Here is a 230,686-nt window from a genome sequence, read left to right on the forward strand (position 1 = left end):
TGCTTCTCCAAAGTATGTTTCACTGCCAATATATTTATCATGAATAGGAACCAATTCGGTAAAAGCTGGTTTTAATGGTTTTATAGTAAAGTTGCGTGGTTCATAATTTTCTGGTTGTAGATATAAACTTGCAGGTGTAGCGGTAACTTGTAAAAAACCACATGGAGTCTCTAATGATTTTCTAAAATCACTAACTTGCTTCGTAATGACGTTTACTTTAGTTCCTTCTCTTTTATTTTTCCTAAAACCAATACTTGCATAATCTGCCTCATCATCAACAATCAAAACTTTTTTGTGTAGCAAATCAGGATAAGTCTCTGAAAATGCTGTATCTAATCTTCTAAGGTTATCATCCTCTTTTTTTACTACAAAAATTAACTTCTTACCTCTTTGGTATCTGGTCAATTTTTCAGGAAGAAACATGATATCATAAACTTCCAATTCATCTTGATTATTAATGAAATAATCAAACTCAGATTTTAATCTACGAAGTGTTTGACGAGCCAAAGCTTTAGTTCCTTTAGTAAATACAATAGCAACATCATATCCATTATCAAAAGCCAAAGAAATGACTCCTATAAAAGTTCTCGTTTTACCACTTTGAATCTTTCCAAGTAACATACCTAGTTTCTCAATAGTAGTTTCATTATCCAAAAGCTTTTGGACAGTGTTTTCAATACATCTTTTCGATTCTTCTGAATGAAAAGTTTTTTCTTGGTTTTTGGTGTAGAATTCACCATTTCTTTTTAATTTTAAATTCATTTTTAAAAAATTTAAATTGTTATTTAATATCGCCTCACTAAATCTGGTACATTTAGCGAGGCTTTTTTATTTTACTTTCCTCAAGGATTTCTCTTCTCTCAGAGAAAAAACTCCTGTTTAGATATTACTGTAGAAGTTGCCAAAGAGATCCTCTCATACTTTCGAAGATGAATATCTTTATCATTTCTCCTCTTTTAAATACAAAAGCAACATACTCTACAGTCATGTTGCTTCCAGTTTCGAATCTTTTAAAATTTATTTTTTCTTTCTATAGATATATTTCTTTAGTTAAATAATATTATTCGAAGCAAATGCATCAAATAATTATGTCTCTGATCTATGTAAAAAGATCATTGTTAATCTTGTCAACAATGATTTTTTATAGATAAAAAACTGTAGACGAATAGTTGACTGTAGTTATTATTTAGATATTTACAATCATAAAAAATAACTGTATGTCAATTAGTTGCAATGCAAATATAAGCCAAATAATAGCAGCTTGCAAATGTTTCTGTAAATAAACAATGAAGTAAAATAAAAATTAATATGGAAATTGCTTGTAGTTATTTAGCTATTGTTAAAATTCGGCTAAAAAATATTTTTTTTGCATGAGAAAAAACATAAATGCAAAAGTGTTTTCAATAAGTAAAGTCATAAGAATAATTTTATACCCATCATTCTTACTATGCTAATCCTATTCCTACAAATAAAAATACCCAATTCCGAAGCATCTCCACTTCAAAATTGGGTATTCATTACATTCTCTTTATCTCACTTCTCACCTCCAACGAATCTACTCCTTCCGATAAACCGACACCTCTCCAATATAAGAAGTCGCCGTTTCCATCGTAATCCTTACATAACGACTCGACTCACCACGTGAGCATTCCAAATACCATTGTAGCGAAGGTCATCCACAAACAACAGAATCCAATTGCCAGGCTCGCCAATCGAAATGGTACAATTATCTGTATTCCCTGAATTGTAGCTTACTTTCCTATAAACTCCGCCTTCCTTTTCTCCAAAAACGCCCCTGTTCCCTCTTTGAAGTCTTCGGTATCAAAACAATGTCCGAAAGCATTGATTTCCACTTCAAAACCATTGCGGCTTTCATCTGCAACAGCATTAACACAATCAATCGTTTGTGCCACAGCAATTGGCCCTTTTGTAGCAATTTTTTGAAGAATGCTGTTGCACTTCTCCAACAGTTCATCTTGTGGTACCACATAATTGACCAAACCCAACTGCAAAGCAATCTCAGCAGCAATCATATCAGCGGTCAATAAATATTCCATTGCCTTGGTCTTGCCAATCAACTGCACCAAACGCTGTGTGCCACCATATCCTGGAGGCAATCCCAAGTTCACCTCTGGTTGTCCAAAACGTGCATTGTCAGACGCTATTCGCATGTGGCAAGCCATCGTCAATTCACATCCGCCTCCCAAAGCAAATCCATTGACGGCTGCAATGACTGGTTTTGGATAGCCTTCAATATAATCCATCACTGAATGGCCATTGGCTGACAATTTTTTAGCTTGTTCTCCATTGAAACTGGAAAACTCGGAAATATCGGCTCCTGCTGCAAAGGCTTTTTTGCCTGATCCTGTCAAAATTACGCCTTTCACCGCATCATCATTGCGATGCGCTATTAGTGCGGCTTTGATTTCCTGCAACAATTGAGCATTGAGCGCATTGAGTTTATCGGGGCGATTGATCGTAATGGTGAGAATATAGTCTTCGATTTGAAGGAGAATGTATTGGTAGTTTTCCATTTTTTTATATTTGAATTGCTTATCTGTTTCTGCCACGCCATCGGCGTAATCTGTTTAGTAACTCTAATAAAATAACCTCATAATTTGGCATAAAGGCTTTTGAAGTTTTTTCTTTACAAAATATTGATTTTCATTATAAAGACAAATTTTTGAACTAAAACTTCAAAAGTCTAAATCGGGAAATTATTTTATTGGTAATCCTTCTAATCTGCACCATCAGCGTAATCTGCGATCAAAAAGCACGATGTTCACTAACCCATTCACTGATATAATCCACAATATCGGTCATTTTAGTACCAGGAGGAAACAGCCCACCTACACCCATTTCTTGTAGCGTTTTCATGTCCTCTTCAGGAATAATTCCACCACCTGTGAGCAAGACATCGTCCATTTCCTGTTCTTTCATTAATGCCAATACTTTGGGAAAAACGGTCATGTGTGCGCCAGAAAGAATACTGATGCCGATGACATCCACATCCTCTTGCAGTGCTGCATTGACCACCATTTGAGGAGTTTGGCGCAAACCTGTGTATATCACCTCCATACCTGCATCTCTAAAGGCAGTTGCAATTACTTTAGCTCCCCTATCGTGACCGTCCAAACCGACCTTTGCCACCAAAACACGGATGGGTCTTTGAAGTTTAGGATTCATCTTGTTCGTCATTGATGTTCGTTTTTATTCCTCCCTTGCGAAGTTCTTCTGTATCTTCTCGATCTTTGAGTTTTTTGTCATCAACGTGCTTGTCCAAAAACTCATTGATGGCATCAATATCTAGATTGGTTTTGATTTCTCCAAATTCATTGACGTTAATTTTGTAGTCTTTCAAGTCCTCTTTACTGAATGATTTTTTAACAATCTTTTTTTTGTTCGACACGTTTATTAAATTTTTAGGTTTTTGATAGAAAAAAATAGTGCCTATTTAACGATATTGACTGTCGTTTCGTTCCTAATATTTTTTCAAATTGACCTAAATTTTCATTTTGATTGATTTCTAACTAATTTTGCCTACATGGAAACCAGTGAATTAATAAAAAAAGTTCGTAAAATCGAAATAAAAACGAAAGGATTATCCAATCATATCTTTTCGGGAGAATATCACAGTGCCTTCAAAGGGAGAGGAATGTCATTCAGTGAAGTGCGTGAATACAGTTTTGGTGATGACATCAAAGCAATAGATTGGAATGTGACCGCTCGCTTTAATACACCTTATGTCAAAATCTTTGAAGAAGAACGAGAATTGACAGTCATGTTGTTGGTGGACATGAGTGCTTCTGCTTTTTTCGGCACAGCTAATCAAATGAAAAATGAGATGATTACCGAAATTTGTGCTGTTTTAGCTTTCTCTGCAATCAATAATAATGATAAAGTTGGCGTTATATTTTTTAGCGACAAGATTGAAAAGTTCATTCCGCCTAAAAAAGGTAAGGCACACGTTCTAAGAATAATCCGAGAACTGATTGAAGTGGGATACAGTGACCTCACATTGCAGGAGAATAAAACGAAAGAATCTGCTTTTCAACAAATAAAGTCGCTTTTTCAAGCCAAAGCAAAAAAAGAAACACCTACTACAAAAACAGATATTGAATTGGCATTGAAGTATTTCGGCAATGTAATCAAAAAAAAATGTATTGCTTTTTTATTATCGGATTTTATAGACGATCATTACGAAAAATCACTCAACATCGTTGGGCGCAAACATGATTTAGTAGGGATTCGCATTTACGATCCCCGTGAACAAGAACTTCCTTCTGTTGGTTTGATACGGGTGAAGGATGCAGAAACGGGACACACAATTTGGTTGGATACTGCAAACCAGGCTGAAATGAAAAGGTATAAGGTGAATTACTTGAAAAATGCTGATAATTGTAAACAGATTTTTTCTAAAAGTGGTGCAGATTTAATCAGTATTCCTACCAACCGTCCTTATGTGAAGTATTTAATGAATTTTTTCAAAAAAAGAGGCAACTAAGAATAGAACATGAACACACATATATATAACATCATAATTTTACTTTTAGTATTATCTAATTGTATGACATCGGCACAAAACAGTACAGAAGAACCTGGTACTATTGGCCCTGCTTCGAGTCTCAACATAGATACAAGTCCGATTGGTGCAAGTACTAAAATAGAAGATAAAAAAGATTTTTTGTCTAAATATGAATTTTATACTGCATTGCTTAATGCGCTACCCTTTGGTTGGCAATTGAGCGAAAGAGAGTCGAATATTATTATTTCACGAAGCGATGTAACTATCCAAAAAAATCCTCTGACTATCACCCCTTCAGACCCTATCTTGGAGGAACAACAGGCAAATTTACAATACGGAAAAAAAACATATGAATTAGTGCTTCGATTCGAATCTTATCCCAAAGCGCAATACCTGAGTTCCAAAGAACGATTTGGAGATGTAAATAGTCAACTAGAAAAGTTGGAAGAAAAATATGCAGTGGCAGAGATGAAATTGGATGATGGCACAGGTTGGTACATTGCCAGAAATAAAGACCAGAAGAATAGATTGGTGTTTTTCCACATCGAGAAAGCAACTTTAGAAGAACAACTCAAACCTGTGCCAGCACTATATGTAGAAAATTATGCGGTTCATATCGAAAAAGAATCCTATTTTAAATTATTCCCTTCGATTGTTGAGTCTCAGTTGAATTCTATCATTCAACAAATACACTCTTTGCTAAAATGATAAATTGTCTAATCCTATGAAAAACCTACTATTCTTATTCTTGCTTACTGCAATCACTTCAATAATGACTGCACAAATTCCCAAAGAATCTATTGAAAATCAAACCCCAGAAAATCAAAACAAGATAGAATCGCAGGAATGGTATCAGATTCACCTCGAAAAACCCATTCAGCGAATTGAAGAAATTTTCTACGACAATGAAGAAAAAACGCCCATTGAAAACGAAATTTCAAAAGATAGACAAAGCATCATCCTAAAAAACTACTCTAAAAAAGGACGCGTGAAAGTCCGTTTGGTATTTGAAGATGGTGGCGAAGTAATCGAAACAATCACCAAAAGCTCTTGTTTTATTGATCCAGTGATTCCTTTGTGAAAATTATTGCAGAAGTCACAGAATAAAAGCCCATTCAAAAAGACAAATATACGCCCAAGCTAAAAGCAAAATACTCAAGCGATTGGCGAAATTTTACGTCATCATTGACGGTACTTCCCAACAATTCTTTTTCTTCAACTGTATAGTCAAAAGTACTTCGCATGTAATTGTATTGCAGTGAACTACTAAAACCAAATAATTTTGATGCCTGCCATTTCGCTTTCGCTTCAATTCCAATACTTGGCATTGCAAAACTCTCTTTTGCAGGAAGATAGTGAATCGTTCGGGTATTGTTGCTATTTTTTTCCTTCAAAAAAAGATAGGGTTCAGTAGCTGTTAACCAAGCAAGTCCCAAGTTCACCGAAGGTTCAAACTGTATTTTGCCATTGCCAATTGTTTTTGCCAATGATACACCCAATCCGCCAACTGTATAATTGTACTCTTTGTTACTATATGGGTCGTTCACTGGATTTATACACAAAATATCCTCTCTGAAAAAATAATCACCATCAGGATTTTCCAAATCAACAAGGTGTCGTTTTTGCCAGAAATCATTATAGCCCTGACAATCCCTTGTAATAGAAGTATTGAGCGATAAAAAGAATCCTAATTTCAAGCGTTCCTTTATCGGAAAGCGAAACGAAACAATCGTACCTGTTCCTTGACCCGAATCCTCTGCATCTAAAAAATAGATGCTCTCTCCTACTTGCGGTTTTTTACTCAAGTAATGCCCAAATTGTGAGCCAATTATCTGTACCTCAACTTCAAAATGAATCGGTTTTCCACTTTCATCTTGTTCATTAGGCATTCCATTTTGTGCTTGCAGTGAACAAACATTGCAGCAAATACAAAAAAACAACCAACAGTACTGCATCTTTTTCATAGCTCATTTCTTCAATTAGTACAATACAATACTTTCAGTCGTATCTCTCAATACAGCCGAACTGGATAATTCTACTTCTACAACAAACTGAAAAACAGAATCTAAGGTCGGTTCTTTTAGAAGTAGCAAATCAAAATCGGTGAATAAATCATACTCCGCCTGTTCGTTTATTTGCTCCAAAAAATCAGCAATCGGAACTGCCTGAGCGAGTTTTTCTTCTAAACTGCTATATGTAGTCACAGAATTTCTCCTCTTTGCTGCAAAATAATCTTCTAAGGATGTTCCTGACAGATGGTTTTCGTCAAAATCGGATAAGGGAAATACAGAAATTCCTACAATGGTATCATTTGTCGAATACGTTTCTAAACAGGAGGTGGCATAAGCACTGTTGATAAAGCCTTTGAAGCAAGGCTGTTGGTAAACAAAATCAAATCCCATATGGACTCTCAAAGCATAAGCAATGGCAGATAAGCGGTTGTCTGATGCTTCAATGGGTTCTGCCCCTCGATTGTCTATGTGGGTCAATGAAAGGTCTGACCATTGATAGGTATAAAGTTCTTCGCAGCAACTGGTTGCCAAAAACAAAGCACCCAACTGTAGAAGAAATAGAATCAAACAAACACGTAAGACTTTCATAGGAATTGGTTTAAATTCTTTTGAAGTAAAACGTATTTTTGGTGGAGGAGGTTGTTTTATAATTGCAGTACTTGGCCTGTACTACCTGAAAGATGGCATTATTTATTGTTGTATCAACACCATCGCAGAAATTCCCTTCAAGTTCACCTTTCCACTCACTTCAATAATGCCCTTTTCGTCTATTTTTTCTTGGGTCAATACCATCGTCCATTTCCCCTCAGGTAGTTTCACCATTTTATCCGATGCGTCACCATTGAAGTACACCAAAATATTTTTCCAAACGTCTCCGTTTGCATTGTCCGAAATTTGATAGCCTACTAAGTTTTTGTCGCCCACATTGAAGTCCAAGAAAGTCAAATGCTTGGCCACCAGCTCAGTAGTTGACATTCGAAAAGCAGGATGTGCTTTGCGGAGGGCTATCAGGTTTTTGGTGTAATCAAAGAGAGCTTTGTATTGAGTCTTTCGTGACCAATCAATTTGGTTGATGCTGTCAGGTGATTCAAACGAATTTTCTACACCTTTTTTGGTGCGGGCAATTTCTGAGCCTGCGTGTAGGAAGGAAACTCCTTGTGAAGTCAATACAATGGTCATTGCCAACTGCTGCATTTTCAAGCGTGTAGCTTCATCATCGTTTTTGTTGGAGAGGAAGATGCGGTCAAAGAGGGTATTGTTGTCGTGACAAGATACATAGTTGATGCACTGAATGGGGTCATTTGCCCAAAACGCATCGGAATAATTGACCTTTTTGTAGTCTATTTGAGGATGTTGTGTTGCTGCCACAATGCCGAACTTAATGGTTTCCTCTTTACCGTCTGCGCCACTGACAAAACCTTTTTTTTCGTGATTGAACACACTGCCCTTCAATCCGTCCCGCATATCATCGCTAAAGGCTGCAATTTTGTTCAACTGTGGTGTGTGGTGCTTCAATGCTCGTTTTTCGACTGGTAAAGGACTATCACCTGAAGTCCAGCCTTCGCCATACACAAAGATAGCAGGGTTGATTTCGTCCAATGCCGCCCGAATTTGGTTCATGGTTTCGATGTCGTGAATCGCCATCAAGTCAAATCGAAAACCGTCAATGTGGTATTCTTCTACCCAATATTTGACCGATTCAATCATGAATTTTCGTACCATTGCCCGCTCGGAAGCGGTTTCATTACCACAACCTGATGCGTTGGAGAATGTGCCATCGGCGTTTTTGCGGTAGTAGTAATCGGGTACAAGCTGCTCTAAATAAGAAGTTTCCGTCAATCCTGTATGGTTGTAAACAACATCCATGATAACCCTGATTCCTACATCGTGAAATGCTTTAATCATTTGTTTCATTTCCTTGATGCGGGTCGTGCCATCGTGCGGATAGGTGCTGAATGAACCTTCGGGAGCGTTGTAGTTCAAAGGGTCGTAGCCCCAATTGTATTGTGCACTGTCCAATTTTGTTTCGTCAATTGAACGATGGTCGAAAGTCGGCAATAGGTGAACATGGGTAATACCAAGTTCTTTGATGTGGTCCAAAGTAGTAGTCAATCCATCGGCATTTTTAGTGCCTTCGTATGTCAGTCCAAGGTATTTGCCACGATGCTCCGTGGGTACACCTGAACTTGGGTGAATGCTCAAATCTCTGATGTGTAATTCATACAAAATGATGTCTGTAAAATTTTGAAGGGATAGTTTTTTGTCATTTTCCCAACCTGCGGGATTGGTAGCTGCTAAGTCTGCAATGACTCCCCTTTTACCGTTTACCCCTACAATTTTGACATAAGGATCGAGAGTTTCTCCCAGCCATTTGTCGCCTACTTTCACTTGAAAGGTGTAGTATTTTCCTTTCCAATCTCCTTCAAGTTTGATTTCCCATACGCCATTTTCTACTCGGCTCATTGGTTTTTCTTCAATGGGTAGCCCTTCAATGCCTGTTTCGTAGAAAATAATTTTGGCTTCGTTTGCAGTAGGTGCCCATATTTTGAAGGTGGAGGCTTGTGGGGTATAAGTTAAACCTAAGTCATTGCCATTGTAAACGGGGTATTCTTCAAAGGAATTGAAGGTTGTTTGAAAATCTTTTTTGGAAGTGGATTGCTCCAATTGTTGACAGGATGAAATAGTTGCCATTGTAGTTAGGATGATTGTCAGTACACAAATATTGAAGTTGAAGGCGAAAATACGTTTCATTGTAGAAATTGTTTGAAGGAAAGCTATTTTTTTGTAGCGAAAGATAGGAAGTATAATGTCAAATTCAAAGAATCTACTATGAAGGGGTATAAAAAAAGGCTATCCACAAAAATGGGTAGCCTTTCACAAATTATAGAGGACTATTGAAGATTCTGTTTTCATTAAAAATGGAAGCGATAGCCACAACCAAAGTTGAGTTGGCTGTAATCAACTTTTAAATCTCTTATCTCTAAGCTATTGAAGTAAGCAGCAGGATTGAAGTTTGGCAATAAATAACTTCCTTTGACATAGATTTCACTGTGTTCACTAAAATTCACTTTAATATCAGTGCCAAAAGCACTCCAATTTCGGTCTTTCAGTTCATAGGGAATATTATCTTGTCGCTTATTGGGGACATAAAAATTGTTGTTGGGATAGTTGAACCATGAGTAATTTATAAACGGTGCAAGTGCTACTCTTTTCCCCAATCGCACATTGTAAGCAAGCGAAAATCCATAGGATAGTCTGTTTTTGGGATGCAAATCGCCGCTAGTGACCGTTGAAATAAAAGATTCAAGTATTCCGTCGGTATATTTAGGTTCTTTAAATTGAGTATTCCTATAAGATGTCCAATAATATGTTGATTCTGAAGATGCGGATATGTCAAATTGAATTTTCTTAAAAGTATATCCTATGTTTATGGACGCTCCCCCTGAATTGAAAGATACCTCATAATTTGTCGGATAATTGGTGGATAGGTTGATATATTGATACTCTAAATTTCCCGAACCTGTAAATATTTCAAAACCAAGATACAATCCATCTTTTGCAACGATGCTTTTTTTCTGAGGTGTTTTGTCTAAGGTAAGTTGTTCTTCATTCACTAAATCACGGTCTTTTCGTGCTTCTTTCACCAATTCATTGTACTCTATTTCTTTGTGATTGTTTGTGTTATAGAGCCAAAAAGCATATTTATTTCCTTCCTTGCTCTCTAATTTTATTTTTTGTGTTTTTTTATTGTTGGCAAAAGAAAATGGAATACCATCATTTTGGTAATTCCCATCCATATTGTAGTCTATAAAATACACGGGTTTTGAGCTAAGATAATCTCCAATCAATAAAATAACTACTGCTCCTTCTCCACAGTTGATGCAATTTTCAAGATACGCTATAGCATATACTTTATTGCTGAAAGCATCAAATACCGTAGGGCAAATCAACTCTAATTGGTTGGGTAATTTGTTTTTTAATTGAGGATGAAAAACCTTGAAGTGTTGTAAGTCTATCTGTTGTCTTTGGTATTCATAAAAATAAAATATGACTTCACTTTCATTATTTTCACGCTGATAAAAATAGGTGTACTTATTGGTTTCAACCGTATTATTAATTATTTGTTGAGCGAAAGTGTTCATCGCAAAAAGAAAAAAAGCAAGAAAGACGAGTATTATTTTTTTCATAGTAACAGATTTATGAAATTATTGAAAGCAAACAAATTAGATGTTTTCATGAATTTTCCCAATTATGATTGCTTCTATATTTGCCTGTAATAAGACATTAATAGAAAAGGGTTGCTAGAATATAGCAACCCTTCTATTCATTTCATAAAAAATAAATATATGTTACTTATCCCACCACAAAGGAGGGGAAAAGATTGTTATTCCTGATGGTAAGTTTTCATTATTATACAACCTTTGATCTTGTGGATAAGGCCATCTAATAGGAATATTTTGACCTGAAGAAGGTTGAAGTGCAGGGATTCCTGTTCTTCTCCAGTCTGTCCAAGTTTCAGACTGTGTATAAAGTGCAATGTACTTGTGTGTCATGATTTTTTGTAGATTGAGGCTCGCTGATGTTTCAGAAGCTTGAGCATCTACATAAGCTTGGTCAAACACACCAAATTTATTAATAGAAGCAATAATGGCATCATTGTGAGCAGTAGCTGCTCTCTGCAAATTTCCTGTCATAAACGCTGCTTCTGCTTCAATGAACTTTTGTTCTACATAACTCATCATCGGCACAGGGGAACTAGGGGAACCATAATAAGCACCTAGTTGCGAAGATTTTTCATTGGGAACTCCAGCAGGGGAGCCAAAATAATCGTCATCGCTGTCATCATCAGGAGTACCTGCTCTATCTACTTTGTCTGCAGCAAAGACAGGTAAGCGAGGGTCGTTGATGCTTTTCATCAAGTCCACAAAAAATGCTCCCATTGCTATGTCACCTTGTCTTTGATTCAGGAATTGGTACCAAGGATTTTGTTCGGTAGCTGGTGAGCCAAATGAAAACTCCATATCATCTGCATTACTAGCAAAAGCTCCTGCATCTATGGCAGCCAAAGCAGCTGTATAAGCACTTGCACCGTTGACTTTGCTTAGATGTATAGCATATCTCGCCTTTAAAGCATTGGCAGCTTTCTGCCATGCACTTTTGCTGCCTCCATAAATCAAATCTCCTGATAAAGCACGCACATTGCTAGTCGAACCTAAGTCACTCACTGCCTCCGTCAATAAAGTATTGATGGTGCCATATATTTGCTCCTGTGTATCATAAGCAGGGGTCAAATTGGCTGCTCCCTGAAAAGCTTGACTATAAGGAATATCCCCCCAAAGGTCAGTAGTAATACCCAACCCCAAAGCCATCAATACTTTGGCCGCACCTACAAAATGAGGAGAACCTTCTTCACCTGCTTTAATAATAATGGTGTTTAAATCGAAAAGTGGTCCGCTGTATAAGTTGAATCTCCAAGCATTGTTTACATCCGCTTCAGTTAAACGATACTGATCAATACCAGCATGTTGTCGGCTTAAACCACCCACGTGTTGGGTAAGAAGGGAATTGTATCTTCCTATATCTCCTCCCATTAAATAAGCCAAGCCACCTTGAGTAGTAGGAAGCAATAAATTGACTGTAACATCTGAAGGATTATTAGGGTCAATATTGATATCAGAATTAATCCATTTATCATCACCTTCTTGACAAGAGGTAAAGATAAAAATGGATAGAATGAAAGTTAATAAAGTAATTATTTTAATATTTTTCATATCTATATAGATTTAACTTTTTTATTGAAAAAATTTAGAACACCAACAATATTTACTTCAAAGTTCAAGAAATAAATACTGCTGGTATTGTTTAGGAAAAAGAAATATGAGTACGGATTATAGTCCAATTCTTAAGCCCACTCCCCAACTTTTTGTATTCGGCATGTTAAAATACTCCAAACCTTGAGCATTTCCAGAACCTACTAAACTTGTTTCAGGGTCAATACCTGTATAGTCTGTTTGCAACCATACATTTCTACCTGTGATAGTTAAATCAATATTGGAGAAAGGTGTTTTCTTTACAAATGCACTTGGCAAAGAATAACTCAAAGACAATTCTCTCAATCGTACCCAACTTGCATCTTCAATAAAGTCTTCTGAGTTCGACCCAAAGAAACCATTACCGTCACCCAAAGCCAACCAATTCTCGTCCAAAACAACTTCTTGTGAATTGGCACCACTTGTTTGGGGAATATCAGCGGTACTTGGATCGTTGTCATGATCTACCAATGATAAATTACCATCAGCATCATATACTGCCACATTACCTTCAAAAACAGTAGTTGAGCCTCTAACAGAAGTTTCTCCTGCTGTTCCCCAGAAATACAATGCTCCTTTTGTACCATTCCAAAGAATACCTCCTTGTTTGATATCCAGCAAAGCACTTACAGACAATCCTTTGTAAGAAAAAGTATTGCGAATACCCATTGTCCAATCAGGCAATGCACTACCAAAAGCACGCTCATCTGGGTCAATAATTGGAAAACCATTGGAATCAATGACTCTCGCACCACTTGCATCTCTGTAGAAACCATTTCCAAACATACTTCCATAAGGCTGCCCTTCTACTGCACGAATAGAAGACCCTTGAAAACCTCCTAAGAATACATTGTCCACTCCATCTGCCAATTTTACTACTTCGTTTCTATTTCGCGTATAGTTCATATCTATATCCCATGCAAAACTACCTACTTCAACAGGTGTTGCATTCAATATCACCTCAATTCCATTGTTGGTCATCTCTCCAGAATTTAATATCGCTGTTCTATATCCAGTAACTGCTGTAACAGGTACAGGGAAAATCAAATCGGTAGTTGTTCCATTGTAGTAACTAACGTCTAATCCCAATCTTCCTTGAAGGAATTTCAATTCCATTCCTATTTCCCATTGTGTGTTTTCTTCAGGTCCTAAGTCTGGATTACCCAATACAGACAATTTTTGGAAACCAGCAGATCCTTGATAAGGATAAGCAATACCGTTTGTCCAACCATCAGCATAAGTAGCTTGTGTGAAGTAGTTAGCCGTAGCATATAGATAAGGAGAACCTAAACCTACTTTTGCCCAAGATGCACGCAACTTACCAAAAGGAATTATTGGATTATCCGTCAAACCCAATGCTTCTGTAAAAACAAAGGCCAAACTAGCAGAAGGATAATCAAACCTATCATTACCTTCTGGCAAAGTAGTCGATCTTTCACTTCTGTAGGTTAGTGTTAAATACAACATACGTTTGTAATCGAATTCCAACATACCATAAAATGCCTGTTCTCGTTTACGTCCTATGTTTTCTCTTACAAAGCTATTACTTGCATTAGAGATATGCTCGAAACCTGGAATAACCAATCCATCGCCTTGTACGAATAATTGTTCCAAATATTCAGTCCGCATATTGTGTCCAAAATTACCTCCAACCCTCAAATCATCGCTCAATTGTTTGTTGATGGAAAGAATCAAGTCCGCATTAAATTTGTTTTGGAAATATTGATCTTCTCTTACAAGACCTGAGGTAAAGGCTCTAGAGCCAATCGCAAAACTTTGTTTTCTTCTATCACTGTAGAAGTCTGTACCAATTTTATACGTAAGTTTAATCCAATCAGCAAAATCATACGCAAAGTTAAGGCTTCCAATAACTCGATTTACATCATCCGTCAAAGGAGTATTGTTAACTGCCCAAAAAGGATTGTCATATCCACCACCACCACGGTAGTTTCTTTGGCCGCCATTAGGTAAGGTATAAGAGGAAACTTCATCTACAGCGTCTTCACCAAATCCATTGGAATTGTCAAAAGTCGGAGTAGTACGAGTCAAGCCCAGCATTACCCCAGATGTATTCGACCCCTGTTCGATACGAACGCCACCAGAATTGATGTATTTGATGTTAGTTCCCACTTTGAATTTAGGTGTAAGTGCTACTTCTCCATTGAAAGTTACATTTATTTTTTCAAACGTATTGTTTGGAATAATTCCTTGTTCTTTTTGGTATCCTAAACCCAAATAGAAACTAGATACATCGTTTGCAGAAGATAGGCTTAGAGAATTGTTGAAGTTAACTCCTGTTTGGAAAAAGTCATTTATGTTATCGTAAGCCTGCACACGCTGACCACCAGGGTTTTCGCTTTGTCCTACAATTCGTCCATTTTTATCCCAAGGATAATTAGGATCTGGTAAATAAACCAATGTATCTATAGCAGGTCCCCATGAGTATCCAGAACCTGTTTCTGGTCCGCTATAGCTACCAAAAAGACCTTGCGCCCATTGATTTTGGAACTCGTGCATTTTATTGTACTGAGAGAAATCCACTCCAACGTTGTAGTTGATGTTCAATCCTCCACCAGCTCTTTTCTTTCCTTTTTTAGTCGTAATGATGATAGCACCATTACCTGCTTGACTACCATACAGTGCCGTAGCTGCTGCACCTTTCAAAACTGAGATGGATTCAATATCCTCTTGTGGTATGTCAATCGCTCTGTTAGATTGCGCTACACTACTCAAGTTTCTGTTGGCTCCATCATCAGGATTTCCTGAACTCAACTGTGAGTTGTCTATTGGAATACCATCTACAACAAATAAAGGATCATTGTCTCCTTGAATGGTATTTGCACCTCTAATTCTGATATTAGACGCTCCACCTGCAGCTCCAGAAGAACTTGTTATTTGAACACCTGCCACTTTACCTGCTAAGGCATTCACTACGTTGGTTTCACGAGCCTGCGTAATCTCACTGCCTCCGACTTCTTCTACAGAATATCCAAGAGCTTTTCTTTCTCTTGTGATACCTATCGCAGTAACAACTACTTCACTCAAACCGAGAACATCCTCACCAAGAGCAGCATCTATTACATTTGAAGCACCTAACTCAAAAGTTTGCGGTTTGTAGCCAATAAAACTAATTTGAATCGAACTGTAACTGGCAGGTACTTTTAATTCGTACTGACCATCCAAGTCGGTAACAGTACCGATTGTCGAACCAGGAACAATAACAGTAGCACCAACAATTGGTTCCTCCGTATTAGAGTCTGTCACTGTACCATTGATGGTTCTGTCTTGTGCAACAGCTACTTGCACCAATAGAACCAACATAAAAGCTGTTAGTAGGTTAATAAATTTCATACTTCCTTTTTTTGATTATAAAAAAATAGTAATTAATCAACTCATAGTTATATAATTTGTATTAATTTATAAAACACAATAAAAAACATAGTTATTGGCTAAAAAACTATGTTATATACTATTGTATTATTGAAAAAATCAACATTTCATATTGGCTATGGTATTAACTAAGAGGGGGAAGTATAGTATAATGGTTGCAATCGACTTTAAGATTTTTTAACTTTTTTTTAACAAAGTTAACAATTATGTCAATTACAATGGCTTATCAACATTTAGGAAACGGTTAATTCTCTAAATACATCTTCAAGACTATTAGAAATCTTTTGCATTTCTAAAAGAGTGAGCTTATTTTGAACGGCAAAATGAAAAATTTCGGCACGAATATCTTGGTCATTTTGGGTAATGAGCTTCCATTTATTTGTGCCTATGGCTTCAATGTGTTGGATATGAGGAATTTGCTCTAAAAGGGAAATTGAAGGAGATTCTGCAAATTCTATGGTAATGATGGATTGATGTTTGGATTGTTGCTGAAGGTTTTCGGTCTTGTCATTGGCTACAATTTCGCCTTTATTGATAATGACAACACGGTTGCAAATTGCCTGTACTTCTTGCATGATGTGGCTAGACAAAATCACCGTTTTTTCTTTTCCCAACATTTTGATAACATTTCTGATTTCGACCAATTGATTGGGGTCTAAACCAGAAGTGGGTTCGTCCAATATCAGTACCTTAGGGTTGTGCAACATTGCCTGTGCCAAGCCTACTCGCTGACGATAGCCTTTTGAGAGTTGTCCAATCTTCTTTTTTTGCTCTCGTTCTAAACCCGTTAAGGCAATCATTTCTTCAATACGGGTTTTGGTATTTTTGCCCAGATGATGCAGGCGAGCTACAAATTGAAGGTACTCTCGTACATACATGTCGAGGTACAGGGGGTTGTTTTCAGGTAAATAGCCTATTTGTTGGCGAACTTCCATAGGGTGGGTTTGCACATCATATCCACATACAGTCACTGTACCTTCTGTTTGAGGGATAAAACAGCTGATAATTTTCATGGTCGTAGATTTTCCTGCTCCATTAGGACCTAAAAAACCTAAGACCTCTCCTTCGTTTGCTTCAAAACTTACGTTGTTCACTGCTTTTTGCTGACCATAGATTTTGGTGAGCTGCTGTACTTTTACCGACATCTGTTTCGTAGATATTTGAAAATATGAATTTACAAAAATAACGATTATTCACTCAACAAACCTCTACTTCTAAGTTTATCTATCAATCGACTGGCATCGGCTGTATCTACTGATTTGTTGATTTTGTTGTCTTCGTAGGTTTTATTGCGAATTTCTGCAATTTTGAGTGCCTTCAATGCAAGTTGTTCAGACAATTTAAAATCTTCTGTTTTGTAGTATAAAAGTGCTAATGTCAGGTGATTGTAGTATTCGTAATCTATTCGAATAGATTCTTTTGCCCATTTGATGGCATTTTTCATGGCTGATTTATTTTTTGCTTCTACAAAATGAGCAAACTTAAATGCTGCATAATTCAGCATGTGGGGATCGGTTACATTGTAATCATTGAAGTATTTGGTAGTTACTTTTACGTAATTGTCCCAATCTCTTATTCCTTCATAAAATTGGGTTTCAATATAAAAAATGAACTCTCTGCTATTTGGTAGATTGCAGTTTTCGAGTACTGTTTTTGCTTTTTCAAAGAGAGTTATATCTCTTTCTTTTACGGCTGTTTGAATGCTATTGTATATCGCACTTTTGAGTTTGTCATTGATTTTTTTTCCTCCCATGACTGTTTTGAAGTATCCCGCATCTCTTATGAAATAGTCTATGGCTGAATTTTCGAGATTGTCTGTAAAGTCGTATAAAAACTTGCGGTTTTTATCTTGTTGCATATCAGAGGTTCGCTGTGTGCGAATGTATTCATTGACAATTGCATTGTAGGGTTCGTCAAATGTTTTGAGCATGTAAGCATAATTGTACAAAAAATCGGGGTCTCTAAACTGTAAATTATATTTTGCCCGCATGTTTTCTAAGTTTGCTCTATTGGAGGAAGTGCGTATAGGCAAATGCAGTGCATTGTTTCCTGCAGCAATGAGTTGATTGGCATCTGCTATTTCATCTTCTTTTCTAACGATTTCGCCTTTTGCATTGAAGTAAACCAGCATAGGACGTGAACCTAAATCATGCATTCTTGCAAAATTGACATTCTGCACCTCATCTACATCCATGATGTAGTTGACAAAATTCTCATTGTAAAATGCAGCTACTTTAGTATCTGTGTAAAGGCTAGTGGCAAGGTAATCACAAGCATTGCAGTTTTTTGAAGTAGTATGCACGAATAAGGCTTTATCACTCGATATAGCCAGATCTAACACATCTTCTAAGGATCCTTTCTTGAAGTCTAAACGATATTCAAGATATGGATTTTCATCGCCCGAATTGCTATAGGGTGTTTCTTTAGATGCCTTTTTTTTATCATCATCTCTTGCTATCAATGGTGCGCCAAAAAATAGATATAGAACCATTGTTCCTACAAAACCAATGCGTAAAAAAGTAGTTGTCATGCTCATGGCGGTCTGTTTTTTAGAGTTTATAATCAAAAAACGAATGGTTATTGGACAGTTGAACTTACTGTACAGAGTTAAATTAGTGTTGAAATAATAATTTGTGTTGTGTGTAAAGTAAGTATATGAAATTTACATCAATATTTTGTCACTATTTTGTATTTTTTTTAATCAAATTTATCATTTCAGTATCGTCTATTCCTCTCGCTCTTGCCATATAGATGGCTCTCTCTGCTATTTTATAAGCTTTTTTAGTTTCGTCTATTTTATATAAGAGTGCTGCATAAGTACGGTTATTGTAGTACTCACTTTCTATTTTTATGGATTGTTCTGCCCATTTGATGGCTTTTTTTAGTAATTGCGGATCTTCTATATTGAGGTAATACATCCATGCAATTTCATTTAACTGCTTAGGATTGCTATTTTCTTTTATGTTTAGATAATTAGATGTAATAGTCGAATAATTTTGCCAATCTTCCACTATTTCATAAAACAGGGCTTGCATATTGAATTTAAAGCGGTCAATGTCTGGTAAATTGGCTTTTGAAGCATTAGACAGGACAGATTGAAATAACTTTATATCTTTGCTAATTGCTGATTGAAGGACTTGTGTATAGACTTGTTTTTTCACCATCCAATTGACCGTTCTACCTCCATGCTGCATTTTGTAGTCTTCCAAATTAGTTAAAAGTTTGTCTAAGGAGATATGTGATTCATCTTGTTCTACGCTCCATTGGTTTTTCAATGTTTTTTCACCCAATTGTAAAAGTGGGATAGCGTCTTGTTTACCGATGATTTTTTGAAGTAATATCCCTTCGGGAGTGAGAAACAATAAGGCAGGTAGTTCTTTGATTTGATATACTTGAACCAAATAATCGTTTTTATCTGCTTCAATGTCCATTTTATAGCTGATAAAATGCTGGTTGAAATAATGGAATACTTTATTTTGACTAAAAGTTTCCTTTTCCATTGCCTTGCAAGGCAGGCAGTAATCTGCATAGGCATCAATGAAGATGTATTTTTTCTCTTGTTGGGCTGTTTTCAAAACATCTGCCCAGCTTCTATCTTGAAAGTCAATGCTTTCAGCCTGCAATAATAGAGGGATTGTAAAAATTCCCAAAACAATATGCAATAAGTGCCTCATTCTAAACGGTGATTTTCTTAATTCAAATCTTTGGGTAAGGATTGCTCACTTCGAATAGCCTGTGACAATTTGATGGTAGTGGTGTAATCACCACCATTTTTTCGGGCAATAACCATGGCTGTATCTGCTTCCTTCAATGCTTTTGATTTTTTGCCTAATGCATAAAGCAGTGCTGAGTATGTTTCTCGATATTTGAATTTATCTGGTTGGAGAGACATGGCTTTTTCTGACCAATTAAGCGCTTCCTGAAGTTTTGATTTATCATCAATATGAACAGCATATCGCCATGCCAAATCATTGAGTATTTCTGCATCAATAATAAGGTGCTGGCGTGTAAACTTTTCGACAAGTAGTGTAAAATCTGTCCAGTTGTTGGTGTTTTCATAATAAACACTCAACATCAAGAATTCAAATTCTTTTTTATCGGATAATTGTGCTTGCTCAATCGTCTGCTTAACCATTTCAAATGCCTCCCAATTTTGGTAGCGTGCAGAAACAATCACTGCCGAACGGATGGCTCTTTTGATGCGGTCATCTACTTTTTCTTTTCCAAAAAAATCAATGTACCGTTGTTTATTGGCTAATAAGATTTCAAAAGGTTGGCTGTATATATCGTCTGCAAAATCGAAAATAAAATTGAGATGTTTACTTTTGGTTAAGTTTGAAACACCTTCTTTTTCAATATATTCATGCACAATAGGTTGAAAAGAGTCATTGAATTTTTTGAGGTCGTACGCTAAATTGTATAAAAAATCAGAATGACGAACACCGTTGTCATACTGCATCTTTTTTTCGATAAAATTAGTGTAGATTGGAGAAATTACCCCTGCAATAGGTAGGTGTGCATTTGATTTGATTGCATAATTTCCGATTCTAATGAACTCATTAATACTCTTTAGGCCACTGTCTTGTGTAATGAGATTTTTTTTCTGATCAAAATATAGCAACGCAGGGTAATCACGAAGTTGGTACTTTTGTCTGAAATAAGTTCCTTTTTGACTGTGAAGACTAATTTTGTAGTTCACAAAATTTGCATCATAGAAGTTTTTGACCTGTTCATCCACAAAAACTTCATCATTCATTTGGTTTGATTCTCTTTCGTAACTCACATATATATAGACGAAAAGAGGTTTTTGTCTGGCTTCAGCCATTTCGCAGGCTTGATCCCAGCTTCCTACAAAAAAATCTAGGGGTTGTGAGAACATTTCATTGGACGTAAATGCGTTTGTTTGTATGGGATGCATACAACAACTCATTACAAATAGGGTGATAGTAGCTAGTGTAATAGAAAATTTGGGCTTGTGCATGGGGTGTATAGTTTAAGTACTTCTACAATACAATGATTTTTAAAAACACGATTTTGAGAGGGTGTAGGGTAGTATCTTAAGACTTAAAAAAAAAAGAATGTCACATTAGTTTACACATAAAAATTATAAAAAACAATGATTAATAGAATATTTATATAAATAATTTTATTTTTATAGTAAATGGATTTTAAACACTTTTATTAAAGTTACTTATTTTTTTGAAATTTCCAAAAAGAGTATCCATTTGTTCCAAACAAATACAGAATGGTTTTTGTTCACATTATTTTTATTCTATTTCATTTTTCACAAACTAACAATCTATTGAACATAAGTTATTTGTAACAATATTTTATTTCATCTAAAATAGTTTGCATGGTATATTTTCCGTGAGCTAGACTATATGCGTTTCTTTAATTAAGTCCAGTAGCTCTTAATAATTATTCCATACAATAGTTATAATATATCTGTTTTACATTCACTTACCCATTCCATAAATCTTTTTTGTATGAGTTGAGTAACCGGTCTTTTTAAATAATTGCGAATCTCCCTTCCATCTATCTTCATCACAGGACTCAATTCGCCCATCGTTCCTGTCGTGAACACCTCGTCTGCTGTATAAAATTCGGTCATGCTCAGGTTCTTTTCCACAATAGGTATTCCCAATTCTCCACATATTTCTATAACCACGCCTCTCGTAATGCCTGGCAAACAAGCATCAGCATGAGGTGTTAACACTTTGTCGTTTTTGACCATAAAAATATTGGTTGCATTCGTTTCGGATACAAAGCCATACAAATCCAACATCACAGCATCATGCACCCCTGCCAAGTTTGCTTCAATTTTTGCCAATATATTGTTGATGAGATTGTTGTGATGAATTTTGGAGTCAATACAAGAAGGAGGATTTCGGCGAATAGAAGAGGTAATCAACTCCACGCCATCCGAAGGATACACAGGCAGTTTCCATTCCGCCAATACAATCAAGCACGAGCCAAATTGATTCATTTGGGGATTCATGCTCGATGTGATTTTTTCTCCTCTCGTCAGTGTCAAGCGAATGTGTACTCCATCGTGCATCTTATTGGCTTGCAGTGTCATTTTCAAAGCATTGGTGATATACTCTTTTGAAGGAATATCCTCAAATGCCATCGCATGTGCTGAATTTTGCAATCGATTCAAATGTCTATCCAAACAAAAAATCCGTCCATTGTACAGCCGAAGTCCTTCCCAAACCGCATCACCTCCCTGCACTGAACTATCAAAAACCGAAACCTTTGCATCCCTACGATGCACAATTTTGTTTTTTACAAATACCTGAATATCTTGGTTGCGAGCATCTACTTCAAATTGTCCGTGTAAACCCATTATATAAATGTAACCCAGACTTTCCAGTCTGGTCGTTAAAAAATTAGTTACGACTTCAAAGCACAATAATACAGAAAATCATAATAAGACTGGCACTGCTCCAACAAACTTTCATATTCAGAAGGTATCGTTTCTGAAGAAGCCTGATAAGGTTTGAACCCTGTAGAATGATGCACGTTTTTGTACCAATATTTTGCCCAAACACCATCTTCAGGAATCGCCCCTTCTTTCCATTGCAGCATGTCTTCTTCAAAAGGAATCTCCAATCGCTCACACAATTGCTGCAAAACCCCTTGAGGATTGAGCAATATTTCTTTGCTATCCAACACAATGGGCTGTTTGCCTTGCCCCACCAAAAATTGGTGTAAATCATATTGTTGCTTAATACCCACTTCTTCAAACGTAGGATTTGTCACCTTCGCAAAAGAAACAATCACCGATTTTGGGTCACGAATCAGAAAAATGTTTTCTCCCTTCAATAACCACGTTTCCGACAATCCTACCAAATGTTTCGCCATCTGCTTCAAAAACACCACCGATTTTGAGTATTCCGTTTCAAAAATTTGCTGCATCACCTGTTCTCCATCCGTTTCCATTGAAGCCAAAATCTCAGCATTGCCAGGATGCACAATGCCGGTATATTGTAGGTAATGAGCATACAAAGGTTCGTCCACCACTTGCGTATCAGCTCTTTGTGCAAAGGAATACATCAAGGCAGTGGAGATGTTTCGAGGACCTGACCAGAGAGAAATGATTTTTGTGGGCATAAATTGCAAATTCTTTATCTTTTGAGTTTGTATTTTTACCTTGAAATTTTATCACCTCACCAAAGTCACATTCCCCTGCTTCCAAAACCGTTCACGCTCCCCATTCACCACCTTCCAAGCCTCAGCATAAAAAGCATACACCCCAATCGGCTCCAATTGATTCTTGAAAACACCATCCCAAGTACCATTAATATCCGTCGTTTCAAACACCTTTTGGCCCCAACGGTTGAAAATCGCACAGTAAAATTCGTCAGGTTGTTCTGTTGCCCATACTCTAAATTCATCATTGACTCCATCCCCATTCGGCGAAAAAGCATTGACGACCGTAATACCAAACGTTTCAAAATCACACACCTCATACTCCACCAAAACCGCATCCGAAGCCATACACCTATCCAAATCACCCCGCACCTCCAAACTATATTCCCCCGCTTCAATCACCGCCAATTCAACGCCATTGCTGCCATCTTGCCACTCAAAAAACACCCCATTCGTTACCTGAGGCTGCAAAACAACTCCTTCCCCTTCACACAACAAAACATCATCACCCAAATCCACCGTAGGCACTGCCGCAAAATCCACTCGAATTTCTCCCGTCAAAACACAAGTTCCAGCCCTCGCTTCTACACTATACAAGCCGCTTTCAGTCACCTCCAAACTTGCATTGACCGAACCATCTTGCCACAAATAAGTATCCGCCGCAGGAGCTTCCAAAACCAAACTTTCACCCACACACAAAGTCGTATCTTGCCCCAAATCAATGATAGGCGCAGCATCAAAAATCACCTCAGCTTCTGTCATTGAAGTACAGCCATTGTCCATCACCGTCACCGCATACACGCCACTTTCACCCACTTCAATACTTGCATCTGTCAAACCATTGCTCCACTGATAAACCGCTGTACCCGAATCCCCTGCAAAAGGAGTCAATGTCCGTGTTTCCCCTTCACAAAGTGTCACATCCTCCAATGTCAAACTTGGTACTTCATTGAAGGTTACAGTCAATTCTTCGCTCACCATACAATCGCCAATACTCACCGAAACCGAATAAGTTCCCGCTTCAGAAATCAGATATTCTTGCCCCAGAGTACCATCTTGCCATTCAAAAATCGCATCTGGATAATTCCCACTAATGTTCAAACCCAAAATCAAACCTTCACACAAAGTCTGGTCTTCACCCAAATCTATGGAAGGCAATTCAATACGTTCAACTTCAATAAAATCCGTTGCCGTACAGCCATTGACATCAATCGTAACCGAATAAATACCCGCATCACTCGTTTCAAAAGTTGGGTCAGTCGAGCCATCTTGCCATTCGTAAGTCGCATTTGCAGTAGTCGCATCCAAAACAACCGATTCGCCCTCACAAATCCTTTGGTTTTCACCCAAATCCACAGTCGGCAAAGGATTGTAAACCACTTCAATACTGCCCTGCAAAGTACAAGCTCCCACACTCACTATCACTGAATAAGTACCTGCCTCTATTACTTCAAAAGTTGGATTCGTACTATCATCTTGCCACACATAAGTTGCATTTGGAGTCGTTGCATCCAAAACCAAACTTTCCCCTTCGCACAAAGTCGCATCGGCTCCCAAATCAATGATGCCCAATTCGTCAAAATTCACATTGATTTCGTCCGAACTGCTACAACCATTCACCGTCACCGTTACAGAATATGTTCCAGCTTCCGTCACTTCAAAAGTTGGATTTGCAGATCCATCTTGCCATTCATACACCGCTCCTGCATCCGCCACCGTAGCATCCAATTGCAGCACTTCCCCATCACAAAGCGTCAGGTCATTGCCCAAATCCACATCAGGTAAAGCATTGAAGGTAAGCGTAATTTCATCCATTATTCCACAGCCATTTGCTGTAACCGTCACCGAATAGATACCCGATACAACTGCTTCAAAAGTTGCCGCATTGCTGCCATCTTGCCATTCGTAGGTTGCGCCTGTAACATTTGAAGGAGTAGCATCCAAAGTAAAACTCTCGCCTTCGCAAAAGGTCAAATCTTCCCCCAAATCCATTTGTGGCAATTCGTTTACTATCACTTCAATGGCATCCGAACTACTGCAATCATTGACCGTCACTGTCACCGAATACGTACCACTCGCTTGTACGTCAATCATTGGAGTTGTCGCATTGGTATTCCAAAGATAGGTTGCAGATGCATCGACATGAGTTGCATCAAGGATAGTCGTTTCTCCTTCACAAATACTTAGGCCTGCACCCAAATCCACGATAGGGATTTCATTGAAAGAAACCGTTATTTCATCCGTCACCATGCACTGATTGATACTTGCGGTCAGCGTGTAAGTTCCCGACTCAGTCACTTCATAATACTGCCCACTCGTGTTATCTTGCCAACCAAAAATCACAATTGCAGGAAAAACTCCATCCACTCCAATCTGCAAAGTTTCGCCCTCACAGGCACTCACATCTTCGCCCAAATCAATAGGCGGCAAAATGATTTGCGTCACGCCAATTTCGTCCATTGCCGTACAACCATTGACGGTAATTTCGACCAAATAAATCCCTTCTTCGGTCGCTTCAAAAGTTGGATTCGTTGAGCCATCTTGCCATTCGTAGGTCGCATTTGGAGTAGTCGCATTCAGTGTTACCGTTTCGTTTTCGCAGATAGTTTGGTCTTCGCCCAAGTCAATTGCAGGCAAAGGATTGAAGTCAATCGTGATGCTTCCCTCCAATATACAACCTTCTAAATCAACCGTTACTGAATAAGTACCTGCTTCTGTCACTTCAAAAGTTGGGTTAGTAGAGCCGTCTTGCCATTCGTAAGTTGCCCCTCCAACCGTAGCATCCAACACCAGCGTTTCCCCTTCACAAAGTGTTTGGTCATTGCCCAAATTGATGGTCGGATTCGCATTGAAGCTAACCGTCACCTCATCCGAACTGCTGCAATTGCCGCTTGTGACCGTCACCGAATACGTCCCTTCGGCACTCACTTCAATGTTTGAACCTGTACTGTTGTCACTCCAAAGGAAAGTAGCATCTGCCACATTTTCGGGTGTTGCATCCAACGTAATGCTTTGCCCTTCACAAAGCGAAATATCTTCGCCCAAATCCACAATCGGCAACTCATTGAAGGAAATCTCTATATCATCCGAACCTGTGCAGCCATTTTGCGTAATCGTAACACTGTAAGTGCCTGCTTCTGTTACTTCAAAAATTGGATTGGTTGAGCCATCCTGCCATTCGTAAGCGTCTGATTCAGGTGCAGTAATCGTGTAACTCTCACCGTCACACAAAGTTGGAGGTTCACCCAAATCAAACACCAATGGAGGATTGAAGGAAATGGTCACATCGTCAGAACTTGTGCAACCACTTTGTGTAATTGTCACGCTATACGTTCCCGCTTCTGTCACTTCAAAACTTGGGTTGGTCGAGCCGTCTTGCCATTCGTAAGCATCTGATTCAGGTGCGGTAAGCGTAAATGTTTCACCTTCGCAAAGTGGTGCTACTTCTTCTAAACTAAAAGTTGGAAGTGGATTGAAGAAAACAATCACATCGTCTGCGCCTTTGCAGCCATCTTGTGTAATCGTCACGCTATACGTTCCCGCTTCTGTCACTTCAAAACTTGGGTTGGTCGAGCCGTCTTGCCATTCGTAAACATCTGATTCTGGAGCAGTAATGGTGTAGGTTTCGCCTTCACAAAGTGGCGGTGCTTCTGCCAAATCAAAGGTAAGCATAGGGCTCAGTTCCACATTTATTTCATCTGAACCTTTGCAGCCGTCAATGGTGACGGTAACAGCATACGTCCCTTCTTCGCTTACCTGCAAAACAGGCAAACTCGAACCGTCTTGCCATTGGTAGCTATCCGCATTGGGCGCAATCAAGGTAACAGTACCCCCTTCACAAAAGGTTTGGTCTGGCCCCAAATCGGGCGTAGGAAGTGGGTTGAAGACCACAGTGACCAAATCGGTAGCCGAACAGCCTGTGTCAAAACTAACGACCACAGTGTATGTGTCTGTACTTGTGACAGTAATCGTGGAGGTAGTTAATCCATTTGTCCACTGATACAAACCTCCTTCAATGCTTGCATCCAAAACCGCTGTTTCTCCTTCACACAAAGTCACATCTTCGCCTAAATCAAATTGCGGCAATGGATTGACGGTTACAGATACCTCATCTGTTGCGCTGCAATTGGTGTCGGCATCTGTCACCGTCACGGTATAAGTTCCTGATTGCGAAACTTCCAAGATTGCCGATGTAGAACCGTCTTGCCATTCATAGAGTCCATTGGCTATTGTAGCATCAAAAGTGGCGGATTCTCCTTCACACAAAGTTTGGTCTGCGCCCAAGTCAAAAATTGGAGGAGGCAGAAAACTCACTGCAATCGCATCGGTTGCCGTACAGCCACTTACAGTAGAGGTAATGGTCACGGTATAAATCCCTTCATTACTGACGTTAATCATTGGAGTAGTCGCTCCATTTTGCCATTGATAGGTCATGTTGTTGGTCGTTGCGTTCAAGACCACTTCTTCGCTTCCGCAAACGTTTATATCTGGTCCCAAATTGACAAATGGGAGCGGGAAAAAATCCACAAACACTCCTTCTAAATCCGAACATCCTCCAACGGTCACTTCAACGGTATAAAATCCTGTTTGAGTGACATTTAATGTGGGAGTGCTTGCATTGTTGTTCCAGTGATAGGCTTCGGCATCGGGCGTAGTAGCATCTAAAACAATGACTTCTCCGACACAGGCTTGAAGGTTGTCTTCCCAAAATTCGACATCGGGAGCAGGTTTTACGACCACTTCCACAGTATCATAGAAGCTAAACAAACACTCATCGGTTATTTCGAGGATGTAGGAAGTGGTTTCGGTTGGCGTTGCCAAAGGGTTGGAAATGTTGGGATTATTAAGCGTATTGGTAGGAGTCCATGAATAGGTATAATCAGGATTGGGCAACCCACCAATCAAAGTAGATTCACCATCACAAATTTCTTGGTTGGGCAAATCATCCAAAAAGGAGATATAATCTATACACACTTGATGAACATTGTTTGCAGCACCTGTTGCAGAAGTGAAGCCCCAATAAACCATCGGGTTGCCGCTAAAAGTATTGTTCACAATATCCCCATTGTAAGTAAGAATGGATGTACACTGCCAAAATACTTTGAGTTGGTGAATTTCGGCATTCCAAGTCACCCGAACATCGTGCCATTGTCCATCTTCAATGTTGCCGAGTGAAGTGGCGGGAGTCAATGCACCTGTAACATGGTGTAGGTTTCCGTGCTGCATGAGGCATACGTGATCGTTTGGTGGATCGAGTCGGTCTCCATTTTGCCAAGTGTCAAATTCTACCCCAACGGAAGGTACAATTCCTTCAAAACCCAATCCACCTCCCAAACTTCCCACAGTATTGCTCACCGGTTGGAATACAAACACAATACCATCTGCTCCATTTGCATCTTTATCTCCTAAATACAATCGAAACTGTGCTTCAAAAGACTCATTTAGGTTAATTAGGTCATTGCTCCAAATCGCTCCAAACTGTGTATTGAAGGCTCCTGTGAGCTGATAACAGTTATCTCCTAAGCTACTTGCATTTCCAATAGCTTGAAATTGAGCGCGTAAGGTTGAAGAAAAAGTAATCCCCAAAGTTATCAACAGGGTGTAGATAAGTCTTGTGTATAACATTGTTGTAAACCTATTCATGAGTGATAATTATCCAGTTATGGTTAGAAAAAAGATTATTGGGCTATTTTATTACGCACCAAATAGCACTTAGCTATGCTTGTAAGCATTCTTAGGTTGGAAGGTTAGGACAATTTTGGGGCTGCTTAAATAGTTGGGTTGCTAATATACGCTTTTACTGAAAAAAGCAGGTTGATTTATTCCCGTTGGTAGTTCTCTGGCTATAAAATCTTACTTTTTTGAAAAAAACAGCCGATTTGCTTGGTTTATCCACATTTTTATACACCATCGTTGATAACTTATTTTAGGCATATGACCTTACTCATTTCTAATTTACTGATTATCAAATTTTTACTGTATTGACAGATACTTTGATAGATAAAGAAATGCACATTGGTTATCCACACATTGTGGATAATGCGATAATAAATGGCGAAATACTAATTTTTTTTGAGTAATTCTGGCAGAATAAGTAGATAAATTAAAATGAAAAAAAACACGGATAAGCAGTTGCTTGAAAAATTTTAATTGTTAACTACTTAAACTTCCTTTTTTGAAGTATTCGCAGGAGTCTAAATAAAATCACTTCGCAATCGGTAATTTCAAATGCACAACTTATTTTTTGATTATTACTTAAGTATCTCTATTCGAGTTATTTTTTTGAATTCTACTTTGCAGAAAAAAGGAAGGAGTGTTTTCTGCAATAGCCTCTTTTTTCCGTTCCGTTTATCCACAACTTGTTAACACTAGTTTTTCTTTTTTTTAAAATTTTTAAATTCTATAGTCATTATTATTAGCACTGTGGATTTGTGTGTAAATACCCATCCTATTATTTGGAATCTAAGATGTTCATATTATCTACACCTTTATCCACATGTTTTTCACAGCTTAAAGTAATCACTTTGAGCGAATTGCGTAGTTATGCACAATTGGACATAAAGTTATGCACTGGATAAAAAGTTGGGTGTGGGTACTTGATAAGGTGTGTATAAGTGTGGATAAAGGATATGGAGATTGTGAGGGAAGAGGTGGATATACACACTAAATGAGGGATGTGGGTATTTTCACTGCTTATACACTTTTTTGCACAGCAGATGTTAACAACTTTGTGTAAAAGGTGTGGATAAGTAAAGATTGTTATTTGCTGTAATTGAGATTGATACAATTAGTGATAGAAATACATGTTAATAAGTGTGGACAGACCTAAATACTTTGTTTTGTCGAAATGCTAAATTAATTATTTTTGAACTAAAATCCAAATCTTTTTGCTCTCGAATTTTAATATCTCAACAAAGGAATCGCCATCTTGCTCGCATTTTTTTGATAAATATTGAAGTCTGAAACAGTTACAGCTCTGTCTTGATTCAAATCACTGTCGAGATATTGGTTGAAAAGAGATTTTTCATCGTCAAAAAAATTGAAGTCATCCACGCTGATTACCCCATCGCTGTTGATATCTCCTGCAATCAAGGCAAAAGAACCATCGGAGGTGCTGACCATTTGATTGTTGCCAAATACTTGAGCATTGGACGAAGAAAAATTATAACTAAGTGTATTCGGCAAGTTGATGGCGGTTGCGCTCATGACCGCAAGGTGATTTCTTGCCCTTACTGCAACGAAATAAGACTCATTCGATGCCGCACCTTCAATTTCTAAACCAGCAGTACCGTTGGCTTTAACCACATTTCCATTGGCCAACAATAAACCCGCAGCTTGTGCCACCAAACTCATATCCGTTGCATCTCGCAATTCGACCAATACCCAATCGGTCATATTTGCAGGCATATTGGTAATCGTTTCGTTGCCATTGTAGTTCCACGGCGCACGGTTGAAGGGCTGTTTGAAGGGAAGCAATGAAAAATCTTTGAGACCTGTGCTCATTTGCCCACCTCCTGCATACGTTCCTTCCAAGAACAATTGAATATTTGCCGTTACCTTACAAATACTTACAATAATTGAAGCGGAATGACTATCCAAACACGTTCCCGAACCAACGGTATAAGTAACTGTATAACTGCCATCTGTGAGGTTATTTGGATTAAAAATACCGTTGCTACTGACATAGTTACCACCTGACCAATTTCCGCCTATATTTCCTGTTACCAAATTATTGAGGTCGAAAATACCTTTACACTCCAAAAGACTGTTGCCCGTCCAGTTCGCATCAGGAAATGTAGTTTCAAAGAAATGACTTACCGAAAAATCGCTGTCACCTGTACCACATTGACTTGCTACTTGGTATTCGTAGTTGGTACATCCCATCAAATTGGTGAGAGAAATGGTGTTCATTGGACTGATTTCCATTAGCCAATCGCTGTTGCCTTGAGGTCGGTAGCGCAAAGCGTAGGTCGTTGCATCGTTGGCTGTATTCCAAGACAAAACTGCAGTGTTGTAATCTGTACTGACCACATTGAAGTTGTCGGGTTCGGCACATGGATGTGAAAGTTGAATATTCAAAGGAAGAACCACTCCACTTGTGGTGAAATTGACTTCAATGTATTGGGTCACATAGCCTACTGCAATGACTTCAACTGTGTAAGTTCCTGTGTTGGGAACACCTGTTTTGTAATTTCCCGAAAAATCGGTCGCATCAAAGGCATTGCTTACCCCCAATATTTGCAGTTGAGCATTGATAACTGGATTGCCTGTTTCGATATCCGTCACCATTCCCTCCAAATAACAAGCCTGTGTGTAAGAAGGACTTAACACATACAAACCCGTTTCGATGTCGGTGGCAATAATGTTGCCTGATGGCAAATACGGATAAACGCCCCAACAACCATTGAATCCATTGCCGCTAAAACCAGCCGAAGTATCGTAGTGTCCTACTTCAATGAGATTGTCGGGATGGGTTGCATCCAAAACGACTACACCAGAAGTGTAGTAAGAATTGATGACAAAATTGCCTTCTACAAAGGTATTGTGCGGAATCACATTGGTAGTAGGAAAAGATTGGTAACGGTCTAATTCTGAGATGTCCGATACATCCGATACATCATAGGCTACTACCCATCCGCCGCTTTTTTCGTCGGTCACAAAAGCCGTTTGGTTGTTGTCGCTGACCCATACAGCGTGGGTAAAAAGTTTGGGAGTGAGTTTCGTACCCAAAACCGTTGGGTTCGACTTGTTGGCAACATTCACCACTGCCAATTGACCCACATAAATCTCTGCCGCCCAAAGTGTATCGCCTCTCACAAAGCCATCATGCACATAGTTGGTGTTGTAAATCCCTAAATAAGTGGGGTTTGTTGGATTGGCTGCTACATCAATCATCAAAGTTCCTTGCCCCACATTGTCAGGGCCACTTGTAGCTGCGCCAAACAAATACGCAATGCCGTTTTCGTCAATGAAAATGTTGTGTGAATCGGTATAGCCCACGCCCAAATCGGTGGTGTAAGTTATGATGCTTGTCGGCAAATTGCTCAAATCAATGATGAGCAAACCACCTCCATCAGAGGCTTCGTTGACGACATAGGCATAGCTTCCCCAGGTTTTGATGTCTCGCCAAAAGGTGAATGTGCCGTCAATATAGTGCAATTCGGTGGGAGTCGTTGGAGGGCTGATGTCCACAATCGAAACACCATCGGTTGTGCCAACTAAAGCATATTCATTGCCTTGTGCATCCACATATCCCCATATATCGCTCATTTCTTCGGTGTAGTCGAGCTGACCTTGAAGGGTGAAGTTGAGTTGGGAATAGATTGAAGGAGAAGAACTTAGAATAGATAAAATTAAAACAAAAATATTTTTCATTGTGCATTGCTTTATGGGCTGCAATGTTAGTGTTTTTTTTGAGAATTGGAGGTCGGGTGTCTGTCTTAATTAAAGGCTCACTAAAGTTTCCGTTTATGTTAAAACCACCCAAGTCTCCACATCCTCCCCTTCGGCAAATTCCTTCAATAAATTCACCGTTTCCTGCATCCAATACTTCAAATCCCCCGACCCTGCATAGTCAATCAACACCATCAAAAAATGCTGGGTATCAGTACGAACCATCGTGCGAACCGAATCACTTGTAGGTGTACCAAAGGCACCCTGTTCATCTCGAAAAGTGGGCAGTTTGTGGATGTTGAATTGACCTTTTCCGATGGCTTCATAAGGTTCATTTAGTTCTCCAACTCCAAAAATTGCAGCCCCTTCAATCTTGTCCGCATCGTAGCCGCCAATCGAATAACCCGATTGCATGGACACGAGATTGAGGAGGTCGACTACGTTGTTGATGTGGTAAATGCCTTTGCCAGACACCACTCTTCGCAGCAATGCCTCAGCCGAAAGGCGGTAGCGGCTTGGGTCTTGACCCAATTTTTTGTAGGCGGTTCTTGAATTGGCAATATTGGGAAGGTCTTTGATGTCAGCCGTTTGTAGTTTGGAGGCGATGTCGGTAGTAGTAGCTTCAATGAGTTGATTGAGCCTTGGGTATTCCTCCAAAATGGTGACTTTGCTTTGGATGCAGCCCAGATGTATGTTGGGGCAGCATTGAAGGAGGTCGGGGGAGAGGGTTATTGTGGTCATGGTTGAATGGTTGAATGGTTGAATGGTTGAATGGTTGAATGGTTGAATGGTTGAATGGTTGAATGGTTGAATGGTTGAATGGTTGAATGGTTTTTGAAGGTAAAGATAGGGTGTATGGATTTTTTTTTGGGGGTAAAATCAATGGATATTACTCTTCCCTCTGGTATTTTTCGTCAATAATCTTGCGGTATTTTCGCATTTTGCGGTTGCGGATGGCGGTTTTGCTGAAAGTGGAAGCCAATAGAGAAATGGGGTTCATCAAAGTGGGAGGAGGCACTTTGACGGGCCCTACTTGCTGGCGTATGCCACTCATTTGAACGGGGCGAGTGACTTCCTCAGCGGTTTGGGGGCTGAGAAATTCGATTTTGAAGTCTTCACGACTGGGGTATGGATAGACTTCTACGACATCGAGGGTCACATCGTTGTTGTAAAGCGGAATCACCATTTCGTATGTTTTATCCGCCAAATCAGTGGGTACGCTTACCCTTGCATTGACATAACTCAAATGCGTGATGACCAAATCACTACCTACTTTTACCTCCAACGAAAAACCACCATTTTCGTCAGTCGTTGTGCCACTTCCGTCTTTGCGGAGGATATGGACATTGGTAATGGGTTCATTGTTGCTGCCATTGACGACTGTACCAGAAAGGGTAATTTTTGGGGCATAAGCTGTTTGGGCAAAAGTAGGTAGGGTGTAGCAACAACATAAGAGTGTGGTAAGTAAGTAGTAATAGGTGATTCGTTTGGTCATACCTGTAAGAAAGTTTGTTTTTTACTTTCATAACGCCTAAATTACGGAAAACGTTGCTAAAAACATGAATACGCTCTATCTTCAAACCCACATCAAAGCTCCCATACAAGCCTGTTTTGACCTTTCCAGAAGCATAGATTTGCACTTAGAATCAACAGTTCACACCCACGAAAAAGCGATTGCAGGAAAAACAAGCGGATTGATTGGTTTGAACGAAACGGTGACATGGCAAGCCAAACATTTTGGTATTTACTGGAAAATGACTGTCCAAATCACTGCTTTTGAAGTGCCGAATTATTTTCGGGATGAAATGGTGAAAGGCCCTTTCAAAACCATGCGACACGAGCATTTTTTTGAAGGTCAATCGGATGGAAGCATTTTGATGAAAGATGTTTTTACTTTTGCTTCTCCAATGGGAATTCTTGGGGGAATGGTGGATAAGTTGTATTTGGAAGGATATATGCGGAAATTTTTGGAAAAACGAAACGAGGTAATCAAAGCCAAAGCGGAGGAAAACTACTCCTGAAAATACACCCGTTTCACCCGCCCACTCACACTCGTCAACACCTCATACGAAATCGTTTCCAGCCATTCTGCCACTTGCTGAACAGGTAAATTCTCACCAAAAACTTCCACCTCATCACCCGCTTTGACCCCTTCAATGTGCGTCACATCGAGCATCGTCATATCCATACACACGTTACCCACAATTGGCGCAAGTTTTCCACATACCCACATTTTTCCCATGCCATTGCTCAATCGTCTGTGTAAACCATCTCCATATCCAATATTGATTGTCGCAATCTTACTGATTTTAGAAAGTTTCCCTTTTCTACCATAACCCACTGTCTCAGAAGTCGGTACTTCCTTGATTTGTGCAATGTAAGTTTTCAAAGCACTCACACATTGAAGCTGAGCCTGCAAAATGTTCGCTCCGTCAATACCGTATAATCCCAGGCCCAATCGAACCATATCCATCTGATAATCAGTGAAACGGGTAATGCCCGAAGAGTTGAGAATGTGGCGAATGGGGAGTTTCGTAAAATAGAGATTTTTTTGGAGGTAATTGTGCATAACTTCAAAACGGCGCATCTGTTCCCGACTAAATTCATCATGTTGAGCTTCATCACTTGCCGATAAATGTGACAAAATGGATGCGACTTCAAACTGTGGATTGTTTTGAAGGTGTGCGACCAAAGTAGGTAAATCTTGTTCTTCAAAACCCAAACGGTGCATTCCCGTGTCCAATTTGAGGTGAACGGCAATCGGAAATTCTACGCTGACCGATGTATGCAGCAAGTGTTCCTCCAATTGCTGCAATTGCCAAAGACTGTAAATTTCGGGTTCAATATCGTATTGAAGCAATGCATCAAAACTACTTGGTGAAGGATTCAACACCATGATAGGCAATGTAATGCCTGCTTTCCGCAAAGCTACTCCTTCGTCTGTATAAGCTACTCCCAAATAATCAACTTGATGGTATTGCAGCAAATTCGCCACTTCAAAACTGCCACTTCCATAGGACAAAGCCTTGACCATCACCATCATTTTGGTGTCCTTTTGCAGCAGTTGCCGATACACCTTCAAATTGTGTGCAATCGCATTGAGGTTGATTTCCAAAACAGTGCTGTGAGCCTTCTGTGACAGCGCATTGGCGATTTTTTCAAAAGCAAAAGTACGTGCGCCTTTTACCAGAATACTTTCATCTCGAAATGATGGACTTTGCTGCAAAAACGCCTTTGTAGTGGGGAAAAATTCAACTTCTATTCCTTCAAAAAAGGTTCGAAAAGTGGTCATTTTTTCACCAATGCCAATCAGTCTTTGAATGTTTTTTTGCTGCAATAGTTGGGCAACCTGTCTGTACAAATGTTCGTGGTTTTGTCCGCTTTGCAGGATATCCGAAAGAATGACGGTGTGTTTGGGGTGTTGCCGCTGTTGCTTCAAAAAATCCAGTGCTATGCTCAAAGAATGGACATCGTTGTTGTAGCTGTCATTAATAATCGAACAGTTGTTGTTGCCCTGCTTCAATTCGAGGCGCATGGCTATGGGCGAAAGTTGCCACATTTTGGCTGCAATGTCTGCATCTGAATAATTGAAGTGTAGCATTAAAAGCCAACAGTGAATGGCATTTTCGATGGATGCCTCATCGGTGAAAGGGATTTTGATTTGGTGGGTTTTGTCTTGGTAGTTGGCTTCAATGTGGGTAAAGGTGGGTTGTTTGTGGATAACTTTAACCTGCAAATGTGGATTCAATTTTGTTAAATTTGGGAACGTGGATTTTGACCAAGTGAGTGTTATAACATTCGTAGCCTGTGAATTAATTCGTGGGCTACGGATGGGAAGAATGGGAGTATTGGTTTTTAAGTTCTGCACACATTCTGTTATCAACTCATAATCCACACAATAGACCAAGATATCCACATTCCGAAACAACTTCAATTTCTCCATTACCTTCTGCCTATCACTTTCAAAACCCTTGCTATGGGCTGCGCCAATGTTGGTGAAAATGCCAATCGTAGGTTGAATGATTGCAGCCAATTTGTCCATTTCTCCAACCTCCGAAATTCCCGCTTCAAAAATTCCCAAATTGTGTTGTTCGTTCATTTGCCAAACCGAAAGCGGCACACCGATTTGTGAATTGTAGCTTTTGGGGCTGCGGACAATGTGGAAATCCTGCCACAAAAGTTGATACAACCATTCTTTGACCACCGTTTTGCCATTGCTGCCTGTGATGCCGATGACGGGGTAATGGAAGCGACTGCGGTGTTCGGCTGCCAGGCGTTGCAGGGCTTCAATACTGTCTGAGACGAGGATGAAATTGGCTTCGGGATATTCTTTTACTTGCCAGTCGGATTGACTGATGATAAAACTGCGAATGCCTTTTTGGTAAGCGTCTGCAATGAAGACGTGTCCATCTCTGCTTTTGCTTTGGATGGCAAAAAAGAGGGCATTTTGTGGGGAGGTGATTTTGCGGCTGTCGAATAGAAGGTGTTGGATGTCGGTGTCTTGGGAGTATTGAAGGAGAGTGCCGTTGGTGGTTTTGGCGATGTGGGAAATTTTCATGGTTTGTGAAGTGGCTATTTGTATTATTAAAAAAAGTGGTCAAATTTGACCACTTTGATAATTTTTTTGAATGATGTAATGCCTATTATTTAGACGCATCCGCTTCCTTCTTTTTCTTCTTCTTGTCTTTGTCCAACAAGGTTTCGACCTCTATACACTCTGTTTGTTCCAAAGCCTTAGAGCGAGGATAGTGATGATAGCCCAAAGCTGTCACGCCATTGCTTTCGAGGTGTTGCAAGAGGTATTCCATATCCGCATATTGTGCGACATCGTAACCCTCTTTGAAGTCATAGCCAAAAGATTTTCCGATTGCCTGCCAGAAAAAGGCACTCACAGGATTTTTAAATTCTTTCAAGAGGTCGTAAAAACGTTCGCCAGAACCTCGCTCAATCAGTTTAATCAACACTTTACCTTGCGAAACGGTCAGTTTCTTCAATTCGGTTTTGAAGTCCTCTTTCATTTCTTTCTCCAACTCTTTCAGGTATTTGCGTTTCTCTTTTTTGCGCTTGGATTCTTCGGTTACTCTTTCGATTTCGGCAATCAAAGTCAGCGCACGTTGGGCATAGGGATATACTTTGATGATGTTGTATTTCAGCTTTTTGTATGCTCTCAACTCTTCGTCACTCATCAATTTAGTCGAAGCCACCTGAACAGTATCAAGGCGGTAAGTGGGAATAGTATCCACACCCACAACACCCAGTTTCAAGAAACTAAGGTCGTCAATATGTTTGTGATAAAGCGAATCTTGTGCGTAGCTATTGAAGGAAATAGCTGTTAATAGAAAGAAAAATATATACTTCAATCGTTTCATTTTTTACTGAATTTATCAAAAAAACAACCAGTGAATGTTTGTATTGGTCGTACCCTTATGATAGAAGATTGGGGCGGAGGTTTACTATTTCCCTTCAATTAAACGGTTTTTTTATCACTAAATTGTCATTGAAACAAATTGGTATAAACCTCCTGCACATTGCTTACAAGCACTAATTTGATGTTGTATTTGTCTGTATCCAAGCCCTTATTGCTCGAAGATAAGAACATTTTTTTGAAACCCAGTTTATCTGCCTCCAATATTCGCTGTTCAATGCGGTTCACACTCCGAACCTCTCCCGACAATCCTACTTCTCCTGCAAAACACACATTGCTCGGTACAGTCACATCTTCAAACGAAGACAACAAAGCGCAGATAATTGCCAAGTCAATAGCAGGATCTTCCACCTTGATACCGCCAGTGATATTGGTAAAAACATCTTTGTCACCAAAGCGAAAGCCACATTTTTTTTCTAAAACGGCCAGTAGCATATTTAAACGTCTGCTGTCAAAACCTGTTGCAGAACGTTGCGGTGTACCATAAGCAGAACGACTCACCAAAGCCTGTGTTTCAATCAATAAGGGTCTCATTCCTTCAATCGTAGCTGCAATGCAAATTCCACTCAGTTGGTCGCTGTTTTCAGAAATCAGCAGTTCCGAAGGATTTGTTACCTGCCGCAATCCATCGTGAAGCATTTCGTAAATGCCGAGTTCGGCGGTTGAGCCAAAACGATTTTTTTTGGTGCGAAGTAGTCGGTAGGCATAGTGATGTTGTCCTTCAAATTGAAGCACCGTATCTACCATGTGTTCCAAAACTTTCGGTCCTGCAATGTTGCCTTCTTTGGTGATGTGACCAATCAGAAAAACGGGCGTATTAGTTTCTTTGGCGAACCGCTGCAATTCGCTGGCACATTCCCGAATTTGCGACACACTACCTGCGGTAGATTCCATTGCAGGTGAATAAAGGGTTTGAATGGAATCTATGACACACAAATCGGGACGGTTCGCTTTGAGTTGTTTGAATATATTGTAGAGATTGGTTTCGGTAAGAATCAAACAATCCTTGTTTTTTACGCCAATCCTATCCGCCCGCATTTTGATTTGTTGTGAACTTTCTTCACCACTGACATACAAGATTTTGATGCCTCTGAGGTGAATCGCTATTTGCAGCATCAGCGTTGACTTACCAATTCCTGGCTCTCCTCCAATCAAGATGATAGCCCCTGGAACAATGCCGCCTCCCAATACCCGATTAAGTTCGTGGTCGTCGGTCACAATGCGTTGTTCTTGAAGGCTCTTAATGGCTTCAATGCTTACGGCAGTTGCCAGTTGCCGCTTGTCAATATCCGATAGACGGGTATTTGCTTCGCTTTTTTGAGGTTCTACAATTTCTTCGACATAGGTATTCCACTCTTCACATGCAGAACATTTGCCCATCCATTTGGGAGAGGTTGTTCCACAACTTTGGCAGACATATCGAGTTTTTACTTTAGCCATGTTTTAAATTTTATTTCTTTAAACACCAAAGAGTACCAATTGATTTGTAGGTTGTGACTATTCTACTAAAAGGTCGTCTAATCAGTGTCTTTGAAGACATTTATTTTTTTATAAACGTCAAACCAATCCATAAAACGATGTTAGATCAGATAATTCAATTAGCGAAAGAACAAGGTACGGCTTATTTTAAAAATCAAACCAATGTGCCAAATGAACAAGCAGAACAAGCTGCTGCAACTGCGGGCGAATCTATTTTTGAAGGCTTGAAGAATCAAGTACTTAGTGGCAATTTGAGTGGGGTGAAAGATTTACTTTCTGGTAATGCAAAAATGGATAGCAGTAATCCGATTGTAGGGCAAATCATTGGTATGTTTACTTCTAAATTGAGTGGACAATCTGGTATTTCTACTGATGTTGCAGAAGATGCTGCTCAAGGCGGTATTCCCAATTTATTGCAATCTTTGATTGGCAAATTCATGTCGAAAGATCAAGCTGATAGTGGATTTGATGTAGCTGAGTTGGCAAAGTCTATTATGGGCGACAAAATTGAAGATACAATTGACGATTTAAAAGATAGTCTTGGCGGTATGCTGGGAGGATTTTTTGGAAAGAAATAGTATATTTGTCACCAGAAAATTCAAACTTATTTCTTAACCTAAAAGGAGGTTTAACCAACTTCCTGGAGTCAAAAAAATAATCATATTATGGCGTACAAAATCAGTGATATTGAAGGAATTGGCCCTGTGATAAGCGAAAAATTTGCAGAGGTAGGTATCAAAACTGTTGAAGGTTTGCTTGAAAAAGGAGCTTCTAAAAAAGGCAGAGATGAATTGGCTGCTGCTACTGGAATGGATGCATCGAAAATATTGGTGTTTGTGAACAATGCCGACTTATTTCGTGTGAAAGGTGTATCGAGTCAATATGCAGAATTGCTCAAAGCATCGGGTGTTGATACAGTGAAGGAACTTCGCAACCGCAAGCCTGAAAACTTACACGCTAAAATGAAAGAAGTGAATGAGGAAAAGAATTTGGTGCGTCAAGTAGCTTCTCTTTCTCAAGTGGAAGGTTTTGTGAATCATGCTAAGGAATTGGAACCTAAGGTGACTCACTAATATTAGACGTAAGATTTTAGACAAAAGACGTAAGACGTAAGACTTGGAGGGTGCATCCCAAATTGTCGTAAGGTGGTGTCGGTACGCTGTACCTTTTATTGACTCCTTCAATAATGTCCTACAAATAGGGTCAGAGCTACGCTCCTAAAAATTTGTGTATCAGGAGCGTAGCTCCGACCCTATTTGTAGAGTGTGGAAGATAAAATGTTTTGAGGTGCGTAGCATCGTCACCAGTTGTCAAATAATTTTTCAAAATATGACAATTTGGGATGCACCCGACTTGGAGGAAGCAATCCTTTATTCTTACGTCTTTTGTCTTAAAACTAATATTCCCACAAGCTCACCAAAGCCTCTCTAAACCTATCTTCTGGCAAGTATTGTTTCTCCAAATTGGCGGCAAAAGGCACAGGCGTATCCAAAGACGCACACCGAATCACAGGCGCATCCAAATACTCAAAACAGTGCTGCGAAATCAAGGCTGCAATCTCGCCCCCTACTCCACCTGTCAAGCTCGCCTCCTGCAATACGATAACCTTCCCTGTTCGCTTCACCGATTCAAAAATGGCGGCAGTATCTAAAGGCAAAATTGTTCGCAAATCCAACACATCCATGTTGATATGAGGAAAATCTTGTACTGCTTTTTTTGCCCAAAGAACCCCCAAACCGTAAGTAATGATGCTGATGTCTTCGCCTTTATGTACCCAATTTGCCTTGCCGATTTCGATGGTGTAAGGTTCATTGGGAATATCTTGTTCCAGTTCTGGACGGCGATACAAAGCCTTGTGTTCGTAGTACATCACAGGGTTAGGGTCTTCAAAAGCAGCTAATAATAAGCCCTTTGCGTCATAAGCATTGGAGGGATAGACGATTTTGAGGCCAGGAGAATGAAAAAACCATGCTTCGTTGGTTTGGGAGTGAAAAGGGCCTGCGCTTACACTTCCTCCTGCGGGCATTCTGACGACTACATCTGCATTTTGGCCCCAACGGTAATGCGATTTACTGAGGTTGTTGATAATTTGGTTGAATCCACAACTCACAAAATCGGCAAACTGCATTTCTACCATAGATTTGCAGCCCTTGATAGACAATCCCAAACAAATTCCTACAATGGCAGATTCACATAAAGGGGTATTTCTAACCCTATCTTTTCCAAATAATTCGATAAATCCTTTGGTGATTTTGAAAACACCACCATAGTCTGCAATGTCTTGCCCCATCAATACCAAGTCGGGGTGATGCTCCATCGCTTGCCGCAAACCGTCTGAAATGGCTTCAATGTATTTTTTTGGTGAAGTAGCAGCGTTTTTCGAACCTTGTAGATTTGAAGGAGGAGTTTCTCGAAAAATTTCCCTGGTTTCTTTCTCTAAGTTTGCCGTCACTTTCGGTGTATCATAGGCAATGTCTAAGCCTTTGTCAATGCGGCTTTTGATTTCATTTTGCAGGTTTTCGATGATGGTTTCATCCAAGATTTCTTCTTCCAAAAGGAAATTTTCGAAATTCTTCACAGGATCTTTTTGCGCCCATTCATCCATCAATTCTTGAGGAACGTATTTCGTGCCAGAAGCTTCTTCGTGTCCTCTCATTCTGAAAGTCATACATTCCAATAAAACAGGTCTTGGGTTTTCTCGCAGGTCGGCTGCTAATTGGTGAATTGTGTCATAGACTTCTAAAATGTTGTTGCCATCAATTTTTCGAGTTTCCATACCGTAGCCAATGCCTTTGTCTGCCAAGTCTTTGCAGAAATATTGTTCACTGACCGGTGTGGACAATCCATAGCCATTGTTTTCAATCACAAAAATGATGGGTAATTGCCAAACGGCTGCTACATTGAGGGCTTCGTGAAATTCACCTTCGCTTGTGCCGCCTTCTCCTGTGAAAGCCACTGTCACCTTTTTTTCGCCCTTCAACAATCCTCCCAAAGCAATGCCACTGCCGACTGAAAGTTGTGGTCCCAAATGCGAAATCATGCCGACAATGTGGTGTTCATTGGTGCCAAAATGGAAAGAACGGTCACGCCCTTGTGTAAAACCTCCTTCCTTGCCTTGCCACTGCAAAAACAATCTTTCTAATGGAATGTGTCGAGAGGTAAACACACCCAAATTGCGGTGCATGGGCAGAATGTATTCTTCTTTTTGTAGTGCTTTGGTCACACCGACTGCAATGGCTTCTTGACCAATGCCCGAAAACCACTTGCTTATTTTGTTCATCCGCAGTAGTATCAGCATTTTTTCTTCAATCATGCGAGGTAACAAGAGCGAAATGTATAGGTCTAAAAGCAAGTCATCAGAATGATGGTTTTGTCGCTTGTAGGGAATATTGATGTGTTGTGTTGTTTCCATATTTACAGTTTGTAAGAACAACAAACTTACCACAATTTCGGTGAAAAATGGATGGTTTCAATGGAGTTTTGAAGTGAACAGTAGAGGTAATTTGGAACTTATGTATAGGAGGTGTCGTTCTACATTTATTTGAAGTGATTGTGTACCTTTGTTAAATTATAAATTTACCATTTGAAGTAATTTAAGATATTCTTTCACTTCGATTTATGTTTAACTTTAAAAACCATAGTTAATGAAGCATTTATTTTTATTGGTTACAATTGTATGTTCGTTTGCTCTGACTAGTTGCTTCAATATTATTGAAGAAGTAGCAATTAATAGAAATGGCTCTGGCACGTATAAAAACACGCTTGATATGAGTCAGATGATGGGAATGGTCGCTGCTTTTATGCCCGACTCGGTTAAGCAAATGGCAGGAGAGATGGAGAAAGGGATGACTTCGTCTTTGGATGGACTAAAAAATATCAAGGGTATTTCGAATATTAGTTCGACTAGCGAAGGTGATTTTATTTATTCTTTGTCTTATACTTTTGACAATGTGGATGCTTTGAATAAAGCTATTACTGCTTCAAAAGATGGGGATAAATTTTTGGGAGCAATGGGAAGTTCGTACGAGATCAAAGGGAAAAAACTGTATCGAAAAACATATATGAATCCAGATGAAAGCTCAGAATTATTTGGAGATGAGGATTTTAATATGGAGGAATTGCAAGGAGTCATGAGCATGTTGAACACACCTACTTACAAAATCATCTATCACTTGCCCAAAAAGGTGAAAAAATTGAAAGTTGAGGGTACGGAAGCCAAGTATGAAAAAGATGCGAATAGAGTAGAGATTGAATACGATTTGTTAAAAATGATTTCAGATAAAAATGTGAACATTGATCATTACCTGAAGTATTAAGTGTAATGGTAACTTTCAAGGATTTAATAAGAACAAGGGCTATATTCAGGTGTTTACCTGCAATATAGCCCTTGTTCTTATTTATTTTTCTTACTACTCTGTTATTTGATTTTTTACGATAGTACAGCATAAACTAAATAAGCGGCAACTTATTTTTCGCACAAAGAACTGACGATTAATAGTTTTGAAAACTAATCACCAGTCACTAATCACTGTACTAGTGTTGTTCTTCGTTTTTGCAATGATTAATACCCATCATGTAGTAAAGTGGACACCATCCAGTTATTGCTACCAAAAAGAATACAAAGCCCAATCCCATAAATACGAAAGATTGAAGTACTCCTCCTAAAATTACAAAAAGCATCATCAATGCATAGCGAATACTAATGTCGATAAAATTCATATTGTATTCCATGATATTTATTTTTTATTGGTTTAATAATTTGTTGAATTTTAATTTTGTAATAGTACAAAGATAGCCTGTTGATAAGGAGCCCTCAATGACAAACATCAATGATTTTACTGAGTTTGATCAGTTTTACCTTGATACTTCTTTAATTGCAGCCCTCTCATTGGTTTTATGCAAAAAAGGAGGAGTTCTTTTCTCAGAAATATCTATGACCGCTTTTAGGTTGATTGTCCAAACTGGAATTTCCAAATGATTAACTACCGTTTCGGTCATACTTCCCATGATAGCTCTTGCCAAATTTTTTCTTCCATGTGTAGCCATCGCCACCATTTTGATGTTGTGTTCTTCGGCAAAATGTTTGATTCCCATAACAGCATTCAAGTCCTCAAAGTGGTCAATAGAACACTTTACCTTTCCTTTACACATTTGTTTAAACTCTTCCATGCTCTCATTAATAGCATATTGTGGTTCTTCGTAAAAACTGGGCGTATTGACATTGAGCAGATGGATATGTGCGCCAAAAAGATGTGCAAATTCAATTAATTGACGAAAAGCAGGTTTTAGATTGCTATCATAATTGGCTGCAAAAGCAATGTGGCTAAAATCAATTTTTTCAATCGTTTTTTTAATAGTCAAAACAGGGCAATGCGCTAATCGAACAATTTTTTGTGTGTTTGAACCAATCAACCATTCATTAATACCACTTGCTCCATGCGATCCTACGACCATCAAATCTATGTCAAAAGCATCCACATATTGAGTAACCGTGTTAATCAAATGGCCATGAGAAAAAGTAGTGACAATACGAACGCTTGGGTATTTCCTCTTAGCCTGTTTTTCGAGTTCCTCCAAAGTATCGTGCACTTGTTTGATATTGGATTTGGTTTCCGAAAATAATGCTTTTTCGTCTGCTGTCAATTGATTCCAATTGTGAGGAATGTCTATTCTATGGTAGAAATGAACCTCTCCATTCTGTAATTGAGCAATTTGAAGTGCAACATCAGTAGCTGCTTCTGCACAATTAGAAAAATCAGTAGGCACTAGTATTTTAAGCATAATTTTAGGAATTTAAGATGTTGAATAATATTTGGTTGGGGTTTATTTATACCTGCAAGTTCTCTTATTTTCAGTATGGCTGCAATGATTTGAACGGCAAAAAAAAGTGACAATACTCATATTTAAAAGTGATGCGAATCATGGTGTGAAATTCTAAACATGCGTAACTTTGAAAACGTTTAGAGGTAAGAAGTTATTTACTATTTGTGTTATTTAATAAAAACCATACTTCGATGAAAAAAATATTATTTCCTACTGACTTTTCTGCAAATGCACAAAACGCTTATACATATGCCTTGCACTTAGCAGATAAATTAGGCGCAAGTATTACTACACTTCATGCCTATTTACCCATCAATGTACCCGCAAATGTAATGGTAAGTACAGTTGGTGAACTTACTGTAATGCAGCAGATGGAAGAATGGGCAGATTACGAAGAAGCTGCCAAAACCATGCACGAAAAAGCGGTGACAGAAAAATTGGAAAGCGTGGAAGTTAACCACGAAATGGAAGAAGGTGCGGCCGTTGATGTGATTATGGAAACAGTAGAGGAGGAGGAGATAGACCTGATTGTGATGGGAACGAAAGGGGCAAGCGGATTTATTGGCGCACTGATTGGTAGCAATACTGCTGAGGTAATCGAACAAGCTACGGTTCCTGTATTGGCCATTCCTAAAAATGCACAATACCGCCCGATTCGGCGAATGGCGATTGCCACGGACTTTGACAAATTGCAGGAAGATGCAATTGCCAAAGCGGTTGAATTTGCCCAATTATTTGATGCCGAACTACATTGCATCTATGTAAATACAGCGCACAACCCTTTGATTGGTGAGCGGATGTCTAAACTTAGCAGCCATTTTGCAGATACGCCTAAGCTGACCTTTGAAGTATTGGAAGGAACGGATAATCTGTACAATGTAGAGGATGTTTTGGAAACTGTGAATAAATATGTTCACGAAAAAGACATCGATATGTTGGTGATGCAAACACACAAACGCACTTTTTTTCAAAAACTATTTACAGTCAGTTATACCAAAAAAATGGCCTTTCACACAGATATCCCTTTATTGGCCTTCAAGTAGTGAAAGAAATAAAATAATAGCAAAAATTCAAATAATCTGATAATCAAGATATTTGAGTATTGAAATAAACACACACCATTGAAGAATATTATAGTTAGTGGAATCGAAAGAAGCGGTCTAAGTAAATTTTACTTAAACCGCTCTTTTATTTGTAAATCAATGTGTTAATCAGTTATTCTATAACCGTAATTGTCATTTTAACATCTTCAACAGGACGATCGCCAGGCGCAGTTTGAACTACTGCAATTTTGTCTATAACATCCAAACCTTCTACTACTTCTCCAAAAACAGTATAGCTGCCATCTAAAAATGGAGTGCCTCCAATAGAGCGATATGTTTCCACCTGCTCAGGAGTATATTTTGTTTTCATGCGTTGCTCCAATTGCTGCAATTCTTGTGGCATAACTTTTTTACCCTGCACTACATAAAATTGTGAACCAGAAGAAGCTTTTTGAGGGTTCATTTGGTCGCCTTGACGAGCTGCCGACAATGCTCCTTTTTTGTGGTACAAATCAGGGAAGTCAAACTCAGCAGGAACTGTATAGCCAGGGCCACCTGCTCCTAATTGTTTAGTAGCCTCGGCACCTCTTGATTCGGGATCACCTCCTTGTATCATAAATTGATTGATAACTCTGTGAAACAACAAGTCATTGAAGAAACCCTCTTTTGCTAATTTAAGGAAGTTGTCACGGTGCTGAGGGGTTCGGTTGTACAAGGCCACAGTCATATCACCAAAATCGGTGCTAATTTTCACTTTTTTCATCGCTTCAACGGTGAAACTGATTTTTGCAGAAGCACAAGCAGGTTTTGATTTATTTTTGTCGCAAACCTCATAAGTTGCTTCATCCGAACCTGTAAAACCCGCTTTGGGTGTATAGCGAACTTTTCCATCCCAAAACTTGATTGTACCATTTGCAGGTTCTTTTGAGATTTTCAAACTGCTGATGTCCAATCCATCCTCTGTATCGCTGTCGTTTGCCAATACATCTACGGTGACTATCAAACCTTCATCAGTAGTCGCACTATCGTTGGTAACAGTAGGTGCTTGATTGCTTTTGCAGCCTACAAAAACCAAGCACACTAAAAAAGCGAAAAATAGTTGTTTCATTGTTATATTGTTTTATTGTTAAATAGTTGATTTTATGAGCTAAAATCAACCGAAAGTCATTGCTAATTAATTGTTAAATTAATCGTTGATTTCAAAATACCTCAATACCAGTCGCTTCAATAAAAGTTCTTGTTGTTCGACTCCTTGCTCCAATTCAGGTGCAGGGCGAATAGCTTGATAATGAGGCCAGCCTTCTTCGTCTCGGTGGGTAAATTCAAAATATCCCTTCAAACTCATTAAGTGACACACTGCAATGTGCATCAAATCTTGTTTTTGTTCTTTAGAAAATTTGCGGTGCAACTGCCCTAGTTCTTGAACGCCAATGAGGAACAAAAGAGATTGTAAGTCTGGTTTTTGGCCTAAATTTATTGCCAAGTTTTCTTGCAGATTACTCCAATCTTGCTCCAAAGTTTGTAACTCTTCGTTTGTCATTCTGCAAAAATACACAGTAATAAATGAAAATGAAAATGCAATTGAAAATCAAATATCCAATAGCTAAATTTCCGCTACCTTTACCTCTTCAATAAAAATAGTATTTTGATTGGAGGAATTCTTGGCTGTTTCAATCAATAGTTTAGGTTACATTTTAATTTTCAGTATTAGCTTTGGAGTATCAAATAAAACTGCCTCAATTTGAAGGCCCATTCGATTTGCTTTTGTTTTTTATCGAAAGAGACGAACTCGATATTTACGACATACCAATTGCAGAATTGACAATGGATTTCTTGGATTACATGCACCAAATGGAACAACTCAACATCGAACTGGCAAGTGAATTTATTTTGGTTGCAGCTACTTTGATGCGGATAAAAGCCAAGATGCTGATTCCGAGGAAAGAACTGAACGAGGAAGGAGAGGAAATTGACCCCCGGGAAGAATTGGTACAGCGGCTACTGGAATACAAAAAATACAAAACAGTAGTTGAAGAATTGCGAATCTTGGAGCAAGCAAGAGCCGAGCGATTCGAGAGAGGCAATACTGAATTTGAAGCCCAACAAATCTATCAGGAATATAGTAATGAAAATGACTTAGAGGCAATCAACCTTTACAAGCTTATGAGTGTCTTTCATATAGTTTTGCAGCGTTTTGAAGAACGCAAAAAAGAGGTGAAACACGAGGTCGTTCGTTATCCTTATACCATTAAGAATCAAAAGGAAGACTTAACACAATTAATTAACTCACAAAAAGAGTTGAACTTTCAACAACTTTTTATAGCTTGCGAAAATCGTGTTCACGCTATTTTTCGTTTGTTAGCAATATTAGAAATGGCGCAAGAAAAGTTGTTGTATCTGAGAATTGGCTTGGGTATGAACAACTTTTGGGTGCGTAAAAATGTTGTTGAAAATTTAGAAGCTTAAAAGATTTATTTTGTATTCATGTCCTTATCAAATCAGCAAGTATCTTCCGAAGCATTAGAAACACTCAATCCGAACAAAGTGATTCTGCCCATCCTTCTCAGTGTGGCAATCGTGGTATTTTTGTTTGTCAAAGATTTTGAGTTTGGTGCTTTCAACAATATTCAGTGGAGTTTGGGTACGGCCTTTTGGTTTAGCATGGCGGTACTGTGTGTGGTCGTCCGACATTTTGCTTTGATGTATCGCATCAAGTTGCTGACAGGCAATAAGTTGAGTTGGAAACAAAGTTTTGATATTATTAGCCTATGGGAATTTGGTTCCGCTGTCACCCCTTCTGTAGTGGGTGGCACAGCGATTTCTTTGTTTCTCATCACCAAAGAAAAAATCAGCGGCGGCGAAACCCTTTCGGTCATCTTGTCCACTCTATTTTTAGATGGTTTGTTTTTCTTGGTAGGGATTCCATTTTTGTGGATGATATTGGGAAGTACTTTGTTGACTCCAACGCATGACGGACAGATTGCAGTGAGTTCTGCATGGATGTATTCCTTTATTCTGGCCTATGGAGTGATGGTTGTTTACACTGCTTCAATTGGTTATGGCTTATTTATCAGCCCCAAAAGTTTCAAATGGCTGCTAATCAAAGTTACCAAATTGCCTTTCTTCAATCGGTGGAGTGAAAAAGCAGTACAAATAGGCAATGACATGATTATAGCCTCCAATGGATTGAGAGGGAAAAAAATCTCATTTTGGGCAGGTAGTATGGGTGCTACTTTTGCAAGTTGGGGATTGCGTTTTTTGATTCTCAACTGTGTATTATTGGGTTTGACCACGGTAGGAAGTCAATTATTACTTTTTGGCCGTCAATTGATTATTTTCATTTTGATGATTCTTGCTCCAACTCCTGGTGGCAGTGGCGTGGCAGAAGGTTCTGTTCACAGTCTTCTCTCTGATTTTTTCCTCAATGGTACAGGGCAAGTGGATGATGGGCTTCGCCTGATTGTGATAACCGTTTGGAGATTTATTAGTTATATGTTGTATTTGTTTTTGGGGATGATAGTGCTGCGGTATTGGTTGAAGCGAGTGATGGGGAACAAAGAAAGTTGAAAATCCCTATTTTTGTCCACCACAAAAACAAGGAACAATCCCATGACCAACATCCAATTCCAACCATCTTCCAAATCCCAACAAGACTTCTACAAAACCCTTCAAAAACGGGTCAATGCCCATTTTCAAGCCGAACAAACACACAAACACGCCAATAAGTCAATGCTCTTCAAATGCGGTTTGTTCTTCACCACAACCCTCGCCCTATACCTCCTATTCATCTCCAATTGGTTCACTTTCTGGCAATTGTTGCCAATAGCCATTCTATTAGGTTGGTTCAAAGCATTGACAGGTATCAACATCGGACACGATGCTATTCACGGAGCGTTCAGTTCCTCCAAAAAATGGAACGAAGTATTGGGGCGAATTTTTGACCTCTTGGGAGTCAATCCCTACACTTGGCGCATCACCCACAACATCGTTCACCACACCTACACCAACATTCCCGAACACGACTACGACATTGAAGTATCGCCCAAACTCTTGCGAATGTCGCCCAAAGGCATATTGCTGCCACACATGCGCTTCCAACAATATTATGCCTTCGTTTTGTACGGTTTTTCGTCCATCTTTCGAGCATTTAGCCAGGAATATGTGAAGTTTTTCAGCAAAAAATTAGGCGGCTACGACTGTCCAACACCTCCCCGAAAAGAATATGTACATCTATTTTTCTGGCGTTTTTTGTTTTATACACTCTTTTTAGCCGTACCCTTGATGCGTTTATCGCTGGTTTGGTGGCAGGTGATTTTACTATTCATCGTGATGATGTTTATCCAAGGATTATTTTTGGGAGTTGTTTTTCAGTTGGCACACATTGTCGAAAAAGTAGATTTTCCAGCACCGAATCAGGAAGGAGAATTGCAGCACACTTGGGCAGTCCACCAATTGAAGACTACCGCCAATTTTGCAGCCCAAAATCCTGTGGTCAATTTTTTGTGTGGAGGACTCAATACCCAAATCGAACACCATCTTTTCCCCCATATCTGCCACATTCATTATCCGAACATTGCGCCCATTGTAGCCAAAACCGCAGAGGAATTTGGCTTGCCTTACAATGAATACCCCACATTCAGTAGCGCATTGAAGTCACATTTTCGTCAATTGAAGAAATTTGGGCAAGGTGAAACAAAAGCAAAAAATGAATTCGCAGTCAGTTAGGTTTTGAAAACAAAACGGTGATTGTTGTGTTTTTAGGTATCTTTGTATCAACAATTAAAAATTGTAGTAAGGGGTGCTTCAATAACTCATTGAGGCTGAGATGATACCCGTTGAACCTGATGCGGATAATACCGACGAAGGGAACTACTTTAGAGATTGGTTGAATAGTGACTGGTGATGAGTAATTGGTTTACAAAGTAATCCAATAGTTATTGGTCATTTAGTACTTCCCCTACCTCTATTCCATTTTGTTTATCTCTCCTTTTACTTCAATTTCATTTTTTTCAACATTCAATAAGAATAAAAATGAAATACCTAATCAAACCCTTTATTGCAGCACTTTTTGCGCTATCATTTTCCATTTCTATTCATGCCCAACACACCATTTTCGGTACTGTCACCACTGAAAAAAATGACCCTATTGTAGGCGCAAACATCGTATTGACCAATACTTTTGGCGGAACCGTTACCGACGAAAATGGACAATTTCGCTTAGAAAAGTTGAAGCCTGGAAATTACCAACTCCAAATCAGTTTTGTTGGCTTCAAAACTTATACAAAGGAAATCGAACTCATGGAAGATATCCAATTGAAGGTTGCTTTGCCCGAAGCAGATATTCTTTCGGACGAGGTAATTGTTGCAGCGACAAGAGCCTCCAAAAATTCTGCAACGACTTATTCGACCTTAAAAAAGGAAGAAATCGAGCGCATGAATTTGGGGCAAGATGTTCCGTTTTTATTGCAGCAAACACCTTCAACAGTTGTTAATTCCGATGCAGGCGCAGGTATAGGTTATACAGGCATTCGCATCAGAGGCACTGATGCTACCCGTATCAATGTAACCATCAATGGAATACCTCTCAATGATTCTGAATCACATGCCCTTTATTGGGTTAATTCTCCAGATTTGGGTTCTTCGATTGACAATATCCAAATCCAACGAGGAGTCGGTACTTCGACCAATGGCGCAGGGGCATTTGGAGGAAGCATCAACATCATGACGGGTAAACTGAACAAAGATGCTTATGTTGAAACCAACCATACTTTTGGTTCTTTCAACACCCGCAAACACAATGTCGCTTTTGGTTCGGGCTTGCTCAACGATAAGTTTGTGGTCGAAGGGCGTTTGTCTAAAATCAGTTCGGATGGATATGTCGATCGAGCAAGTTCTGATTTGGATTCGTGGTTCATGTCCGCAGCGTATTATGGTAAAAATACCTTGATTCGCTTCAATGCCTTTGCAGGACACGAAGTTACTTATCAGTCTTGGGAAGGTATCGACGCATTTCAATTGGAGAACGACCGGACTGCAAATATTTACACTTATGAAAATCAAGTAGATGATTATGCACAAGACCACTATCAACTACATTTTGCACAGGCTTTGAACACCCATTGGAACTTCAATTTGGCAGGGCATTATACGTATGGACGGGGCTTTTATGAGCAGTTCAAAGACGGTGAAAATTTGGCGGATTATGGTTTAGAGAACACGACTGTTTTTGAAGAAATTGAAGGAGAAATGGTCTTGATTGAAGAAACGGATTTGATTCGCCGAAAATGGTTGGACAATGATTTTTATGGTTTTACTTCAAGCCTCAATTACCGTAAAGATCGCCTCAATGCCACACTTGGAGGAGCGTGGAATCGCTACGATGGCAACCATTTTGGCGAAGTGATTTGGGCGCAATTCATGGGGACAAATGGTGATATTCGACAACGCTACTACGACAATGTGGGTGACAAAAAAGACTTCAATGTGTACCTCAAAAGTGAATTTGAACATTCCAATAAATTGAGTTCTTTCATTGACCTTCAATACAGAAGCATTGACTACCGCATTGAAGGAGTGGATGAAGATCAAGGGATGGTCAATATCCAAAAAGATTACGGTTTTTTCAATCCCAAAGTAGGTGTAAATTACCAATTGAATAAAAAGAGCAATCTGTATGCGTCTTATGCCATCGCACACCGAGAGCCGACTCGCACAAATATTGTGGACAATGCGGTAGAACCTTTGGCGGAAGAATTGCAAGACATTGAAGTGGGTTATCAGTTTCAAGGGAATCGTACTGCCTTCAATGTCAATGTCTATTACATGAACTACAAAGACCAATTGGTGCCGACAGGAAACCTAAATGATGTGGGTGCACCGATTCAAGAAAATGTGGCAGAAAGTTACCGAGCAGGAATCGAACTTTCAGGGGGCATTCAGTTGAGCAGCAAATTGAAGTGGGAAGCCAATGCGACTTTTGGAACGAGCAATATTTCGCAGTTTCACTTGTTTACAAGTATTTTCACCGACCCTGTTTCCTTTGGTTATGTGGGTGATACAACAATTACCTACGCCAACACCGAAATCGCTTTTTCACCCAACATTATTGCCGCTTCTACATTGACTTATTCACCTGTCAAAAACTTGGATTTGCGTTTGTTGAGCAAATATGTGGGCGAACAGTTTTTGGACAATACTGCTGATGATAGCCGCAAATTGGATGCTTTTTTGTTGAACAATCTGCAATTGGAGTACAAATTGAAGAATGTATTTTTTGAAGAAATTACCTTCAATCTATTGTTCAACAATGTGTTTGATGTGTTGTATGAACCGAATGGATATACTTATTTTCTTTTGTTTGATGCAGAAGCTCCTGGTTTTGTTGCAGACCCTATTCCGAATTTCAACCCTACTCCTACGAATTATAATTATTACTATCCACAGGCGGGGATGAATTTTTTGATGGGGGTGAAGGTGAGGTTTTGATTTAGCGAAACTTTAGGAAGCATACTTTTGTTTAGTGTAATGTTATGATTAAAAAATCAAAAAATATTAAAATCATTGACGAAACTTCCAATTCAAAAGAAGATGAAGTCATCACTATTTCTAAAGCAAAATATTTGTATGATTATACATTGGAGATTGAGTTTGATAATGGCGTTATTCAAAAGGTTGATTTTGCGCCTTTTTTAACTTCTTCTCCTCACCTAGAAGTTAAGAAATATTTGAATGTTTTTTTGTTTAGAAAATTTACTTTGGAGAATGGTCAATTGTATTGGAATGATTATGACTTGATATTTCCGATTGGTGATTTATACACGAATGATATAAAACCTTACCTGCAACCCATTTCTCCCTTTGAAAAGAGCCTGCAAACTTTAATAAAAGATCTTGCTGAAATGTTAAAAGAAGATTCCTCTGTGTCTTTTGGAGATTTATTACCTAAAGAAAGTAATATTTCAAGTGACGATTTTTTTAAAAATCCTGTTAGAAGTTTTCTTGAGGAATTGGTTTCAGTAAATCGTAAATCTAAAACCACTGCCCATAATTAATTCATTTTTTAATATAGTGAAATAATTCAATGTAATGATTTGATTTTTACAGTTTATTGTTTATTTTTGAATGGAAAACATATAAATGTATGTTTAGTGTGTTTTTTCTTCAAATTAGGCTGTTGCAATGAATATTACAAGTAAAAATAAGAATTACTACAATTGGTTGATATATTTAATAGTAGTATTATTTCTATCAACTGCCTGTACCAAAATCGAAACTCCTCCAGCAATCACTCCACCTCCCATTCCCAAAACTCCAAAACTAAGCCTGCCAATTGGAGGGAGTCAGTATGCCAATTGTCTATTGATGTCTTGGCAAAAAGTGGAATTTGCAGAAAATTATACTGTTCAAATAGCAACAGATTCTATTTTTTCCTTCAATGGCTCACGAATATTAGAAGAAAAATTAGACAGCTCGGAGCAGACGTATGTGATGGATTTTAGGAATATTGAATCTGGTAGTTATTATTGCAGAGTCAAGTCAGGCAATATTGCAGGAGAAAGTGAATGGTCTACGCCAGTGTCTTTTCAAATCAACCTACAAAACATTAGCGATTGTATAGAATATGAATCACCCACTCCACCGTTTTTACAAATGCCATTGGACAGTATGAGCATTGATGGAAATGCAGTAACGTTTTCGTGGACTAGTTCTACAAAAGCAACGCATTACCGTTTAGAAGTTAAAGCATTGACCAGCTTTCCGCAAGTTATTTATGATAATTCGGATATTTACGAGTCTACACGGACTATTCAATCTTTTAAAAACGGCCCTTATTATGCTTGGAGGGTGAAAGCCTACAACCATACTGCTGAAAGTGCTTGGTCGGATGCTCGGGTTTTTCGGATTGAACCCTAAATTATTGAAAATCAATTCAAAAAAGACTTGCGAAAAGGTGTGTGATTGTTAGTCTTTTATAATCATAAGTTCAATGATAACTTTGAGCATTCTTTTAAAATTTGAAGCTTTTTTTGCTATCTTCGCAAAATTTGAAGCATTAACCTAATTTTTCTTACAAATATGCTTAACATTATCTTATTCGGACCTCCAGGTAGTGGTAAAGGAACACAAGCGGCACTATTGGTCGAAAAATACAACTTGGAGCATACTTCAACAGGTGATTTATTGCGAGCAGAAAAAGCTGCTAAAACACCACTGGGTTTAGAAGCCAAAAAGTACATGGATGCTGGTAATCTTGTGCCTGACGAAGTAGTCATTGGTATGATTCGCAACAAACTGGCTGCAAAAGTAGATGAAGTAGATGGTTTTATTTTTGATGGGTTTCCTCGTACTGTTGCCCAGGCAGAAGCACTAGATAATTTATTTGCAGAAAGAACATTGAAAATTGACATCATGCTTTCTTTAAGAGTTCCCGAAGAAGAATTGGTCAAACGTGTTTTGGCAAGAGGAGAAACTTCTGGACGGGCTGATGATAAGGATGAATCTATCATTCGTAATCGAGTTTTGGTCTATGAAACAGAAACTGCTCCAGTTGCAAATTATTATGCTCATCAAGGTAAATTGGTGACCATCAATGGCGTTGGTTCTATTGACGAAATCAGCCAAGCACTTTGTGAAGAGGTAGATGCAATCAAACCTTCTTCTTCTAATAGATAATAAAAATTGTTTCTTATTTTAAGAAATTAAGTAACGGTCAAAAAATAAGTCGTGCATTTGAAATTTCCAGCAATCTGATTTAGAAGTGGTTTTTTCATTTTAATTCGTTACTAAGTTCAAACAAGTTCAACACGAATACCAATTTGATTGATATTCGTGTTTTTGTTTTTGTAGGTATGGAAGACGGTATCAGAGTAAATACCAGTCTGTTAAATTTTTGTATAATGGCTACTGATAATCAAAATTTTGTAGATTACGTAAAAATCATGTTTCGCTCAGGAAATGGCGGAGCTGGTTCGGTACACTTTCGCCGCGAAAAATTTGAGCCGAAAGGTGGACCTGATGGCGGAAATGGTGGAGTTGGTGGAAGCATTATTTTGGAAGGAGACAAACAAATGTGGACATTACTGCCATTGAGGTTTCGCCGGCATGTTTTTGCGGAAGATGGAGGAAATGGTGCTAAGTCTTTAAGAACGGGGGCGGATGGAGAGAATATCATTATCAAAGTGCCTTTAGGAACTATCGCAAAAGATGCAGAAACGGGAGAAATAGATATTGAAATCACCGAACACGAAGAACAACAGGTTTTGTTGTCAGGTGGTCGGGGAGGAATGGGAAATGCTTTTTTCAAATCGGCAACGCACCAAACACCGAGGTATGCACAACCAGGAGAGCCAGGTATTGAGGCTTGGAAAATATTGGAATTGAAAGTATTGGCAGATGTGGGTTTGGTGGGGTTTCCCAATGCTGGAAAATCCACTTTGCTGTCAGTCGTTTCAGCTGCAAAACCCAAAATTGCGAACTACCCTTTTACCACTCTTCGCCCCAATTTAGGGATAGTGGCTTATCGAGAGAATTTGTCTTTTGTAATGGCAGATATTCCTGGTATCATTGAAGGCGCACATGAAGGGAAAGGATTGGGGCACCGCTTTTTGCGACACATAGAGCGCAATTCAATTCTATTGTTTATGGTCGCTGGAGATGCGGATGATATTAAAAAACAGTATGAAATTTTATTAGCAGAATGTGCGGCCTACAATCCGCTTTTGCTGCAAAAAGAACGCATTTTGGCAATATCGAAAGCTGATTTATTGGATGAAGAACTGCGTGAATGGATTCGCCCAAACTTACCTAAAGATGTACCCTATATTTTTATGTCTGCAGTAACAGGTGAAAATGTACTCCAATTGAAGGACATGATATGGGAAAGTTTGAACAAATATGAATAACTCAATAAGCCAAAAACCAGCTATCGGCGACTGGATAATTTTGTTGGTGATTTCGCTGATCTGGGGTAGTTCATTCATTTTGATGAAAAAAGGCTTGGTTGCATTTCCTCCTACCCAAGTGGCTTCAATGCGTATTTTCTTGACTATGTTGACCATGAGCCCTTTTGTAGTGATGTCTTTAAAGCGGGTATCCCGAAAAGATTTGCTGCCAATTGCAGTGGTTGCCATCATGGGCAATGGTTTCCCTCCTTTTTTGTTTACCGCTGCTCAAATGCGCCTAAATAGTTCAGCAGCAGGCGTTCTCAATTCGCTCACTCCTGTTTTTGTTTTCCTTTTGGGGGTTTTATTCTTCAAAATGGCTTTTAAATGGAAACGTTTGATAGGTGTTTTTGTAGGGTTTATGGGAGCGGTGATTTTGATTCTATTTGCCACCCCTCATAGTCAAACAGGCGAAAGTGAATACATTTATGGTTTGTATGTTATTTTAGCTTCGCTGTGTTATTCGGTTAGTGTCAATGTGATGAAAACGTATTGTCAGAACATTCATCCAATTGCGCTAAATATGACTATTTTTATGATACTTGGCCCTTTTGCAGGGATTTATTTATTCAGCACCAATTTTGTAAGTATTTTTCACGACAATCCAATGGCATGGCAATCATTTGGATATATAGTCATTTTAGCAGTATTTGGAACAGCCCTTGCGACTATTTTGTTCTTCAAATTGACACAAAGAACAGACGCACTTTTTTCTTCAACAGTGACTTACCTTATCCCGATTTTTGCTGTTTTATGGGGTTTTTGGGATGGGGAAATGATAGGATGGAGTTATTTAGTAGGTTTGACTTGTATCTTAACAGGAGTATATTTGGCGGGGAAATAAACATATAATGAGAAATAAAAAGAGGGAAGAAACACCACTTTCTTCCCTCTGCAATCATAAAAAAATTGCACCCAGTATAATATATCCAAAATTAGAAGTAAAACAGTGCAGTCTTTGTGACTATTATCACAGTTCATTATTTTTGTTATTTCAATTTTTGAATAAAATCATTTTAAAATGTTACAACGATTATTTTTCTTATTCATAATTATCAATCTGTTCTTTACAGCTTGTCAAACAGGGGAGAATGCAGATACTTCAGCAGAAACTACCGAAACTTCAACAGAAAATGAAGTGGCTGGATCTGCTAATCCAAATATCAAGTCGCTCAAAGAAGCTGCTAAAGATCAGCAACAAATCACCCGTGCCAAGACAAAAGAATTGCAGGCAGAGGAAAAAGGAGGGGCAAAAAATATTGCATTGCAGAAAAAACAGGCACTAACAGTAGAAGGTAAGAGTGATTCTAAACTTTCAGAAGGGAATCAAATTAAGATAGACAATCAATCTACAAAAGAAAGACTGATGCAAAATCTAAGACAAAGAAAGCAGGAGCTAAGGGATACCAATATTCCACGTCCGTCTGAGGACTTTATAAAAGGTACGAGAAGTTTATACGATATTGATTTAGAAATTGTTAAATTGAGTAAAAAAGCAGTGGCAGGCTATGATAGAATTGGTGAAGCGAATATTGTAGATAACTATTATGCCTATGTTTCACCCGATAATATTTGGGGCGGTCCCTATCCAATCAAAAAAGGAGAAGAAACAAAAGAAACGGTTTTGGAGGATGTAGTTGTGTTTGAAGCCATCTACAAGGCAAAAGAAATGCGTGATGGAGCAAAGCCTGATATAAAGATTACCGAAATACAGTTTGCCAGCAAAGCTGCTGCAGAAGATGCAATCCCTAAACTAAAAGCCTTGTCTAATGCCATCTTTGAAAATCCAAAACACATCAATACTTTTTGGCAAGATGACAACCGTTTTTACATCGTGGAGACACGTGCTGCAAGTTTTGAAGATGTGTATGACAGAGCAAATAAGGTGTTTTACTATACTGTCACGAGTTCTAAGTAAATATAAATGATAAAACTGCATGATTGTGGAATTGTGAAAGGGTAGAATTTTATCTAAAAAATTCACATAGTTCCATAATCACACAGTTCTGCAATTACTCAATTACCCAGTTTCGGCTATGCTCACATTCCTCCAAAGCCAACAAGATATATTGTTTTATCTACTAATACCGATTATAAGCGCATTGGTGGGTTGGGGAACAAATGTATTGGCACTCAAAATGACTTTTTACCCTACCGAATTTTGGGGAATTCCACCTTCATTGGGTTGGCAGGGCATCATTCCTTCAAAGGCGGGAGTGATGGCAGAAAAAGCAGTGGATTTGATGACGAGTAAACTGATTGACATCCAAGAAATGTTTGCACGTATGAATCCAGACCAAGTAATAGAAGAAATAGGTCCAGAACTTCAAAGAATCAACGAAACCATCATTGAAGAAGTGATGCGGTCACAGTTGAACATGGCGTGGAAACTGGTGCCGTCACTTGTCAAAAAACAGATTTACCAACAAGCAGCAGCAGAAATGCCCTTCTATGTCAAAGAATTTATGGAAGAAATGAAGGTGCATATAAAAGAGTTATTTGATGTCAAGCAGATGGTTGTAGCCTCTTTGACCCGTGACAAAGATTTATTGAACAATATATTTTTGAAAGTTGGTGACAAAGAATTTCAATTCATAGAGCGTTCGGGTTTGTTTTTTGGGTTCTTATTTGGCTTACTTCAAATGGGAATTTGCCTCTACTACAATCCACCCTGGATGCTTCCATTGGCAGGTGTATTGGTTGGTTTTGCAACCAACTGGCTGGCATTGAAGCTAATATTTGAGCCTTTGGAACCCAAAAAAGTAGGTCGATGGACATTGCAGGGCTTGTTTATGAAACGACAACAACAGGTTGCTACCGAATATGCCGCTATCATTACCGCCAATATCCTCACTGTCCCCAATATTTTTGAAGCCATTCAAAGAGGGCCTGCTGCGAATCAACTCACCCAATTGATTCAAAAATATGTGGACAAAGCAGTAGATGCTGTTGCAGGAGACATCAAAGAAACCATTCAATTGAGCATTGGAGGCAAGCGTTATCAAGTCGTTAAAAACATTGCGTGTTGGAGTATGGTGCAAGAACTGCCAATGATTATCGGACATGTATATGAATATGCCGAAGAAGCATTAGACATTGAGAATACCCTGAGTTCACGCATGATGGCATTGCCGCCCGTTGAATTCCAAGGGTTTCTAAGACCTGTTTTTCAGGAAGACGAGGCAAAATTGATTGCAGTAGGAGCTTTTTTAGGAGGTTTGGCAGGATTGATGCAAGCCTATTTTTTCTTTTAGTTTAACAAGATAGGCGCAACTGCTGTCCCTTCTGGATGCGGTTTTGGATGCACATAGACCTTCGTTCCCACCAATTTTACATTGTATGTGCTGACCTTTTCTGTAAACGGAGGAGGTGAACAGCCATTTTCGGGCAGGTATTGATAGCCATGCCACGGGCAGGTAATGCAGCCATCCACGATTTTACCCTCGCCCAATGGACCATTTTGATGTTTACATATATTGTTGATAGCCGAAAGCTTGCCATTGTATTTAAAAACTGCAATATTCTCCCCTTCAATAAGTATCACTTTTGCCCGATTTTCTTCAATGTCTTTTACGTCACAAACCGCTACAAAACCATCCATGATTTGAGGTTTGATTTTGTTTCTTTTTACTTCTACAAATGCTGTGGTGAGGTGCAAAAACAAGATTGTAAACATTCCAACTGCCAGCATTAGCACTCCAACTTGTGAATTTTCAACTTGAAAAGTACCCAACATCACGTGCATCACAATCAGAAAATAAGCTACATACACCATCATATGTAGGCTTTTCCACAAACGTGGCGAAAGGTTGTGTAGCCAAAAATCGTGACTACTCACTGCCATGAAAAACAATATCAAAAGCCCCAAAAAACCGAGTGTTTGGAAAGGGAATTGACTCAAGGAATCGTAATGCGTATTGGATGTAAATACAGACAAAAGCGGCGACACATTCCCCAATGCGTGAAATTGAATGATGTTGAAAATCCCATGTATCAAGGCAATCAAAAACATACTCACCCCTAAATGTCGGCGGTTGTAGAGCAAGGGCAAAAAACGAGGATTCAAGCGGCAAAGTGGGCCAATGACTAATATGATATGCAGCAGCAAAAAAGCCAGACTTCCCGTAGCTCTAATGACAATGGTTTCGGCAGTAATGTCAGGATACCATTGCAGCTGCATCACACCAAAAACGACTAAGTACAGGAGTATAAAACCCCAAAGCACTATATCATAGATTTTTTTTTGTCTTGTCCAAATAACGGTTTGGTAAGTAACACCCATGTTGTAATAATAGAATTGGTTTATAATCAAAGAAATAAAAACGCTTCTGCGAAAAATTTTACTTCAATTGTACCTCCAAATATACTTCTCCTGCAATTTTATCATAAAACAATAGGATGAATGTTTTTTGATAGGTCATAGAAGGGTTCAAATTGAAGCGGTATGTACCTTTGCTTTCCAATATTCCCAAAAACAGTACATCGTTTACTTTTTTTGAAGATTTGTCTGAAACGTATAAATGTGTGGAAGGTCGAGTTAGTGCATTTTTTACAACAACTTCTATTTGTTTCAAACCCAAAACATTGTCTTCCCGAAGCTGAATATCAAATTGGGGAGTGTTGCGAATACTTACTATCTTTGCGAGTGGAATGGGTAAGGTGGCAGGAAAATTTTGGTTGACCATTACCTGCGATGTAGGAATAAGACTATAAGCAGTAATAAACCCCAAGGGCAGTAAAACAGTCAATACCAACCACATCCATTTGTGTCGTTTTCGCAACTCAGGAATCATTTTTGACCTTGTTTTTTTAGTGAATGACAAAATAAACAAAAAATCCTATATTGCCTTTATCTTTTTCCGTTAGTCAAACTAGAAAATGATTATCCCATTTGATTTAAAAAAATGCAAATCATGAAAAATATATTTCTTTTTGTTCTATTTCTGGGCATATACCATCAAACCACATTTGCACAAAACGACTTCAACAATTCGGGGAACAGTCCTATGTTTGGTGCTGGACTTGGGCAAGTACATATAGAAGCAGCTCCTGAGATTGACCAATTATTAGAAATGCACAAACAGTACAATCTGCGACATTCTACGGTGCGGGGATTGCGTGTTCAGATTATTCAAAATACAGATAGAGAATTGGTTACAAAAGAAAAGTCGAAATTTCTACGCCTTTATCCCGACATCCATATTTATGAATCCTATGACCAGCCTTTCTTCCAATTAAGGGTAGGAGATTTTGAAAATCGATTTGATGCCTATCGAGTTTACCAAATGCTCAAACCAACCTTCAATGTGGCATTTATTGTGCCTGACATGGTAAAAGTATCGGAACTCTAAATGATGGTAAAATGGAATGATTGAGTAATGGTGTGATGGCGAAATGGAATCTCACAATTCTGCAATCTCACAATTCCGCAACCCCACAATTCTCCTCTGATGAAAAACAAGATTCAACAACTCATTTCTGATAGCTTCCAAGAAATCATCGACATTCGCCGACATATTCATGCGAATCCCGAACTTTCTTTTCACGAATACAAAACTTCGGCATTCATTCAGCAGAAACTCACCGAATTTGGAATTCCGTTTGACAACAACATTGCTGAAAATGGAGTCGTTGGTTATATTCGAGGCAAAAAACCCAATAAAAAAGTGGTTGCGCTTCGAGCCGATTTTGACGCTTTGCCGATTGAAGAAGCAAACGATGTGCCTTATAAATCCCAAAATCATGGAGTAATGCATGCTTGTGGACACGATGCACATACAGCGAGTTTATTGGGAGCAAGTAAAGCATTGAAACACATTGAAGGAGAACTAGAAGGAACGGTGAAGTTGATATTTCAACCTGCCGAAGAACGCCTTCCTGGGGGTGCTTCTTTGATGATTAAAGCAGGAGTGTTGGAAAATCCTACTCCTTCAGGTATTTTGGGACAGCATGTTCACCCAATTTTAGAGGCTGGAAAAGTGGGTTTTTGTCCAGGAATGTCAATGGCTTCTGCCGATGAAATAGACATGACTATTTATGGTAGTGGAGGACATGGTGCAATGCCACATACTACTGTTGATCCTATTGTGATTACATCACACATCATCACCGCTTTGCAGCAAATTGTTAGTCGAAATTGCAGCCCAATCATTCCCTCGGTGCTGACTTTTGGCTACATCCAATCGAAAGGTGGAACTTACAATATTATTCCCGATGCGGTGTCCTTGAAGGGAACTTTCCGAACGATGAATGAAGAATGGCGTTTTGAAGCGCACAAACTCATGACCAGAATGGCAACAATGATGGCGACAAGTATGGGTGGCAAGTGTGATTTTGATATTGCAGTGGGCTATCCGTTTTTAATAAATGATACTAACCTCACCAATCGCTGCAAAGAAGCGGCTATCGAATATCTGGGTAAAGAAAATGTGGTTGATATTCCTCAGCGCATGACCTCCGAAGATTTTGCTTATTATACCCAAGAAATCAAAGGTTGTTTTTACCGTTTGGGCGTTCGCAACGAAGCCCGTGGTATTACTTCGGGTGTACATACGCCGACCTTCAATATTGACGAGGAAGCCTTAAAGGTAGGGGCGGGTGTGATGGCTTGGTTGACGGTCAAAGAGTTAGCAAGTGCAAAAATTTAGTAAAAAAGAAAAAATAACTTCCCTGCCGAAATTCCCCTTTTAGAAGAGGTGAAGGGAAGGAGGGCAGAGAAATCGGGGAGTTATTTTTTTACCATTACTTAACTCGATATTTTTATCAAACTTTGCTCATATTTCTATTCTTTCCTCTTACTTAAATGGGGTAAGAAACGCATTTTTTTTTCGTAAAAAGAGGGTATTGCTCCATATAAAACGATATAAACTCACCTTGCCTTCAATATTATTCAAATATACTTTTTGATTTATATCACCTCTATTGTGTTACTAAATTTATTCCTAACGTCTATATAGAAATAGACTCATCATTGAATTACTCACCCAACAATGACGGAATAAGCCATTAACAGGTTAAAAACCCATTACTATGCAAGAAGAACTCCACAACCTCACAGACGTTTTCATGTCCTCCCTCCAAACCTTTACGCAGGTGTTCATGAGTGCCTTACCCAAAGTAATAGGAGCAATTTTTCTCTTATTATTTGGATGGATATTTGCCAAACTGCTTTCGTTTACCATAGGTAAATTATTGAAAATCATTAAATTTGACGAACTTGCTCAAAAGGTGAATACCCAAGCGATGCTCAACAAAGCCAATATACAATCTACACCCTCCAATTTGGTGAGCAAGTTTATTTATTGGATTATTATGCTGTTGGTCTTGGTGATGGCTACCGATACGCTTGGATTGCAGGTAGTATCACAAGAAATCACCAAGTTGATTAGCCTGTTACCAACCTTGTTAAGTGCCGTTATTTTGTTCATTATTGGCGTTTACATTGCCACTTTTATCAGAGATGTGACAAGGGCAGCTACTTCCACGCTTTCGATTGGAGCAGGAAAAGCTATTAGTAATGTGGTGTTTTATTTTTTGGTGACAATTGTGACATTGACCGCATTGAAGCAAGCCAACATAGATACAAGCGTGATTACCTCCAATGTCACCTTGATTTTGGGTGCATTTTTAGGTGGTGCAGCTTTGGCCTATGGTTTGGCGGCGAGAAATGTCTTGACGAATATGTTGGGCGCATTTTTCAATCGCCGAAAATTCACGAGAGGACAGTATATTGAAGTAGCAGGTGTTTCGGGTAGGGTTGTGGACATAGACAATATTTCAATTACCATTGCAACGGAGAATGAGGATTTGGTTATTCTTCCCGCAAAAATATTGCTGGATGAACAAGTGCGGGTCAAAAAAATATCCCCTAAAAATTCGTGACCGAAAATCGAGGAACAGTCTATACGAGGCATTTCAAATTTTATTAAATTAATTAACTAATCATATATTTTTAGCATATGAAAAAGACTTTATTGTTATTAACCCTTTTAACAGGCATTCATTGGGCTGCAAATGCTCAACATGCTACGGTAATTTACAACTACGAACGCAACACCTTCAATGAAAACCAACCATTACCAGCTGAGAAAAATTTTATGTTGAATGGCGGTATTACAACCGAAATCAACATGGTAGAACTGACGATTTATCGAGCTGGCGACGAAAAACAAAAAAATCCACTCTTCGATACCTATTGGAAACGCCCCTTCAATAACCAACAAGATGTATTCAGCATGCCTGTCAATTACAAATTGAAAGGAAATGACGAATACGATTTTGCGATGACCTACTTCCGCAATTTGAGTGATACAGAACGTGAATATGTACGTCTGAAACTGTTTCAAACAATAGATGCTTATGTACAATCCAATCTGATGGTCAACCGCAAAAGTATCACCATGTTGAAGCCCAAACAACACCTACTTAAAGACCTCAATTCTATAGTATCGCAAGGATTGAAAAATTATCGCAGTAGAACGAATATAGAAATTGAAGGTTTTTCGGACATCGTAAAAGACAAATTGGAGCAAATAGAACGGGCTGATTTAAACAAGGGAAAGTTCATCTTTTTTGGCAAAGAAAAAATCCAGTCAAGAGCAGAATATGCTGGTCAATTGGTGGCTGACTTAATGAAATTGCTTCACAACGAAGTAGAACAATACCTCAATGCGTCTTTGATGACCATTTATGATACCCGATTGGTAGATGATTATCCAGTCGAAAAAACGAACAATTCTATTTCACTTAATGTAGGGTATGGTGGAGTTTATTTTGATGGTGACCTCAATGAGTTGGACTACGGACAAGGCATTTTTATAGGTGCATCCATTCCTTTTGCACGCAAAGCCTTCTCTCCTTTTTGGGCAAATACTTCTATCTCTTTTGGTGTTTTTATTGATGACTTAGAGAATGCAGAAGGATTGAAAGTAACGGGCCCTATTGTGAAACGCCCTGTATATGTTGGTTTGGGACACAAAATCTTTAAATTCATTCGCATCAATGCGGGAGTTGCTTTTACTGAAGAAGAAACCAGCACAGGAATAGGTGATATTCAATTGAAAGACATCAACTTGAAACCTTTTGTAGGTGTCAGTGCCGAAATCAATCTTTCACTTGGACTAGGAGATAAGTAAACCTTCTCAACACAAAAAACATTGAACAATGGACAAACAAACAATAAAATATATTATCCTTATACTCATAGGCATTCTTATGAGCCTAAGCACTTTTGCCCAACAAAATTTTTACAAATATAGGTTGGGTATTACAGGCGGTACCATGCTGTATTATGGCGACCTTACCGATGGTTTGCCCCGTGTGAAACAGTACACAGAATGGGCAAAAGGCTTGACACTTGACAAAAGTCTCAGTAGAGCCAGCAGCATACGCTTATCTTATAGCGAAGGTCAAATTCGCTACAACGACCGCACCCGCAATTGGAGTGGCGACTTTGTAGAAAATAATTCTAATTTCAACCGAGCTTTGAACTTTGAAACCGATATTAAAGACGTTTCCTTTTCATTCGTATTTCATGCCGATAATAACAACATGATAGACGATAGAGCTTTCTTTTCGCCCTATTTTACCGTTGGAATCGGTGCAACCCATTACCAAGTACATGGCGATTTGTTGGATGCCAATGGCGAAATATACAATTTTGAAGCTAATCCATTTTTGATGCAAGACAATAATTTTGAGACCAATCTGCAAGATTTGGACATTGAAGGAACAGATTATGGGGATATAGCTTTGCACATTCCCATTGGTTTTGGCTTAAAATTCCGTCTGTCAGACCGCATCAACCTCAATTTAGAAACCAACATCAAATACACCTTAACCGACTATTTAGATGATGTCGATAAACGTGGAAAAGATGATAGTTGGAACGATGTGTATGCCTATACACATGCCTCGTTGAACTACAATTTTGGCTATAAAGAGAAAGGCTATCGCCCACCTGTAATTGTTGTAGCACCACAAGTTTACACGATGGATGCTACCGATATCAATTACCTGATGGCAATGGAAGTATTGACTGATAGTATTCCACAAAACATTGAAGTTCCACTTTCCAAACGAGAGCAAAAATTGGCGGATAAGCAAGCAAAGAAAGAGCAAAAATTGGCTGCAAAAGAGGCAAAAAAACGCTGCCAACAAGCCTGCCAAGAATTGCCTAAAGCCGAGCAAGCCGCCTGCAAAGAAAACTGTGCAACCGAAGAAGGTTATACGGCATATTTGAAGGAATTAGAAATGGAAACCGTTCAGTCAGAAACGTATATAGATAGCCTGCAAAATTCTTTTACGACCACCAATCAGTACCAAGAAAACATAGATTCTCTTCAACAAATCATTGAAATAGAGGAAAAAGAACGAATAGATTCGGGCACTTTGACCATCGAAACACCTGATGCCATGATGGAAATGCCAATTACTCCTTCAACGGAAGATACGATAAGTGTTGAAGAAAAAGTAGAGGTTATTGGAGGAAGTATGACTGCAATGGAAAATGCCGCTTTGTTGCAAAGTATTCTGCAAATGCAGCAGCAAATCATTGCATTACAACAACAATTAGGACAAATCTCGCAACAACCTCGCTCTAATACGGGCTACGATCCTGTGGTAGAAATGTATAAAATGGAAACCGACAGGCTGCGACAAGAAAGCTCAGATGCCAAGATTATTGGTGAAATACAACTACTTAGAAAAGAAATCGAAAACCTAAAAGCAGGATCTCTATCACCTACTACAAATGATAATGGCAACACTATGAATGGAAATGGTACTGCAATGCCTGATAACACGAGTAGAAGCAACAGAAACATGGTAGTTCCAAACTCTGCTCCTAAATCGGTTGAAATTCAAAAAGCAGAAAAAATAGTGGTAGAAACAGTGAAAGAAAATTCGACTGAACAACAGGCATCTAATAATCAGCAAGTAGCTGACCTTCAAAAACAACTGGAGGAATTGCAGCAAAAGAATGGTGATTTACTCAAAAAAGTAATGAAGCAAAATGAGGAGTTGATTAAGGAACAACGTAAAGCTACAAAGGCTTCTAAAAAACGTGAAAAGGCTACCGAAGATCTCAACGAAACTATCAAAGATATTCGACAAGAGGAAATAGAGGAAAATTTGAAGAAAGAGGAGGACGAAGAAAACTTGAAGAAAGATAATTGAGACTAAAAATAGCAAATTAACTGGTATCGAAATGCCCATTTCCACTGCAAATTGTATTCTTTGATACCCGTTTTTTGTATCAATTGTTCAAACTCACTTTTGGTAAATGCTTTGCGAATGGACAGTAAACCATCTTCCCTAGTCATTTTGGAAGCTCCAAATACACCACAGACCAGTTTGAAAAGATAATATGGCATCCAATGGCGTTGAAGATCATTGACTAACAAGGCTTTGACTTTTGCGTTTTTGCATTTTGTAAGAAATACCAATAATTCTTCTTCGGTAAAATGATGCAGGAAAAGGCTGCAAATCACGATGTCAAAATTTTCAAAGTTACAATCATCAGAAAAAATATTTTTTTGGGCATAGCTGATAGCAGGGTAGGAGGGTGAGCGTTTTTTGGCATATTCTATGGTGAAAGTATTGGCATCTATACCATGTAATTGAAGTGGAAGTTGTTGGTTTTTGACATTCCAATCGGCAATTGCCCGTAAAGTATCTCCTCCCCCACAACCCAAATCGGCTATTCGGATGGGATTACCAAAAAACGGCTCAGTGCTTGAAGCACTAAGCCGTTTTTTCATTTTTTGATTGAATATCTTTTGTAAACCATTGATAACGATTTTATATCCGCCCAAAAAACGGTTAACTACCGTAAGTTGGTCGAGAGCTTTGGAGAGTTCTTCTCCTTCCATAGAAAGGTCATCCATTGTTTCGATTTCGGATGCACGGGTTTTGAAGTGGTCTAGCACAAGTTGAATATTGAAGTCCGTTAAATAATATCAAAGAAAGAAATTTTTTCAACTACTTGATTGAGAAGTTGTTTTTACTCCTTATTTATTGCCCTCGAATCAAGTGAATGTAACCGTCCAATTTTAGACTGACCAATTCGATGCCATCACTTGTTTGTTCAAAAACTTCACAAACATAGTAATAAACCCCCTCTTTCAGCAATTCGCCCGATTTTATATCTGTCCCATCCCAATTGATATTAGGGTCGTTGGTTTCGTAAACAAGTTGTCCCCAACGATTGAAAATACTCATATTGACGCTGCTGACAAATTGATTGTGGCGAGGCACAAACAAGTCATTGTGTTGATCATTGTTGGGTGTGAAAACATTGGGCAATTCATACTCAATACACGTTTCGACACAAACTTGGGCAGCAGCACTTTCATTATAGAAAGAATCAATAGCAGTTACTTGATAACAGCCTGCAAGCGAAGTTTCTACAAAATGTTCGTAGGAAAGGATATTGGGATTGTTGATAGAATCCAACAATACTTTTTCTTGTGTAAAAGGAGAAGTATAGTAAATGTAGTATCCAATCACGTCATCGGTGTCAGTACAAGATTCATTCGGATTGGTCCAAGATAAGCTGTTTTTCAATTCGTCAGAAATGGGTTCTTCATCGTTTTCACAAACATTGGAAACCGTCAGAATAGGAGGACATGGAGGAATCATATCTCGTGGTATTTCACAGGTGATTTGTGAACGATTGAGTAATGGATCTACAATGCCATCACTTCCATAAGTGCCAATAGCTTGGATGTAGTAGCAGTATTCTTTGCCGTTTATCAAATCTTCGTCTGTAAAAGCTTCCTCTTCACTGATTCCAATTTGTATAAATGAACCGTCAGGTTGTTCTCTAAAGATGTTGTATTCATAGTTGATCCACGGCACATTGAAACTCCAAGTCAAATTTACAGCATTGTCATCGGGGCTTGTACCTAGGTAAACGGTGGAGGCAATGGCTGTTTCGGCCAACAGTTCACCAGCAGTATAAAATTTGACGGTGTAACTATAGGCATTTTGAATCGTGTTTAAGCCCTCATCTAAAAAGGTGGTATCATTGGCTTCGCTAAAAGTTTGGGCTGTCCAAGTACCAATGAGTGCTGGATTGTTGCCTTCAAAACCTACTGAGCGGTAAAGTTCATAAACATAAGGCCCTGTATTGACAACTGTATCAAGGGCGGCAGCTTTGGGTTTAGACCATGCAACATTTATCTGACCATTATCGGGGTCGGTGGTTTCTACATCAGCATTGGTCATGACAGGTGCATTTTGTGGCAACTCTATGCAGGTATTGTCAGATGCCATGCTCGAAATGATATTGAAGGGAGTGGGCGGATTGGAGTTGGTGAAAGCATCTGCAAATTCTGCTACAATGCGGTAGGAGTAGTTTACACCTCTGATGGCAGAATCATCTACAAAAAATAGATTTTTGATGGGGTCGGGGGTGAGTAAAGTATATCCCAAGCCTCCCAAACCTAATTTACATCGGTCAATGTCCATGCTGTCACAACCTGCCTTTCGCCAAACGGTATAACCTCTAAATTTTTCGCTATCAGCACAATTGTGTGATTCCCAATTTATTTGTATATCACGCCCTACTATTTCGGAGGTGACGTTGGGTGTTGGAGGTGGGGCGAGGGTGATTTGCCATGTTTCCAAATCTACCAAAGGCGGTGAGAAACTATCTTCAGCTCGGAATACAACGGTATATTTTTGACTGAAAATATGGCTACAATCTGTTTGCCAATTGAAGTTGCCGAGTGCAAATCCAGGACCATCATCATAGACAATGAATTCTGCTAAGGGGACTTCTACTTCAAAAGGTCCTCCGAAAGCCTGAAATTTTACGCTTTGTGAAGGAATATCGGTATCTGTTGCCCTAACGTTGATGATGAGATGTTCGCCAATAATGACACAGGTATCGTTAACTTCTGCAATTTGCGGAGGACTATTATTGGAGTCTACAACAACGACTTGCATATCTCGAATCATGTTGCCTATGAATATTCCATTTCTAAATTCGCATATTAGAAAGGCAATATTGTAAACTCCAGGTACTTGAGGAGTTGTCCATATAAACTCACCTGTATTGGGGTTGAGAGATATAGAGTTGGTTCCTGTCGGTGGATTGTTGTTGATTTCATCGGGATATTGATAACCAGGCACATCTGTATTGATGTTGGCAAGTGGTGGAATTAGTTTGAAGACCAAACTATCACCATCTGGATCATATGCATTGGGGTTGTGGACGAAGGTATACCCTACGTTTGCGGTATCTATTGGGGGCTGAAATAGGAGTGGGGAATCATTGAAGCCAAAAATAGAGGGGTCACGTATGATGAGAGTGTCTTGGAGGAAAAAGGGTATTTCTACGGATTCTCCAAAATTGATGTTGATGATGTCTGCAATTCTGTTTGGGTCTTGCATGGTGACAATATACGTGAATGGTCCACCATAGGTGTGACAAATTTCGTATCTATTGAATTTAACAGAGGTGCCGGGTATGGGGACTCCAGAACCATTGGTTCGGGGCGCACCACCTGAGGTTCCATCTCCAAAATTTACGAGTAAGGTGTCACGATCGGCGGAGGTGGCTTCGTTTCGACTGTAAGTAATAATGGTGAAACAATAGCGAAAGGATTGGCCTGGAAGTGGAGCGTGTACGTATTCTATTTGACCTGCTTGATTATGGGTTGCATAAGCGTTTTCATATAAACATGTTAGTGCTAATACTGTTGTTAAAAACGTAAATACAATTGATTTCTTCATGTATGCTTGGTTTGAAACCTGCTGAATAAAACGTCCAGTTCGAGTTCCCTGTTTTTTCACATAATAAAAAACGATTTGGGGTTGAATTGGAGTTGGTTTATTTGAAGCTTTTAGGCTATGTAATGAGTAATATACGAAAATAACGACAAATACGATGGTTTGGGTTTAGGTGATTATAATATTTTTGCATCTAACTGACATGGTTGTTGCATTTTAGGGGTGAAACATAATGCTGTTGAACCGACAAAAAAATGTTTTTCCCTTTTTGATACCACCTTTTTTGTCTATTTTGAGTTGTAGCTTAATGTAGAATATTGAAGTATTAGATTTTTTATTTTTGAAAGATGATAGCTTTATGAAGAAGTGGAATTTTCTGTTGATGCTGTTTTTTTTGTTTGCGGATTTGTATGGACAACAGGTTGTTTTTTCACGCCCTCAGCGACTCCCTACCAAAGTAACCGAATATGAAATTATAGGGAAAACGAACCAAGGGTTGGTAGTGCATAAGTCTGGAAGTAAGTACAATGAAATGGAGATGTACGATTTGGCTACTATGAAATTGAAGTGGTCAAAGGAGATGTCTTTGGGGGATAAAAAAGCTAAGGTGGAGAAGATTGTGGCTTATAAAGATGAGTTGGTGATTGTTTTTACCATCAAGGAAAAAAATGAAACGGTGGTCTATGTGAGGAGAACGACTCCTGAGTTACAACCTTTGGCGGAGGATGTGGAATTGGATAGGATTGTGCGGAAATTTGGAACGTATGGTTTTGATTTTTTTGTGGATGTGTCGAAGAATAAGAAATACATCAATATCTTGCGACACAATTTCGATTTTTCGGGTCTGGATAATATTGATTGTATTTTGGTAAATTCGAGATTGAAGGTGCTTGTGAAGAAAAATATTCCTATTGAAGATCGCCCAAATGTGCTGGATGAAACTTTTTTGAGTAATGAGGGGATTATCTTTTTTGGACAAGGGGCGAATAAAAGGACATTACTGAATAATCAGCCTCAATATGAGTCTTTGAAACTTCTGAAGTATGATTATCGAAAGGAGGAATTGAAGTTAATCTTAATTGATCAAGGAGAGCATCTGATGAATGAGGTGGATTTTGAAGTGGATGATAAAAATGGTAAGGTAATCATTGCTGGTTTTTATTCTGTGAAACAGGCTTCGGTTTCGGATGGGTATTTGTATATTGATATTGACTTGAAAACAGATAAAATTGGGCAACGTACTTTTGCTCCTTTTTCGGCTGAGTTTACTCAAAAGATTGAAAGTCTCAAGGGGTATCGTACAAGTAAAAAAGTGAATAATCTGAATATCAATGAGTTGATTGTTCGTAACGATGGCGGGGCTTTGATTGTAGCAGAGTCTGCGTATAGTACAAGCCGCAATGTGACTCGAAGTGCTTTTGATACGTATTACAATTCTCGGCGAACGATGGAGGTGACAAATTATTACAATGATGACATTATTGTGTTGTCTATTAATCCTGATGGTTCGCTATTTTGGGACAATGTGTTGCGTAAAAAACAATATTCGGAAGATGACGAGGGCTATTTTTCTTCTTTTGGTATTGTGAATGTACGTTCTGTCATTAATCTAATCTTCAATGAAGAAATAACAAAAAATACGACTGTTAATGGCTATGTATTGGATGCTAAGGGGGATTACAAAATTCAAAGTTTAGTAAGTGTGCGAGAGTACGATTTGATGATGGCACCTCAATATAGCAAGCAACTTTCGTTTAGTGAAGTCGTTTTACCTGCTTTCAATAATCGAAATGAGTTTATGTTGGCAAAAATTTCTTTTTAAACAATTCCCTGTGATTAATATCTTTAAATTGTCTAAGCCGTATTTAATTCCATTATTGGTTATTTATACGGTACTGTTGAATTTGAATCTTTTCTTTGAGCCAGTTTCGGTGATATATGATGCGAATGCACCTCTAAGTGAGCTTAGCCTAAAATTAATTGATTGGCTAGCTGGCAATAACTATACTGTGGTTTGGGGGCTTTATTTGGTTTTGTTGTTTAGTCAAGCACTCTTGTTAAATCGGATTGTGAATAAGTATCAATTGCTTTCTCAACTTAGTTTTTTGCCTTCATTTGGTTATGTATTGTTGGTCAGTTTGTTCAATAGTTATTTGTTTATGAGTCCTGCTTTTCTAGCCAATTTTGCGATACTTTTTATGTTGGATAAGACCTATCAATCCTACAATGACGAAGGCTTTGGACATTTATTTGATATGGGATTTGCGATTAGTATTGCATCCCTCTTTTACTTCCCAACACTTATATTGGTGGTATTTATGATAGTAGCATTGGCCATCACTCGAATTTTTAATTGGAGAGAATGGATTGTTGCTCTGTTTGGGGTACTCATACCTTATTTTTTGGTAGGAACTTATTTTCTTTGGTTTGATCAATTTAACGAATTTGTCTTCCAGCACTTTTTCGCTATTACGAACAGTAGAATAGTTTCTATCAATGGGTTAGAATTGGTAGTTAAATTATCAATATTGCTGATTATCATCATGATAACAATGTTCTTTTTCCAAGTTCAGTTCCTTAAAACTATTGTTCAAACACGCAAATATTTGACGCTTTCTGTTTACTTGTTGGCGATTAGTGTTATGGCTTTTTTATTGATTCGTCATTTTTCCTTTGAACCTGTATCTTTAGCACTCATTCCCATTAGTATTTTTTTCAGTTACACCATTTTTAAGTTAAACAATGTTCTCACTGCAGAGTCTTTACACTTGGCTTTATTAAGCACTCTGATTGTTTTCCAATACTGGAATTAAGCTACCCTAATCATTAGTCGAGCTCTTATTATAGTAGTACTAAATATTTGGTCTTTTTTATCAAAGATAGTAACTTAGTCATTATTTGGTAAAAAAATAATTTATTTTCCTGAATCCCAATTCACATGTATAATAATTAATTAAAATAAAAATTGTTATTATTCAAATTATTAAGACGATAGAATTAAAAAAAAGACTGCTTTTTTGTTGTTTTACATATAAAAGCAGTAACTTCGCTGCAATGAAAGTAGCAAATGTAGATAACGGAAAATTTATTTTTTTTCACTACATTCGCCTCGAAGAATGTTTTTAAGAAATAATTATAGCGTGTAATCATCATCATTTTATTATTTAATTTTTCAAAAAAAAACTACTTCGACTTTTATCAAGTAGTATATTTTGAAGCTTTACTGTTTTTGACATTACATCCTACACAAAACTCATCTTTCTTTTGAATGAGAATAGAAAGAAAGGTAAGTTATTCTGGTTATTATTATTCTATCAAAGACTAAATGTCATTGGTAAATAAAAGTAAGCCATTTAGGGAAGCCTATATTTAGTTTGTAATGTTGTAAATCAAGACATTATTGCATATGAGGAATTTAACTACACGTTTATTCATAATATTATTAGCCATCATTTATCTAACCAGCCCAACTTTTGCTCAAAATGAGGAAAGTCCTGTACGTTGGACATTTGAATATAAAGCCGTAAACAATAGTTCAAGTGAATATGAACTACGATTTATTGCCAATACACTTCCCGGCTGGTATATATACTCCCAAGAATTAGAATCAAGACCACCTATCCCGACCAGTTTTGTGTTCGAGAAGAACATGAACGATTATATGATGATTGGCAATATTGAAGAAGAAGGTGATTTGATTGTAAAATTTGACGAACTTTTTGAACAAGATATAAAAAAATATACTGACAAAGTAATATTTAAATCCAGAATAGTCGTGTCTGGTACGAGTAGTGTTCAAGTAAAAGGTCATTTAGAGTATATGGCTTGTGATGCATCTACCTGTAAACCTCCTACACAAGTAGAATTTCTTTTTGAAATTGAACCAGATGACAACACCCCTCTCATTACTACCAATGAAATCGAAGATTACAAGGTCATGAATAGCCCAAGCTATTCTATCATGGATAGAATAAACAATAATGGAATGATTATCAATGTTCCCGAAGGGCCAATAGAAATTCGACAAAGTAATAGTAAAAAATACACAGAAACAAAGGTTGATATTGCATTAACTGGTTCGGAAAATATTGTCAATGAAGATAAGGAGCAAATAATAGATGAAGAAGGAGGCAATCTTTTGGTAGCTGCCAACATCTCCAACTATTTAAAAAAGAAGAAGAAAAAAATGGCAAAACCTACCATCGCAAGTAGAACTATTCAGAAAAAAGAAAAGAAAAATATATCTACCAGTATTGCCAAATCCAACCCTGTGAAATGGACTTTTGACCTAGAAAAAGGAGAAAAAAGCAATTACAGTTTGGTATTCAAGGCGGATGTAGAGAATGAATGGAATTTATCTCAAAATGCACCTATATTATCTTTTGATAATAAACAAAGCATTGTTTCAGTTGAAGGAGATATGCGTATGGAAAAAACAAATGACGGAAAATTAATATTTAGAAAAACTGTTAAATTTAAAGATAATGTAATGCTCACAGGGAAAATGAGCTATAAACTTACCGATACTGACGGAAAAGTAATAGAGAGAGAAGCAAGTTTTGCCTTCAATCAAGGTGGAGATGTCATTACATATCAAAACAAAGCAGGATGGTGGATAGGTTCAATCGTATCCTTATCAATACTCCTCCTGTTAATCATAGGATGGAAAGGAAAAGAAACACTACTTCATTCTAAAGACAATTAATTAAAAAAATCTGGTATAAATTGTGCGAACGGATGCAACACTTAGGTATTGCATCCGTTTTTATTTAAGTAAATAATAGTCTAATTATTATCCAATATTGATTTTTAGATTGACCTCAAATTGACAAATTATTTATAGCATTATTTTTGTAATTTTCATATTTTTCCTTATCATACCTACCTATCCCGTAAATTTGATAAACAGTTTTATTTAATGTATGAATTATTAAAATTTATTTTACTGTGAAAAATAATCTCTTATTACTGTTGTTGTTTTTTTTAAGTACAAGTACCCTATGCGCCCAAGTACTTGAGCCTGTAAAATGGACAAGTAAAGCAGAGCAAGTAGGGGAGAATGAATTTGTACTAACTTTCACTGCAAAAATTCAGGACGGGTGGTACTTATACTCTCAAACCTTAGACGAAGGAGGTCCTATTCCCACAAGTTTTGATTTTGAGGGAGTAAAAGATGTAAAGCTAATAGGAAAAATTCAAGAAATTGGCGATTTGAAGGAAGCATTTGAGCCCATGTTTGAGATGACGGTACGAAAATATGGGAAAAGTGCGGCTTTTAAGGCAAAAATCAAAACTGCAAATCCCAATGTACATATTGAAGTGCCTGTGATGTATATGTCTTGTAATGATGAAAGTTGTGTCAAATTAGATGAATACTTCGAATTTGATTTAAAAACAGTAATTGCTCCAACAGAGGAAAAGAAAACAACTGATCCAGAAAAAGAAACGACTTCAACCAAAGAGGATAAAACCCAAAAAGTATTCACTCCAAAATCTTCTACTGATGATAAAAAGTCAACTACTTCAAATGTAGATACCAAAACTTCCAGTACACCTGTTGTTGAGGAGAAAAAAGAAACTAAGCCTACTAAAAAGGAAGATATAGTAAAAAACACTACTGCTACACAAAATTCAAAAGAGGTAGCTAAAACAACAGATGCCAAAAAAGAAACAACAGAGGGTGAAGAGGAAGAACAAGATACAGAAGAGGCTACAACTGAAACTTCAAATCTTGCAGACAATCCCATAATAGGAGGAGAAATGTTTGAACCTGTTCATTGGAGGTTCGATAAAAAAGACTTGGGAAATGGCGAATACCTTTTGAGTTTCTATGCAACAATGGATGAGGGATGGTATATCTACTCACAAGAACTAGCAGACGGAGGACCCTTACCTACCGAATTTTACTTTCAGCCAAATGGCAATGTGTCATTTATGCACCCTAAACCCAAAGAGATTAGTGATCATAAAAAGGAAGGATTTGACAACTATTTTGAGATGGAAGTCATCAAGTATTCCAAAGAAGTTACTTTTCAACAACAAATAAAAAGCACTGATCCGACAACCGAAATTGCAGGATATGTACGATTTATGACCTGTGATGCTGAAAGATGTTTACCCCCTCAGAATGTTGAATTTCTATTCAATCAAGGAGGTGCTGTTTCACCAGTTGTCTCAGATATGGATGGAAATGATATAGACGAAAGTTCATTGCAGGTATATAACCCCAATGAAGGGAAATCGCAAAGTTACTGGAGTATTTTTGTATGGGGTTTTTTAGGAGGATTGCTTGCACTGCTTACTCCCTGCGTTTTTCCAATGATTCCACTGACAGTGAGTTTTTTCACTAAAAGCAGCAAGAACAAGAAAAAAGGTTTGATTAACGCCGCCATATACGCCCTATCTATTGTAGTGATTTATGTTAGTTTAGGTATTTTGGTCACATTGTTATTTGGCGCAACAGCATTGAATGAGTTAGCCACCAATCCGTGGATGAATATTGGATTCTTTTTAATATTCATGTTTTTTGCATTTTCTTTCTTTGGCTATTACGAATTGACCCTTCCAAGTTGGTTGGTCAATCGCTCGGATGAAGCAAGTGATAAAGGTGGTTTGATAGGCATCTTCTTCATGGCATTTACCCTCGCGTTGGTATCTTTTTCATGCACTGGTCCCATCATTGGTTCTTTGTTAGTCGTTGCAGCAGAAGGAGGTATTGCAGGTCCTGCAATAGGTATGACAGGCTTCGCTGTTGCATTAGCCTTTCCTTTTGCACTTTTTGCAGCTTTCCCCGGTTGGCTCAATTCACTCCCCCGTTCAGGTGGTTGGCTGAACAGTGTAAAAGTAGTGTTGGGTTTTATTGAAGTAGGTCTGGCCCTCAAATTTTTATCCAATGCGGACTTAGTAGAGCAATGGGGTTTGATTAAACGAGAAACATTCTTGGTGATATGGATCATACTCTTAATCGGACTAGGATTGTACCTATTAGGTAAAATTAAATTTCCCCATGATTCGCCCATCAAAAAACTTTCTAAATCACGCATCGGAATGGCAGTATTGAGTTTTGCATTTGCCATATATTTGGTGCCAGGTATCTTTGGACAGCCGCTTAGTTTGGTGAGTGGGTTTCCGCCTCCTGATTTCTATAGTTATGGTTATAAAGGACACTGCCCTTTAGATTTGGCTTGTGTACACGATTATGAGGAAGGGCTAGCGATAGCCAAACAAACGGGCAAACCTTTGATGTTGGACTTCACAGGTTGGGCTTGTGTAAATTGCAGAAAGATGGAAGAACAAGTTTGGAGTCAACCCGAAGTACTGGAAAAACTACAAAAAGACTACATTGTTGTATCGCTCTATGTCGATGAAAAGGCAGATTTACCAGAAGCCGATCAATATGAATACACCAGCAATGGCAGAAAAAAGAAAGTAAAAACCGTTGGAGACAAATGGGCACACTTCCAAATCAGCTGCTTTGGGAGCAATGCACAACCCAAATACATACTTTTGAACCATCAAGAAGAAATGCTCAAAAAAGAAACAGTGGGATATGATCCTGATGTGTCAAAATTTGTAAATTTCTTAGATGCAGGTTTGGAAAACTTCAAAAATAACAAATCAGAGGCACATACGATCTGCAAACAGGGTGTGGCATTGAAAGGGCAACCCTAAACCAAATAATTAATTAAGAATGAAAAAGTTATTATTCGTTATTTCAATTTTGTTTTTCGTGGTAGGTTGTAGTTCGGGCAAAAAGACAACTACTTCCAGAAAAAGTTTGCAGTTTGAACATACCTCGTTTGACGAAGCATTGGCAAAAGCAAAAAGAGAAAATAAGCCGATATTCATTGATTTCTACACAACTTGGTGCGGCCCCTGCAAAATGATGGAACAGTCCGTATTTACCGATTCAGGGATTATTTCACTGTACAACCAAAACTTCGTGAACCTAAAAATTGATGCAGAAAAAGGAGAAGGTATCGAACTTGCTCAAAAATTTCGTGTGGCAGGATTTCCATATTTAGTGTATCTTGACAGTGATGGCAATATGGTACAAAAACATTTGGGTTATATGAGTGTCCAAATGATGATGCAAATGGGTAAGAAAAGCATGAAAAAAAGTTGATAGATAAGATATTGAAGTGAATTTCGATAGAAATTCTCTGCACAAAAAAAGACGGCATGATTGTGAATATTTTCTTCACAATCATGCCGTTTCAATTATATTTATGCAATATCAAAACACACTTTTTTACAAAATCTAATAGTAGAATTTTGCCTTCAATCCTCCAAACTTGGTAGTCCATTCTCTGAAGCTACTGCAACAGGTGTTTTAGCCTCTTCAATATCTTTCAAACGAATTTGTAGAGAAGTTTGACCATTATAATGTATTTCTTCAATCGTAAAACACATATCAAAAGGCTGTTGATTTTTCATAAAACCAAATTTGTGGCCTAAGTTATAGCCAATTCCTTTGACTCTGAAAACACCATCATGCGTTGCATAAATCCTCAAATGATTTTTTTGATTGCCTACCAACCTTGTCCAGCCAGTATCCATCACATTTTGAGCAATAAAAACAGGCTTCGTATTCCCAGGGCCAAAAGGAGCAAATTGACGTAAAATATTGAAGAAACGAGGGTTGACATTCTTCAATTCTAACTCTGTATCAATCTCAATTTCAGGGGTGAGCATATCCTCTTCAATTGTATCTGACACTACTTTTTCAAATTTTTTGATAAAAGCAGGCACATTTTCTTCTTTCATCGTCAGACCAGCCGCATACTTGTGTCCCCCAAACTGATCCAAAAGTTCGCTACATTCTTTGATAGCATTGTAAATATCGAAGTTTTTGACCGATCGAGCAGAACCTGCAACCTCACCGTCCGCCTCTCCCCTTGTTAGGATGATGGTCGGGCGATAGAATTTTTCTAGCAAGCGGGAAGCCACAATACCGATGACTCCTTTGTGCCAATCTGTCTTAAAAAGTACTGTAGATTTTTTCTTAGAATCAGAAGGCGTATTTTCAATCAATTCCAATGCCTCTTTGGTATTTTCTGCATCCACTTTCCTACGCTTGAAGTTCTTCTTCTGCAATAAATCTGCCCCTTTTTTCGCCAACATACCTTCTGACGAAACCAGTAAACTCACCGCATCCGTACCTTTGTCCATCCTACCCGCCGCATTGATGCGAGGAGCAATGTTGAACACAATATCGGAAATGCTGATTTGCGATTTGCGACTCAATTCACTCAACTCAATGAGCGAACGAAATCCAGGACGAGGGCTGCGGTTGAGGCGTTGAAGCCCAAAATAAGCCAACACTCGATTTTCATCCGTGATAGGAACAATATCGGCAGCAATACTTACAACTACTAAGTCCAACAATTTGGTTACTTTGTGAAACTCAATACCTTTTTTTTGAGCAAAAGCCTGAACGAGTTTGAAGCCAACACCACATCCACTGAGTTCATCATACGGATAATTGCAGTCTATTCGCTTAGGATCCAAAACTGCAAAAGCAGGTGGGAGTTCATCACTCGGACGGTGGTGATCGCAGATAATAAAATCTATGCCCAACTTGTTGGCATATTCAATTTTATCATGCGCTTTAATACCACAGTCTAAGGCTATCACCAAGGTATAACCATTCTGGTGCGCCCAGTCTATTCCTTGATAGGAAATACCATACCCTTCCGCATAACGGTCAGGAACATAGTAAGCTAAGTGAAAATACAAATCCCTAAAAAAACTATACACCAGCGCAACGGCTGTTGTTCCATCTACATCATAATCGCCGTAAACCAATATTTTTTCCTTCTTGTGCATCGCACGATCTATGCGCTCGACCGCCTTATCCATGTCTGCCATAAGGAAAGGATCATGAAGGTGATCGTAGGAAGGTCGGAAAAACTTAATTGCCTCATCGTATGTAGTAATGTTTCTCTGTGCGAGTAATTTACATAAGGTTCGGTTGATTTTTAACGAATGGTAGAGGGCATCAACGATTGACTCATCGACGTCTTTTATTACCCATTTTTTCTTCATCTATTTCGAGAGAGACCCTGTTTGCTTCCATTATCAAACTAACTGCAATTCTGTAACAGCGTCCCTATTATGCCTAACTTTGACTCTAACAAAGTTAGGTTGCTATCGGTTTTATTCCATACAATAAAACTTCGCTTATCAGCAATTTGTCAATATCCAACTTTTTATAGAAAAAACCTAATTTCTTGAACGTCTTTAGCCAATAGCAGCCAAAAAACCGATTTACCTTTTCCCAATAATCTGTTACAACTGTAAGCATCTGCGTTTAATCTGCGCTATCCGCATTCCAATTTCGTCAGGCCTTCCTCCAAAAACCGCAATAATGTCAGCTTATATAGTAGCGGTACAATCTTTGAGCCTCATGTAAACCGATTTAATGAACAAATAATCGTAATTTTACCGATTGTTTGGCTGTCATTGTGGCAAATGCACAAGCGACGAATTGTAAACCTGAAATATATCAATCATGTTTGGTTTTGTAAATAAAATGCTATCGGTTATTCTTGGCGACAAATCTGCTAAAGATATCAAGTTGATAAATCCTGTCCTTCAACAAATCAAGGCAGAATATGCCACGTTGCATGACATCAACAATGATGAACTGAGAGGGAAAACGACGGTTTTTCAAGATCGCATAGCGAAACACCTTGCTTCTATTGATGCAGAAATAGGAGAAATAGAAAAAACAACTATCAACAATCCTGATGTCACCCCAGAAGACAAAGAAGAGCGGTATAAAGAAATAGACAAACTTCGAAAGAAGAGAGATGAGGAATTGGAAGTGGTATTGAATGAAATATTGCCAGAAGCCTTTGCAGTAGTAAGAGAAACTGCTCGACGCTTTACGGAAGCGACTGATGAAATAAGGGCTACAGCAACGGATTTAGATAGAGATTTATCTGTTACCCACTCCAACATTACTATTGAAGGAAATGAAGTCGTTTATCAGATGAAGTGGCTGGCTGCAGGTGGAGAAGTCAGTTGGAACATGGTACATTATGATGTGCAGTTGGTTGGAGGGATTGTATTGCATCAAGGAAAAATTTCGGAGATGGCTACAGGTGAAGGTAAAACATTGGTAGCTACTTTACCCGCTTACCTCAATGGTTTGACACATCAAGGGGTGCATATTATTACGGTCAATGATTATTTGGCAAAAAGGGACTCCGAATGGATGGCACCTATTTTTCAGTTTTTGGGCTTGACAGTGGACTGTATCGACAAATACCGTTCACACTCCGATGAACGAAAAAAAGCGTATCGAGCAGATATTACCTACGGAACCAACAATGAGTTTGGCTTTGACTATTTGCGGGATAACATGGTTCGAAACCCAAATGAACTCGTGCAAGGTAAACACCATTATGCGATGGTGGATGAGGTGGACTCGGTTTTGATTGATGATGCGAGAACACCTTTGATTATTTCGGGACCTGTTGAAAAAGGAGATGAACATCAATACGATGATTTGAAGCCACGTATCCAAAGACTATACGATGCACAGAAAAAGCTGGTATCTAAATATCTGATAGATGCCAAAAAGAAAATCAAGGAAGGGAACACAGGTGTTGAAGAAGGTGGAGGAGGATTGGATTTGTTGCGGGCCTTTAGAGGATTACCCAAATATAAGCCTTTGATTAAGTTTTTGAGTGAGCCGTCAAGTAAGGTTGCCTTGCAGAATACCGAGAATTTTTATCTGCAAGAGCAATCAAAGAGAATGCCCGAAGTGGATTCCGAACTATATTTTGTGATTGAAGAAAAGAACAACAATGTAGTACTTACCGAAAAAGGTACGGAAGTGATGACAGAGGCAGGAGAGGAGTCTGACTTTTTTGTGATGCCTGATATTGGTGGTCAAATGGCAGATATTGAAAATGCTGAAATGTCGAAATCTGAAAGAGCTAGTGCAAAAGATAGCTTAATGCAGAATTTTGCCGTAAAATCAGAACGCCTTCACTCGGTGAATCAATTACTAAAAGCCTACACTCTTTTTGAAAAGGATGTGGAGTATGTGATTATGGACAACAAGGTGAAAATCATTGACGAACAGACGGGACGTATGATGGACGGTCGTCGTTATTCGGATGGATTGCACCAAGCCATTGAAGCAAAAGAAAATGTGAAAGTAGAGGCTGCAACCCAGACTTTTGCCACGATTACACTGCAAAACTATTTCAGGATGTACCACAAGTTGGCGGGCATGACAGGTACGGCTGAAACAGAGGCGGGTGAGTTTTGGGATATCTATAAGTTGGATGTAGTGGTAATTCCTACGAATAGACCTATTGCTAGGAATGATGATGAAGACTTGGTGTTTCGTACTCAGCGAGAAAAGTTCAATGCGGTTATTGAAGAAATCGTGAGTTTATCAAAACAAGGTCGCCCAATATTGGTCGGTACAGCGTCTGTAGAAACCTCGGAATTGCTGAGTCGTATGTTGCGTTTGAGGAGCATCGAACACAATGTATTGAATGCGAAAAATCATGTTAGAGAGGCAGAGATTGTTGCACAAGCAGGACGGGCAGGGCAGGTGACGATTGCGACCAATATGGCGGGGCGTGGTACGGACATCAAACTTGGAGAAGGGGTGAAAGAAGCTGGTGGTTTGGCGATTGTAGGAACAGAGCGTCACGATGCACGCCGTATTGACAGACAGCTTCGAGGTCGTGCTGGACGACAAGGAGATCCAGGTAGCTCGCAGTTCTATGTATCGTTGGAGGACAATTTGATGCGTCTATTCATGCCAGAACGGATTGCGAAAATAATGGATAAAATGGGCTATAGTGAGGGGGAGGTGATTCAACACTCTATGATTACCAAATCCATTGCTAGAGCGCAGAAAAAAGTGGAAGAAAACAACTTTGGGATTCGCAAGCGTCTATTGGATTATGATGAGGTGATGAATGCCCAAAGAGAAGGAATTTACAAAAAACGCCGACATGCGTTGTTTGGTGAAAGATTGTCGGTTGATTTATACAATGCATTCCAAGACTTATCAGACGAAGTGTTGTTTGAAAGCAAAGGACGTGATGGTGATTTTCAGACCTTCAAACAAGATGTGATTCGATATTTTGCAATAGATGTTGATATTGACAAAGAGGAGTTTGAGCGTGGTGGAGAGGAAATGTTGGCAGACAAGTTGTACAATCAGGTTGCACAGGCATATAAACGCAAAGCTGAGTCTATCATGAAACAAGCCAAACCCTTTATTGATCGTTTGTACCACGACAAGGGTAAAACGTATGAACGTGTTTCTTTTCCTTTTACAGATGGTAGTAGAGGCATGACTGTGGTGGTGAATTTGGAGGAAGCTTACAATACAGATTGCAGAAGTTTGGTCAGAGAACTGGAGAAGACAGCATCATTGGCTTTTATTGATGAATCTTGGAAAACGCACTTACGCCAGATGGATGAATTAAAGCAGTCAGTACAAACAGCTGTTTATGAGCAAAAAGACCCATTGTTGATTTACAAGCAGGAAGCCTATACACTCTTCAAAGACATGGTAGTTGAAATGAATAAAGATTTGACTTCTTTCTTGTTCAAAGCCATGATTCCTATTCAGGATTCAAATCAAGTTCAACAAGCGCAGCAACCTCGAAAAACAGATATGAGTCGCATGAAGACCGGGCGAGATACTTCTTTAGATAAAGGTGCCAATGCTCAAAGACAAGCTGCTGAAAGTGCTGGAGAAAGTACCAAACCTCAAACGTTTCGCCGTGAACAACCAAAAGTAGGACGAAATGAACCTTGTCCTTGTGGAAGCGGCAAAAAATACAAACAATGTCACGGTAGAAGTGGCATAGAATGATAATTTAATCTTTCGGTCACAGTTTAAAAAGGCTTCAATTATTCGGCAAAGTAACGAGTAATGAAGCCTTTTTTTGTTGAAGGATTTTCATATAGGAACTAATTACTTCAAAAAAGTGTTCGTAGAGTAGAAAAAAATATTTGCATCGAACCTGTTATTCTTTGTATATTTGTAAGTTATAAAACAATAGGTAAAGTATTCCTTTAAGAGATTTTAACAATAATTAGATATAAGATGAGTTTAGAGCAGTTGATAAACAATGATATAAAAACGGCAATGCGTGCGAAGGATCAAGGACGCTTACGAGCTTTGAGAGCAATAAAATCGGAAATCTTATTGGCAAAAACAGCCGAAGGAGCAAGTGATGTATTGGGAGAAGCAGCAGAAATAAAAATATTGTCAAAAATGGTTAAACAGCGAAGAGATTCGTTAGAGATATACAAGACACAAGGCAGAGAAGAATTGGCCTTAAAAGAACACGAAGAAATAAACACAATTGAAGACTATCTTCCAAAACAATTAAGTCAAGAAGAAATAAAAACTGCCATACAAAAAATCATAGAAGATACAGGAGCTTCATCTATGCGTGATATGGGTAAAGTGATGGGCATTGCTAACAAAAATTTAGCTGGCAAAGCCGATGGCAAAACCATTTCGAGTATTGTAAAGCAACTGTTGAATTAAATAGTCATTAAACATGGCAATAAATCCCATAGATATTTCATTTTTAGTCGTTATCGCTTATGGTGTTTTTCAAGGACTGAAAAAAGGTTTTATTGGAACTGTTCTTTCTATCGCCAAAGTAGCCATCACATTATTTGTGGCCCTTCGATTCAGTTTTATTTTATCGAGGGTATTGGATAGGATGTTCGTTGGTGCTTCGTCTTTCACTCCCATTTTAGCATTTATTTTGTTGATGGTGATGGTAGGATCATTCTTTTACCTCATTGGCAATACCTTAGAACAGTTTGTAAAAGCCGCTCGACTATCGACTATCAACCGGTGGATGGGCATTGGTATATGGGTCATTGCCCTTATTATGGGGTATAGCACCATTATTTCGATGTCTGACAATAGCGGATTACTGGCACAATGGGTCAAAGACACCTCTTATGTCTATCCCTACATCGAACCTTTTTCTGCTGTTGCTTCCTGCAAAATAGGAGAGATTTTTCCTGCAATACAAAAAATAATGCAATCACTATTAACTGTTATAGAAAGCTTAGTAGGTGCATTGGTAGGCGCTTGTGGACTTCGATAGTCTGCAAAGAAAAATGTGCCTCACAAAAACGTTTCATAGAAAAGTCAAGTTTCCAGAAGCAGTTGCATTTTCCCCATATATCCATTAACTTTGTTAGTATAAGCACCTCTTCAAATTTATCCAATCCCCCATTATTTATTAGCACATTTTGGTTCGTAGAATCCTAAACAAAATGATGCACTTCAAATATTGAAGCTTTAACCACAAAATTACCAGTGCTTTATGCTAAAACTGCGAGAATTTAACCTTCTTGCAAAAGGTCAAAAACTGACCTTTCTGTGGGAAAAATGCAACTACATTATGGTGAGGGTAGAAGATAACTATCGCATCAATTTATATGGTTGCATGGATTTTTATGCCGAAGTTTGGTACAAATATGGCCAAAACAAAGTGCACAAAATTGGTTGTTTCAAATCTACTCGGTATCTAACGCCTTATTTAGATATGATAGATATTAGTGATTGCTTGAAAGAATAAGCATCTGCCAAATCAAACTTACCATACCTCATGTTTTTACATACTGTTTCAGCTTTTGGCCCTCACCAAAAACATACTATTCACCATCCTGTGTCGAAAACAACCTTCTCGATAGTTCCCGCTTGTGGAGGCTTTTTGTCTGAATTGCTTGTATTTTACAAAGACAAGATGGTGAATGTGATAGAAGGCTGCAATACCTATGAGGAATGGCAAGAAGATGTGTACTTCAAAAGTACTTGGTTACTACCTTTTCCCAATCGCCTAAAAGATGGAAACTACTCTTTTGAAGGTAAAAACTATCAGTTTCCCATCACTGATACCAACTGCCACAATGCCCTTCATGGTTTTGTTTTTGACAAAACCATGAAGCTGCAAAAGGTAGAGTTAACGCCATCTTATGCACAAGTAAGCTTAGAATATGTGTATAATGGAGAATTGGCATATTACCCATTTCCTTTCCACTTGCAGATAGGCTATACACTGATGGACAAGCAACTGATTGTTGATACAAAAATCACCAACAGCGGCAATACAAAAATACCTATTGGTATTGGTTTTCACCCCTATTTTCAGTTCCCTTCAAAAGTAGATGCACTACAACTTCAATTGCCCAAATGTCAGAAGATTGAAGTAGAGGGCAAAATGATCCCAACAGGTAAAAAGATGAACTATACCCATTTTGAAGAAAAAACAACAATTGGCAACCTATCATTAGATACTGCCTTCAAAGCGAACCCCACTGACTCCAATAGCTATAAGATTCATTTGACCGACCCTCAAAATGGACTTCAATTAACATACTTTCAAGACACAATTTTCCCCTATTTCCAAGTTTTTACCCCTTCACATCGCAACAGCATTGCCATAGAACCGATGAGTTGCAATGTGGATGCCTTCAACAATGGAGAAGGTTTGACCATATTAGAGCGTGGTGAAACATGGGCAGGAAGTTTTGGAGTAGAGGTTTCATAAAAATGGATTTTCCACTTTTTTCGCAGTTGATGAATTGCGGTAAAATTGGTATCTTAGTGCCAATTAGGTTGACGCTTCCCGATTTTTTTTTTCAGCCAAACAATACAACTATGGACGCTTACGCTAAGGTTCTCTTAATTGCCATTCCTGGCTTCATACTATTGATGATTGTAGAATGGTTGTACTCTTTGTGGAAAGGAAAATCCACCTTCAGAAGCATGGATACCATTGCCAGTTTGAGTTCAGGTTCGACGAATACATTGAAGAGCATCCTCAAACTAAGCATCGTCATCATCAGCTATGACTGGCTCGTTGGTAAAGTAGCTCTGTTCCACATCGAAATAACATGGGTAGTTTGGGTATTGAGTTTCATTGCCATAGACTTTGCCAGTTATTGGAGTCACCGACTTTCGCACAGCATCAATATATTTTGGAACCGCCATGTCGTTCACCATAGCAGTGAAGAATTTAACCTCGCTTGTGCCTTGCGTCAAACGATTTCCGATTTTGTTAGTTTGGGCTTCATTTTCCTATTTCCTGCAGCCTTGTTGGGTTTACCTGCCGAAGTCATTGCAGTCATTGCACCCATTCATTTGTTCATGCAGTTTTGGTACCATACCACTTTGATACCCAAGTTAGGATGGTTGGAATACATCATCGTCACACCTTCGCAACATCGGGTACACCATGCCATCAACGACATTTACCTCGACAAAAATCTATCTGCCATTTTCTGTATTTGGGACAGAATGTTTGGTACCTTCCAAGAAGAATTGGACGAAGTACCCTGTGTGTATGGTGTAAAAAGAGCTGCCCAAACATGGAACCCAATTCGAATCAATTTTCAACACCTTTGGATACTGACTCAAGATGCTTGGCGAACCGAAAAATGGTGGGACAAAATTCGACTTTGGTTCATGCCCACAGGCTGGCGACCTGCTGATATGCTTGAAAAATATCCTTTGGACTACACCAAAGATGCTTATTCACAAGTCAAATACGACACCGATGCATCCAAAGCTTTTCATGTCTGGTCATGGTATCAATACATCATGCTTACCTTTTTGATGGTTCACATGCTGCTTTTTATTGGTGATTTTGAGCCTGTTGCCTTATTAGCGTATGGCGGTTTTCTATTTTTGATGATTTACAGCTACACCACCTTGATGGACCGAGATTCGACTGCACTTTGGTTGGAAATCGCAAAAGCACTTACAGGTTTCGGCATTATTTATTATTGGGGTGATTGGTTTTTGTTGGACAAAATGATGGCAGGTGGAACCACCTTTATGATGGTATATTTGATTGCTTCCGTTGTAGGAGTTGCTTACTTTGTCCAATACGAAATCAAAAAACCGTCCATTGGAAATTTGCAACCTTCCAAACTATCCGACTAAAAACAAAATGATAGAACGGGACAACATTTTTGACCAATCCCAACAACTCACAGAAGCTGCTCAATACCAAGAAGCTATTGCTTTACTGCAACATTCAATTTCTACCTTTGAAACAAAACAAGACTGGGAAAACTACATCCATGCCTGCAATGAAATAGGTAAAAACTACAACCACCTTTCCAAAACCGAAAAAGCCCTACACTACCTTCAATTTTCGCTGCAATGTGCTGACGAAAACCTACCACGGCAACACCTTCAATTGGCACACGCCCACAACAACATTGCTTATACATATAGTTTGCTGGGAGATTTTGAAAAAGTTTTGCACCACTATCAACAAGCTTTGCACATCTTCCAACAATGTTATGTGGATAACTTACATCCTGATTTAGCAATGATAAACAGTAACTTAGGATGGTTTTTTGGCGAAAAAGGGGATGTTCCACAAGCAATTATCCACCACCAACAAGCTATTCACATTTACTTACAAACATTGGGGGCAAACCATGCCCAAACAGCCATTGCCTACAACAATACTGGCTATGTCTATGGACTCAAAAACGACTACACCAATGCTCTAATCTACTACCAACAAGCCTTCCATATTTGGAAGCAAACCTTGGGAGCAGCACATCCGCAATTGATTCATGCCTACAACAATATTGGGTGGTGTCATCGGATGAATGAAAAATTCTCGGAATCCATTGACCATTATACCAAAGCACTCGAACTATGCCATAATAATTTGGGTGAACAACACGCTACAACAGCACAGGTTCACCACAACATGGGCAGTTGTTACAGTCTGCAAAATGAATTTGACAAAAGTCTTGAACAGTATCAACAAGCCCTTCAAATTCAAACAACACTCTACGGCAATCAACACCCCTCTATTGCCCAAAGCCTGATGAACATAGGCATGGACAAAGGCAAACAAAAAGAATTTGATGCAGCCTTTATCTATTTGCAGCAATCATTGGAACAGTACCGCCAGTTTGTGGGTGAAAACCATCCTCGAATTGCAGCGGTCTGTAATGAAATAGGAAATATATATCGAAGAAGTGGACAATTTGACAAAGCTATTTCTACTTTTCACCAAGTGCTGCAAACCGTACTGTCCGATTACCAAAATGCTGAAATAGAGGCTATTCCAAAACTTCAATCATATCAGGATGAAAATGCGCTTCTGTATGCACTCAATGGAAAAGCGGCTTCTTTTTGGGAGAAATACCAAGAAATTCAAATGCAAAGTTCAAATGAAAATAGCCGATACAATAATCCCAATTTCAACCCTTCAATCCTTCAAAACCCCAACTCTGCAACCCCTCAACCCTTCAATATCCCAACACATCAACACCTGATAGCAGCCTTTAGACATTTTGAAGTAGCAGTAAATTTGATTCAACAAATTCGGCAGAGTTATCGGGCAGATGGGGCAAAACTGAGCTTGTCAAAGAGTATTTTACCTGTTTATGAAGGAGCAATTAGAACAGCTTTTGAACTTTTTGAAGCGACAAAATCAATGAATTATCTGCAAAAAGCGTTTGCCTTTTCGGAGCAGGGCAAAAGTATGGTCTTGTTGGGAAATTTGAAAAACAATGAGGCGATTGCAGTATCTAAAATTCCGAGCGAATTGCAGCTTCAAATTCAGCAATTGGAGGTAGAATTGAGGTATTTGGATAAAAAAATCACCCAAGAACAAACGAAAAATGCGGCAGAACAAGATGCCGAATACTTCCGAGAATTGCAGCAAAAACACTTCAATTTCAACGAAAAATACCAATCACTAATTGAAGTTCTGGAAACGGATTATGTTGATTATTTTCAACTAAAATATGCGGCTCAAAACATTCACTTGCAAGATGTTCAGTCGCAAATGACGGAAACAAGGGTGTTTATCGAATATTTTGTAGGAGAAGAAACCATTTCTATTTTCACCATCACGCAGCAAGCCTGTTGGGGAACAGTCTTGACAAAACCTACGCATTTCGCCTCAATGATGGACGTTTTTTTGCAAGCCATCGAATGGATGGATGAGGAAATGTTCATAGACTCAGCCAATCAACTTTATGATTTGTTGTTAGAGCCCATTGAAGTACATTGGAGGGATAAAAAGGAGTGGGTGATTGTCCGGGACGATGTCTTGCATTTGCTTCCTTTCGATGCCCTGTTGCTGCCCTCAAGCACTGCAATTGTAGATACCTCTTTTGCCGATTTGTCTTATTTAGTGAAACATTGTGCGATTGCCTATCACTATTCTGCAAACTTATGGAACTATTCAAGAAAGCGAGATTTGAAGAAAGCAGCGTCCAGTAACAATTTTTTAGGTATTGCACCAGTAGTTTTTCAGGGTACTTCAAGCCCTGACAAAACGGCAGCATTGGCTTGGACAACGCATCGTGGAAAAACCAAAGTGCTGAGAAATATAGAAGGCAATGAGGAAACATTGCAGAATTTACCGAGTACAGCATTGGAGGTGAAGCAGGTATATGAGCTTTTTCAGGAGCAAGAAATGGATGCAAAATTGTTTTTATATGCGGCGGCATCTAAGCAGGTGTTTTTTGAAGAAGTACCAAAACACAAGTATGTATTGATTGCAACCCATGGTTTTGTGCATGACCAACACCAAGATTTATCGGGGATTTACCTATCAGATTCTGCCTCCAATGATTCATTGCAGCCTACCAATTACCTCCTAACGATTCCCGAGATTTACCACCTTCATCTTCAAGCAGATTTAATCGTATTGAGTAGTTGCAGCAGCGGTGTAGGAAAATTGTACAAAGGAGAAGGCATGATGGCATTGAATAGAGGGTTTTTGTATGCTGGGGCAAGCAACATTATTTTCACCCAATTTGACATTCCCGATGAATCAAGCAGTCAATTGGTGCGGAATTTATTTGCATACATACTTGATGAGGATTCCTACGCAGTAGCCCTGCAAAAAGCCAAATGTAAACAACTCGCTTTGCCCGATACAAGTCCACAAGATTGGGCAGGATTTGCCTACATAGGGTTGTTTACACAGATGCAATAAAGCCGACTAAAAATTAGGATTCCATCATAAAAAATTAATTTTTAACTTTGCAATACTAAAATCGAAGCTATAAAATGGTTTTGTAGTTCCAAATTTCTTATCAATAAGTTTTAAACAGAAAAAAAAATCAACAATGATGACCACCGATGAAGTAATTGAACATGTGACATTCTACATGGAAGAGGCTATTAGTCACTTAGAAAAAGAATTGGTAACTGTACGTGCAGGAAAAGCTTCTGCAACTATGTTCAACAATGTGTTTGTAGATTATTATGGTACAAGCACACAAATTGGTCAAGTGGCGAATATCAGCAATCAAGATGCTCGTACTCTGATTATTCAGCCGTGGGAAAAAAATATGCTTCAGCCTATAGAAAAGGCAATTTTTGCAGCAAACTTGGGTGTAACACCTCAAAACAATGGGGAACTTATTCGAATCAATATTCCACCATTGACCGAAGAGCGTCGTAAAGACCTTGCCAAACAAGTGAAAGCGATGGGCGAACATGCCAAAGTGAGTATCCGAAACGTGCGTAAAGATGCCAACAATTCTTTGAAAAAAATGAAGGATGATTTCTCAGAAGATGTTATCAAAAGGGTACAAGGTGAGGTACAAGATTTGACCAATGTGCATATAGAGAAAGTTGATAAGGAAGTTGCTGCTAAGGAAAAAGAGATTTTGACTATTTAGATCAAATCATTTGTAGGGTCTCCAAACTGATCCAGCCTTCTCGACCATCACTTAACGATACTTTTACCCATTCATCTAACTGATCTGTCACCACTACTTTTACACCCTCTGTAAGGGTTGTGCCGATTTCACTATCATTAGAAGGTGCTGTTTGTAGTGGCGTTTCTTGTGCGACAACAATGGCAGAGTGATGCTGAAAGCGGTATTGGTAGCGACTGTACGCAAACAACAACAACAATATAGTCAAGATACTAAGGGTGATGCCACTATAAAAACTGCGTTTTTTGATAGTGGCTTCTTTTCGGTATGTGAATAGACCAAAAGCGCAAAATGTTCCCCAAAGAGTCAATAGACACAGCAAACCCCAAGTGGTAGGAGAGAAGGTATGCACAATGTTTTGCCACCAACGTACATAAAACAAAGTAGGAATATTGTTAATTGGAAATTTAACTTGCTGATTCGCGATATCTAAGTTATGTAGAATGTCAGCATCTTTTGGGGAGATTTTCTTGGCACGTTCATACTGCAAAATGGCAAGTCCCAAATTGCCTTGTTGGTAATAGAGATTTCCCAAGTTGTAATACAATACACACGATTCTTGACCTTCTGCAATCAGAGTTTGGTATAAATCAATCGCTTCCTGCGGTTTCCCACTTGCGGCCAATTCATTTGCCTTTGCCATCTGATCTTGTGGCGTTGCTGCAAAAAGTAAATTGCTAAAAATCAGCAACAAACAATAGGTAAGTATTTTATGAAAATTTGTTTTCATCCAGTGCAAATCGTTTTCAGTTGAAAGGCTGCAACAAATTTACTACATTTTTAGCTGATATAGGAATATCGTTGAAGGAGTCAAAACTTTTGAAGTTCCTTTTTGATAAACGGCTAATTTCTTAATATCCAATTTTGTAGAGGATAAACTTCAAAAGTTTCCAATGATGAAATCTTTCGCCCAAAGTTTACACTAACCTTGTCACTTCTACCTCACTATTCAAACTCCAATCTGCATCCAAATTAGACAACAAATTCAGCCCAGGAGTTTTCCCTACTTCAATGCTTCCCAAGTCTGCTTCAAAACCCAAAGCCTTTGCTCCATTCAATGTAGCCCATTGCAGCAAAGTCTCGAAAGACAAATAAGATTGAAAGTGGGTAATGGTCTTCATTTCGTCCAAAACCGATAGCTGCCAATTGGAGGTCAAACTGTCTGTACCGATGGTCATTTGGGCATCATTGTCTATAAACGGTTGATAGTAAGGTATTCTGTTTTCGATGTAAAGATTGGCATTGGCGCAAGTTGCCCAAAATACATTCTTACCTCCCCATTCATGTGCAGCCTGAATATCTTCGGGACGACTCATGGTATTGTGTACAAAAAGGGTGCGGTGCTGAGGATTCATATTTTGAAGTGCATAGTGAATAGCCGTTTGTCCGCTGGGCTGAAAGTGGTCAATGCCAATTTGAAAGGCTTCATAAAACTTCAAAAAATCACCTGTTTTGTTCAGAAAAAACTGGTCTTCATGGGGTGTTTCTTGGTTGTGAATACTGACCGTGCATCCCTCTTCATTGATGTCCTTCAATAAACCGAACAATTTTACAGAAACAGTATAAGGCGCATGAGGAACACAACTTTTGCGGTTGCCATTGTTACTGCTCTGCCCTTCAAACACTTGATGGTAGTCTTCAAATGTTTTTTGCGCCCAATCGTTTTGCAGAAAATCAAACATTTCTACAAAGGTATAATAGCGAATCGAGCTTTTTTCTTTGGTCGCTGCCGTATCCGTTTTGTTAGAAATATCGCCTACTGCCACAATCCCTTGCTCATACATGTATCGGTCGCCTGCTATGATAGCCGCTAGAATTTCTTCTTGTGGCACGTCTCGGTGATTGACCACCGTTTTCAGAAAAGGCAGCAAACCTGTCCCCGTAGGTGCAACTCCTTTCATGTGAGAGAGTTCGAGGTGGCAGTGTGTGTTTACAAACCCTGGAACGATTGCGCCACGATGTATTTCCAATGTTGTAGGATCGTGGTTCACTCGTTCCTCTATTTGTAAGATTTTACCATTATCATCCGTAACGATGACTCCTTTTTCGATGGGAGCAACATTGACAGGAAAGATGTAGTCTGCGGTAATTTTACGCATGTTTCGCTCGATTTATGTTTGAAGGTTGGTGTAAAATTGAAGGCTTGAAGATAGCAAAAAGCGAATGATTGAAGGAAATATTTATAGATAATATAGTTATATCCTTCGAATCTAACAATCGTTTGGTAAAGGAACAAAATTGCTTTTTATTGTACCTTTGTATGACTCTCATTAGAAAAAATAAACCTTTATGCCAGTACAAAAAGTAAGTTTGGAGTTCATTATCAAGCAGTCACTTAAAGTCTTTCGCAAAAAAGGCTATCACCATACGTCAATGGAAGACTTGGCGAAGGCTTGTGGTTTGAAAAAAGGGAGTTTGTATCATTACTTCAAAGGCGAGGAAGGAAACGAGAGTAACAAAGGTAAATTGGGCATGATGAAGGCGGTCATCAAATATCTACATGACTACTACAAACGTGAGGCTTTTGTTCATGCGTACGACAAAAAACTGGGGGCAGAGCAGCGTTTGCGGATTTTGGGAAGCATTGCAGAGGAACACTATTTTGCTTCAGATAGTGGTTGTTTGTTTGGCAATTTGGCATTGGAGGCTGCGGGGAGTCACGGTGAATTGGAGGAGTTGGTCAATGCGTTTTTTGTGGATTTTATCAATGCCTTGAGAACTATTTTTGAAGAAAAATTTGAGCCTAAAATAGCTTTGGAGTATGCCGAACAGAGTTTGGCAGAGATTGAAGGGGCGGTGATGATGATGCGTGTGTTTGACAAACGGGACTACCTCATAAGGGCCAATCAGCAGATTTTGAAGCGTTTTCGGAAAGGTTAGTGCGCTGGTTTATTCTTTAATCCTGACCAATCCATTCAATAAATCCTCTGCATCTGTTCGGTATTCGTCCATCATGTTTTGGGCGGTGTAGGTGATGAACTGAATTGTTCCTCCTTCGTCAGAATAGTAGTAGCCATAGTAAGAAAACTTAATACTTTGAAGTGTTCCATTCATTTGCAGCAAAAGAACTTTGATGCCATTGACCATGCGGTATTCCTCTTTGACTATTTTCAAATCTGGAGAAACTGCTCGCCCATTTTCCAACGCTATTTTCTTCAATACATCCAAAGGAATTTCGATTTTTTCGGTGATAATCATTCCATACAAATCTCCTTCCTTCAATTGTAGTTCGTATTCTGCTTCGTCATTGTTTGTTGCTTTTTTGAAGTTCCATTTTTTTGGATTCAACCCAAAACCCAAATCTATTTTGGAGCTTTTCAACAAAAAAGTCGATTTTTTGGGTGTTTCAAACTCGGTGGGATTCATCGGGATTTCTACTACTTCTACCGAGTCTTCCTCCAAATATGCCCATGTTCCGTCTTCGTACAATAGGACTTCTTGACCTGTTTGGGTGATTGCTTTTTGCTGGGCGTAAGTGAATACGGTTGTGCTTAGTAAGAGTAGAGTAAGGGTTAGGTTTTTCATTTATAGTTGTTTAGATGGTTTTTTACATGTCTAAAGGTAAAGTATAATTTTGAAATTGGCAAAAAATATTTTTTGAACTTCCTTCACCCCATCGCCACCGACTCACATACATAATCAGGAATCACCCCAGTCGTTTTAATCAACATTTTCGCTTCCTTTGGCAGCGTCTTACCCGTCAAGACCAAAGCCGTATCAAAGCCAAATTTATTGCCTCCTAAAATATCGGTACGGAGCGAATCTCCAACCATCAAAATTTCATTTTTGCTGAAATAACTCTTTTGAAGGAGGTGTTCATAAGCGAAAATAAACATTTGAGAATCAGGTTTTCCAAATCGGATAAAACGTTTTTTGACCACATTTTCCAGCAAGTTTCCAATGCCGCCAATCGCCAAAGCTACTTGCCCACCCGATATAGGATAGGTATGATCGGTATTGGCAATGACCACAGGAATATTCCTAAGTCGTAGAAGGTTGATTGCCTTGTTGAAGTCGGTATTCCAATCAAAACCTTCGTCGTCCAACAATACCAATGCGCTGATTTCGTCCACTCGATTGAAGTCCAAAGCACTCAAAGGAATCGTATGTAAATCAGCCGTTTCGATGTAGTGAGCCGAGTCTTCTGTACCCAGATAAGCAACAGTACCTTCTTTCACCTTGAGCCGCAAATATTCTCGTGCCATCATGCCCGATGAAATAATGTCATCTGCACCGATTTCGGTCAGCCCCAATTTGTGGAATTTTTCCGCCAATTGTTGCGGACTCCTCGAAGCATCGTTGGTCAAAACGTGGATGATAATGCCTTGATTCCGCAATTCTTCAATGGTATTTTCGACTCCTTCAATCAAGCCATTGTAGTTTTTCAGAACCCCATAGGAATCAAAAAAAATGGCCTTGTATTGAGATGCAACAGATTGAAAAGACTTGATTTTCATTGGTTAAATATTTAAAGCTCGTAAGATACGATCTGCATCAAAATTGTCTATAGATGGTAAGTGTTGTTCGAGTGCTTCCTTTTGCAGCTTGTTGGCATACATTTCGTGAAAAAAATAGCGACCATATTTAATCACATAATGCAGAATAAAAAAGCGATAGGCTTCTTTCATAAATAGCACCTCATTTTTCTGCAATGGGTACTCTTGATGGTAAGATTTTAGGAACTGCAAAAAACGACTTTCCATGAGTGTACCAATATTGTAGGTGAAAATGGTGCGGTCGCCAATATCGGACACAATGCGACTCAAAAAATAAAAGTCCAAGATACGAGAACTCATTCTAAACCAATCATAATCCCACCGAGAAAAAAGCTTGTAGGTGCGTGTTACCGAAAAATTGCCGATGTTCCAATCCACAAAAACGGGTATTTTGGGGAATTTGTCTGCCCCCAATTTGTCTGTATTTTCGAGAAATAGCTCACAATTTCTTTTGAGCAAATCAAAATACCTACGGTGTTCATGATCTTCAGATTGTATGGAATACAACAGATCGTGAATGTCTGTTTGCAGTGTTTTGGAGGAGTTAGGGAGTGTATTTCGGATGTCGGTACAAACTTGGTGAAACGTAGCAAATTGCTTTCCCATAGCATTGATTTGTTCATCATCAAAACGTTTGGGTAATCGTTTGCTGATTTTGATGGGCTTATAAAAAACGACCCACGCATCCACAAATTTGTTTTGAAAGCGATGCACAAACAAATCCGTTCCGCTAATTAAGGAGCGGGCTAAAAAATTCTCGAATGGGGCTGGCAGGTTGTTTGCCAACACATTGATGATGGTGTGGTCTTCTACAAAATGCTCAAAACGACCAAAATAGGTGATTTTTGCAATGACAAAACTGCCATTGGTCAGCAGCACTTTGTAAACGTGATTGGTCGACACCATTGCGCTGATGTCGGTGATGGACTTGATGGCTCTCGAAGTATCGTAAGCCATCCATGCGTATTTGACAACGGTGGTGAAATCTATAAACATGAGATAGAATGATAATTAAAATCAGAATGTAAATGAAAAAAATCCAGCGTAATCTACAACGAATTGTCGTAGCAGTGTAATGATAATACAACTACTATTCCAACCGTCTCCTTGCAGCCCGTTCTTTTGCCTCCAAAACAGCTTTATGTAATCTTTCCTCCAATACATTTTTAGGCGGTAATTCAGTCCAATATTCTGCGACCATAATGCCATCTTTGTGCATTTCGAGTAGCTCGATTTGTTCTCTACTTGCTTCAGTACAAAGAATTAAACCGATTGGAGCGTTTTCGTTTTCTTGTCGTTCATATTTGTTCAACCATTTGAGATACAATTCCATTTGCCCTTTATATTGGGCGTTGAACTTACCGACTTTTAGTTCGATTGCTACCAAACGGTTCAGTTTTCGGTGGAAAAACAAGAGGTCTAAATAGTAGTCGTCCGCATCAATAATCATCCGTTTTTGCCGCTCGACAAAAGCAAATCCTTTTCCAAGTTCCAGTATGAATTGCTCCAAATCATGTAAAATAGCATCTTCCAAGTCCTTTTCGAGAAAATCGGCATTTAGTCCCAGTAAATTTAGAAAATAAGGGTCTTTGAAATAATTGTAGGTGTCGGGGAAAGCAGTGGGTAACTGTGTATTGCCAATGACTACACGCTCATACGCTTTCAATTCCATCTGTCTGCGAAGTTCTCTAACGCTCCAAGATTGAAGGGCGATTTGTTGAGCATAATAAGTTCTTGCTTCGCCTTGTTTGAGTGGAAAAATAGCAATAAAATGCGACCAACTCAATTGTCGTGACAGTGTAACGACTTTTTCAAAATCTGGAAATTGCTCTACAAATTGCAACATTCGGCGTAGGTTTTTTTCTTCAAAACTCCGTCCGTAATCTTTTGTCAATTGTCGTAACAGTGTAACGACAATTTGTTTTCCGTAGCCAATTCGTTGATTTTGAAAGATATACTCTTTCACACGTTTCCCTACTTGCCAATACAAAAGCGTGAGTGCACTGTTGATTTGAACAGTTACTTGTTTTTTGCTGTCTTCAATCAACTGCATCAATTCTTCTACTAAGCCTTTTTCGTGTAATAAGTCGGGGAACTTGTTTTCTTCATCCATTGAAGCTATCTTTTTGTTTGCCAAGTTAACAAAGATTAGCTAAAAAATAGTTCTGCCCCAAATAAAATCCTTGAAATCGCTTGCAGGAGGATGTTTGCCAATCTTTTTTCTAAGCCAATAGAAAAAGCATAAAGTTGAACTATTTGCATTTTTTGAACGAAAAGTTCAACTGTTGGCAATCAAAAAATGTATTTAGTATTTCACCACCTTCTCTGTCCACCGATTTTTTCCGTTTGATGCTTGCACAAAATATACACCTTTCGAAAAATCGTTTGTATTCACTTCAATCTGCCCTACAAATTGTGTTTGCAAAACACTCTTTCCTTGTAAGTCGAAGATTTGCAGGTAGATGGGGGTATTTGAAGAAATATTTGTCTGGATGGTCAAATAATATTGGGTTGGATTTGGCGATAGACTCAATTTTAAGTCGGGAACGGCATTTTCTTCAATCGGAGTGAAATAATCATCGCCTATAAAAGCCTCTTGAAGCCGAATACTATAATTACCTCCTATAAAACCTCCATATTCTAGTTCTTCTTTAACACCGACTTTTGTGCTAAAGGTATTTTTAGTTGTAACGAAATCAATCAATATAGAAACATAACAATTGTTGAAAAAAGTAGCATCTTGAAGATTCGTTAATGTATATTCTACCTTGCCATTTACTCCCTCCAATCGGTTCAAATTTAAGGTTTGATAGGTTCCCCAATCCGTCATTCCCAAATTCCAATAGTGCAAATCAATGAAATGTTGTGGAAAAAAGTTGAGCGTTAGTTCTTCATTCTGCTTTGTTTCATAAACAGTATTGTCTGAAAACTCTATAGTGCTGTTTCGATTGTAGGTATAACTAATATCTGTATCTGTTTTTACAACTGATACGATGGTGTCTGTATGGTAAATATTTGGATATTGTCCATCAACATAAGTGACTTCCTTCCACTTCAAAACATTCCCTGCTGAATAAGGATAGAAATCCCCTACTATAGGCATTGCCTCCCCTATCATTTCTCCATTTTCATCTTCAAATCCTGCCAAAGTTATTTTGGTGGTCGGATCGAAAAACGCCCAAGCCCTAAAGTCAAACCACTCGACCAAGCCATATTTTTTACTGATTTTGAAGGAAAAACTTTCTATCACCGCTTCAATAGGGTTTTCTCCATCAAAAGCTTCAATTTCAAAGGTTCTAACACTGTCCATCACAGAAAAAATAGGGCTGAATTCTTTAGACGTACAGGTGATCTTGAGGCGAGAGTAAGGACGTTCGGAAAAGACCGTACCTTCAATTTCCCAACTTTCTCCAACATTGGTTTGAGGATAAAAAGGAACTACTCTTGTTGACGAATTTTTCTGAAAAACATATCGAAAATAAGCATCTTGTTTTAGGATGTGAGGATTGTAGGCAACTTCTCTATCTTCAAAATCGTACACATTGTCAAAGTTAATATCCTCATAACAACCTCCTGTCGCTGCTTCAATCATGTTTCGCAGAGGATACTGACGAACATAAGTGCCTGATTCTTCTTCAAAATCAACATAATAAGGCGAGATGGTTTTTTCCATGTCCGTCTCAAAGTAGAAGTAGGTTTTTTGATTGAGGGGGAACAATTCCCAATTGTCGGCTTGAAGGGAAAGAAAATTGGATAGAAAGGCAAATAATAGGAGTATTAAGTATTTCATAGTGTAATTGGCTTTATGTTTAGCGAAAATACTAAATATTTACTATAAAACACTATTTTTGTCCTGAGTAAGATTGATTTTTCTGATGTTTTATTTTGAAGTTGAAAATTGAAGTAAAAGAAACGACCCAAATTTTACGTAAAAATTTGGGGTTCATCGAAGATTTTAGTGGAATGAGACTTTTGTAGTTTATTCTTATAAGATATGGAATGTTTGAAAATTAGTATGCTCTCAAAAGGAAACTACAAAAGTCTTTAACTCCTCCACCAAAAATATCCATGAGTCAAATTTGGACTGTTTTTTTTGCAAGAAATTGAAAATCGATAAAATTTATTTGATTTTTGTTTTTACTTTGGTATCTATCGTTTTCTCCAATTGCATACTTTTTACATTGCTCTTAATTGTCACGATTTCAATCGGTTGTCCAATCATCCGAACATTAGGAGGAATGGGGAGTTTATTTGCAGTAAAAGCAACAGCAGCACCTTCTTTTTGGAAATCTGCTGCCAATTTTTTGGGTACATAAATCGTTTCAGTCGTTTCGATTACAAAGACATCGCCTTTTAGTTTCACTGTACCTTCATCAGAGATGGTGTTTTCGACAGCAAGTTTGTTGTCTATTTGGACTCCCCCATCTATTTCAATGGAAGTGATTTTAAATGGATTACCCGCCATGCGAACATTAGGAGGAATGGGAAGTTTTTCTCCGCTCACGATTACCCGCATCTTGTCTTGGCGAAAAGTAGGTTCTATATTGGTATCTAAATAACGAGAGTTTGGTTCATTGTCGAAAATAAGAAAATAGTAATCTCCTTTGTGGTCAATAGTAGCAGCTTGTTTTTTGACAGTGCTTGAATTTTCATCATTGGATTTGTGTGTATTTTGGGCTTGTGAGCAGGAAGTGATACCTACCAATAAAAGAATCGATAAAGTAGAAAATAGCTTGGTTATCATAATATTGAAATATAATTTTATTGTTTTTGCGTGATATTGTGGTTATTGAATATGATTTTGTTGATTGGATGGAATATTATTGAAGTCGTTTAATGGTTCAATAAACCCAATCAACTTCTATTTAGACGCTGAAATGAATGTAGGTATCGGTGTTGGAGCAAATATATTTTTGGGGAATTCAACCTATTTTAGGCAGAAATATTGAAAACATGTTTTATTGAAGACTTTTCAACAAGCAGTTTTTGCAAAAAATGGACTTACCACTTACTTGTTGTTGTATTAATAACTCTTCATAAACAGCAATTTTATCCATTTCTTCGTCAATACTTGGAATGGCGAAATAAGCAGTAAGTGATAAAATGCTGATAAGAGCACCTATGAATAAAGTAGTGAGGTATTTGAAGGGCGTTTTGACAGAAGGTTGGTTCAATAAATGTACAACCCTGATTTTGAGAGGATGTTCGTGTTTGGGTTTGAAGTGATGCACCATTGCTAGATTTTGGTAGCGTTTCATTTTGACCAAAAGCGAGGCATAAAATTGGGTATTTCCCACTTTTTGTACGGCAAATTCGTCAGCCAAAAACTCATTGAGTTTGTCGAGTTCTTTGCTAAAAAGGTAGAAAACTGGATTCAACCACCATATCACTTGCAGCATTTCAAAGGCTATTTTAACCCAAGTATCCCTTTGTTGAAGGTGGGCTATTTCATGCCATATTACCCCCATTCGTTCGGTTTCGGTTAAGTAGTCGAGTTCTTTTTGCCAAATGATGTAGTCTTTCCACAATTTGAATGAGCCAACAGATAGGGGTTTTTGCGGGATCAAAAGGGTGTAGGTTTTTCCTTCAATATGCAGTTCTTTCTTTTCGCTTTTGGCAATTGTTCGCCATAGGTAAGCGATTTTTAGAAATAACCACACCAACAGCAAAAAGGCAATACTTTTTAGGATATTCGTTACCAAATTTCCATACAATACCCACAAATCGTAGAGTGGCTCGGCTTTGTAGACCAATAAATTGTTGGGTAGAATGGCAGAACATTCACAAAAATGCTCCTCTTTCATCGCTATGTCCAAACACATATTCATCTCTTCGCCAGGAGCAGGACAAAAATTGTAATAGACTGTTTCTGAAATATATTCGTTTTGATGTAGGCAAATTTCTTGCTCTTCCACCAACATACTATCGATGATGGGTGGCAATGTGAAACTCAATACTACAATGCTCAGTAACAGGACTTTTTGTAGCTGAGGCCGAGCGTTTTTACGAATAAAAAAGTAGTAAAATAAACCTCCAGCCACTGAAAGGGCATAAGTCAATAATAAGTAGTTGACCATTGTTTAGCCATTTTAAAATTAATCGTCGAGTGATTTATTGATTAGATCTTGAATGTCATTTAGTTCTTCATTGTCAATTCCTTCGTTGTCCATCAATGCAGATACCAATGAACTTGCAGAGCCTCCAAAAGCATTGTCCAACACATTGCTGATAAGTCTCTTTTGATAGGTATCCTTTGAGATAATGGGAAGGTAATAATGATTTCTCCCAACTGCTTCATGACCGACATAAGGCCCTTTCTCGGTTTTCTGCAATATACGTACAATCGTAGAAACTGTATTGTAGGCAGGGCGTGGTTTTTCCTGCCAATGCTGTAAAATATCTTTTACACAGGCTTTCTTCAACTTCCAAAGTATATTCATTACCTTCAATTCTAAAGGCGTGAGCAAATCCGTCTTATCTTGAAATTTATCAGGCATAAGTATTTGTATAAAGATTAAAGTATTGGGTGAATAACTTTTAGTCTTCTACAAAAATACAACTAATTATTTAGTTCGGCAAATATTGTTGTATTTTTGATTTTTATTTCTACTTTGACTTTCATTTACTTCAATGAGCTTATTACCTTATTTATTTCCCAATTTGATAGAAGCTGGCTGCGATGAAGCAGGGCGAGGCTGTTTAGCAGGCCCTGTTTTTGCAGCAGCTGTTATTTTACCAAAAGATTTCGTGTATCCTCAGCTCAATGATTCCAAAAAACTTAACGAAAAAACACGTATTATCTTGCGTGAGGTGATAGAAAGAGAAGCATTGGCTTTTGGGGTAGGGATTTGTTCGGCACAAGAAATTGATGAACTCAATATTCTCAATGCCTCTTTTGAAGCTATGCACCGTGCATTGGCAAAACTTAGCATCCGACCCGAAATGATTTTGGTAGATGGAAATCGCTTCAAGCCCTTTCAAAATATTGACCATCAATGTATCATCAAAGGGGATGGAAAGTATCTATCTATTGCGGCTGCGTCTATTTTGGCAAAAACATACCGAGATGATTTTATGGAGAAAATACATTTGCAGTATCCACAATATAGGTGGGATAGTAACAAAGGTTATCCGACAATAGCCCATCGAAAAGCTATTGAAGAATATGGTAGCTGTGCCTATCACCGCCAATCTTTTCGTTTGTTGGCTACTGACTAATAAAAAAATACATTAAGTATTTTGAAAATAAGATTACCACAATCAATGCTTTTGAAGTTTAGGCAAGCAAAAAATTGTTTGCTCGATATACTTTTATCATTGTGAATTTGTTTGTATTTTTTGACCTTTGTACCAAAGTATTCATTTTTTCATTACAATATCTAAGAAACTATGAGAGCCATAAAAGATTTGATACTGTCACCTTTTTTGCTTTTTTTAATATTATATGCTACTACTATTACTGCACAAAACAGTTCTTTTGATAAGCCTATTAACAAAGAACCTATTAGGTTAATTATTCCCCCAAAAGATACGGTTAAAACAAATATAGAACCTTCAAATGATGAGCAATTAATAAATGATTATAATTTTGATTATGGAGGTACAATATTGATTGATTTACCAGGGGGAAATGAAGATGCTTTTCCTAATGATAAAAATGTGGATACAGATATAAATACAACAAATACTTCTAATACTACAAAACCTCCTTCAACAAATACTACGCAACCAGGTGTTGCAGTCAGAACTTATACAAGCGAGGAGATAGACAGACTCATTCATCCCGAAAAAGAACTCAATAGAGAACAAAACTTTCACAATTTTATTCAGAGTAGAAAATTAATTGAGCCAGAGATGGTATCACTTAAAAGCTTTTCGCTTAATCAAATACCAAGCTACAATGATGAAAGTTATCGAATAAAATTGGAGATTTTACACTCCGAAATTCCTTTGACCTACAATGAGTATGTGAAGATATTCATCGACATGTATCTTATAGAAAAGAGGGATCAAGTGAAGCAAATGTTGGCACGTAAAGAACTGTATCTACCTGCTTGTGAGGCAGCTTTGGATAGACATGATTTGCCAATGTATTTGAAGTATCTTCCAGTCATTTTATCAGCCTTAACACCACATGCCAAATCATCATCGGGTGCATCAGGTTTGTGGCAATTGCCTTACGAAACTGCTCGATTGTATGGTTTGGAGTCCAACGATTATATTGATGAAAGACGAGATCCCAGACTATCATCAGAAGTAGCTGCAAAACACTTGATAAACTTGTGGAATAAATACCACGATTGGCATTTGACCATAGCAGCATTTTGTGGAGGAGAAGGTGCTGTCAACAAGGCGATTAGGCGTTCTGGTGGACAAAAAGATTATTGGGTAATTGCAGAATACCTGCCAGAAGAAATCCAAGCTTATGTACCGCTTTTTATTGCAGCCGTTTATACCATGACCTACTATCCTGACCACAATATTCACCAATTCAATGCACCATATAATTTTTATTTAACCGATACGGTGAGCATCAAAAGAGGATTTGATTTGTCAAGCGTGGCTAAATTTGTAGATATGAAATTAGAAGAGGTACAATTTTTAAACCCTGCTATTAAAAGAGATACCATTCCTCCTTCAAAACGGGGATACCCACTGGTGCTACCTATCTCAAAAGTTGGTTGGGCGCAATCTTATGAACGGAATCTAAATGCTATCAATGAAGAAACCATTTTGGACAGCAACAAAAAATTGACTTTACCACCAGACAATATTTGGACAAAACCAACAGATGAGTACGGGGTGATTTCTTCAACTAATAGAACCAATGTATATAACAAAACTACTCAAAATAGCAGTATTAGTACATATGTAGTACTAAAATACCCACTAAAACCAGGAGATATTTTGGGAACAATAGCACAAAAATTTGATTGTACCATTGCAGACTTGCGCCAATGGAACGATATTGAAGACGAAAGCCGTATGAAAATCGGACAAGAATTGCTCATCATGGTTCCTAAAGAGCATGAAATGCTTTATAAAAACATAATAGTAAAAGAAAACTAAAACATACAGTTACTACATAACATTGAACACTTACTACTCCAACCAGCACGGCTGCTTCTTTAACCTTGTTGATTTTGTGGTATTTTGTTAAATTTCAGCAATAATAAAAAATCAAATGCGAAATATTCTTTTTTTAGTATGTACCACCTTTTGTCTATGTCTTTCTTGTACCAATGATCAAGTGAAAGAGGCAGTCAACTACCTGCCCAATTCATCAGGACGAGTAGATGAGATTCTATTGATAATGGATGAAGACGATTGGAGAGCCAATGAAGGAGAGGTAGTCAGAGAGGTATTTATGAAAAACTATCAAGTATTACCACAGCCCGAGCCCATTTTTAGTTTGAGTCAAGTACCTATGGAAGGGGTAACAGAGCTGTTGCAGCGAAGTGCCAGCATACTTGTCATTTCGGATTTATCCAAAGACAATGCTACTGCAAGAATGGTGAGAGAGGAACTGAATAAGTTTGAAAATCAAGGAAAAGAACGACCTCCCTTTTTTATGCGCCGAGATGTATGGGCAGCTCCGCAACAGGTGCTGTATGTATATGCTGATGATGCTATAAAACTGGGGAATAAATTGTTGGAGTTAGAAGAAACCTTCATCAATTTACTCTACAAAATGGAGGACATCAAAGCAAAGAACAATACCTATGTATCAGGAGTCAGTAAAGGACTTACCAAAACTCTCAAGGAGGACTATGGACTTGATTTTGAAGTGCCGAATACCTATTTAGAAGTACTGAAAACAGACACTCTCATGTGGATGCGCCACGATAACCAACTCAATGAAGAGGTGAGCAATATCATGGTATTGGTTGAGCCATACACGGGTGAACCCAGCCCCATTACCTCAGACTATCCTATCAAAAAAATAGAAGAAATGGGTAAATTAGTAGGAACTGATAACGAAGGCTCCTACCTCTATCCATCTGATAAGTACATTCCTTATGAGCAAGTCATGGCACAAACAGAAGCAGGAAAAGTAGTGAAAAGCATAGGGCTTTGGAGTATGCAAAATGACTTTATGGGAGGAGCATTTACGAGTTATTCCTTCAATGATATTGCCAAAAAACAACGTGTGACCCTTTTGGGATTTGTGTATGCACCAAGAGGCAAAAAACGAATACTCATGAGGCGATTAGACATCATGTTTCGTGCGGTTAAACCTGTGGAGTGAACAAAAAGGCTGCTCATGGTTTATACTCGTACTTGAATTATAAACCAAATAAATTCCAATCATTATGTGCAAAAACCTCTACTCCCACATACTCTTTTGTATCATCTTATTCACCACTTCTTGTGGATATTTTTCTTCCTCCAAAAGTGCCACCTGTCATGATACCACAATGGTAGCCAAGGATATGAAAGATTTTGCTAAGGACGAAGAATTTAAAAATGCCCACGAACTCAAAGCAGACATTCCTTTTGAACCCAAAGGTACGATGATGGAATTTGCTTCAACGGACGGCAAAAAAGGCAGTGCTTATCTATTGAAAGCCAGTGAATCAAGCCCAGAATACCTGTTTGTGATACACGAATGGTGGGGACTAAACAACCACATCAAACAAGAAGCCGAGCGGCTGCAAGCAGACTTGGGCGGCAATATCAATGTCATGGCATTGGATCTTTATGACGGAAAAGTAGCTACCAATCGAGAAGATGCGGGTAAATACATGGGAGCTACAACTGAAGAAAGAGGAAATGCCATCATTCAAGGTGCAATCAACTATGCTGGCAAAGAAGCAAAAATAGCGACTATTGGGTGGTGTTTTGGAGGAGGATGGTCTTTGAAGTCCTCTATTTTGGCAGGGGAACAAGGAGCAGGCTGTGTGATTTACTATGGAATGCCCTTGCAGGAAGCCGACAAGTTGAAGCCACTAAAAGCAGATGTTTTGGGAATTTTTGCAGAAAAAGATGGTTGGATTACCCCTAAAGTAGTCAACGACTTCAAAGAAACCGCCACAGGAATTGGCAAAAAAGTAGAAGTACACCAATTTGATGCAGACCACGCCTTCGCCAATCCAAGTAGTGAACGCTACAATGCCGAAGCAGCTACAAAAGCGAATGCACTTGCCTTGACTTTTTTGAAGGAACGTTTGTAAGTCAAAAGATTGAAGCGTTTGTGTTTGAAGTAAGCGAAGCGTTGTTGGGGTATTTGCCACATAAGTTTTATTTCTATAACTTGCAGAAGCCTTTTATTTTGAAAAAACAATGACTCAAATATGAGAACATTAGTACTACTATTCACAACGATTTTATTCGCCCTAACGCTGCCCAGCTGCGACAATTCCAACCCTCACCAAGGACACGATGCCAACAAACACATGAACGAAAGTAGTTTTGAGGATTTGGTCAGCCGCTTTGAAGATTCGGATCGAATGAAGTGGCAAAAGCCTTACGAAGTGATTGATAAAATGGGCATTGCAGGAAAAACAGTGGCAGATATTGGAGCAGGAACAGGTTATTTTGCTTTTCGGATGTTGAACACTGCTAAAAAGGTGATTGCAATAGATGTCGACAAGCGTTTTATAGACTACATGGAACAGAAAAAACTACAAATTCCCGACAGCCTGCAAACTCGCCTTGAAACCCGATTGGCAGAGTTAAACGACCCAAGACTTCGGCGCAATGAGGTGAATATCATCCTTGTAGTCAATACCTACCACCACATTGATGACCGCATACCCTATTTTAGAGGTTTGCAGAAAACCCTTGATATTGACGGAAAACTGGTAATTGTGGACTTCAAAAAGAAACGCACACCCGAAGGACCGCCCAAAAATATGCGAATGGCAGCAAAAGATGTGGTATCGGAGTTAGAAGAAGCAGGGTTTACCCACATTGAAGTAGATGAAGATACCTTGCCCTATCAATACATCATTACAGCGATTTGATATTGGAGAATGGATATTGGAGAGTAATATCCATTCTCCAATATCCAAAATATCGGTTAGAAAAAAGCCGTTTTATAAGGATAACGAACGGCATATTCATCTCTCACGATTTGAATCAACATATCTCGAAGTTCTTCAATGCCTGTGCGTTCAATAGCCGAAACAAATACACATTTTCCATCGGTTTGTTTGCGCCACCTGCCTTTCACCTCTTCCAAAATTTCCTGTTTCACCTCATCCTCCAAATATTCATCAAATTGGGTTTGTTCATACAAATCCAACTTATTGAATACCATAATGGTGTTTTTTTCCGAAGCACCAATTTCGTTGAGGGTTTGCTGCACAACTTTGATGTGTTCTTCGTGTTGCGGATGTGCCATGTCAACCACGTGAAGCAAAATGTCAGCCTCTCGAACCTCGTCCAGTGTGGATTTGAAACTTTCAATCAATCTGTGTGGTAATTTTCGTATAAATCCAACAGTATCAGATAATAAAAAAGGTGTTCGCTCTAAAACAACTTTTCGTACCGTTGTATCCAAAGTAGCAAAAAGTTTGTCTTCTGCAAAAACCTCCGATTTACTCAGTAGGTTCATCAAAGTAGATTTACCGACATTGGTATAGCCCACCAAAGCAACACGAATCAGTTCACCCCGTTGTTTTCGCATGGTAAAACTTTGCTTGTCAATTTTTTCGAGCCTTTCTTTGAGCAAGCTAATTTTGGTTTTCACAATACGGCGGTCTGTTTCAATCTCTTGCTCACCAGGTCCACGCATCCCAATACCTCCTTTCTGACGTTCTAAGTGCGTCCAAAGACCACGTAGGCGGGGTAAAAGGTATTGCATTTGAGCGAGTTCGACCTGTGTTTTTGATTGAGCAGTTTGCGCCCGACCTGCAAAGATGTCGAGAATCAAAAAACTTCTGTCGACTACCTTACACTTCAATTCTCGTTCAAGCGTACCTTGTTGAGAAGGGCTAAGGTCATCGTCAAAAATCACCAAATCAATTTCCTTTTCTGTTACATACGCCACCATTTCCTCCAATTTTCCCTTGCCTACAAAGGTTTTGGAGTGAGGATGCGACAGTTTTTGTTTGAAAACCTTGAGAACTTCCGCCCCCGCTGTTTGCGCCAAAAAGTCCAATTCAGCAAGGTATTCATCCAATAGTTTTTCTGGTTGGTCGGGGAGTATCAAGCCTACCAAAATAGCTTTTTCAAGACCAACACTTTGTTGGTCACTACTGAGTTCAATATATCCTTTCAAAATAGATTGTTTTATAAGGTTAGTGAAGGTTAAATTGAAGTGTAAAATGGAAGCCAACTTATGTAAATAAATCGCTTTTAGAATTGACAAATTGCAGCAATTTGCCAAATGGCATTTTACACCATTCTTCAAAGATAAATAAAATGAAAAATTTGTTGGAGTTGTTTAGATTCTGCTCCAAAAGAGAAGATTAAGTCATCCTTCAAATTTAAAGCACTGGCTCAATAAAATGTTGGTTAAGCTTCAATTTGTGATAGGTTTTTTTTGAAGGATTCGTTATGTTAAATATAGAGAGAAGAATCTTAGAAATTGGGAATCAACATGTTTGTTGGTTTTCAACTTATCAAAAAAGGAAGGGATAAGTTGTTGCGTTAAAAATATTTTGTAGCTTAAATCGAATATAGCAACAGCATCATTTAAGGAAAAGTTCCCGTACTGCAAAAAAAATAATAAATTCAAGCCTTTTTCTTACCTTTGCACCGCTTTTTTAGGCATATAAATCCATTATCAAATAATAAAACATACTAAATCAAAATAAAGCAATCACAATGAGTGGACAAAAAGTACAAATCGAAAACGGTAAGTTAATAGTTCCTAATAATCCTGTTATTCCATTTATTGAAGGAGATGGTATTGGAGTAGATATTTGGCCTGCATCTCAACTGGTTTTTGATGCCGCAGTAGAAAAAGCTTATGGCGGTAAGCGAAAAATCGAATGGAAGGAAGTATATGCAGGTGAAAAAGCCTTCAATTTGACAGGTGAATGGTTGCCAAAAGCTACTTTGGATGCTATTGATGAATATTTGATTGCTATCAAAGGCCCATTGACTACTCCTGTTGGGGGTGGTATCCGTTCATTGAATGTAGCACTTCGTCAGATATTGGATTTGTATGCATGTGTGCGTCCTGTGCGTTGGTTTGAAGGAGTTCCTTCACCTGTAAAAGAACCAGGTTTGGTGGATATGATTATCTTCCGTGAAAATACAGAAGACATCTATGCAGGTATTGAATACCTAAATGGCACACCTGAGAATGAGAAAGTAAAGAAATTTTTGATTGAAGAAATGGGTGTGACAGAGATTCGTTTCCCTGATACGGTTTCATTAGGTGTAAAACCTGTTTCGGTTGAAGGTACGGAACGTTTGGTAAAAGCTGCTCTGGATTATGCAATTACCAACAAAAGTAAATCTGTGACATTGGTTCACAAAGGCAACATCATGAAATTTACAGAAGGTAAATTCAAAGAATGGGGTTATGCTTTGGCTAAACGGGAATACCATGCAAAAGATTTGGACGGTGGACCTTGGCAGGTGATTGACAACAATGGCAATGAACTTATTGTAAAAGATGTAATTGCAGATGCTTTCTTACAGCAAATTTTGCTGCGTCCTGCGGAATATGATGTAATCGCAACATTGAATCTGAATGGGGACTATATTTCTGATGCTTTGGCTGCAATTGTTGGCGGTATTGGTATCGCTCCTGGTGCTAACATCAACTACACAACTGGTAAAGCAATTTTTGAAGCAACTCACGGTACTGCACCCAAATATGCTGGTCAAGATAAAGTGAACCCTTCTTCTGTGATTCTTTCTGGTGAAATGATGTTGCGTTATATGGGATGGAACGAAGCAGCAGACTTAATTATCAAAGGTATTGAAGGTGCGATTGATAGCAAACGTGTTACTTATGATTTCCATCGTCAAATGGAAGGAGCAACTAAGGTTTCTTGCTCTGGATTTGGAGAGGAGATTGTAAAAAACATGTAGAAGATACATAAACTGAACCAATAAATTCAAATTCAACACCATTTTGGATTACAAAAATTGGTGTTTGAATTTGAATTTGTGTTTTGGGCTTGAAATTTTGCTAAGAGTTTTTGTACCTTTGCATCCCGAAATAAAAATGGTAGCCATGAATTCGGAAATACAGTTATTTGGAGGTCGTAGTTCGAGGGTTTTAGCAGAAAGAATAGCAGAAGCGTATGATAAACCTTTGAGCGATGTAGAAGTGTTGGAATTCAATGATGGAGAATTCCAGCCGCAGTTAAAAGAATCAGTAAGAGGTCATCATGTATTTTTGATTCAATCTACAATTGCTCCTGCTGATAATATATGGGAATTACTAATGTTAATTGATGCTGCAAAAAGAGCATCAGCAAAATACATTACCGTAATTATTCCTTACTATGGATATGCGAGACAGGATAGAAAAGATAGATCCAGAGTACCAATTGCTGCAAAATTAATGGCAAATATGTTGGTGACGGCGGGTGCTAATCGATTGATGACAATGGATTTACATGCGCCACAGATACAAGGTTTTTTTGATATTCCCGTAGATCACTTAGACAGTTCTTTTATTTTTGTACCCTATCTCCAAGAGTTAGGTTTATCCGATCTTACTTTTGCATCACCAGATGCGGGTAGTGCCAATCGAACCAGATTATTTGCTCAAAAATGTGGAAATGCAGGTTTGGTTATATGTGAAAAGTACCGTAAAAAAGCGGGAGAAGTAGCAGGTATGACAGTAATCGGCGATGTGAAAGATAAAAATGTAGTGATTGTAGATGATATTGTTGATAGTGCAGGAACATTGACCAGTGCAGCAAAAGCTTTGATGGAGAAAGGAGCGCAAAGTGTAAGGGCTATCTGTACACATCCTGTACTAAGCGGCGAAGCTTACGAGCGTGTACAAAGTTCATTACTGACTGAATTGGTCGTATGTGACACGATTCCTTTAAAACAAAAGTGTGATAAAATAAAGGTACTGTCCGTAGCACCTTTGTTTGGAAAATCAATAAAAAGGTTATTAGAAAATCGTTCTATAAGTTCACTGTTTATTCAAAAACACAGATAATAATATATAATAATGAAAGCAATAGCAATTGAAGGAACTATCCGCAACTCAAGTGGAAAGAAAGCTGCAAAAGAAGTTAGAAGAGAAGATATGGTTCCATGTGTAGTGTATGGGGGAGAGGAAAATGTTCACTTCTCAGCTCCAATGTCTGCTATACGTCCTTTGATTTACACGCCTGATTTCAATACTATATCCGTTACAGTCGAAGGAAAAACCTATAGCACTATTATAAAGGATTTTCAAAGCCATCCTGTAACAGATTCAATTATGCATGTCGATTTTCAAGAATTGGTGCCTAATCGTCCTATCTTCACAGAAATACCTGTTCGATTGACAGGTTTGGCTAAAGGAGTGAAAGCTGGAGGTAAATTGATGTTGAAGATGCGTACTTTGAAGGTAAAAGCATTGCCTGAAAACCTTGTTTCAGAGATAAAGGTAGATGTTACTCCCCTTGAAGTAGGTAAATCAGTAAGAGTTAGATCTGTAAACATAGAAGGAATTGAGGTAATGAATTCACCTGCAACACCTATTGCATCTGTTGATATTACCAGAGCATTGAGAAGTGCTGCTGCCGCTGCTGCTACTGCCGCCGCCGCTGCTGCAAAAGGTGCGAAAAAGAAAAAATAAGCAAACTAAACCGTAGGCAATACAATGGAGAGTTTATGCTCCAAAAAATGGTCATAGAAACGAACTTATAAGTGGATTTCCATTTCCATCCTGAGATTGCTATATGTTGAACTTTAGAAATGAACCGATGGTAAGTAGCCATCGGTTCATTTTGTTATACCAAATCGTTGTTTTTCTGACTTTTCATGAATGTCTTATGAGTAAATTTTTAATCGTTGGTCTGGGCAATATTGGAGTGGATTATGCAAATACCCGCCACAATATTGGTTTCGACATTGTAGACAAATTGGCTGAAGAATATGATTGTTCCTTCAAATTAGAGCGATTGGCACATAAAGCAGAGGTCAAATACAAAGGGCGATCATTGTACCTCATCAAGCCAACGACCTATATGAACCTAAGCGGAAAGGCTGTTCGGTATTGGATGCAAAATCTAAAAATTCCTATCAATAATATATTGGTAGTAGTGGATGACAAAGACCTTGATTTTGGTAAATTGAGAATGAAACCCAAAGGCAATGATGGTGGACACAATGGATTGAAAGACATTACACTGCAATTAAATACCAATGCTTATCCCCGTTTGCGTTTTGGTATTGGCAATGATTTTGCACCAGGGCAACAAATTCACTACGTATTGGGAAAATGGACAGAAGAAGAAAATGCCGAGCTGGACAAACATATCAAAAAAAGCATTGAAGGAATAAAAAGTTTTGCTACATTGGGCATTGAACGAACTATGAATACCTTCAATTAATTCAATAATTCAAACTCCTTCCAATGAAAATCTTCTGTATTGGTAGAAACTATGCCGAACACGCAAAAGAACTGAACAATCCTGTTCCCAAAAAACCTCTGATTTTTTCCAAACCTCAAACAGCTTTGGTGCGTGAAAACCGCCCCTTTTTCTATCCTGAGTTTTCTAATGATATTCATCACGAAATCGAATTGGTGATAAAAATCAGCAAACTTGGTAAACACATTGCTCCCAAATTTGCCCATAAATATTATAATGAAATCACACTGGGGATAGACTTTACTGCCCGTGATCTTCAAAACGAATTGAAAGCCAAAGGACAACCATGGCTACTCGCCAAAGGATTTGACGGTTCTGCACCTGTTGGAAAATGGCTACCCATTGAAGAAGTGAGAGATGTAAACAATATTGATTTCTCGATGACCAAAAATGGAGAAACTGTTCAAGCAGGCAATACCAAAGATTTACTGTTTACCTTTGACTATTTGATTACTTATCTTTCCCAGTTTTTCACCCTTCAAAAAGGTGATTTGATTTTCACAGGAACACCCGAAGGTGTTGGCCCTGTTGCAATTGGCGATAGATTGGAAGGATTCCTTGGTGAACAGAAATTGTTGGAGTGCGATATTAAGTAATTTGGTTGTATTACCTTTGGACTTTGGGCGAAAGACATAAGTAGAAAGACAAATTCAAATTAAAAACTCCCTGATGAAAAATCGGAATTTCGCTGTCACTCAACAACTACAAATTCAGCCAACTCCTTATTAGTGGACAAATTGAAATTCAAGAATGACTAATTAAATATTTTAGTTTGCCTAAATATTTGGTTATTAGTAAATTGTATTTTCAATGCGATTTCACTTAATTTCTTTGCTGTCAATGATTTAAAACTTTTTGTCTTATGTCTTTAATCTTTCGTCCAAAGTCTAAATTATCTACAGTATTGTTTTGATATTCTGGCTATAAAATTAAGTAAAAAACACTAAACTAACATTTGTTAGTTCATTTTGTTAAAATAAGTGGAATTTATGTAATTTTGTTACAAGATACCTAAAACAAGAAAAGTTCATGCCCCAAACCGAACCAGCGTTTAAGATAGAAGAAAAGATACTTTTGAAGGCATACAAGTTGATGCAGATGGTAAAATATATGGCAGAAACGTATGAAAAACATCGTTATACCTGCAAGTACGTTCATGCTACTGCAAGAGGTCATGAGGCAATTCAATTGGCTTTAGCCCTTCAACTAAAAAACTATGATTATGTAAGTCCTTATTATCGAGATGATGCTATCTTATTGGGCGCAGGTTTTGAACCTTACGATTTGATGCTGCAACTGTTGGCGAAAGCCGATGATCCTTTCACCGCAGGACGTTCCTATTATTGTCACCCTTCTTCAAAAAGTAAAAATCATCCACAAATTATTCAACAATCCAGTGCTACGGGTATGCAGGTCATTCCTACAACGGGCATAGCGCAAGGGGTTCAATACAAAGAACAGCGAGGTTTATTGCAAAATGGTGCAAGACCTGTTGTTGTTTGTTCATTGGGAGATGGTTCGGTTACGGAAGGAGAAGTAGCTGAGGCTTGGCAATTTGCAGCGTTGAAGCAGTTGCCGATTTTGTACTTGGTACAAGACAACGACTGGGGAATTTCAGCAACAGGTGAGGAAACACGAAGCATGAACGCCTATGAATATGCGGCAGGTTTTAAGGGATTGAAGCGAATTACTGTGGATGGAAGTGATTTTTTTGCAGCTTATGAAGCAGTGCAAAAATGTATGAACCATATTCGGGAACACCGCAGCCCCGTTGTTTTACACGCCAAAGTACCTCTTTTGGGACACCATACTTCGGGAGTACGCAAAGAATGGTATCGTGACGATTTGGAGGAACACGCCCAACATGATCCATTGATCAAACTTCACCAACAATTATTAGACCTTCATTTTGAGGTTGATGTATTGAAGAAGATGGAAGATGAAGGAGCACAGGAAATAGAATCTGCTTTTGAAAAAGCGGTAGCTGCTCCAAATCCTGATCCTGAAACACTTTTGCAGCATGTATATGCTCCTACTTCAATTGTAGAAGAAAAAGGGGAACGTGCGCCAGAAGGAGGTCGAAAAGTTTTGATGGTAGATGCGGCATTGTATGCAATGGACGAAATCTTGCGAACTTATCCTGAAGCCCTTTTTTATGGCCAGGATGTGGGAGGAAGATTGGGAGGTGTTTTTAGAGAAGCGGCAACTTTGGCGCAGAAATATGGTGATGACCGTGTATTCAATACAGCTATTCAGGAAGCCTATATCGTTGGTTCTACGGCAGGTATGTCGGCAGTAGGTTTGAAGCCGATTGTCGAAATACAGTTTGCGGATTACTTTTGGCCCAGCATGAATCAATTGGTGACAGAGATTGCTAAGTCCTGTTATTTATCGGCGGGTAAATTTCCTGTTCAAACCTTGATTCGTGTACCTGCGGGGGCGTATGGTGGTGGTGGACCGTATCATTCGGCGTGCATTGAATCCAGTATTTTGAATATTCCTGGTATCAAAGTCGTATTTCCCTCCAATGCTGCAGATATGAAAGGCTTACTTAAAGCCGCTTTTCTGGATCCAAACCCAGTAGTTTTGTTTGAGCATAAAGGCTTGTATTGGAGTAAGGTAATGGGAACAGCAGAGGCAAAAACCATTGAACCAAGTGAAGATTATGTGATTCCTTTGGGTAAAGCTCGAATTGCACAAGCGGCTTCTGATGAACAATTGAAGAAGGGAAACACATTGGCGGTGATTACTTACGGAATGGGCGTTTATTGGGCAAAAACGGCCTCTAAAAAATTTGAAGGGTCGGTAGAAATCATTGATTTGAGAACATTGAAGCCTTTGGACGAAGAAATGATTTTTGCAGCTGTCAAAAAACACAATAAAGTGCTGGTTTTGACTGAAGAAGCCCTTGAAAACTCTTTTGCCGAAAGCTTGGCAGGCCGAATTTCACAGTATTGTTTTACTTATTTAGATGCTCCTGTTGCCACACTTGGAGCTGTAAATGTTCCTGCTGTGCCGATGAATACGGTTTTGGAGCAAGCCATGTTGCCGAATGCAAAGAAAGTGGCGAAAGCGATAAAGAAGTTATTAGAATGGTAAATTATTTGAAATGCTTAGTCGAAAATGTGTATATTCATTTACTATAAGCATTCAATTGCATTTTTTTTAAAAAACTATGACAAATCCAAACTTTGCAGTCTTTAGAGTATTTCCGAATGTAGAACAAGCGGAAGAGATGGCAGAGGTTTTGAAAAACAATGGATTGGCTTACAAAATTATAGACAATTCCCCTTCCTTTAATCCAAGTTTTTCCCTTAGCACTTTAGAAAACGAAGTACAACTATTGCTCCTCGCATCAGACTTTGATCAAGCCAATGAGTTTTTGGAGAAGGATGCAGAGATGTTGGTGGAAGATTTGGACAAAGACTATTACCTCTTTGTTTTTAGCAATGAAGAGCTGTATGAAATATTAGCCAAACCAGATGAATGGAATACTTTTGACTATAAATTGGCGCAAAAAATACTGATTCAGAGAGGAGAAAATGTGGGTTCCAACTTCATTGAAGAGCTTAAAGAAAGGCGATTGCAGGAACTTGCACAGCCAGAAGATGGGGAAAAACACTTGATTGTAGGAGGATATATTTTGGCTTTTGGTGGTGGGGTAATCGGTTTATGTATAGGCTGGTATTTATGGAAAGACAAAAAAATCTTACCAAATGGACAGAAAGTGTATCACTTCTCAGAAAATCATAGAAAACACGGATACAAGATTTTTATACTTGGAATCATTTTTTTTATTGTTTCTTTGGTCTCAATAATCATCAGAGAAATGTGATTTAAACCGTCTACTGCAATAAGTTTTTGACCACTTTACTTTTTCAAAAGCTCTTGGGCTTCCTGATGTTTCCAACTTTGATTGTTCACAATCGTTTGTAAATATTGTTTTGCTACCTCCTTTTGATTGTCCTTCAAATAAGCCAAGGCAATATACCAATTGCAGGTTTCTTCATATAGTGTTGGATTTTCTTGTTTTGCAGCCTCTAAATATTGTACTACTTGTTGGGGTTCATTCATGTTTTGGTATAAATAAGCCAAGCCTAAATAAAATTTTTGTTCTGTATTGAGGCTGCCTACTTGTTCTTTTTGAGTCAGGGCTGCTACTACCTGCTCGTATTCTCCTGTTTGATAAGCTAGTATCGCTTGTTGCCAAAGTTGATTGTCTATTTTTGTTGCTCCCATCGTTACGACTGGAGCAGCATAAGGTACGGCTAAATCTTCGGCAACAATACTTGATTGGTTATTGGAATAAAACAATAGGGCAACGGAAAAAGTGAGGAATACTATTGCCGCAGCAGCCCAATAATGGCGGTTGGAAATGCGGAATTTTTTGACGGAAGAGACAGTGTGGTTTTCTTTTGAGGATTGGACTTTTTCGTTTTTAATAAGCTGTTTAACATGTTGTTGCAGCTTTTCTTTTTCCTCCAAAAGGATAGCGTCTGTAAAAGTTTCATGCCATTTTACCTGTTCTGCCAATGCTGTGTTGACAGCAAGTTCCTCCTCAAATTTGGTCAATGAGTTTTTATCAAGATTTCCTTCTAAGTAATCTTGTATGATGTCAATATCTTTATAATCAATGGGCATACCTGTACTATTTAAAATGAATAATCAAAGAGTTTGTTTTGTCTGTAACTGTTCTTCTTCAAAATAGGTTTTTATCCTTTGAACGCATCTATGTGTTTGTGTTTTGGTGACCTGGGCATTTTTATGTCCAAAATCTTCTGCAATATTTTCATAACTATGTTTGTAGATATATTTAGCAGTGATTAATTGTTTACAAGCGTCACCCAGACGTTTAAAAGCTTTTCTGAGTAATAGTGTTTTGTAAGTTGACGATTTTCCAAACGATTTGTCTAATAAATCATCAACCGCCTCTTCGTCCTTCAATGCCGTATCCTCGACTATTTGAACCTGTTTTTTGTTTATTTTATGCAGTAACCGTATGGCTGTTGTGCATATAAAAGCGGGAATATTGCTTTGATTTTTTACATCACCTCGCTTCCAATGAACCCAAAAAATAGTGATGGCTTCTGTAAAAGCATCTTCCGCATCTTGTTCGGTCGTAGCATATTTTTTTAATACAGGCATACAATACCTGTAACACTGTTTGAACAGTTGATTGAATTCTGTGTAAGATGCCATATATAGTAAAGGGTCTTTTACTTAAAAAGTAAACATAAAATCAATAAAAATTAGGGGTTTATCCCTAAAAAAATATTGCAACCATCTTTTTTAAGAAGATTTATTGGATAGCAATAAAAGGAATAATGACTTTGAGGTGGTTTTAGGTGCATCGTTTTGTTTGTAATAATATCATTTTTTTTTGAAAAAAAAGTGTTTTGCTGTTTACTTTTTGAAACCATTGATTCTTTACTAAGTGAAACATCATAGATAAGCATGTTTTCAATCTTGAAGAAGATAAGCCAAATTAAGGATGAATGTTTTATTTTATCTTGATTCTTAAACTTAGATAAAGGCTATTTTTCTTCCTGCAATAACAAGTCTGTTAAAGCACAATGTAACCGTACTGCTATATACACAAGCAGTAATTCTTGACAAAAAAAAATAGATTTTAATACAATTGACACATACTTGCTCAGGTAAGCGGGGTGAGAAATGCATTGTATTTCAGCACCGTAAGCAAAGTTTGACTTGCAGTGAAGAGGGTTTGCCATGCTTTTATGATACATAAAGGTCATTTTAAATAGAAATTAATACAACTAATTTATATATTCCTTAATACTTAAATTTTAAAAGTAATGAAGAAATTTTACGCAGTGGCTATTATAGCCCTAATGACTATGTGCTGCAATCTTTTTGCACAAACTTCCTCCGAAGGTAACCACAAGATTCCAGAAGAGTCGATAAAATACGTATCCAATCAAGTGTATTGGCAAGTCAAAACAGGCACAGAAGTTCCTGTATTTGATGTTCGTGGTGACGTCCGTGATAACCAATTGAACCGAATAAATGGTTTGGCTGCAATTGTAGAAAATTACCAAATTACCCGCATCGAAAAATCGTTCAGGCAATGGCGAAAAGACGATGCAATCGGTAGAACTTTCACGGTTCATTTTGCAGACAATAGAGCATCCGAAAATTTAGTCGATGATTTAAGCAGACTGTCGGCTACTTCTTTGAGTGAAAAAATCCCTTATAACGAGGTTTTTCAAGCTCCGAACGATCCTCTCTATCCCCAACAATGGTACTTACCCCATGTCAATGCCGAAGCAGCTTGGGCTATCAATGATTGTGGAGGAAGTAATGTTGTCATTGCGATAGTAGATGATGCGGTATTGACCTCACATCAAGATTTGGCGAGTAAAGTAGTGCCTGGTTTTGATGTAGCCGACAACGATGCTGACCCAAATCCTCCTACTTCTGTTGGAAATCCTTACTTTTCACATGGTACACATGTTGCAGGTATTGCAGGAGCAGCTACCAATAATAGTGTTGGTATGGCTTCAATGGGACACCATTGTATGATTATGCCTGTCAAAACCAAAAGTGATGGAAATACAACTCCCGGTGGATTAGACAATCCCTATGATGGAGTTTTGTATGCCATTAACAATGGTGCGGATGTAATCAATATGTCCTGGGGTGGCTATGGTTATTCGAGCGTAAATGCAGCTATCATGAGCCAGGCCTACAATGCAGGTATTGTATGTGTAGCAGCAGCTGGTAATGACAATGCGCCTACTGCTGCTTATCCTGCGGCTTATCCCAATGTGATTGGAGTGGGAGCAACAGATGCAAATGATCAAAAAGCGAGTTTCTCTAACTATGGTTTAAATGTAGATGTAATGGCTCCTGGTGTGGGTATTTTGAGTAGTATTGCTACTTCAACAAGTGCCTACGATTCATGGAGTGGTACTTCTATGGCAAGTCCAATTGTTGCAGGTTTAGCAGGATTGTATTTGTGTGAACATGGTGGAAATGTGAATACCAATCCAAATACATTTGCACAATGCCTTTATGACCATGCTGCGGATATAACTGCTCAAAATCCAAATTTCCCCAACCAACTGGGTGCAGGGTTGATACAAGCAGATGACGCAGTTGATTGTGAGCCTTCTGCAGAAAATGATTGCCCCCCTGGCTCTTGTGAATTGGTTCCTAACTGGGACTTTGAAACACCTAGTTTAGCGAGCCTACAAACATATAGTAATCTTCACGCATTTGAAAATGCTGAAGTATGTGGTTGGAGAGCGATGACCAGTTCTCCACAAATGAAACCTACAGCAGAAAGTGCAGATAACTATGCCTTTTTATGGGGGCAAGTCAATGGTGGAGAGAGTATTCAAACTATTGACCCTCTACCTTTGATAGCGAATACTACTTATATTTTGGAGTACGATTATAGAGTGATAGCAGCTAATAATGGTGCGCAAACGGTAGTAGATAACATATTTATTACCTTTGAAGGAGATAATGTCAACCCCACAACAGCTACAGGAACAGTTGTTGATCACCAAATCAGTGTCCAGCCAACTGCCACATTCCAACATAGAGTTGTTACTTTCACCACACCAGCCAATGGGGCTCACAGGCATTTATCTGTTTATCCAAGACAAACCTCTGGTTCAGGTTCTCCTAATCAAGGAAACATGGGAATTGACAATATCACTATCCGTCCATTCCTAACCGTAACAGCCTGGGCAGACCAAGATACCATTTGCAACAACACCTGTACACCTTTACATGCCACAGCAGTAGGAGGAGACTATGTGATATGGGAACCAGCGTATGGATTAAGCGATCCAAATAGTTATGACCCAATAGCTTGTCCCGACGAAACGACTACCTATACAGTGACAGTATATGATGAGGAAACAGGTTGTACAACCTCAGCAGATGTAACCGTAGTAGTTATTCCATGTGAACCTCCTGTTTGCGATGACATCATCACTGTTGAAGGAATCTGTACAGAAGATGGCATCTTACTGACTGCCTATATCAACGGTGTGGTAATTGATCCAACTTCAACAAGTCCGACTTACATGATTACTTGGGACGGTACAACGGTGGATTATGTAAATGACAATCCTGTTTTGTATCCTATTGGAGAAGCTTATACACTGAATGTAGGAGTCATTTATGACCTTAGCAATCCTCAATTGTGTTGTCACTATGAATTGGATTTGGTAGCACAAGGAGAATTGGATATTAGCATTGAAGCTACACAAGATACTATCTGTCAATTTACTTGTACACAATTATCTGTCAATGCTCCAGCAGGTTCTATCATTACTTGGACACCAACTACTGATTTGGATGACCCAACAAGTGCAAACCCAATAGCTTGCCCACTCGAAACGACAACCTATGATGTTGAAGTATATGACCCTATCACAGGATGTTCAGGAAAGAGCAGCATCACAATAGTAGTAGATAAAGAATGTGATTGTGACGATGTAAAAGTTGAAGTTGTACAAGAATGTTTGGGCTACGATGTGGTGACAAAAGTGCTTATCAACGGAATTGCCATAGACCCATCTAACCTAAGTTGGATTAGTATCAATTGGGATGTAGTAGGAGGTCCAGATATTGTAGATGAAAACTGCGTGATTTTGCCAGTAGGAACACAATTCCAAGTGCATGTTACTTATGGGATCAACTTAAATGTACCGAGTCAATGTTGTCATTATTACTTCAATGGTGAAGTCAAAGATTTAGAGTGTGTCAATTGTGAATTTTCCATCATCGAAACCTGCAAGGATGGAATTGTATGTCTTACTATGGTCAATTCAGCGGGAATACCTGTTGTACCTGGCAATATGAATGGATACTATTTCCAAATATGGTGGGACTACAATCAGACAATTTATGTCAATCAAAATCCTTTCTGTGTACCAGCAGGTAGCGTGTATGGAGCTACTATACGAATCTTCAAAGGCGAGCAGTTACTTTGTACCAATAGTGTAAAAGGTCATATTGCTGATTGCTGCCACGGACAAAAAGATTGTTGTTCGCCATTCAATTCCAAGGGAATAGCACAAACATACACTCCAGGAGAAGACATCGTTGTGACTTGGGATCCAAATGGAGCAGTGACTTATGAGATAGATGTGGTACATAACTACAGTGGATGCTCTCCAAATTATTGCCACTTTGAAATTAACGCAGGAACTACTTATGTGTCCTTAGCATCAGAAGGTTGCTTCAATGTATGTGAAGAATACCAAATCACAGTAACCGCAATCTGTGCAGATGGAACGACTTATCAAGTAACCTTACCAAAGATATTGGCTTATCCTGCAGATGGCACATTCTGTTTGGCATGTGAAGAGCCAAATGACGGTGAAGTGGAAGTAGTAGGTGACGGTGATGGCAAAGGAAAGAGAAGTGTGGAAGAAAATATAGATACCAATGTATCAATTTATCCAAATCCAGCTACGAATCTCTTAAACATCAAATATGGATTGACCGCTGCATCAGCTCAAATTGAAATATTTGACTTTAGTGGCAAGCAAGTGCTTTACAAAGAAACCACAGATACTTCTGCTACTTCAATAGACATCAGTAACTTAGATGCTGCAGTTTATATTGTCAAAGTAACCATTGACGGTCAAGAAAGCAGCTTCAATAAGTTAGCGGTGATTAAATAACTATTGGAAGGTTATTGTCTACAATAACACACCATAGTTTTTGGACTTCAAATTCAAAGCCTGTTTCCTTCTTGGAAGCAGGCTTTTTTAGTTAGGCGTTTTTGAAAAAAAATTAAAAGAAAAACGCTTCAACCTGTTTACTTTTTAATGTCCTAACTACTTTATATAAGTACAAAGCAAATTTGCTGAGTGTACACTGATTATTTCAAAATTATTGAAAACAAGAAAAACGCATGACAGGGTAAGCCGAAAACCTATAATAGAGTAGGCAGTCACTAAAATTTTCAAATAATCATGAAAAAAAATCAAGATGAATTATTGAAGCAATTTGAAGCTTTCGAAGTTGAATCAACCAACGTGAAAGGTGGCCAAAAATACATTAGTGGACTTTGGGAGGATGCTCCTTATCGTCACCACGAATCTTGGACTACCTATATTGACGGTATGAACATGGGCGAAGATTGATATTTTGCTAACTAACTAATAGAAGGGAGAGTAGCATCCTACATTCTTGGATGTGAGATGTTGCCCTCCCTTTTTTGTAGTAAACCAAACAAAGCATTAGGAATATGGGGGCAATATTAATATTTAGCAAGATGGGAGAGGTCACTACTTGTGATGTGATAGATTGGTTGGATGCTTTCAAAGTAGATTTTTTCAGAATCAATGAAGGGGAATTGGATAAAATGCCATCTTCTTTTCAATTGACAAACGAAGGACAATCAGCAACAGTTGAATCAACAAAAGGTAAGTTTAAATTAGAAGACATTGATACCGTATGGTTCAGGAAAACAAAACCTTCAAAAACTCCCGATACCAGCACTATCTCAGACCCAGACATTGCAGCACTTATTGAAGCGCATACCTTCAATGAATTAGAAGCCTACAACCTTACTTTTCATCAACTCCTAGAAAAAAAATGGTTGAACCATCCTACCCGAAAGGAAATCAACAAACCCTTTCAACTTCGCATGGCCCAAAAAGTGGGTTTTAAGATTCCTGCAACACTTGTAACCAACGAAAAAACAATACTCTGCAACTTCAAAAAAAACTATTCCGAATTGATAGTCAAAGCCATTTTTCGGTCAAGAGGTTTTATGATTGATGAAGTATTCCATGCAGGGTTCACCACCATATTAACAGAAGAAACAATCCATCAATTACCCGACACCTTTTTTCCGATATTGGTGCAACAACAAATAGATAAGGAGTACGAAATAAGGACTTTTTATTTAGATGGCGAATGTCACAGCATGGCTATTTTTTCACAAATGGACGAACAAACGGTTGTGGATTTTAGAAGATACAATCGAACAAAACCCAACCGCACCGTTCCCTTTTCTTTGCCTGAGTCAATTACAAATCAGGTAAAGACATTCATGGACAATATGGAACTCAACAGTGGCTCACTGGATTTCATTCGAGGCAAAGATGGACACTATTATTTTTTAGAAGTCAATCCAACAGGTCAATTCGGAATGGTTTCCAAACCTTGCAATTATTGCTTAGAAAAAAAAGTAGCAGAATGGCTGATACAATAAAAACCGAATCAACAACACGTACTCTTTCAGACCTCATTCCAAAAGATACCTTGCTGCAATTACCCGTTTTCTATCAATTACTTCAAGAAGACGGTAAAAAAATACTGCCAGAAATGGTAAAAAGCTCCTTTCATCAGGAAGACCAATACCTTTGTTATCCCTTCTACAAACCCATCTCTCGCATGTGGACCTTCCAAAAAAAGAATGAAACAAATGACTAATGCCAAACCCTATTTTCGCTTATTTGCCAACTGCATACCCGTCAAAGGAGCGACCCGCAGTACAATATGTGATTTGCAGCGAAATACCTATCGCTTCATTCCCACACTATTCTACGAAATATTAGCAGAACTTCAAGAGCAAACAATTGAAGCCGTAAAAGCTTCCTACAATCATCAATACGACCAAGGCATTGATCATTATCTCGAATTGTTAGTAAAAAGCGAATGGGGATTTTGGACAGATGAACCTACTCGTTTTCCTGCAATAAATCTGCAATGGAGTCATTCTGCAACGATTACCAACGCCATCATTGATATCAATCAACAATCCAACCATAAATTTGAAAAAATACACAAAGAGTTGGATGAATTAGGGTGTAAAGCCCTCGAACTAAGAATTTATCACCAGATATTTCCACCTCAATTGCATCAAATCTTAGATGCTTTTCAGTTTAGCCGCCTTCAATTTATCGCTCTAAACCTCCCATATACTTCGGAATGGACGGAAATAGCCATGAAATCCTTAGTTGAGAAATATCCCAGAGTCCAACAAATGATTTTTCACACAGCCCCAAAAGATGCAGTCCATCAACTTTCTGCAAAAGTGCCTCTAAATGTGGTTTTTACATCAGCCATTATAGACAGTAAATACCACTGCGGAATCGTTAACCCCATGTATTTTTCGCCCAACCTCAGCCATTTCACAGAAGCACAAAAACACAATACCTGCCTAAACAGAAAAATCTCGATTGACCAAGATGGAAATATCAAAAACTGTCCTTCAATGGAAAAATCCTATGGAAATCATCGTGAAAGTTCGCTAAAGGATGCAGTTCAAAAAAAGCACTTCAGAGAAGTATGGAGTATTCACAAAGATCAAATAACTACCTGCAAAGATTGTGAGTTTAGATACATCTGCACAGATTGCAGAGCCTATGTGGAAGATATTTACAGCAAGCCCAAAAAATGCGGATACAATCCATATACTGCAAAATGGGAGGGAGAACACGCAGTATAATTTTTTTTTTAAAAAAAAATAAAAAATCTGTTTACCTTTTAGCAACTACCTTCCTTTACTAATTGAAGTCACCAATCAAAGGCAGTTATCTTGATAGAAAATTGTCTTGCTTTTCTACAAAAAATAAATTTAATACAGACAGGGTGACTATAGCTGTGTTAAAACAAAGCCTCCTATCGCCACAATAGGAGGCTTATACAAAACTACAATAGAATCCAAAATAGCTTTGTGAGTTTGTGACTCAACTGTAAAATTAACAAATAGTTTAAAATTTCAAAGCTATGTCAAAATATTATTTACTCAACCGTTCTACCCTATTATTTTTGTGTTGTTTTGTAGCAATGTCTTTTTTTATTAATATCAATGTGTTAGCTTGTATAAACTACCAAGGACCTGATGGTGTATGTGTAGAACAAATACAAAACAATAATTACCGATTTACGATTGACTATCCCGGATATAGTGAGAAAGATCTTGTGTTTTGGATTACGCCAGATGGACACTGGCAATATGGACATCAAATAGAACGCTATTTGGAAACCAATAGTTATGACTTTGGTACAGCACATGTGGTCAGAAAAAATGATACAGATTTTGGAATAGCCACTTATCCCATTCCTCCCTTCGATGTAACTGATACTTCAAATGGCATAAACCCAATAGTTGAAGGCGGAGCATTGGTGCTCAATAGTAGTTGGTCCGCTTCTTATGACCAATGGGTTTATACTATCATTACCTACACCAACACAACCGAGTCTGTCATTACTAACGGAACACTCAAATTATCCTATGAAAACAATGTTGGTTATTCCTTCAATCAAACCAATACAGTCATTCCTTACAACTGGGCCAACTACTTAGGAAGCAATAACTCTGGAAACCTCGATATATTAAATTGGTCTTTCAGTGATTTGCATCCAGGAGAACAAAGACACATATATGTTGCCTTTGAAGTAGCCCCAAATGCCCAAAGTAGTTGTACTATGACAGCAGAAATGAACTATGGCCATGGTATAAAAATACCTGCCGAGTTGAAACTCGAAACCAAAAATTATCCACACGATCCCAATTTTGTAAGGATAGACAAACCCTATGGCTCAGAATACAATTTCTACCGCTATTGCAGTGTATATTCCGAAATACTTGATTATACAGTTGGTTTTCAGAATGAAGGAGCGGGTATTGCCAAAGACGTGGTTTTAAAGATAGATATAAACCAAACAGGTTATCAATTGGGAACGCTTACTTTGACAGAAAGTAGCCACCTTGGAAATATTACAAACTTCACCTATAATCCGAATACAGGAACAATCATTGTTGTTTTTCAAAATATCAAACTCCCAGGTTTAGATGACCCATTCCAAGTCCGTTCTTTTCAAGAGACAACAGGATATGTGAGTTTTAGCCTAAAAACCAAATGTCAGATAGACAAACAATTACCTACCAATGCAAATATTTTCTTTTATGCAATAGATGGTACTCAAATGTCCCCTGTACAAACAAACACCGTAGTGGCTAGTCCAGGAGGAGAAGGGAACTACTGTATTACCTGTACGCCAACCGATGCTCCCATACTTGTAGCCTTAGAAGCAAATGAGGAAAAAACAGGAAAACGCAATTTGGAGAAAGAAATTACACACACACATATTTCCATGAGTCCTAACCCCTGTTCCGACTTTTTTGTGCTAAATTACCAACTCACGGAATCTTATCAATCCGTTCGAATAAGCATTGTGGATATAACAGGAAAGCAACGCAAAGAGTTGTTTTCCAATGACCATATGCCGAAAGGTGAACACAGAATGATGGCAGATATAGTAGATTTAGAAAGTGGGATGTATATTGTGAATATTCAAATCGGAGGTCAAAACGAGTCCCACAAATTATTGAAGTGGTAAATTTTAGCATTTATGGATACTTATAGGCATATTTTCTTCAAAATAACAATCACCGTTTTTGCCGTGTTAATGCCAATATTTGGTAGTTCAAATGTTGTCTGTGCACAAAACAAAAACGAGGCGGTTCAAGTTGATAGCACTTATGCCTATCAGTATCTTCAATCTGCATATCTGGAAAAAGAGGAATTAGCACTTGAAGAATCCAATGTATGTGCGGTCGAAGCTGCAAACTATTTTAAACAACTGCAAAACTGGTCGGAATTTTACAACTGTTATCGCCTAGTTACGGCCAATACGTTTAGGCTTCAACACTACACAGAAGCTACGGAGGTGTTTCAAGAAGCTATTGAAGGGATTAAGACTATACCTGAGGCAAAACAAGCAGTAGGATTGTTGTATCACTTACAAAGTGCTGTTTATCACCACCAAGGGCATTTTCAAAATGCAATAAAATTTGGGGAAAAAGCCATCGCAATTTTAGAGCAATTCGACAATGCTCCACACCTTGAACGAGTTTACTACAATTTAGCCAGCGCATATCAAGCAGAAAGCGTTGATTTTCATAAATCTATTAGATATGCTCAGCGAGCCTTACAGATTCATCTTGATGAGCCAAAAATGGATAGTACACGAATTGGGAAATTGTATAGCCTACTTGGAAAATGTCATAGAGGATTGCAGCAATACGAAGATGCCATTGAAGCTTTTCAAAAAAGTAACGATTATGAAGGAAGGAAGGATAACCAACTTGCGTACTTATTGTCAATGGTTTATTTGGATAAAAAAGACTGCAATGAGGCGTTGTCTTATGCACAAAAAGCATTGGACATTGCGGCTAAAGAAAAACTGACGGTTTCGGATGCGTACCTTCGATTAGCATTGGCGCACAATTGTCAAGGAAATACCCGTCAAGCAGACCTTGATTACCAAAAAGCCTTGACCATTTCCAAAGAAGTATACGGCGAACATCATCCCGATCACGCAAAAGTATATGTCTATTTAGGAGATTTTTACCGCCAAGAAGGAAGGTTAGACAGCGCACTTCAAGTATATCAAACGGCACTACAACAGTTAAATCCCAACTTCACGTCTTCTGATGTCCGCAAAAATCCCAATAAGATGGAAGGATACACTTCAATCTGGTGCATGGAAGCTATTAGAAACAAAGCGATTGTGTTTGAAGAAAAATTTGAAGCAGATAGTTCAAGGGAATACCTTCAATCAGCTTTGGAAGGATATGAATGGGTACTCAACAACATTGAATTTCGGCGACAGCGATACACTAATGACGAATCAAAACACTATATTCTCAACTACATATATGATGCCTATGAATCAGCCATTGAGGTAACGTATCAATTGTATCAACTTACCAATGATATGGACTACCTAAACAAGACATTTGCATTTATAGAAAGCAGCAAAGCAAGTGTTTTGAAGGAAGCAGTACATGAAGGAGCTTTGCAGCACGTAAAAAACATACCCCAAGATTTGCTCAACACTTTAGAGGAAGTAAAAATAGAATTGGCATACTATGAAAAACGAGCATACGATTTACAAAATATACAGCCACAAGATAGCCTCGAAATTGCCGATATTCAACTTCAATTGTTTAAATTGAATAGAAGTAAGGAGCAGGTGATTCTCCAACTATCTCAATATCCCGACTACTTCAAACTGAAATCTACTGAAAAAAAGCTGCCTCCACAACAACTACAAAAGGTTCTCTCCCCAGATCAAGCAATTGTCGAATACTTCGTTGGAACGCATCAGTTCTACACCTATTTGCTCACACAAGATACCATTGCAGTTTATCGTCATGAAAAACCAGCGAATTTTGACAAGCAGATTCAAGTATTAAAAGAAACATTGAGCAATTGGACTTTTGTAGTAGATTCTACCAAAGAAGCTGCGAATATGTATGTAAAAACTGCACAGCAACTATATGATTGGCTGCTAAAAGAACCGCTAAACCAATTGAAAGATAAGGAACATTTGATTATTATACCTGACGGGACGCTGGGTTACATTCCGTTTGAAGTCTTGCTAAATGATACACCAAAAGATCCCTTTAACTTTCAAAATTACCCTTACCTCCTCAAACAATACAACATCAGTTATGCCTATGCTAGTACCTTATGGTTAGAAAATGAGGAGATGAAAACTATATCAGCCAGCAATTATACTTTTGGAGGCTTTGCACCTGTTTACCAAACACCTATGTATAGTAGTATTGAACTGGATTCTTTATATAGTGACAATGATCAAGTTCCTTTAATGGCCATAAATGTGAGAAGCGGTCTGGGGGATTTGATCTATGCACGGCAGATAGTGACGCATTTGGCCAGTTTCTTGAATGGTCAAAAATGGATAGCAGAAGATGCCACAAAAGAAAATTTTCAAAAAACAGCTTCTAATTATGGTGTTTTGCACTTGGCCATGCACGGTATTATTGACGATTCCAATCCGCTTTATTCCCACCTTATATTCACGAAAACCAAAGATAAAAAAGACAATCGATTGACTGCTGCCGAACTTTACAATATGCAGCTCAATGCAGGTCTTGCTGTGTTGAGTGCTTGCAATACGGGAGTGGGGGAATTGAAGCGAGGAGAGGGAATCATGAGTCTTTCGAGAGCATTTGCTTTTGCAGGTTGTCCAAGTATGGTGATGAGCTTATGGAGTGTTCCCGATGAGCAAACAGGTATCCTGATGGAAAATTTTTATGCAGCACTAAAAATGGGACAGACTAAAGATGCTGCTTTGAGAACTGCCAAATTGCAGTACCTTCAAACGCAGGACAATCGAGGCGCATATCCTTATTTATGGGCAGGCTTTGTAGTAATTGGTGACACGGATGCCATTCAATTTGAAAACAAATGGTCTACTTCAATTTGGATAGCCTTATTGACCAGCTTGACCAGTATTTTATTCATTATGATGGCAGTCTATTACTTTAAAAAAAGAAAACCTACTGAATCCGTGTACTAATCATTCGAGCCAACACATCAATCGCCACCTCATTTTGCCCTCCTCTGGGTACGATAATATCTGCAAATTGTTTTGCAGGTTCAATAAATTGCTGGTGCATCGGCTTGACCGATTTTTCATAGCGTTCCAATACTTCCCGCACATTTCTGCCACGCTCCAAAATATCCCGATGAATTACCCGAATCAAGCGTTCATCTGGTGCAGCATCTACAAATACTTTGATATCCAGTAGATCCCGAAGACGAGGATGCGTCAGAATCAAAATCCCTTCCACTATCACCACATTCTTGGGTTTCATAGGAATGGTCTCATCAGAACGGGTACAGGTGAGGTAAGAATAAATAGGAATCTGAACACCATCGCCTTGTTTCAAACTGCGGACATGTTTGACCAACAAGCTAAATTCAATAGCTGCTGGGTGGTCAAAATTTAATTTTTGTCTTTCGGCTAAAGGCATGTGGCTATTATCCTTGTAATAATTATCTTGGGGAATAACCGATAAATTCGCCTCAGGAAGTCGAGCCATAATTTTTCTAACCACCGTTGTTTTACCTGCACCAGTTCCTCCTGCAATACCAACCACTAACATTTTAAATAAATTTTTATGTTTAAAAAACTGCTAAGTACTGAATATTACTTCAAAAGTAGTGATTCAAAATCACATATTTTTGTAGAATTTTGAAGAAATGCCACAGTTACGTAAGAAAATAGAAAAGGTTTCGAGAATTGGCATTTTTTTTGACTTAATAATTGCACATGCAGATTATTTAATTTAACTTTATACGAAAGTAGGGCATCTTGCACTACTTATTTTATTATAGAAAAGCTATTTTTTTTCAAAAACTGTTATAATATAATTCATTATATAGTTTTTTTTTCTGCAAACATTTTTTTAGAATAATTATTGTAGAAAAACCTTTTTAAGATTTTTTCCCATTACAGATCAATTTTTTGAACGTCCGCCCTTATAAAAGTATCAGTCATTAAGCGACAACATATTTGGTTGTGTATGTGTGTGTTACCAACTAATTATTATTGTTTAATGCTAAAACTAAGGTGTTCATGAAACTTATTAAAACACAGCTATGGTGCTTGTTATTCATACTAATCTACACTAGTATGGTAGCTCAAGTACAGCCTAATGTATTAGAAGCAGTATTACAAGATGACTATTTCAGTATAGAGGTGTCTATTCGAGAAGGATACAATGCTTTTGTCATTGAACCCTCTGGAATGAGTATAGTAGAACATGCTATCGCTTCTGGTAATCGAAATCTATTGACTACAATAGTCGAAAATATGCATACCGTATCCAATAAAGATGCATATACCCTTTTATCAAAAGCTATTGATTACAAGCAGATAGATATGGTAAAATATTTGTTGGGGAAAAATTTTCATGCCGAAATGAATAGCGTCGAAATGTATAATCTGGTTTGCCTTACCTTACAGCATGATTATGCAGACATTTATCGACTATTCACTGAATATTCCCCCGCTATTGATAACCACCAAATGGATTTTTTGTCCATAGCAGCTAATAGTGATAAATTTGATATTTTTTCTTTCATTTTCAAGTATAAAAACCTAAAAACGTCTGAAAAACTTGGCAGTGAATCATTAATACATCAAGCAGCCAATAGTCTCCCAATAATAACCTTTCTGATTAATAAAGGTGCTGACGTAAACGCTCTTACCACGAATGGGCATACACCACTACACCTTACCAAAGACCTAAAGATAGCTCAGTTATTGATTAAAAACGGTGCCATTGTAAACGTTGAAGACAACGAAGGACATACGCCGCTTTATTATGCACAAAAAGCAGGTGATACCGCAATGGTTCGTTTGTTTGAAAGAGCATTGGAAAAATAATTGAACTACCTCAACAGTTCGGCCTCCTATTAAATGTGATATCTAAAGCATACTATATACCAAATTTATATGCTTTCACGCTTATTAGGAGGCTTTTTACATTCTAATCGGAACTAAATTTCTTCAATTCTTGTTAGCCTCCAATATTTTTCTTCATATTTGCATTGTTACTTTTACTAGGGTAAGACTCAAAGAATCATCTTTTGACTTTGCTAACCAATGAGAATCAACCATTTTTTAATCTTGATTTTCATCCTAATTATTATTCTATGAACTTTATAGAAGAACTTCGATGGCGTGGAATGTTGCACAACAGCACTCCAGGAGTAGAAAAATTATTGGAAAACGAAAAGCCCGTTGCAGCTTATTTGGGTTGTGACCCAACAGCCCCTTCTCTCACAATCGGCAATTTGGCCTCCTTGATGATGTTAATTCACTTCCAAAAAGCAGGACACAAACCGATTGCACTTGTAGGCGGTGCAACAGGAATGATTGGAGACCCTTCTGGAAAGTCTGCCGAACGTGAATTGAAGTCAGTAGAAGTTTTGCATTACAACGTTGCTCAACAAAAGAAAATTCTTCAAAAACTGCTTGATTTTGACCATCCTGTAAATGGAGCAGAATTAGTGAACAACCACGATTGGTTTAAAGATATGCCTGTATTGGATTTCTTGCGAGACATCGGGAAAAACTTGACCGTCAATTACATGATGGCAAAAGATTCGGTAAAAAATCGCTTGGAATCGGGAATTTCCTTCACCGAATTTTCTTACCAACTCATTCAAGGCTACGATTTTGTGTACTTGAATAAGCATAAAAACTGCAAAATCCAATTTGGAGGAAGCGACCAATGGGGTAACATGACCGCAGGAACGGAGCTGATTCGCAAAATGTCGGCTGAAGGTGAAGAGACCGAAGCCTATGCTGTCACCTGTCCATTGATTACCAAAGCAGACGGTACTAAGTTTGGTAAAACCGAAAGCGGCGCAGTGTGGCTCAGTCCAGAACTAACCTCTCCCTACAAATTCTACCAGTTTTGGCTCAATTCTTCTGATGAAGATGTTAAAAGATACATCCGCATTTTTACGCTTTTGGATAAAGAAACGATTGAAGCTCTTGAAGCCGAACACAACGAAGCTCCACACCAACGAATACTTCAAAAGCGATTGGCACAAGAAATAACGACCATGCTACACGGCGAAGATGCTTATGACACCGCCATACAAGCCTCCGAAATATTGTTTGGAAAAGGTACAAAACAAACGCTCCGCAACTTATCGGAAGATGATTTTTTGGATATTTTTAGAGGTGTACCTCAAATTGAAATAAGCCAATCCGCCATTAAAGAAGGCATCAATGTGGTTGATTTTTTAGCAGAAGCAACCCAACTTTTTTCTTCAAAAGGAGAAATTCGCCGAGGCATCAAAGGCAATGGTATCAGTATCAACAAAGAAAAAGTTTCGGATGCGGATTCAATCATTACCACAGATGATTTGATAGCAGGGAAATATATTTTGATGCAAAAAGGGAAGAAAAGTTATGCGATTGGGGTGGTGAGCTAAACGATGTTACTATATGAATTACTACCTCTCGGTTTTTCCTTCTTTTACATAATATTTTTTGGCGTATTTATCAGGTCGAATCTTTGGGTCGTAAATACGATTGCCTTTTATGCGCCATTTTCGATTGGTAAAATATTCATAACGATTAAGTTCATGGTTAAGAAATAGTTCTATTGTGTAGTCGTTCCCAGTTAATTCTATGGAAGAAATTTCTATGTTTCCATAATCTAAAGATTGAATATGCAATTTTTCAGCCTGTCGAAATTTTGATAACATACATACTCCAAATTCATCGGTAGTAGTTTCTTCGATTAACTTAGATTCGTTCATCAACAAGCATTTTGCATAAAGTAAAGACACTTTACTCTCCTCATCTATTAACTTGATTTCGAGTCCTTCTTTGTTTGTTAAAGGGTTCATTATCAGATTAAAGGTTTCTTTATCTTTCTTTTTAGGTTGTTTTTCACTATTGAGAACTAAAGTATTCTTACTTAGCTCCCAAGTGCCCAAAGTTGTACCACAAATCATACCTTGTCTCCAGCAGTACTTAAAAGTCCTATCTGGATTTAATTGGATATTTGCCCAAACATCATGAGGGTAAGTAATCTGCCAGTAATATTTCCCAGAGATTTCGCTGATTGGTATTTGTTTTGAAGTTGAACAAGCTGCAATTATTATTGCAAAGCAAGAGAGAATAAATAGACGTTTCATTTGGCGTTAGTTTAGGTTTATCATTTTGTTTACTCTCTAATCTCCACCTTCCCTTCAATCCACGGACCTCCATTCAAATAAAAATCCATCCCCGTTTTCTTTTCAATATCCACCAGTTGATTCCTCACTTCAATTGGTCTCATATAAATAGCCGCTCTCAATTCGTTGGATTTTGACAATTCCGACTGAGAAGGCGGTTCAAGAATTCCATACATTGACGTTTCTCTATCGTTTTTGACGCAGTGATACCATTCATCTATCAATGCAAGTTCAAAAGGCGAAATTTGACCGTTTTTCAAGGCGTTTACCAGTTTCGGTTTTAAATATAAATAAAGAGTATCTTGTTGTACATATTCTTGTGAGATAGAATTGTGGTGACTGAGAATAGTAGACATCCAATAATAATTTCCAACAAGTTTTTCGCCAGGATAACCATAACTTTCAATGATGTTGATAGATTCCGCCATTTGCTTTTCGCTATGAGGCGCAAATTTTTTCTCAGCATACCTATCTTGTGCGTCCGAACTGAAAGTAAACAAAGCTCCAATGGCTTTCCATTGGTCTTTTGAAAACATTTTTTTTACCTGTTTTTGTAATTCTTCATTTAGATTCGATTCGTATTGATGCCTGAGCACTCGGTATTCTGTTTTGATTGAATTCCAATCTTCTTCCTTTTTTAATTGAGATATATATTTATTTCTCTTTATGGATTTTAGCTTCCATCCAGCCAATATTCCTTGCCTTAAATACTTCTTGGCTTTCGTTTTATCTTCTAAAAACAATGCAAGTTGAGTCGCTATTTGGTATTCTCTTAAAAATACAAAATCATAGTTGTCAAACAAGGATTCGTAAACTTGCAGCGCATCGCTGTATTTTTCCGAACCAATGAGCTTTTCAGCTTCTATAACTTGCTGATGGTAAATCGCATAATCTTGTTTTTCTCCTGCAATGGCGTTCACCATTGAAAAAATGAATATAAAATGAAATATAGAGGTGAATTTCATTACTTAAAAAAGATTTAGGTGTATCACGGTGAGATACTGAGGTGATTAATGAATGACCATTTCAGCTTCAATCAGGGATAAAGTGCTTTCATCACATCATTACTGCAATAGGACTCTATTCAAAACCCGTTCATCACAATTCTTTTGAAGGACAATTATCTTGCTTTAATTTTGGAGCATGATGACAAAAACAAACAAAAAGACGTGGCGGATTATTCAGATTATTGCAGTCGTATCGGCGCTGATTCCGATAGTGATAACCGCCTTTGAATTGATTACGACCAACAAAGAATCCGTCGTATTTTTAGAGAATTTTCACCCAACCCTCAGCCTGATAGTTCTTTTCTACTATGGCTTGTTGATGGTTTTGGGTGTGTCTTGGCTGATAAAACAACTTATCAACCAAATCAAGTTTCTCCTCCAATTGAAGAACGAAAAAACCAGAGCAGAGTTGCTTCATTTAAAAAGTCAGGTCAATCCGCACTTCTTCTTCAACATGCTGAACAACCTCTATGGTTTGGTAGGTAAAGATGATAAAAAGGCGCAAGATTTGATTCTCAAACTTTCTGATTTGATGCGTTACAGCATTTACGAAGGACAAAAAGATTTTGTGCCGATTTCGGAGGAAGTCGAATACCTCAAAAACTACATCGAACTGAATAAGATGCGCTACCACAAAAAGATAGACATACAGTTTGAGGAGCAGATTGAAGAAGATTATCAAGTGATGCCCTTGCTGTTCATCCTACTTTTGGAAAATGCGTTCAAGCATGGTGTGGAGAAATTGACAGAGAATGCCTATGTTCACATCAACATTTTTGCAGACAAAGAGCAAATACAACTGACGGTAGAAAACAATTTTGACTCTTCTGAGAAGGAAGAACAAGCTGGAATTGGATTGAAAAACCTCAAACGAAGGCTGCAATTGGCGTATCCTGACCAACATGCTTTGTCTTTTTCCATCACAGGAAATGTATATAAAGCCAAACTAAAATTGGCACATTTATGATTCGATATCTAATTATTGACGATGAATACATCGCCCACGAGATCATTGAAGGGTATTGCAAACTTTTGCCCAATATGGTATTGAAGAAAAACTGTTATGACGCACTCGAAGCCTTTGAATACTTGAACGAAAACCCAATCGACCTCATTTTTCTCGACCTCAATATGCCCAAGTTGAAGGGGTTTGACTTCTTGAAAACCCTCAATTCTCCTCCCAAAGTGATTGTGACAACTGCCTATAAAGAATATGCACTCGAAGGATACGAGTTGAATATTGAAGACTATTTGCTCAAGCCCTTCGGTTTTGACCGTTTTTTGAAGGCAATCAACAAAGCCTTTGTTTCTTCAAGACCTCAACAAACTCTTTCAAGTCAAAGCCTGCCTCCCAAAAAGCGGATTTTTTTGCGAAGTAACAAAAAGTACATACAGGTAGAAGTTGATGAAATTCAGTACTTAGAGGCTTCTGGAAATTATACCAAAGTGGTAAACGCAAAGGAAACGATTGTCATTCGAGAGAAAATTTCGGATGTGTTGGCATTGTTGCCCAAACAAGGTTTTTTGCAAGTGCACAAATCCTTTGCTGTTGCTGTTAGGCACATCAAAAACATTGAAGGGAATCAGATAGTTATTGGAAAGGATTTTATTCCGATTGGGAAAATGTATAAGAGTGGAGTTAATCAGCTTTTGAAGTCGTAGATTTACTTTCAACTAAATAAGCATCTCCCTCCCATTTAAACTCTCGTCCATAGACAAAAGCCAACTGACGCAAATGTAAAAACAAGTCATTCCAAAACATTTTCTCATAAAAACCTCCTTTTGGCGTTTGGTTGTAAATCATGATTGCTTCTTTGATTTCCCAATAGGATATAAGGTCTTTTTGAAGAATATCGTTTATTCTAACGAGAGCCTCGAACTGCAAAAATAGCCTTTCGCTTTTATTGGATTTTTTCTTATAAATCTCCTCCATTCTCTTCAATCTAATGAAGAAATATTCATCTAATGATTCTCCTTCATTTTCCATATCAAAGGGAGATACTTTTTCCGTTTCGTGAATCATAGTATCGTAATTTAACTGACCAATTCCATCCTCACCACCACCGACTTTGAAGCAGGCGTATCACTGTATTTTTCCTTCAAATTCACAGGGACCAATACATTCGCTTCAGGGAAATAAGTTGCCACACATTGACGGGGAATATCGTATTCCACAACCATAAAAGTTTCTGCAATGCGTTCCTCACCATCATAAGAGCTATGTAAATTCACAAAATCACCTTGCTTCAATCCCGCAGCCTTCAAGTCCTCTCCATTCACCATCACCACACGCCGACCATTAGAAATGCCCCTATATCGGTCGTCCAAACCGTAAATCGTGGTGTTGAATTGGTCGTGACTTCGAACCGTAGCCATCAAGTATTCGTCTGCCTTCAATTCGTGTTTGGGTAGTACATTGACCGTAAATTTCGCTTTGCCGACATCCGTATGGAATTTCCCATCCCTTGCACCATTCGGCAAATAAAATCCACCATTTTTACGTACCCGCTCATTGTAATTGTCAAAACCTTTAATCGTTTTTTCAACAGCATCTCGAATCAAATCGTAATTTTCCATCATGCCCTGCCAATCCGCATTGCCGACCTTTCCCTTCAATGTCGCCATTGCCAAACGGCACACAATTGCAGGTTCGCTGATTAAATGTTCGGAAGCAGGACGTAGATTTCCTTGTGAACGTTGGACAACGCCCATCGAATTTTCGGTACTGACAAACTGCTTACCACTTTTCTGCAAATCTTCCTCCGTTCTGCCCAAACACGGGAGAATCAAGGCATTTTTGCCGTGAATCAAATGGCTTCGATTGGGTTTGGTCGAAACGTGAACGGTCAATCTGCAATTCTGCAAACCTTTGAAGTTAAGTTCGGTGTCGGGTGTTGCAGTTGCAAAATTACCCCCCATCCCAAAAAACACCATTCCCTTTTTCTCAGCCATTGCTTTGACTGCATTAACCGTATTGAAGCCTTCCTTTTGAGGTGGATCAAAGTCAAAAACCGCTTTCAATTTTTCGCCCAATTCAGGACGCAATTTTTCCCAAACGCCCATAGTTCGGTCACCTTGTACATTGCTGTGTCCACGAACAGGGCAAGTTCCACCACCCTTTATGCCGATGCTTCCTTTGGCGAGCAAAAGATTGACCCATTCCGTAATGTTTGCTACACCATTTTTGTGCTGCGTCAAACCCATCGCCCAACAAACGATGATGCGCTCGGATGTATGAATCATTTCTGCGGCTTCTTGTATCTCGTTCAATGGAATACCGCACTGTTTCGACAAATCTTTGAGTTTGTAATTGTCCAAATCGTTTACAAAAGCTTCGTATCCAGTTGTATGTCGATTGATAAAGGTATGGTTGAATACCCTCCCTGGAGATTGTCTTTCTTTTTCGGCAAGAATCTTCAAGATGGCTTTGGTCAAAGCGACATCTTCGTTGATTTTGACCTGCAAAAACAGATTGGACAAGGGTATGCCGCCATTGAAGTAGTCCACTACTTTTTGTGGGTCTTTGAATTTTATCAAGCCTGTTTCCTTCAATGGGTTGATACTGATAATTTTCGCCCCTTTTTTCTTGGCTTTTCGGAGGGCAGACATCATGCGGGGGTGATTCGTGCCAGGGTTTTGACCTGCAATGATGATGAGGTCGGTTTCGTAAAAATCCTCCAATTTGACCGAACCTTTGCCAATCCCCAAAGTTTCGGAAAGCGCATAGCCACTTGATTCGTGGCACATATTGGAGCAGTCGGGCAGATTGTTCGTGCCAAATTGACGGGCAAACAATTGATACAAAAAGGCGGCTTCGTTGCTCGTTCGACCAGAAGTGTAAAAAATGGCATCGTCTGGACTGTCCAAATCATTGAGTTCTGCCGCAATAAACTGAAAGGCTTCTTCCCACGAAATGGGTTGGTAATGCGTTTGTCCTTCCTTCAAAATCATCGGATGTGTAATACGTCCTTGTTTACCGAGCCAATATTCGGAGTAAGTTTTTAATTCCTCTACGCTGTATTTTTGGAAAAATTCAGGGGTTACTCTCGCTTTTGTAGCTTCTTCTGCAACGGCTTTTGCGCCATTTTCGCAGTATTCCCCCAAACTCGAACGATGGTCATCAGGGTCAGGCCATGCACAGCCCGGACAGTCAAAGCCTTCCATCTGATTGACGCTGAACAAAGTTTTGAGAGTCGTGCTGACATCCATTTCTTCAAAACTTCGCTTGAGAGTCGTCAATACGGCAGGAATCCCCGCAGCTACTTTTTTGCTTTTGCCGACTTTGATGTTTTCTGCTTCAATGGGAGGCTGTACATTGATTTTTTGAAGGTCTTTCTTGTTTGGATTCATGGTGTTGTTAGGATTGCCGATAGAATTCGTATTTTTCAAAGATAAGGAGAATATGTTTGATAGTTACTTCAATGGATTCTATCTCCCCTCAATGCAATCCCCTCCATGATTTTCTTTTCATATTCGAGCCATTCTGCCCATCGGGCTTTTACTTGTTCCTCGCTAAAATAGGTGCGTGCCAATCCGAGAAATAGCGTGTAATGCCCTGCTTCTGAAACCATGAGTTTGTAGTAAAATTCACTCAACTCTTCGTCGCCAATGTTTTTCCAAAGCAATTTGAAGCGTTCACAACTTCGGGCTTCAATAAGTCCCGCCATCAATAGGAGGTCTAAGAGTCGGTAGTCTTTGCTATTGCCTATGGTCAAAAATTTTCGGAGTTCGCCCACATATTCATCTTTGCGTTGTCTGCCGAGTGGAATGTTGCGTTTTTTCATTTGCTGCAAAACCATTCGAAAATGCCCCCATTCTTCGGTGACAATTGGGGCAAGTTGTTCGACCAATTCTGCTTTATCTGGATAGAGCTGAATTAGGGAAATGCAAGTAGAGGCTGCTTTTTGCTCGCAATAAGCATGGTCGGTGAGGATAAATTCGAGGCTCTTTTCTGCAAGGTTTACCCAGCGAGGATCGGTTGGTAATTGGAGTCGGAGAATGGACATGGTGTTAAGGATGAAATTTTAAATTAGTGAATTTGCGTATTTTCAAAACACAAAAATAAGGGAATGAATGAAAATAGAAGTAATATGCTCTCAGAATAGATAGACAATAAAAATTAAGAACGAGTGATTCTTCAATTTTTTTTACGGATGTAGTTAATCCTCTCGACATTCAAAGCCATTTTTGGGTCAATTGTTTGCTAAATTTGTATATTTACCAGACCTAACCTATACAAACAATTTTGCGAATTGAAACTACTACCCCATAAGCATCTTAACGATGAGGTTTTATGGCTACAGCTGAAGCAAGGCAGTCAAACTGCTTTTGCTCAGTTATTTAGAAAGTATCATACCAGTTTGTATGAATATGGACTTCATTTGGTGAATGATAGAGAAGAGTTGTTGAAGGACACCATTCAGGAATTGTTTACAGAATTATGGGCTAAAAGAAAAAAGCTGGCAGATGTCCACTATGTAAAAACCTACCTTTTTAAATCTTTTCGCCGAAACTTGCTGAAAGAACTAAAAAAACAACGAAAGTTTGTGTTTTTGTTTGACTATACGAATATTCAACCCAATGCGTTTAGTCTTTCTATAGAAGATTTGATGATTGCAGAAGAAATGAGCAAAGAAACCCAATTAAAGGTAGCCAATGCCTTGGAAAATTTAACTGCTTCGCAAAGAGAGGTTATTTATTTGAAATTTAAGGACAATCTTGACTATGAAGAAATAGAAGCTGTTACGAATTTGAAATACCAATCTATTCGCAATTCGGTTTATCGGGCATTGAAAACATTGAGGGAAGTAATCAGGGTAAATTAAGCATCAAAATATTGAGTACAAAACTACAATTCGTATCTCTTAAAATGTAGAATACATTAATTTTTACGGCTGAAAATAGCAAATATCGCTACTGTGGATGAAAAAATACGTTAATTATTCCGTTGAAGATTTCGCAACTGACAATCACTTCAGAAAATGGATATTGAGGGGAGGATCATCAGAAGATTTTTGGCAGCATTTTCTCTCTGATCATCCTGAAAAAAAAAATGAAGTACATGAAGCAGCTCAATTGGTTCGACTTCTACAATTTTGCAACACCTCCACCTCAGCCGATAAAGAACTTCAGCAAACACTGAAAAAAATTAATACCCAACCTCCTATTTTCAATAGGTTTTCCTTCCTTCAATATGCAGCTGCTGTATTCCTCTTCATTTGTATCAGTAGCGTAGTATATTTTACACTTAATAGGAATCAAATTACCCATGCCACCAATTTTGGTGAGAAAAAAAACGTTGTTTTACCCGATGGCTCCGAAATAATGCTCAATGCCAATTCAAGCATTCGTTATACCAAAGACTGGAAAGATGCGCTTATAAAGGAAGTTACTTTGCAGGGAGAAGCCTTTTTTGAAGTAGTGCATCAAAGAAACAATGCAAAATTTGTCGTACATACAAGCACTTTTGATGTGGAAGTGCTGGGTACGAGTTTTAACCTTATCAATCGCCCAAGTAAGCATCAGGTGATGCTAAAAGAAGGCAAAGTAGAGGTGCATTTCATAGATAAAACAGACGATTTTGTTTCTTTTTTGGACACTACCGAACAGCAGCAAATACACCAAAACAAAACCTTGCAGTTGTCGCCCAATCAGCTATTTGAAGTTTCGTTGAAAGAAAGAACAATTGTTCGCAAAGAAGTCAACCCTACTGATTATACTGCTTGGCTTTCCAACAAATTTGTGTGCAATCAACTTCCTTTGGCAGATTTAGCTCTATTCATTGAAGACAATTATGGTTGGGAGGTGAAAACGATGGATACAGAGTTACTTAGCCAAAAAATCAATGGCACTATTCCTACCAATAATATAGATGTTTTATTAGATGCGTTACCCTTCATTTTGGAAACAAAAATGGTGGTGGACAAACAAAAAAAAGAAATTATTTTTACAGACAATCCATCCTAAAACACTTTTTTTGCGTCTTAGTAGAAAAAAATGCGGCAAAATCCTGCAATTGATAAAAATGCTCAGCCGTTTTTCAGAATTTTTAAAATTATTGCCTGTCTTTTCGGTTGCTTTTTTTATTTATACCCACTTGTTTTAGCACAAGAAACGAGGCATGCATCGGTCAGTAATAATCAAACGGTTAAGCTTAAAGATGCACTCTTTGAAGTGGAATCTCACTTTGATGTTTCTATTTTATATCGAAGCGAGATTGTAGAGGGCTTGTTGCTTCACTCCAATTTCGTATTTGAAGAAACTATACACCAAACCTTAGAAAAACTACTCCAACCTTTTGGCCTACAATACCAAGAAATCAACGAAAATACCTTTGTGGTTTTGTCCCCTAAACCTTCAATAACAAAGGATAAGGGAACGGTAAAAGGTAGAATCACCGATATCAATGGCGCACCAATGGAAGGAGTCAATGTGGTATTGAAAGGTACAAAAATAGGTGCCCCTACGGATAGCGATGGCAAATTTGAGATAAGAAATGTAGCGTTAGGTAGTCATGTGTTATGTTCGTCCTATGTAGGTTTTTTGAGCCGCAAAGAAACTGTTGTAGTTCAGCCAAATGTAACTACTGAAGTCAATGTTTTTCTGAATGAAGATTTCTTGGAGCTAAAGAATGTAGTGGTGACAGGGAGTCGTAACAATATCAGTAAAATAGAATCGAGTATTGCACTGACCACCATTAATGCTTCTTTTTTAGAAAAAATCGCTCCGAGAAGCACTGCCGATGTGCTGCAATATATTCCTGGGTTTTATTCAGAAAGTTCGGGAGGAGAGACAACTAATAATCTGTTTTCGAGGGGAATGTCTGCCGAAGGAAGCTTTCAGTATGTTGTTCTTCAAGAGGACGGATTGCCCGTTTATGAAGCGGGAAATATAGATTGGGCATCGTCTGATAATTTTACCCGTGTGGACTTGAGTCTGAAAAAAGTGGAGGCATTGAGAGGAGGTTCGGGCAATATTTTTGCGAGCAATGCACCAGGAGGCATCATCAATTTCATCAGTTATACAGGCGAAGAGCATTTGACTGCAAATAAACCAAAAGGAAAAATTCGATTGCAAACCAGTGATTTTGGTCAATTTAGGACGGATGCGAATTTGGGGGGTAAACTGACTGACAATATTTTTTTCAATATAGGTGGGTTTTATCGGCGAGATGACGGCATCAGACAACCTGGCTATACTGCCAACAATGGTGGGCAAATCAAGGCCAATATGACAAAAAAAATCAACAATGGATATATTCGGCTCTATGCAAAATACCTAAACGAAAAGAATATTTTCTACTTACCGATTCCGCTTATAAATGCTTCGAAACCCAAACCTGTGAATCACTTCAATGCGAATTATGGTACAATGAACGCACTCAAACAAACAGTCGTGAGTTTCCCAACACCAGAAGGGGCTAAAACTTACGACTTGACAGATGGGGCTCGCAATCACTTAGGGTATATTGGAACAGAAATGTCCTTCAAAATATTGAAAGACTGGACAGTTACCAATAAAAATCGAATCAGTTATATCTATAAAGGGACAGATGCCATCATTTCTGTATTTGAGCCTATTAGTGCTCAAAAATATGCCAAAGAAAAAATGGCAAATATTTCGGATGCAACATCTTACAATTACAGTTATTCAAATGGTAGTGACGTTTTTGATGAAAAATTTGCGAATGGAAATGGATTGGTTGGTGAACAAGGCTGGTGGCACAATGACCTGCAATTGAAGAGTGTAATTAATAGCCTTGAGATTAGTAAAAAGTCTGATGATCATATTTTTACAACAGGGGTTTATTTAAGCGAATTTTCAGATAAGACACAAAGGCATTGGGCGAATTTATTATTGGAGGTGAGAGATGACAATGCACAACGACTCAACCTTGATTTTTATAATCGAGATGGAGAACTCATCAGTACAGTTACACACAATGGCTTTACTACCTATCAAGCCTTTAATATTTGGGAAAACAATACGGGCAAAGCTAGGGTACTGGCAGTTTTTGCAGACGAACAATGGACGATAAATCCGCATCTAAGCCTCAATGCTGGACTTCGATATGAAACGCTCTCGGCAAGTGGCAGCCTTGAAAACACAGATATTTTTGACCTCAATCCTTCTAATAGTACTTACCGTAACCCAGTGTTATCCGAAATTCTTTTTGGCAATAACACCTTCGATTATTATGGTTGGAGCTTCAATGATTTTGCAGCTTCGCTTGGACTTAACTACAATATTACCAAAGATATGTCTGCTTATGCGAGGACTACGAAAGGTTATCGAATGCCCGATTTTGACAATTGGCAGGCGAGGCAATCGGATGGTGGGCAGACAGAAGATGTTTTGTTATTGGAGTCAGGGTACAAATATTCAGCTCCAAAAATCGCTTTTTTTGGAGCACTGTTTTTCACCTCTATTAGCAATCAGCTTACTACAGACAATTCGATAGATACCTTGGGAAATGTATTGCCCTTTCGGACAAGAGGTTCACAAACAATTGGAACAGAGCTGGAAGTGACAAGCAGACCTATCAAAAATCTGAGAGTGGATGTGAAAGCCACTTTGCAGCAAGCGACCTATAAGGTAGCAGACAGCCAAGAATTACCGAATCTTCCTCCTATTGACGGAAATCAAGTAAAACGCATCCCCAATGTTTTTTTTACTTTAATGCCTTCTTATGAATACCGAACATTGAAGTTTTTTGGTACAATTCAGTACTTTGGAAACCGATTTAGTGATGAAACGAATACAGCCAATTTACCTGCCTTTACCAACTTAAACATAGGAGTAAGTGTATCTACGCCATTGAAGTCACAGCGGGTTATTTCGTTTTTGGTACATGCCCAAAATTTGACCAATACCATCGGACTTACGGAAGGAAATCCAAGAATCATTGGGACAAGAGCAACTTCTACCCGTTTGGCCCGCCCAATTTTAGGGCGATCCGTTATTGTCTCATCGACTCTTAGTTTTTGATTCGTAGTAGTGATACCAAATGGCTAAAAAGCACAACAACAGGCCCAAACATTCCCTACTTTTTTCGATATAGGGTTTTTCCGTTTTCATAGACTCAACAAGTTCGCTCAAACCATGTTGACTGATCCATTCAAATACATTGGGAAGTAAATACGAAAAACCTCCAAAATATAATATCATCATGGCGAGTAACATGGCTCTATTGTACTCTTTGAAAACACCCAAAAGAGAGATAACCCCTACAATGCCATACACAAAAAACCATAGCACCGCATCAGGGTCGTTGTGCTGAACGGCTGCAAAAGCAAAGAAGATAATCGCTAAAACAATGTTGATAAGACGTGCTTTCATATTGGAATTTCTTTCTACGCTGCAAAAGTACAAATCCTATTCCAAAAGTAAAGGCTCCGTTATTCTTTCCTTCAAAGAGTTATTTTCAGTTCTTAGAAACTAAAATGAGTAGCGTAAGGAAAAAGCTCCTCCAGTTGAAGTCCTAATATCCGACCGCCATAGAAACACGGTTGGTTTGATGTCAATAGCCATCACAATAGGCGAACTTGTACTCAGTTCTAAGCCAAAAATACCATCTACTCCCACATTCAAATCGCTTCTCCAAGTTCCGATATGTCCTCCTAAGCCATAAAAAACATTCAAACTCTGATCCAGAACTTCTGAGTGAAACTCAATCAAAGCGGTCACCGAACCGCCTTTGTCACCGCCTCCTACAATCACTTCAAAGGCAGTATTTCCTCCCATGAACTGTTTGTAGGTGATACCAGTCGGAAATCCAAATCGAATTCCGACAGCGGCATCATAATTTTGAGCTTGTGTCAAGCCATTTGCTGCTAATAAACAAATGATTAAAAAAAGTAGTTTTTTCATATTTATCTTTTGTCAAAAAATTAATAATCAAAGGTGTAGGTTTTATTGTAATTTTAGTCGCAAACTAAAGACATTTTTTAGTAATTAAGTTGCTTATGACTCACAAACATCAACTTCCCGCATATCGCTATTACTTTTTAATGAAAAACGTAACTCCCAATCAATTAGCTTATTTTATAGCTGTTATTTTAGGGTTAGCCTGTTTTATCGTTAATTTATTGCTTATTTTTTTCTTCCAACTGACCATTGAATGGTATTGGGCTTTTGTAATGGCATTTGCAACAAGCGTTGTCGCTTATATCCTCTTTTACATTGCTTTAGAACGGTTTATCTACCGAAAAATCAAGTTGATTTACAAACACATTCACCGACTGAAGCAACCCAAGAAAAATGTTGGTGAGAGTGTAGATTTAAACGAAAATATCCTCGACCAAGTAGAAACCCAGGTCTTGGAATGGACAGCAGAGAAAAAAGAAGAAGTAGATGCCTTGAAAAAATTGGAGAACTACCGTCGAGAATTTCTCGGCAATGTATCACACGAACTGAAAACTCCGATTTTTAATATGCAGGGGTACCTACATACCCTCATTGACGGAGGCATTGACGACCACAAAATTAACATGAAATATTTGCATCGAGCTGCCCAAAATGCCGAAAGACTGAGTGCTATTGTCAATGATTTGGAGATTGTGAGCCGACACGAAGCGGGAGAACTTCAACTCAATCAAGCTCCATTTAACATTGCGGAATTGGTAGAAGAAATTTTTGAAGCTATGGAAATGATGGCAGATGCCAATGATGTAGAATTGAGCTTCAAAAAAGGTTCTCAAACTTCCATGATGGTATTTGCAGATCGGGAACGCATTCACCAAGTGCTTACCAACCTCATCTCCAACTCTATACATTATGGCAGCGAAAATGGCAAAACCAAGATTGGCATTTACGACATGGATAAATATGCGCTGATTGAAGTGACCGACAACGGACTGGGAATTGCCGAAAAACACCTTCCTCGATTGTTTGAGCGTTTTTATCGGGTAGATCCTGCTCGTTCCAGAGAAAAAGGTGGTTCAGGTTTGGGCCTGTCCATTGTCAAACACCTCATTGAAGCCCACCACCAAACCATTCACGTCCGCAGCAAAGAAGGTCTCGGCACCACTTTTGGCTTTACCTTAGCCAAAGCAAAGGCATAGGTTTTACAGGCCAATCACGGTTATATCCTCATGATACGTGACTGAATACTTCAAAGGGATGGTTTTTTCTTCCCCTCTTTCAATCGTATATTCCCACTCTAAATGTCCCAAGTCATTCTTTTTGAGCGTATCTGTATCGGATTCATAAACAGGTTCGATAAGCGTGACTTCAATATCGTTGTCGTTAGAAATAGGAATTTGATTGTGTACAGTTAGTTGAATCTCTCGTTTTTTGGAGTTGGTAATCACCGTTTCATAGGCATAGAGCATTTTCTCTTTGTTTTTGATAAAACCGACCGTCTTGCGAAGATTTTGAAGCGTTTTGTAGGTTACTTTCACTGCCTCGTCAATGCCGAGACCTATTTCAAAATCTGCTCCCGAGGCGGTAAAAGGAATATTGGATTTTGCTACAAAATGATTGTCCATGAAGATGTTAGATTCACCTTTTAGCAAGGGATATTCACTATCATTGGTGATATTGGCTTTCAAATAGGCATGAGCAGACTTAGAAGGAACTGCAATGTGCACAAATTCAGTTTTGTACGACTTCTGTAAAATATTCACCTGTTGTGCTTGGTTGTCACTCAAAATAGTGGTCTTGCTGCCCACACCAAACACCACCGAAGCTGCTTTTGTATCAACCGACGTTTCTTCATATTCCATTGGTGTAGCGTCTATCTCTTTGGCCATTTCTTCTCGTTTCATTGCTCCTCCTGCACTCATTTCGTCTGCCATTACAGAAGGGGATGCGGATATTCTTTTGTAACTTTTACTTTCAGGCCTTGGAGGAACATATTTACTCAAAAACCAACTGCCCAACATAGGCGGTTCTCCGCTAATATGAGGTTGGGCAGTCGACAATTCCAGCCCTATACCTTCCCAATCCTCTCCTGTTCTTTGACTTACCATTGCTTTGTAAGCCAAAATGACTTCGTTGGTATCGCTGTTCACCCGTACATCATAGACAGGATACCAAGCCGCACCATAGACCACATACGACAATTTCAATACGACTTCCTCTGCACCTTTTGCTTCCAAGACGACTTGCACTTGCTTTTGTGTTTTGGTCGTTGTCTGTCCAAATGAGTTCATTTCTCGCCTCACCTTATCCAATTGTTGTTGAATGTCTTGATTTTCTTTTTGAACAACCAAAATATCCGCATCAATTTTTGTCAATTGTGTTTGGTGTAAGTCAATCATTTGCAGCCATTTTTCGGGCTGTAAACTAGCAGAATCTGTTGCTTTTTCAGAAGTAGCGGTGATTTTTGCAGCAATATTTTCTACCAACAAACGTGCGCTTTCCAGACGTTGGGTTTTCATCTGCAATGCTTTTGCGTCATTTTGTAGTTCATTTTGATGCTTTTGCAGTTCCTCCAAACGTTCATTCTGATTGACCACAAAATGCTTGGTTTCCAACTTTACATCCTTCAATACGGCATTGCCAGCACCTGTTACTTGAAGGCTATTTGCTTCAATGTTTTGGGGCAATTTATCAAACACAAGGGTTTGATTGCCTGTTTCAATTGTAGCTGTTGCCATGCGTGTCACTTGTGCTCTGTCGGTAAAAACGGCAACTTGTATGATTTTAGAGTCGAGGGTTTTCATGTTTTTGGAGTTTGATTTTTTTTTTTGTTTACAATAGGTAGAATATTAAACGTTTTTTGGAGCTAAACTATATAAAAGGCAGAAATTATTTACAGAAAATAGCTTGAATATAGGTTTGAGGAAATGTTGATACCAATGATTGCCGAAAAGGGAATACCAATGACGAATGAGGAGGAATCGGGTAGGAATACAGACTTTTTTAGGGGTAGAAACGTTAATTTTGCGAATATGAGCCTTGAGCAAATCAGCAAAATCATTTTAGGGTGCATTATTTGCATCACCGTCCTATTAGGCTACCAATTGCAGCAACTACGGTTCAGCTACGATATGGAAGATTTTTTTCCAATCAATAGCGAGGACACGCAGTTTTTTGAGCAATTTCGTCAAAATTTTGGCAATGACGATGACTTTGTATTGGTCGGAATCCAACACCATCAAGGAATTTTCCAACACGATTTTTTGCAGCAAATAGACAGTCTCACCAAACGCATTGCCGCCTTGCCCAATATCGAAAGCGTACAATCGCTGACCAATATCAAAGAATTGCGTAGAAGTGGAATGTATTATAAATTGTTGGAAGTACCGTATTTACATTTTGATCGACCAGAGAAGTATGCCGAAGACAGTATCCGAATCTATGAAAGTCCCTTGTTGGTTGATTTTTTGGTTTCGAGTGATGCCAAGTCTGTATTGTTGTATGTCAAAAACGCCGACTTGTTGGGAGATACAGAGTGTAGAATACTGACCAAAGATTTAGAGCGAACCTTTGAAGATTTTTCTTTTGAGGAGTATCACATTGCAGGCAGATGCACAGGGCAGACGGTGTATGTGGACATGATTCAGCGAGAAGTGCGTGTTTTTATCGGTTTTGCCATTTTAGCGATTGTGCTATTTTTGTGGCTTACCTACCGCAGTTTTTGGGGCGTATTGCTGCCTTTGTTGGTGGTTGGGCTGACGGTTTTGTGGACAATGGGGATTATGGTATTGAATGGAAAATCAGTTGATTTGATTTCCAATGTGATACCTACCATTTTGATGATTATTGGCATTGCTGATGTCATTCACTTATTGACAGATTACGAACATAGACAAGCCGAAAATCGGGCAAAGGGTTTTCCTAAAAGTGCTACGGATATTCTCCAAACAACGGTCAAGGAAGTGGGCATGGCCACTCTATTGACGACCTTCACGACTGCCATTGGTTTTCTCACACTCACCACTTCGAGGTTCAAACCTTTGGTGGATTTGGGTTGGTACGCAACGATTGGATTGTTGATTGCCTTGTTGCTGACCTATACCTTAGTGCCGTCGGTTCTTGTACTGATTGAAGGAAAATTTCAAATTAAAGCCCAAAAACTCAATCCCATCAGTGCCTTGAATGCCCAAAAACTACATTTGGGAAAAGGCAAAATGAATTTGCAAAACCTGTTTGATTGGACAATGGGACATTCCAAACAAATCGTATTGGTTTCTGCAATGGTTTGTGTGGCTGCAATATGGGGAGCAAGTCAAATTAAGGTGAACATCTATATATTGGAGGATTTGAAGGAAGAACATCCACAGCAAAAAGGCTTTGCTTTTTTTGAAGAACACTTTGGAGGTGTGCGTTCCTTTGAGTTGGCAATGAATACGAAAGATACTTCAAAGCATATTTTTGATTTTGAAGTTTTGCAGGAAATTGCATTGGTGGACAGTTTTTTGACCGAACAGTATGGTGTGAAAAACTTAATATCTCCTGTGGTCGTCATGAAAACTGCTAATCAAATTTACCATCAAGGACGCAAGGATTACTACCGAATGCCTGAAAACCCGAAGGAAACGGGGCAAATAAGCAAACGACTACAACAATATGCCGATGATATTCAATTGAATAAATTGGTGGATGCTTCAAAAAACAAAGCGCATATCAGTGGCAAAATTCCCGATTGGGGCAGTCATCTGGTAGGTCAAAAAAATGAAGCCTTAGATTTGTTTATAACCAGAGAACTGGGTGAAAGTCAACTGGAATATAGAGTCACTGGCACAGCATATTTGATGGATTTGAACAATAGTTTTTTGGCAGAAAATGTATTGAAGGGATTGGTCATTGCTATTGTCATCATTGGTATATTGTTTGGCTGGTTGCTCCAATCATTTAGAATGATTTTTTTGGCTTTGATTCCCAATCTTTTACCTTTGTTATTCGTGGCAGGTATTATGGGTTTTGCGGGGATTGACCTCAAAATTTCTACAGCGATTATTTTCATTGTCGCATTTGGCATTGCAGTAGATGACTCGATTCATTTTTTGAGCCGTTTTCGCAGAGAAATATGCAGTCACAAGGTAGAGGCGGCAGTTAGAGAAACCTATTTACATACAGGTAAGGCAATTATCGTTACATCGCTGATTTTGGCAGTTGGATTTTTGACGCTTTGCAGTTCCGATTTTTTAGGCACTTTTTACATTGGTTTGTTGATTGCCGTTACATTGTTGGTCGCATTGCTGGCAGATTTGTTGTTATTACCCGTACTTTTGGTGTGGTTTTACCGTCATTATAGAAAAGGAGAATCGTGAAAAATTCGCCTAAATAAAAGAAAATAGGTACATTCAAGTTGATTTATCAGAAAGAAAGTATGAGAAAAAAAATAAGCTGCCTTCAATGGGCTGCAATGTTCTTCTTCTTTTGTTCTACATTCACTTATGCCCAACTCCCAACGCTTGGAGGAGGCAGTGGGGGTGGTTTTGGAGGAGTAAGTAGGGGAGGAGGAAGTGGAGGTACTTCAAAGCCGATATTGCAGAAAGATACACTCAATATTGACGGACGCTACGATACTATTTTGTTCAGCACAAACCCTTATACGCTGCAATTGCAGAAAATAGATACCAACATTACTAACTTGCACCGCTATCATCCTGCCCTGCAAAAGAGTGAATTTCCCTACACGCATTTGGGTAATGTCGGACAAGCTCATCAACCATTGGTATTTGAATATCAAAGAAATATTGGCTTTCAACTGGGTATGCGGCAATTTGATGCCTATTTATTGCAGCCCGAAGACGTACCTTATTACCATTCCCATTTTCCCTATTCTCAAATACAATACACGATTGGTCCAGAGGAGGAACAAAACTTTGGGGTAGATTTTGCAGTACATCCCAGCAAAACACTCAATATCTTTTTACGCTATCGGAGTGCCAATGCACCAGGAATATACCAGCGTCAAAAAGCCATTTTCCGAAATTTTGTGGGAAGCGTGTGGTACCAGCATCCTAAAAATCGCTATCAGTTAATCGCTCATTACCTCAACAATAATGGAACGATTCAGCAAAACGGTGGGGTGGCGGAAGATACAACGGTCACAAAATTGAATGAAGATAAAATGTTGTTGCCTATTCGCTTATCGGCTGCAGAGAACAAATTGCGAGAGCGCAATATTTTTGTGCAGCAAACGCTGGATTTTGGAAGGCGGGTCAAACGAAAAATATCCATTGATACCAATACCATACAGCAATTGCCGATACCCATTTCTAAGGATACTACCGCCGTCCCAATTCCTAGACTTCCTAATGATACACTTCGAGATAGCACCATTGTTTCACTATCCAAAGATACGCTTCAAGACCGCATACCCATTCGTCCGATTAGGAAAAAAGCGAAGGTAATAGAGCAGTTTATACCCAGAGGGAGAGTTGGGTATGCACTAACCTACAAAAACAATTGGTACTTGTATGACGACCAACAAACTACTGCAAATGCGGCTGATTACTACAATGCGTTTTATTTGGGAGATGCAACAGGTATCGAAAACCGCCCTGCCCTGCTCTACACTCCAATAAGTCAAGAAACGATTCAAAATGAGGTTTTTTTGATGTGGATTGGCGACAAACAGAAAGGCAGCACGAACATTGTTCGCAATGCAAGAATTGGATTGTTGCACCAAAATACACAAGTGACTCAGGCCAATTCCATTGATAGTTTGACCTATTATACTTCCGAAACAGCAAAAAATACTTTTGCGGCAAGAATAGACACGACTCAACGCTTCAATACAGGACTACTCAATTTTCAAGTGGAAAACGATGTGCAGAAAAGCAATCGGCGGTTCACCTATCTCCTGAAAGCTCAATATGCTCTTTTTGGCTTCAATGCGGGTGATTTCAATGCGGAAGCCAGTATAGATTATCCCATTGCTCCCAAATTGGGCAGTCTGCAATTGAAAGGAAGTATTAAAAATTTAAGCCCCGACTTTGTTCAAAATCATTGGTTTGGCAACTACTTCAATTGGGACAACGACTTCAAAAAAACACAGAGTTTACAAATAGAAGCGACCTATCACCATCCCAAACTGCGGCTGGAAGTGAGCGCACGCACGCAGATTTTTGACCAACTCACTATCTGGAACACCTATTCGCAACCGACTCAGCTGTCGTCTGAATTGAGTGTGAGTCAGTTTGTTTTGAAGAAAGGATTTAAGTTACTTCGCAAGTTTCAATTTGACCATACTTCCGTTGTACAGGTTTCGAGCAGCGACTTTATTCACCTGCCCACTTATTGGACTATCAATAGTTTGTACTATCAAGGATATTTGTTCAAAGGTGCAGCATTGGCAAAAGTGGGTTTCGATGTACATTACAATACCAACTATTTTGGAAATGGCTACAATCCTGCAACGGGTCAGTTTTTCCTTCAAAACGACACGGAATTGAAGTTTTATCCTGTTGTAGATGCTTATATCAATGTGAAAATCCAGCGGGTGCGATTGTTTTTGAAGATGGAGCACCTCAATCAAGCTCTGGTACCGAGTTTTGACAACGGATATTTTGATGTGCCACATTACCCAATGGCTGACAGGGCTTTGAAGTTTGGAGTGCGGTGGATGTTTTTTGATTGATTTTCGATGAAAATTTGATTCCTCTCAATTTTTAGAAACCGTTCTTGCTTCAATTGTTTCAATACATTTCGTACCGTTTGCACAGAAGTTCCGACAATTGCGCCAATTTCGGCAGGCGAAAAACGAGGAATCGCAACAATAGATGAATTCACTTCCTCCCCTTTTTGCTCTGCAATGGACTGAAGCCATTGACGGATGCGAATATACGCATCATCTCCTTGAATCTGTGAATGAACCAACTGCTCAGTTTGTTGCAGGCGTTTGGCAAACAACTCCATCAGTTGTAACTGCATCAACCAATTGTCTTTCATCAATTCTTGCATGGCTTCAATCGGAATCTGACAAATCGCTGTATCTTCCAAAGCCTGAGCATATTCACCCATATTGAAGGGCATAATCAAAGACAATTCACCAAATAAATCACCCGTCCAAGCCACGTTTTGAATGAATTCTCGTCCATCTTCTGACCGTTTGCTCACCTTGACCCGACCTGACTTGACCAAATAAATTTTGTTGCCATTTTTGTAGGGATGGTAAATGTATTCACCTTTTCGAAATTGTTTGGTTTTGAGTGCTTTTTGCTGTTGTTTGAGAGGTAAAAATCGCAATAAACGCTCAAAGGTGATGCCTGTGATACCCAATGTGTGATTTGTTCTACTTGCTGTATTTGTATTCATAAGTGCGGATATTTGTGTCTTGTTGTCTGGCAATTTTTCCTGTCTATCTATTTGGTAGTTTGTAACCTGATGCCTTTCTCTTGATGAAAGAAATGATTGCTTTAGGACATTCTTTGATTGGTTTTCAAATTGTATTTTTGTCAGATGAAATCTTCAAACAGTCTTTTTGAGTTGGTCAAATCTTTGACTCCTGCCGAAAAACGCTACTTCAAAGTCTTTGCCCAACGCCATGTCAAAGGCGAAGAAAACAACTATGTGTTGCTCTTTAATGCGATTGACAAGCAAGATGTCTATGATGAAGCCCAACTTTTGAAAAAAATGAGAGTGCAACTGCTTGTACGTCATTTTTCGTCCGAAAAAAATTATCTCTACAAGCTGATATTGAAGGCAATGAATGCCTATGATTTGGATAAATCAGTGGATGCAAAAATTCAAGAACTCATCGGTTTTACCACTTTTTTTCGCAAAAAACGATTGTATCAACAAGCATTGAAGCAACTGGACAAAGCCAAAAAACTGGCAGTGAAATACGAACGTTATTTTTATTTGGTCAATATCCTCCATATCGAAACCACCATTATCAACTATTCTCACGAACTGCGAAACCAAAAGAGGTTAAAAATCAATCAAATAGAAATGGAAGCGGCTTTTGAAAAAGCACAATTGTACGATGAATACAAGCACCTATTTGACGAGGTTTTTTGGAAAAACAACAAAGGGATGTATGCAACCAATCAAGAACAAAAAACTTATTTTGAGCAAAAACTTCAATCGCCCTTACTACAAAATCCGTGTCCTCTAAGCGATTTTAGAACCCAAAAACTCTACTACCAAATCCTTCAAATTTGTTATGTCCAAACCCATCAGGCGCAAAATGGCTACGACTGCGCTCAAAAAATTGTGGATTTGTACGAATCCCAAACACACTTTATGACCAATGAAATGGACAATTACATTTCGATGCTCGGCAATACAATAGTGAGTTGTTACCAATTGGGAAATTTAGAAGCAATGTATCAAGTCATCCAAAAATTGAGAGCCGTTCCAGCGCAAACCTTCAATCAAGAAGTGGCAGTATTTGAAACCTCCTACAATGCCGAAATCGCTTACTACAATCAGAAAAAGGATTACAAAAAAATTGAAGAACTCCTCATTGGCATTGAGCAGAAACTCAATCGCTATGGTAGCCGCATCAAACAACCTTCGCTGATGGTTTGGTACTACAACATGGCAAGTCTTTATTTTGCCTTGACGTACTACGACAAATCTTTAGATTGGCTCAACCGTTTTTTTGATCTATATATTTCAGGTGTGCGAGAGGATACCTACAACAAAGCCATTTTTCTAAATCTCTTTTTGCATTGGGAACTCGGCAATCACCGCCTGCTTGAATCTCTCCTTCGCTCGGCTTCAAATTATCTGCTGCAAAAAAAGAATGTCTATTCTTTTGAAAAACAATTTTTAAGTTTTTTCAAAAAACTGCTGAACTTACCCATTGAAGCAAAAACAGAACGAATGGCATTGCTTCAATCTTTGAATAGTGATTTGCAGCAAATTGAGGGTAAAGTTGAAAAGCGTTTTTTGAACAGCACGGTTATTTTGACTTGGTTGGAGAAACAACTCACTTAGTCAGCATCATCTGCTTCGTATCCAATACCTTACCATCCAAAATCAGTGTGTAAAAATACGCTCCTGCCGATAATTGACTCGCTTCAATGCGTGTTTGTCCCTGTCCTCTGCCTTCAATTTTATGGCTGTACAAAAGCTGCCCATTGACGGTAGTGATTTGCAGTACTGCATTTTTCACCGATTCAGGGATAAAGTAGTCAATTGTAGTATTTTGGTGGAAGGGATTGGGTTGATTTTGAAGTAATTGGGCATCGCTCAACTGTATAACATCCGTTGGTTTTGCAGTAGATTCATCAAAAGTATTGTTTTCAAGAATAGGTTTTTGATTCTCTGCCAATTGTTGAACCAATGCTTCCAATTTATTCAAGCGATTTTCCAGCGTTTTATTTTCTGACTTCAAAACCTCCATCTGTTTGTTTTGGGCTTCAATAATAGACTGCTGTTCTTTGACCGCATTGATGGTGACATACCAAAGTGCATTCGGGTCGAAGCTGAGGTAATCTGTTGATTTTTGGTTGGTTGTGTCCACATATTCCATACTACTGACCATATAGGGAGCGATGCGTTTCATATCTTGGGCAATGATTCCCACAAACTCATTGTCCATATCAATTCCTCCTTCGCCATTGTAGCGAAAAGTGACAGGATTGATTTGCTGCAAAACCTTCAATCCATCTGTAAATGGTTTCACATCCTTCTTCAATCGTTTGTCGGAAGCTACTGACCAACTTCCACCACCAGGTTTGCCTGCGCTACCATTGACATGAAGCTTAAAATCAGGCTCACTTGTACCAATTCCCACGTTTCCTCCTTGATACTCAATGTGAAAAGTGCCATCTTCCTGATATGATTTACCAATAAAAAAATCACTTTCATTTTCGGTAGGTTCATTTTGAACTCCTGCCAACCACCAAGCACTCTGCCCATAAATCTGTATAAATTCGCAAAGAGCATCATAATCTTCTGCCCCTCCACCAATTTCTATATCGCTCCTCACCTCCAGTTTGTTGCTCAAGTCTGGCACATTTCCAATCCCCACATTCCCACGGGTATCCATGAAAAACATATTTTGATTGTCCTCTTCAGTACTGATATAAAAACGAGGATGAACAAAGGCATCATTAGGGTCTGGGTCTTCATTTTGAGCGCCTACAAACCAATCTTGTACACCGCTTTTGATTTGTAAAAACTCCGTATCTCCATCTTTGTCATCTTCTCCGCCTCCAATAACAACATCGCCCAAAGCGTGTAATCGCTCAGTTGGAGTAGAAACACCAAACCCAGAATTGCCATTTTTGAGGACGGTAAAAGCATTGGAGCGAGCATCTTCGTCGTAGCCATTTCCAACTACAAAGGCACGGTCTGTTCCAATAAAAAAGAAAGTAGAATCACCAGGTTCATATTCTTCACAATAAGCTCCTACAACCACCTCATGTATAGAACGGGCTATATTTCCCCGCCCAAAAGTGGTGCTGTAATCACCCCGAGAACGGTTCGCTGTTCCTATGGCGGTAGAGCCAGCGCCACTAGCCTTTGCGCCCCATCCCATCGCAACAGTAGAAAAATTACTTGCATGAGATTGGTAGCCCATCGCCAAAGAATAAAAACCTTCCGCTTTTGAATCGTAGCCCAATGCTACACTGCCTATCTGAGAGGCGAGATTGTTGTAGCCCAAAGCTGTTGAGTAGCGACCAATGTTGGCATAGTCCCAATATTGAGCCTCCCCTTCTCCTTTTTCTTTTAGTTCTCCTGCCCGTACAGCAGACTTTCCACTTACCCAACGCATTTTGCTGCCCTCGCCAAGAGTGTCTGCGCCAAACAAAACCTCTTTGCCTTCTCCAACGTGTAAGGCAGCGGGGCTATGAACATTGTTGTCCACATCAATTTTCAATACGCCGCCCACTTCCATGTCTTGTGCCATTGAAGTTTGATAGAAGTTAAAAAGGCATAAAAGAAAAAGTAGTGGTAAAAAATTGCAGTTGTAAGGTTTCATTTTTTGAAGTTTTGATTTGGGTGAAACAATCCATTTCCACTGCAATTTATGGGAAGAACACATTCTGGACAAACAATAAAAGGTCGGTTTTTAGGGTTTCTGAAAGGTAGTTTTTGAAGTTTTTTTGAAAATTATTTATTTGACAATCAGCAGGTTGATTAAAATACAAACGCCCTTCAGAAATGGGTTTCTGAGGGGCGTTTTAAAGTAGAATGGAATGCATACCGTTTATCGTACTCACTCAAGTTAAAACCCAAGTTACTTTGCAGCCACCAACAAAGGTTTTACAATCTTTGTCCAAGCTGCATATCCTTTTTCGTTCATGTGCAGCATGTCTTCTACAAAAATGTCTTTTTTCGGCTCTCCACTTTCATCCAACATCGGTGCGCTAATGTCCACATACTCCATATTTGGCTGTTCTGCAAGGTAATCTGCAAATAGTTTGTTGGCATCTTCCATTTTCGGCCACATTTCCCAGCGGGCTATTGAGGGCTTCATACAGAGGTAAAAGAGCTTTGTGTTAGGGAGTTTGGCTGTGATTTGGGCAGTCAATTCTTTGAAGGAATCAAAGGCTTCTTGAGGCGTTCTACCTTCCGAAATATCATTTTCACCAGAATACAAAACGATTATTTCTGGTTCATACGGAAAAATGATTTGGTCGGCATAATGTACGGCTTCGGGCAAGGTCGAACCTCCAAATCCCCGATTCAACACTGCCAATCCTTCCATGTCTTCCTTCAATGTGACCCAAAATCGAATGCTCGAACTGCCTGTAAACAAGATTTCTCCTTTTCGAATACCCTGCTCGTGGTCTTCTTTTTGGAAGGCTGCAATGGCTTCGTCAAAACGATGGATGTCAAAAGGGAGTTTGGCAGTGGATGATGGGGGAGTTGATTCTTTTGGGGGTGTTTCTTCAGTGGATTCTGTTGAAGTTGAAGAGTTTGTATTGCAACTGATTGCAGTGAAAGCGATTAGGAGGAAAAGCAGGAATTTTTGTTTCATGTTTAAATACATTTTGGAAGTATATAATCGGTTGGATAACCGTCAATAGCGAGAATTTTTCCGTAGTAAGAGAAAGGACGAAGTCTTTTTAAAAAGTTCAAGACATATCTTTTAGAAACGGTATCGGTTGTTTTTCCAGCAACTAATCGAAGCTTGAAAATGACCTTAATATTTTCATTCAAAAAATAATTTCTAAGTCTATCGCGGATAAAGTCAAATAAACAAGTTTCAAATTTCTCTCTCAAATTTGAATTATCTATTGACTTTGTATTTCTAACATTTTTTAATTCAATTAAATAGACATGAAAATGATTTTCTTTGCAGCGTTGGATAATGAGGCAATCCACAGAAGCAGGTCTTTTTTCAATCTTCAAACTGTTGTAGTAGTCATCGGGTTTGATTACCAATAAATCAGCTTTGTCAATCCCCTCTTCAATGGCAATACAAATTCCTTCATCTTCACAAGCCTCTTTGATAAAATCCTTCAACAATTCTTCGTTCTTCAAATTCTCAATTAGCATCTTGTTGTTGGTTTAGGCGGTCAATGGTGTTCATTCGTTCTTCATACAGTTCTTCCGAAACAGGCAAAAAATTGGTATCTTCTACTCCCATTTCATTGGCTTCCATGTCTTTTTTGACCACACTCCCTTTATCGGTCATTTCTATATGGTAAACTGCTACCTTATCTGCATCTAACTCTTTTGCCAACAACATGTTGCTCACCTTGTCCAACATATAATCGCTATGAGAAGTCATAATGATTTTGACATTGTGTTTGGTCAATTCTGCAAAAATCTTCATCAATTTGACTTGCGTTTTGGGATGTAAATGGGCTTCGGGTTCTTCGATGATGAGAATGTTTTTTTTATCCGTTTCTTCCTTGATGATGTGCTTCAGGAATAAAACCAATGGAGCTAGTTCAGAAATCATTGAAGCCGCTTGTGTGATTTCAATGGTCAAATCTGTATTGTTTGGAGAGAAAAATATTTTCTTGGTTGTATTGTCAAAAGATATTTTTCCTTCAAATATTTCTTCTTCTATTTTTTCGCCAATTTTTCGCAATTTCTCATTGAAGTGAGTTGTATTCATTTGCGAAAGCGTCAAATAATAATCCGATACGGGTTCAGAAAAAGAAGGAATTTTGAAGTCTGCTTTGATTTGATGGCGGTATTGTGAGAGTTCTGCAAAGATTTGTCCGAAATTGTTGATGGACTGGTATAAGCCAGAACGAGAGGAAGGGAGGATATATAATTCATAATCGAATAAGTATGATTTCAATAATAGCTTATTTATAATGTTTTCCCATATAAGAATATCTCTTATTTTACCATCAAAAACAGAAGTATCTGAAATAGCCCCCTTAACTTCTATAGTTCCTACCATATTGTCAAAAGGGTTTTGATATGATAGATAAACTTTCTCAAATGTATGATTATCAATATAAGTGGAATTTGCAAACTGAATATCTAACGAGCCTATGTATGTCCTAATAATACAAAAAAAAGGTTTATTTTTTTGATAGCGATTAGTTACCTTCTCTAAGTTAGAATAAGTATTTTGAAATGATGCCTCGATTTTTGGAAGTAATTCTTCCTTCAGTAATACTTTTACCCCTTCTTCTAATTCCTTTGTAATATCAACCCATTCATTTTCTATTAAATTCTCGAAAAAGCTTTTTTTATTCTTTTCGAGTTTTTTAAGAGTAGATAGGTAATAAAGTCTAATGTGATCTGAATTCTTTTTTGCTATTTCATAATGATAAACCAAATTCTTCATCAACAAATACAAACTATTCACCGCATAACTCTTCCCCACGTTGTTCTCTCCATAAATCAAATGCAAATCCTTCTCTAAGTCAAACTCAAAGTGGTGGATAGGTCCAAAATTGTTGATTTCGATTTTCATAAAATACACAAATTCATTTAGGCTTACAATATCGGATATTTTTCAAACATTCCCTACATCAACTTATTTTTGATTTTCATTCCCTACTTCGCTATCTTCGCACACATTAATTCTTAACTCACAATAAAAAAACGACCCATGCGAGGAGCATACAGCATTTTAGCAGTAGTAATCATCATTGTATTGTTGGGCGTATTCGCCATACAAAGCGGCAAAACAAAGGCTTATACCTCGAATGAAGGTTCACACAAGATGGAGCTTACCCAACCAAGTGAAGTATATGCCAAATATGACTTCAAACCAAAGGGACAGGCTGTTCCCGTAGATACAATGTCTTTGGAGGCAGTGATGGATTCAATTGAAGACTGATTGGTAATCAGTGTATGGGTATTGGTTTTTTGATTTATTCTTGAATTGTACTGTAAATGAAACCTTCAAAATAATACAGACCAATTAAGACCTTAATCAACTCTAAATCAAAGAGTTTTTGTATTTTAATTTGTGCTTTGAACTTGAGTTTTCAGTAAGTGTGTAACCTTTTACCAAATTCTACCACTTTATCATATACATTCTCAATTAATCAAAAAAACATGAGCAATAAAATCGAAAAATTTGAATCCGAATTTGGAAGCCTATTCATTGAAGTAGGAGATCGTGTCGGTACACAAACAACTTCAATTGGATTTAGCAACAAAGGAGATGCCCCAGAGACTTTCAGTGGTAATTTGGAAGATGTGCTTGAACCCGTAAAAGTAGCCGCAGATACGGTTATCAAAAAAGTGTTGTCTGCTCAAAATACACCCTCGGAGGTAGATGTAGAGTTTGGTTTGGCATTTGATAGAGAGATAGGTCCTTATATTTCAAAAGGCTATCGGGATATAAGCTTTCGGGTTAAGGTGAAGTGGAAAGCTAAAGAGGATTAATCAAATCTTACCTTTTCTCAACGCTTCAATCAATGGGAAATATACCTCAAAAGACATATAACCGAAGCGATGGTGTTCACGGTCGTATAATACATACATATAATAATCAGCAGGGATGCATCCCTGCTGTTCTCGATTAAAGTCCATAAACTGTTTGCCTTCAATTCCAGTTGGTCCTCCATAATCATATCCAGTTGTTGCCTGAGCATGAAGTGCCTCCGTCATATATTGTGTTCCAACATATTCCAACTGTGCCACATGCACCAACTCATGTATCAGCCAAGCCATGTCATTGTTTCCTTCTTTGGCATAAATCGAGCGGGTAAAGTGTATGGTGTAACAAATACATATCCCCAAATCCAATGCACCTATTCGTCTGGCACCCATATAAGCAAGGGGTGAATTTTCGTGAATCTGGATTAGATCATAGGGAAGACTGTCCTTAAAAACACGTTTTGCTTCGATCAACTCCAATTCATTCAAAGGACGACAATTGGGCTGAAATACTGTCCACCAAAATGTCCAAAATTCACCTAATCCGAGTAGATCAAATATTTTGGTAAACAAACGTCCTGCCCAAGCAATTATTCCCAACAAAACGTACCGCATTTTTAATCCGAAATTACTTCGCACAGGAAATTCACACTGCCATTTTTTGAGGGCAGAAGGCTTGAAAAAATGTACTGCCAATCGCCACAGGCGACGGGGTATTTTTATAAAAAAGTTTTGCCAACAAAGGACAAAGACTTGAATGATATGTCTAAAGTGTCTGTTCTTCAAAATTTATCTCTTGACAATAAAGGCATCTCTATAGCCTCTCGATTTTACTTTTTCGAGAATTTCATTGGCTTTTGATTCGCTAAAAGAACCCAACATGACTCTTTGTAGGGTAGTAGTAGCCTTTTCGGTGTCCAATGTTCCTAAGTCTTTCAAGTTAGAAAATTTACTTAAATCAGGCTTACCGAAAACTCCTAATTGAATTTTGTAATTGCCACTTGGAGAGGGAGTATTTGTACTGCCACTACTATTTCCTGCAGATGCTTTTTCGGTTCGTGTCACCAAGAAAGCTCTTGGATGACCCTTTGCAGCTACTTTTTGTAAAGCGGCATCTTTTTCAGAGGCATTAAAAGTACCCAATAATACACGCTTCAATCCGCTTGGTGTTGTTTCCATCTCCAACTCACCTATACTCTTCAAATCTGAAAATTTACTTAGATCAGGAGAACCAAAAACCCCCAGTTGGATTTTGTAAACCATCACCGAGCCAGTTGGAGATGTATCAGGTGGTGTTATAGGTTTATCAGTTGTCGAACCAGAGCCACTTCCTGTAGAAGAACCGCCACTACTGCCACTCAAGGTACGAGTCACCAAAAATGCTCCTGCATACCCACGAGATTGAATGATAGGTAACACTTTGTCTGCCGATGTTTTGTCATAATTTCCTATCAAGACACGGCTCAAGGAACTGGTTGAACTGACTTTTTCTATTTCCAAAGTTCCCAAATCCTCCAAGTTTTTGAACTTACTCGGGTCAGGTTCACGAAAAACCCCCAACTGTGCTTTATATACTTTACCCGAAGTAGGTGTTGTGATTGGAGGAATTTCAACATCTGTCGGTTTATCTACAGGTTTGTCAATTGGCTTATCAGTTGGTTTATCTACGGGTTCGTCAGTATCATCTTTTGATTTTGGAGGAGGAATAGGGCTTACTAATAGTCCATTGAGCTTTGTATATAAATCATCATAGCTCATATTTTCACCTATTACCTTACCCGTAGGATCTAACAAAAAAGAATAGGGCAATGTGTTGAAACTATAAGTATTCCAGTATTGTGAATCGTAAGTAGCCCTTTCAATTACCAAATCAATCCATGTGATGCCATCCTTGCTTATTTGGTTCAACCATTTGCTTTTATCTTCATCAAATGCAACACTGTATATGGTGAATCCATCTGCCCCCTTAAAACTACGTGGCTTGAAAGTATCATAGAGTTGTTTGTACTCCGCATGACCAGTTGCTGCGGTTTGATTGTCCCAAGTTGCCCAAAAATGCAGCAAAACATATTTCCCACTTAGGTTCGATAACTTACGGAGATTATCCTGTCTATCTGGCAAGACAATATCAGGAGCCTTTTTACCGATTAATGGATGTTGTGTCTGTGCTTCAATGGGTAAGAGTGCCACTATTTGAAGGACAAAAATAACAAGTAGGATGGATAGGATGTTTTTGGTGAGGAACTTCAAAGACATGGTATAGGGTCGTTTTTAAGTTTGTGCAATAGTAGAGCAAGTTAATGATTTTTTGAATAAAATCAGTTGTTTCGCATTAAAAAAAAGCCTACTCATAAATTCAGAGTAGGCTTTTTTTGACCGAAAGAAAAGTAATTTATTATTTAGAAAATCGAGGCTTAGAGTTACGCATATAAATTCCCCAAGGAACTTTTTTGTAAAAGCCCTGTCCATAATACTGCAATATTTGGTCAAATTCGGGGGCATCAAGGTATCCTCCTACCGAATTTATGGGCTTAAAATTTTCGTCAATGAATACAGTTGAAGGGAACTGCATATTGCCTCTCAACAAATAAGAAGCCAATTCATGTGTTCGATATTGACTTTTTTTATCCACTTTGTATTCTTTTTCTCCAAGTGTAATTTTTTGGCTGGTAAAGGCATTTAGCTTTACAGCATAAAAATTTTCGGCAATATATTCTTTCACTTTAGGATGTTCCAAGGTGGTTTTGTCCATTTTGGTGCAATAAGGACAGTTGTTCATATATACATCAACAAGTATTAATTTGGGATTTTTTTGTTGCAGTTCAAAGGCATCTTCAATACTCAACCAATTTATTTTTTGGCTATCATTTGTTTCAGAGTTTGTCTCATTATTGTTGACAAATGTGAAAGAACTGCAGATTGCTGCAATGGATAAAAAAAGAGAAAAAACAAAATAATTTTTTAACATGGCTTGGTAATAAATAATGAATTATAAAAATGATTTTCACCTACCTGTTAGCGAAAAATAGGTATTTATATTGCCTTCAGTAGTTGAATTCTTACTCTTGTTCAGATACAAAAATATCTGTAATGTCGATAGATTGTGAAAAATTTTGCAGTCCAATTTCCTCTTTGATAGGTGATTGGTATTCTTTTGTGAAATTTCCCCAAGGCATTTTACGATGGTAATTCCCTTCAAAATAATGTAGTACCATATCAAATGATTTGGCATCTAAATAGCCTGGAAGTGTTTGGATGATATCAAAATTTTCATCTAAAAAAACAAAAGACGGATAGGCTATTTTATTGGTGAGTAATTTGCGGGCAAATTCGTGGTACTCGGTGTAGTCTTCCTCCACATAAATATAGGTTTGTCCTTTGAAATCAATGGGGTCTTTTGTTTCTCCATTGAATTTTATAGCATAAAAATGCTTATTGATATACTTGATAATTTCAGGATTCCGAAAAGTCGTCTGATCCATTTTTTTGCAGGGTGCACACCAATCTGTATAAAAATCAATCATCACCTTTTTGGGTTTTTTCTTGGACAGTTTAACCGCTTCCTCCAAACTAAGCCATTCAATTTCATTTTGATTGATTTTGCTAGAAGTGGTGAGATTTCTTTGAAAATTTTTTGAAACAAAACAGCCATTGCAGAAAAGTACGGCAATGAATAAAAAACTTATGGGTATGAGTCGAATCATTTTTATGGTTATTTGTTGTTTCAATAGAATTAATATTGAATTTCAACGTTAATTTTAGTAATAGTAAATTTTGGGTTAATAGTTTTGCAGCGTTTTTTATATTCCTTTATTTGAACCATATGCAAAACTAAACCGTTGCATATATATCCTTCAAAAGAATTTTAGGACCATAGGGTTTTGCTAAGAACTCCAAATAAAAATTAGTTTTTTGTGGGGTTTTTATTAAATTTACACTTACTTAGCTTTTAGGCACTTCCTATCTTTTAGTGTTTCGATAAGAAATAAAAATTGTTTCATTAATTTTTCATTTTTTTGTCAAATTTTAAGCAAAGATATTTATTCATTTAATAATATTAACGCCTTTATAGGTATTTATTTTTTTCATAAATCAAGAAGCTATGAAAATCTTATCCAAACTTGCCCCCTCCCTTCTTATTATTTGTTGTTTGATGATGGGTTTTACCTTTCAGATACAAGCACAAATGGTTGGTGGAACTGTTGGCAGTATTGCTCCCAATATAGAACTACCTGACCAGTATGGTAATAAAATCTCTCTCTCTGGCTTACGTGGAAACCTAGTTTTGGTTCGCTTTTGGAAGTCTGGAGACCCCAATTCAAGAGCTACCAATTCAAATATTTTTGCACTACATCAGAAGTACAAAAGTGCTTCATTTCAAACAGCCAAAGGTTTTCAAGTCTTTATGGTTTCATTGGACAGCCGTTTAGACAAATGGAAAATGGCTCTTCAAGAAGACCAACTTCCTGAAAACTACCATGTCAATGATATTTATTCAAAATATGTTGCACCTTATGGTGTTCGGAATTTACCTGCCAATTTCTTGTTGGACGAAAATGGCATCATCATCGCCAATACCAAATCTATGGCAGAATTAGACCAAGAATTGAGTAAACGTGCGAAAGTATATGCAGGAACTACTACAACCGTTAGTCCTACTACACTGACAACTGTAAACTCTACTCCTACTATTTATTCTGATTTGGTGAATACATCTGACAGGCCTACACCAAGCACTTTCAATCAGCCTGAGACAACTATAGCCAATGTATCGTCTGCCGAATCTACTTACATGATTCAATTGGGAGCATTTAAAAATTTGGATATAAATAAATTTTTGGATGCTTCAGAATATGGTTTTGTCACTGCTGAAGATGCAGGAAATGGTGTCCAAAGAGCTTTGTTGGGTAAATTTAACTCTCCTGAGGATGTTGTCAGTACACTCAGTAAACTCCGAGATAAGGGATATCCAGATGCTTTCCCAGTAGAATATAAGAACAATGATAGAAGAATCATTGGTAAAAAAGAAACTACTGCTATTGCCTCTAAAATGGGGATTACTATTGCAGATGCCCCTGTCAGCACTGCTACCCCTGAAACTATGAGTGTAAATACTACACAAATACCTTCTACTACTAACATAGTTTCTACTACCAATACAAATACTACTACAAATAGCGGAAGTACTCAATATGAATACCCATTTTCTACCATCAACACGAATAGCAATCCTATCACAAGTATTCCTGATGATGCCATAAGCACTACTTACCATAGTGGCGGCAGTACCGTTATAACAACTTCAACGACAAGTACAAATGGAAACATTGCTACCCACAACAGCAGCGGTAATACAACTACAGGTAATACAACACTCGTACCTTCAGAGATTCCTGTTTTTACAGGTGGTGTAAACCCTGCTACTACCTACAACAATAATCAAGGAACCTACTATGATAGTGATGCTTATGAGTTGAGTTGGTATCCATCTGAACCCAGTCATGCACAGCCAAATATCATTGAATCGCCTTACTACAATGAAAACCCAATAAGTAAAGATCCTAATGGGGTACAAGTACCTAACTATGACAACAACAACAATGGGTGGCAACAACAAGGATGGAGTAATAGCACTCAATCTACTACAAACGGACAGTGGAATACCAGTACTCAACCGAATACAAATGGACAGTGGAATACCAGCACTCAACCGAATACAAATGGACAGTGGGATATGAACAATCAAGCACCTGCTACTTCCAACTATACTGAGCCAAATAACCAACAGTTAGACCAGTCTTTAGACAGTTATTTGAATAGCTATGATTTTTCTTCTGTGGATGACAATTCAGATCGATCTACAAGCACCAATAAGAAGAAAAAGAAGAAAGCAAAAAAAAGTAAAAAGAAGAAATAAGAATGGACTAAGACTCATTGCTACCAACATATTGAAGGTAAGTACCGAGTCATTCTATCTTTTTTGCAGATAAAAGGGAATAGACATTTATACAATGTCTATTCCCTTTTTTTATTTTTCTTAATTTTACCCACCAAAACAAAAAATAACCAGACATGTCAGTAAATTTAGGAATAGGCTCTCGTATCAAAGAAGAACGTTTCGGAATTGGTGTAATCGTAAAGATTCTAGCAGAATCTTATGGAATTACCTTTATGCAGCATGGCTATATTGAACTATCACAAAATACTACATTAGATGTGATTGAAGCATTGCCTACTGCAACAGATGTAGTATCTATGAAAGATGTGGAACGAACCTTCAAGCGTTTACTCAGCAAATACATGGGCGAACACGAAGAGATAAGACTTGGCGATAAATGGGAAGGTGGCACAATGCTTTTGCAACCTGCTGATGAAGATTTGAAGCCAAAGGAAATTCCTATCGAAACTTTTTTTCATAAAATAGTAATGGTGCGGGATAGAATGAGGGTTTTGGAACAACGAATCAATAGCAATAGCAGCCTGACTGATGAAGAAAAAGTAAATTTGCAGCAATACGTTACCCGTATTTATGGCTCGCTTACGACCTTCAATGTACTGTTTAAAGACAAAAAAGACCACTTTAGCAGTAAGTAAAATAGAATGACAAATTTACCCACCTATACTTCTCTTCAATTGGCACTGAGAAATGGTCAAGACAGAGAGGAAATTTGGATTGCCTATAAAGGAGTTATTTATGATGTGACCATTAGCCGTCTTTGGCGCAATGGAAAACACTATGAGCACTGGGCAGGTCAAGATTTGACTGAAGAATTGCAGGATGCGCCACACACAGAAATTGTTTTCCAAAAACTACCCATAATCGGATACCTCAAAACGATAACATTCGACTAATTTTTACTTTGTCATGGAATTTTTCAAAAAATATAAAAAGACATTCATGCTTATAGCGGCAGCCATTGTAGTGGTTGTCAATTGGAATTATATTTCAGAAAACTGGGAGTTTTTGCTAAAAGAATGGGAGCAGCAAACGGAGCAACAATCAAAAACAAAGGATCATGATACACAAATAGACATCCCTCCAATTCTCCCTTCTGAAGAACCTGATTCGCCAACAGAAACTACCCCTCCTACTTCCACAAAAGAGCTGGAAAGCGTAAAAATCGTGAGTTGGAACTTGTACAATATTGGCATTAGTAAAGATGATGAAGAAGTGGAGTTTATCGCCAATCTGTTGAAAAACTACCATATCATTGCTATCCAAGAAATTTCTACACAGCTGAGCGGGCCGAGAGCAGTAGTGAAGCTGAATGATGAACTGAGCCGTAAAAGTGGTAAGTGGGACTACATTATCAGTGACCCGACCGTTGGGCCTGGTAGCGAACGATATGCCTATCTTTGGCGAACCGATTTGGTGGAGCTTTCTGCAAGACCTTGGTTGGTGAAACCTCTTGAGGATAAAGTTGATAGAGAGCCTTTCATGGCACGCTTTAAGTCTGGCGACAAAACTATGCTGCTTGCTAACTTCCATGCAGTCCCTACTTCAAAAAAACCTGAAAACGAAATCCAACACCTTGTTGATTTACACAGACTGTATGGCAAAGACAACCTCCTAATGATGGGGGACTTCAATTTGTCTCAAAAACACGAGGCGTTTAATATATTGAAGCAACGAGGATATGACCCCATTTTGGTCAATCAAAAAACAAGCCTACGCCGAACAGCCATCAACGGGGATTATTTGGCACAAGAATACGACAACCTTTTTTACAATAACTCCGTTTTCAACCTCAAAAGAAGTGGTATCCTTGATTTTGTTCCTAAATTTGAGTCGCTAAAAGATGCAAGAGAAATATCCGATCACTTACCAATATGGTGTGAGTTGAGTTGGAAGTGACTGGTTAAAATAACAAAATATGAAATTTGATACATTATCTATCCTTGTTCCTGTGTACAATGAAGAACACACCATCCAGAAAATCCTCAAAAGATTGTTGGAAATCAATCTTATTCATAACATACAAAAAGAAATAATTTTGGTAAATGACTGCTCGACAGACAATACCGAAGTCAAAATTCAAGAATTTATCGCACAGCATCCCGAAGCTCCTATACAATACTACAAACACGATAAAAACAAAGGAAAAGGCGGTGCATTGCATACAGGTATAGCCAAAGCAACAGGAGACTACCTCATTGTCCAAGATGCAGACTTAGAATATGACCCCGAAGAATTCAATCTCTTGATAAGACCTGTGGTGGGCGGAGAAGCCGACATTGTGTATGGCTCTAGGTTTATGGGAGGCAAGCCTCACCGCATTTTGTTCTTTTGGCACTCTATTGGCAATAAATGGTTGACCTTCTTATCCAATATGTTCAACAACTTGAACTTGACAGATATGGAAACCTGCTACAAATTATTCAACACCAATATGCTGCAAAGTCTTCAATTGAAGGAAAAACGCTTTGGTTTTGAGCCAGAAGTAACCGCTAAGATTTCACGTATTCCCAAGGTTCGCATTTATGAAGTCGGTATTTCTTACTATGGTAGAACGTATGCAGAAGGCAAAAAAATAAATTGGAAAGATGGTTTTCGAGCCATTTATTGCATCATCAAATACGGACTTTTTTCAAAATAATCCAAAATGACCCAGCAAAAAATCATTGTCACAGGAGGAGCAGGATACATTGGTTCTCATACAGTTGTCGCACTCATTGAAGCAGGATACGAACCCATTATTGTAGACAACTATTCCAATGCAGATAGAAACATAATTGCTCAAATCGAAAAAATTGTAGATACTTCTGTTCGACATTATGAAGTGGACTGCAATGATTTTTCGGCTTTTCACAGGGTATTTGAAAAAGAAAAAAATGTATTGGGTAGCATACACTTTGCCGCATCAAAAGCGGTGGGAGAATCGGTGGCAAATCCCTTGAAGTACTACCACAATAATATTGCTTCCTTGGTCAATTTGCTTCAATTGCAGCTAGAATTTGGCATCGAACATTTGGTATTTTCTTCCTCTTGTACGGTGTACGGTGAGCCTGAACAACTGCCTGTGACCGAAAACTCACCTATTCAAGTTGCCAATTCACCTTATGGCAATACCAAACAAATCTGTGAGGAAATTATCACCGATGTAGTCACTTCAAAAGCAAATTTGAAGGCAAGTTCGCTTCGCTATTTCAATCCGATAGGTGCACATTCCTCTGCTTTAATTGGTGAATTACCTTTTGGCGTTCCCAATAATTTGGTGCCTTTCATCACCCAAACTGCTGCGGGCTTGCGTGAATCGCTCACCATTTTCGGTGATGACTACGATACGCCCGATGGCACTTGCGTTCGAGATTACATACACGTTGTGGATTTGGCAAAAGCTCATGTTCAGGCCCTAAATTGGCTGCAATCACAAGAAAAACCTAATCTTCACGAAGCCTTCAATCTGGGAATGGGCAAAGGATACAGCGTGTTGGAAATCGTTCAAACATTTGAGAAAGTGAACAATCTGCAATTGAATTACCGAATTGGTGAAAAACGCCCGGGAGATGTGGTCAGAATTTATGGTAGTGTCGACAAAGCAAATCAGATTCTGAATTGGCAAAACGAATTGAGTATAGAAGATGCTTTGAGAGATGCTTGGCGGTGGCAGTTGCAATTGAAGGAAATCACAAACAAATAAAGGTGTTTGATTTTCTCAACATCGAAATTTCCGAAGTCTAATAGGAAATCAAAAGTCTCCCCTCAAAACCTTTTCGTCTGTCAAACTTTCCAAAAACGCCTTTAAGTCTCCTCTTTCTTGCTTGGTCAATTCAAAAGGTCGAATGTGCGGACTTTTATTGACGTTCGATTTTCCGCCATTTTCATAGTGTTGGATTACTTCCTCCAGCGTGTTCACACTACCATCGTGCATATATGGGGCAGTCAAAGCAACGTTTCGCAGGGAAGATACTTTGAATTTGCCAATGTCGGAAGAATCTCTGGTAATCAAAAAACGCCCTTCGTCTTTGTAGTCAGCATACAATCCATTGTTTTCGTAAGCATTGGAGGTAAAATTGAACCCTTCATGGCATTTTGTACAATTCGTTTTTGGGGACTGAAACAGTGCCAATCCTCGGATTTGGGCAGGTGAAAGTGCCTCCTTTTTCCCTTCAAAATGGTATCGGTCGTAAGCACTATTACCACTTATTAGGGTTTGTTGAAAAGCAGCCAAAGCACGGGTTACTGTGAAGCTGTTGATATCTCGATTGTAGGCTTTTTGGGTAAGTTCCACATATTCAGGTTGTTTTTTCAGGCGTTTGACCGCTTCATTCATGGTGAGTGCCATTTCTGCATGATCGGTCAAGGGGACAAATACTTGCAGCGGCAAAGTTCTCGCCCCTCCATCTCTCAAAAATGCGTTTTGATACACTAAGTTCATCAAACTCGGTGCATTGCGCTTTCCCAAACGACCTTCTACTCCTCTGCTAAATGCCACCGTATCGCTGAATGCTCGATTAGGATGGTGACAAGATCGACAAGAGATGCTGCTGTCTATAGATAAAATGGGATCAAAAAATAACTTTTTGCCCAGTTCTACACTTGCTTCTGTCAATGGATTGTCCTCTGCAATAATTGGATCAGGAAATCCTATCGGAATTTGCAGCGCAAAAGGAACACCTTCTTTTTGTGGTTGTTCTTGCGATTGATTGCAGGAGGGCAAAAACAAGCCATAAAAAAGCACAATTTGAAGCCAGCAAAAAAATAATACTAGTTTTTTCAAAAAAACAACTGATTTTATGTCACGTTTTCGCTTCTCAAACCCACTCTATATATGGAGGGTATTTTGAAGAAAGGAACGGAATATACACTTTTTTCATGTTAAAAAATAAGTCAGGGGGCTAAATTTACCCATTTTTTTGTTCAATCGCCCAAATCTTTATCCAAAAGTCATAGAAACCCACGGTACCTCTACCTAAAACTATGAAACTGAGTGGAGAGAGTACGGTATTCTATAGATTTTGCCGATCATTATTTTTTAGCTATTGGCTTTTTTGTAAGCGAAATTTCAAAATTAGGCGTATAAAAAGTTGATTTTGAAGTATAGTGTTTATTTGTTTCTACCTCATGGCCTGCAAAATTCGTTCGGCATCTTTGGGTTGACACACATAGAATCTCCGTGTCTGAAGATCTCCGCCATTGTCCAACATCCAGTAATACAAGCCGCTGGGGTAGTTTTTTTCGGTGAGCAATAAATTGAAGTCCATACTTTCTACATCCAACTCATATTCTATTATTTCTTCATTCTTTTGATTGAAAATGGTGAGGTAAGCATCTTCTCCTATGGGTACATTGAAGGAAAAATGAATTTTATCAATGCAAACTTCATTTTCCTTGGGAGTCAAGATCTTCAATGAAGTATTTCCTGCTTTTACAGTCTGCAACATCCTCCGTTCTAAGCGAGCATTGGGCGTACTTTCTTCAGCAAGGGCTTTTTGGAGAATACCTGCAAGGAAAACATCCAAATCTTCATTGGTAGTAGGTACAACGTAGGTAGAGGTTTTTATTTGGTCAAAAGGAAAGTAAGTACTATCGATTTTTTCATCGGCAATTAACTCATAGATTTCCAACACTTCTTGAGCTGCTGTTGGTACTTTGAGTAGGTACTCCTGAAAACTATCAGGCAATTTTTCGACTTTACCCAACTTGACAGCTTCGGCATATATCGCCACTCCTTCTAGGGTGAGATGCCCTTTTGTATCGAAATATTTATGTGTGTTTTTCATGTAAATTCTCTTTAATAAAATCGTGTCAATCTGGGTTTTGGTTTGTTCGTCCTTCATAGACGTACCAAAATACACAATCTGGACATTTTTTGTGGAATAGTTTTAGGGTTTTTCGTGCAACTTTTTGGTTAATTTTCCTCTTTTAAAGGAAGTGTCTTCCATTATTTAATCCTTAAAATTATAGACAATGAATCACATCCTTAAATCTACTTCAATCATTGCTTTGATGCTGACATTCAATGTTTGTCTTCAAGCACAAGCTGAGAAAGTGCTTTCCTTTGATGCTGTTCATGTTTCGGGCAATGTAGAGGTTTTATTGCAGCAAGGCAGTACAGAAAGTATAGACATTGAAGCACAAGGTGTAGAGGACGACAAAGTTGTGGCAGAAGTACAAGGGGGTATTTTGAAAATTCACATCAAAAATATTATTTACAACAAAAATAAGAGTGCGAGAGTGGTGGTGAATTACCGTGACTTACGTGAAATCAAGGGTCAAGCGGGAGCCAGAATTTACAGCCGAACAGCTATCAGTGGCGACAATTTGGAGATAAAAGCAGGCAGTGGTGCAAATATTGCTTTAGAAATTTGGGTGGATGTAGTGGAAGGTCGTGCTGCTGAAGGGGGTGAAATTGAACTAACTGGAGAAGCACATACTTTGACCGCAATTGCTTCAACAGGAGGATTGTTTTATGGCTATGGCTTGAAGGCAGAGAATGTATATGCCAAAACCAATACGGGCGGCCAGGTAGAAGTGACTGCTAACAAGCGAATTGAAGCAAAAGCAGGTACTGGCGGTAATATTAGCTTCAAAGGGGATCCTGTTCAAAAAGAAACTTCAACGAATTTTGGCGGAACGATTGATGGGCATTGATTGGAAATTGTAATACTATGTGAATTGTAAGATTGCTAAAGTTAAGACCGACTATTTCACAGTTCTGCAATAATTTATTCTTCAAATACTAATTTCTCAAAAAAAACGCTTATTTTTTCAACTTCAAGCTAACCGCTAAGTCAAAATTAGAAACCAATAAGCGAAATGAAATTAATACACCTTGTACTGACAATAAACTTTTTTTTAGTTTTCTCTCTTTCAAACACGTCTGCCAATACTGATTTAAAATCTAAATACCCACAAAACTACTTTCGTTCACCATTAGGAATTCCATTGGTATTGGCAGGTACTTTTGGTGAACTTCGCAACAATCACTTTCACGGAGGAATTGACTGCAAAACCAACAAACAAGAAAATCTGAATGTATATAGTGTGGCAGAGGGGTATGTATCAAGGGTCAAAATACAGGCAGGGGGGTATGGGTATGCGCTGTATATTGCCCACCCAAATGGTTATACAAGTGTCTATGCTCATCTGAATGGATATACCGGCAATATTGGCAGGTTTGTAAAAGAACGACAATATGAGCAGCAAAGTTTTGAAGTCGACATCACCGTTCCGCCAGGAATGTTGCAGGTCGAAAAAGGGCAAGTTGTAGCCAAATCGGGTAATACAGGGAGTTCTACTGCTCCACATCTACATTTTGAAATCCGAGACTCTGCTTCTGAAATTCCTATCAATCCTTTGGCTTTTGGTTTCAACCTTCCTGATACGAGTTATCCATTTTTTTCAGGGGCAGCTATTTATCCTTTTGATGAAAACTTTCGATATGGTGAGCCTAAAATTTATAAGGTTGTCAGAAAACAGAATGGCGTTTATTCGCTTGAAGCCAATACGATAAAAGTAAATACGCCAAAAATTGGCTTGGGCGCAAAGGCGTATGATAAGCTGAATGGAGCGGACAATATGAATGGTATTTACAGCATTGAAGTATGGAAAGACGGTCAGCAGCATTTTTATTTCGATGTAGAACGCATTTCCTTTGATGAAACCCGCTATATCAATTGTTACTTAGACTATGAAGGCAAAAAATCGGGGAGAGGCAATATGCAAAAATTGTTTATAGACCCAGGAAACTATCTCAATGCGTATGAAAATGTGGTGAATCGTGGAGTTATTGACCTTTCGGATGGAGAATCGCACCAAATCGCCATTACCATAAAAGACATTGCAGGAAATACTTCAACGCTTTCTTATCGGGTGCAATGGGATAAAAACCAGCCAATTGCATCAATTCCTTTTGACAACAATGCTATTACTACTTTTAGCTATGCGACTGATAATCGGTATGAGAATGATTTGATTAGACTCTATTTTCCAACCAATTCTTTTTACACAGATTTGGGCTTTAACTACGAAATCATTGAAGCCAATACCAACGGAGTTTATTCACAATACCATCAAATTCATGATGGTAAAACGCCTGTTCACAAATATTTTGACATTTCTATCAAACCTCAAAACCTGCCATATCACTTGTATGACAAAGCGTACATTGCCTACTACAATGTGTCGAACCGCAAATACTCGGTAGATGGAGAGTGGGAGGGCAATTTTTTGAAGGGTAAATCGAAGGAGTTTGGCAAGTATTTCATTGCAGCAGACACGATTCCTCCGACTATCAAACCCTATAACATCTCTCCCAATAAGGTGATGACCAAAAATACCTATATCGGTTTCACCATTTCGGATCGTGAAACGGGCATCAAAGCCTATGATATGTACTTGGACGGACAATGGGTCTTGACCACTTTTGATGGGAAATCAGGGAAGGCTAGTTATTATTTCGATGAACACATTGCTTCGGGAGTGCATGAAGTGACGTTTATTGTGAAAGATAGGGTGGGGAATTCGGAGAGTTATACGACTAGGTTTAGTCGGTAAGCGCATACTTTTCTGGCTCTCGCTCAAACGCTACCTTACACCCATCACAACAAAAATAGTAGTCCTTCTCATTGAAGTTGATTACGTGTTTCGCACTGCTTTTCTGAACAGGCACATTACAGACAGGATTGATAAAAAGGTCAGAAGATACATCGTTTTTAGAGGTTGATATCTCCACTCTTTCCTCTCGAATAAACTGCACAATTTCCGCCAAAATGCTGATAGCCACTTCTTCGGGGAGTTTCGCATTGATGTTCAAGCCCGCGGGAGATTTGACCCTTTCCAACTGCTCCAACGGGATGCCTCGTTGCCGCAAAGTGTGAAAAATGGCACTCGCTTTTCGTCTGCTTGCCACAAATGAAACATATTCAGCATTGGACTGCAATGCCTGTTCCAAAGCATCTTCGTCGTTTTCACCTTGCGTACAAACGACGATACAGGTATTAGCATTCACATCCGACACTTTCAATTCTCCTTCAATGATGCGATTCACCCCTTCAAAGCCTTCACTATCGACTGATTTTGCTGCCACTACAACGGGGTAATCCATGCCTTTTCCCAATCGAGCCAAAGCCATTGCCACATTCGATTTGCCCATGATAAGCAGTTGAGGCTTAGGTAAAACGGGTTCGATATACAACTCAACCGCTCCTCCGCTATGACAAACCATTGGATAACACATTACTCCAGCTTTCGACTCTACCTGACCATCTGGACTGATTTTGACCAAACGAGGTTTGCCGTCTTTGATAGCATCTAAGGCTTCTTTCAAAACAATTCCTTTAGTGCATCCTCCTCCAATCCAACCAGTTATTGTTCCGTCTTTGGTGATTACGGCCTTGTCCCCAGGCTTACCCGAAGAAGGTATTTCTCGACTCACGACAAACGCAATCGCAAAGGGTTCTTTGTTTTGATACAGTTTTTGGGTGGTATCTATAAATTGGTGGAACATGATGTTAGATTTTAATAATCGGTAATAAGCATCGTTTTTACAAGGCTCATATTGTCAAGATTAGCACTAATCTGCTAACCAAACTTGGTTTACTTTGTGTTCAATAGTATCGAAATCAACGGATAGCCAATAAAGCCATGTGTCATACATATATTTGATGCCAATATCAACAGTATAATGAAATCTATCCTCTGTTTGCTGAACTGGCTCTCCAAGCATTTCTACTATTTCTGTTTTTGTCTTCCCTATCAACAAATCGTTTTCTACTATATCATCGGTCATTCGTCCTTTTTCTCTCCAATCACTGACCTTCCATTTTTCGCTGCTAAATTTCACATTGTTCAGTTCTGATTCTGAATTGATTCCACAAGAATATATCCCCAAGAGGATAAAGAATGTCAGTATAGTTTTAGAATGTGTCATTTTGTTACATAAAATTATGATTATGAGTTTTAGTGCTTCCGTTTCAACAATTTCTACTGACTATTTCAAACAAAAAATCTCTCTGTCTCTGCGTTTAATTTTAAATCAAGTGCAAAAAAACTCTGTGCCTCTGTGTCCCTATGTTCAATCAAACCGACAACAACAACTCCTCCAATTCCAAAATGCTGTCCAAATTGTGTGCCGACCGAAACACATCCACATTCGGCAAAGCCGCACGCATACCTTTTTGAATCGGCTCATAACCCTTCATTCCCTTCAATGGATTCAACCAAATCAGCCGCCGAGTTCGCAATTTTATCTTTTTCAGTTCCGCTTCCAACACTTCAGGTTCACCCGTATCCAATCCATCACTCAATACAATCGTAGTCGACTGTCCGTTCAAAATCCGCTTGGCATACAATTCATTGAAATCCTTAAAGCACTCTCCAATTTTGGTGCCGCTCGACCAATTGTCCGCCTTTGCAGATAAAACAGCCAAGGTAAGAGCAAGGTTTTTGGCGTGAAGATAATCGGTGATGCGAATGAGGTGCGTGCTAAAGATAAATGCTTCAATGCTTTCAAAATGAGTGCGTAAAGCACAAATAAACCGCAATAGAAAAAAACTATATTTGTCCATCGAACCACTCACATCCAACAACACAATCAAGCGTTGTTTGCGAGGTGTACGTTTTTTTCGCTTCAATTCGAAGGGTTCACCACCATGAGAAATGCTGCTCCGAATCGTCCGTCGCAAATCCAAGCGACCTTTATTACTGGAAAATTTCATTTTCCGCTTCAATCTCAGGCTCATCTGCTGCCACAACTTGATAGCCAATTCTTCCAAAAACTCGCTGTCTATTTCTTCAATTTTGGAGAAATCTGTTTTACGAAGACGGGCAATGCGGTTTGCACCCGACACATTTTTACTTTCTTCCCCTTCCTCCTTGCTTTCTCCTTTGCCCATCATCACCACCGAAGCCACCGATTTTTTTTGCAGATTGGAACGGTTTTTAAACGTTGTCTTGCTTTTCATCGCTCCCTTTTTGTATCCCCAAAACCAATCATAGATTTTCTCAAATACTTCAATGTCTTCTTTTGAAGCACAAAAAATAGACTTCAAAGCATACTGAAAAGTCATTTTATCTTCAATCATTCCCAATTTTGCAGTTTCCAGCGCATCAATGGATTCTTGCACTCCCACATTCAAATCATTGAAGCGAGCGAGTTGTCCAAAAGCAAGAATGGCTTCAGAAATGTTGGAGTAATCGGTATGGTGGGGATTTTGGGTCATTTTTTAGGAGATGATTTATGAAGTTTGAAGGAGTGGAATTCAAAATTTTTCATTGAAAACCGCCATTTTTACCGCTTCAATATCATCCGCTGACTTCAATAGACAGCCCAAACTTTTGGCAATCGCTTCCGCCGACAACTCATTGTAACCCAAAGCCAACAAACCTTTCGCCCAATCCAAAGTTTCGGCAATACCTGGTGTTTTGTCCAATTTTTGAAGCCTCAATTTTTGGACGGTATTCACCAATTGAGTTGCCAATTGAGGTTCGATGTTGGGGAGGTGTTTTTCTACGATTTTGATTTCTTTCTCCAAATCGGGGTAGTTCACCCAATGGTACAAACACCTCCTTTTCAGGGCATCGCTGAGTTCACGGGTGCGGTTGGAAGTGAGAATAACATAGGGGCGGTGAACGGCTTTGATAGTACCCATTTCGGGAATGCTGATTTGGAATGCAGACAACAATTCTAGCAAAAAGGCTTCAAATTCTTCGTCGGCTCGATCTATTTCGTCAATCAACAAAACGGGAGCTTTTGAGGCGGTAATCGCTTTAAGTAGCGGACGCTTCAATAAAAAATCTTCTCCGAATATGTGTTCCTCTTTTTCCAAATCTGATTTACCTCCAACTTCTTGAATTTTGATGGACATCAGCTGTTTTTGGTAGTTCCATTCATATACTGCTGTACTGACATCCAAGCCTTCATAACATTGCAGCCGAATCAACTCCGTATCCAACAAAGCCGCCAATATATTCGCTATTTCCGTTTTTCCAACGCCTGGATTTCCTTCTAACAACAAAGGTTTTTCGAGCTTCAATAGTAGGAATAGAATCGTTGCCAACTCTTCGTCTAAGACATAGTTGAGTTGGTCGAAACCTTGTATGATTTGTTGGGTGTTGTTTGGTAGCACAGTGTTTTTGGAGTTTATTTTTAGTTTTATACCATGTCTAAAGTTCCTTTCTCTATGTCGGCGAGAAATTTCAAAGGGTTTTTCAAAAACTTATACGGATTTGATATAATGATTAACTTTTTGATCTCTTGCATTTCTGGGCGTATCAAATTTCCTTTTCTGTCCATCAAAAGCCAATCGTAAGTCTTTGATAAATTCACCATTCCCTTCAAAAATTCCAATCCTTTGACTGTTCTCAAATCAGCTCTAAAAGCTAATATTTCAATTCTTCCAGTTTGTTCGTTGATAATCATCTCCGCATCATTGTCCAGTTCATGGGTATAAGTTTTCCAATAAATTGCCAAATCGTCTCCATATCTTGTTCTTTTAACTTTTTTATCGATTTGATGAATGATCTCAATAGGTAACAAATCCGTTGTACTCCACCAGTCATGCGTATAGGCATCCTTAAATTCATCTTCGTCTTCCAGTAAATCGTCTTTCTTCAATTCATAATGTACTCGCCTTTCGTGATGATCTATATCAAGTTTTACAGGAATTTTCCCAAACTTTTCGATAACGCCTTTTTTGGGTAGGATGGTTAAGTGAAATTGATAAACTGCCATTGTATTACTTCTTGCCTCCACCAAACAACCTCGCAAAAAAACCTTTGATAATCGCCCACAACAAGGCAAATACATTCAATGAGTTATCTGCTTGGGCTTGAGGCTTTTCTACTTTTGGTGCAACAGGCCGTTGAACATTTTCGGGTGTGCTAACAGTTGCTTGCTCTGCAACATTCGTAGCTTGATTTGCAGGTTCACTCATCTCCTCTGACTCCTCCACAACTGGCATAGCAGCTACTTCAGTCGCCGTATCTTCTGCCAATTTTGCTTTGAAGTTAGCCACAAATTGATCAAACAACTGGTCGGTTACATCATTGATAAGGCGAGAGCCAAACTGCGCCAATTTGCCTACTATGCCAATTTGCATACTCGATTCTACACTTGTTCCACCTCCTTCTCTTTCATTCAAGTCAATTTTCATCAGCAAGTCAGCACTACCTTTTCCTTTGGAGTCCAAACCCTTGCCGTTCAAAGTCATTTTATAATTCTCAAAGTCCATATCTTCAAAGGCAATTTCTCCTGCATAGCTAGCTTTGACGGGACCAAACTTTAAGGAAACACCCCCTTTAAAATTACGGTCGTCTATTTGCTCCGTCAAGGAGGCACCCGGCACGCAACTTACAATTTTCGTAGGGTCAGTTAGGTACTTCCAAACCTTATCTATAGGCTCATCGACTTCAAATTTTTTAATGATTGCTGTGTTCATGTTTTTTTATTGATTGATTGTTAAATGGCCGAATTGCTATATTGTTGGACATAAAATCCTCCAACAATATAGCAATAAAACCATATAGCCATATAATTATTTCTTCAATTCTTGTAGTACTTTCCAAACCTTGTAAGGCGTAATTGGAATGTCCAAATGTCGCACACCGAGATGTGAAAGTGCATCTACAATAGCGTTTGCGATGGCAGGAGGCGCACCAACAGTGGGTGATTCCCCCACACCTTTTGCACCAATTGGGTGATGAGGCGAAGGTGTAACCGTATGACCTGTTTCCCAACTGGGTGACTCAACAGCAGTTGGCACCAAATAATCCATCAGTGTACCATTCAAGATGTTGCCCGCATCGTCGTAAATCAATTCTTCATACATTGCAGGGGCAATACCTTGTGTCAAACCGCCATGTACTTGACCTTGCACAATCATTGGGTTGATGATGTTTCCGCAATCGTCAATCGCCACAAAACGACGGACTTTGATTTCGGCAGTTTCGGGGTCAATGTCGACCACACAAATATACGCTCCACTTGGGAAAGTCAGGTTTGGAGGGTCGTAATAGTGTGTTGCTTCAAAACCAGCTTCCATTCCTTGCGGGTGATTGGTATAGGACGCAAATACAATTTCTTGAATGGTTTTCACCTTTTCGGGTGCGCCTTTCACAAAGAATTTGCCAGGTTCCCACTCCAAATCGTCTTCGCTGACCTCCAATAGGTAAGCTGCAATTTTCTTGGCTTTGGCTCTCAATTTTCGGGCAGCCATTGCAGCAGCAGCACCAGCGGTTGGCGTACTTCTACTTGCATACGTTCCCAAACCATAAGGAGCCGTATCGGTGTCACCTTCTTCAATTTGAATGTTTTCGGCAGGAATTCCCAACTCTTCTGCAATGATTTGAGCGTAAGTCGTTTCGTGACCTTGTCCTTGCGATTTTGTACCAAATCGAGCAATGGCTTTGCCTGTTGGATGCACTCGGATTTCGGCACTGTCAAACATTTTGATACCCAAGATGTCAAAGTCTTTTGAAGGGCCTGCGCCTACAATTTCGGTGAAGGTCGAAATACCTATTCCCATCAATTTTCCTTCTGCTTTTTTCTCTTTTTGTTCTTCTCGAAGTTTCCAATAATCTACTGTTTTCATTGCCAACTCCAATCCTGCATGGTAATCTCCGCTGTCGTATTCCCAACCTGTGGGCGACTTCCACGGAAAATCCTCTTTTTTGATAAAGTTTTTCATTCGTAAATCAGCAGGGTCAATACCTACTTCAAGGGCAAAACGGTCGGTGATGCGTTCAATGGCGTGAACAGCTTCGGTGACTCGAAACGAGCAGCGATACGCAACGCCCCCAGGAGGTTTGTTGGTGTAAACCGCATCGGCTTCCATGTAGGCGGTATCGTAATCGTAAGAACCTGTACCGATTGAGAACAAGCCCGTGGGGAATTTTGAAGGATTGGCAGAAGCGTCTGTATAACCGTGGTCAGCTAAGACTTTGAAGCGAGTTGCCAAAATTTTGCCTTCTTTTGTACCCGCCATTTCAACATTGATGTGGTAATCTCTGGCAAAAGAATCTGCTTGAAGGTTTTCGGTACGGTCTTCAATCCATTTGATAGGCGCACCTGTCAAAAACGAAACTGCAATCGCTATCACATACCCAGGATAGACTGGGACTTTGCCCCCAAAACCGCCTCCAATGTCTGGAGAAATGACCCGTATTTTTTCTTCGGTTAAGCCCACATGACCTGCTACCAAGGCAATCACTGTGCGAATAGCGTGTGGTGCTTGTGTGGTCATGTACATGGTTAGGTGGTTATTCACCTTGCTGTAATTGGCCACACAGCCGCAAGTTTCGATAGAGGCTACATGGATTCGGGGAATATACATATCCTGTTTGACAACAACTTCCGCCTCATTGAAGACTTTTTCGGTAGCTTCTTTGTCACCTGCTTCCCAATGCCAAATATGGTTGTTGGTTTTACCTTCTTTATCTGTCCGCAAAACAGGCGCATCTGCATCCAGTGCTTTTTTGGCATCCATGAGGGGTTTCATGGGTTCGTATTCTACCACAACCGCTTCTTTTCCGTCTCTTGCCGTATAGCGATCGGTCGCAATGACTGCCGCAACTTCTTGTGCTTGGTACATGACCGTATCAGTGGGCAAAACCATTTGGGTATCAGACATCAGGGTAGGCATCCAATGCAAACCGTACTTCTCTAAATCTTTGCCTGTCACTACTGCAATGACTCCAGGAATTGCGAGCGCAGCCGTAGCGTCAATGCTTTTGATTTTGGCATAAGCATACGGACTTCTCACGATGTCCATGTGCAACATACCTGGTAGTTTTATATCATCTACATAGTTTCCTTTGCCTTGCAGAAATCGAGCATCTTCTTTTCGCTTCATCGAATGGCCCATTCCGCTAATGGCTTTGGATGTTTTACATTTTATCATTGTTTTGTTTGTTTTAGATTGATTTAGGAAACAAATTCAGGCTCTGTTGAAGGCAGTTCTTCTCCTCGCATTTTTGCACTGGCATATTGGATAGATTTCACGATATTGTTGTAGCCTGTGCATCGACACAGATTGCCAGAAATGCCCCAGCGGATTTCTTCCTCTGTGGGATTGGGATTGTGTTGAAGGAGTTCTACTGAACGCATCAACATACCTGGAGTGCAAAAACCACAATGCAAACCGTGGTTTTCTTTGAAGCCCTCTTGAAGTGGATGCATTTCGCCAGGAGCAGCCAATCCTTCAACGGTCATGATTTCTTTGCCATCTGCCTGAACCGCTAAAATGGTGCAGGATTTAACGGATTTGCCGTTCAATAATATGGTGCAAGCTCCACAACTGCTTGTATCGCAACCTATGTGTGTACCTGTTAAGTTTATTTTTTCTCGTATGAGATGCACCAGCAATAAGCGATTTTCTACTTCAAGGGTATGTTGTGTACCATTGATGGTAACTGTTATTTCTCTTGCCATTGTTTGTTTGTTTTTGGAGTTTTTAGATTGTGTGATTGATGGATTGTGTGGCCACAATCATTTTAGGCCAAAGCCCTCTCTGCTGCTTTGCGAATCATGCGTGTTACCAAAATACCGACCATTGCTCGTTTGTAGTCCACATCACCTCGCAGGTCAGTAGAAGGATTGCAGTCTTCTGAGGCATACTGGGCAGCTTCTGCAATGGTGTTGTCACTCAACTTTTTACCCATCAAGGCTTGTTCTGAACGGCTTGCTCTAAGAGGGATTGGATTCACATTGGTCAAGCCAATTCCTGCATAGGTAACGATTCCATTACTATCCAAAGTAAGTTGAACCGCAGCACCAGCCGTTGCATAGTCACCTACTTTTCGTTCGAGTTTGTGGTAGGCATTGCCCGTTCCATTTGAAGGAATGGGAACGTGTATGGCTGTTAATATTTCATTTTCTTCAATTGCGGTTGAATAAAATCCAAAGAAAAAATCATCAATGGGAACGATTCGCTTTCCCGCTTTACCTGTAATCTCTACTTGGGCATTTAGGGAAATTAAAACGGCGGGATGGTCATTGGCAGCGTCGCCATGTGCGATGTTACCACCAACTGTACCCATGTTTCTTACTTGAGGATCAGCGATTAATTTCGAGGCATCCGTAAAAATGGGATATTTAGAGCGAATCAAATCAGAATGTTCCAATTCGGCTTCTCGGGTCAATGCACCAATTTTTAGGTAGCCATTTTCTTCCTTGATGTAGGCGAGACCTGGGATATTGTTGATGTCTATCAAAAATTCTGGTTCGGCAAACCTAAGTTTCATCATCGGAATCAAACTGTGACCACCTGCAAGAATTTTGGCATCATCTCCGTGTTGTTCTAACAAATCCAGAGCTTCTTCCAATGTGGTAGGAGCTTCATACTCAAAAGAGGCAGGAATCATAAGGCATTGTTTGTTTTAGTTAATGAGTTGTAATTTTGGCTATGGATATAATTTCATTGCCAAAGTTTCTTTTCTTTATGCGTATTTCATTGTAGTTGAGCATAGACTATTTTTTATGCAAAAAGAGTAGTATGCTTAGCTGCTAAAAATAATTGATTATTCAATGTATAATGAGGAAGTGCTAATATTGACGTATAGTCTTTATTAATAAGTATTGAATATGAGGCTTTTGCTTATTATTAAGATGGGGCTTCTTCGGATAAAATATCTGCTTCAAATATAACGAATAAAATATGATTTTCCAAGTTACTGTTATTTTTTATTGAAGATAGAAATTTGTGAGATTAACATAATGATAATCAATTTATTATAAGAGATTGGTGTCGATGCACAAGCTATTTATTCCCTTTCATGGATTGAACCTTTTCGATTCCGCAAATAACCACCTTCTCTTTCCCTAAAAACGGCAATGATTTCTGCTGCAATAGACAAAGCGATTTCTTCTGGGCTTTCTGCTCCAATATCCAAACCCACTGGAGCATACAAGTTGGGCATGTTATCTAAATTTATATCTTGTTTATTGTCTGCCAATTCATCTTGCATTTTTATCATCCGTTTTTTGGGTCCTAATAGACCGATATAAGGCACATCTAAGGTGAGGTATTTTTGGAGCAAGGTTAAATCGGTTTTGTAGTCATGTGACATCAAGATGACAGCTGTATAATCATCTATTTCTATGTCTTTTGCTTCTTCAATAGAATATACCCTTTTAGCGTATTGGTAAACGATTTTGCTGAGTTTGCGGGCTTTGCCTGCTACGTGGATTTCCCAGCCCAATTCAGCCGCAATGCCCATAAAAGCATTGATATCGTAATTATCGCCAATGCAAACAAGTTTGATTTTGGGACGAATCAACTCAAATAGGATTTCACACTCATTGCCCAATTTATTGGTAAAAGCAAATACTTGGGATTTCCTCTTTTGGTAAACGAGGGCTATTTTTTCTTCAATGCTTTCTAATGGAGTGTGTACATCGTTTGTCAATTGAAGCAAGTTGTTGGAAGTATAAAAATGACCTCGTTTGTTGCTTTCCTTACCTTCAATGCTTAGGATTTGGAGCAAAATGGTGGCGTTTCTTTGGTCGGTAATTCCTTTTAGAAATTCAATTTGATTGTTTGGGCTGTTTTCTTCAATTGGAGTAAGCAATACTTCGATGCGGCCATTGCAGCCCAAACCTACTCCGATTTGATGGGGATCGTCTTCGGTTGTGTCATAAACCACAATCGAACTTTGGTTTTTCATGATTGCCATTTGTGCCCTTTTCAGCGCATCCCCTTCTAAACAGCCACCACTGATGCCCCCGACCCATTGTCCATTGTTGCTGACAAACATTCGTGCGCCAATTCTGCGGTAAGCCGAGCCTTCGACTTTTACGACCGTACCCAAAGCTACTTTTTCTCTTTGCCAGTCAATGTGTTGGTAGGCTTGGATGATTTTTTCGATTTCTTTCATTTTGTGAATTGTTGTTTGACTTGGTGTGAAATTTCGTTTTTTTTAGGGGGATTTCCAAATTTTTCTACTTTCTTCAAATTTTTCCCAACAACCAAACCACTGGCAAATAATTACCCGTATAGCCATTTTCATCAACAAAAGTAGCTATGTCTTTTTTCAACTTCTCCAAATCCATTGTTTGCTTCAATGAGACCTCTGTTTTAGCTTTTGCATACCGCAATAAAAACCTGACCACCGTTTCGTAATCTACATCCACTTCATGTTCTGCGTGGTATCGATACATCTTCAAAAAGTTGTGACATTCTCGCATGGCAGTCTCCTCATCTTCCAATTGACAAAAAGCGATAATTTGTACCAATCGAAAATAATAGTATTGAGCATCAGGGCGTTGTTGAATTTTTGAAGGGATGCAATCCATTACCTTTTCGGTTTCTTCCAAAAAAATATGACACATGGCTTTGAGGCACAAAAAGCGGTAATGTACCTTTTCATTGGCTTCAATGGCTGCTTGATGGGTATTGAATAATTCGATTGCCTCGCTGTATTTCTTCAATTTGATACAGTTGCTAAAATAATTGAAAATGACTGTCAGTTGAAGTCCTTGATTGTTTGCTTCTGCATATTGAAGGGTTTGAAGGTAATACTCGTCAGCAGCTTGGTGATAACCCATTAGGTAATATTCCAATGCGATGGTCGCCAATATAAACAACTTTCGGTTTTCGGCTTCCATTTCAGGCTGATGACATTGTGCTATAAAACCCAATGCTTTTTGTAGTGTTTCGATTTTTTCTAAGCCTATTTGTTGAAAAGAAAGAGCGTATAAATACAAGTAGTTGGAATAGCTATCATTCACTACATCCGCTTGCAAATTCATGGTTTGCATTAAATTGGAGTAGGAGAAATCGGGTCGAGTTACCTTGATGGTACGTTCTGCAAAGGCTTTCATCACCTCCGAGGCTCGCATTTTTCGCACGGCATCTTTTTGAATCCAGTTGATTTTTTCAATATATCCTTCACGGATAGTTTTTTCATAGAGTTCTTCTGTAATTTCTTGACTCGTAATGAGGTGACGCAAATAGAGTGTGGTCATTTTGTCCATGATTTCGTACTGTAAATCTTCTTTTGCTTTGGCAATCGTTTTTTTGAAGGCAGCTTCAAATTCTTGGTGCAAACCCCTCTCCTTCAATCCCCTCAACAGCCATAGGTTGTACAGATGAATGTTCTCTTTGAAGGTTTTTTCCAACTGTTTTTGCACCAAAAAATGCTCCAATTCATTGTTTAGCAATCGCAGTTCGTTGCGAATCAAATAGTCCATTGAAGGTTCGTATTTTTTGGCAAAAACCGACTTGTAAAGCGTGGCTTTGTCTGGTTCGGTGTTTTTGATGATTTGCTTTTTCAGAAAAAAATATAAGTTTTTCAAGCTGCTTCTTTTGTGCATTTTTATCACAGTTTCAAACTCTTTTTTTTCCCTTCCTTGCAGGCTATTGAGTAGGTCAGTAGTTTTCATAGTGAGTGATTGAAGGTTAAAAAGCAAGGAATTGAAGGTAAGTTTTTTTGGAATGAAGTCAAAATAGTATGCCTGCTTTTTCCTTCAATTGTCTTTTTTTTACGGCTTTATTCTATCACAAGTCTTTTGGATTGTATTTTTTTCACCACAAGAATTGCGTTAATTTTGAAGCGAATTCAATGTGCAAACCTCCTTCCTTTTCTTTTTCAAATCCTTAAACATAACCTCATGAATTACTTCAAAAATTTTCTTTTTTGTCTAAGTATTTTTCTGTTTTCCAATCTCTTCATACAAGCACAAACTACGCCAGAAGGTATGTTGATAGCTCTCAACAAACAGATGGAAGAATGTAAAGCCAATATCGAGTACTTTCAAAACATCATCAATAAGGCAGAAGGTTTGACAGGAGATGAAATAACGGCTGCAGTCGAAAATTGGAGAAAAATCCTTGATGAAAACAAGAAATGCGTTGAATTAGCACAAAAGCAGTTGGATTACCTAAAACTCTTATATCCCACTCTTTTCACGTCTCCCAATTCACAGTTATCTGAAAACAAAGTGGATAGAAATAACAACCAAAAAGTAGGTTTGGGTGCAAAAGTTGAAGGTTTGATGGTAGATTTATTGGGTATTTTAATATTAGTAAATCAACAGTTTAATGCTATCATTGAAAAATACAGCAAGTAATTTATAACATAGATTTTAAATCATTTATCAAACCTCAAATTCTTTTAATCAAATGAAACCATTTTTGTATTTTTTTTTAATTATCCTGTTCGCCTTTTTAGGGCTTTCTACTTCCTTTGTACTTGCTCAAACAGGTTTAAAAAGTAGTGGTGACATTCAGCATCTTAAAGACAAAATCAACAAATACGATGCTACTCAATTGGCTGCTATCCAACAACTTTACCCAAATGCAACGCTCAAGGCACTTAATGATGCAATGCAAGAAGTAGCTTTTTTGAAGGATGGTGAAAAGTATGTTCCTCCTATCAATGAGCCTGATAACGGTTGTGTGGGAGGTGGTATTGGTCGGGGTGTGGGTTATTTGGGAAATATGAGTCGAGGAGAGGATGTTGTGGTTGTAGATGATTCGGTTACACCTGAACTTGGTCAAAATATTGCCGATGAGATACTGAAAAAACTCAAGGAAAAAGGGCTTTTTGATGACGATGGGGCAGGGGGAAAACCCACTCAATGGGCAGAAGCGAAAAGAGAGGTAACGCATGAAAAAGAGAGGCAAATAGGTAGAGATATCGAAACGTATGTGTTCGATTTTCCAACTGTTTCGGGTACTTCTTCCACTAGTGTTTCTACCAACTATACGCAACCGACCAATATACAATCAGCATTGGATATGATTGGCAAAGCACTGAAAAACAGGCATGTTGTAGAGTTTCGCATCAACAATGGAACGGGGTGTGGAACTACTTCTTTTCACTTTGCATTGGCATATAGAATTGTGGAATTCAAAGGTTTCGATGGTTTGTATGGATTGAGTTTTGTGGACGATGGCAAACAAGATGGTACTACTGGTCAAGGAGATGACAAGCCCGAAAACTACGAACGGGGTTTGTATCTTTTTGACAAAAACGGCAATTGCTTGAATGCTCCAAAAGTGAAAATTAGTCACTTTTTTGTTGAGAAATTCAAAAAATAAGTCCACATCAATTTTTAGACTTTAGACGAAGGAGCAAAGAGGCGAGAAGTGAGATTTTAATTAATTGATAATCAGTTATTTGTGTTTGATTGCATCAATATATTAAAATTTTGATTATCAATCCCTTATATTTAGTATCTTGCTTCCTACTTCTTTCGTCCAAGGTCGAAATCAATTTTATATTTCATAACAGTCAGACGGTTTAGGCAAGTTTTAGCCAAATCTTCTGACTGTTTTTCATTTGATGGAGAAAATTCTTATTTTTAGAAGTTAGCCACTCCATTTATTATTCGTTTAATCACAAAAATCAATGTCATGAAATCAACCGTTTTCTACTTATTTATAGTCCTCAATTGCTCACTCTTATTTAACTCCTGCAAGCAAAAAACTAAAAACGTCAACGATAGTACCAGTGAACTCACTTCAAATGATGATAAGGAAAATAAGACAGATTCCGATGATAACAAAGGCGATGGTTATAAACGCTACGAAGTCAAATCGGGCATTGTAGAATACGAAACCACAGGAACGATGAATTCGGGGAAAGAAACTCTTTACTTCGATGATTATGGTCGAAAGGAAGCCAAATATACCCAAACAACCGTCACTGTTCCTGGCATGAACATGAAACAAACTTCTAACCAACTAACGATTATGGATGGTGATTGGATATACAGCATTGACCTCGACAAAAAAACGGGCTTCAAAATGAAACCCGAAATGCTTGAAAAAATGGCTAAAAACAAAGGAAATGATTTGGGGAAAGTCGGCAAAGAAATGCTCGAACAGATGGGCGGCAAAAAAGTGGGTGAAGAAACAGTATTGGGTAAAAATTGTGAAATATGGGAAATGTCGAGTTTTGGCACCAAAATCTGGATTTGGAACAACCTTAGCCTTAAAAATGAGACCAATATGATGGGAATGGAAATCAAACAATTGGCGACTAAAGTAGAAACCAATGTGTCTATTCCTACCGAAAAATTTGAAGTGCCAAACGATATAACCATTTCGGACGAAAATCCAATGGAGAAATTGGAGGATTTGAATATGGATTTGGACAAACTGAAAGATTTAAACTTGGATAAGTTGAAGGACATAGATATGAACAAACTCAAAGAAGCTCAGGAGGCATTGAAAAAAATACAAGGAAAATAACATTGGGGCTTTTTTTAGACCTAAAGTTTGAATAGCCCTTTGCTAAAATAACATTCATTTTTTCTTCTATTTTGTTTGACAAAACAGCTTACCACAATAAGGTTTTTTGCCTAATAAAAACGCCTCAAATACTTTCTCTGCAATATTTGAGGCGTTTTCAATTGCGTTTAGACCACGCAATTAAATTCACAACAAAAACTAACTTATCCACACTCTATTTGTACGCATGTGGACAACTGATAGGTTAATACTAAAAAAACAAGCATTTTTTTTAATGCCGCAAAGTACATTTACATCTAAAATATAATGAGTTAAGTTCTCAATCCAATACTGTGCCAAAGGTTACGGCAAAAGGCTAAAAGTTATCCACAGCAAGTGGATAAATTAAATTGACAATAATCCACAAGAAATTTTACCTTCGCAAAGTCGAATTTACAAAGGAAAGCCTATCTATTGTAAAACAATTACTTTGCCCAAAGCGTCAATTTATCTCCTACAATTTTATTTTTGAAGAGGTAAACCAGCCGTTAACTATTTATAAAAAACGATCAAAACACATTTTCAGCCGATGAAATAGAGTACTATTTCAAAGGAAATTTTTATGCACCTTACTACACAACTCAATTAAATAAAAAGAAACAACAATAAATTACCCTTTAACATTATGAGCGTAGAACCAATATTGCAAGAAAATAAAGACCGTTTTGTATTATTTCCCATCAAACATGACAAGGTTTGGCAAATGTACAAACAACACGAAGCGAGCTTTTGGACAGCAGAAGAAATAGATCTTAGTCAAGACCTCACCGATTGGTCGAATCTAAACAATGACGAAAAACACTTTATCAAACATATCTTGGCATTTTTTGCCGCAAGTGATGGAATTGTGAACGAAAATTTGGTCATCAATTTTATGCGAGAAGTGCAGATTCCCGAGGCTAGATGCTTCTACGGATTCCAAATAGCCATCGAAAACATTCATGCTGAGACCTATAGCCTCCTAATAGACACCTACATCAAAGACCCCGCCGAACAAAAATACCTCTTCAATGCCTTGGAAACGGTGCCTTGCGTCAAGAAGAAAGCGGATTGGGCATTGCGATGGATTGATGAAGCCCCTTCTTTTGCCCACCGATTGATTGCCTTTGCAGCCGTTGAAGGGATTTTCTTTAGTGGAAGTTTCTGCTCTATTTTTTGGCTCAAAAAGCGTGGACTTATGCCTGGGCTTTCGTTTTCCAATGAGTTGATTTCGAGAGATGAAGGTCTGCATTGCGATTTTGCCTGTTTGTTGTACTCGATGTTGGTCAATAAACTACCCGAAAGTGAGTTGCAATCTATTATCAAAGAAGCCGTAGATGGTGAGAAAGAATTTGTAGGAGAGGCATTGCCTGTTTCCTTGATTGGCATGAATGCCGATATGATGAAACAATACATCGAATTTGTGGCAGACCGTTTGTTGGTCGCTTTGGGTTGTGCCAAACTGTACAATGCTACGAATCCGTTTCCTTTTATGGAGATGATTAGTTTGCAGGGGAAGACCAACTTTTTTGAAAAAAGGAACGCAGATTATGCTAAGGCTGGTGTGAATGAGAAAAAAGAAGATATGAAATTTGCTATGGATGATGATTTTTAATGAAATAACTTGAATTATATAATGAAAAACTCACAAATACAAAAATTATCTGGCAAAGCACAAGATTTTATTGTAGAACTAACTCATCACAATGTCATAGAAAAAAAATTACATCAAGAAAAAGACATTGAAAAAGAGAACAGAGATAACAATAAAGCCATGCTTGACTTATTACTTCAAAGAGGTATCAAGGAAAAAGATTTGCCTCTACAAATTATCACTGACTCAGGAAAATATTCAATCTAATCACCTCAATTTTTCATCACTCCATCGCACCCACCAAGCCATAAAAAGCAAAATTTAGCAGTTGGAAATGCGATACAAAAACAGACACAAACACTTATGATGCACGTAATCAAACGAGACGGTAGAACTGAACCAGTAAAATTTGACAAAGTAACCGCTCGTATCGAAAGACTCTCCTACGGTTTAGATCGCCGATACATCGAACCCGTAGAAGTCGCCATGAAAGTCGTTCAAGGTATTTATAGTGGTGTGACGACCACAGAATTAGACAATTTAGCAGCCGAAACCGCTGCAAGTATGGCCACCAAACATCCTGACTACGCCATACTTGCAGCTCGCATTGCAGTGTCTAATCTGCACAAAAGCACCAAAAAATCCTTTTCCGAAACCATGACCGACCTCTACAATTACATTGACCCAAAAACGGGAGAGGAGGCAGGTCTGATTTCAGAAACTACCTACCAAATCATCCAAAAACACCAAGAGCGTATTGATGCCAATGTCCTTTACAATCGGGATTATACTTTCGATTATTTTGGCTTCAAAACTTTGGAACGTTCTTATTTGCTTAAAATGGATGGACAAATTGTAGAACGTCCCCAACATTTGTTCATGCGGGTAGCTTTGGGAATTCACGGAGAAGACATTGATGCCGCTTTAGAAACCTATGATTTGATGTCGCAAAAATGGTTCATTCATGCGACTCCTACACTCTTCAATGCAGGAACAAACAAACCACAATTGTCGAGTTGCTTCTTGGTGCAAATGCAAGACGATTCGATTGAAGGAATTTACAATACCCTTTCGCAATGCGCCAAAATTTCGCAAGCAGCAGGAGGCATCGGTTTGAACATCCACAATGTTCGGGCGAAAGGTAGTTATATCAAAGGTACAGGTGGTGTGTCTAATGGATTGGTGCCGATGCTGCAAGTCTATAATATGACGGCAAGGTATGTCGACCAAGGTGGGGGAAAAAGAAAAGGGGCATTCGCTATGTACCTCGAACCGTGGCACTCCGACATATTTGATTTCTTGGATTTGAAGAAAAACCACGGTAAGGAAGAAATGCGGGCAAGAGATTTGTTTTATGCCATGTGGACTCCCGATTTGTTTATGAAGCGGGTGATGGAAGATGGCGAATGGTCACTTTTCTGTCCGAGCGAAGCTCCAGGATTGTACGAAGTGTATGGCGATGAATTTGAAGAGCTTTACACACGTTATGAGCGAGAAGGCAAAGCACGTTCGACAGTAAAAGCACAAGAACTGTGGTTCAAAATTTTGGATTCACAAATCGAAACAGGTACACCTTATATGCTCTACAAAGACCACGCAAACCGCAAATCCAACCAAAAGAACTTGGGAACGATTCGGTCGAGCAATTTGTGTTGTGAAATCATGGAATACACTTCAAAAGACGAAACGGCAGTCTGCAATTTGGCTTCTATCAACCTTTCCAAATTTGTAGAAGATGGTACTTTCAACCACGACCGCCTTTTTGAAATCACCCAAATAGTCACTCGAAACCTCAACAAGGTCATTGACATCAATTATTATCCTGTTGAAGAAGCCCGCCGCTCCAACATGCGTCACCGCCCGGTAGGTATTGGCGTACAAGGTTTGGCAGATGCTTTTATGATGCTACGATTACCGTTTGACAGTGAGGAAGCAAGTGAGTTGAACAAAGAAATTTTTGAAACAATCTATTTTGGTGCGCTGACAGCTTCCAACAAATTGGCTCAAAAAGATGGCGCATACCAATCCTTCAAAGGTTCACCAGCGAGTCAAGGCATTTTGCAGTACGATATGTGGGGCGTTGAACCTTCGATGCGTTGGGATTGGTACACTTTGAAGGCAAATATTATGAAACATGGTATCCGAAACAGCCTTTTGGTTGCTCCAATGCCTACGGCTTCGACTTCACAAATATTGGGCAACAATGAATGTTTTGAGCCTTATACCTCCAATATTTACACCCGTCGAGTATTGTCAGGCGAGTTCATTATTGTGAACAAACACTTGTTGAAGGATTTGATTGACAGAGGTTTTTGGAACGATACCATGAAAAATGCCTTGATTGCCAGCAATGGTTCGATTCAGGGTTTTGAAGGTTTGCCGCAAGACATCAAAGACCTATACAAAACATCTTGGGAAATCAAACAGAAAGTGGTTTTGGACATGGCTGCGGATAGGGGTGCGTTTATATGTCAAAGTCAGAGCATGAATGTGTTTATGGAAAGTGCGAACTACAAAAAGTTGTCTTCCATGCACTTTTATGCTTGGAAAAAAGGCTTGAAAACAGGTATGTACTACCTTCGCACCCGTCCCGCTGTCGACCCGATTAAGTTCACCGTCGACATGCTTCAACTACAGGAATCAGACGCTGCCAATGCGGAGCTTCAAAAAAGTAATTTAAAACAGCAACAACTGCAAACGGTATCGGCTCATACCCATGCTTTAAACGGCAATGACATTGAGTCTGTTACCGTCACTGCAGATGATATTGCGAAGGTGAATGCTGCAAATGCTTGTAGTATTGACAACCCTGATTGTGAGGCTTGTGGATCATAAGAATGACTGACGAATGGACGGTGGATGGCTGACGATTTTGGAAGCTTGACATTCGATGAATAAAAAATAGAAATCGACCGCAAATGCTTTTTTTTGAAAGTGTTTGCGGTTTTTTTATTCCCCTTGTTTACATTTCCACACTAACTGCCATTAACCAATAGTAGTATAGCAAGTTCATAGTTCAAAAGCCTTTGAGTCACCTACACTCTATTTCCACTAACACTTTATTTTTTTTGACTCACAAACTATAATCGCTACACACAACGTCTGAACATGGCAAATAACGACGTGGCAGTGCCTCTTTTTCAATTATTAGATTGAAGGGAGGCATTTTTTTTTGGGAGGTTTTGGGCTTCGAGAACTATTCCTTCCCCTATTTTGTTTTCATCTGCGTAGGTAATTGCTTATATTTGAGTCCATAAAATTTAATTAGATAGTCACGATGAGCCTATTCAGTTCCAAGTTTGTCCATATACCCAAAAACCGCACCTTTGATTATTCACCTCGCTACTACGATGCAGAAGAAGAAGAACGCAAGGAAAAATTTGAACAAAACATAAAACTCGAAAGGGGAGCTTTCTTCAAAGGCAAAAACCGCAGCCGATTGGTTGGTGCATTTAGCGAAAAAGAATTGGTATTTCGTAAGAAAAACGACCGTTCCCAACAAACAAAGCGCACTGTGCTGTTGATTTCTATATTGAGCATTTTCTGTTTGGGTATGGGAGGAATGATTCCTGCAGGTTGGGCAGGTCTTATTGGCGCATTTTTGTTGCTTTCCTTTATCGTACAGGTGAAGAAAATGTAGATCACACGTTCAAGAACCCAATCAAATTCAAAATTTTCATTTTTATTAATATTTTCATTTTAATTCCTTAGTGAATGTTGGATGTGATAAAACTGCTGCCTGATGCGATTGCGAATCAGATTGCAGCAGGAGAAGTGATACAAAGACCGGCTTCGGCGGTCAAAGAAATGTTGGAAAATGCGATTGACGCTGGAAGTACCCACATTCAATTGATTATCAAAGATGCAGGCAAAACACTTATTCAAGTAATTGACAATGGAAGTGGTATGTCTGAAACGGACGCCCGCATGAGTTTTGAGCGTCATGCTACCTCCAAAATTACCAGCGCACAAGACCTATTCAGTATCCGCACGCTGGGATTTAGGGGTGAAGCGATGGCTTCAATTGCAGCCGTAGCACATGTAGAAATGAAAACTCGACAAGAAGGTAAAGAACTCGGCACACACATCATCATTGAAGGCTCAACGGTGACGCTGCAAGAACCTTGTCAATGCCCTGTCGGAACCTCCCTTGCTATCAAAAACTTGTTCTTCAACATTCCCGCACGTCGCAATTTCCTCAAATCCAATCCTGTAGAAATGCGTCACATTGTCGAAGAATTTCAACGAGTAGCACTTGCCAACCCCAAAATATTCTTTTCTTTACACAACAACGACATCGAAATTTTTCGGCTACCTTCTGCCAATATGCGAAAACGCATTGTAGGTATTTTTGGAGCTTCCTTCAATGAGCGATTGGTTCCCATTGAAGAACAAACCGATTTTTTGCGGATATTTGGTTTTGTCGGCAAACCCGAATTTGCCCGCAAAACCCGTGGCGAACAGTACTTTTTTGTAAATGACCGCTTTATTAAAAGCTCTTATTTGCACCATGCTGTGTTGACTGCCTACAACGATATTTTGCCCAGCAAAAGCCATCCTTTGTATGTGGTATTTATTGACATTGACCCCGCTCGCATTGATGTGAATGTGCATCCGACCAAACAGGAAATCAAATTTGATGATGAAAAAGTGGTTTATACCTTTGTGAATACGGCGGTCAAACGTGCTTTGGGAACTTACAACATTACGCCAACGTTGGATTTTGACCACGATACCCAATTGATTTTCTCTTCAAGCCCAAAAAAGAAAAATCCCAAATCCGACTCCAATAATAGTTCTGATAAATCCTTCAATACCAGTTCAAAACCAACAGGTTCAAAGTTTGAAACCTCGAACCTAAATTTTCAAACAAGAACCTCCAAAGCTTCTGCCACTTCAAAACCGAGAGGTGATTGGCAGGAACTTTACAAAACAGAAGACATTGAAGTACCTGACGACATGACGACCATCACGTTTCAGAGTGCTGCCAACAAACAAGCGAGTTTGCCCATTGAAGGAAAGGCAACGTTGGAGAAAAACCCCTACCAAATTCACCGCAGGTATATTTTAACACAAATTAAGTCGGGCTTCATTTTGATTGACCAAAAAGCGGCACATGAACGCATTTTGTATGAGCAGTGTCTGACGTTTATGGACAACAAAAAAGCGGAAACCCAAAAACAATTGTTTCCCGAAACCATTGACCTACCTGCTGCTGATGCTACTTTGCTGAAAGAAATATTGCCAGATATTAATATTTTAGGTTATGACATACAGGAGTTTGGACAGACTACATTTGTCATTCACGGGATTCCTGCTGATTTGAAAATAGGGAATGAGCAAGCTGCAATTGAACAATTATTGGAGCAATACAAACACAATTCGGACAAGTTGAAGCTCAACAAGCGAGAGAATTTGGCCCGAAGCATTGCCAAAAACACGGCAATCAAGGTTGGACAGAAAATGACCACTGAAGAAATGCAAAACCTTGTGGACAAACTATTTGCGTGCCAGACTCCCTTTATTGCTCCCAACGGCAAACCTACCTTTGTGAAATACCGCATTGATGAGATAGAGAAACAATTTGACAAAAAAAATAGTTAGTTTATATACATTTGTTGAAACTTCAAAAAGCCCTATAAAATGTTTTCTTCTGTAAATACCTACATTTGATTTTTGAAGTTCACTTAAAGTACAGTATTGAATATGAGACAAGGATTTGGCGGTTTTCAACTGACTCCTGCGGTAAAAAACCTCTTGATTATAAATGGATTGATGTATTTAGCGACGGTTTCACTGGTAAATGTGGACTTCAATCGCTTATTTGCTTTGCATCCATGGTTTGCATCTGATTTTTATCCACATCAATTCATCACCCACATTTTTATGCACGGAAGCACAATGCACCTGTTCATGAATATGTTTACGCTGTGGATGTTCGGAACGATGTTGGAGCAAGTTTGGGGCACAAAGCGATTTTTGATTTATTATATGTTGACAGGTATTGGAGCAGCATTGATGTACTATGGTGTGGACTATTGGGAAATAAAAAATACATACATTCCATTTGACAATGCGATTGCCAACCCTACGGTAGAGAATATTCGTGCCTTTGTGAACTATGCTCATGGATTGGATGGGATGCAACAGTACCTTGATTTTGACATGATGGATGCGTATCGAAGTTTTAGAGAAAGCTACACTAATATCATGCAAAATCCAGATGGGGCTAATACGATTTCATTGCAGGCGGCAGGAGTGTTTGCTGCAAAGGTAAAGGCTTCATTTGCCAACTTCCATACAATGTTGGGCGCTTCAGGTGCTGTTTTTGGTATTTTGTTGGCTTTCGGTATGACCTTTCCCGATATGAAAATCATGCTGTTGATTCCACCTATTCCGATGAAAGCAAAATACTTGGTGGCTTTATTTGCTGTTTTTGAATTGTATAGAGGTATGGCAAATGCACCTGACGACAATATTGCACACTTTGCACACTTGGGGGGCATGGTGGTTGGATTTTTCATACTGCGTTATTGGCGGTCAATGGGTGTGGGAGGAAAATAGTATAGTGATTAGTAAATTAGTGACTAGTGATTGGCTTTTCAAAATATTTAGATTGAAGTGGTTATAAGAAAAATGAGTTGCTTTCTATTTACTTCTTGTTGTAGAAACAAGCTCAGATAGAGTCTCAAAAATCTAATTAGAATTAAATTTCAAAAAAAACAATTAAATATTTTTATATATGTCAGTTTATGGCAACAATTCGATTATTGACGATATCCGACATGAGTTTCGGTACGGCAATGTCGTCAATAAACTAATTCTTATCAATGTTGCGGTATTTCTTGCCGTGCGATTGCTGCATTTGGTGATGTATTTGGCTACAAATACATCCTTGGGAGAATTTGAAAACGACTATGTGACTTGGCTGATGGTTCCCTCTAATCTCAAAGATTTTTTGTGGCAGCCGTGGTCTATTATCACCTATATGTTCCTGCAAACGAGCTTCATGCATATTTTGATGAATATGATCGTCTTGTATGTTTTTGGGAAGTTGCTGCTGGGATTTTTGGGTGATCGACAAGTATTTCCAATTTATGTACTAGGTGGTATTGCAGGAGCGTTATTGTATATGTTAGTTTTCAATCTTTCACCTGCTTTTCAGAGTATTTCAGGAACGCACATGCTGGGTGCTTCGGCGGGCGTAATGGCAGTTATGCTGGCGATGTGTGCCATGCAGCCCAATTACCAAGTCATGCTCTTTTTTATTGGTGCAGTTCAGGTCAAATACATTGCAGCAGTATTCATTCTGATGGACTTACTCAATATTTCGCAAGAGAATCCTGGTGGACACATTGCTCACTTAGGCGGTGCATTGTTTGGTTTTTTCTACATCAAGCAGCTCCAAAAAGGCAAAGATTGGGGAGATGGATTGAACCGACTCATGGACTTTTTGGCTACGGTTTTCAAACCTGGGCCTAAGAAACCCAAGGTGGTCTATAGAAACGAAAAAAAGCAGGAGCAAACCAGAGCGGCAAACAATGGAAAGGTAAGCAAACAAAAAACAATGGATCCTTTGGTGCAAGCTAAAATTGACACAATTTTGGATAAAATCAGTGAATCAGGCTACAATAGTTTGACAAAGGAAGAAAGGGAATTTTTATTTAAAGCCAAAGATGGTGAGTAAAACATAGTTTCTGATTTTAAGCACCCATATTAACCGTTCCTGAAGGATGAAGGACACCAAAAAACTATCTATCTTTAATAGCATCATCTTCAAACTCAATTTGGTGGTAGCCTTTGCGTTGCTGCTAACTTACCCTGTGCCTTTCATCAACCCTTCCAGTTTTTGGCTTTCTGCAATATGGGGACTTACCTATCCTTTTTTGCTGCTTGTCAACTGTGGTTTTTTAGTTTATTGGCTGCTCAAAAGGCGTTGGCAAATACTCTTATCCCTTATTACCATTCTATTGGGATGGAATTTATTGACCAAAACGATTGCTTTTCATATCGTTGAAAACAAAAGCGAAATCGTCGAAACTGCAAAAGAAGGCACGGAAGAAACACCCGAAAAAGACGCAACGGATGTAAAAATCATGACCTACAATGTCCAAAATTTTGACCTCTACAATTGGACAGAGAACGTAGAATCTCGCAATAAAATGATTGAGCTGATTCAAAGCGAGCAGCCCGATATCATCAATTTTCAGGAGTTTTATACAGATGATAATGATGATAGCCAGTTTCACAATGTCAAATTATTGGTCAATGAGTTGGGTTACAAGCATTACTCATTTGAAAAAACACTCACACTTAGAACAACGAATCACTGGGGTTTGGCGACTTTCTCCAAATTTCCAATTGTAAACAAAGACAGAATCACTTTCCCCGAAACGCAAAATAACATTGTAGCCTACTCCGACATCAACATCAAGGGTGACACCATTCGCCTCTTCAACCTACACCTGCAATCCATACACTTGGGGCGACAAGATTTGAAGTATTTGAAACAGTTGGGTTTGGGAGAAAAGGATGGGAAACAGGAAGAAAAGACCGATCACTGGAAATCGTTTACTTCAATTGTATCTAAACTTAAAGCCGCCTATGTCAAACGGGGCAATCAGGCACGCACTTTGGCAGACCATATCCAAGAATCTCCACATCGGGTCATTGTCTGTGGTGACTTCAACGATACGCCAACTTCTTATACCTACCAAACGATTTCGAAGAATCTGCAAGACGCTTTCCTCAAAACGGGCTTGGGTTTGGGAGGCACTTATGCGGGACCGCTGCCTTCTTTTCGGATTGACTATATGCTGCTCGATCCTTCTTTTGAAGCACGTTCCACCGAGGTCATTCGCAAAAAATATTCAGACCATTATCCAATGACTTGTGAGTTTAGGATTTGGAAATGAGTGAGTTGTAAAGGAGGAATTATATCTTTTCTATTCCTCCACCACCAATTTCCCACTACTCACTTCTCTCCCTTCAATCCTCACCCGATACAAATACAATCCACTTTCCCAACCTTCAACATTCAAGTCCATTTCCAAATCACCAATCTCCAATCTCCAATTCCCCATTTCTCTCCCCTGCAAATCATACACATCCAAAACCGCTTCCTTTCCTTTCGGCAGCCGATGCTGAAAAGTCACTCGATTTTGGGCAGGGTTGGGATAAAAATGGGTGGGATAATGAGTCGTCACTTCGTACTGAATTGAAGTAGTCAAAATACTGTCGCAATTGGCGGGCTGACAGGTGTTGCCGAGGCTGTCTACTTTGAGAACCCAACCGTCTTGGGTTTCGCTTTCTACGCCTTTACTCCACCCACACATGACAAATCCATTGTCCTCTGTGACTTCAAAATCCCATAAATAGTGATTAGAACGTAAAATATTAGAATAGGCTTTCGTCCACAAGCTGTCTCCTTCCGATGTTAGTTTCATCAATATACCAGACAACCGCCCCGAATCTTTGTGATTGCGAGAATGCCCAATGACGACTAAACTTCCGTCTTCTAATTCTCGTACCTCTCGAAAAATATCATCTAATTGCAATCCATTGAGAGCTAAAGTACCTGAATATTTTTTCTCCCATAGCATATTTCCTTCTTTGTCAATTTTGAAAATATATCCATTGGGGTCACTTTCAAGAATAGAATTAGGGTATTGATAACCAACGATTACATATCCATCTTCCACCTCCAATATGTCCGAACATTCCTCTAAATGACCATTTCCATAAGTTTCTTCCCACAGCATATTTCCCTCGCTATCAATTTGAAAAACCCATATATTTCGATTCACTGCCTCTTGATAGGACATCCAGCCCATGACCAGATACCCCCCCTCTTCCAATTCGATAATTTCATTTACTTGGGCATCTTCCTCCAAACTACCATAGTCTTTCTGCCACTCCATATTGCCCAAACTATCGGTTTTGACAATATAGGCCTGTCCCAATTCATCGGGGAAATTTAGAGAAAATCCTGCCATCATAAAGCCCTTATCGCTTGTAGGAGTCAATTTTCGAGCTCCTTCAACCAGTATTCCCAAATCATAGGTCTGTTCCCATAAGAGTTCTCCTTCCAAAGAAATAGATGCCAAATAATATTTACTATCTGATAGAGAATCCTTTCGGCTAAAAAAAACAAAGATTTTATCCTCTACAATTTGTAAGTGTCCCTCTAAATAATCGTGATTGTCTCCTTCCCCATAATTATACAAACTTTTTACTTCTCCTTGTTTGTCAATTTTCCAAATAGTATATATATCTTCACCATTAGTAAGAGTAGAAGGTCCCAAAACAAAATATTCCTCTCCAACAATTTCCAATGATTTCATGGTCTGCCTACCTTCGAGAATATCGTAGTTCTTATTGAAATAGGTTTCTTGAGCCATGATAGTTAGAGATAAAAGTAAGAGTATAAGTGTAAATCTCATATTATTTGTATTTTATGTAAATCCCCAAAACTACTATTGGGTTTTGGGGATTTTTTTTTTCAAAAAATTACTGACTAATAATGACCTTATGACTTACTGATTGTTCTTCAGATTCAATTTTGAAGAAATAAGTGCCATTTGGTGCGTTTATTTTCAACTGATTTTTGCCAAGCTCCAAAATTTCTTGTTGTATCAGTTGTCCTGTAATATTGTACACCAATAACCTTGCTTCTTCTACCAAAGATTCCACTGTAACTTGTCCCTCGTTTGGATTGGGATAAATCTGAATGAAGGAAGCTAAATCATTGGAATTAGCTTTTTTGTTACTTTGAGAATCTTCCTTATGGGGTATTCTATCAATTGCAGTTTGATTCAGCATTGCCAATAGACTTTCTGCATATACACTGCCATAGTTATTTGCTTGTGCAATGTTCTCTACAGTCTGCAATTCTGAACTTGTCATTTCTGTATATTTTCTACCACTTACTTTCACATCAATCAACAATTGGTAAAATTGAAGATAGGAAGCATCGTAAACACATTTCAAACTGTTGCCAAAATTGGAAATTGTACCGATTACTTCGACATCCTTGATTGGCAAAGTCTTGAAACTTTGGCAACGGTTGAAAACCTTGGTGTGTCCTGAATGCTCATAGAGCAATGCTATCATTGAGATGGAGGAAACGACCCTCCGAAGGCTACTTACAGGAGTCGCCTTCAAACCACCTTCGGGTGCTTTAACTGTGAAGTTAAGGTACTGAGCGCAGAAGGAAAAGGCTATTGGCTAAATAGTCAGGTAAGTATGAAAGAGCTGAACGCAAGTGAACCACTGATGAAGCATCGAAACAACCAACCGACCTCGTCAAAAGCGAAAATCAGGGTCATTTCGTGATAACTTTAGCGGCAACCTGTTTACTGGCTAAAGGGTGAGCGGTGTATAAGTGGCAGGACTTTCATATAGGCTCAATGATGGAACAGGAGAGACGAACATCTATGACAATACTCTGAGAAAGAGTAAGATGTTCGAGTCGGACTATGTCATAGTAGTGTTGAAGATTCTGTAATGGGATTGGAGCGAAGGGCATAGCTCATTTACGTTTTAATATTTTAACAACCTCAAAAAAAAAAAAAAAAAAAAAGGAAGGATTAGGATGGTTAAAACAAAGTCACAGCCTATTACCAAACAGATGGTATGGGCAGCGTATAAACGAGTGAAGACGAATCAAGGCGGTTCAGGAGTGGATGGAATGAGTTTATCTGATTTAGAGACAGACTTATCCAACCAACTGTATAAACTATGGAATCGACTGAGCTCAGGTAGTTACTTTCCACCTCCTGTCAAAGAGGTGGAAATACCGAAAGGAAATGGCAAAACACGTAAGTTGGGTATACCCACGGTTTTAGACCGCATCGCCCAACAGGTAGTTAAAGACCATTTAGAACCAAAGATAGAACCTTGTTTTCACAACAGTTCTTATGGCTATCGCCCGAATCGCTCTGCACATGCAGCGATTGGAGTAGCTAAAGAGCATTGTTGGAGATTAGATTGGGTGATTGACTTGGATATAAAGGGTTTCTTTGATGAACTGAATCATGAGCTGTTGTTTAAGGCACTGTATCGTCATACGGACGAGAAATGGGTGTTGATGTATATAGATAGATGGCTAAAGGCGAGTGTAATCACAAAAGATGGCACGAAGCGAGAGCGAACGAAAGGTACACCTCAAGGAGGTGTTATTAGTCCCTTATTAGCCAATCTATATTTGCATTATGGATTTGATAAATGGATGGAAAAGCAATTCCCAAGTTTATCATTTGAAAGATATGCAGATGACATCATTGTTCACTGTCAAAGTGAGCGACAAGCTGAATATGTGTTGAGTCAAATTCGGGAACGACTACAAGCCTGTAAACTTGAATTACATCCCGACAAAACCAAGATAGTGTATTGTCGAGACAGTAATCGCAAGCAATCAACAGACAAACCCATGCAGTTTACTTTTCTGGGCTATGATTTCAAAGCGAGGAAAAGTAAGAATAGTCGAGATAATCGGGTATTTTACAGTTTTACACCTGCTATCAGCAACAAAGCAAAACAGCGGATAATCAAAGAACTCAGGCAACTTGGAATACAAAGGCGCACGGGTACAACTATCTACGGTCTTGCTAAAATGCTCAATAGAAAGTTGGAAGGCTGGATAAACTACTATGGTCGATACCGAAAATCGGTCATGTGGAAAATATTCTCAGTACTCAATATTCGGCTAATACGATGGGCAAGGAACACTTACAAACGGTTTAAGGGCAGTTGGCGCAAAGCTCACAAAGCTTTAAAGCAATTGCAGAAACGACAACCGAATCTATTTGTTCACTGGCGGCATGGCTATACGATTTAGACTGAATGAGAAGAGCCGTATGAGTCGAGAGGTTCACGTACGGTTCTGTGAGAGGCTGGGGGTGAAATTCCCCGACCTACTCGACCCAACAGTTGAACAACTCACTCCACCACCAATTTCCCACTACTCACTTCTCTCCCTTCAATCCTCACCCGATACAAATACAATCCACTTTCCCAACCTTCAACATTCAAGTCCATTTCCAAATCACCAATCTCCAATCTCCAATTCCCCATTTCTCTCCCCTGCAAATCATACACATCCAAAACCGCTTCCTTTCCTTTCGGCAGCCGATGCTGAAAAGTCACTCGATTTTGGGCAGGGTTGGGATAAAAATGGGTGGGATAATGAGTCGTCACTTCGTACTGAATTGAAGTAGTCAAAATACTGTCGCAATTGGCGGGCTGACAGGTGTTGCCGAGGCTGTCTACTTTGAGAACCCAACCGTCTTGGGTTTCGCTTTCTACGCCTTTACTCCACCCACACATGACAAATCCATTGTCCTCTGTGACTTCAAAATCCCATAAATAGTGATTAGAACGTAAAATATTAGAATAGGCTTTCGTCCACAAGCTGTCTCCTTCCGATGTTAGTTTCATCAATATACCAGACAACCGCCCCGAATCTTTGTGATTGCGAGAATGCCCAATGACGACTAAACTTCCGTCTTCTAATTCTCGTACCTCTCGAAAAATATCATCTAATTGCAATCCATTGAGAGCTAAAGTACCTGAATATTTTTTCTCCCATAGCATATTTCCTTCTTTGTCAATTTTGAAAATATATCCATTGGGGTCACTTTCAAGAATAGAATTAGGGTATTGATAACCTACGATTACATATCCATCTTCCACCTCCAATATATCCGAACACTCCTCAAAATAACCATTGCCATAGGTTTCTTCCCATAGCACATTTCCTTCACTATCAATTTGAAAAACCCATATATTCCGATTAGCTACCTCTTGTGAAGTCCAACCCATCACTACATAACCTCCCTCCTCCAGTTCGATAATTTCATTTCCTTGGTCATGTCCATCCAATCTACCGTAATTTTTTTGCCACTGCATATTGCCCAAGCTATCGGTTTTGACAATAAAAGCTTGTCCCAATTCATTGGGAAAATTTACTGAAAAGCCTGTCATAATGAATCCTTTATCTCTTGTAGGAGTCAATTTTCGAGCTCCTTCAGCCAATATTCCCAAATCATAGGTCTGTTCCCATAAAAGTTCTCCTTCCAGAGAAATAGATGCCAAATAATATCTACTATCTGAGAGGGAATCTACTTTTCCTAAAAAAATAAATAGCTTATCATCTATAATAGATAAACTTCCATTCAAATAATCGTAATTGTCTCCTTCCCCATAATTATTCAACATTTGGACTTCTCCCAGTTTATCAATTTTCCAAATAGTATATATATTTTCACCATTACTAAATGAAGAAGGCCCCAAAATAAAATACTTGTCTCCAACACTTACCAGTGACTGCATGGTTTGATAGCCTCCAAGAATATCATAATTTTTATTGAAGTAAGTTTCTTGAGCTGAAATAGTTTGCGATAATAATATAAAAAATAGAATATGTTTCATATACAAATAATTATAAAAAATCCTCAAAACCAAAAAATGATTTTGAGGATTCTTGAATGAATAAAATTATTTGGCAATAACTACCTTGTGGGTAATCATTTGCTGTTCAGATTGGATTTGGAAAAAATAAGTGCCATTTGGAAAATCCATTTCCAAATCATTTTTTCCTTCTACCAAATCTCTTTGTTCCATAAATTGACCAGTGATGTTGTAAATACTTAGTTTTGCTGATTTTACAGTCAATTCTATGGTAACGGCATTGTCCGTCGGATTGGGGTAAATCAGTTTCAAAACTGTTTCGAAAGTCTTGAAACTTTGGCAACGGTTGAAAACCTTGCCAACAATTGAACAACTCACTCCACCACCAATTTCCCACTACTCACTTCTCTCCCTTCAATACGCACCCGATACAAATACAATCCACTTTCCCAATCCTTCAAATCCAACTCCAATTCCTCCTCTCTACTATCCAATCTCCAATTCCCCATTTCTCTCCCCTCCAAATCATACACCTCCAAAACCGCCTCTTTTCCTTTGGGTAGTCGGTGCTGAAAAGTAACTCGATTCTGGGCGGGATTGGGGAAAAATTGGGTGGGGTAATTTGTAGTGACTTCGTAATGGATAGAAGTAGTGATAATACTGTCGCAATTGGCGGGCTGACAGGTGTTGCCGAGGCTGTCGGTTTTGAGTACCCAACCGTCTTGAGTGCCGCTTTCTACGCCTAATGTAAATCCACAGATTACAAATCCATTGTCTTCTGTCACTTCAAAATCCCAAAATTGATGGGTACTGATGCTATTGCTATACACCTTTGTCCACAAACTGTCTCCTTCTGCAGTTAGCTTCACCAAAATACCCGAAAAACGCTCCAACTCATTGTAGTTTCGAGAATTTCCAATCACTGCCAAACTCTTATCCTCTAATTCTCGCACTTCCCAAAAAGCGTCGTCCAATCGAGTTCCATAGTATTCAGAAACCCCTGTATAGGTTTTCTCCCACAACAGATTTCCTTCCTTGTCTATCTTCAAAATATAGCCTCGTGAACCTTCATCTTGATTAGGTGCTTGATATTGATAGCCCACCAACACATAACCATCCTCCACCTCCAATATATCCTTACATTCTTCAAAAAACCAACTGCCATATTTTTTATCCCACAGCATATTGCCCAAACTGTCTATTTTAAACAGCCATACATCTCGATTGCTGTTTTGTATAGAAGTCCATCCCATCACTAAATAACCTCCATCGGCTGTTTGAATAATTTCTATTCCTTCATCACTGCTATTTAAACCACCATAATCATCTTGCCATTCCATATTGCCCAAGCTATCGGTTTTGATAATGTAAGCTTGTCCTAACTCATTGGGAAAATTAGTAGAAAAGCCTGTCATAATAAATCCTCCATCCTTAGTGGGAGTTAGTTTTCTCGCTCCTTCATTCTCTGGTCCAGTATCGTATCTTTTTGTATATAGTGTGTCCCCTGTATTGTTGAACCTTATCATCAAATATTTTTCTATGTTAGTTTGTACATCCATCTCTGTTAAAAAAGCACAATATTCCTTTTCCATTTTTGCCAAGTAACCATCCTGATAGTGATGTTGATTTTTTCCATATTCTTTTTGCCACAGGACATCTCCATCCTTTCCTAACTGTACAAAAATATATTTTCGTCCTGAAAAATTGGAAGCAGTAGATACTCTAAATATGACAAAGCCTTCCTTATTTGGATAAATCGACAAATCAAATTCTAGCCTATTCATCCAATCGTGGTTTTTATTGAAAAAATAATTTTGTGCGTAAACTGAAAAATAAAGTAAGAAGAAAAAAGAAAAGTATATTTTTTTCACTGCAATTATATTTAATGGAAAAATCCTTCAGAATCAAAGCTGTGATTTTGAAGGATTTTTCTGAATTAATTAAAAAAACTCAATCCATCACTACAATTTTCTTACTGAGTATTCCAGTAGCACTGTGTAATTGTAAAATATAAGTTCCAACAGATAAATTAAGAGGGACTTGCTGCTTATTCTGTTGTATATCATGCACTTCAATCAAAAGTCCAGTAATATCGTAAATCAACAACTTAGCTGTTGCAGTATTTGATTCAATAACAACAAAATCTTTAGAAGGATTTGGGTAAACAGAGAAATCTTGTTCTGTATTTTCTAAGGCTCTCTTATTGCCTTGCATGCTTTCCTTGTGCGGTATTCTATCAACTGTAGTTTGATTCAACATCGCCAATAGACTTTCTGCATACACACTTCCATAAGTATTTGCTTGTGCAATATTCTCTGCTGTCTGTAGTTCTAAGGCAGTTAACTCTGTGTATTTTCGACCACTTACTTGTACATCAATCAACAACTGATAAAATTGAATATAAGAGGCATCATATACACCCCCTCCATGCAAAGCATTGAGTTTGTTTTGAGCCTCCAACAACAAGCCTTTGTTTAGGTATTTTTTCATCAATATGGAATTGCTATGATGGGTATTCATCGCTTCTAAGAAAACAATGGCATCGGATTCCTGTTCTGCTTCTTCGTAAATTTTATATACTGCCGTAGTCAACAAGGTCTTTTCAGTTTCATCGTAATTGCCATTGTTCAATTCAGCAGCGATTCCCGTAGGAGAATTGGAATTGACCATGGCTTTCCCTATTCCTCCACTACCACTATTTCCAGCAGGACACATGACTTCATGAGCTAATTGGTTATCTGGTTGGCATTCAAAAATACCAATACCATTAGTAGAAGAACAATCGGGATAAGATTCAGAACCAGGCAGTCCATTCGCCCAATATTCAAAACCTGCGTCTAAAAAACCTACTCTTATATTTGCCTCTGAATTTCCACAGTTGTTTTGGAATAAGTTTCCTGCGGGTAGCGGGTCGCCTGTTTGTGGGTCGCTTCCACAACCCGAACCTTGGTCGTCTAAGCGATTCTCAAAATTAGGATTGTCATTAGGAGATATGGGATTAATCAGCCATTCTTGCTCGCTTTCAAAATTGTGATAAATATTGCAGCCCATTTCTACCGACTTATTGTTTTCTTCTGTTTGAGTGCCAGTTAGATTTTCTACAAATTCAGAATTAAAGTTGGAAGCTACATTAAACTCATTTTCATTGACCATACCTCCTCCAGCAGTATTGTTTACAATGATTCCGTAATAATTGGGCTTAAAAAAGGGAGGTTCTACCCCTCCTCCTCCATCTCCAATACCCCCACCACCGCTTTGAGCAGGCACACTAAATCCTATGAAATCTATTGTATTTTCATTTATCTCGTAATCATTGGAACCAATAGAATAAACTGCCCAAGCATCATAAATTGAAGGGGGAGGAGTATCCTCAGGTCTTAATCCTTCTTCAAAAAAAGGAGGTATATTGAATGTAAAATCATTTTTTTGGATAATATCTCCCATATTGCCATTTGTCGTAATACACTGTAGGGTATTTTCAAAATGTGTTTCTCTGACATTTATATTTCTTTTGCTGAAAGAATAAGTCTCGATTCCTTTATACAGACCTTCAAATGCAGATTGCAGATTCATCGGAACAGGAATATCAAAGGGAGGATGTTTTTTTGATACTTCAAATTCTGAGTCATAAGCCAAGATTCCTGTTCCTCTGTCTTCAATGAAGGGAAGTTTCAACAAATTTTCTCTATTTAAGTTTCGCATCGCTACTTAAAAAAATAAGCACTTGTTAGTTAATTGTTTTTATGTTTTAATATAAGATATTTATAGGTGCAGATATGTTATAAATAATTGTAAATAAGTCACTTAGTTGCTTTTTTCCATTTAGGTTCTAAACAAATGCTTATCTCCTATTCATCTTGTACTTTAAGCTGCACCATACCCGAAAATAATTGCCTGAAATCGTTGTCATGAATAATTAACTGCAAGACCAGTTCCATATCACATTCTATCTTTTGAACCAATCGTGTGAGAATAGAAATCATGATTTGCCACAGCCTTTGAGCAATCGTTGCTTGAATATATTGGTCTCTGATAGCTCTGAATAAGCCGCCAATCGTTTCATAATCTGAAAAGCGTTTATGCAAACTCAACATAACATATTGAATCAAAGTTAAAGTGGTATGAGCAATATGAGCATCAAAATCTCTGGAAGCACATTTTTGAATACCTAAAAGTTGCTTTACTTCTTTGAAAAAGACCTCAATAGACCATCGAATAGCATAGATTTCCATAGCCTGAGTAAAACGAAGGCTTGTTTGGGTAGTCAGTAAAAGTCTCCATTTGCTTCGTTTAGTATACCTAACAAAAAACAACTTGACTTCCATACCTTTATAATCCACCACCACGGTATAATAATAACACCCAAGTAGGCGGCATCTTTTGGGCTTACGTTTATGAACTTTTCGCAATGTTTTTAAAATCTGCCCAGCTGACATTTCTTTGGATAAATAGTTGTATTTGGCATTGCCCATTTTACAAGCAGCCACTATGTGAATGACTCCTTGTCGAAGTAAACGGATAGCCTTCAATGTTTTTTCGCAGCAGAACCAAGCATCAAACAACACATAATCAGGTACATATCCATGTTTCAATGCTCTTTTTATCATGCTGATTAGTTGGCTATTCTTATCCCTATCCAATTCCTTAAACCGTTCATAACCTGCCGATAATTTAGCTCTAATTTTACGATATTGTTTTTTGAGCGCCCTAACAGGTAAACCAAAACGATAGCGTTGGCGATTTTGCCCTTCTCGGTGCAAGGAAAAATCTAAAGGTCGAAAGTTGATTCCATCAAAATAGCCTAAGACCAAGAGTTTGAAGCCCAAAACAGTACATTTGAGAGAATGGTCATGAACTTTACTGATACCTTCGATGGTTTTGCCTGTATGGTTCACTGGGCTATCATCAGCAGTCAAACACTTGTACTTCGGTTTCATCCCTTTTCTTTCCTCCTCACTCAATTTCACCATATGTTTGTCAGCCAGCTCATTATAGCGTTTATTAAATCGGTATAGAAGCTTACGCCAATTTATCCATTCATTGTTTTTTAAACGATACAAACAATCTTTTGCTCCTTCAAAAACATGACTGTAAGCACCATTCGAGAATCCATGAATACTATCGACTCCCAAAAAAGGAAGCAGCAGCAGTGTGAGCATTAGCACAGAAATAGGATAACCTTGGGTTTTGAGTAAGTCTAAGGGATAGCACAAGCTTTTCAATTGAAAGGGTTCATAAGCTCGGGCTAAAGCATCTACAATATTATTTTTTTTCAGTAGGCTTTTAATTTCGTGTACTTTTTGTATCTTGCAATCAGGCAGCATAATTTTTGTATTTTGTTTATAGTGAATCAAATATACACATTTTATGCTGTTTTTCCTCTTTAACAAACAAGTTAATTTTTTGCAAAATACTTTGTATATAAATAAGTTATAAATATTTATTTCCAGTAATTATAGTGCCGAAAAAGTGCTTTCCTTAAATGGAATTCGAGATTTAGGAGAATAATTTACAAAGCTTTAGCTCATTTAAGCCGATTGTATATAATTGTTTTAAGCCTCTTTTTCAGTAAAAAAGTAGGTGCGAAACTTAAATTCTCTATTAATCTCGGCATTAGGGTCTAAGAATGATAAATTATTCCTAAATACACAATTCCTAAATTTTAAATCACGTTGATTAAACAAAAATACATGACTTAGAGATTCGTCAGATAGATTGTTCTCTCTATTGATGTGAGCAGCCTCTCTTTCAAAAGTACAACCCATAAAACCGTTGATAGGATTGGTGTTAAAAGCATAATAGCTAACGTGATTGTTGGTAAAAGTAACATTTCTTGCACTTACCTTTCCACCACAAATCCAATTGCTTTCTCCAAAATCATCGTAAACAAAACCTTCTGCATGAATAGCATTTTTTGCATAAGATATAGAACCTCCTGTAACATCCAAAACAGCGTGTTCTCCTACAGCTTTGGGATTGATTCCTTTTAAGTGAATGCCATTCCACGATTGATGACGTGCTGCACAATTGTTGGGTTGGTCTCCATTCAATATCGTAAGGTCGGCATAATGCAATTTTAACTTTCCACCTGCTTCAACTTTGATACCTGTGAATACAACATCATCAGCCATATTGGCATCTGCATCCGTAAATTCTACCTGACAATTCAATATCTGCAATTCTCCACCATTTTCTATAGTTATCTGTCCTCTTACCGTTTGGTCATATACCCAAACCACTGTTTCTCCATCTTCAATTACCAAATCTTCATCAATTGTATATTCCTGTACACATCGGCAATCGTTACAAATTCTACCGGGAAGGTTTACTTCTATCACTTTTTCGGGGTCAGTTGTCACATCTGCTGCTTCTTCTACGATTTGAAAGTTCCCATAAGTCTGATTGGGATGGAAAACCAATTCGGCTCCCGAACGCACATAGAATGTCACATCAAATAGAGATACACAAGGTTCGATGGTCAATTTACTATCTGGTTCTAAAACATAGAAAGCAGGGGCAGTTAGTGTAAATCCTTCTGGAGTTGTAAAACTAACGGTATTTTGCAAATCTGTTTCTACATGGACCAGTCTTTGGTCTTCTAAATCATCTGCCGCATCACAAACAGTTGTATTAGCTACTTCATCCACCGTAGGGTATAAACCTCTCACTGTTTTGAAAGTATATCCAGATGGAAAGACCAAATTATCTGCTGTGATATGCACTTCTGAGGGATTGTAAATTATTCTCTCCTCTGGGTTGATATTTGTCAAATCGATATTTTTATCAATAAAATATTGATGTTTTATTCCATCTACGGGTTCCAGTAAATCATTATCTCCTCTTTCATAACCTGCAGGATATGCTCCTGAAGCATTATTAAGGTGAAATCCTACTAAGGAAAAAGGAGCAGGATGAATATATTGGTTAGGAGCAGTATTGTTATTATTTACAGCATCTCCTATATTAGGATAGAAGTAAAAACTGGCTGCTTCACATTCTGTAGGAGTTACTTCGTTTTGGGGAAAATAATTAATGGTATTCAAATTATTTGTAGTGGCATCAAAACCAGGAGAAAAATCAATAAAAGGAAGAATTGATATATCATGTTCAGAAGCAGCTGTAGGTTTATCATTTGATGTTGTAAAAGGATATTCTCGCATTTTTGCTATAGTTACATCAATTGGAAAACTCACTAAATCTATTACCTTTTCAGGACGAACAGTTTGATCTCCGGTACCTACACCACATTCAAGGTAAACCGTATGATTAAATACAGAATGTGGAAGAAAGCCTCCCTGACCACTGATTGGATCCATTTGGTCGAATAAATCACTTACTAATGTATGTTCCCCCGCAGTAGATACTTTATGAACTTGATTTGGTAAAATAGGATTCCAGTTTGGATCTGACCAGGATTCATTAGCTGGATTGTATATAGCATCATCCAATACCCTAAAAATTCTCTGAGAGTTGCCTGATGCTTCAAAATCAGGATAGAAAGGGAAAGAAACCAATTCTATTTTTCGGGTAATAGTATAGTTATCACTAAAATCACCAGGATACCAAGTTCCTTGTAAATTGTCCCAGTGTAGAAATTCCCTAGGAAAAATTTGATATTCTCCATCATATTCAAATATGGCTAAATTAGTTATTTCGATAGCAGGCTGCCCTGTAAAATCCTGATAAATATTAATCACATTCTGCCCCTTCACCTCTCCCATACCAGAAAAGACAAAAAAGAGCAGCAAAAAACGAAGAACAGAAAATCTATCTACCAAACACATAGGGGGGGGCATAATGTATAAAATGCCTTCAAAAAAGAAAAGTGGACTTGTTTCATTGTAAAAATAATTTTGAATTAGAAAAAATAAATATTTAAAGTAATTGCCGTATTAGTTTTGTTTACAGGCCATTATCTTATTTTTTTCAAATCTCGACCATTGCAGCCACAATTCAAAGGACAGAAAATCAAGAAATTGACACAATTGATAGCAATTTAAGCTATTATTTTCTCTCTAAACAGGATTAACGATATTTGATTATCAATTATTTATGATTCCATGTTTTCATTGTTTCATTGACACACACACATGCCCACCCTTCTCTATCCTGTTTTACCAAAAAATCATTACTTTAGCGGTTGAGATAAAAAGACATCTGCAATGGCAAAGCATAAAAAATCCAGCTCTCAGCATCCTTCAAAAACCAACTCTTTTTGGCAACAACATTTTTGGGCAATCCTATGTATAGGTTTGTTCAGTATGGTATTGTATGCACCAACGGTTTCCTATGACTATGCTTTGGACGATCAGATAGTGATTTTGTCGAATCAATACACAAAGCAGGGATTTTCGGGGATTGGCAAACTGCTGAGTACCGAGAGTATGGAGGGTTTTTGGGGAGAGCAGAAAAACCTGTTGGCAGGAGGGCGGTACCGTCCGCTTTCGATTGTGACCTTTGCAGTGGAGTGGGAATTGTTTGGTCAAAATCCGATGATAGGACACCTCATCAACATTCTTTTGTATGTGCTGACCAACTTGTTGTTGTATCGGATTTTGGTGGCTTTGTTTGCAGCAAAAACCAAGCGAAAATCAAAAACTCGTTATTGGTTTTTGACCATACCGTTTATAACTACGCTGTTGTTTGTTGCCCACCCTTTGCATACCGAAGTAGTGGCAAACATCAAAGGCAGGGACGAAATCATGACCTTTTTGGGAGCTTTGGCTGCGCTGTATTTCAGTTTGCAGTATGTGAAACGAGAGCGGATCACGGATTTGATTTGGAGTGGTTTGTGTTTATTTCTCGCACTACTATCCAAAGAAAATGCCATTACCTTTGTAGGCATTATTCCCCTGACACTCTACTTTTTCACCAAAAGCCCTTTGCGGCAAATCGGCAAAACGACCTTGCCACTCATTGCAGCAACAGTGGTGTTTTTGGTGATTCGTTGGCGGGTCATAGGGTATTTCTTCAATAGTGGAACAGAGGTTACCGAATTGCTGAACGACCCGTTTTTGAATGCTTCTTTTGCTCAGAAATATGCCACGATTTTTTCGACGATGGGGTATTATTTGAAGCTCTTGGTTTTTCCACATCCTTTGACCCATGATTATTACCCAAAAGAATTTCCGATTATTGGCTGGGCAGATTGGCGGGCGATTGCGCCATTGGTGATTTACACTTTATTGGGTTTGTTTGCGCTGTGGGGATTGAAGCGAAAAAGCATATCGGCTTTTGGTGTGTGGTTTTATCTGCTGAGTTTTTCGATTGTCTCCAACTTGTTTTTTGCAGTCGGAACGTTTATTAACGAGCGTTTTATGTATATTTCATTGCTCGGTTTCTGTTTGATTGTGGCGTATGGTTTGGTGCGTTATTTGCCGCAATTGTTGCCGAATGTTGCAGCCAAAAAGTATGTGATTGGAGGGATTGTCGGAGCTTTATTGCTGGCATATTCCTTTCAGACTTTGAGGCGTTTGCCTGCTTGGGAAAACAATACGACATTGTTTTTGACCGATGTGAAAATTTCTACCAATAGTACGAAGGTGAATACCTCGGCAGGCGGTACGATTTACGAGCGAGCGATTACGCTGCAAGATGTCGGAGAGAAGCAAAAACTATTGTATCAGGCGATTAAATATCTAACGAAAGCTGTAGAGATTCACCCCCAAAATACGAGTGCGCTGCTGCTACTGGGAAATGCTTTTTATGCTTTGGATCAAAATATTGACAATGTGTTTGGTGTGTATGCGGCTATTTTTGTGAACAACCCCGATCATGCTGATGCAACGAAGAATTTGATGTTGTTTTCGAGGAACATTAAATCGCCTAAAGAAGCGGACAAGTTTATTCGCTTTTATGAAAAATACGTGATTCCTTATGGAGTGAACAATGCAACGACTTTTGCAGTGTTGGGAAAACTCTATGGTCAGTATCGGCAGGATGCAGAGAAGGCAATGAAATATTTGGAACAATCTATTGCCATCAATCCGAATGATGCAAGTGTTTTACAGGATTTGGGGATTGTGTATGGTATGGCAGATTTACACGAGAAAGCATTGAAGGTGAGCCTAAAAGCATTGGAATTGCAGCCCAACAATACGCAGTTATTGCAGAATATCGGGATAGCTTACCGAAACTTAGGAGATGCCGCAAAGGCAGAGGAATATTTTCAGAGAGCAGAACAAAGGGGTGGAAAATAATAAAACCTTTGAATTTTCTCAATACAAAATACATTAAATCAACGCTTTTTGCATTCGTTTGTGAGGAATTCCCGCATCCATAAATTCACCACTTGTCACTTCAAATCCCAAACTTTCGTAGAAAGCAATCACATAGGTTTGTGCCTCCAAAACCATAAGTTTGAAGCCTTTTTCTGTACCGATTTGAAGGGCTGCTTCCATCATCCATTTTCCCAAGCCTCTGCCTCTGTGAGATTTGCGGATTACGAAACGCCCCAATTTCACGTTTTCGCCAACAGAAACCAATCGAAGTGTGCCTACTACTCTTTGTTGGGAATCTAAAACCACCAAATGTTCACATTTGCGGTCATATTCATCTACTTCGAGTTCGATGGGAACCCGCTGTTCCCACACAAAAACTTCAAATCGCAATTTGATTGCCTCGACCAACAATGGATTTTTTGGGGAAATAAGTTGGATAGAATAATTGTTACTGATGCTTGTTTTACTCATGGACTTAGGTTTTTGAAGGTAAAGGTACATTATCAGAAAGGGTTTGGGCTATAAAGATAATGGAAAATAACCATCTTATTGCTTTCTAATTGTGTCATCTAACTTAACAAATCAATTTTTATTCCATAATTATTTGCTCTGCCATGTTTCCCGTATTCTTTTGTCTATTTGGATAATAAATGTTCATAGCAAAATATTTGTTATCAATCATTTCTATAGAATTTTCGTATAATTATTTATCCTAAAAAACATTCTTATTTGTGTTATATAACCAAACGGTGACATTTCTTTATGGGCAAGCTGGCAATAATACGAAACTTTTTAGGAACGAGTAATTGGATAAAACAAGAATCCTTACTTTTTTCTTTAATTGCTGATTACCAATAATTTGAGTCTAATGCATCAATGCGTTAAGATTTTGGTTATCAATTTTTTATATCTCGCATCTCGCTTGCTACTTCTTTCGCCCAAAGTTCATAGAGTATTGAAAGAAGAAGTAGCAAGAATAGGCAGTTGTATTTCATGGTTGGATATTAAGTACCCAATCAAATTTAATGGTTTAGAGAATATTTGAAAACGAGCAAGTTATCGTTTCAAAATGCACTAATAATTAAGAACGGGTACTTATAAGGGTGATTTCCAAAAGTGAGGGAAGTATTCATTATCGTTCTCACCTGTTCAACCATTCCTTAAATTCCTTTGTACGTTTGCGGCTCACAATAAATTCTTGTTCTTTTCCCTGGCTCATGTCCAATTTGAAGCGGTGATTGAACCAAGAATGTATCTTATGAATCGCTTCAATGTGAATGATTTGCTGACGGTTGATGCGAAAAAATAGGCTTGGGTCGAGTTGATTTTGCAGTTGCTCCAATGACTCATCGAGCGTATGTCGCTTGCCTTTGATATCCACCAAAAAAGTCAATCCGTCTTCAGAATAGAGGTAGGTCACCACATCACTCGATAAATACTCCCAAGTTTGCCCATGCTTCAATAAAAAACGACTTTTGTAGGGTCTGGATTCCGAGATTTGTTGGAGTAAACTTTGAAGACTATTGTTGTTGAAGGAAACTTTTGTAGCTTGTTGGTGGTAACGGTGAAATTTTCCCAAAGCAGTCGCCAATTCCTCTTTTTCAATGGGTTTGAGCAAATAATCCACACTGTTCACCTTAAAAGCCTGCAAACTATACCTGTCAAAAGCGGTGGTGAAAATAACTGGACAATTAACCTCTACCTGCCGAAAAATATCAAAACTCAATCCATCTGCCAACTGAATGTCCATAAACACCAAATCGGGCATTTCCTTGTTTTGAAACCATTCAACCGCATCTTCTACACTGTCCAAAGTTTCCAAAATAGTGGACTGTGGTTCGAGTGTGGTTAACAATTCTGTAAGCATTTTTGCTGCATGGTATTCGTCTTCGATGATTAAAAATTTCATGGTTGAATTGTAAAATTGCTATATAGTTAAATTGTTTTTCTCGCTGATTATTAATGTTTTTTGCAAAGAATATAAGCCCGTTTACTTGGGTACTCTTTACCGTGGTAAGGATAACGCACAAAAGCATCCACAATCGTCCACCCACAATCTTTCAACATTTCGAGTACTTTATCGGCATCAAAAAAGTGAAAATTCACCTCCACTTTTTCCTCCAACAAATCTGCTACTGCCATGACCTGTTCTTCGGTATGAAAACTAAATAGAAACTGTCCATCTGTTTGAGTGACTCGATGGATTTCGGTCAAAGCTTGCGCCAATTCTGCCTCATTGAAGTGAACGATGGCATAGAAAGCCAATATTGCAGCAAAATGATAGTCAGGATATTGTAGCTCCAAAATGTTGCCTACTTCAAAATCAATCGTTGGGCATAAACTTTGCGCCATAACAATCATTTCTGGAGACAAATCAATCCCTACAATGTTTTTTGCTCCAAAATTTTGCAGAAAAGCAGTCGTGTGTCCACAGCCACAGCCCAAATCTGCAATCTTGCCTTTATCGTCATTGTCTGCCGCAAAACGACTCAATACCATGCGGTCAAGCGGTTTATAAGCCAATTCTCCGAAAAATTGGTCAGCGTATTTTGCAGCTACTTTGTTATAGCAGTTGATGATATTTTGTTTTTGGTACATAGTTGAAGGAGTCATTTTTTGTCAATGTATTTGTCGGGTTTGTTAACAGAGGGTAAGCTAATTTTGTCATTGTCAAAAGTAAAATAAGTCTCTAAGGTTTAACAAATAAATCATCACATTTTTTTAACCCAATATAAATACTACTATGATAGACACTTGCAAAACTTTGAGCGAAGATGCCTTGAACATGGTTCAAAACACCATTAAAAATTCCTCGTTGGATATCTATTCTACTACTCAGCCAGGTGGAAGCATTCATGATTCTCTTTGGGATTTGTATTTGAAGAACCAAAAGAAATACCAAGAACAGAAATGAAACACAGGCAAAAATTCAACTATCAATCAATATTTTGAAGCTTGAATTTTTAGTGCTTGAAGTCAGTATAAATATTTGATTAACAATGTTTAATTAACTTGTGCAACTCCAATCAAAGGCAAACTCACTTCAAAAAAATCTTCCGTTTCTAAAATATCCACGCTTTGTTCGGTAAACAAACGGTAGCGGGTTTTGATATTTTCCAAGCCCACTTTAGTAGAGTGCATCACCTGTTGTTTGCGTTGAAGGTTGTTGCGAACCTGCAATTTTTGTTGGTCATTCACAAACACTTCAATGGTTAGGGGTTTGTTTTTAGAAATAATATTGTGTTTGATGGTATTTTCAAACAAAATTTGCATACTCAAAGGCACGATTTTATGGTGCATATATTGGGGCGGAATGTTCATCTGAACGTGTAAGTTTCCTCTAAAACGTTCTTCTTGGAGAAAAACATAGGATTGGACAAAATCCAATTCTTCCTGCAATTCTATCAAAGGCTCTTCTCGACTCTCTAAAATATAGCGATAGACTTTCGACAACTTCTTCAAAAACTGCTTTGCCAATTCGGGATTATCCCCTACAATACTCATCAAAGTATTGAGACTATTGAACAAAAAATGGGGATTCACCTGATTCCTAAGCCCTTGCCATTGTGAACGTAAATGAGCCTGTTTGACCTCCTCTTTTTCTATGATTGATTGTCGGAGTTGGGTGTAAAAATAGATACTCTCATAAATGGACATAATTAAGAACGAAATCATCAGGGTAATGCCCACTCCTTGCTTATATGAATACGATTTAATGAGTTCTTTATCAGTACACCACACAAAAAAAATGATACTTGCCTTCAACAATGCGCCCCAAGCGAAGGCAAGAAAAATGGAGGTGATAATCTCCCAAACAATGCGTTTTTGGACATCTTCAAAATCAGGGAATTTTTGTCGTAAACGAACCAAAGCCCAGCGATGAACTATCCAATGACCTCCTACAAAATACATAGAATGAATCCACCATTCATGGAAATTCGCAAAGTTTTTGGATAAATCCACATTGAAGAACAAAAGTGGAATGATTAATCCAAAAAAAGGAACTCCTACAATGAATAGCCAAGTATCGTCAAATCCTAAGTATTTTTTGCGTATGGTCTTGGAGAATATCAATGTATAAATAATTGTATGGCTATAAAAACATATAATTGACGAATTGTGTGACGGCGAAATTATAAAAACCATTTTACAATCACACAATTCCTCAATTTGTCAATTTAAAACTGTACTCGGTACATAAAATCAGGGAAGAAGCCAATTTGATTGACTTCATTCACCTGATTGGTCTGCCGATTGTAGCGGCGGACAAAAATATTCTCTTTATCCAATACATTCTGGATATCGAGGTAAAAATGATGCGAAATCTTGCGTTTGGGGCTGTTAAAGCGATAGCCAAATTTTACATCCCATCGAAAATAAGGATCATTGCGTTCGCTGTATGCCAAATCTTCCATTTTGATTTCATAGCCCAATTGCTGAGAAACTTCCAAATCAACGGGTGTGTAACGACGACCGCCTGCGGTAGTCATCTTCGTATCAAAAGTCAAAGCATTTCGTTTGTCCTTACCAACTTTCCACTCTCGCCCCGCCAAAACATTCAAAACATAGGTATTGTTGAAAGCGGTATTTCGTTCGATTCCATCGCTGCCTTTGTAGTTGGAGTCATATAGAGAAGCTGTCAGCAATCCGTAGTAGCCTCTGCTGAAAAATTTCTCCAAAGTCAGCTCCAACCCATAGTTGTTTCCCGATCCTTCGTTCACCAAGTAGTCCTTTTCACGAGGAAAGATAAAATCATCTCCTGTATTCAATATCGAAAAAGAGGACGGAAAAGGGTCGACAGGTACACCGTCAATACTTTGGTAATACGCTTCTGCCTTCAATCTCCAATCCGGTGCAAATTTATAGTCATAGCCCAATACAAAATGCTGGCTGCGTGTAAAATCCAAGTTTTCATTGCTACGAACTACATTCCCATTTTCGTCTTCGGTCACTCCCAACAATATCGGAATTGGCTGCATTTGGTGGTGAACACCATAACCGAAACTCAATCTTTGCTGCGCTGCAAAATCCCAATTCAATGCCAATCTGGGTTCGATTGCAGACGTTTCATTGAAGGTCAAATATTGGGCATGTAATCCTGCGTTGAGTGTCCATTTATTGTTCAAGCGGTATTGTCCTTGGACAAAAGGTTGAAGCAAAGTTACATTGTCATTGAAGTCTATCAGCGTCACTAACTCATTTACCCCATCATTGTCGGTATCCATACCAATTTCAGCATCTGTTGAAAACAATTGATAGTCATACAGTTCTGCCAATATACCTACACGACCTGTAAATTTGTTATTGAATTTTTTGTTTATATAACTCGATGCAGACCACCGTGATTCGGTATTGTCAGCCTCACCATAAGAAGCTGTAAATTCTTCATTTGTTCCTTCATTGAAGTAGCGCAATTGCTCAAAGGTATTGACGGAAGTTGTTCTGGCAACAACTGTTCGCCAATAAGTTTTTTCGTTTAATAAAATATTGTGTTTCAAACCAATCACACCAAATTTAGAATCTGCAAAAGCATCTTCATCAGCCGCTGCAAAAAGGTCGGTTTCGTCCACTTCATCGTGTAGAAAATCAATATTACTCAACCCTCCAATACCAAAAAGGGTAAATTGTCCCAATTTGGTGGTGGCAGAATTGATTTTGAAAGCAAGATCGTAGTAATTCGGTACAGCACTTGTACCAGACCCACCCAAACCACCTACCAAACTGATAAAGGCATATCGTCCTGCAAAGATGTAGCTACCTCCTTTTTTAGAAAGAGGTCCCTCTGCCATGGCTTCCACACCACTGAATGCTCCTACCTGCAACATAAATTCGTGTTTATCACGATTTCCAGAACGCAAGCCGATGTCGAATACGCCAGCAGTAGCATTGCCATATTCTGCGGGAAATGCGCTGGTCAAAAAATCGGAATTTTTTATTAGGTTGGGATTCAATGCACTGACTGGCCCTCCTGTTGTGCCTAAAGTAGAAAAGTGGTTGGGGTTGGGGATAGGGATTCCTTCCATGCGCCACAAAACGCCTGTTGGAGAATTGCCTCGGATTACAATATCATTGCGAGAATCGTTGGCGGTAGAAACACCTGCAAAATTACTCGCCAATCGAGCTACATCGCTGCGACCTCCTGAATAGCGGTTTACTTCTTCCACACTGAATTGGCGTGCCGAAATGGTCGCCAACTCGTTTTGTGGCTTGTCTTTTTCAACGCTTCCTGTGACTACAACGGCATCCAACAATTCAACGGATTCTCGCAAAGCCACATCCATAATCACCTCTTTTCCTGCGCTGACTACGATGTTGGGAATGGTCAAAGGTTCATAACCAATGTAACTGATGCGAAATTCATGCCGCCCAAGAGGAATGTTTTCCAATCGAAAATAACCGTCTATATCCGTAACTGTTCCCACTGTTTCTGTAGGGTTTACCCATTCGATGGTTGCCCCAATTAGTGGAGTTTCTGATTGTTGGTCAATGATTTTGCCTTTAATGGTTTGCGTATTTTGGGCATTGAGGATAGAAAGTTGAAGTAATAGAAATACAAAACTTAAAGTGAGGAGTACATTTTTCATGGAATATGATTTTTATTGTTTGATACGCTGCAAAAGTCATTCAATCCATATAGATGTGAAAGGGAAGTTTGGTGAAGTATCGTTATTTGAGTTTGAAGTGAAAAGAACGAAGTCTTCAAACAAAAACAGGCAGCAAGTGCCTCACTTGCTGCCTGAACTGAAAAGAAAAGTATGAAAAAATGTTGTTGTTTATTCTCTACTTTCCGCTTTAGCTACTTGAGCTTTAATGGTCAAACGAGTGGGATTAGGATCAGTGTTCGCATTGATGGTGACGGTTTTCGTTTGGTTGCCCGCTTTGCCTTTAGAGTTAAATTCTATGGTAATATTGCTTTCCATACCTGGTGCAATAGGCTCTTTGGGCCAATCGGGAATAGTGCATCCACAAGAACCTTCAGCACTATTGATAATCAAAGGTTCATCACCACTATTGGTGAAAGTGAACACATGCAAAACCTTCTCTCCTTCTTCAATATTGCCAAAATCGTGGATCATTGAAGCAAAGGTCATAGTTGTTTTAGGTATGTTCTCAACTTCCGCAGTCTCACCTTCATCGGAATTAACCACCGTTTCTGTTACCGTTTCAGGTACAGACTTGTTTTGCACTTCATTGGCAGAGGACTGACTGCAAGCAGTGAAAATAAATAGGGTTGCAGCGATAACGAGTAATTCAAAAAATGTTTTCATTTGAAAAAAAATTAAAAGGGTTAATAAATAATTTATGAACTAAATTTTTAGTTGAATGAAGGAAAAAAAATTGAAATGAAAAGAGGAGGGAGGTAATCCATATCTTTGAACTAAATTATTAGTTCAAAGATTGCTTAAAAAAGCAGTAAGCATTTTCGCTTACTGCCTTTTTTACAGAAAATCTGTTGTGATTATTTACCTTCCTCAGCTTCACCTTCCGCTTTAGCTACTTGAGCTTTGATGGTCAAACGAGTTGGGTTAGGATCTGTGTTAGCATTGATGGTAACAGTTTTGGTTTGGTTACCAGCTTTACCTTTAGAGTTGAATTCCACTTTGATTTGGCTTTCACCACCTGGAGGAATTGGCTCTTTTGGCCAGTCAGGAACAGTACATCCACAAGAACCTTTTGCGCTATTGATGATCAAAGGCTCATCACCACTGTTGGTGAAAGAGAATACGTGTGTCACTTTGTCGCCTTCTTGAATGTCACCAAAATCGTGTGTCATTTCACCAAACGTCATTGTTGTTTTAGGAATGTTTGGATCAACAGCATTTGCATCTGCCTCAGGAGCTGCTTTTACTTCAGTAGCAGGATTATCTGTTGCAGGAGCAGTAGTAGCATCTGCTTTTTCAGCTTCGGCACCACCACATGCTGCCAAAAAGCCAACAGTAAGAATCATAACGAAAAACTTAACAAAAATGCTTTTCATTGGATTATAAATTTTAAATGATAAAAAATGAATCTAAGTTATAGGAATAATGATTTCTCATTACCCACGCTGCAAAGTTATGGTATTTCTCTGAAATTATCAACTAAATTTTTAGTTTATTTTTTCTTTGCACCAAAAATAACCCAATAACTAATTGAATATCTGCAAGATGCGCGATAAAAATATTTTGAAGTTTGTTGTTTTTTTACATCCTTCAATGGGCTATTTACCTTAAATCTAAAAAACACCAATGCATTGCAAACGTTTAGAACAAACTAAAATTTCGCCATTTTCACTGCTAAGTCTGCCAAACGGTTTGCATAACCTGCTTCGTTATCGTACCACCCAACGATTTTTACCAAATCACCAATCACGATAGTCAAAGGAGCATCGTAGATACAAGAGTGAGGATTTCCCACAATGTCACTTGAAACCAAATATCCTTCTGCATATTCCAAATAACCTTTCAATTCACCATTCGCTGCTTTTTCAAATGCAGCATTCACATCTTCAACCGAAACACTTTTCTCTACCACACAAGTAAGGTCAGTCAATGAACCTGTAATGACAGGCACACGAGCGGCAATACCCGTTAATTTACCTTCAACAGAAGGATAGGCTTCTGCAACTGCAACCGCCGCACCAGTTGAAGTAGGAACAATATTCTGTGCTGCAGCTCTTGCACGGCGAAGGTCTCTATGTGGACCATCTTGAATATTTTGGTCACCAGTGTATGCGTGAACGGTTGTGAAAGTACCTCTTACGATACCAAAATTTTCGTCCAATACTTTCACCATCTGAGAAAGACAGTTAGTAGTACAAGAAGCATTGGAAACAATTGTATCTTCAGCAGAAAGTTGTTCGTCATTGATACCCAATACAATTGTTTTAACACCGCCTTTACCTGGAGCAGAAATCAATACTTTTTTAGCACCAGCTTCAATGTGTTTGGCTGCATCTGTTTTTTTCACGAAAAAACCAGTACACTCCAACACAATGTCTATGCCCAACTCTCCCCAAGGAAGTTTTGAAGGATCACGCTCTGCATAAGCATTTATGCTGTTTCCGTTGATACTGATGCTATCATCATCAGAACTTACTGGCCCTGCAAATTTCCCATGAGCCGTATCGTATTTGAATAAATGAGCCAAAGTAGCATTGTCCGTTAAGTCATTGATTGCCACAATTTCTACATTTGCATCTGCTTTTTGTAGCAATGCTCTAAGGGTTAAACGTCCGATTCGACCAAAACCATTGATTGCAATTTTACAAGTTGCCATAATTTTGTGATTCTATATTTGATTAAAATTGAAATTTAAACCCACAAAATTAGATAGGAAAGCCATCAATAACAAGAAAAAAGCAAAGTTTAATGATTAATTAATGCCGAATGACACTATGAGGCATTTTTTTTCTAAAAAAAATATTTTTCTAAAAATGATTTGGAAATTTGAAAATAGCTGTATATTTGCCCCGCCTTAGTAAATACGGCTTCTCTTACAAAGAGAAAGTGGCCCGTTCGTCTAGGGGTTAGGACGCCAGATTTTCATTCTGGTAACACGGGTTCGATTCCCGTACGGGCTACCAAAACTAATCAGCAAGTCCCTGTAAGTTACTAACTTATGGGGATTTTGTTTTTTATGAACGAACATATAGCGAACAATTTAAAAACTTTTTAAGATTCTTTAAAATTGTCTTTTAATACGGACATTACTTTTTTGCTATAACTTCAATATTTGCATTTCAGTTCGTACTTAGAAAAACATGCTACAAACTTAAGCCCCACACATTCTCTATCTCTCCCTCTTTCTCTTTTGAACCTGTAAGATTACCCTACAATTCGGTTAGCAAAAAGTACCTCCCCACCATATATTTGTGGCATGAGTGAAGGCCTCAAAAAAAATATTCACACTGCCTATATCGGCACAATGGCTCTTATCGTCATTATCACAACGGTTTATCTAGGTTATGTCGGTTACGACTACTACCAAGCACCGTTGGAAGAGCGATTCTATGTTCCAAACCACGATTGGTTCAAACCCAGTGGTCTTTTTGGGCATGGATTAGGGATTATAGGTACACTAATGATTCTGTTTGGAGTAGTGATTTACATCCTCCGAAAACGCTATGGTTTTTTATCATCCATCATACGACTCAAATACCTGTTGGAATTTCACATTTTCTTGTGCCTTTTAGGGCCAATTTTAGTGCTTTTTCATACAGCCTTCAAATTTGGAGGAATCGTATCTATTGCTTTTTGGAGCATGGTCGCAGTCGTTGCAAGTGGTTTTATAGGACGGTTCATTTACATACAAATACCACATACCATTGACGGAAGAGCATTGAGTCTAAGTGAAGTACAGAATATGAAAACAGATTTGGGACATACCCTTACAGAGCGTTTTGAACTGGATACCTCTTTCATGCAGTTGATTGCACAGGCTACGGGTGATAATACCACAGCCTCAGGCAATATTTCTTTTATCGGAAAATACTTTGCAGACAAAAAGTCCATCAGAATGATTAACAATGTTTTGAAAAAAAAGGATTTACCCCAAAAAGAAAGGAAGAATATCCTAAAAATGATTAAAAATGAAATATCGCTGTCCAATAAGATTGCAAGGCTACAAACCATGCAAAACCTCTTTAAGTATTGGCATGTTGCTCACCTTC

General features: G+C 38.6%; 187 protein-coding genes, 1 tRNA gene and 1 riboswitch (2 of these 189 only partly in view). Of the genes, 95 read left to right on the plus strand and 93 right to left on the minus strand.

What is annotated here, in order from left to right; all coding sequences use genetic code 11:
* Positions 1-762, minus strand: partial view of a Z1 domain-containing protein gene (locus R3E32_19235; GenBank protein ID MEZ4886871.1) — the beginning only. 1,416 nt of this gene lie to the left of the window's left edge; the window shows 762 of its 2,178 coding nt (coding positions 1-762); the start codon lies at positions 760-762; its stop codon lies off the left edge, out of view.
* 685 nt (positions 763-1,447) lie between these two features.
* Here R3E32_19235 and R3E32_19240 point away from each other — a divergent pair.
* A complete protein-coding gene (locus R3E32_19240) occupies positions 1,448-1,645 on the plus strand; it encodes a hypothetical protein (protein MEZ4886872.1) in 198 nt (65 codons plus the stop codon).
* Positions 1,646-1,751: 106 nt separating this feature from the next.
* Here R3E32_19240 and R3E32_19245 read toward each other — a convergent pair whose 3' ends face one another.
* From R3E32_19245 to R3E32_19255, 3 genes are all read right to left on the minus strand, one after another.
* Positions 1,752-2,534 carry an enoyl-CoA hydratase-related protein gene (locus R3E32_19245; protein MEZ4886873.1) on the minus strand — a complete coding sequence of 261 codons (783 nt, stop codon included), beginning with the start codon at positions 2,532-2,534 and terminating at the stop codon, positions 1,752-1,754.
* 232 nt (positions 2,535-2,766) lie between these two features.
* A complete protein-coding gene (locus R3E32_19250) occupies positions 2,767-3,198 on the minus strand; it encodes a cobalamin B12-binding domain-containing protein (protein ID MEZ4886874.1) in 432 nt (143 codons plus the stop codon).
* Positions 3,176-3,409 carry a hypothetical protein gene (locus R3E32_19255; GenBank protein ID MEZ4886875.1) on the minus strand — a complete coding sequence of 78 codons (234 nt, stop codon included), beginning with the start codon at positions 3,407-3,409 and terminating at the stop codon, positions 3,176-3,178. Before R3E32_19255 ends, R3E32_19250 begins: the two co-directional genes overlap by 23 nt.
* A gap of 135 nt (positions 3,410-3,544) precedes the next feature.
* Between R3E32_19255 and R3E32_19260 the strand changes: the two genes are divergently transcribed.
* The 3 genes from R3E32_19260 to R3E32_19270 all read left to right on the plus strand — a co-directional run bounded on the left by R3E32_19260 (position 3,545) and on the right by R3E32_19270 (position 5,606).
* Complete coding sequence (locus tag R3E32_19260; GenBank protein ID MEZ4886876.1) at positions 3,545-4,504, plus strand: DUF58 domain-containing protein; 960 nt, start codon at positions 3,545-3,547, stop codon at positions 4,502-4,504.
* Between the two features lie 63 nt (positions 4,505-4,567).
* Positions 4,568-5,233, plus strand: a complete 666-nt coding sequence (locus tag R3E32_19265; GenBank protein ID MEZ4886877.1) for a hypothetical protein — start codon at positions 4,568-4,570, stop codon at positions 5,231-5,233.
* Between the two features lie 16 nt (positions 5,234-5,249).
* Positions 5,250-5,606, plus strand: a complete 357-nt coding sequence (locus R3E32_19270; protein ID MEZ4886878.1) for a hypothetical protein — start codon at positions 5,250-5,252, stop codon at positions 5,604-5,606.
* 34 nt (positions 5,607-5,640) lie between these two features.
* Here the strand turns inward: R3E32_19270 and R3E32_19275 are convergent, their stop codons facing one another.
* From R3E32_19275 to R3E32_19350, 16 genes are all read right to left on the minus strand, one after another.
* On the minus strand, positions 5,641-6,414 hold the full coding sequence (locus R3E32_19275; protein MEZ4886879.1) for a hypothetical protein: 774 nt from the start codon (positions 6,412-6,414) through the stop codon (positions 5,641-5,643).
* Between the two features lie 90 nt (positions 6,415-6,504).
* Positions 6,505-7,125, minus strand: a complete 621-nt coding sequence (locus R3E32_19280) for a DUF5034 domain-containing protein (GenBank protein ID MEZ4886880.1) — start codon at positions 7,123-7,125, stop codon at positions 6,505-6,507.
* A 102-nt stretch (positions 7,126-7,227) separates the two neighbouring features.
* Positions 7,228-9,288, minus strand: coding sequence for a type I pullulanase (gene pulA / locus R3E32_19285; GenBank protein MEZ4886881.1), 2,061 nt, complete (start codon positions 9,286-9,288; stop codon positions 7,228-7,230).
* Between the two features lie 161 nt (positions 9,289-9,449).
* Complete coding sequence (locus tag R3E32_19290) at positions 9,450-10,724, minus strand: hypothetical protein (protein ID MEZ4886882.1); 1,275 nt, start codon at positions 10,722-10,724, stop codon at positions 9,450-9,452.
* Between the two features lie 162 nt (positions 10,725-10,886).
* The gene (locus R3E32_19295; GenBank protein MEZ4886883.1) at positions 10,887-12,308 is read right to left on the minus strand and encodes a SusD/RagB family nutrient-binding outer membrane lipoprotein; all 1,422 of its coding nucleotides are present in this window, start codon (positions 12,306-12,308) and stop codon (positions 10,887-10,889) included.
* Positions 12,309-12,425: 117 nt separating this feature from the next.
* The gene (locus R3E32_19300) at positions 12,426-15,698 is read right to left on the minus strand and encodes a SusC/RagA family TonB-linked outer membrane protein (GenBank protein MEZ4886884.1); all 3,273 of its coding nucleotides are present in this window, start codon (positions 15,696-15,698) and stop codon (positions 12,426-12,428) included.
* Positions 15,699-15,970: 272 nt separating this feature from the next.
* On the minus strand, positions 15,971-16,882 hold the full coding sequence (gene gldA / locus R3E32_19305) for a gliding motility-associated ABC transporter ATP-binding subunit GldA (protein ID MEZ4886885.1): 912 nt from the start codon (positions 16,880-16,882) through the stop codon (positions 15,971-15,973).
* Positions 16,883-16,926: 44 nt separating this feature from the next.
* Positions 16,927-18,273, minus strand: a complete 1,347-nt coding sequence (locus R3E32_19310) for a DUF255 domain-containing protein (protein MEZ4886886.1) — start codon at positions 18,271-18,273, stop codon at positions 16,927-16,929.
* 145 nt (positions 18,274-18,418) lie between these two features.
* The gene (locus tag R3E32_19315; GenBank protein MEZ4886887.1) at positions 18,419-19,411 is read right to left on the minus strand and encodes a DUF255 domain-containing protein; all 993 of its coding nucleotides are present in this window, start codon (positions 19,409-19,411) and stop codon (positions 18,419-18,421) included.
* Between the two features lie 17 nt (positions 19,412-19,428).
* The gene (locus R3E32_19320; protein MEZ4886888.1) at positions 19,429-20,718 is read right to left on the minus strand and encodes a thioredoxin family protein; all 1,290 of its coding nucleotides are present in this window, start codon (positions 20,716-20,718) and stop codon (positions 19,429-19,431) included.
* 453 nt (positions 20,719-21,171) lie between these two features.
* The gene (locus R3E32_19325; GenBank protein MEZ4886889.1) at positions 21,172-22,083 is read right to left on the minus strand and encodes an aminotransferase class IV; all 912 of its coding nucleotides are present in this window, start codon (positions 22,081-22,083) and stop codon (positions 21,172-21,174) included.
* A 47-nt stretch (positions 22,084-22,130) separates the two neighbouring features.
* Complete coding sequence (locus R3E32_19330; protein MEZ4886890.1) at positions 22,131-22,850, minus strand: hypothetical protein; 720 nt, start codon at positions 22,848-22,850, stop codon at positions 22,131-22,133.
* 51 nt (positions 22,851-22,901) lie between these two features.
* Complete coding sequence (locus R3E32_19335) at positions 22,902-28,514, minus strand: gliding motility-associated C-terminal domain-containing protein (protein ID MEZ4886891.1); 5,613 nt, start codon at positions 28,512-28,514, stop codon at positions 22,902-22,904.
* A 1,275-nt stretch (positions 28,515-29,789) separates the two neighbouring features.
* Positions 29,790-32,264: a choice-of-anchor B family protein gene (locus tag R3E32_19340; GenBank protein ID MEZ4886892.1), complete on the minus strand. Its 2,475-nt coding sequence runs from the start codon at positions 32,262-32,264 to the stop codon at positions 29,790-29,792.
* A gap of 93 nt (positions 32,265-32,357) precedes the next feature.
* Positions 32,358-33,023: a phenylalanine--tRNA ligase beta subunit-related protein gene (locus R3E32_19345; GenBank protein MEZ4886893.1), complete on the minus strand. Its 666-nt coding sequence runs from the start codon at positions 33,021-33,023 to the stop codon at positions 32,358-32,360.
* 148 nt (positions 33,024-33,171) lie between these two features.
* Entirely contained in the window at positions 33,172-33,777 is a 606-nt protein-coding gene (locus R3E32_19350; protein MEZ4886894.1) for a carboxypeptidase-like regulatory domain-containing protein, read from the minus strand.
* Positions 33,778-33,841: 64 nt separating this feature from the next.
* Here R3E32_19350 and R3E32_19355 point away from each other — a divergent pair, with 64 nt between their 5' ends.
* Positions 33,842-34,303 (plus strand): SRPBCC family protein, encoded by a 462-nt coding sequence (locus tag R3E32_19355; protein MEZ4886895.1) that lies wholly within the window; start codon positions 33,842-33,844, stop codon positions 34,301-34,303.
* On the opposite strand, the gene R3E32_19360 is transcribed toward R3E32_19355, so the two are convergent.
* The 3 genes from R3E32_19360 to radA all read right to left on the minus strand — a co-directional run bounded on the left by R3E32_19360 (position 34,294) and on the right by radA (position 39,147).
* Complete coding sequence (locus R3E32_19360) at positions 34,294-36,840, minus strand: bifunctional UDP-N-acetylmuramoyl-tripeptide:D-alanyl-D-alanine ligase/alanine racemase (GenBank protein MEZ4886896.1); 2,547 nt, start codon at positions 36,838-36,840, stop codon at positions 34,294-34,296. The two genes, R3E32_19355 and R3E32_19360, sit on opposite strands and share 10 nt — an antisense overlap.
* Before the next feature lie 85 nt (positions 36,841-36,925).
* The gene (locus R3E32_19365; protein MEZ4886897.1) at positions 36,926-37,651 is read right to left on the minus strand and encodes a DUF4294 domain-containing protein; all 726 of its coding nucleotides are present in this window, start codon (positions 37,649-37,651) and stop codon (positions 36,926-36,928) included.
* Positions 37,652-37,776: 125 nt separating this feature from the next.
* Positions 37,777-39,147 carry a DNA repair protein RadA gene (radA, locus tag R3E32_19370; GenBank protein ID MEZ4886898.1) on the minus strand — a complete coding sequence of 457 codons (1,371 nt, stop codon included), beginning with the start codon at positions 39,145-39,147 and terminating at the stop codon, positions 37,777-37,779.
* 137 nt (positions 39,148-39,284) lie between these two features.
* On the opposite strand from radA, the gene R3E32_19375 reads away from it, so the two are divergent.
* The gene (locus R3E32_19375) at positions 39,285-39,764 is read left to right on the plus strand and encodes a hypothetical protein (GenBank protein ID MEZ4886899.1); all 480 of its coding nucleotides are present in this window, start codon (positions 39,285-39,287) and stop codon (positions 39,762-39,764) included.
* Between the two features lie 87 nt (positions 39,765-39,851).
* Positions 39,852-40,259: a DUF4332 domain-containing protein gene (locus tag R3E32_19380; protein ID MEZ4886900.1), complete on the plus strand. Its 408-nt coding sequence runs from the start codon at positions 39,852-39,854 to the stop codon at positions 40,257-40,259.
* 323 nt (positions 40,260-40,582) lie between these two features.
* On the opposite strand, the gene R3E32_19385 is transcribed toward R3E32_19380, so the two are convergent.
* Positions 40,583-42,598: a dehydrogenase E1 component subunit alpha/beta gene (locus tag R3E32_19385; protein ID MEZ4886901.1), complete on the minus strand. Its 2,016-nt coding sequence runs from the start codon at positions 42,596-42,598 to the stop codon at positions 40,583-40,585.
* 232 nt (positions 42,599-42,830) lie between these two features.
* On the opposite strand from R3E32_19385, the gene R3E32_19390 reads away from it, so the two are divergent.
* Positions 42,831-43,502 carry a hypothetical protein gene (locus R3E32_19390; protein MEZ4886902.1) on the plus strand — a complete coding sequence of 224 codons (672 nt, stop codon included), beginning with the start codon at positions 42,831-42,833 and terminating at the stop codon, positions 43,500-43,502.
* A gap of 217 nt (positions 43,503-43,719) precedes the next feature.
* Here the strand turns inward: R3E32_19390 and R3E32_19395 are convergent, their stop codons facing one another.
* On the minus strand, positions 43,720-43,917 hold the full coding sequence (locus R3E32_19395; protein ID MEZ4886903.1) for a DUF2892 domain-containing protein: 198 nt from the start codon (positions 43,915-43,917) through the stop codon (positions 43,720-43,722).
* A 123-nt stretch (positions 43,918-44,040) separates the two neighbouring features.
* The gene (locus tag R3E32_19400) at positions 44,041-44,967 is read right to left on the minus strand and encodes a universal stress protein (GenBank protein MEZ4886904.1); all 927 of its coding nucleotides are present in this window, start codon (positions 44,965-44,967) and stop codon (positions 44,041-44,043) included.
* Positions 44,968-45,200: 233 nt separating this feature from the next.
* On the opposite strand from R3E32_19400, the gene R3E32_19405 reads away from it, so the two are divergent.
* The gene (locus tag R3E32_19405) at positions 45,201-46,052 is read left to right on the plus strand and encodes a universal stress protein (GenBank protein MEZ4886905.1); all 852 of its coding nucleotides are present in this window, start codon (positions 45,201-45,203) and stop codon (positions 46,050-46,052) included.
* 172 nt (positions 46,053-46,224) lie between these two features.
* On the opposite strand, the gene R3E32_19410 is transcribed toward R3E32_19405, so the two are convergent.
* Together R3E32_19410 and R3E32_19415 are read right to left on the minus strand one after the other, a co-directional pair.
* Positions 46,225-47,160 (minus strand): peptidylprolyl isomerase, encoded by a 936-nt coding sequence (locus tag R3E32_19410; GenBank protein MEZ4886906.1) that lies wholly within the window; start codon positions 47,158-47,160, stop codon positions 46,225-46,227.
* Between the two features lie 78 nt (positions 47,161-47,238).
* The gene (locus tag R3E32_19415) at positions 47,239-47,592 is read right to left on the minus strand and encodes a hypothetical protein (protein MEZ4886907.1); all 354 of its coding nucleotides are present in this window, start codon (positions 47,590-47,592) and stop codon (positions 47,239-47,241) included.
* A 173-nt stretch (positions 47,593-47,765) separates the two neighbouring features.
* Between R3E32_19415 and R3E32_19420 the strand changes: the two genes are divergently transcribed.
* The 11 genes from R3E32_19420 to R3E32_19470 all read left to right on the plus strand — a co-directional run bounded on the left by R3E32_19420 (position 47,766) and on the right by R3E32_19470 (position 60,246).
* Positions 47,766-48,518, plus strand: coding sequence for a segregation/condensation protein A (locus R3E32_19420; GenBank protein MEZ4886908.1), 753 nt, complete (start codon positions 47,766-47,768; stop codon positions 48,516-48,518).
* An 18-nt stretch (positions 48,519-48,536) separates the two neighbouring features.
* Positions 48,537-49,619 (plus strand): lysylphosphatidylglycerol synthase transmembrane domain-containing protein, encoded by a 1,083-nt coding sequence (locus tag R3E32_19425; GenBank protein ID MEZ4886909.1) that lies wholly within the window; start codon positions 48,537-48,539, stop codon positions 49,617-49,619.
* A gap of 42 nt (positions 49,620-49,661) precedes the next feature.
* Positions 49,662-50,777 carry an acyl-CoA desaturase gene (locus tag R3E32_19430; GenBank protein ID MEZ4886910.1) on the plus strand — a complete coding sequence of 372 codons (1,116 nt, stop codon included), beginning with the start codon at positions 49,662-49,664 and terminating at the stop codon, positions 50,775-50,777.
* 58 nt (positions 50,778-50,835) lie between these two features.
* Positions 50,836-50,937: riboswitch (TPP riboswitch) on the plus strand.
* A 146-nt stretch (positions 50,938-51,083) separates the two neighbouring features.
* Positions 51,084-53,537, plus strand: coding sequence for a TonB-dependent receptor (locus R3E32_19435; protein MEZ4886911.1), 2,454 nt, complete (start codon positions 51,084-51,086; stop codon positions 53,535-53,537).
* Positions 53,538-53,581: 44 nt separating this feature from the next.
* Positions 53,582-54,103, plus strand: a complete 522-nt coding sequence (locus R3E32_19440) for a DUF2442 domain-containing protein (protein MEZ4886912.1) — start codon at positions 53,582-53,584, stop codon at positions 54,101-54,103.
* A 127-nt stretch (positions 54,104-54,230) separates the two neighbouring features.
* Complete coding sequence (locus R3E32_19445) at positions 54,231-54,965, plus strand: hypothetical protein (protein MEZ4886913.1); 735 nt, start codon at positions 54,231-54,233, stop codon at positions 54,963-54,965.
* A gap of 162 nt (positions 54,966-55,127) precedes the next feature.
* On the plus strand, positions 55,128-55,724 hold the full coding sequence (locus R3E32_19450; protein ID MEZ4886914.1) for an adenylate kinase: 597 nt from the start codon (positions 55,128-55,130) through the stop codon (positions 55,722-55,724).
* 224 nt (positions 55,725-55,948) lie between these two features.
* Positions 55,949-56,953 carry a GTPase ObgE gene (obgE, locus tag R3E32_19455; protein ID MEZ4886915.1) on the plus strand — a complete coding sequence of 335 codons (1,005 nt, stop codon included), beginning with the start codon at positions 55,949-55,951 and terminating at the stop codon, positions 56,951-56,953.
* The gene (locus tag R3E32_19460; GenBank protein MEZ4886916.1) at positions 56,946-57,836 is read left to right on the plus strand and encodes a DMT family transporter; all 891 of its coding nucleotides are present in this window, start codon (positions 56,946-56,948) and stop codon (positions 57,834-57,836) included. The genes obgE and R3E32_19460 overlap by 8 nt, the downstream gene beginning before the upstream one ends.
* Before the next feature lie 177 nt (positions 57,837-58,013).
* Positions 58,014-58,910 (plus strand): hypothetical protein, encoded by an 897-nt coding sequence (locus R3E32_19465; protein MEZ4886917.1) that lies wholly within the window; start codon positions 58,014-58,016, stop codon positions 58,908-58,910.
* 118 nt (positions 58,911-59,028) lie between these two features.
* On the plus strand, positions 59,029-60,246 hold the full coding sequence (locus R3E32_19470; GenBank protein ID MEZ4886918.1) for a hypothetical protein: 1,218 nt from the start codon (positions 59,029-59,031) through the stop codon (positions 60,244-60,246).
* On the opposite strand, the gene R3E32_19475 is transcribed toward R3E32_19470, so the two are convergent.
* The gene (locus tag R3E32_19475; protein MEZ4886919.1) at positions 60,243-61,274 is read right to left on the minus strand and encodes a ferric reductase-like transmembrane domain-containing protein; all 1,032 of its coding nucleotides are present in this window, start codon (positions 61,272-61,274) and stop codon (positions 60,243-60,245) included. The genes R3E32_19470 and R3E32_19475 overlap by 4 nt on opposite strands.
* Before the next feature lie 58 nt (positions 61,275-61,332).
* A complete protein-coding gene (locus R3E32_19480) occupies positions 61,333-61,785 on the minus strand; it encodes a hypothetical protein (protein MEZ4886920.1) in 453 nt (150 codons plus the stop codon).
* A 120-nt stretch (positions 61,786-61,905) separates the two neighbouring features.
* On the opposite strand from R3E32_19480, the gene R3E32_19485 reads away from it, so the two are divergent.
* The 5 genes from R3E32_19485 (at position 61,906) to R3E32_19505 (ending at position 68,167) form a co-directional block, all read left to right on the plus strand.
* On the plus strand, positions 61,906-62,343 hold the full coding sequence (locus R3E32_19485; protein MEZ4886921.1) for a hypothetical protein: 438 nt from the start codon (positions 61,906-61,908) through the stop codon (positions 62,341-62,343).
* Positions 62,344-62,442: 99 nt separating this feature from the next.
* Positions 62,443-63,639, plus strand: coding sequence for a M20 family metallopeptidase (locus R3E32_19490; GenBank protein ID MEZ4886922.1), 1,197 nt, complete (start codon positions 62,443-62,445; stop codon positions 63,637-63,639).
* Positions 63,640-64,021: 382 nt separating this feature from the next.
* Complete coding sequence (locus R3E32_19495) at positions 64,022-64,873, plus strand: mechanosensitive ion channel (GenBank protein ID MEZ4886923.1); 852 nt, start codon at positions 64,022-64,024, stop codon at positions 64,871-64,873.
* 77 nt (positions 64,874-64,950) lie between these two features.
* Positions 64,951-66,126 (plus strand): hypothetical protein, encoded by a 1,176-nt coding sequence (locus R3E32_19500; protein MEZ4886924.1) that lies wholly within the window; start codon positions 64,951-64,953, stop codon positions 66,124-66,126.
* A 28-nt stretch (positions 66,127-66,154) separates the two neighbouring features.
* Positions 66,155-68,167, plus strand: coding sequence for a hypothetical protein (locus tag R3E32_19505; protein MEZ4886925.1), 2,013 nt, complete (start codon positions 66,155-66,157; stop codon positions 68,165-68,167).
* 2 nt (positions 68,168-68,169) lie between these two features.
* Here the strand turns inward: R3E32_19505 and R3E32_19510 are convergent, their stop codons facing one another.
* Both R3E32_19510 and R3E32_19515 read right to left on the minus strand, forming a co-directional pair.
* Positions 68,170-68,919: a methyltransferase domain-containing protein gene (locus R3E32_19510; protein ID MEZ4886926.1), complete on the minus strand. Its 750-nt coding sequence runs from the start codon at positions 68,917-68,919 to the stop codon at positions 68,170-68,172.
* An 85-nt stretch (positions 68,920-69,004) separates the two neighbouring features.
* The gene (locus tag R3E32_19515) at positions 69,005-71,731 is read right to left on the minus strand and encodes a gliding motility-associated C-terminal domain-containing protein (GenBank protein MEZ4886927.1); all 2,727 of its coding nucleotides are present in this window, start codon (positions 71,729-71,731) and stop codon (positions 69,005-69,007) included.
* Between the two features lie 355 nt (positions 71,732-72,086).
* Between R3E32_19515 and R3E32_19520 the strand changes: the two genes are divergently transcribed.
* From R3E32_19520 to R3E32_19540, 5 genes are all read left to right on the plus strand, one after another.
* Positions 72,087-73,550, plus strand: coding sequence for a hypothetical protein (locus R3E32_19520; GenBank protein MEZ4886928.1), 1,464 nt, complete (start codon positions 72,087-72,089; stop codon positions 73,548-73,550).
* A gap of 10 nt (positions 73,551-73,560) precedes the next feature.
* Complete coding sequence (locus R3E32_19525; GenBank protein ID MEZ4886929.1) at positions 73,561-74,541, plus strand: hypothetical protein; 981 nt, start codon at positions 73,561-73,563, stop codon at positions 74,539-74,541.
* 593 nt (positions 74,542-75,134) lie between these two features.
* A complete protein-coding gene (locus R3E32_19530) occupies positions 75,135-76,433 on the plus strand; it encodes a hypothetical protein (GenBank protein ID MEZ4886930.1) in 1,299 nt (432 codons plus the stop codon).
* 242 nt (positions 76,434-76,675) lie between these two features.
* The gene (locus R3E32_19535; GenBank protein ID MEZ4886931.1) at positions 76,676-79,399 is read left to right on the plus strand and encodes a protein-disulfide reductase DsbD family protein; all 2,724 of its coding nucleotides are present in this window, start codon (positions 76,676-76,678) and stop codon (positions 79,397-79,399) included.
* A 19-nt stretch (positions 79,400-79,418) separates the two neighbouring features.
* A complete protein-coding gene (locus R3E32_19540; GenBank protein ID MEZ4886932.1) occupies positions 79,419-79,853 on the plus strand; it encodes a thioredoxin family protein in 435 nt (144 codons plus the stop codon).
* A 155-nt stretch (positions 79,854-80,008) separates the two neighbouring features.
* Here R3E32_19540 and recJ read toward each other — a convergent pair whose 3' ends face one another.
* Positions 80,009-81,775 (minus strand): single-stranded-DNA-specific exonuclease RecJ, encoded by a 1,767-nt coding sequence (recJ, locus tag R3E32_19545; protein MEZ4886933.1) that lies wholly within the window; start codon positions 81,773-81,775, stop codon positions 80,009-80,011.
* A gap of 466 nt (positions 81,776-82,241) precedes the next feature.
* Here recJ and secA point away from each other — a divergent pair, with 466 nt between their 5' ends.
* The 8 genes from secA (at position 82,242) to frr (ending at position 93,421) form a co-directional block, all read left to right on the plus strand.
* Complete coding sequence (gene secA, locus R3E32_19550; GenBank protein MEZ4886934.1) at positions 82,242-85,586, plus strand: preprotein translocase subunit SecA; 3,345 nt, start codon at positions 82,242-82,244, stop codon at positions 85,584-85,586.
* 234 nt (positions 85,587-85,820) lie between these two features.
* Positions 85,821-86,270: a GatB/YqeY domain-containing protein gene (locus tag R3E32_19555; protein ID MEZ4886935.1), complete on the plus strand. Its 450-nt coding sequence runs from the start codon at positions 85,821-85,823 to the stop codon at positions 86,268-86,270.
* A gap of 13 nt (positions 86,271-86,283) precedes the next feature.
* Complete coding sequence (locus R3E32_19560) at positions 86,284-86,847, plus strand: CvpA family protein (protein ID MEZ4886936.1); 564 nt, start codon at positions 86,284-86,286, stop codon at positions 86,845-86,847.
* Positions 86,848-87,069: 222 nt separating this feature from the next.
* Positions 87,070-87,324 (plus strand): hypothetical protein, encoded by a 255-nt coding sequence (locus R3E32_19565; GenBank protein ID MEZ4886937.1) that lies wholly within the window; start codon positions 87,070-87,072, stop codon positions 87,322-87,324.
* A gap of 30 nt (positions 87,325-87,354) precedes the next feature.
* Positions 87,355-88,296, plus strand: coding sequence for a hypothetical protein (locus R3E32_19570; GenBank protein MEZ4886938.1), 942 nt, complete (start codon positions 87,355-87,357; stop codon positions 88,294-88,296).
* Positions 88,297-88,298: 2 nt separating this feature from the next.
* On the plus strand, positions 88,299-89,693 hold the full coding sequence (locus tag R3E32_19575) for a sterol desaturase family protein (protein ID MEZ4886939.1): 1,395 nt from the start codon (positions 88,299-88,301) through the stop codon (positions 89,691-89,693).
* 7 nt (positions 89,694-89,700) lie between these two features.
* Positions 89,701-92,730: a CHAT domain-containing tetratricopeptide repeat protein gene (locus R3E32_19580; GenBank protein ID MEZ4886940.1), complete on the plus strand. Its 3,030-nt coding sequence runs from the start codon at positions 89,701-89,703 to the stop codon at positions 92,728-92,730.
* Positions 92,731-92,863: 133 nt separating this feature from the next.
* Positions 92,864-93,421, plus strand: a complete 558-nt coding sequence (gene frr / locus R3E32_19585) for a ribosome recycling factor (protein MEZ4886941.1) — start codon at positions 92,864-92,866, stop codon at positions 93,419-93,421.
* A gap of 1 nt (position 93,422) precedes the next feature.
* On the opposite strand, the gene R3E32_19590 is transcribed toward frr, so the two are convergent.
* Positions 93,423-94,190: a tetratricopeptide repeat protein gene (locus R3E32_19590; protein ID MEZ4886942.1), complete on the minus strand. Its 768-nt coding sequence runs from the start codon at positions 94,188-94,190 to the stop codon at positions 93,423-93,425.
* A 187-nt stretch (positions 94,191-94,377) separates the two neighbouring features.
* On the minus strand, positions 94,378-95,559 hold the full coding sequence (locus R3E32_19595) for an amidohydrolase family protein (protein ID MEZ4886943.1): 1,182 nt from the start codon (positions 95,557-95,559) through the stop codon (positions 94,378-94,380).
* A 190-nt stretch (positions 95,560-95,749) separates the two neighbouring features.
* On the opposite strand from R3E32_19595, the gene R3E32_19600 reads away from it, so the two are divergent.
* Positions 95,750-96,340 carry a helix-turn-helix domain-containing protein gene (locus R3E32_19600; GenBank protein ID MEZ4886944.1) on the plus strand — a complete coding sequence of 197 codons (591 nt, stop codon included), beginning with the start codon at positions 95,750-95,752 and terminating at the stop codon, positions 96,338-96,340.
* Between the two features lie 9 nt (positions 96,341-96,349).
* Here the strand turns inward: R3E32_19600 and R3E32_19605 are convergent, their stop codons facing one another.
* The 8 genes from R3E32_19605 to R3E32_19640 all read right to left on the minus strand — a co-directional run bounded on the left by R3E32_19605 (position 96,350) and on the right by R3E32_19640 (position 104,453).
* Positions 96,350-96,985: a hypothetical protein gene (locus tag R3E32_19605; GenBank protein ID MEZ4886945.1), complete on the minus strand. Its 636-nt coding sequence runs from the start codon at positions 96,983-96,985 to the stop codon at positions 96,350-96,352.
* 83 nt (positions 96,986-97,068) lie between these two features.
* Positions 97,069-97,917 (minus strand): HAD-IIA family hydrolase, encoded by an 849-nt coding sequence (locus tag R3E32_19610; protein ID MEZ4886946.1) that lies wholly within the window; start codon positions 97,915-97,917, stop codon positions 97,069-97,071.
* A gap of 3 nt (positions 97,918-97,920) precedes the next feature.
* Positions 97,921-98,952 (minus strand): hypothetical protein, encoded by a 1,032-nt coding sequence (locus R3E32_19615; GenBank protein ID MEZ4886947.1) that lies wholly within the window; start codon positions 98,950-98,952, stop codon positions 97,921-97,923.
* A gap of 94 nt (positions 98,953-99,046) precedes the next feature.
* Complete coding sequence (locus tag R3E32_19620) at positions 99,047-100,069, minus strand: PDDEXK nuclease domain-containing protein (GenBank protein MEZ4886948.1); 1,023 nt, start codon at positions 100,067-100,069, stop codon at positions 99,047-99,049.
* A 192-nt stretch (positions 100,070-100,261) separates the two neighbouring features.
* On the minus strand, positions 100,262-101,746 hold the full coding sequence (locus R3E32_19625) for a T9SS type A sorting domain-containing protein (GenBank protein ID MEZ4886949.1): 1,485 nt from the start codon (positions 101,744-101,746) through the stop codon (positions 100,262-100,264).
* 330 nt (positions 101,747-102,076) lie between these two features.
* On the minus strand, positions 102,077-102,700 hold the full coding sequence (locus R3E32_19630; protein MEZ4886950.1) for a hypothetical protein: 624 nt from the start codon (positions 102,698-102,700) through the stop codon (positions 102,077-102,079).
* A gap of 214 nt (positions 102,701-102,914) precedes the next feature.
* A complete protein-coding gene (locus R3E32_19635; protein MEZ4886951.1) occupies positions 102,915-104,033 on the minus strand; it encodes a M56 family metallopeptidase in 1,119 nt (372 codons plus the stop codon).
* Between the two features lie 18 nt (positions 104,034-104,051).
* A complete protein-coding gene (locus R3E32_19640; protein ID MEZ4886952.1) occupies positions 104,052-104,453 on the minus strand; it encodes a BlaI/MecI/CopY family transcriptional regulator in 402 nt (133 codons plus the stop codon).
* Positions 104,454-104,586: 133 nt separating this feature from the next.
* On the opposite strand from R3E32_19640, the gene R3E32_19645 reads away from it, so the two are divergent.
* From R3E32_19645 to R3E32_19665, 5 genes are all read left to right on the plus strand, one after another.
* On the plus strand, positions 104,587-105,174 hold the full coding sequence (locus R3E32_19645; protein ID MEZ4886953.1) for a ribonuclease HII: 588 nt from the start codon (positions 104,587-104,589) through the stop codon (positions 105,172-105,174).
* 171 nt (positions 105,175-105,345) lie between these two features.
* Positions 105,346-107,025 carry a transglycosylase SLT domain-containing protein gene (locus tag R3E32_19650; protein ID MEZ4886954.1) on the plus strand — a complete coding sequence of 560 codons (1,680 nt, stop codon included), beginning with the start codon at positions 105,346-105,348 and terminating at the stop codon, positions 107,023-107,025.
* Between the two features lie 115 nt (positions 107,026-107,140).
* Positions 107,141-108,205, plus strand: a complete 1,065-nt coding sequence (locus tag R3E32_19655; protein MEZ4886955.1) for a DUF4837 family protein — start codon at positions 107,141-107,143, stop codon at positions 108,203-108,205.
* Positions 108,206-108,269: 64 nt separating this feature from the next.
* Complete coding sequence (locus R3E32_19660; GenBank protein MEZ4886956.1) at positions 108,270-109,130, plus strand: dienelactone hydrolase family protein; 861 nt, start codon at positions 108,270-108,272, stop codon at positions 109,128-109,130.
* Positions 109,131-109,250: 120 nt separating this feature from the next.
* Positions 109,251-109,922: a class I SAM-dependent methyltransferase gene (locus R3E32_19665; protein MEZ4886957.1), complete on the plus strand. Its 672-nt coding sequence runs from the start codon at positions 109,251-109,253 to the stop codon at positions 109,920-109,922.
* Between the two features lie 56 nt (positions 109,923-109,978).
* Here R3E32_19665 and hflX read toward each other — a convergent pair whose 3' ends face one another.
* Positions 109,979-111,181, minus strand: coding sequence for a GTPase HflX (gene hflX / locus R3E32_19670; GenBank protein MEZ4886958.1), 1,203 nt, complete (start codon positions 111,179-111,181; stop codon positions 109,979-109,981).
* Positions 111,182-111,723: 542 nt separating this feature from the next.
* Here hflX and icd point away from each other — a divergent pair.
* The 7 genes from icd (at position 111,724) to R3E32_19705 (ending at position 119,298) form a co-directional block, all read left to right on the plus strand.
* A complete protein-coding gene (gene icd, locus R3E32_19675; GenBank protein MEZ4886959.1) occupies positions 111,724-112,950 on the plus strand; it encodes an NADP-dependent isocitrate dehydrogenase in 1,227 nt (408 codons plus the stop codon).
* A gap of 145 nt (positions 112,951-113,095) precedes the next feature.
* Positions 113,096-114,040: a ribose-phosphate pyrophosphokinase gene (locus R3E32_19680; protein MEZ4886960.1), complete on the plus strand. Its 945-nt coding sequence runs from the start codon at positions 113,096-113,098 to the stop codon at positions 114,038-114,040.
* Positions 114,041-114,052: 12 nt separating this feature from the next.
* Positions 114,053-114,667 (plus strand): 50S ribosomal protein L25/general stress protein Ctc, encoded by a 615-nt coding sequence (locus tag R3E32_19685; protein ID MEZ4886961.1) that lies wholly within the window; start codon positions 114,053-114,055, stop codon positions 114,665-114,667.
* A 196-nt stretch (positions 114,668-114,863) separates the two neighbouring features.
* Positions 114,864-115,424 carry an aminoacyl-tRNA hydrolase gene (gene pth, locus R3E32_19690; protein ID MEZ4886962.1) on the plus strand — a complete coding sequence of 187 codons (561 nt, stop codon included), beginning with the start codon at positions 114,864-114,866 and terminating at the stop codon, positions 115,422-115,424.
* A gap of 23 nt (positions 115,425-115,447) precedes the next feature.
* Positions 115,448-116,059 (plus strand): fumarylacetoacetate hydrolase family protein, encoded by a 612-nt coding sequence (locus R3E32_19695; protein MEZ4886963.1) that lies wholly within the window; start codon positions 115,448-115,450, stop codon positions 116,057-116,059.
* Between the two features lie 433 nt (positions 116,060-116,492).
* Entirely contained in the window at positions 116,493-118,562 is a 2,070-nt protein-coding gene (locus tag R3E32_19700; protein ID MEZ4886964.1) for a thiamine pyrophosphate-dependent enzyme, read from the plus strand.
* Between the two features lie 76 nt (positions 118,563-118,638).
* On the plus strand, positions 118,639-119,298 hold the full coding sequence (locus R3E32_19705; GenBank protein MEZ4886965.1) for a hypothetical protein: 660 nt from the start codon (positions 118,639-118,641) through the stop codon (positions 119,296-119,298).
* A gap of 35 nt (positions 119,299-119,333) precedes the next feature.
* Here the strand turns inward: R3E32_19705 and R3E32_19710 are convergent, their stop codons facing one another.
* Positions 119,334-120,104, minus strand: coding sequence for a hypothetical protein (locus R3E32_19710; protein ID MEZ4886966.1), 771 nt, complete (start codon positions 120,102-120,104; stop codon positions 119,334-119,336).
* A 24-nt stretch (positions 120,105-120,128) separates the two neighbouring features.
* Positions 120,129-120,662: a sigma-70 family RNA polymerase sigma factor gene (locus tag R3E32_19715; GenBank protein MEZ4886967.1), complete on the minus strand. Its 534-nt coding sequence runs from the start codon at positions 120,660-120,662 to the stop codon at positions 120,129-120,131.
* Positions 120,663-121,279: 617 nt separating this feature from the next.
* Here R3E32_19715 and R3E32_19720 point away from each other — a divergent pair.
* The 7 genes from R3E32_19720 (at position 121,280) to R3E32_19750 (ending at position 132,800) form a co-directional block, all read left to right on the plus strand.
* On the plus strand, positions 121,280-125,131 hold the full coding sequence (locus tag R3E32_19720; GenBank protein ID MEZ4886968.1) for a S8/S53 family peptidase: 3,852 nt from the start codon (positions 121,280-121,282) through the stop codon (positions 125,129-125,131).
* 294 nt (positions 125,132-125,425) lie between these two features.
* The gene (locus R3E32_19725) at positions 125,426-125,596 is read left to right on the plus strand and encodes a hypothetical protein (protein MEZ4886969.1); all 171 of its coding nucleotides are present in this window, start codon (positions 125,426-125,428) and stop codon (positions 125,594-125,596) included.
* A gap of 104 nt (positions 125,597-125,700) precedes the next feature.
* Positions 125,701-126,672: a grasp-with-spasm system ATP-grasp peptide maturase gene (gene gwsG / locus R3E32_19730; GenBank protein ID MEZ4886970.1), complete on the plus strand. Its 972-nt coding sequence runs from the start codon at positions 125,701-125,703 to the stop codon at positions 126,670-126,672.
* Positions 126,657-126,893: a hypothetical protein gene (locus R3E32_19735; protein MEZ4886971.1), complete on the plus strand. Its 237-nt coding sequence runs from the start codon at positions 126,657-126,659 to the stop codon at positions 126,891-126,893. The genes gwsG and R3E32_19735 overlap by 16 nt, the downstream gene beginning before the upstream one ends.
* Positions 126,877-127,911: a grasp-with-spasm system SPASM domain peptide maturase gene (gene gwsS, locus R3E32_19740; GenBank protein MEZ4886972.1), complete on the plus strand. Its 1,035-nt coding sequence runs from the start codon at positions 126,877-126,879 to the stop codon at positions 127,909-127,911. The genes R3E32_19735 and gwsS overlap by 17 nt, the downstream gene beginning before the upstream one ends.
* Before the next feature lie 281 nt (positions 127,912-128,192).
* Positions 128,193-129,809 carry a T9SS type A sorting domain-containing protein gene (locus R3E32_19745; protein ID MEZ4886973.1) on the plus strand — a complete coding sequence of 539 codons (1,617 nt, stop codon included), beginning with the start codon at positions 128,193-128,195 and terminating at the stop codon, positions 129,807-129,809.
* Between the two features lie 12 nt (positions 129,810-129,821).
* Positions 129,822-132,800 (plus strand): CHAT domain-containing protein, encoded by a 2,979-nt coding sequence (locus tag R3E32_19750; GenBank protein MEZ4886974.1) that lies wholly within the window; start codon positions 129,822-129,824, stop codon positions 132,798-132,800.
* On the opposite strand, the gene udk is transcribed toward R3E32_19750, so the two are convergent.
* Positions 132,781-133,389, minus strand: coding sequence for a uridine kinase (gene udk / locus R3E32_19755; GenBank protein ID MEZ4886975.1), 609 nt, complete (start codon positions 133,387-133,389; stop codon positions 132,781-132,783). The two genes, R3E32_19750 and udk, sit on opposite strands and share 20 nt — an antisense overlap.
* Positions 133,390-133,919: 530 nt before the next feature.
* Between udk and R3E32_19760 the strand changes: the two genes are divergently transcribed.
* Positions 133,920-134,675 carry an ankyrin repeat domain-containing protein gene (locus R3E32_19760; protein MEZ4886976.1) on the plus strand — a complete coding sequence of 252 codons (756 nt, stop codon included), beginning with the start codon at positions 133,920-133,922 and terminating at the stop codon, positions 134,673-134,675.
* A gap of 269 nt (positions 134,676-134,944) precedes the next feature.
* A complete protein-coding gene (gene tyrS / locus R3E32_19765) occupies positions 134,945-136,237 on the plus strand; it encodes a tyrosine--tRNA ligase (protein MEZ4886977.1) in 1,293 nt (430 codons plus the stop codon).
* Positions 136,238-136,258: 21 nt separating this feature from the next.
* Here tyrS and R3E32_19770 read toward each other — a convergent pair whose 3' ends face one another.
* Together R3E32_19770 and R3E32_19775 are read right to left on the minus strand one after the other, a co-directional pair.
* Positions 136,259-136,948 carry a hypothetical protein gene (locus tag R3E32_19770; GenBank protein MEZ4886978.1) on the minus strand — a complete coding sequence of 230 codons (690 nt, stop codon included), beginning with the start codon at positions 136,946-136,948 and terminating at the stop codon, positions 136,259-136,261.
* Positions 136,949-136,977: 29 nt separating this feature from the next.
* Entirely contained in the window at positions 136,978-137,952 is a 975-nt protein-coding gene (locus R3E32_19775) for a hypothetical protein (protein MEZ4886979.1), read from the minus strand.
* A gap of 181 nt (positions 137,953-138,133) precedes the next feature.
* Here R3E32_19775 and R3E32_19780 point away from each other — a divergent pair, with 181 nt between their 5' ends.
* Both R3E32_19780 and R3E32_19785 read left to right on the plus strand, forming a co-directional pair.
* Entirely contained in the window at positions 138,134-138,961 is an 828-nt protein-coding gene (locus R3E32_19780) for a histidine kinase (protein MEZ4886980.1), read from the plus strand.
* Positions 138,958-139,656 (plus strand): LytTR family DNA-binding domain-containing protein, encoded by a 699-nt coding sequence (locus R3E32_19785; GenBank protein MEZ4886981.1) that lies wholly within the window; start codon positions 138,958-138,960, stop codon positions 139,654-139,656. Before R3E32_19780 ends, R3E32_19785 begins: the two co-directional genes overlap by 4 nt.
* Here R3E32_19785 and R3E32_19790 read toward each other — a convergent pair.
* The 3 genes from R3E32_19790 to R3E32_19800 are packed head-to-tail and all read right to left on the minus strand — an operon-like array spanning position 139,634 to position 143,000.
* Positions 139,634-140,017 carry a hypothetical protein gene (locus tag R3E32_19790; protein MEZ4886982.1) on the minus strand — a complete coding sequence of 128 codons (384 nt, stop codon included), beginning with the start codon at positions 140,015-140,017 and terminating at the stop codon, positions 139,634-139,636. The two genes, R3E32_19785 and R3E32_19790, sit on opposite strands and share 23 nt — an antisense overlap.
* A gap of 11 nt (positions 140,018-140,028) precedes the next feature.
* Positions 140,029-142,383, minus strand: a complete 2,355-nt coding sequence (locus R3E32_19795) for an FdhF/YdeP family oxidoreductase (GenBank protein ID MEZ4886983.1) — start codon at positions 142,381-142,383, stop codon at positions 140,029-140,031.
* Positions 142,384-142,412: 29 nt separating this feature from the next.
* Entirely contained in the window at positions 142,413-143,000 is a 588-nt protein-coding gene (locus R3E32_19800) for a tRNA-(ms[2]io[6]A)-hydroxylase (GenBank protein ID MEZ4886984.1), read from the minus strand.
* 246 nt (positions 143,001-143,246) lie between these two features.
* On the opposite strand from R3E32_19800, the gene R3E32_19805 reads away from it, so the two are divergent.
* From R3E32_19805 to R3E32_19815, 3 genes are all read left to right on the plus strand, one after another.
* Entirely contained in the window at positions 143,247-143,819 is a 573-nt protein-coding gene (locus R3E32_19805) for a sigma-70 family RNA polymerase sigma factor (GenBank protein ID MEZ4886985.1), read from the plus strand.
* Between the two features lie 97 nt (positions 143,820-143,916).
* On the plus strand, positions 143,917-144,960 hold the full coding sequence (locus tag R3E32_19810; GenBank protein ID MEZ4886986.1) for a FecR family protein: 1,044 nt from the start codon (positions 143,917-143,919) through the stop codon (positions 144,958-144,960).
* A gap of 30 nt (positions 144,961-144,990) precedes the next feature.
* Positions 144,991-147,981 (plus strand): TonB-dependent receptor, encoded by a 2,991-nt coding sequence (locus R3E32_19815; GenBank protein MEZ4886987.1) that lies wholly within the window; start codon positions 144,991-144,993, stop codon positions 147,979-147,981.
* Here R3E32_19815 and R3E32_19820 read toward each other — a convergent pair.
* Together R3E32_19820 and R3E32_19825 are read right to left on the minus strand one after the other, a co-directional pair.
* A complete protein-coding gene (locus R3E32_19820) occupies positions 147,961-148,332 on the minus strand; it encodes a transmembrane 220 family protein (protein ID MEZ4886988.1) in 372 nt (123 codons plus the stop codon). The two genes, R3E32_19815 and R3E32_19820, sit on opposite strands and share 21 nt — an antisense overlap.
* A gap of 99 nt (positions 148,333-148,431) precedes the next feature.
* Positions 148,432-148,863 carry a hypothetical protein gene (locus R3E32_19825; GenBank protein ID MEZ4886989.1) on the minus strand — a complete coding sequence of 144 codons (432 nt, stop codon included), beginning with the start codon at positions 148,861-148,863 and terminating at the stop codon, positions 148,432-148,434.
* A 140-nt stretch (positions 148,864-149,003) separates the two neighbouring features.
* On the opposite strand from R3E32_19825, the gene R3E32_19830 reads away from it, so the two are divergent.
* The gene (locus tag R3E32_19830) at positions 149,004-150,056 is read left to right on the plus strand and encodes an ATP-binding protein (protein MEZ4886990.1); all 1,053 of its coding nucleotides are present in this window, start codon (positions 149,004-149,006) and stop codon (positions 150,054-150,056) included.
* Between the two features lie 3 nt (positions 150,057-150,059).
* On the opposite strand, the gene R3E32_19835 is transcribed toward R3E32_19830, so the two are convergent.
* A complete protein-coding gene (locus R3E32_19835; GenBank protein MEZ4886991.1) occupies positions 150,060-151,661 on the minus strand; it encodes a mucoidy inhibitor MuiA family protein in 1,602 nt (533 codons plus the stop codon).
* Positions 151,662-151,796: 135 nt separating this feature from the next.
* Between R3E32_19835 and R3E32_19840 the strand changes: the two genes are divergently transcribed.
* Both R3E32_19840 and R3E32_19845 read left to right on the plus strand, forming a co-directional pair.
* Positions 151,797-154,214, plus strand: coding sequence for an MMPL family transporter (locus R3E32_19840; GenBank protein ID MEZ4886992.1), 2,418 nt, complete (start codon positions 151,797-151,799; stop codon positions 154,212-154,214).
* Positions 154,215-154,273: 59 nt separating this feature from the next.
* Positions 154,274-156,532, plus strand: coding sequence for a putative porin (locus tag R3E32_19845; protein MEZ4886993.1), 2,259 nt, complete (start codon positions 154,274-154,276; stop codon positions 156,530-156,532).
* Here R3E32_19845 and R3E32_19850 read toward each other — a convergent pair.
* The gene (locus R3E32_19850) at positions 156,475-157,209 is read right to left on the minus strand and encodes a Crp/Fnr family transcriptional regulator (GenBank protein ID MEZ4886994.1); all 735 of its coding nucleotides are present in this window, start codon (positions 157,207-157,209) and stop codon (positions 156,475-156,477) included. The two genes, R3E32_19845 and R3E32_19850, sit on opposite strands and share 58 nt — an antisense overlap.
* A gap of 144 nt (positions 157,210-157,353) precedes the next feature.
* On the opposite strand from R3E32_19850, the gene R3E32_19855 reads away from it, so the two are divergent.
* Positions 157,354-158,838, plus strand: a complete 1,485-nt coding sequence (locus R3E32_19855; protein ID MEZ4886995.1) for a hypothetical protein — start codon at positions 157,354-157,356, stop codon at positions 158,836-158,838.
* Here the strand turns inward: R3E32_19855 and R3E32_19860 are convergent.
* The 4 genes from R3E32_19860 to R3E32_19875 all read right to left on the minus strand — a co-directional run bounded on the left by R3E32_19860 (position 158,831) and on the right by R3E32_19875 (position 163,738).
* Entirely contained in the window at positions 158,831-160,831 is a 2,001-nt protein-coding gene (locus R3E32_19860) for a tail fiber domain-containing protein (GenBank protein MEZ4886996.1), read from the minus strand. The two genes, R3E32_19855 and R3E32_19860, sit on opposite strands and share 8 nt — an antisense overlap.
* 258 nt (positions 160,832-161,089) lie before the next feature.
* Positions 161,090-161,833, minus strand: coding sequence for an SGNH/GDSL hydrolase family protein (locus R3E32_19865; protein ID MEZ4886997.1), 744 nt, complete (start codon positions 161,831-161,833; stop codon positions 161,090-161,092).
* 2 nt (positions 161,834-161,835) lie between these two features.
* Positions 161,836-162,354 carry a hypothetical protein gene (locus R3E32_19870; protein MEZ4886998.1) on the minus strand — a complete coding sequence of 173 codons (519 nt, stop codon included), beginning with the start codon at positions 162,352-162,354 and terminating at the stop codon, positions 161,836-161,838.
* The gene (locus R3E32_19875) at positions 162,344-163,738 is read right to left on the minus strand and encodes an AAA family ATPase (GenBank protein MEZ4886999.1); all 1,395 of its coding nucleotides are present in this window, start codon (positions 163,736-163,738) and stop codon (positions 162,344-162,346) included. Before R3E32_19875 ends, R3E32_19870 begins: the two co-directional genes overlap by 11 nt.
* A 138-nt stretch (positions 163,739-163,876) precedes the next feature.
* Here R3E32_19875 and R3E32_19880 point away from each other — a divergent pair, with 138 nt between their 5' ends.
* Positions 163,877-164,107 carry a hypothetical protein gene (locus tag R3E32_19880; GenBank protein ID MEZ4887000.1) on the plus strand — a complete coding sequence of 77 codons (231 nt, stop codon included), beginning with the start codon at positions 163,877-163,879 and terminating at the stop codon, positions 164,105-164,107.
* Positions 164,108-164,328: 221 nt separating this feature from the next.
* Positions 164,329-164,661: a CU044_2847 family protein gene (locus R3E32_19885; protein ID MEZ4887001.1), complete on the plus strand. Its 333-nt coding sequence runs from the start codon at positions 164,329-164,331 to the stop codon at positions 164,659-164,661.
* On the opposite strand, the gene R3E32_19890 is transcribed toward R3E32_19885, so the two are convergent.
* From R3E32_19890 to R3E32_19905, 4 genes are all read right to left on the minus strand, one after another.
* Positions 164,662-165,441, minus strand: coding sequence for a hypothetical protein (locus tag R3E32_19890; protein ID MEZ4887002.1), 780 nt, complete (start codon positions 165,439-165,441; stop codon positions 164,662-164,664). It lies immediately after the preceding gene.
* 3 nt (positions 165,442-165,444) lie between these two features.
* Positions 165,445-166,911, minus strand: coding sequence for a thioredoxin-like domain-containing protein (locus R3E32_19895; GenBank protein MEZ4887003.1), 1,467 nt, complete (start codon positions 166,909-166,911; stop codon positions 165,445-165,447).
* A gap of 139 nt (positions 166,912-167,050) precedes the next feature.
* Positions 167,051-167,623, minus strand: coding sequence for a thioredoxin fold domain-containing protein (locus R3E32_19900; protein MEZ4887004.1), 573 nt, complete (start codon positions 167,621-167,623; stop codon positions 167,051-167,053).
* A 91-nt stretch (positions 167,624-167,714) separates the two neighbouring features.
* On the minus strand, positions 167,715-168,359 hold the full coding sequence (locus R3E32_19905) for a thioredoxin fold domain-containing protein (GenBank protein MEZ4887005.1): 645 nt from the start codon (positions 168,357-168,359) through the stop codon (positions 167,715-167,717).
* Between the two features lie 398 nt (positions 168,360-168,757).
* Here R3E32_19905 and R3E32_19910 point away from each other — a divergent pair, with 398 nt between their 5' ends.
* The 6 genes from R3E32_19910 (at position 168,758) to galE (ending at position 174,296) form a co-directional block, all read left to right on the plus strand.
* Entirely contained in the window at positions 168,758-170,572 is a 1,815-nt protein-coding gene (locus R3E32_19910; GenBank protein ID MEZ4887006.1) for a redoxin domain-containing protein, read from the plus strand.
* A 155-nt stretch (positions 170,573-170,727) separates the two neighbouring features.
* Positions 170,728-171,249, plus strand: coding sequence for a hypothetical protein (locus tag R3E32_19915; protein ID MEZ4887007.1), 522 nt, complete (start codon positions 170,728-170,730; stop codon positions 171,247-171,249).
* A 6-nt stretch (positions 171,250-171,255) separates the two neighbouring features.
* Entirely contained in the window at positions 171,256-171,507 is a 252-nt protein-coding gene (locus R3E32_19920) for a cytochrome b5 domain-containing protein (GenBank protein ID MEZ4887008.1), read from the plus strand.
* A gap of 46 nt (positions 171,508-171,553) precedes the next feature.
* Positions 171,554-172,510 (plus strand): endonuclease/exonuclease/phosphatase family protein, encoded by a 957-nt coding sequence (locus R3E32_19925; protein MEZ4887009.1) that lies wholly within the window; start codon positions 171,554-171,556, stop codon positions 172,508-172,510.
* Positions 172,511-172,529: 19 nt separating this feature from the next.
* Complete coding sequence (locus R3E32_19930) at positions 172,530-173,252, plus strand: glycosyltransferase family 2 protein (protein MEZ4887010.1); 723 nt, start codon at positions 172,530-172,532, stop codon at positions 173,250-173,252.
* Between the two features lie 6 nt (positions 173,253-173,258).
* Positions 173,259-174,296, plus strand: a complete 1,038-nt coding sequence (gene galE, locus R3E32_19935; protein MEZ4887011.1) for a UDP-glucose 4-epimerase GalE — start codon at positions 173,259-173,261, stop codon at positions 174,294-174,296.
* A 48-nt stretch (positions 174,297-174,344) separates the two neighbouring features.
* Here the strand turns inward: galE and R3E32_19940 are convergent, their stop codons facing one another.
* Together R3E32_19940 and R3E32_19945 are read right to left on the minus strand one after the other, a co-directional pair.
* On the minus strand, positions 174,345-175,376 hold the full coding sequence (locus R3E32_19940) for a cytochrome c peroxidase (protein MEZ4887012.1): 1,032 nt from the start codon (positions 175,374-175,376) through the stop codon (positions 174,345-174,347).
* A gap of 337 nt (positions 175,377-175,713) precedes the next feature.
* Positions 175,714-176,379, minus strand: coding sequence for a hypothetical protein (locus R3E32_19945; protein MEZ4887013.1), 666 nt, complete (start codon positions 176,377-176,379; stop codon positions 175,714-175,716).
* A 187-nt stretch (positions 176,380-176,566) separates the two neighbouring features.
* On the opposite strand from R3E32_19945, the gene R3E32_19950 reads away from it, so the two are divergent.
* Together R3E32_19950 and R3E32_19955 are read left to right on the plus strand one after the other, a co-directional pair.
* Positions 176,567-177,250, plus strand: coding sequence for a head GIN domain-containing protein (locus R3E32_19950; protein ID MEZ4887014.1), 684 nt, complete (start codon positions 176,567-176,569; stop codon positions 177,248-177,250).
* A gap of 165 nt (positions 177,251-177,415) precedes the next feature.
* Positions 177,416-179,155 (plus strand): M23 family metallopeptidase, encoded by a 1,740-nt coding sequence (locus tag R3E32_19955; protein MEZ4887015.1) that lies wholly within the window; start codon positions 177,416-177,418, stop codon positions 179,153-179,155.
* Here R3E32_19955 and R3E32_19960 read toward each other — a convergent pair.
* The 11 genes from R3E32_19960 to R3E32_20010 form a co-directional block, all read right to left on the minus strand.
* On the minus strand, positions 179,145-180,107 hold the full coding sequence (locus R3E32_19960) for an XdhC family protein (protein ID MEZ4887016.1): 963 nt from the start codon (positions 180,105-180,107) through the stop codon (positions 179,145-179,147). The genes R3E32_19955 and R3E32_19960 overlap by 11 nt on opposite strands.
* 66 nt (positions 180,108-180,173) lie before the next feature.
* Entirely contained in the window at positions 180,174-180,530 is a 357-nt protein-coding gene (locus R3E32_19965; GenBank protein ID MEZ4887017.1) for a hypothetical protein, read from the minus strand.
* A 148-nt stretch (positions 180,531-180,678) separates the two neighbouring features.
* Positions 180,679-181,821, minus strand: coding sequence for a VWA domain-containing protein (locus R3E32_19970; GenBank protein ID MEZ4887018.1), 1,143 nt, complete (start codon positions 181,819-181,821; stop codon positions 180,679-180,681).
* Between the two features lie 39 nt (positions 181,822-181,860).
* Positions 181,861-182,727, minus strand: coding sequence for a MoxR family ATPase (locus R3E32_19975; protein MEZ4887019.1), 867 nt, complete (start codon positions 182,725-182,727; stop codon positions 181,861-181,863).
* A gap of 26 nt (positions 182,728-182,753) precedes the next feature.
* Positions 182,754-183,332: a hypothetical protein gene (locus R3E32_19980; protein MEZ4887020.1), complete on the minus strand. Its 579-nt coding sequence runs from the start codon at positions 183,330-183,332 to the stop codon at positions 182,754-182,756.
* Between the two features lie 4 nt (positions 183,333-183,336).
* On the minus strand, positions 183,337-184,038 hold the full coding sequence (locus R3E32_19985) for an SRPBCC family protein (protein ID MEZ4887021.1): 702 nt from the start codon (positions 184,036-184,038) through the stop codon (positions 183,337-183,339).
* Positions 184,039-184,134: 96 nt separating this feature from the next.
* The gene (locus R3E32_19990; GenBank protein MEZ4887022.1) at positions 184,135-186,498 is read right to left on the minus strand and encodes an aerobic carbon-monoxide dehydrogenase large subunit; all 2,364 of its coding nucleotides are present in this window, start codon (positions 186,496-186,498) and stop codon (positions 184,135-184,137) included.
* A 23-nt stretch (positions 186,499-186,521) separates the two neighbouring features.
* Positions 186,522-187,028 (minus strand): (2Fe-2S)-binding protein, encoded by a 507-nt coding sequence (locus tag R3E32_19995; protein MEZ4887023.1) that lies wholly within the window; start codon positions 187,026-187,028, stop codon positions 186,522-186,524.
* Between the two features lie 62 nt (positions 187,029-187,090).
* On the minus strand, positions 187,091-187,960 hold the full coding sequence (locus R3E32_20000; GenBank protein ID MEZ4887024.1) for a xanthine dehydrogenase family protein subunit M: 870 nt from the start codon (positions 187,958-187,960) through the stop codon (positions 187,091-187,093).
* Between the two features lie 399 nt (positions 187,961-188,359).
* Complete coding sequence (locus R3E32_20005; GenBank protein ID MEZ4887025.1) at positions 188,360-189,472, minus strand: XdhC family protein; 1,113 nt, start codon at positions 189,470-189,472, stop codon at positions 188,360-188,362.
* 73 nt (positions 189,473-189,545) lie between these two features.
* Positions 189,546-190,979 (minus strand): hypothetical protein, encoded by a 1,434-nt coding sequence (locus tag R3E32_20010; GenBank protein ID MEZ4887026.1) that lies wholly within the window; start codon positions 190,977-190,979, stop codon positions 189,546-189,548.
* Positions 190,980-191,207: 228 nt separating this feature from the next.
* Between R3E32_20010 and R3E32_20015 the strand changes: the two genes are divergently transcribed.
* The 11 genes from R3E32_20015 to R3E32_20065 all read left to right on the plus strand — a co-directional run bounded on the left by R3E32_20015 (position 191,208) and on the right by R3E32_20065 (position 204,321).
* Positions 191,208-191,666 (plus strand): hypothetical protein, encoded by a 459-nt coding sequence (locus R3E32_20015; protein ID MEZ4887027.1) that lies wholly within the window; start codon positions 191,208-191,210, stop codon positions 191,664-191,666.
* Between the two features lie 52 nt (positions 191,667-191,718).
* The gene (locus R3E32_20020) at positions 191,719-192,639 is read left to right on the plus strand and encodes a hypothetical protein (GenBank protein ID MEZ4887028.1); all 921 of its coding nucleotides are present in this window, start codon (positions 191,719-191,721) and stop codon (positions 192,637-192,639) included.
* Between the two features lie 315 nt (positions 192,640-192,954).
* Positions 192,955-193,794, plus strand: coding sequence for a hypothetical protein (locus R3E32_20025; GenBank protein ID MEZ4887029.1), 840 nt, complete (start codon positions 192,955-192,957; stop codon positions 193,792-193,794).
* Positions 193,795-194,458: 664 nt separating this feature from the next.
* On the plus strand, positions 194,459-195,427 hold the full coding sequence (locus R3E32_20030) for a ribonucleoside-diphosphate reductase small subunit (protein MEZ4887030.1): 969 nt from the start codon (positions 194,459-194,461) through the stop codon (positions 195,425-195,427).
* Positions 195,428-195,448: 21 nt separating this feature from the next.
* Positions 195,449-195,673 (plus strand): hypothetical protein, encoded by a 225-nt coding sequence (locus R3E32_20035; GenBank protein MEZ4887031.1) that lies wholly within the window; start codon positions 195,449-195,451, stop codon positions 195,671-195,673.
* A 96-nt stretch (positions 195,674-195,769) separates the two neighbouring features.
* Positions 195,770-198,241: a ribonucleoside-diphosphate reductase subunit alpha gene (locus R3E32_20040; GenBank protein ID MEZ4887032.1), complete on the plus strand. Its 2,472-nt coding sequence runs from the start codon at positions 195,770-195,772 to the stop codon at positions 198,239-198,241.
* 442 nt (positions 198,242-198,683) lie between these two features.
* On the plus strand, positions 198,684-199,046 hold the full coding sequence (locus R3E32_20045; protein MEZ4887033.1) for a hypothetical protein: 363 nt from the start codon (positions 198,684-198,686) through the stop codon (positions 199,044-199,046).
* A gap of 74 nt (positions 199,047-199,120) precedes the next feature.
* Positions 199,121-201,010, plus strand: coding sequence for a DNA mismatch repair endonuclease MutL (gene mutL / locus R3E32_20050; protein ID MEZ4887034.1), 1,890 nt, complete (start codon positions 199,121-199,123; stop codon positions 201,008-201,010).
* Between the two features lie 102 nt (positions 201,011-201,112).
* Positions 201,113-201,970, plus strand: a complete 858-nt coding sequence (locus R3E32_20055) for a rhomboid family intramembrane serine protease (GenBank protein ID MEZ4887035.1) — start codon at positions 201,113-201,115, stop codon at positions 201,968-201,970.
* A 178-nt stretch (positions 201,971-202,148) separates the two neighbouring features.
* Positions 202,149-203,093: a rhomboid family intramembrane serine protease gene (locus R3E32_20060; protein MEZ4887036.1), complete on the plus strand. Its 945-nt coding sequence runs from the start codon at positions 202,149-202,151 to the stop codon at positions 203,091-203,093.
* 46 nt (positions 203,094-203,139) lie between these two features.
* The gene (locus R3E32_20065; protein ID MEZ4887037.1) at positions 203,140-204,321 is read left to right on the plus strand and encodes an endonuclease/exonuclease/phosphatase family protein; all 1,182 of its coding nucleotides are present in this window, start codon (positions 203,140-203,142) and stop codon (positions 204,319-204,321) included.
* Positions 204,322-204,351: 30 nt separating this feature from the next.
* Here the strand turns inward: R3E32_20065 and R3E32_20070 are convergent, their stop codons facing one another.
* Both R3E32_20070 and R3E32_20075 read right to left on the minus strand, forming a co-directional pair.
* The gene (locus R3E32_20070; protein ID MEZ4887038.1) at positions 204,352-205,848 is read right to left on the minus strand and encodes a T9SS type A sorting domain-containing protein; all 1,497 of its coding nucleotides are present in this window, start codon (positions 205,846-205,848) and stop codon (positions 204,352-204,354) included.
* Between the two features lie 67 nt (positions 205,849-205,915).
* Positions 205,916-206,518 carry a T9SS type A sorting domain-containing protein gene (locus R3E32_20075; GenBank protein MEZ4887039.1) on the minus strand — a complete coding sequence of 201 codons (603 nt, stop codon included), beginning with the start codon at positions 206,516-206,518 and terminating at the stop codon, positions 205,916-205,918.
* Between the two features lie 481 nt (positions 206,519-206,999).
* Here R3E32_20075 and ltrA point away from each other — a divergent pair, with 481 nt between their 5' ends.
* Positions 207,000-208,244, plus strand: coding sequence for a group II intron reverse transcriptase/maturase (gene ltrA, locus R3E32_20080; protein MEZ4887040.1), 1,245 nt, complete (start codon positions 207,000-207,002; stop codon positions 208,242-208,244).
* A gap of 101 nt (positions 208,245-208,345) precedes the next feature.
* Here the strand turns inward: ltrA and R3E32_20085 are convergent, their stop codons facing one another.
* From R3E32_20085 to R3E32_20110, 6 genes are all read right to left on the minus strand, one after another.
* On the minus strand, positions 208,346-209,836 hold the full coding sequence (locus R3E32_20085) for a T9SS type A sorting domain-containing protein (GenBank protein MEZ4887041.1): 1,491 nt from the start codon (positions 209,834-209,836) through the stop codon (positions 208,346-208,348).
* 66 nt (positions 209,837-209,902) lie between these two features.
* Entirely contained in the window at positions 209,903-210,127 is a 225-nt protein-coding gene (locus tag R3E32_20090) for a T9SS type A sorting domain-containing protein (protein ID MEZ4887042.1), read from the minus strand.
* Positions 210,128-210,189: 62 nt separating this feature from the next.
* A complete protein-coding gene (locus R3E32_20095) occupies positions 210,190-211,599 on the minus strand; it encodes a T9SS type A sorting domain-containing protein (protein ID MEZ4887043.1) in 1,410 nt (469 codons plus the stop codon).
* Positions 211,600-211,765: 166 nt separating this feature from the next.
* Positions 211,766-213,490 carry a T9SS type A sorting domain-containing protein gene (locus R3E32_20100; GenBank protein ID MEZ4887044.1) on the minus strand — a complete coding sequence of 575 codons (1,725 nt, stop codon included), beginning with the start codon at positions 213,488-213,490 and terminating at the stop codon, positions 211,766-211,768.
* A gap of 173 nt (positions 213,491-213,663) precedes the next feature.
* The gene (locus tag R3E32_20105) at positions 213,664-215,139 is read right to left on the minus strand and encodes a transposase (GenBank protein MEZ4887045.1); all 1,476 of its coding nucleotides are present in this window, start codon (positions 215,137-215,139) and stop codon (positions 213,664-213,666) included.
* A gap of 228 nt (positions 215,140-215,367) precedes the next feature.
* Positions 215,368-217,611, minus strand: a complete 2,244-nt coding sequence (locus R3E32_20110; protein ID MEZ4887046.1) for a hypothetical protein — start codon at positions 217,609-217,611, stop codon at positions 215,368-215,370.
* A gap of 366 nt (positions 217,612-217,977) precedes the next feature.
* Between R3E32_20110 and R3E32_20115 the strand changes: the two genes are divergently transcribed.
* Entirely contained in the window at positions 217,978-220,014 is a 2,037-nt protein-coding gene (locus tag R3E32_20115) for a tetratricopeptide repeat protein (GenBank protein MEZ4887047.1), read from the plus strand.
* A 33-nt stretch (positions 220,015-220,047) separates the two neighbouring features.
* Here R3E32_20115 and R3E32_20120 read toward each other — a convergent pair whose 3' ends face one another.
* The 3 genes from R3E32_20120 to R3E32_20130 all read right to left on the minus strand — a co-directional run bounded on the left by R3E32_20120 (position 220,048) and on the right by R3E32_20130 (position 222,648).
* Complete coding sequence (locus tag R3E32_20120) at positions 220,048-220,506, minus strand: GNAT family N-acetyltransferase (GenBank protein ID MEZ4887048.1); 459 nt, start codon at positions 220,504-220,506, stop codon at positions 220,048-220,050.
* Positions 220,507-221,176: 670 nt separating this feature from the next.
* Entirely contained in the window at positions 221,177-221,944 is a 768-nt protein-coding gene (locus R3E32_20125) for a LytTR family DNA-binding domain-containing protein (protein MEZ4887049.1), read from the minus strand.
* A gap of 50 nt (positions 221,945-221,994) precedes the next feature.
* Positions 221,995-222,648: a class I SAM-dependent methyltransferase gene (locus R3E32_20130; protein MEZ4887050.1), complete on the minus strand. Its 654-nt coding sequence runs from the start codon at positions 222,646-222,648 to the stop codon at positions 221,995-221,997.
* Positions 222,649-222,778: 130 nt separating this feature from the next.
* Between R3E32_20130 and R3E32_20135 the strand changes: the two genes are divergently transcribed.
* Positions 222,779-222,949 carry a hypothetical protein gene (locus tag R3E32_20135; GenBank protein MEZ4887051.1) on the plus strand — a complete coding sequence of 57 codons (171 nt, stop codon included), beginning with the start codon at positions 222,779-222,781 and terminating at the stop codon, positions 222,947-222,949.
* Between the two features lie 89 nt (positions 222,950-223,038).
* Here the strand turns inward: R3E32_20135 and R3E32_20140 are convergent, their stop codons facing one another.
* The 5 genes from R3E32_20140 to gap form a co-directional block, all read right to left on the minus strand.
* Positions 223,039-224,109, minus strand: a complete 1,071-nt coding sequence (locus R3E32_20140; protein ID MEZ4887052.1) for a histidine kinase — start codon at positions 224,107-224,109, stop codon at positions 223,039-223,041.
* 104 nt (positions 224,110-224,213) lie between these two features.
* Positions 224,214-226,619: a carboxypeptidase-like regulatory domain-containing protein gene (locus tag R3E32_20145; protein ID MEZ4887053.1), complete on the minus strand. Its 2,406-nt coding sequence runs from the start codon at positions 226,617-226,619 to the stop codon at positions 224,214-224,216.
* Positions 226,620-226,808: 189 nt separating this feature from the next.
* Complete coding sequence (locus R3E32_20150) at positions 226,809-227,303, minus strand: DUF1573 domain-containing protein (protein ID MEZ4887054.1); 495 nt, start codon at positions 227,301-227,303, stop codon at positions 226,809-226,811.
* Between the two features lie 191 nt (positions 227,304-227,494).
* The gene (locus R3E32_20155; protein ID MEZ4887055.1) at positions 227,495-228,013 is read right to left on the minus strand and encodes a DUF1573 domain-containing protein; all 519 of its coding nucleotides are present in this window, start codon (positions 228,011-228,013) and stop codon (positions 227,495-227,497) included.
* Between the two features lie 275 nt (positions 228,014-228,288).
* Positions 228,289-229,293: a type I glyceraldehyde-3-phosphate dehydrogenase gene (gene gap / locus R3E32_20160; GenBank protein MEZ4887056.1), complete on the minus strand. Its 1,005-nt coding sequence runs from the start codon at positions 229,291-229,293 to the stop codon at positions 228,289-228,291.
* A 232-nt stretch (positions 229,294-229,525) separates the two neighbouring features.
* Here gap and R3E32_20165 point away from each other — a divergent pair.
* A tRNA-Glu gene (locus tag R3E32_20165) sits at positions 229,526-229,600 on the plus strand.
* A gap of 293 nt (positions 229,601-229,893) precedes the next feature.
* On the plus strand, positions 229,894-230,686 hold the 5' portion of the coding sequence (locus R3E32_20170; protein MEZ4887057.1) for a hypothetical protein. It continues 80 nt past the right edge of the window; 793 of the gene's 873 nt are visible here — the first part of the coding sequence; its start codon is at positions 229,894-229,896; its stop codon lies beyond the right edge, outside the window.

It is taken from the genome of Chitinophagales bacterium, from assembly GCA_041392475.1.
Lineage (GTDB): Bacteria > Bacteroidota > Bacteroidia > Chitinophagales > UBA2359 > JAUHXA01.

Excerpts from the sequence above, each read along its gene's own strand:
- R3E32_20040 (MEZ4887032.1), top strand. The coding sequence starts at position 195,770 with ATGATGCACGTAATCAAACGAGACGGTAGAACTGAACCAGTAAAATTT.
- R3E32_20020 (MEZ4887028.1), top strand. The coding sequence starts at position 191,719 with ATGAAACCATTTTTGTATTTTTTTTTAATTATCCTGTTCGCCTTTTTA.
- R3E32_19580 (MEZ4886940.1), top strand. The coding sequence starts at position 89,701 with ATGATAGAACGGGACAACATTTTTGACCAATCCCAACAACTCACAGAA.
- R3E32_19840 (MEZ4886992.1), top strand. The coding sequence starts at position 151,797 with ATGATTGCCGAAAAGGGAATACCAATGACGAATGAGGAGGAATCGGGT.
- R3E32_19750 (MEZ4886974.1), top strand. The coding sequence starts at position 129,822 with ATGGATACTTATAGGCATATTTTCTTCAAAATAACAATCACCGTTTTT.
- R3E32_19360 (MEZ4886896.1), bottom strand. The coding sequence starts at position 36,840 with ATGAAAATTTCCCACATCGCCAAAACCACCAACGGCACTCTCCTTCAA.
- R3E32_19635 (MEZ4886951.1), bottom strand. The coding sequence starts at position 104,033 with ATGGTCAACTACTTATTATTGACTTATGCCCTTTCAGTGGCTGGAGGT.
- R3E32_19775 (MEZ4886979.1), bottom strand. The coding sequence starts at position 137,952 with ATGAAATTCACCTCTATATTTCATTTTATATTCATTTTTTCAATGGTG.
- frr (MEZ4886941.1), top strand. The coding sequence starts at position 92,864 with ATGATGACCACCGATGAAGTAATTGAACATGTGACATTCTACATGGAA.
- R3E32_19505 (MEZ4886925.1), top strand. The coding sequence starts at position 66,155 with ATGGACAAACAAACAATAAAATATATTATCCTTATACTCATAGGCATT.
- R3E32_19915 (MEZ4887007.1), top strand. The coding sequence starts at position 170,728 with ATGTCAGTAAATTTAGGAATAGGCTCTCGTATCAAAGAAGAACGTTTC.
- R3E32_19790 (MEZ4886982.1), bottom strand. The coding sequence starts at position 140,017 with ATGATTCACGAAACGGAAAAAGTATCTCCCTTTGATATGGAAAATGAA.
- R3E32_19665 (MEZ4886957.1), top strand. The coding sequence starts at position 109,251 with ATGAGAACATTAGTACTACTATTCACAACGATTTTATTCGCCCTAACG.
- R3E32_19310 (MEZ4886886.1), bottom strand. The coding sequence starts at position 18,273 with ATGAGCATGACAACTACTTTTTTACGCATTGGTTTTGTAGGAACAATG.
- R3E32_19990 (MEZ4887022.1), bottom strand. The coding sequence starts at position 186,498 with ATGATAAAATGTAAAACATCCAAAGCCATTAGCGGAATGGGCCATTCG.
- R3E32_19245 (MEZ4886873.1), bottom strand. The coding sequence starts at position 2,534 with ATGGAAAACTACCAATACATTCTCCTTCAAATCGAAGACTATATTCTC.
- R3E32_20025 (MEZ4887029.1), top strand. The coding sequence starts at position 192,955 with ATGAAATCAACCGTTTTCTACTTATTTATAGTCCTCAATTGCTCACTC.
- recJ (MEZ4886933.1), bottom strand. The coding sequence starts at position 81,775 with ATGAAGAAAAAATGGGTAATAAAAGACGTCGATGAGTCAATCGTTGAT.
- R3E32_19825 (MEZ4886989.1), bottom strand. The coding sequence starts at position 148,863 with ATGAAAAAACTACTTTTTTTAATCATTTGTTTATTAGCAGCAAATGGC.
- R3E32_19560 (MEZ4886936.1), top strand. The coding sequence starts at position 86,284 with ATGGCAATAAATCCCATAGATATTTCATTTTTAGTCGTTATCGCTTAT.
- R3E32_19325 (MEZ4886889.1), bottom strand. The coding sequence starts at position 22,083 with ATGGGTTTACACGGACAATTTGAAGTAGATGCTCGCAACCAAGATATT.
- R3E32_20075 (MEZ4887039.1), bottom strand. The coding sequence starts at position 206,518 with ATGATAGCATTGCTCTATGAGCATTCAGGACACACCAAGGTTTTCAAC.
- R3E32_19930 (MEZ4887010.1), top strand. The coding sequence starts at position 172,530 with ATGAAATTTGATACATTATCTATCCTTGTTCCTGTGTACAATGAAGAA.
- pulA (MEZ4886881.1), bottom strand. The coding sequence starts at position 9,288 with ATGAAACGTATTTTCGCCTTCAACTTCAATATTTGTGTACTGACAATC.
- R3E32_20095 (MEZ4887043.1), bottom strand. The coding sequence starts at position 211,599 with ATGAATAGGCTAGAATTTGATTTGTCGATTTATCCAAATAAGGAAGGC.
- R3E32_19865 (MEZ4886997.1), bottom strand. The coding sequence starts at position 161,833 with ATGAAACAAAAATTCCTGCTTTTCCTCCTAATCGCTTTCACTGCAATC.
- R3E32_19875 (MEZ4886999.1), bottom strand. The coding sequence starts at position 163,738 with ATGAAAATCGAAATCAACAATTTTGGACCTATCCACCACTTTGAGTTT.
- R3E32_19365 (MEZ4886897.1), bottom strand. The coding sequence starts at position 37,651 with ATGAAACGATTGAAGTATATATTTTTCTTTCTATTAACAGCTATTTCC.
- R3E32_19430 (MEZ4886910.1), top strand. The coding sequence starts at position 49,662 with ATGACCAACATCCAATTCCAACCATCTTCCAAATCCCAACAAGACTTC.
- R3E32_19660 (MEZ4886956.1), top strand. The coding sequence starts at position 108,270 with ATGTGCAAAAACCTCTACTCCCACATACTCTTTTGTATCATCTTATTC.
- mutL (MEZ4887034.1), top strand. The coding sequence starts at position 199,121 with ATGTTGGATGTGATAAAACTGCTGCCTGATGCGATTGCGAATCAGATT.
- R3E32_19920 (MEZ4887008.1), top strand. The coding sequence starts at position 171,256 with ATGACAAATTTACCCACCTATACTTCTCTTCAATTGGCACTGAGAAAT.
- udk (MEZ4886975.1), bottom strand. The coding sequence starts at position 133,389 with ATGTTAGTGGTTGGTATTGCAGGAGGAACTGGTGCAGGTAAAACAACG.
- R3E32_20150 (MEZ4887054.1), bottom strand. The coding sequence starts at position 227,303 with ATGAAAACATTTTTTGAATTACTCGTTATCGCTGCAACCCTATTTATT.
- R3E32_19595 (MEZ4886943.1), bottom strand. The coding sequence starts at position 95,559 with ATGCGTAAAATTACCGCAGACTACATCTTTCCTGTCAATGTTGCTCCC.
- R3E32_19960 (MEZ4887016.1), bottom strand. The coding sequence starts at position 180,107 with ATGTTCCACCAATTTATAGATACCACCCAAAAACTGTATCAAAACAAA.
- R3E32_19815 (MEZ4886987.1), top strand. The coding sequence starts at position 144,991 with ATGCGGCAAAATCCTGCAATTGATAAAAATGCTCAGCCGTTTTTCAGA.
- gwsS (MEZ4886972.1), top strand. The coding sequence starts at position 126,877 with ATGAAACAAATGACTAATGCCAAACCCTATTTTCGCTTATTTGCCAAC.
- R3E32_19625 (MEZ4886949.1), bottom strand. The coding sequence starts at position 101,746 with ATGAAATACTTAATACTCCTATTATTTGCCTTTCTATCCAATTTTCTT.
- R3E32_19900 (MEZ4887004.1), bottom strand. The coding sequence starts at position 167,623 with ATGTTAAAAAATTATTTTGTTTTTTCTCTTTTTTTATCCATTGCAGCA.
- R3E32_19570 (MEZ4886938.1), top strand. The coding sequence starts at position 87,355 with ATGTTTTTACATACTGTTTCAGCTTTTGGCCCTCACCAAAAACATACT.
- R3E32_19785 (MEZ4886981.1), top strand. The coding sequence starts at position 138,958 with ATGATTCGATATCTAATTATTGACGATGAATACATCGCCCACGAGATC.
- R3E32_19985 (MEZ4887021.1), bottom strand. The coding sequence starts at position 184,038 with ATGAACACAGCAATCATTAAAAAATTTGAAGTCGATGAGCCTATAGAT.
- R3E32_19615 (MEZ4886947.1), bottom strand. The coding sequence starts at position 98,952 with ATGTTTATAGATTTCACCACCGTTGTCAAATACGCATGGATGGCTTAC.
- R3E32_19295 (MEZ4886883.1), bottom strand. The coding sequence starts at position 12,308 with ATGAAAAATATTAAAATAATTACTTTATTAACTTTCATTCTATCCATT.
- R3E32_20105 (MEZ4887045.1), bottom strand. The coding sequence starts at position 215,139 with ATGCTGCCTGATTGCAAGATACAAAAAGTACACGAAATTAAAAGCCTA.
- R3E32_19685 (MEZ4886961.1), top strand. The coding sequence starts at position 114,053 with ATGAAAGCAATAGCAATTGAAGGAACTATCCGCAACTCAAGTGGAAAG.
- R3E32_20045 (MEZ4887033.1), top strand. The coding sequence starts at position 198,684 with ATGAGCCTATTCAGTTCCAAGTTTGTCCATATACCCAAAAACCGCACC.
- R3E32_19710 (MEZ4886966.1), bottom strand. The coding sequence starts at position 120,104 with ATGCCCATTGATTATAAAGATATTGACATCATACAAGATTACTTAGAA.
- R3E32_19500 (MEZ4886924.1), top strand. The coding sequence starts at position 64,951 with ATGAAAAAGACTTTATTGTTATTAACCCTTTTAACAGGCATTCATTGG.
- R3E32_19995 (MEZ4887023.1), bottom strand. The coding sequence starts at position 187,028 with ATGGCAAGAGAAATAACAGTTACCATCAATGGTACACAACATACCCTT.
- R3E32_19290 (MEZ4886882.1), bottom strand. The coding sequence starts at position 10,724 with ATGAAAAAAATAATACTCGTCTTTCTTGCTTTTTTTCTTTTTGCGATG.
- R3E32_19320 (MEZ4886888.1), bottom strand. The coding sequence starts at position 20,718 with ATGCACAAGCCCAAATTTTCTATTACACTAGCTACTATCACCCTATTT.
- R3E32_20065 (MEZ4887037.1), top strand. The coding sequence starts at position 203,140 with ATGAAGGACACCAAAAAACTATCTATCTTTAATAGCATCATCTTCAAA.
- R3E32_19895 (MEZ4887003.1), bottom strand. The coding sequence starts at position 166,911 with ATGTCTTTGAAGTTCCTCACCAAAAACATCCTATCCATCCTACTTGTT.
- R3E32_19565 (MEZ4886937.1), top strand. The coding sequence starts at position 87,070 with ATGCTAAAACTGCGAGAATTTAACCTTCTTGCAAAAGGTCAAAAACTG.
- R3E32_20035 (MEZ4887031.1), top strand. The coding sequence starts at position 195,449 with ATGAAAAACTCACAAATACAAAAATTATCTGGCAAAGCACAAGATTTT.
- R3E32_20085 (MEZ4887041.1), bottom strand. The coding sequence starts at position 209,836 with ATGAAACATATTCTATTTTTTATATTATTATCGCAAACTATTTCAGCT.
- R3E32_19925 (MEZ4887009.1), top strand. The coding sequence starts at position 171,554 with ATGCTTATAGCGGCAGCCATTGTAGTGGTTGTCAATTGGAATTATATT.
- R3E32_20130 (MEZ4887050.1), bottom strand. The coding sequence starts at position 222,648 with ATGACTCCTTCAACTATGTACCAAAAACAAAATATCATCAACTGCTAT.
- gwsG (MEZ4886970.1), top strand. The coding sequence starts at position 125,701 with ATGGGGGCAATATTAATATTTAGCAAGATGGGAGAGGTCACTACTTGT.
- R3E32_19905 (MEZ4887005.1), bottom strand. The coding sequence starts at position 168,359 with ATGATTCGACTCATACCCATAAGTTTTTTATTCATTGCCGTACTTTTC.
- R3E32_19980 (MEZ4887020.1), bottom strand. The coding sequence starts at position 183,332 with ATGGCAGTTTATCAATTTCACTTAACCATCCTACCCAAAAAAGGCGTT.
- R3E32_20055 (MEZ4887035.1), top strand. The coding sequence starts at position 201,113 with ATGAGACAAGGATTTGGCGGTTTTCAACTGACTCCTGCGGTAAAAAAC.
- R3E32_19910 (MEZ4887006.1), top strand. The coding sequence starts at position 168,758 with ATGAAAATCTTATCCAAACTTGCCCCCTCCCTTCTTATTATTTGTTGT.
- R3E32_20000 (MEZ4887024.1), bottom strand. The coding sequence starts at position 187,960 with ATGATTCCTGCCTCTTTTGAGTATGAAGCTCCTACCACATTGGAAGAA.
- R3E32_20110 (MEZ4887046.1), bottom strand. The coding sequence starts at position 217,611 with ATGCCCCCCCCTATGTGTTTGGTAGATAGATTTTCTGTTCTTCGTTTT.
- R3E32_19385 (MEZ4886901.1), bottom strand. The coding sequence starts at position 42,598 with ATGGAAACAACACAACACATCAATATTCCCTACAAGCGACAAAACCAT.
- R3E32_19425 (MEZ4886909.1), top strand. The coding sequence starts at position 48,537 with ATGTCCTTATCAAATCAGCAAGTATCTTCCGAAGCATTAGAAACACTC.
- R3E32_19345 (MEZ4886893.1), bottom strand. The coding sequence starts at position 33,023 with ATGACCACAATAACCCTCTCCCCCGACCTCCTTCAATGCTGCCCCAAC.
- R3E32_19810 (MEZ4886986.1), top strand. The coding sequence starts at position 143,917 with ATGAAAAAATACGTTAATTATTCCGTTGAAGATTTCGCAACTGACAAT.
- R3E32_19475 (MEZ4886919.1), bottom strand. The coding sequence starts at position 61,274 with ATGGGTGTTACTTACCAAACCGTTATTTGGACAAGACAAAAAAAAATC.
- R3E32_20010 (MEZ4887026.1), bottom strand. The coding sequence starts at position 190,979 with ATGAAAACTACTGACCTACTCAATAGCCTGCAAGGAAGGGAAAAAAAA.
- R3E32_19880 (MEZ4887000.1), top strand. The coding sequence starts at position 163,877 with ATGCGAGGAGCATACAGCATTTTAGCAGTAGTAATCATCATTGTATTG.
- R3E32_19380 (MEZ4886900.1), top strand. The coding sequence starts at position 39,852 with ATGGCGTACAAAATCAGTGATATTGAAGGAATTGGCCCTGTGATAAGC.
- R3E32_19300 (MEZ4886884.1), bottom strand. The coding sequence starts at position 15,698 with ATGAAATTTATTAACCTACTAACAGCTTTTATGTTGGTTCTATTGGTG.
- R3E32_19465 (MEZ4886917.1), top strand. The coding sequence starts at position 58,014 with ATGTTACAACGATTATTTTTCTTATTCATAATTATCAATCTGTTCTTT.
- R3E32_19650 (MEZ4886954.1), top strand. The coding sequence starts at position 105,346 with ATGAGAGCCATAAAAGATTTGATACTGTCACCTTTTTTGCTTTTTTTA.
- R3E32_19820 (MEZ4886988.1), bottom strand. The coding sequence starts at position 148,332 with ATGAAAGCACGTCTTATCAACATTGTTTTAGCGATTATCTTCTTTGCT.
- R3E32_19590 (MEZ4886942.1), bottom strand. The coding sequence starts at position 94,190 with ATGAAAACAAATTTTCATAAAATACTTACCTATTGTTTGTTGCTGATT.
- R3E32_19375 (MEZ4886899.1), top strand. The coding sequence starts at position 39,285 with ATGTTAGATCAGATAATTCAATTAGCGAAAGAACAAGGTACGGCTTAT.
- R3E32_19800 (MEZ4886984.1), bottom strand. The coding sequence starts at position 143,000 with ATGTCCATTCTCCGACTCCAATTACCAACCGATCCTCGCTGGGTAAAC.
- R3E32_19970 (MEZ4887018.1), bottom strand. The coding sequence starts at position 181,821 with ATGACCCAAAATCCCCACCATACCGATTACTCCAACATTTCTGAAGCC.
- R3E32_19830 (MEZ4886990.1), top strand. The coding sequence starts at position 149,004 with ATGAAAAACGTAACTCCCAATCAATTAGCTTATTTTATAGCTGTTATT.
- R3E32_19860 (MEZ4886996.1), bottom strand. The coding sequence starts at position 160,831 with ATGAAACCTTACAACTGCAATTTTTTACCACTACTTTTTCTTTTATGC.
- R3E32_19745 (MEZ4886973.1), top strand. The coding sequence starts at position 128,193 with ATGTCAAAATATTATTTACTCAACCGTTCTACCCTATTATTTTTGTGT.
- R3E32_19260 (MEZ4886876.1), top strand. The coding sequence starts at position 3,545 with ATGGAAACCAGTGAATTAATAAAAAAAGTTCGTAAAATCGAAATAAAA.
- R3E32_19400 (MEZ4886904.1), bottom strand. The coding sequence starts at position 44,967 with ATGCTTAAAATACTAGTGCCTACTGATTTTTCTAATTGTGCAGAAGCA.
- R3E32_19760 (MEZ4886976.1), top strand. The coding sequence starts at position 133,920 with ATGGTAGCTCAAGTACAGCCTAATGTATTAGAAGCAGTATTACAAGAT.
- R3E32_19390 (MEZ4886902.1), top strand. The coding sequence starts at position 42,831 with ATGAAGCATTTATTTTTATTGGTTACAATTGTATGTTCGTTTGCTCTG.
- R3E32_20120 (MEZ4887048.1), bottom strand. The coding sequence starts at position 220,506 with ATGAGTAAAACAAGCATCAGTAACAATTATTCTATCCAACTTATTTCC.
- R3E32_19735 (MEZ4886971.1), top strand. The coding sequence starts at position 126,657 with ATGGCTGATACAATAAAAACCGAATCAACAACACGTACTCTTTCAGAC.
- R3E32_19955 (MEZ4887015.1), top strand. The coding sequence starts at position 177,416 with ATGAAATTAATACACCTTGTACTGACAATAAACTTTTTTTTAGTTTTC.
- obgE (MEZ4886915.1), top strand. The coding sequence starts at position 55,949 with ATGGCTACTGATAATCAAAATTTTGTAGATTACGTAAAAATCATGTTT.
- R3E32_19885 (MEZ4887001.1), top strand. The coding sequence starts at position 164,329 with ATGAGCAATAAAATCGAAAAATTTGAATCCGAATTTGGAAGCCTATTC.
- ltrA (MEZ4887040.1), top strand. The coding sequence starts at position 207,000 with ATGGTTAAAACAAAGTCACAGCCTATTACCAAACAGATGGTATGGGCA.
- secA (MEZ4886934.1), top strand. The coding sequence starts at position 82,242 with ATGTTTGGTTTTGTAAATAAAATGCTATCGGTTATTCTTGGCGACAAA.
- R3E32_19680 (MEZ4886960.1), top strand. The coding sequence starts at position 113,096 with ATGAATTCGGAAATACAGTTATTTGGAGGTCGTAGTTCGAGGGTTTTA.
- R3E32_19605 (MEZ4886945.1), bottom strand. The coding sequence starts at position 96,985 with ATGAAAAACCTAACCCTTACTCTACTCTTACTAAGCACAACCGTATTC.
- R3E32_19610 (MEZ4886946.1), bottom strand. The coding sequence starts at position 97,917 with ATGAAAATCAAGTCTTTTCAATCTGTTGCATCTCAATACAAGGCCATT.
- R3E32_19870 (MEZ4886998.1), bottom strand. The coding sequence starts at position 162,354 with ATGCTAATTGAGAATTTGAAGAACGAAGAATTGTTGAAGGATTTTATC.
- R3E32_19965 (MEZ4887017.1), bottom strand. The coding sequence starts at position 180,530 with ATGACACATTCTAAAACTATACTGACATTCTTTATCCTCTTGGGGATA.
- R3E32_19600 (MEZ4886944.1), top strand. The coding sequence starts at position 95,750 with ATGCCAGTACAAAAAGTAAGTTTGGAGTTCATTATCAAGCAGTCACTT.
- R3E32_19720 (MEZ4886968.1), top strand. The coding sequence starts at position 121,280 with ATGAAGAAATTTTACGCAGTGGCTATTATAGCCCTAATGACTATGTGC.
- R3E32_19695 (MEZ4886963.1), top strand. The coding sequence starts at position 115,448 with ATGAAAATCTTCTGTATTGGTAGAAACTATGCCGAACACGCAAAAGAA.
- R3E32_19330 (MEZ4886890.1), bottom strand. The coding sequence starts at position 22,850 with ATGCCCACAAAAATCATTTCTCTCTGGTCAGGTCCTCGAAACATCTCC.
- R3E32_19620 (MEZ4886948.1), bottom strand. The coding sequence starts at position 100,069 with ATGGATGAAGAAAACAAGTTCCCCGACTTATTACACGAAAAAGGCTTA.
- R3E32_19480 (MEZ4886920.1), bottom strand. The coding sequence starts at position 61,785 with ATGATTCCTGAGTTGCGAAAACGACACAAATGGATGTGGTTGGTATTG.
- R3E32_19490 (MEZ4886922.1), top strand. The coding sequence starts at position 62,443 with ATGAAAAACAAGATTCAACAACTCATTTCTGATAGCTTCCAAGAAATC.
- R3E32_20155 (MEZ4887055.1), bottom strand. The coding sequence starts at position 228,013 with ATGAAAAGCATTTTTGTTAAGTTTTTCGTTATGATTCTTACTGTTGGC.
- galE (MEZ4887011.1), top strand. The coding sequence starts at position 173,259 with ATGACCCAGCAAAAAATCATTGTCACAGGAGGAGCAGGATACATTGGT.
- gap (MEZ4887056.1), bottom strand. The coding sequence starts at position 229,293 with ATGGCAACTTGTAAAATTGCAATCAATGGTTTTGGTCGAATCGGACGT.
- R3E32_20015 (MEZ4887027.1), top strand. The coding sequence starts at position 191,208 with ATGAATTACTTCAAAAATTTTCTTTTTTGTCTAAGTATTTTTCTGTTT.
- radA (MEZ4886898.1), bottom strand. The coding sequence starts at position 39,147 with ATGGCTAAAGTAAAAACTCGATATGTCTGCCAAAGTTGTGGAACAACC.
- R3E32_20070 (MEZ4887038.1), bottom strand. The coding sequence starts at position 205,848 with ATGAGATTTACACTTATACTCTTACTTTTATCTCTAACTATCATGGCT.
- R3E32_19410 (MEZ4886906.1), bottom strand. The coding sequence starts at position 47,160 with ATGAAACAACTATTTTTCGCTTTTTTAGTGTGCTTGGTTTTTGTAGGC.
- R3E32_19250 (MEZ4886874.1), bottom strand. The coding sequence starts at position 3,198 with ATGACGAACAAGATGAATCCTAAACTTCAAAGACCCATCCGTGTTTTG.
- R3E32_19495 (MEZ4886923.1), top strand. The coding sequence starts at position 64,022 with ATGCAAGAAGAACTCCACAACCTCACAGACGTTTTCATGTCCTCCCTC.
- R3E32_19655 (MEZ4886955.1), top strand. The coding sequence starts at position 107,141 with ATGCGAAATATTCTTTTTTTAGTATGTACCACCTTTTGTCTATGTCTT.
- R3E32_19845 (MEZ4886993.1), top strand. The coding sequence starts at position 154,274 with ATGAGAAAAAAAATAAGCTGCCTTCAATGGGCTGCAATGTTCTTCTTC.
- R3E32_19770 (MEZ4886978.1), bottom strand. The coding sequence starts at position 136,948 with ATGAAACGTCTATTTATTCTCTCTTGCTTTGCAATAATAATTGCAGCT.
- R3E32_19315 (MEZ4886887.1), bottom strand. The coding sequence starts at position 19,411 with ATGAGGCACTTATTGCATATTGTTTTGGGAATTTTTACAATCCCTCTA.
- R3E32_20060 (MEZ4887036.1), top strand. The coding sequence starts at position 202,149 with ATGTCAGTTTATGGCAACAATTCGATTATTGACGATATCCGACATGAG.
- R3E32_19335 (MEZ4886891.1), bottom strand. The coding sequence starts at position 28,514 with ATGTTATACACAAGACTTATCTACACCCTGTTGATAACTTTGGGGATT.
- R3E32_19715 (MEZ4886967.1), bottom strand. The coding sequence starts at position 120,662 with ATGGCATCTTACACAGAATTCAATCAACTGTTCAAACAGTGTTACAGG.
- R3E32_20135 (MEZ4887051.1), top strand. The coding sequence starts at position 222,779 with ATGATAGACACTTGCAAAACTTTGAGCGAAGATGCCTTGAACATGGTT.
- R3E32_19280 (MEZ4886880.1), bottom strand. The coding sequence starts at position 7,125 with ATGAAAGTCTTACGTGTTTGTTTGATTCTATTTCTTCTACAGTTGGGT.
- R3E32_19850 (MEZ4886994.1), bottom strand. The coding sequence starts at position 157,209 with ATGAATACAAATACAGCAAGTAGAACAAATCACACATTGGGTATCACA.
- R3E32_19630 (MEZ4886950.1), bottom strand. The coding sequence starts at position 102,700 with ATGATAACCAAGCTATTTTCTACTTTATCGATTCTTTTATTGGTAGGT.
- R3E32_19340 (MEZ4886892.1), bottom strand. The coding sequence starts at position 32,264 with ATGAAAAATATTTTTGTTTTAATTTTATCTATTCTAAGTTCTTCTCCT.
- R3E32_19395 (MEZ4886903.1), bottom strand. The coding sequence starts at position 43,917 with ATGGAATACAATATGAATTTTATCGACATTAGTATTCGCTATGCATTG.
- R3E32_19645 (MEZ4886953.1), top strand. The coding sequence starts at position 104,587 with ATGAGCTTATTACCTTATTTATTTCCCAATTTGATAGAAGCTGGCTGC.
- R3E32_19515 (MEZ4886927.1), bottom strand. The coding sequence starts at position 71,731 with ATGAAGAAATCAATTGTATTTACGTTTTTAACAACAGTATTAGCACTA.
- R3E32_20030 (MEZ4887030.1), top strand. The coding sequence starts at position 194,459 with ATGAGCGTAGAACCAATATTGCAAGAAAATAAAGACCGTTTTGTATTA.
- R3E32_19265 (MEZ4886877.1), top strand. The coding sequence starts at position 4,568 with ATGACATCGGCACAAAACAGTACAGAAGAACCTGGTACTATTGGCCCT.
- R3E32_19725 (MEZ4886969.1), top strand. The coding sequence starts at position 125,426 with ATGAAAAAAAATCAAGATGAATTATTGAAGCAATTTGAAGCTTTCGAA.
- gldA (MEZ4886885.1), bottom strand. The coding sequence starts at position 16,882 with ATGTCGGTAAAAGTACAGCAGCTCACCAAAATCTATGGTCAGCAAAAA.
- R3E32_19705 (MEZ4886965.1), top strand. The coding sequence starts at position 118,639 with ATGACAAATCCAAACTTTGCAGTCTTTAGAGTATTTCCGAATGTAGAA.
- R3E32_19855 (MEZ4886995.1), top strand. The coding sequence starts at position 157,354 with ATGAAATCTTCAAACAGTCTTTTTGAGTTGGTCAAATCTTTGACTCCT.
- R3E32_20005 (MEZ4887025.1), bottom strand. The coding sequence starts at position 189,472 with ATGAAAGAAATCGAAAAAATCATCCAAGCCTACCAACACATTGACTGG.
- R3E32_20125 (MEZ4887049.1), bottom strand. The coding sequence starts at position 221,944 with ATGAAATTTTTAATCATCGAAGACGAATACCATGCAGCAAAAATGCTT.
- R3E32_19555 (MEZ4886935.1), top strand. The coding sequence starts at position 85,821 with ATGAGTTTAGAGCAGTTGATAAACAATGATATAAAAACGGCAATGCGT.
- R3E32_20115 (MEZ4887047.1), top strand. The coding sequence starts at position 217,978 with ATGGCAAAGCATAAAAAATCCAGCTCTCAGCATCCTTCAAAAACCAAC.
- R3E32_19240 (MEZ4886872.1), top strand. The coding sequence starts at position 1,448 with ATGCTAATCCTATTCCTACAAATAAAAATACCCAATTCCGAAGCATCT.
- R3E32_19435 (MEZ4886911.1), top strand. The coding sequence starts at position 51,084 with ATGAAATACCTAATCAAACCCTTTATTGCAGCACTTTTTGCGCTATCA.
- R3E32_19470 (MEZ4886918.1), top strand. The coding sequence starts at position 59,029 with ATGCTCACATTCCTCCAAAGCCAACAAGATATATTGTTTTATCTACTA.
- R3E32_19640 (MEZ4886952.1), bottom strand. The coding sequence starts at position 104,453 with ATGCCTGATAAATTTCAAGATAAGACGGATTTGCTCACGCCTTTAGAA.
- R3E32_19835 (MEZ4886991.1), bottom strand. The coding sequence starts at position 151,661 with ATGAAAACCCTCGACTCTAAAATCATACAAGTTGCCGTTTTTACCGAC.
- R3E32_19415 (MEZ4886907.1), bottom strand. The coding sequence starts at position 47,592 with ATGACAAACGAAGAGTTACAAACTTTGGAGCAAGATTGGAGTAATCTG.
- R3E32_19945 (MEZ4887013.1), bottom strand. The coding sequence starts at position 176,379 with ATGAAAAACACACATAAATATTTCGATACAAAAGGGCATCTCACCCTA.
- pth (MEZ4886962.1), top strand. The coding sequence starts at position 114,864 with ATGAGTAAATTTTTAATCGTTGGTCTGGGCAATATTGGAGTGGATTAT.
- R3E32_19275 (MEZ4886879.1), bottom strand. The coding sequence starts at position 6,414 with ATGCCTAATGAACAAGATGAAAGTGGAAAACCGATTCATTTTGAAGTT.
- R3E32_19270 (MEZ4886878.1), top strand. The coding sequence starts at position 5,250 with ATGAAAAACCTACTATTCTTATTCTTGCTTACTGCAATCACTTCAATA.
- R3E32_19540 (MEZ4886932.1), top strand. The coding sequence starts at position 79,419 with ATGAAAAAGTTATTATTCGTTATTTCAATTTTGTTTTTCGTGGTAGGT.
- R3E32_19405 (MEZ4886905.1), top strand. The coding sequence starts at position 45,201 with ATGAAAAAAATATTATTTCCTACTGACTTTTCTGCAAATGCACAAAAC.
- R3E32_19350 (MEZ4886894.1), bottom strand. The coding sequence starts at position 33,777 with ATGACCAAACGAATCACCTATTACTACTTACTTACCACACTCTTATGT.
- R3E32_19575 (MEZ4886939.1), top strand. The coding sequence starts at position 88,299 with ATGGATTTTCCACTTTTTTCGCAGTTGATGAATTGCGGTAAAATTGGT.
- R3E32_19445 (MEZ4886913.1), top strand. The coding sequence starts at position 54,231 with ATGAATATTACAAGTAAAAATAAGAATTACTACAATTGGTTGATATAT.
- R3E32_19520 (MEZ4886928.1), top strand. The coding sequence starts at position 72,087 with ATGAAGAAGTGGAATTTTCTGTTGATGCTGTTTTTTTTGTTTGCGGAT.
- R3E32_19440 (MEZ4886912.1), top strand. The coding sequence starts at position 53,582 with ATGATTAAAAAATCAAAAAATATTAAAATCATTGACGAAACTTCCAAT.
- R3E32_19460 (MEZ4886916.1), top strand. The coding sequence starts at position 56,946 with ATGAATAACTCAATAAGCCAAAAACCAGCTATCGGCGACTGGATAATT.
- R3E32_19780 (MEZ4886980.1), top strand. The coding sequence starts at position 138,134 with ATGACAAAAACAAACAAAAAGACGTGGCGGATTATTCAGATTATTGCA.
- R3E32_20145 (MEZ4887053.1), bottom strand. The coding sequence starts at position 226,619 with ATGAAAAATGTACTCCTCACTTTAAGTTTTGTATTTCTATTACTTCAA.
- R3E32_19950 (MEZ4887014.1), top strand. The coding sequence starts at position 176,567 with ATGAATCACATCCTTAAATCTACTTCAATCATTGCTTTGATGCTGACA.
- tyrS (MEZ4886977.1), top strand. The coding sequence starts at position 134,945 with ATGAACTTTATAGAAGAACTTCGATGGCGTGGAATGTTGCACAACAGC.
- R3E32_19450 (MEZ4886914.1), top strand. The coding sequence starts at position 55,128 with ATGCTTAACATTATCTTATTCGGACCTCCAGGTAGTGGTAAAGGAACA.
- R3E32_19485 (MEZ4886921.1), top strand. The coding sequence starts at position 61,906 with ATGAAAAATATATTTCTTTTTGTTCTATTTCTGGGCATATACCATCAA.
- R3E32_19355 (MEZ4886895.1), top strand. The coding sequence starts at position 33,842 with ATGAATACGCTCTATCTTCAAACCCACATCAAAGCTCCCATACAAGCC.
- R3E32_19700 (MEZ4886964.1), top strand. The coding sequence starts at position 116,493 with ATGCCCCAAACCGAACCAGCGTTTAAGATAGAAGAAAAGATACTTTTG.
- R3E32_19530 (MEZ4886930.1), top strand. The coding sequence starts at position 75,135 with ATGAGGAATTTAACTACACGTTTATTCATAATATTATTAGCCATCATT.